This is a genomic window from Streptosporangium jomthongense (assembly GCF_042650425.1).
Taxonomy (GTDB): domain Bacteria; phylum Actinomycetota; class Actinomycetes; order Streptosporangiales; family Streptosporangiaceae; genus Streptosporangium.
This window is the reverse complement of sequence record NZ_JBHSBC010000001.1, coordinates 292,778-465,622: the sequence shown is the minus strand read 5'-3', so window position 1 is coordinate 465,622 and position 172,845 is coordinate 292,778. Positions and strand designations below refer to the sequence as shown.

The following is a 172,845-nucleotide window of genomic DNA, read 5'->3' as shown; positions in this document are numbered from 1 at the left end:
GTGCGTCTGGCTAGCGGGTGACCTTGCCGGCCTTGATGCAGGAGGTGCAAACGTTCAGCCGCTTCGGCGTGCCGTTCACCACTGCGCGCACGGGCTGGATGTTCGGGTTCCAGCGGCGGCGGGTGCGGCGGTGCGAGTGGGAGACGTTGTTGCCGAAGGTCGGCTTCTTAGCGCAAACATCGCAGACGGAAGCCACGGTTCGCTCCTTAGATCAGTCGAGAGGCTCGATCCGCCGCGTCGGCGGCGGTCATCGGGCGTGCCGGGACGACCGGCTGGCCAGACGAGAATACCCGACGCCCGGCCTCACATGACAACACGGACCGCCATGACTGGCCGAACGGGGATAGTCCCAAGGGTCAACGGTAGCGCATTCCCGGGGGCCGCCGGACGGCCGTGCCGGGCCCGCACGCGTGGTGTCGAGGCGATTCTGTCGCACGGACACGGTAGAAACTCTGGGGTGACGAGCTTCGACGAGCCGCTGACCAAGGCGCTTGACCCCAAGACCGCCAAGCTGCTGGAGAGCGTCCTCGATCTGCGCACCGTGGGCGACCTGCTGCGGCACTACCCTCGCCGCTACGCCGAGCGCGGTGAGCTGACCGACTTCGAGGACCTTCAGGCCGACGAGCACGCCACGGTCGTCGGCGAGGTCACCAGGGCCATGCGCAGGCCGATGCGCAACAAGGGCGGCACCTGGCTGGAGGTCGAGATCGTCGACGGCCGCCGGGGCAAGATCTACCTGTCCTTCTTCGGCAGGGCCTCCCACATCGCGGAGACCCGGCTGCGGCCCGGCGTCAGGGGCATGTTCGCGGGCAAGGTCGGCGCGTTCGGCCAGGGCGACAAACGCAGGTGGCAGCTCTCCCACCCCGAGTTCGAGATGTTCGACGAGAGCCAGGAGGGCGCCGAGAGGTTCGCCGCCGCGCTGGTGCCGATCTATCCGGCGGGCAAGGACGTGACCCCCTGGGCGATCCGCAGGGCGCTCGGCGTCCTGCTCGACACCCTGGAGCCCCTTGAGGACCCGCTCCCCGCCGACCTCCGGAGCAGACGTGAGCTTCCCGGGCTGGCCGAGGCGCTCACGGCCGTCCACCGGCCCCGCGACCACGCCGACGTCTCCAGGGCGCGCAAGCGGCTGAAGTACGACGAGGCCTTCCTGCTCCAGGCGGTGCTGCTGCAGCGCCGCGCGGCCGCGGCCTCCTGGCCCGCCGCCCCCAGGCCCGCCCGCGCGGACGGGCTGCTGGCCGACTTCGACGCGCGCCTGCCGTTCCAGCTCACCGAGGGGCAGCGGAGCGTGGGCGAGGAGATCGCCGCCGACCTGGCCCTGGCCCACCCCATGCACAGGCTCCTGCAGGGCGAGGTCGGCGCGGGCAAGACCGTCGTCGCGTTGCGCGCCATGCTCCAGGTGGTCGACGCAGGAGGCCAGGCCGTACTGCTCGCCCCGACGGAGGTGCTCGCCCAGCAGCACCACAGGTCGATCACGGCCATGCTCGGCGACCTGGCGACGGGCGGCATGTTCGGCGGTACGGCGGTCGCCCTGCTGACCGGTTCGCTCGGCGCGGCGGCCCGCCGTACGGCCATGCTCGACGCCGCCTCAGGCGCGGCCGGGATCGTCGTCGGCACCCACGCGGTCCTGCAGGAGCGCGTGCAGTTCGCCGACCTGGGGCTGGTCGTGGTCGACGAGCAGCACCGCTTCGGCGTCGAGCAGCGCGACGCGCTCAGGGAGAAGGCCGGGGGAGGCCGTCCGCACGTGCTGGTCATGACCGCGACCCCGATCCCGCGCACGGTCGCCATGACCGTCTTCGGCGACCTGACGGTCTCCACGCTCTCCCAGCTCCCCTCGGGGCGCGCGCCGATCACCACGCACGTGGTCCCCGCCGCGGAGAAGCCGCACTTCCTCGACCGGGCCTGGAGCAGGCTGCGCGAGGAGGTCGAGCTGGGACGGCAGGCCTACATCGTCTGCCCGCGCATCGGCGACCTAGAGGGCGACGAGGGCGACCTGTCCAAGGACGACGACGAGCGCCGCCCCCCGCTCGCGGTGCTCGACGTGGCCGAGACGCTCTCCCAGGGCCCGCTGCACGGCCTGCGTACGGCGGTGCTGCACGGCAAGCTGCCCCCGGAGGAGAAGGACGCCGTGATGCGGGCCTTCAGCCGCGGCGAGACGGACGTCCTGGTGGCCACCACGGTCATCGAGGTCGGCGTCGACGTGCCCAACTCCTCCGTCATGGTCATCATGGACGCCGACCGGTTCGGCGTCTCCCAGCTCCACCAGCTGCGCGGCCGGGTCGGCCGGGGCGGGCTGCCCGGGTTGTGCCTGCTGGTGACCGACGCCCCCGGCGGCACCCCGGCCAGGCAGCGGCTCGACGCGGTGGCCGCGACCCTCGACGGCTTCGAGCTGTCCCGGGTCGACCTCGAACAGCGCCGCGAGGGTGACGTGCTGGGCGTCGCGCAGTCGGGCCGCAGGTCGTCGCTGAAGCTGCTGCAACTCCTGCGGGACGAGGAGGTGATCCACTCGGCCCGCCTCGACGCCGAGGGCGTGCTGGAGAGCGATCCGGAGCTGTCGGGGCACCCGATGCTGCGCATGGAGATCGACAGGCTGCTGGCCGACGAGCGCGCCGAATACCTGGAGAAGACCTGAGCCCGTCAGGAGACGGTCCTTGGGCGTCCGGGGCCTTCGGCGTCCGCCGACGGGAGCGGGAAGGCCTGGGGCGGCACGGAGGGGCCGCGGGCGGGAAAGGTCAGAAGACGCCCGAAGGCGGGGACGGCCTCCCCCCGAATGCCGTCCCCGCCTGGGCCCGCCCTCGGGTCAGGTGCCGAGAGCACCGGCGTGCGGAAGGGCTCACGATCACGCCGGTCGGCCTTCTCCTGGGTCGCCGAAGGCCGCAGGACTCATCATGCAAGCAGTCGTGACCCGGGGGAACGACCCTTGCGCTTTCGTCGCCACTCCTTGCCCACTCTTGACCTAGATCACCTACCCGAACCCTTTTGACCTGCGGTTATGTGATGCGTCGCGACACGCCGGGCTGTGGTCCGCGCCGCCGCTGGGACAATGGGCCGGTGAGTCGAGTCATCGCGGGAAGCGCAGGAGGACGACGGCTGGCCGTGCCGCCGGGGCGGGGGACCCGCCCCACGAGCGACCGGGCCAGAGAGGGGATCTTCGCAACCGTCGGGTCGTTGTTCGGCCCCCTGGACGGCGCCCGGGTGCTCGACCTCTACTCGGGGTCGGGGGCCCTCGGGCTTGAGGCGCTGTCCCGGGGCGCGGAGCACGCCCTGCTCGTCGAGTCGGACGCCAAGGCGATCAGGACGATCAGGGCCAACATCGCCTCCCTCGGGCTGCCCGGTGCGGAACTGGCCGCCGACCGCGTCGAGCGGGTGCTCGAACGGGGAACGGCGCAGCCGTACGACCTGGTGTTCGCCGACCCGCCGTACACACTGGGCGCCGAGGCGGTCGACGCCGTGCTCAGGGGGCTGAGGGACGGCGGCTGGCTGGAACGGGACGCCCTGGTGGTCGTGGAACGCGAGAGCCGGGGCACAGACCTGGTGTGGCCCGAGGGGTACGAGGAGGACAGGGTCCGTCGTTACGGGGAAGCGGCCGTTTGGTACGGTCGCGCCGCCGGGAATCCATAGGGCAGGGGGTTTCGCCTTGCGTCGCGTTGTCTGTCCGGGATCGTTCGATCCCGTTACCAACGGCCATCTGGACATCATCGGCCGGGCCTGCCGGCAGTACGACGAGGTCGTGGTCGCCGTCCTGATCAACATCGAGAAGAAGAGCCTGTTCACGGTCGAGGAGCGCATCGAGATGCTCCAGAACGTGACCAAGGAGTACGGCAACGTGCGCGTGGACAAGTTCCACGGTCTGCTGGTGGACTACTGCAGGCAGCAGCAGATCCCGGCCATCGTCAAGGGCCTGCGGGCGATCAGCGACTTCGACTACGAGTTGCAGATGGCCCAGCTCAACTACCGGATGTCCGGGGTCGAGACACTGTTCATGGCCACCGGTCCCGAGGTGTCGTTCCTGTCGTCGAGTCGCATCAAGGAGATCGTCCGTTACGGCGGGAGCGTGGCCGGTCTGGTACCCGATCTCGTCCAGGAACTCCTGGTCGAACGGCTCAGGGGCTGACCCCTGGTATCCTCTTGTTTCTGCCTTGCACGACGGCGTTGATTCGCCATGCCTGATGAGAGTGGAATGACTCCGCACAGCCTTGACCCCCGCGCCCCGTGGGTGATCTCCACCCATGACCTGGGGCGGAGACCGGGGGCGATGCTTCGGATGAGTCTCACCCTCCCGGCGCCGGCGAACATCGGTGTTGACATGATCGGTGTCCCCAGGGACACCGACGTCGAGCTGGACATCCGGCTTGAAGCGGTCATGGAAGGTGTGCTCGTCACGGGCACGGCGCGGGCCCCGCTGCGGGGGGAGTGCGCACGCTGCCTGGAGGAGATCGTCTCGGATACCGAGGTGAGCTTCCAGGAGCTGTTCTTCTACTCGGCGGAGGATGCCGCCGAGGACGACTCGCTTCTCGACGGAGAACTGCTCGACCTCGAACCTGCGTTCCGTGACGCGGTGGTGCTCACACTGCCGTTGAGCCCGGTGTGCAGCGAAGACTGCTCCGGGCTCTGCTCGGAGTGCGGGATCAGGCTGGCCGACGCCGAGCCTGATCACGGACACGAGGTCGTCGACGCCCGCTGGGCCAAGCTGCAGGGTCTGGTTCCAGAACATAACAACGATCAGGAGAGCTGACGTGGCTGTCCCCAAGCGCAAGATGTCGCGGAGCAACACTCGCTCCCGCAGGTCGCAGTGGAAGGCCGCCGCGGTCTCGCTCGTGAGCTGCCCCCAGTGCCGCTCGCCGAAGCGTCCGCACGTGGCGTGCCCCTCCTGCGGCACCTACAACCGCCGTCAGGTGATCGAGCCCTCCGCCTGATCGCAGTCTGACCGACGGACACCGGCCGGGTCTCTCCGGCCGGTGCCACCGTTCGCGATCCATATGCGATGGCGGTCGGCCCGCGGCTGTGGTGGACGCCGGGTTACGCGGTGACGCGTACCCTCCCGGCGCCCACCACATCTTCGGGCATCTCTCATTCCCTTCCTCGCCATCGCGCATTTCACCGCAAGCGTGCGAGGAGAAGAAACCATGGGGATGAGCAGTGTCAAGCCGGTAGCCGTCGAGGTCGTCAGTGACGAGCTCGACAAGGTCCTCTCCGTGCGACTGGACGCGGCGATCCTGGAGCGGGCGCTGACGCACCGCTCCTACGCCTACGAGAACGGCGGCCTGCCGACCAACGAGCGCCTTGAGTTCCTCGGCGACTCCGTGCTCGGCCTGGTCGTCACCGACACCCTGTACCGCAACCACCCCGACCTGCCCGAGGGGCAGCTCGCCAAGCTCAGGGCCGCGGTGGTCAACATGCGCGCCCTCGCGGGTGTCGCCCGCACCCTCGGCCTCGGGCGCTTCCTGCGCCTCGGCAGGGGCGAGGAGGGCACCGGGGGGCGTGACAAGTCCTCGATCCTCGCCGACACCCTTGAGGCGCTGATCGGCTCGGTCTACGTGGACAAGGGCCTCGACGAGGCCTTCCGCGTCGTCCACCTGCTGTTCGACCCGCTCATCACCCGCTCCGCCTCGCTGGGCGCCGGTCTCGACTGGAAGACCTCGTTGCAGGAGCTGACCGCCTCCGAGTCGCTCGGCGTGCCCGAGTACCACGTGGAGGAGAGCGGCCCCGACCACGCCAAGTCCTTCACCGCGATCGTCAGGGTCGGCGGCGAGGAGTACGGCTCCGGCTCGGGCCGTTCGAAGAAGGAGGCCGAGCAGCAGGCGGCCGAGACCGCATGGACCCGCATCCGTGAGGACCGAGACAAGCGCGAGGCCGGCTGACCCGCGAGCCGTACGGCACGAACCGAAGGAGGGGGCATGCCCGAACTGCCCGAGGTCGAGGTCGTACGGCGCGGCCTGGAACGCTGGGTCCGCGGACGCGTCGTCGCGCGGGCCGAGGTGCTGCACCCGAGAGCGATCAGGAGGCACGTCCCCGGCGCCGAGGAGTTCGCCGCCCAGCTCAAGGGGCGCACGATCGGCACCGCCGAACGCAGGGGCAAGTACCTCTGGCTGCCCCTCGACGGGACGGACGCGATCCTGGCCCATCTCGGCATGAGCGGCCAGCTGCTGGTCGTCGAGCCGGACACGGCCCTGGAGAAACACCTGCGGATCCGGATCACCTTCGCCGACGGCGGCCCCGACCTGCGCTTCGTCGACCAGCGGACCTTCGGGCACGTGCTGGTGACACCGCTGGCCGAGGCCGGCGGCAGGCAGGTGCCCGAGCCGATCACCCACATCGCGGCCGACCCGTTCGAGGAGCACTTCGACGAGGCGCTCTTCGCCCGCCGTCTGCGAGCCCGGCGGACCGAGATCAAGCGGGCGCTCCTGAACCAGTCGCTGATCAGCGGGGTCGGCAACATCTACGCCGACGAGGCGCTCTGGCGGGCCCGCCTGCACGGCACCAGGCCGGCCGGGGCGCTGACCGGGCCGAAGATCTCCCAGCTGGTCGGCGCGGCCCGCGAGGTGATGACCGAGGCCCTGGCGCAGGGCGGCACGTCCTTCGACAGCCTCTACGTCAACGTCAACGGTGAGAGCGGCTACTTCGAGCGCTCACTGGCCGTGTACGGCAGGCGGGACGAACCCTGCCCGCGCTGCGGCGCGCCGATCGTCAGGGAGTCGTTCATGAACCGTTCCTCCTACAGCTGCCCCCGCTGCCAGCCCCGCCCGAGAGAGACGGCGGCATGACGGCCGTACGGCTGACCGCCTGGGTCAGAGGGCGTGTCCAGGGGGTCGGTTTCCGCTGGTGGACGCGGGCCAGAGCGCTGGAGCTCGGACTTTCCGGATGGGCGAGGAACACCGAGGACGGCCGGGTCGAGGTCGTCGCCGAGGGCGGTCGTGAGGCGTGCGAGAACCTGCTCTCCCAGCTCAGGGCGGGTGCGACCCCGGGAAAGGTTGACGCGGTCGTGGAACGCTGGAGCGAGGCCAAAGGAAATCTTGGCGGTTTCGTTGAGCGCTGATGCTTCCTTAAACCGCCCAAAATAAGGTATATTTTACTGTCGAGAGTGCCCACTGGTGCATCCACACGGAGCGTTCAACTTGACCGCCCCTTCCGCCGGTGCGACTCTTGATAAGAACCACGCGCACCCCTCCCGCGGCAAGAAGTGCGCGAACCAGTCTGGTCACTCAGCGTGGAGGACCCTTTACCATGGCGAAGGCTCTACTCGGCCACGTCGGCGGTCCTGACCCTCGTATGGTCTCGGAGATGCGCCGTCTTCAGCAGCGTATCCGTGATCTGGAGGCAGAGCTCACCCGGCTCCAGGCCCAGAACGACGAACTCGCGGCCGGCACCCGCGACGAGGCGTTCACCCGCCTGCAGGATCGTGAGCCGGTTCTCACTTAGAGACCGGGACGAAACACCACTGTCCAGGGGCGCCTCGCCGGGGCGTCCCTTGCCATGCCGACCCCTGTCACGTGCGGGGCCACGCATGGCGAACGACCCATGTACGGCGGGCGGACCACACGGTACGCCCGGCGCACCGCCGTACGACGAGATCGCTCACAGATGACGTGAGAAGAAGGCGAACTGCTCGGGGAGCACACGGACCCGGTACGCCGTGTCCTGGCACCCCGAGGAGATCCCCCCCTCCGTCGTCGCGCCGAGCGCCCTCAACCCCTTCAGCATCGTCTCCGTCTGCGGAGCCCTGTCGTCGCGTTCACCGCAGCCCAGCCAGACCGGGATGTCCACCAGGTCACGCAGCGGAGCCCGTGCCGCCGTGACGGCGGGTGAGGCCGCGGCCACCGCGGCGACCCGGCCGGAACCCAGCTGCGCGGCCAGCCTGAGGGCCTCCGCCCCGCCCGCCGCCCAGCCGAGCAGCCCGATCCTTCCGGTGTCGAACCCCTGGGTCTCCAGATGCGGGAGCACGGTCCCCACGACGTCGGCCGAGGGCCAGTCGTCGATCGCGGCGACCGCGAACCGCCCCCCGCTCGCCGCCAGGTAACGGTCTGCGGAACAGAGGTCGAGCGACGCGCGGGCGTTCTCCGTGCCCTCGGGAAACATGATCACGACGGTGGTCCGGTCGCGTGGCCGCGGCGGCAGTGAGACGATCACCGTACGGCCCTCGACCTCGCTCAGCCGCCGGGCCCCGGGACGGGCGACGGGAGGGTCGGGGACGCCTCCGCAGACGACGCGGGCGTAGGCGTTCCGGAAACCGTCCGGACCGATCGCGAGCGCGGTACCGCCCAGGCCGAGCGCGGCCAGCCCGCCGCCGACCAGGAAAGCCCGCCGTCTGAGACGGCCGTCCCCGCCGTGCGGGGAGCCCTCGCCGCGTTCCGCATCCATGCAGGGCACCCTAGGCGCTGGACAGGCGGGCGCGGGCGAAGAACGGTAGTCTTCCCAGGCGAGAGCGACAGGGCGGCCTGGGAAAGCGCGAGTGAACACGGGTGAACGCGGCGGACGAGGGGTGACATGTATCTGAAAACCCTGACTCTGCGCGGATTCAAGTCCTTCGCCTCGGCCACCACCCTCAGGTTCGAACCCGGCATCACCGCCGTCGTCGGCCCGAACGGCTCGGGCAAGTCCAACGTGGTCGACGCCCTGGCCTGGGTGATGGGCGAGCACAGCGCCAAGTCGCTGCGCGGCGGCAAGATGGAGGACGTCATCTTCGCCGGGACGTCCTCACGGGCCCCGCTCGGCCGTGCCGAGGTCACGCTCACCATCGACAACACCGACGGCGCGCTGCCCATCGACTACACCGAGGTCACGATCAGCCGCCTGATGTTCAGGGCGGGACAGAGCGAGTACGCCATCAACGGCGACACCTGCCGCCTGCTCGACATCCAGGAACTCCTGTCCGACTCGGGCATCGGCCGTGAGATGCACGTCATCGTCGGGCAGGGCCAGCTCGACCAGGTGCTGCACGCGGGCCCGGAGGACCGCAGGGCCTTCATCGAGGAGGCCGCGGGCGTTCTGAAGCACCGCAAGCGCAAGGAGAAGGCGCTGCGGAAGCTCGACGCGATGCAGGCCAACATGACCCGGGTCCAGGACCTCACCACCGAGCTGCGCAGACAGCTCAAACCCCTCGGCCGCCAGGCGGAGATCGCCCGCAAGGCCGCGGTCATCCAGGCCGACCTGCGTGACGCCAGGCTCAGGCTGCTCGCCGACGACGTGCTCACCCTGCGCGTCACCCTGGAGCGGGAGACCGCCGACGAGGCCGCCGTGCTGGCCCGCCGTACGGTGGTGGAGACCGAGCTGGAACAGGGCCAGGTCGCCGAGGCCGAGCTTGAGGCCGCGGAGGCCGAGGCACAGCCGCGACTGGCCGCCGCCCAGGAGACCTACTTCCGGCTTTCGTCCCTCCGTGAGCGCCTCAGGGGCCTGGCCGGGCTGGCCGCCGAACGGCACCGCAACGCGACCGACACCACGGTCGAGCGCAGAGGACGCGACCCGGAGGACTACGAGCGCGAGGCCGAGGAGATCCAGGAGCAGGAACGCGTCCTTGAGGAACTCCTCGACCAGGAGCGGGAGACCCTGGCACAGGCCGTCGCGGGACGCTCGGAGAGCGAGGCGGCGCTCGCCGCCGAGGAACGCCGCCTGGCCGCGGAGGCCAAGGCCGTCGCGGACCGGCGCGAAGGGCTGGCCAAGCTCAGGGGGCAGGCCGGCGCGGCGCACAGCAGGGCGGGCGCGGCCGAGGAGGAGATCGGGCGGCTGAGGCTCTCCCTCGAAGAGGCCGAACAGCGCGCCGAGCGCGCCCGCGCCGACCACGAGGGCCAGGAACGCTCTGAGCCGGAGATCGACCCCGCCCTCGCCGAAGAGCTGGAAATCGCCCTTGAGGCCGTGGCACAGGCAAGGGAGGCCGTCGAGGAGGCCAAGGCCGTCGCCGAGGAGGCCAAGGCCTCGGTCGCGGGCCCCAACGCGGCCCTGTCCTCGGCCAAGGCCGCCGTGGGCGTCGCCCGCAAGGCCGACCAGGAGGCCCAGCGTCAGGTCGCCGCGCTCGAAGCCAGGTTCGAGGCGCTCCAGCTGAGCCTGGCGAGCGGCACGGACGGCGCCGCGGCGCTGCTGGCCGCCGACCTGGCCGGGGTGCTCGGCCCGGTGGCCACCATGCTGACCGTCAGCCCCGGCGCGGAGACGGCCGTGGCCGCCGTGCTCGGCGCCTACGCCGAGGCGGTGGCCGTGGAGTCGCTGCAGGCCGCCGCGGACGCCATCGACTTCCTCGGCCGCCAGGACGGGGGCCGGGCGGCCCTGCTCGTCGCCACGGGCGGGCAGGTCCCGCGGAGGGCCGACATGCCCGTCGCGGGCGGCCGGTGGGCGGCGGACCTGGTCACCGTGCCCGACGCGCTGCGGGCCGCCGTCACGCACCTGCTGGCCGACGTCCTGGTCGTCGACGACCTTGAGACGGCCAGGAAGGCCGTCGAGCAGTGGCCCGAGCTGCGAGCCGTCACCCGCTCCGGCGACCTGGTCGGCTCCTACGCCGCCAGGGGAGGCTCAACGGGCGCGGCCTCCGCCCTCCAGATGCGGGCCGCTCTCGACGAGGCCGTCGCGGACCTGGCCACGGCCAGGCAGGCCGCCGAACAGGCGGGCCTCGCCATGGAGGAGGCCGCCGAAGCCGAGGCGCAGGCGCAGTTCGCCGTCGAGACCGCCCAGGCGGGCGTGGGCGAGGCGCAGACAGGCGTGCAGACCGCCCAGGCCGGGGTGAACGCCGCCCAGGCCGCGCTCGACCAGATCAGGGCCAGACAGCGTGACGCCGACCAGCGGGCCGCCGCGACCGCGCGGCGACTGGCCCAGCTCGGCGCCGCGGCCGAGGCCGCCGCCGCCGAGTGTGAACGGCTCGCCAGGGCCGTACGGGCCGCCGAGGAGGCCCGCGACCGGGACGCCGCGGGGCTCGCCGAGATCGAGGAACGGCTCGCCGCCGCCACCGCCGAGGTGGAGGCCGAACCCGAACCGACCACCGAGATGCGCGACGAGCTCGCGGAGATCTGCGCCTCGGCGAGACAGACGGAGATGGAGGCCCGCCTGGCCGTACGGACGGCCGAGGAGCGGGTCAAGGGCCTCACGGGCCGGGCCGACGAACTGCTGCGCGCCGCCGAACGGGAGCGCGAGGAACGCGCCAGGGCCGCCGAGCTGCGGGAACGGCGGCGCAGGCAGGCACTGGTCGCCCAGGCCGTGGTCCGCGGCACCGAGCTGACCCTGGCCCGCCTGGAGACCTCCCTCACCGTGGCGGCCGAGGAACGCGACGAGGCCGAACAGGCGCGCGGGCAGATCGACCAGTCGCTCAAGTCGATCAGGCTCCGCGTCAGGGAACTGTCCGGCGAACTGGACAAGCTGATCAACAGGGCGCACGGCAGCGAGGTCGCCAGAACCGAACGGCGCCTGCGCCTGGAACAGCTGGAGGCCAAGGCCGTCGACGAGTACGGCGTCGAACCCGACACGCTCATCGCCGAGTACGGCCCGGCCGAACCCGTCCCGACCGTCGACGGCGACCCCGTTCCCTACGTGCGTGAGGAACAGGAGAAGCGGGCCAGGGCCGCCGACCGGCAGATGGCGCAGCTCGGCAAGGTCAACCCGCTGGCCCTTGAGGAGTTCGCCGCTCTTGAGGAACGGCACGCCTTCCTCACCTCCCAGCTTGAGGACCTCAAGAAGACCAGACGTGACCTGCTGCTCGTCGTCAAGGAGGTGGACGAGCGGGTCGAGCAGGTGTTCGGTGCCGCCTACGCCGACGTCGCCCGCGAGTTCGAGCAGATCTTCGGGCGGGTCTTCCCCGGCGGTGAGGGCAGGCTGCTGCTCACCGACCCGGAGGACATGCTGACCACCGGCGTCGAGGTCGAGGCCAGACCGCCGGGCAAGAAGGTCAAGCGCCTGTCGCTGCTGTCCGGAGGGGAACGGTCGCTGACCGCCGTCGCCTTCCTCGTCGCCATCTTCAAGGCGCGGCCCTCGCCGTTCTACGTGATGGACGAGGTCGAGGCGGCGCTCGACGACACCAACACCCAACGGCTGCTGACCCTGTTCGAGGAACTGCGGCAGACGTCACAGCTCATCGTCATCACCCACCAGAAACGCACAATGGAGATCGCCGACGCGCTGTACGGGGTCTCGATGCGGGGGGACGGGGTCAGCCAGGTGATCAGTCAGCGGCTTCGAGAAAGTTAGTTGTGTCTCTTTGCGCGGCTTCGGCAGCGTGGGCTGTGTCTCTTTGCTCCGCCTTCGGCGTCGCGGGCTTGGGCGCTTTCGGGTCGGTGCTTTCCCTCGTCACTCATCCGCTTCGCTCCTTCGCTCCTCAGTCCAAGCACCGACGCGCCCAAGCCGAAACTCTTCACACTTGGCGCCGGTAAAGCACAAGCCGTGTTTCTTTGCTCCGCTTGGCGGCGTCGCGGGCTTGGGCGCTTCGGGTCGGTGTCTTCCCTCGTCACTCATCCGCTTCGCTCCTGCGTTCCTCAGTCCAGACACCGACGCGCCCAAGCCGAAACTCCTCACACTTGGCGCCGGGGGTGTCGGCCGACCCCTCGCTTCGGAGGTGGAAAGTCCACGCGGGCAGGTGCGGGGGACGTCTGTGTCGTCGTGGTGGGGAGGGTGAGCAGTCAAGATCGATGGGGGGTGACTTGACCCGGGGGGTCGGAGCATTCCGGGGGGTCTGGAAAACTGTGCTCTTGTGGAAGGCTATCTCGGCATAATCGCGATCATCGTCGTTGTCGCCCTGCTGGCGGCGGGCGGCATGTTCCTGTTGCTCAGGCCGCGGGGCAAGTCGGCTCCTCCGGTGGAGCCGCCCGAGGTGCGGCCCGTTCCCGGGGAGGAACAGGCGCCTCCCGTGGGGGCCGCGCAGGACGACGACGCGGCGACCACCACTCTTCCGCCGCCGGCCAAGCCCGCCGAGCCCATGGTCGTCCCCCCTGCCGTCGAGATCCCGCCGCCCTCGGCGGGCCGCATGGTACGGCTGCGCGCCAGGCTCGCCCGGTCCCAGAGCACCCTCGGCAAGGGCCTGCTCGATCTGCTCTCGCGTGACCGTCTCGACGACGACACCTGGGACGAGATCGAGGAGACCCTGATCACCGCGGACGTCGGCGTCGCCCCGACCCAGGCGATGGTCGAGGAGCTGCGGACCAAGGTGAAGGTGCTGGGCAGCAGGACGCCCGCCGAGGTGCGCGGCCTGCTCAAGGAGCAGCTGCTGACCCAGATCGGCGCCGACACCGACCGCACCCTGCACGTCAAGCCGCACGGGGAGCGTCCCGCGGTCGTGCTCGTCGTCGGCGTCAACGGCACCGGCAAGACCACGACGACCGGCAAGCTGGCGCGTTCCCTCATCGGCGACGGCAACAAGGTCGTGCTCGGCGCCGCCGACACCTTCCGCGCCGCCGCGGCCGACCAGCTCCAGACCTGGGGCGACCGGGTCGGCGCCGAGGTCGTGCGTGGTCCCGAGGGCGGCGACCCGGCCTCGGTGGCCTTCGACGCCGTGGCCAAGGGCATCGAGGACAAGGTGGACGTGGTCATCGTCGACACGGCGGGCCGTCTGCACACCAAGACCGGCCTGATGGACGAGCTGGGCAAGGTCAAGCGCGTCATCGAGAAGAAGGCGACGGTCGACGAGGTCCTGCTCGTCCTGGACGCGACCACGGGCCAGAACGGCATGCGCCAGGCCCAGGTGTTCGCCGAGGTCGTCGACGTCACCGGTATCGCCCTGACCAAGCTCGACGGCACCGCCAAGGGCGGCATCATCATCTCCGTCCAGCGTGAGCTCGGAGTGCCGGTCAAGCTGGTCGGCCTCGGTGAGGGGCCGGACGACCTGGCCCCGTTCGACCCCGAGGTCTTCGTGGACGCCCTGCTCGGCGACTGAGAGAGCCACCGGGAACCGGGACGCGGTGAACGCCGCGTCCCGGTGGGGACGTCAGTCCCGAAGGAGTGCCCCGTTGCGCCGGGCGCGGTCTCCGGCGGAGGGCAGTGGCCCGACGGGCACGACCATGGGGGTGCCCGCCACCGGGTCCTCGATGACCCGGGCGGCCAGGTCGAAGACCTTCGCGAGCAACTCCTCGGTGAGGACCTCGGCGGGTGGCCCGGCGGCGACGACCTTGCCCGAGCGCATGGCGACCAGGTGGTCGGTGTAGCGGGCGGCGAGGTTGAGGTCGTGCAGGACCATCACCACCGTACGGCCGAGCTCCCCGTGCAGGCGGCGGACGAGTTCGAGGACCTCGATCTGGTGCGCCAGGTCGAGGAAGGTCGTCGGCTCGTCGAGCAGCAGCAGGTCGGTGCCCTGGGCCAGGGCCATCGAGATCCAGGCGCGCTGGCGCTGCCCGCCGGACAGCTCGTCGAGCGGGCGTTCGCCCAGGTCGAGCAGGCCCGTCATGGACAGGGCCTCGTTGACGGCCGTCTCGTCGCCGGAGGACCACTGCCGGTACCACGTCTGGTGCGGGTGCCGTCCCCTGGCCACCAGGTCGGCCACGGTCAGCCCCTCGGGGGCCGTGGGGGCCTGCGGCAGCACTCCCAGGATCTTCGCGACCTCTCTGGTCGGCATCCTGTCGATGCGTTTGCCGTCCAGCAGCACCTCGCCGCCGGAGGGCTTCAGCAGGCGTCCCAGCGCGCGCAGCAGCGTGGACTTGCCGCATCCGTTGGGGCCGATGATCGTCGTCACCGTCCCGGCCTCGATCCCGAGGTCGAGCCCGTCGACGATGACGCGGTCGCCGTACCCGAGCTTGACGTCGACGGCCCGTAGTCTCAAGGTCGTGCCTTTCTTCGCGCGCGGACGAGGAGATAGATCAGATAGGGGGCGCCGAGGACCGCGGTGACCACGCCGACGGGAAGTTCGACGGGGCTGAACGCGGTCCGCGCGACCAGGTCGGAGGCGCTGGTGAGGACGGCACCGGTGAGAGCGGACACCACGAGCGGAGGCTGGGCCGCTCCGGCCAGGCGCAACGCGATCTGTGGCGCGGCCAGCGCGACGAAGGCGATGGGGCCCGCCGCGGCGGTCGCGAGCGCGGCCAGCAGCACGGCGGCCAGGATCATCAGGCTCCTGGTGAGGTCGGGGCGCACCCCGAGCCCGGTGACGGTCTCCTCGCCGAAGCGCAGCGCGCCGAGTGAGCGGGCGCCGACCAGGGTCGCCGGGACCAGTACGGCCAGCGCAACTGCGACGGGAACGACGTGTTCCCAGCCCCTGCCGTTCAGCGAGCCGGTGATCCAGACGATGGCGCGCCCGCTGTCGTTGACGTCGCCGATGGTCAGCAGCCAGTACTTGACGTTGACGCACATCACCGAGACGCCGATGCCGACGAGCACCAGGCGGTAGCCGTCCAGGCCGCCGCGCCAGGCGAGCGTGTAGACGGCCAGCGCCCCGGCCGCGCCGCCGAGCAGGGCGAGCAGCGGAATCCCGACCGAGGCCAGCATGCCGCCCGCCCCGCCCGCGGCGCTCGACGTGGCCACGATGGCCGCGACCACGCACACGCTGGCGCCCGGCGTCACCCCGAGGATGTCGGGGCTGGCCAGCGGGTTGCGCGCGATGGCCTGGGTGATCGCCCCGGCCAGGGCGAGCGCCGCGCCGACCAGGACGCCGGTGAGCGCCCGGGGCAGCCGCAGCTCCATCACCACGAGGTGGTCGGGGCCGTCCCCCACGACGGCCCGGCCCACCTCGGCCAGGCTCATCGGGATGTCGCCGATCCGCATGCCGAGCCCGGTCAGCAGTACGGCGGCGGCCAGCAGGACCAGTGCCGTCAGGACGGGGCGTGGCCGCAGCGGCCAGGAGGCGGGGCCGGCCCGCAGCGCCTTTGTCTGTGCCCTTGTCGGGGCCTTCGTCTCAGGGGGGCGGCCGTACACGGGGGTGGGGTTCACAGGCGGACCGGCTTCCTGCGGCGGACCAGGGCGACGAAGAACGGCGCGCCGAGCAGGGCGAGGACCACTCCTGCCTCCAGCTCGCCGGGCCGGGCGACCACCCGTCCCGTCACGTCGGCGAGCAGCAGCGCCACCGCGCCGATCAGCCCCGCGTACGGCAGCAGCCACCGGTTGTCGGGGCCGGAGAGCGGGCGGGCCAGGTGGGGGACCATCAGGCCGAGGAAGGCCAGCGAGCCGCAGGCCGCGACCGAGGCGCCGGTGAGCAGCGTGATCGCGCAGATGCCGACGGCGCGGGTCAGGGTGACGTTCTGGCCCAGTGCCCTGGCCACGTCCTCGCCGAGGGCGAGCGCGTTGAGGCCGGGGGCGTTGACCAGGGCGAGCAGGAGCCCGACGACGACGAACGGCAGCACCTGGGTGACGGTCTCCGCGCCCCGGCCCGCGATCGAGCCGGTCTGCCAGAACCGGAAGACGTCCATCGCCTGCTCGTCCATCAGGACCAGGGCCGAGGTGAGCGCGTAGAGGAAGGAGCTGACCGCCGTGCCGGCCAGGGCCAGGGTCAGCGGGGTCGGGCCGGACCGTCCGCCGACCATGCCGAGGGCGAAGACTCCGGCGCTGGCGACGAGGGCCCCGGCCAGGCCGAACCAGATGTAGCCGTACAGGCCGGTGACGCCGAGCGTCATGATGGCGAGCACCATCGCGAACGCCGCGCCCTGGGTGACGCCGAGCAGACCGGGGTCGGCCAGCGGGTTGCGGGTGTGTCCCTGCATGAGGGCGCCCGCGACGCCCAGGGCGATCCCGGCCATGACCCCGATGGCGGTCCTGGGCACGCGCAGCGACCGCACGACGATGTCGTTCTCGGTGCCCGACGGGCCGGTCAGGGCGTGCCACACGTCGCCGGGCGGGACCGGTTTCGCGCCGACCGCGAGGCTCAGCAGGACGGCGGTCAGCAGCAGGGCGAACAGCCCGGCGACCACGATCGACCTGCGGGTACGCAGGGCCGTGAGAACGCCCCTCGGCGAGGGGGACCGCGCGATGACCGCCGTCGTGCTCACGCGCGCTCCTCTCGCCTGCCGGAGACCGGACACCGTCCCGCGGACCGGGACCCCGATTGTCGGGCTCCGAACGAGTATGACAGTTTAGGCATGCCTAATCTAATTTAGGCGTGCCTTACCTTGGAGGAAGTCCTGATGAGAACATTGCGCGCCGTGGCGCTCGGGATGGCGACGGCCGTACTGTCGGCGGGGCTGGCCGCCTGCGGCACGAGTACGCCGACCACCGCGAAGCCCGCCGCGGAAACCGGGACGGGGGCGGATCCCTCGGCCGGGGCGGCGAACGCGGAGGGCTTCCCCCGCACGGTGAAGCACGCCATGGGCGAGACCGTGATCCCGGCCAGGCCGGTGCGGGTCGTGACCCTCGACCAGAGTTTCGTCGACGCGGTGCTCACCCTGGACACCGACGTCGTCGGGTTCACCACCTACCGGGCGATCGACGACAAGCTCCCCGACTATCTGACCCCGGTCCTCGGGCACGCCAAGGACGCCGTCTCCGTCGGCACGCTCGAACAGCCGAGCCTGGAGCGGATCATCGCCCTCAAGCCCGACCTGATCGTCTCGGCGAAGGTCCGGCACGAGGCGCTGTACGACAAGCTGTCGAAGATCGCTCCGACGGTGTTCAGTGAGACCACCGGCGCGATCTGGAAGGAGAACCTCAGGCTCATGGGGCGGGCCCTGGGCAAGGAGGACCTGGCGGAGACCAGGCTCAAGGACTACCAGGACCGCGCCGCCGCGCTCGGCGCCTCCATCGACAAGAAGAACGGCGGAATGCCGACCGTCTCGGTCGTCCGGTTCGCCGGGGAGCCGACCGTGCGCCTGTACGTGGAGAACTCCTACTCGGGGCTGGTGCTGAAGGACGTCGGCTTCGTCCGGCCGAAGGACCAGCCGACCACGACCGAGACGATCGCGGTGAACATCAGCCAGGAGAACATCTCCCAGCTCGACGCCGAGCACATCTTCGTGGCGGCCTACCCCGACCCGGCGGCCGAGCCGATCAAGAAGGAGTTCCAGGCCAACCCGCTCTGGGGCAGGCTCAAGGGCGCCAAGCACGACGTCGCCGACGTCGTCTGGATGAGCGCGGTCGGCATCCAGGGCGCCCACGCCATCCTCGACGACGTCGCGAAGGTCTTCGGGGTCGATCCCGCCAGGGCCTCCTGAGCGGGTCCCTTCGGGTGGGATGTCAGGGCTCGGCCAGGAAGGACCTCAGTTCCTCCAGGTGAGGGGCGATGTCCAGGCCGCGCTCGGCGAGCCAGGCGTCGTCGCCGTAGGTGCAGCGGTAGCGTTCGCCGCCGTCGCAGATCAGGGTGACGACGCTGCCCCGCTCGCCCGCCTGGCGCATCTCCCGCAGGATCCGTACGGCGGCCGCGACGTTGGTGCCCGTCGAGCCGCCGACGTCGCGGCCGGTGACCTCGCGGACCCAGCGCATCGCCGCGATGGACAGGGCGTCCGGGACCTGGATCATGCGGTCGATCACGGTGGGCATGAACGACGGTTCGACCCGGGGGCGGCCGATGCCCTCGATGCGGGAGCCGGGGGCGGTGACGGTGTCGTCGCCGGCGCACCAGCCCGGGTAGAAGGCGGACCCCTCCGGGTCGACCACCGCGAGCCTGGTCTGGTGCCGCCGGTAGCGGATGTAGCGGCCGATGGTCGAGGACGTGCCGCCGGTGCCGGCGCCGACCACGATCCAGGTCGGCTCGGGGTGGGGTTCCATCTCCATCTGCTGGAAGATGCTCTCGGCGATGTTGTTGTTGCCGCGCCAGTCGGTGGCCCGCTCGGCGTAGGTGAACTGGTCCATGAAGTGGCCGCCGGTCTCGGCCGCGACCCGGCGGGACTCCTCGTAGATGGTCCCGGGGTCCTGAACGAGGTGACACCTGCCGCCGTAGAACTCGATCAGGGCGATCTTCTCGGGGGACGTCGAGGCGGGCATCACCGCGACGAACGGCAGGCCGACCAGCCTGGCGAAGTAGGCCTCGCTCACCGCGGTCGAGCCGCTGGAGGCCTCGACGACCGTGGTCGAGGGGCCGATCCAGCCGTTGGCCAGGCCGTACAGGAACAGGGATCGGGCCAGGCGGTGCTTGAGTGAACCGGTTGGGTGGACGGACTCGTCTTTGAGGTAGAGGTTTACCCCCCAGTGCGTGGGAAGCGGGAAGACGTGGAGATGGGTATCGCAGCTTCGGTGGGCGTCGGCCTCGACGTGACGGATGGCCTCGGCCACCCAGGAGCGGGTATAGGGGTCATGCCTGTCCACGTATTCCATGCACCCAAAAGTAGCGCGAGCTGGGGTTATGTGATGATGGACACAACCTCTACCATCTTCAGAGGGAGATGTTACGATAATGAGACTTGTCCGGCTGTAGGGCGTGTCGTACCCGCCTTCGAAGCAGCCGACGACCAACCTCCTGACCAGGCGGAAGAGCTCTTAACGGCCCGCTTACGAGCCGCCTGCGAGCATTCGACAAGCCGCCGGAAAGGGCGTGTCGTGCCTGTGCCGGACGGTGGTGGGGGGAATCAGTACAAGGGGGAAGAACACGTGATCACGATGACCGAAGAGCAGCGCCAGGACTGGTTCGAGCGCGACGTCGTTCCGGTCACCACCCAGCTCTACGCGTCCGCGATGCGTTTGACCCGCAACTCCGCCGACGCCGAGGACCTCGTGCAGGAGACGGTGGCCAAGGCGTTCACCTCTTACCACCAGTTCCGGGAGGGGACCAACCTCAAGGCGTGGCTGCACCGGATCCTCACCAACAACTTCATCAACGAGTACCGCAAGAAGCAGCGTTCGCCCAAGCTCTCGGCGACCGAGGAGATCGAGGACTGGCAGCTCGCCGCCGCTGAGTCCCACATGTCCTCCGGGCTGAAGTCCGCCGAGACCGAGGCGCTCGAACAGCTGCCCGACAGCGCCGTGATGAACGCGCTGCGCTCCCTGCCCGAGGACTTCCGCGTCGCGGTCTATCTGGCCGACGTCGAGGGCTTCGCCTACAAGGAGATCGCCGAGCGCATGGGCACGCCCATCGGCACCGTCATGTCCCGGCTGCACCGTGGCCGCCGTCAGCTCAGGACGATGCTTGAGGACTACGCCCGCGAGGAGGGCGCCGTCCGCCTGCCCGAGCAGCGCCAGGCCGCCTGACCGGCGGCTCATGCCCGATCCGGGGCTCAGCCCGCGGCGATCAGCGCGACCGCCGCGAGGGTGAAGCCGATGCCCGTCATCTGCACGACGTTGAGCCGCTCCTTCAGGACGTATCTGGCCAGCACCAGCGTGCTCGCCGGGTAGAGGGAGACCAGCACGCCGACGAGGCTCAGCATGCCGCGCTGCTGGGCGAACATGAACAGCACGTTGGCCAGCATGTCGAGAACCCCGGCCGCCAGGATGATCCGCAGCGCGCCCGCGCCCGGCCGCAGCGTACGGCCGGTGGCCAGGGCCAGCAGGGCGATGAGGGCGATCGAGGAGAGGCGCGCGCCGAACAGCGGCCACATCCCGGTCTCGGCGGGCGACTGCGCCAGCAGGACGAAGAAGCCGCCGAACCCCACGCCCGCCACCAGCGCGGCCACCAGCGGCCCCCGGCCGTTTCCGGACGCGCTCCGCGAGGGATCACGGCTGACCAGCAGCACCGCGACCAGTGCCAGCACCACACCGCAGAGCGCCGGCGGCTCGGGCCGCTCCCCGGTGGCCAGGCCGTACAGGACGGGCAGGGCCGCGGAGGTGGTCGCGGTGGTCGGGGCGACGACGGACATCACGCCGGTGGCCAGCGCCCGGTAGAAGAGCACCAGCCCGGCGGCGCCGGAGACACCCGCCGCCGTGCCCCAGGCGAACGCGCCCGCCGTCGGGGCGCCGGGCAGCAGCGGCATCAGCGCGACCACCAGGGCGAGCCCGGCGCCCTGGGAGAGCACGACCACCGCCATCACCCGCGACCTGCGGGTGGCCAGACCGCCGAAGAAGTCGGCCGTGCCGTAGACCACGGCGCAGAGTGTGGCCAGCGCCACCGCGATCATCCTTCACCTCAGTTCAATGGATTGCACCGTTGGAACAATATATGAGGTGCAAAATACTGCAAATCAGGTTCACTACACTGGACTGATGGATCCCGAGACGATCAACGCGGCGGTCGCCAACAACGTGCGGGCCCAGCGGGCGCACCGGCAGATGACGCTCGACGAACTGGCCACCCGCTCCGGGGTGAGCCGCGGCATGCTCGTCCAGGTCGAGCAGGGACGGACCAACCCCAGCATCAACACGCTCACCCGCATCGCCGACGCCCTCGGGGTGACGGTCGCGCGCCTGGTCGAGGTCTCGGACGTGCCCGTGGTGCGGGTCGTCCCCGCGGCCAGCGTCGTCACCTTCCCGCACGGGAAGGCCAGTTCGGCACGGCTGCTGGTCGGCACCGACGCCCCGTCGATCCTGGAGCTGTGGGACTGGCGGCTCGCCCCCGGCGACCACCACGACGGTGACGCTCACCCTCCGGGCACCAGGGAGATGCTGACCGTCATCGAGGGGGAGCTCACCCTCTCGGTGTACGGCGGCAGCCACGTCGTGGGCGTGGACGACGCCGTGGTGTTCCGCGCCGACCGGCCGCACCGCTACTCCAACAACGGGCAGGTCCCGCTCAGGTTCACGATGGTGGTGACCGAGCCGAAGGAGACACCTGACCAATAGTGGGGAACGGGTGTCACCAGGCGACGCGTGACCGCATCATTACCCCATGTCGCTTTCGCTGTCACCCGCCGGTGGCGGGGCCTGTGTCCCGGCCGCGCGGTCCGTCCCTCCGTCGGGGAGCGGTCCCTCCGTCCGCCGGGGAGGTGACGGGTGAACGAGCGTGTCGAGGCGGGGGAGGCGATCGCCAGGCTCCGCGCGGACCTGGCCGAGCTCGGGGTCACCGGCGCCTACGAGGTCGACGACGACGGCACTCTCTCGGTATGGATCGGGCTCGTCGTTCGCTTCCGAGATGGTTTCTACCGGTGGCAGGAGGGCCAGGTGAAACGTCGGCATCTGGGCACGGATTCGAAAGGATGCGCCATTCGGGTAGCGCGTCGCTATGCGGAACTCCAGGCAGATGTCCCATCCTGGTGGGACGAACTGGCCAGGAGTCTGCGGGGGGACGTGGCCGGAGACTATCCATGACCATCTGTGACCCCGGCCGGCCTGGCGGGGGGCAGACGTGTGGCGATGGATGGTTTTCACCATGGCCGTCCTGCTGGGAGTCGCGGGCTGTGAGCCCCCTGTCGCGATCCTGAGCATCGAGAGCGACCCGTCCCCGTCCGTCTCGCCGTCCCCCGAGGCATCCCCGCTCTTCGACCCGGAGGAACTCGCCGAAAGGCTGGTCGCGATCCAGCGGCAGTGGCCGAGGAACAGCCTTCCGAAGCCGCCCGGCGCGCGCGGGGTGAACTGCGCCAGGATCAGGTGCGTCGCGCTGACCTTCGACGACGGGCCCGGGCCGTACACCGGCAGGCTGCTCGACATCCTCGCCAGGCACCAGGCGAGGGCCACCTTCTTCGTACTGGGCAGGATGGTCGCCGAGGACCGGGGGGAGAACCTCCGCAGGATGGTCGTCGAGGGACATGAGATCGGCAACCACACCTGGGACCACCTTCCGCTCCCTCAGCTCTCGGAGAAGTCGATCAGGTTCGAGCTGGCCAGCACCCAGAAGATCGTCAGACGGCTGTCCGGGGTCAAGATGACGATGATGCGGCCGCCGTACGGCTCGACGGGCAGGCGGGTCGCGGCGGAGGCCTCCCGTCTCGGGCTCGCCCAGGTCATGTGGAGCGTCGACACCCTCGACTGGCGTGACCGCGACTCCAGGCTGGTCGCCCAGCGCGCGGCCCAGGCCACCCCGGGGGCCATCGTGCTCATGCACGACATCCACCCGACGACCGTCGAGGCCGTGCCCGCCGTCCTGAACCAGTTCGTCCAGCGGGGCTACACGTTCGTGACGCTGTCGGAGCTGTACGGCGTGCCCCGCCTGGTGCCCGGCAGGGCCTACACCAGCATGGGCGACGGTGCCAGGGGGACCGCGGCCACGGAGATTCCCTAACCGTCGGTGGCCGATGGCACGATGGGCCGCATGGGTTTCAGCGGCTTTCCCGACGAGGGGCTCCTGTTCTACGAGGGCCTTGAGGCGGACAACTCGAAGACCTACTGGACGCGCAACAAGCGGGTCTACGAGGAGGCGGTCCGGGCTCCGATGGCGGCCCTCGGTGAGGAGCTCGCCGAGGAGTTCGGGCAGGCGCGCATGTTCCGTCCCAACCGCGACGTCCGCTTCTCCAAGGACAAGTCCCCCTACAAGACGCACCAGGGGTCCTACGTCCCGAAGGGCGAGGCGATCGGCTTCTACGTCCAGCTCGACGCGGCCGGGCTGCTCGTCGGCGGAGGACTCTACGCCGCGCAGGGCGAACAGCTGGCCCGCTACCGCCAGGCGGTCGACGAGGAGATCAGCGGGACGCCGCTGGAGAAGATCGTCACCGAGGCGCGCGTCGCGGGCTACGCCATCGAGGGCGACCGTCTCAAGACGCGGCCGAGGGGCGTCCCCGAGGACCACCCCCGTCTCGACCTGCTCCGTCACAGGTCGCTGCACGCGAGCCGCCGTTTCGAGCCGGAGGGGTGGATCCACACCCCGCAGGTCGTGGAGCGGGTGCGGGAGGTCTGGCGCGACCTCACCCCGCTGGTCGAGTGGCTCGCCGACCACCTTCCCGCCGACTGACCCGGGTCAGGGCTTCGTATGCCCCCGGTCACGGTTCGTTGACGGCCCTGACCGTCTTCGACCGGTCACCTGGCGTTTCGTGTTTTCGGGACGGCCCGCCCTCCTGACAGGAACCTTGACACTCCGCTCGGGTTTCGGATAGTCCGGAGGCATGGGTCCGAGTCGCTGCTGATTCGCGACACCACCAGCCGGAGCGGGGGAGGCGCCAATGGCGACCTACGAGTATGTCTGCCGGGACTGTGGATACTTCGACGTTCGTCTTCCGATGGGAACCGCGCCGTCCGAGTACGGCTGCGCCACCTGCGGACACGACGCCCGTCGCGTCTACTCCCCGCCGAACGTCTCCTGGGTTCCTCCGGCGCTCGCGGCCGCGTTCGGCCGTGAGGAACAGAGCCGGGAGGCGCCCGAGGTCGTCACCACGCCGCCGGGACGGCGACCGCCCCGGCCGCCGCACCCCGCGCTGGCGCGCCTGCCCCGGCCATGAGCCTGTGAGGGAGGTCCGGCGATGGCGACCGTGGGACTGCTTTACGTCGGTGCGGTGCTCTTCATCAACGGAATGATGCTGCTGGGAAAGGTCGACGCGCGGGCGGCGGCCGTCTTCAACCTCTTCGTCGGGGCGCTGCAGGTGATCACGCCCACCGTGCTGATCATCGCCGCGGGCGACAGGGCGGGTGCGATCCTCGGGGCCTCGGGACTCTTCCTGTTCGGCTTCACCTACCTCTACGTGGGCATCGGCCTGCTCGGCGGGTTCGACACCACGGGGGTCGGCTACTTCTCGCTGTTCGTGGCGATCACGGCGCTCGGTTTCTCCTACGCGAACTTCAGGATCCTCGGTGACAAGCCCTTCGGCGTCATCTGGCTCTACTGGGCGTTCCTGTGGTTGCTGTTCTTCCTGCTGCTCGGGCTCAAGCGCGAGCATCTGACCGTCTACACGGGCTGGGTGACGGCGATCGAGGGGTGGGTGACCGCGGCCATCCCGGCCTTCCTGCTGCTCACCGGCTACTGGCAGAACTGGAACCAGGACCTGCTGGCCGTACTGCTGGCGGTGTTCGGCGTGGTCGTCTTCGGCGGGCTGTGGCTGCTGACGAGGGGGCGGCGGTCACTTCCCGGCGGCACCGGTCCGGCAGGGGGGACGACGGCCGCGGCGCACTAGATCCGTGCGTGCCCGTACGGCGTGCGATCCGGAGGAGGTGATGTGGCCTGGACATTCGGTCGGCACACACATCCCGAGAAAGGAGTTGCCATGCCGAAGGTCGTCTTCAGCGTGGATCAGTCGAAGCCGATGCGTGATCAGCAGGTGCCGGGGCACAACCGGTGGCACCCGGACATCCCCGTGGCGGCCATGGTCAGGCCGGGGGAGGTGTTCCGCGTCGAATGCCGTGAGTGGACCGACTCCCAGATACACAACAGCGACTCGGCGAACGACGTGCGGGACGTCGACCTGTCCCTCGCGCACATGCTCAGCGGCCCCATCGGGGTCGAGGGGGCCGAACCGGGAGACCTGCTGGTGGTCGACATCCTGGACCTGGGCCCGGTCCCCCAGGAGACCGGTGAGGCGCCGGGACAGGGCTGGGGGTACACCGGCATATTCGCCAAGGCGAACGGCGGTGGCTTCCTGACCGACTACTTCCCCGACGCGTACAAGGCGATCTGGGACTTCAACGGCATATATGCGACATCTCGCCATTTGCCCGGTATCAGATACGCGGGGATCACCCACCCCGGCCTGTTCGGCACGGCGCCGTCGGCCGAACTGCTCGCCGACTGGAACCGGCGGGAACAGGCGCTCATCGACACCGACCCCGACCGGGTCCCGGCGCTCGGCCTGCCGCCACTGGCCGAGAACACCCTGGCCGGCCAGGCGACCGGCGAGGTGGCGACCAGGATCGCCCGTGAGGGGGCCCGTACCGTGCCCGCGCGGGAGAACGGCGGCAACCACGACATCAAGAACTTCACCCGCGGCGCACGCGTCTTCTACCCCGTCCACGTGAAGGACGCCAAGCTCTCCGGGGGTGACCTGCACTTCAGCCAGGGCGACGGCGAGATCACCTTCTGCGGGGCGATCGAGATGGGGGGCTTCATCGACTTCCACGTGGACCTCATCAAGGGAGGCATGGAGAAGTACGGCGTCAGCACCAACCCCGTCTTCATGCCCGGCAACGTCGAGCCGCGCTATTCGGAGTTCATCTCGTTCATCGGCATCTCGGTCGACCACGACACCAACACCAACTACTACCTCGACGCGACGGTGGCCTACCGCAGGGCGTGCCTCAACGCCGTCGAGTACCTCAAGAGGTGGGGCTACACCGGGGAGCAGGCCTACCTGCTGCTCGGCTCGGCGCCCATCGAGGGCCGGATCAGCGGCGTCGTCGACATTCCCAACGCCTGCTGCTCGCTCTACCTGCCCACGGAGATCTTCGACTTCGACGTGCGCCCGAACAAGGAGGGGCCCGTCAAGCAGAAGCGGGGACAGTGCGCGGTCTCGTCCTGACCCGATGACCCGGAGGGGGCTCCCCTCCGCGGGAGAGTCCTCTGGCGATGGGGCCGGGGGACTCTCCGCGCGTCCAGGTCTCCATGGGCCGGCCTGTGGTCACGGACCGCCCGGAGAGCCGCGGGCGACGGTCAGCGGTCGAACGCGGAGGACTTCACGCCGTTGACGAAGGCGTGCCATCCGGGAGAGGTGAAGTAGAGGACGGGACCCAGCGGGTCCTTGCTGTCACGAACGGCATGGGTGGCGTCCAGCTTGTGCTCGGGGCGGTGTGCGGCGGAGCCGAGTTCGGCGACCTCGACGCAGTCGCCTCCGTTGGGGCTGCTGAAACTCGACTTCCGCCACGGGAGATTGCTCAGGTCCATTTCTCCTCTACCATTCTCTTGATGCTGTCCTCTGGCATGCCGGTGATAAAACGGGAGGAGGGCAGCCTCAAATGACCGCACTGCCCCCGGGGTCCTTCGGACGGTTCAATGATGATGCGGTCGCAGACGCCGTTTCTCAACACGTTACCCCGGTTTCGCCGACGGGGACGGCGGTATTCACCGTTCGAGCAGGTACGGCCTCGTGGGCGGATCCGGTGACATGGATTTCCCGTGAAAAACACGATGTGGGTAACCGATCACTTCCCGTGCCGACCGGCCCGTTGTCGAACGGTTACCTGGGACTCCCGTTAATGGGCCATTCGGGTAACGGAATTCTCGGATGTATTCGGCGTGGTGGCGCGGGAACCGCTTCGGAGGCTCCGTTGAAGGAGTGACGCGTGTTCCTTTCTGGGAACGGTGAGGGCCGTGAAACGCAAAAAGAGCGCCCGCCGTACGACGGACGCCCTTTTTCCGGGGTTTTCCGGGGTTCTCAGTTGCCGCGCTTGGCGCGGGCCGCGCTCCTGCCCCGGGTGGCCGCGTCGAGGACGACCTTGCGGATGCGCACGTTCTCCGGAGTGATCTCCACGCACTCGTCCTCGCGGATGAACTCCAGCGCCTGCTCAAGGGAGAGCTGACGCGGCGGGATGACCTTCTCGGTCTCGTCCGCCGTCGAGGAGCGCATGTTGGTGAGCTTCTTCTCCTTGGTGATGTTCACGTCCATGTCATCCGAGCGGGAGTTCTCGCCGATGATCATGCCCTCGTAGACCTCGGTGGTCGGCGAGACGAACAGCACGCCGCGCTCCTGGAGGTTCAGCATCGCGAACGCGGTCACCGGGCCGGGCCGGTCGGCGACCAGGGAGCCGTTGTTGCGGGTGCGCAGCTCGCCGAACCAGGGCTCGTAGGAGTCGAAGACGTGGTGAACCAGGCCGGTGCCCCGGGTCTCGGTGAGGAACTCGGTCCTGAAGCCGATCAGACCACGAGCCGGGACCACGAACTCCATCCGGATCCAGCCGGTGCCGTGGTTGGTCATGTGCTCCATCCGGCCCTTGCGCACGGCCAGCAGCTGCGTCACCGCGCCGAGGTACTCCTCGGGGCAGTCGACGGTCAGCCGCTCGACCGGCTCGTGCACCTTGCCGTCGATGGTCTTGGTGACGACCTGGGGCTTGCCGACGGTCAGCTCGTAACCCTCGCGGCGCATCTGCTCGACGAGGATGGCCAGCGCCAGCTCACCACGGCCCTGCACCTCCCAGGCGTCGGGCCGGTCGGTCGGCAGGACGCGCAGCGAGACGTTGCCGATCAGCTCCTTGTCGAGGCGGTCCTTGACCATGCGGGCGGTGACCTTCGAGCCCTTCACCTTGCCGACCAGCGGCGAGGTGTTGGTGCCGATGGTCATCGAGATCGCGGGCTCGTCCACGGTGATCAGCGGCAGCGGACGCGGGTCCTCCGGGTCGGCCAGCGTCTCGCCGATCATGATGTCCGGGATGCCGGCGATCGCGATGATGTCGCCGGGACCGGCCTCCTCGGCGGGCTTGCGCTCAAGCGCCTCGGTCATCAGCAGCTCGGTGATCTTCACCTTCTGGATGCTGCCGTCGGTGCGGCACCAGGCGACCTGCTGGCTCTTCCTGATGGTGCCCTGGTGGACGCGGCACAGCGCGATCCTGCCGAGGTAGGAGGAGGCGTCGAGGTTGGTGACGTGCGCCTGCAGTGGGGCGTCCGGGTCGTAGGTCGGCGCGGGGATGGTCTCCTTGATGACCTCGAAGAGCGGTTCGAGGTCGTCGGAGTCGGGCATCCCGCCGTCCTCGGGGCGGTTCAGCGAGGCGCGGCCCGCCTTGGCCGAGGCGTAGACGATCGGGAAGTCGATCTGCTCCTCGGTGGCGTCGAGATCCATGAAGAGCTCGTAGACCTCGTCCACGACCTCCTTGATCCGGGCGTCGGGGCGGTCGACCTTGTTGATGCACAGGATGACCGGCATCTTGGCGGCGAACGCCTTGCGCAGCACGAACCGGGTCTGCGGCAGCGGACCCTCCGAGGCGTCGACCAGCAGCACGACGCCGTCGACCATCGACAGACCGCGCTCGACCTCGCCGCCGAAGTCGGCGTGGCCCGGGGTGTCGATGATGTTGAGGGTCATGCCGCCGTGCTTGACGGCGGTGTTCTTCGCGAGAATGGTGATGCCCTTCTCGCGTTCGAGGTCGTTGGAGTCCATGACACGGTCGTCCACGTCCTGGTTCGCGCGGAACGCTCCGGACTGCCAGAGCATGGCATCCACGAGAGTGGTCTTGCCGTGGTCGACGTGCGCGATGATCGCGATGTTCCGCAGGTCATCGCGGCTGTTCAAAGGCATGTTTGAGTCTCACTCTGTGATCGTGGAGGCTGGCCGCGGACCGTGCGGCCTCCCTATTTTAGTTGATCCGCAACAATCGCTTTCACGCCGCCGCCGAACGCGGTCATATGTTCACCTCCGGGACACCCCGCAGGCCTGCGGAGCGGGCCTTTCTCCGATATGACGAGCCGTCCCCCCGGCCCGCCGTGTTCGGTCATAAGCTCGTGGACATGCCGCTAGCGCCGTCGTTCGCCGTGATGCTCAGGACCGAGGACAACGTGCGGATCGAGGCCGCGCACACCCCGTCACGCGGTCCTGCCGACCTGGGCATCGTGCTCGCCCACGGCTTCACCGGCTCGCTCAGGGAACGCCCGGCCCGCCGCATCACCCACGTGCTCAGCGGGTTCGGCGGCGTCGTCTCCTTCGACTTCCGCGGCCACGGCCGCTCCGGCGGCGAGTCGACCGTCGGGGACCTGGAGATCCTCGACATGGACGCGGCGGTACGGCACGCCAGGGCGATCGGCTACGCCAGGGTCGCCGTCGTCGGCTTCTCCATGGGCGGGGCGGTGGCCGTACGGTACGCCGGACGGCGGGCGGCAGCAGGCAGGGACGGGCGGGCCGGGCGGGACGGCGAGATCGACGCCGTGGTCACGGTCAGCGCGCCCGCGCGGTGGTACTACCGAGGGACCAGGCCCATGCGGCAGGTGCACTGGGCGATCGAGCGCCCTCTGGGACGCCTGGCCGCGCGGGTCGGCAAGCGGACGCGGATCAGGAGCAGGGGATGGGACCCGGTGCCCTCGGCCCCCCACGAGGCGGTCGTGGACATCTCGCCGACCCCGCTGCTGATCGTCCACGGCGACGCCGACTCCTTCTTCCCCCTCGACCACGCCCACCAGCTCCACGACGCGGCGGGGGAGCCGAAGGAGCTGTGGATCGAGCCGGGCTACGGCCACGCCGAGTCGGCGGCGACCCCCGACCTGGTCCGCAGGATCGGCAGGTGGGTCGTGGCCAACTCCTGACCACCCTGGTTCACCCGGGCGACGCCCCGAGGGTGTTGACTGCTCTGCGTCTTTTGGTCGGGCCTGGTTTCGTGACCTGGTCTCGCGGCACAGGAGGGCGTATGCGCAGCATCTACGTGGCGGGTCTCGGGCGGGGGGACGGCAGGCAGATCGTCGAACTGGGCCTGATGGAGCTGCTCGCCCGCCGGGCCCACAGGACGGGGGTCTTCCGGCCGATCACCAGGGGAGACGACCGCACGCTCGAACTGCTCGGCATGAGATACCGGCCCGCGGCCGCCCAGTCCGGCGTCACGGCCGAGGCCGCCGCGGAGATCTACGCCGGTCACGGCACCGAGGAGCTGATCTCCCGGCTGGTCACCCGTTTCCACGCGCTCGAACGGGAGTGCGACGCGCTGCTCGTGCTCGGCAGTTCCTTCGCCACCGACGACCTGCCCAGGGAACTGGCGTTCAACGCCCGGCTCGCCGCGGAGTTCGGCGCCCCGGTGATCGTGGTGGTCGGCGCGCACGGCGAACGGGCCGAGGAGATCGCGATGGAGATGCGCACCGGCTACCAGGTCTTCTCCGACCTCGGCAGCACGGTGCTCGCGGTCGTCGCCAACCGGGTGCCGGCCGGGATGAGCGTCGATCCCGTTCTTCCCGTGCCCTGCTACGTCATCCCTGAGCATCCCTCGCTCTCGGCGCCGACGGTCGGGCAGGTGATGCGGGCCGTCGACGCCAGAAGGTTGCAGGGCGACGAGGACGCGCTGCGCAGGGACGTGCTGGGGTTCGTGTTCGGGGGGGCCACGTTGCCGGTCTTCCTCGAACACCTGACGGACGGGGCCCTGGTGATCACCCCGGGAGACCGGGCCGACCTGCTGCTGGCCTCCCTCGCGACGGAGGCGGCGGGCACCGTCAGGCCGTCCGGCGTGGTTCTGACGCTCGGCCAGGAGCCGACGAAGACCGTGCGGGACCTCACCGCCCGCCTGGCCCCCGGGGTGCCGGTGCTCTCCGCCGCGGCGGACAGCTTCACCGTCGCCACGACCCTGGCCGGGCTCGAAGGGCGGCTGACGGCCGACAACCCTCGCAAGATCGACACCGCGCTCGGCCACTTCGAGGCCCACGTGAACACCGCCGACCTCGCGGACCGGATCGAACTGGCCCGTCCTGAGCGGGTCACCCCGATGATGTTCGAGCACACCCTGCTGGAGCGGGCCCGCGCCCAGCGGAGGCACATCGTGCTGCCCGAGGGCGAGGAGGACCGCGTCCTGCGGGCCGCCGACATCCTCATGCGGCGCGGCATCGTCGACCTCACCCTGCTCGGCAGGCAGGAGGTGATCCGCAGGAGGATCGGCGACCTCGGTCTCGACCTGTCCGGCGTGACCGTCGTCGACCCCGTGACCTCCCCGATGCGCGGTCCCTTCGCCCGCGAGTACGCCGCGCTGCGGGCGCACAAGGGCGTGACGCAGGAACGGGCGGAGGAGCTGATGGCCGACGTCAACTTCTTCGGCACGATGATGTTGCACCGCGGCGAGGTGCACGGCATGGTCTCCGGCGCCGCGCACACCACGGCCGCGACGATCCTGCCGGCCTTCCAGATCATCAAGACGGTCCCCGGCACCTCGGTCGTCTCCTCGGTGTTCTTCATGTGCCTGGCCGACAGGGTGCTCGTCTACGGCGACTGCGCGATCAACCCCGACCCCGACGCCGAACGGCTCGCCGACATCGCGATCTCCTCGGCCCGTACGGCACGGCGCTTCGGCATCGAGCCCAGGGTCGCGATGCTGTCGTACTCGACGGGGCACTCGGGCAGCGGCGCGGACGTCGACAAGGTGCGCCAGGCCACCGCCCTGGTCGCCGAGCGGGCACCCGACCTGCTGGTCGAGGGGCCGATCCAGTACGACGCGGCGGTGGACGCCAGGGTCGCCGCCGCCAAACTGCCGGGCTCCCCGGTCGCGGGCCGGGCGACCGTACTGATCTTCCCGGACCTGAACACCGGCAACAACACCTACAAGGCCGTGCAGCGCTCGGCCGGGGCCGTGGCGGTCGGGCCGGTGCTCCAGGGACTCCGCAGGCCGGTCAACGACCTGTCGCGGGGCGCACTGGTCACCGACATCGTGAGCACCGTGGCCATCACCGCCATCCAGGCGCAGGAACAGGGGTGACCGTGAAGCGTGTCCTGGTGATCAACAGCGGGTCGTCCTCGGTGAAGTACGCCCTGCTCGCCGGTGAGGACCGGCTGGCCTCCGGCATCGTGGAGCGGATCGGCGAGCCGGGCTCCCCGGTCGCCGACCACGGAGCGGCCCTGGACATCGTCGCCGACGAACTGGCGGGTCAGGGCCTGGGGATCGACTCTCCCGAGCTGACCGCGATCGGGCACCGGGTGGTGCACGGCGGTACGGACTTCACCGAGCCGACGTTGATCACCGACGAGGTGACGGCGATGATCGAGGAACTGGTCCCGCTGGCCCCGCTACACAATCCGGGCAACCTGGCGGGCATCGAGGTCACCCGGCGGCTGCGTCCCGACCTGCCGCAGGTCGCCGTCTTCGACACCGCCTTCCACTCCACGATCTCCCCGGCCGCGGCGACGTACGCGATCGACAGGGAGGTGGCGGAACGGCTGAGAATCCGCCGCTACGGCTTCCACGGCACCTCGCACGCCTACGTCTCCCGGGAGGCCGCCGCGGAGGCCGGAAGGCCGGACGGAAACGTGATCGTGCTGCACCTGGGCAACGGGGCCAGCGCCTCGGCCGTCTCCGGCGGACGCTGCCTGGAGACCTCGATGGGCATGACCCCGCTTGAGGGCCTCGTCATGGGAACCCGTTCCGGGGACCTGGACCCCGGCGTCCTGACCTACCTCGCCAGGACCGGGGGGATGTCCTTCGAGGAGATCGACACGATGCTCAACCGGGGCGGCGGCATGCGCGGCCTGTGCGGGGACAACGACATGCGGGCCGTACAGGAGCGCCTCGCGGCCGGGGACCCCGACGCGGAACTGGCCTTCTCCGTCTACTGCCACCGGCTGCGCAAGTACGTCGGCGCCTACTACGCCGTGCTCGGCACGGTCGACGTGATCGCCTTCACCGGCGGGGTGGGGGAGAACTCCCCGCTGGTCAGGCAGACGGCGCTGGACGGTCTTGAGGCGCTGGGCATCGCCGTCGACCCGGGCCGCAACGAGCGGGGAGAGCGGGTCATCTCCCCTGACGGGACGGCCGTGCGGGTCGTCGTGATCCCCACGAACGAGGAGCTGGAGATCGCCCGGCAAACTCTTGCGGTTTTGCCTCGAACCAAACACCCATAAACCACGTCTACCTAAGTCAGATGGATGAGATCCGCCCCGAGCGGTCCATGGGACTCGGCCCTCCGCCCTCGGCGGGGGTCGTGGGACGCGCTCACCGGTGGTGGCCCAGCGTCGCGGGGGCGTGCTGGGCCGTTCATCCGTCCGCGGGCGTGCTTGTACGGCTCCGCCTGTACGGCTTCGCGGGGCCGTACAAGCACGCGTCGGCCCCTTGACGCCTCTCCCGCACCGGGACGGACCGGGGGAACGGATCAGGCGTCAGGGGCTTCAGGAGCGCCGGGGCCCGTCGGCCCAGGCACGCGATGGATGCGTGAACGGCGCGGGTTTCGGCTGCCGTTGATGAGACCGAATCATGTTCTGTCGAACAAGGCAAGAGGTGAGGTTGGGGGACGGGAGGGGGGATTGTGATCTGAGGGGCAATTGTCTAAATCCCCGCAGACTGGTAGATAGTTCGTCAATGGTGCGGGAGTTCCATCGTTTCTCTGACAGGTCTCAAGATCGTCTTCTATAGTTTCGCTCCGGCCGTGAGGGGGTCTGGAGGTGAGCGAAGCGTGAGATCGAGTCGCTCGATCACGCTGGGAGTCATGCTCTCCACCTTGCTCGTGACGCCGGTCATGGCCGGGGCCGCCGCCGAGAGGGCCGCGACCGTGCGGGCCGCCAAGCCCAACCCCGAAGCCGAACTGGCCAAGCTCACCCGCGAGGCCAACGAGATCAACAAGCGCTACCGCGGGCAGGTGCAGAGCCTTGAGGAGACCCGGGTCCAGGCCAGCAAGGCGACACAGCGGGCCAAGAGCCTGAAACGCAGCCTGGCCACCGCGCAGACCGACGTCATGCGCTTCGCCCAGACCGCCTACATGGGCGGTGATCTGGACAGCACCAGCCTGCTGTCCTTCCAGGGGGACCCGGGCGCCGTCCTCGACGGCGTCTCGACGCTGTCCTACCTCGCGGGCCAGCGCGCAGGCCGGCTCAGCCGCCTGAAACAACTCGTCAAGGAGGCCAAGGACGCGGAGGAGGCGGCCACGGCGAAGGTCGTCAAGCTCAGGGACGACATCACCAAGCTCAAGAAGGACCGCGTCCGCATCGAGGCCCTGCTCGCCAAGTACGGCTTCCAGCAACCCGGCGGCAGCGAGGGCCTGACCTCCCGCATGGTCAACGTGCGCAACACGATCATGCGGAGCTTTCCGATGCCCTACTCGGTCGGCTGCCTGCGCCGCGGTGACCCCGGTGAACACGGCAGCGGCCGAGCCTGCGACTTCATGATGAGCACCGGTGGCCGCATGCCGACCACGGAGGCCAGGGAACGCGGCGACCGCCTCGCCCAGTGGGCCATCGACCACGGCCGCGACCTCGGGATCATGTACATCATCTGGCGGCAGCGCTACTACGACATCCGCACCGGCACCGGCTGGCGAATGATGTCCGACCGAGGTGGCATAACCGCCAACCACTACGACCACGTCCACATCTCAGTCTTCTGACCAGTGTGGGGTGAATTATCGTCGTTTTTCCATATTGTTCCTGGGCTGGACTGTATGGGTGTCGGTGGTGACTCGGCTACTCTCTTGGCGGCCTGCCCGGACCGGCGGCCGAACTTCTCCGCACGCGTAGGCCGGGTTCCGCTTCAGCACTTCCTCGGTCTCTGGAACCTCCATGGGGCAGGCACGGTGAGTTCGGTGCTTTGGCGTGAGACGGCCTTCTTACGCCGGCCGAGGTCGCGTGATGTGTTCACGGATCGAATAATGATCCTCAACGCTTATTCGGACGCCTCCCGAGGAAGGCGATCGATGATGGCCTCGCCTCCCCGGAGGGCCGTTTCCACGACGCCGCCGGACTCAGGCCGCACCTATGAGAACGCCGACATCGGCGGCTCGTTCGCCTCCTGTCTCGGCCGAAGATCGAGATTTTTTCCATAGGATTACGGTACGGCCCGGGGAGAGAGGGGTGATGTGGGATGAACGAGAGCGCTTCGGAGCCCGAGGAAAAGGGCCAAGTCCTCTGGGAGGTCATCTCCATCTCGTTGGCCGGAGCCGTTCTGATATTTTTCCTCGGTCTGCAGCGGGGTTTCGCCTTCACGATGATAGGGGCGTCGGTTTTCTTCGTCTCGAAATGGCTGGGGCGACGAGACGACAGGAACGGATAACCCGACCGGCCCTGACGTCAGGACGTCCTGAAGCTCTCTGTGGCGGTAAGGAGGTTCTGGACCGCTGGATGGTGGTCGACCGGTGCATGACGTCCGGCATGAGCGGCACGGTCACCGACTGCTGTCTCCCGTTCACACATTGGTCTTCTGGTCGAGCGGCAGGCGCGGAGAGTCTGGATCCGGCGACTGTCTTGGGGCGTCCGGCCCTGCTTTCCAGTCGTTCACGTGGCGCCTGGATTTTCGTGAAATGGATTAGGGTCGTGTTGGTGAACATATGCCTCGGTTGCGCTGTTTGATTGCGGAGGCATCGGGGTTGCCGGCGGTTTCTTGCGCAGAGGCGTCGTGGTCGACGAGGGTTCTGCTCGCGGTTTTCGGACGAGTCCGGGTTGGGAGGTCTGCTGGCCCTCTGGGTTTTCTCGTTCGGCGCCGTGAAGTTCCGTCACGGGTCTCCCGTGCTGGTGGCGGCCCTGCTCGTCTGCGTCGCGGCCAGCGTTTTCTACTACCTGTTCTGGCTGTACAGGAGGTGGCGTTTCGGCGGGTTCTCCGACCGCGAGAAGGAAGCCGAGGGCCGGAAGTCTTCCTCGGACTCGTGGGGTCCTAAAATCCTGATACTGGGCTTCCTGCTGAACCTACTGAACGAACACCACGAGGACATCTGGACCTTCCTGGTCGGCTCCCTGCTTCTGCTACCACTCGCGTCCATCCTGCTGAGAAAGGCGTTCACGGCTTTGCGGCGCGGGTCAGGATGATGACGTCCGGAAATTCTCCGTGGCGGTCAGGAGGTTGGTGAGGGAACTCCTGGACTGCTGGAGGGTGGTTATCTGGGTCTCGATCTCTTCGAGGTGGGTCCGGAGGTAGTTCTGCACGCAGGGGTGGATGTCGGGGCCCGGACCTTCGATGCAGGGCAGGATGTCGCGGATGGTCCTGGTGGGCAGGCCGGCTGCCAGCAGGACACGGATGTGGCCGACGACGGTGGGAGCCTCGGCGGTGTAGTGGCGGTGGCCGCTCGCGCTGCGGTGTGAGGTGAGCAGGCCCTGCTCCTCGTAGTAGCGCAGCAGCCTGACGCTCACGCCGGTCTCCCGGGCCAACTCGCCGATCTTCATCCCACGCTCGGAGGACGTTTTCGCGAGAGAGGCGGAGCCGGGGGAGGCCGTACGGGGCGGGAGAGCGGAGGCGTCCGCACGGGACACGACCGGAGGTGGTGCGGCCTCCGAGGACGACGCGGTCGAGGAGACGGTCCTGCGGGTGGAGGGCCTGAGGGCGGTCCCACGCTTCTGAGGGGTGGGGGTTCGGCCCAGGGTGCCGGTCTGCACGGAGGTCACCTCACACGAGCGTTACGCGAGCGTCGATCAATCCAGAAGGACATCCCATATAAGGCACAAAGTAAGTGATCTCATCCGGAAGCGTCGCAAACCAGCATTGGTGATCTGCCTCACATCGGCTTGAATCTCACATCGATGTGAGCTCCTAGCGTTGCCGGCATGACGAACAACGCGAACACCACGGCAGTGACCACCACCTTCACTCTGGGCGGCGATCTGGAGGTGCGGCGGATCGGGTACGGCGCCATGCGGCTGGCCGACGGGCCGGACAAGCCCGCCGAGGCCTGGGCCGCGCCCATCTGGACGGCTCCCGCCGACCGCGCCGCCGCGCTGGCCGTACTGCGCAGGGCGGTCGAGCTGGGGGTCGGGATCGTCGACACCGCCGACGCCTACGCGCTGGGGGCCAACGAGGAACTCGTCGCCGAGGCCCTGCACCCCTACTCGGGAGAGGTGGCGATCGCCACCAAGATCGGTGTCGTACGGCCGAGCCCCGCCGAGTGGATTCCGCTGGGCAACCCCGCCTACCTGAGGCAGCAGGCCGAGCTGAGCCTGCGACGGCTCCGGGTTGAGCGCATCGACCTGCTCCAACTGCACCGGATCGACCCCAACGTGCCGCTGGCCGACCAGATCGGCGCGCTGAGGCAGCTGCGTGAGGAGGGCAAGGTCCGGCACATCGGCCTGTCGGAGGTGACGGTCGAGCAGCTCAGGGAGGCCTCGGAGATCACACCGATCGCCGCCGTGCAGAACATGTACAACCTCGTCACCCGTCAGCACGACGAGGTCGTCGACTACGCGGCCGAGCACGGCATCGCGTTCCTGCCGTTCTTCCCGATCGCGATGGGCGGGCACGCGGGCCAGGACAGCCCGGTGGCGGCCGTGGCGCGCGAGGTCGGCGCGACCTCCTCGCAGACCGCGCTGGCCTGGTTGCTGCACCGCTCCCCGACGGTCATCCCGATCCCCGGCACGACCTCGGTCGGGCACCTGGAGGAGAACGTCGCCGCGCTGGAGGTCTCGCTGTCGCGGGAGCAGTTCGAGCGGCTGTCGGCGGCAGGTCTTGAGGCCGGGCAGGAGGGGTGACGGCGACGGACGGGATCAGGCGGCGATCCCCTCGGGGCGTGGCCAAGACCGCCCCGAAGCCGCCGAGGAAGAGCCGGACACGTCGGAGAGTCCAAGGGCGAAGGCGTCGGGCACCCGGAGACGTCCGGGCAACCGAACACGCCGAAGGGCTCGGCATCCGGAAAAGCCCGGGAAACCGGGTGGCCCGGAGATCGGCGGGAACCGGCGGTGGCTCCGCTTTTCTGAGAGTTTTTCGCAAAACGGGATTTCGCATTCCGCGATGCGGTTCCCATGCCGGTGGGGATCGGCATTGGGAGGCGTTTCCCGGTGGGAAAGTCGGGATGGGTGAGGTGTCCGCCGGGTGAATCCCGTGGCCGCCGAAGGTCACCGTGCGTGACGATCGAGGGTCCGGCGGGAGGCGGTCGCCGTATCCCGGGGAACGTTCACTTCTCGATCGACATCAGGTAAAGATCATGACAATCACTGTCGGTTGTCATGAGGGATGATAGAGCGATGACGAACGTTTCCGGGGAGACCCTCCGCCGTCGTCCCGCCCAGCGCCGAAGCCTCGAACGTGTCGAGCGCATGCTGGACGAGTGCGCACGGCTCCTCGACGAGGTGGGGTACGACGCCCTGACCACCAAGGAGGTCGCGCGCAGGGCCGAGGTGCCGATCGGCACGTTCTACCAGTTCTTTCCCGACAAACAGGGACTGGCGCGCGCGCTCGCGCTGCGCAACCTCGACGCCTTCCTCGGCCGCGTCACGGCCAGGCTCACCGAGGTACGGCTGTCCGACTGGACCGAGATGGTGGATCTCGCGATCGACGAGTTCGTCGCGATGAAGCGCACGACGCCCGGGTTCGCGGTCGTCGACTTCGGCGAGGTGCTGCTCACTCCGGGGGGCCCGGCGCTTGAGGGGACCGAGCGCACGCTCGACACGGCGCTGAGGAACAACGTCGTCGTCGCCGACCGGCTCAAGGCGATCATCATCGACCTGCTCGGCGTTCCCGGTGGCCGAGGGCTGGACAGGGCGCTGATCGTCGCGGTCGAGGCGGCCGACGCCGTGCTCAAGCTCGCCTTCCGCGCCCAGCCCGGTGGCGACCCCGAGCTGATCGGCGAGTGCAAGCGGCTGGTGCGCCGCTATCTGTCGGCCCATCTGCCGGACGACTGAACGGCCCGGCTTGACCTGGAGCGCACTCCAGGTGGGATGCTGCCGGACGTGAGTGTCTACACGCCGGGACAGGTGGTCGAGGAGACCGGTTTCAGCCTCGACACCCTGCGCTACTACGAACGGATCGGCCTGCTGGGAAGGGTCGGCCGCAACGCGGCCGGGCAGCGGAGGTTCACCCAGGACGATGTCGGCTGGCTCGGCACGCTCCGGTGCCTGCGGGACACCGGTATGCCCATCGCCGAGATGCTCCGCTTCGCGGAACTGGTCAGGGCGGGAGACCACACCATTCCCGACCGGGTCGCGCTGCTCGAAGCCCACGACAGGCGGGTCGAGGAGCAGGTGGCCAACCTGCGTGAGAAGCAGCGGGCGGTCCAGGCGAAGATCGGCTACTACCGTGACGTGGCCGACCTGCCGCCCGCCTGCGAGCCGCTCGTCTCCAGGGCCTGACGAAGCCGTACAGCGGCTTTGCTCCGCTCCTGCCCCTTCTTTCCGCTTCGCCTGTTAAACCGGAAGCGGGACCGGGGGAGGGGCGATGGCCGCACCGCGCGCGCGCCGGATCAACATTCCGCTCCGGCACGTCACCCTGACGTGCGGAGCCATGATGTTCGCGCTGCTGGCCAACGTGACCTATCTCCAGGCCTTCCGGAGCGACAGACTCTCTGAGGACCCCCGCAACCCCCGCGTGGTGATCACGCGTCTCGACGGGCTCCGGGGGGACATCCTGCTGCGCGACGGCACCGTCGTGGCGACCAGCGTCGAGAACGAGACCGCGGGACACAGGTACCGGCGCCTCTACCCGGGCGGGCCGCCGTACGCGCCGGTCACCGGGCATCTGTCGATCTACGGCGCCACCGGGCTCGAACGCGCGCAGGACGCCGTGCTGTCCGGCACCGACCCGCGGGTCAAGCTGCGCGCGCTGCTGGACGGCACGCGGGCGGGGGCGACGATCAGGCTCACCATCGACCCCGTGGCGCAGCGGGCGGCCTATGAGGGGCTGCGCGCGACGGGACGGCCCGGGGCGGTCGTCGCCATCGAACCGGGGACCGGCGCGATCCTGGCCATGGCCTCCTACCCCTCCTACGACCCGAACCTCTACACCGACCCCGACGCCGTGGGACTGGAGCGGGCGGACAGGCGGCTGCGGGACGACCCTCGCGAACCCCTGCTGAACCGGGCGATCCGGCGCGGCTACCCGCCCGGCTCGACCTTCAAGATCGTCACCAGTGCCGCCGCGCTCGGCTCGGGGAGATACCGCCCGACGACCGGCCTGCGCGCGCCGGCCGTCCTGCGCCTGCCGGGGACGGCCTCCTACCTGCGCAACGCGGGCGGTGCTCCGTGCGGGAACGGCAGGGCACCGCTGGCCTACGCCTTCCAGCTCTCCTGCAACACCCCGTTCGCGAACCTGGGCATGGCCCTGGGGCAGGAGACACTGCGTGATCAGGCCCGGGCGTTCGGTTTCGACGCCGACGACCTGACCGTCCCCATGCCGGTCGCGCGGAGCGTCTACCCGCAGGACATGGACCGGGCGCAGACCGCCATGTCCGCGCTCGGTCAGTTCGACACCAGGGCGACTCCCCTCATGATCGCCATGATGTCGGCGGCGGTCGCGAACGACGGCTCGCTGATGCGTCCCTACCTGGTCGAGGAGATCCGGCTCGCGGACGGCGCGCTGGTCGACGGGGCGGCCCCCTCGCCGTACCGCAGGACGCTGGACGCCGAGGAGGCCAACCGGCTCACCGCGATGATGGTCACGGTCACCAGGCCCGGCGGCACCGGGGAGGCCGCCGCCATCCCCGGCGTCGAGGTGGCCGCGAAGACCGGCACCGCGGAGAACGGGGTCCCGGGAGGGGACCACGCCGTCTTCACCGGATTCGCCCCGGCCACCGCGCCCAGGGTCGCGGTCGGCGTCCTCGTCGAGCACGGCGGCTCGGGCGGCGAGGTCGCGGCCCCCATCGCCAGAGCCGTCATGCGGGCCGTACTCGCGCCCTCCTCCCCTGGGGAGGAACCGCGGGAGGTCGGGGAGGAACCGCGGGAGGTTCAGGCCGAGTAGGCCTCGGCCTGCAGGCCGTACAGATCGGCGTAGAGACCGCCGAGGGCCATCAGCTTGCCGTGGGTGCCCTGCTCGACGACCCGGCCGTGGTCCAGGACGTAGATCCGGTCGGCGTAGCGGACACTGGCCAGCCTGTGGGTGATCAGCAGCACCGTACGGCCGTCGGCGTGCCGCCTGACCTGTTCGAAGAGGGCGTGCTCGGCACGGGCGTCGAGGGCGGCGGTCGGCTCGTCGCAGATCAGCAGCGGGGCGTCCCGGTGGAAGCCGCGGGCGATGGCGATCCGCTGCCACTGCCCGCCGGACAGCTCCTGACCGTCCTTGAACCTCCTGTCGAGCAGCGTGTCGTAGCCGTGCCGTAGCTCGGCCACGACCTGGTCGGCCCCGGCGACCTTCGCCGCGGCGGCCAGCGTCTCCTCGCCCCTGTCGGTCCCCATGCCGATGTTGTGCCTGGCGGTCAGCGGCCAGCGGGTGTGGTCCTGGGCGATGACGGCGATGTTGCGCCTGAGCCCGTCCTGGTCCACTCCCGCCAGGTCGGTCTCGTCCCACAGCACACGCCCGCCGTCGGGCTCGTAGAGACCGGCCAGGAGTTTGGCCAGCGTGGTCTTGCCCGAGCCGTTCTCACCGACCAGGGCGATCACCTCGCCCTGGTCGATGTGCACGGAGACCCCGCGCAGCGCGGGCGTCTCGGCGCCGGGGTAGGTGAACACGACGTCCTCGGCGGTGATCCGCTCGAACGTCTCCGGCGCCGCGTCAGGCCGTGCCGGGCCGACACGCCTTTCCGCCTCGGCGCAGAAGTCGAGGAAGTCGGTGAAATACAGCCCCTCCTCGTAGAGCCGGTTGGTGGCGAACATCAGATTCGACAGATAGGTCTGCCCCGACCGGATCGCCAGTACGGCGGTGCCCGCCACGGCCAGCGCCACCGCGCCCGAGGCCAGCAGCAGCCCGAGGGCCACGTAGACCAGGGCCGCCCCGAGCCCGCCGAGGGCCTCGCCGACCACCTTGGCGAAGGTCTGCCGCCGGGCGAGGTCGAGCCTGACGTCCTGCTCGGCGGTGGCGACCGCGTCGTACATCCGCAGCAGGAAGTCCCGCATCGTGAAGGAGCGCACCTCGGCGGCGGCCGCACGCTCGGCCAGCAGCTCCGAGATGATCCACTTGCGCCGGGAGACGGGAATGATCGCGTACATCGTGGTGTAGCGCATGCGCGCGGTGCGCACCGCGGCCCAGGCGTCCGGCAGCACCGCGAGCACCAGCAGCGGCAGGAGGACCGGATGGAGCACCCCGAGCACCCCGGCCGCGGAGACGATCCCGATGAAGGCGGTCAGTACGTTGATGGTCGTGCTGACGATCGTCCCCGCCGTCGTCACGCCGCGTGAGGAGGCGCGCTGGAGCGAGTCGTGGAAGTCCGAGTCGTCGAACGCGGCCAGGCTCACCTGGCCGGTCAGCCCGTAGAGCCGTTCCTCGGCGACCCGGCTCACCTGCGGGTCGAGCCGGGACTGCGCCCATCCGGAGCCCGCCTGCATCAGGGTGCGCAGGATGCCCGCGACGCCGACCAGGACGAGGCTGGGCAGGGCGGCGACGACCCGCTCCGGGGTCGGGCCCGCCTCGAACAGGGCGGAGAGCACCCCGGTCGTGGCCAGCAGCCCGAACGCGGTGAACGCGCCGCCGAGCAGGCTCAGCCCGATCGTGACGACGATGTCGCGGGGACTGGCCAGCCAGCCGAGCCGTACGGCCTGCGCGACGAGGGCGGGCAGCCGCCTGGAGAGGGCCAGGAAGCCGACGTCGGTCATCGTGTCGGCGTGGGCGTACCAGTCGGAGAGGTTGAGCTCGCCGAGCACCGGCGTGGCCGTCCTGCCAGGACCGGACGCCGCGTCAGGTTCGGGGGCGGGGCCGGGGGCGGGCGGAACGGGCAGGGAGTCGGGGGCGAGCCGAGGAGAGGGGGGAGAGGCTGGATCGTGGTCCGAGGGAGTGTCCGGCATGCCTGCAGTGTGAATCGCCCGACCGTCGATCCGCCATCCGCTGACCGGTCACGGTCAGTAGTGGCGATACGGCGGGCGGGCCCGATGGTGAATTCATTACGGTGTCCCAATAGGGAGAGTCAGGAAATCCGAGCATCTGAAATGGTGCTAAGCCTGGGCACGACACGGTAATTAGTGTCACACTTTCTGTGACTGCTGCCCCGCGATCTCGTTAAGGGCCGATGACACAGGACACCGCGCACATTTCTCCGACCGGCGGGAACCTCCCCCTGGAGCCCAACGACTTCGTCGGGCGTCAGGTCGACGCCGAGGAACTCGTCGAGCTGCTGGGCGTCGCCCGCCTGGTGACCCTGTGCGGGGCGGGAGGCATCGGCAAGAGCAGGCTGGCGATCAACGTCGCGGGCCGGTTGGCCGCGGGGTTCCCCGGCGGGGTGTGGCTGGTCGAGCTGGCCGAGGCGGCCGGCGACGAGTTGATCGCTCCCCGGGTCGCCTCCGTGCTCGGCATCAAGGCCGAACCGTCCCGCTCGCTCTCCGAGACGTTGTTCGACGCGCTCGCCGACCGGCAGATGCTGCTGGTGATCGACAACTGTGAGTCGCTCATCGACGAGTGCGCTCGTTTCTGCAGGACGTTGCTCACGATCTGTCCCGAGGTGCGGGTGCTCACCACCAGCCGGGAGCCGCTCCGGGTCGCGGGGGAGACCGTGTGGCGGGTGCCGCCGCTCACGCTGCCAGAGGCGGACGGCCACGAGTACGCCATGGACAGCGAGGCCGTGCAGCTCTTCGTCAGGAGGGCCAGAGCCGCCGTGCGCGGATTCACCCTCGACGCGGGCAACGCCGACGAGATCGCCAGCCTGTGCGGGGCGCTCGACGGGATGCCGCTCGCCATCGAGCTGGCCGCCGCGCTGTGCCGGGTGCTGACGGTCGAGCAGATCCACGCCAGGCTCAGGGACAGGTTCCGGCTGCTCTCCGAGGGAGACCGTACGGCTCCCGCCAGGCACCAGACGCTCAGGGCCACCGTCGACTGGAGCTACCAGCAGCTCAAGGAGCCGGAACGGATCCTGCTGCGGCGCCTGGCCGTGTTCACCGGCGGATGGACGCTGGAGATGGCCGAGAAGGTCTGCGACGGTGACGGTCTGTGGGCCGAGGACGTCCTGAGCGTCCTGTGCGGACTGGTGGACAAGTCCCTGGTGCTGGCGGACGCCGAGGTCGCGGGCGAGACGCGCTACCGGATGCTGGAGACGATCCGCCAGTACGCCGCCGAACAGCTGGAGATCGCGGGCGAGGAGCACGAGCTGAGGCGGCGGCACCGTGACCACATGGCCGTGATCGCCGGCCGCGTGCACCAGCTGATCGTCAGGTCTCCCCGCCCGACCTGGACCGAGATCTGCCCGGTGCTGGTGCTGCTGGACGAGCTGCAGAGCAACCTGTGGGCCGCGGTCCGCTGGTCGGCCGAGGTGGAGGAGCCGGAGAACGCGCTGCGGCTGCTGGTGCTGCTGCGCTGGCCCACCATCGCGGGCGGCCGGTTCACCCCCGCCGACGAGTGGCTTGAGCGCCTGCTGTCCGCCGACAAGTCCGCGGCGCTCCCTCCCAAGGTGCGCGGCGACGCCCTGGTCCTGCGTGGTCAGGTGGCCTTCGGGCAGGGCGACCCCGCCAAGGCGTACGAGGCCTGTTCCGAGGCGGCCGACCTGTGCCGGGCGACGGCGTTGCACGGGCCGCTCAGCGGGGCGCTGGCCATCCTGGCCTGGGTCGCCATCTACCAGCGGCGCCCCGACAAGGCCCGGCGCCTGCTGGATGAGGCCCTGGAGGCGGTGCGCAAGGTCGACGACCCCTGGCACGAGATGGTGATCCGCTCGATGGAGGGGACGTTCGCGCTGTCGGAGGGGCGGGCCAAGGAGTCGCAGCGCTCCTTCGAGGCCGCGCTGGCCATCGCCCGCGGTCTCGACAACCACTGGGCCACCCCGGTGGCGCTCATCGGCCTGGCCCAGGTCGCCTGGACGCGGGGCGACCTGCTGGAGGCCCGCACCCACTACGAACAGGCCCTCGACCAGCTCAAGGACATCACCGCCCACTGGCAGACCATCACCTGTCTGTCCGGCCTGGGGCGGATAGCCCTGGCCCAGGGAGACCTCACGACCGCCCGCGCCAGGCTGACCGAGAGCCTGCGCCTGTGTCGCAGGACCGGTCAGCGGCTCGGCGTCGCCCGGCGGATCGAGACGCTCGCCCAGCTCGCCCTCGCCGAGGAGGACGACCACCGGGCGGTGCGCCTGGCGGGGGCCTCCGCCGCGATCAGGAACGCGATGAGCGGCAGTGCCATGCCGTCCGGGTTCGGCGCGCGGATGGAGGAGCTGCTCCAGCCGGCCCGTGCGCGTCTCGGTGACACGCTGGTCGCCCAGCTGTGGGCGCTCGGCAAGGAGATGACCCAGGAGCAGGCGGTCCGCTACGCCCTGGAGGGTGAGGACCGGGCCGAGACGCCGCTGCCGACGGGAAGGATGCCGGTGGCCGCCCCGCTGACCACGCTCACCGGGCGTGAGTGGGAGATCGCCGAGCTGATCGCCAGGGGGCTGAGCAACAAGGCCATCGCCGACGAACTGGTGATAAGCCCCGCGACCGCGGCCAGGCATGTGGCCAACATCCTGGCCAAACTCGGCTTCTCCTCCCGCACCCAGGTCGCCACATGGGTCGTGGAGCACAATCGCGTCTGAGGGTGACGTTCCGCCTACACACAGGAACTACACATCGACGGCCACGTAGATACACCTCGGGATACGCACTCCGGCGCATGCGGAGAAGCAGCAGGTAGCCGTACGTTTTCCTCGTGTTCGACCGATGACGCCCCGCCTTCCGCGCCACACCCGCCACAGCGGTCAGGTACGGCAGGCCCACACCATCCCAGGCGTCTCGGTCGGGCACATCGCGAACGTCGCGTGTCCCTCTCGACGGTCGAGGTCTCCTCGGAGGGGTGGGGACCGAAGGCCACGGGACATGCGGCAGCGGGTCCGAGCCGCGCAGGGCTCGGACCCGCACGCGTGAAGGGCCCCACGTCGAAGGGCCCGTCGGTGTGAGAGGCCCGCGCGTGAAGACTCCCGCGCCTGTGAGAGGCCCGATGTCTTCCTCTGCGATTTCCCACCGGCCGACAGCCGGTTCGAATTCCCCGTCAGCGCCGCAGAAGGCGCCGCGAATCACGGAACCCATCCCGGATCGGCGATGTTTCCGCAGGCCACCCGTCTTTCGGTGAATCACGGAAACGCCTGGTCGGGGAAAGGGGCATCGGACGTGGCCGGCCCGGATACACACTCATTTACATATATCTGTCGATGCAGGGCCGGAGCCGCCGCCCGTACGGTCGTCGGCATGAGACCGACCTCCTCGTCCATAAGGGGCACCGTTACCGAGGCGGTGTTCGGCTGCGCGCACGAGCGAGGTGACCGGCCCGCGTTGATCGATCTCGGTGCGGGGGTGGTCTACAGCCACCGCCGCCTGGCCGAGGAGGTGACGCGAGGAGCCTCGGGGCTGGTCAGGAGGGGCGCAAGGGGACGGCAGGTGGCCGGGATCCACGTGGACAACGTGGCCGCCCATGTCCTGGCGGTGCACACCGTCATCGCGGCGGGTCTCGTCGCGGCGCCCATCGCGTCCGGTAACGGACGGATGGGCGACCTGCTGATCCGCCTTGACGCCCGCTTCCTGATCACCACCCCGGGGTTGGCGGAGAGCTCGTTACAGGCGGCCGACGACTCCCGGGTGCGGCAGGTGATCGCGTTCGGTCAGGCGCGTGACACCGTCGATTTCGCCGACCTGCTGCTGCTCGCCCCGGCTCCGTTGCCGTCCCTCGATCCGTCCGTGCAGCCCGCGTTGCGGGTCGAGGACGGAAGCGTGCTCACCCATGAAGATCTGATCTGGCGGATGTGCGAGCTGGACAAGCTCGTCGCGCTGGAGAAGTCCGACGTCCTGCTGGTGACCTGGCCGCTGGTCTCGACCCTGGCTCTGGCGACCCTGATCGGGCTGGCGCTGATGCGCGGCTCCCTGGTCGTGGTCGCTCCGGGCCTGGCCGCGCAGGAGTTGTCGGCGACGATCCATGACTTCGGTGTCACCGTGCTGACGTTGCTCGACGGGACGGTCCAGCGTGTGTGACCGGGCCGTGCCGGCCGCCGCCGCTCCCGGGCGGCGGCTGCGGAGGGACGGGCACGTGTTGTTATCCGACTATGCCTTGACGTCTCGCGCTGACGGATGCGTTGATTGGTGTACAGCCTCTGACAACGTTGTCATCTTCTCCATGGGCCCTTCGGAGCCTCGACCCCGAAGGGGCGGCAAGACCATGTGACGACGGTTGGACGGCTGTGGCGGGCCCTGCCCACCTGACCTCCTACAGCGGGGGCGGACAGGGGGCACGACGGGGCCGCGGACAGGCCGAGGTCCTCCCCCGGTGGACGGGGCCGGGGAGGGTCGGCGGTCGGGTCACGGCAGGGGAGTCGAGGGGCTCACCAGCGAGTCGCCCAGGGCGGTGCGGTGATACAGCACTCCGCGCCCCGTGCGGTTGCCCGTCACCAGGCCCGCCCCACGCAGGGCGGCCAGGTGGCCGCCGACGGTGCCGAGGCTCAGGCCGAGCAGGTGGACGAGCTGGCTGGTCGTAGCGGGAACCGCCAGCTCAAGCAGGACCCGGGCCCTGGTCCTGCCGATCAGCGTGGCCAGGCCGTCCGGCGTCTCATGCGTGATCCCCGTGCCCCGCGCCGGATATCCGATCGCGTACGGCCAGGCCTGTTCGAGGTAGGAGCTGACCCCGGAAACGAAGGGGGACGGCACGAAAAGAAGCCCCCGCCCCTCAAGGGCCACCTCCTGCCCGCCCGGAGCGACCTCGATGACCCCCTCGGGGCGCCAGCGCACCCGGGGGTTGAGGTCGTCCAGTGCGGCCGCCCAGCCGTAGGTGGCCAGCCGGCCCGCCCGCTGGACCACGTCCCGTTCCAGGATCGCGTGGACGCGCGGCCAGATGGGGGAGACGATCCGGGCCCAGACCGCTTCGAGGGCGTCGGCGAACAGTTCGACGACATCCGGCGAGAACAACACGTCAAGGACGGCCTCCGGGGGCCGGGGCATGCCCTCCAGGTTCCTGGCGATCTCCTGGTGCGCCTGGGCGGCGGGCGTCGCCCGTACGGCGGAGAGCTCCGTCTCGAAGGAGGTGTTCACCCCGTCGGGCGGCGGCGCGGGGAAGTCGGCGTTGTAGTGCCGCTCGCGGAACAGCGAGACCATCGGGCCGAGTCCCGGCCGCTCCGCCAGCAGCCGGCCGTACGGCTCGCGCGCCTGGCGTATCCAGGAGAGCCACACCCCGGCCTCCCATTTGCCCGACAGCAGCCAGAGGGCCTGCTTGGTCACCATGAGCGGGGAGATCGCGAACCTGCTGGTCACGATGTCCTGCGGACTGACCTTGATGAGATATCCCATTCGGCACCTTTCGGGAATGGTCGAAAGGTTAGCCTGCCGCCCCGGTGTCTCCCAGCATCGTGCCCATGCTCTTCACGGGGAAAGACGGCGCGACCTATTCCGAGGTCTTCGCCAACGGGCAGTTCCGGGTGCTGTTCGGCAGTTTCACGTTCCTTGTCGTCGGAGACCAGGTCAAGATGCTCGCCTTGGCGGCGCTGGTCTACGCCAGGACCGGCTCGCCGGGTCTGTCGGCGATGGCCTACATGCTGGCCTTCCTGCCGTACGCGGTCGGCGGGACGTTCCTGCTCTCCCTCGCCGACCGGATACGGCCGCGCGCCCTGATGATCGTCGGGGAGCTGGTCCGGGTGGTGACATGCCTGCTGCTTGCCCTCACCGGGATGCCGGTCTGGATGATGCTGGTGCTCGTCCTGGTGACGGGCCTGTTCTCACCCGTCTTCGGGGCGGCCCGCAGTGCCCTGCTTCCCGAACTGCTGCCGGGGGACACGTTCGTGCTGGCCAGGTCCGTGCTGTCCATGACGTCCGCGGGGGCGCAGATCGCCGGGCTGGGGCTGGGCGGCGGTGTCCTGGCCGTCGCGGGGCCGGCGGGGGCGCTCACCGCGACCGCCGTACTGTCCGTGCTCTCCGCCCTGGTGCTGCGCGCCGGGCTGTCCGACCTGCCCGCCCGCGGTGTACAGCGGGGCGGCGCGGTCGCGGAGACGCTGCGGGTCAACCGGGACCTGCTCGCCGACCCCGGGGTGCGTGGGCTGCTGTTGGCCCAGTGGCTGCCCACCTCGTTCCTGTCCGGGGCGGAGGCGATGCTCGTCCCCTACCTGGGGGAGACGGCCGGGGTCGCGCTGGCCGCGGCGTGTGTCGGGCTGGCGGTCGGCAACCTCCTGATGGGGCGGTTCGCCGCGCCGTACACCCGGGAGCGGCTGGCGGCGCCGCTGGCGGTGCTGTCGGGGCTGCCGCTGCTCGCCTTCGCGCTCACGCCGGGACTCGCCGTCTCCGGGCTGGCGCTCCTGCTGGCCACCGCGGCGAGCGGCGCCTGTCAGCTCGGCCTGCAGCGCAGGTTCGTCGAGGCGGTTCCCGAACGGGTCAGGGGGCAGTCGTTCGGGCTGGCGGGGGCGGGCCTGATGACCGGTCAGGCGGTCGGCGCCGCCCTGGTGGGGGGAGTCTCCGAGGTCGTCGCGCCGAGCCTGGCGGTCGCCGGGGCGGGTGTCGCCGTGATCGTCTCCGCCCTCGTCCTCTGGAGGCACCTGCGGCCCGGGTCCGTGGCCGGGGCGTCGTGACCCGCTCAGGCGAGGCGCCACTCCTGGTTGGGCCGGCCGTAGACACAGGTCCACTGGTCGATGCCGGAACCGTCGTCGGTGCCCGCGTTCTCGACGTCCAGGCATTTGCCGCTGTGCCGGGCCACCAGGATGAAGTAGCCGCTGTCGCGCTGCAGGAGCTTCCACTCCTGGTTGGGCTGGTCGTCGAGGCAGGTCCACTGGTGGACGTTGGCGCCGTTCCTGGTGCTGACGCCCTCGACGTCCAGGCACTTGCCGCTGTGGGTCGCCCTCAGGGTGTAGTAGCCGTCGCTGGTGGCGACCAGGTTCCACTCCTGGTTGGGCTGGTCGTCGAGGCAGGTCCACTGGTGGAGGTCGGCGCCGTTCCTGGTGCTGACCCTCTCGACGTCCAGGCACTTGTCGCTGTGCCGGGCCACCAGGCTCGCCCTGAACCGGAACCCCGCCTTCGTTCCTGTTTCACCCGTTCTCGCCGCACCACCCGTCGCGACGGCCGTGGACGGGCCGAGAAGGGGGACGGTGATCAAGGCGGCCGCCAGGGCGACGGCACGACCTGCGCGGATGGGCCCCATCACGTCTCCCGGTGCTCTGAAAGATCGACCTGCACTTATTAGCACGGATGACGGAGCGTTTCGGTGAGTCACGTCGTGTGACGGCTCTGTGTCGTGTTCTCAGGCCGACATCCGGCCCAGAACACCCCCGCGGGGTCAGGGGGGAGGCAGTTCTCCCGACCCCCGGGGGATGAGCCTGGTCGGCAGCTCGACGTGCTCGGCGGGACCGGGGTCGCCCTGGATGCGGCGGAAGAGCAGTTCGGCCGCGGTCCTGCCGAGCCCGGCCGGGTCCTGGGCGACCACGCTCACCCCCGGCACCAGCAGGTCGGCCAGTTCGAAGTCGTCGAAGCCCACCATGGGCAACCGGTGCCCGGTGCGCAGCACGGCCAGCGTCACCCGGCCGTTGCCGGTGAACAGCGCCGTCGGCGGGGTCCGCTCCGAGAGCATCCTGGCCAGTGCCGCCCCCGCTCGCTCGGGGGGACCCGTCGCGATGAGGGAGTCGTCGGCGGGCAGACCGGCCTCGGCCAGGGCCCGCCGGTAACCGCGCAGGCGCTCCGCGGCGGTGAAGATGGACGCGCTGTCGCCGATGAAGGCGACGCGGCGGTGACCGTACCTGATCAGGTGGGTCACGCCGGAGCACGCGCCGCCCGCGTTGTCGCAGATGACGGTGTCGGCCTCCAGGCCTCCCGGCCGGTCGGCGAAGACGGCGGGCGTGCCCGCCTCCAACTCCGGCCTGAGGTACTCGTGGTCGGCCCCGGCGGGCACGATGATCAGTCCGTCGACCCGCCGGGAGCAGAAGGTGAGGACGAGCTCGCGCTCCCGCCGGGGGTCCTCCCCCGAGGAACCGCTGAGCAGCAGCGAGCCGTACCCGAGGGCGACGTCCTCGACCGCCCGGCTGACACCGGAGTAGAACGGGTCGGCCACGTCCTCGATCACCAGGCCGACACTCGACGTACGGCCGCCGCGCAGCCCTCTGGCGCTCTCGTCACGACGGTAGCCGAGCCGTTCGATGGCCGAGCGCACCCGTTCGGCGGTCACCGCGTTGACCCCGCGTTCGCCGTTGACGACACGGGAGACGGTCTTGAGCGCCACCCCGGCGGACGCGGCGACGTCCTTCATGGTGGGACGGCCTCGGGAACCGCCCGTGGCGGGACGGCGATGGGGGCGGTCGGTCACGGCCCGATCATCGCCCAGACCCATTTTTTCGACAATGTCGTCCCGCAACGGACACCCCCGCCCCCTGTGTCTAGATTATGGCTGTTATGGCCTGTCCGTGTGGGCGCGTAGCGCCCGGTCGACGAACGCCTCGGCCGATCCGAGATAGCCGGTCGGGTCGAGGGCGGCGTCCACCTCGCCGGGGGTCAGGGCGATCTCCGGATCGGCCAGCAGCGTCTCGCGCAGCGTGCCGCCTCCGTCGGAGGCCCTGGCGCACGCGGCGTCGACCAGCGTCCTGGCCCTCGGGGTGCCACCGAGCCTGACGACGACGTGCTCGGCCATCATCAGCCCCCGCGTCGCGCCCAGGTTGGCCCGCATCCGCCCGGTGTCCACGGTCATCCCCTCAAGCGCCTCACGCAGCCAGGCCGCGGCGCTCCCGGTCAGCCTGAGCAGGTCGCTCAGCGTCTCCCACTCGGCCTGCCACGGCCCGGCCGCCCGCTCGTGCTCGTGGAGCATGCCGCCGAGCGCGGTGGCGACCAGCCCGGGGACGCGTTGCGCGCAGGCCAGAACCGACATCGCGGCGACCGGGTTGCGCTTGTGCGGCATCGCGCTCGAACCGCCCCGGCCCGGCGACGACGGCTCGGCCGCCTCGGCGACCTCCGGCTGGGACAGTAGTTTCACATCGGTGGCGATCTTTCCCAGCGTCCCGGCCACGGTGCCGAGGGCGCAGGCCAGCCGGGCGATCGGGGTGCGGTCGGTGTGCCAGGGCAGGACCGGCTCGGCCAGCCCGAGCTCCGCCGCGAGGTACGGCAGCACCTCGTGACCGCGTCCACGCAGCACGGCCAGGGTTCCGGCGGCTCCGCCGTACTGGACGGGCAGGCGCAGGTCGGTCAGCGCGGCCAGGCCCTGGTTCAGCGCGTTCAGCCAGCCCGCCGCCTTCAGCCCGAAGGTGATCGGCACGGCGTGCTGCAGGATCGTGCGTCCGGCCATCACGGTGTCCCGGTGCTCGACGGCCAGCCGGGCGCACGCGCTCGCGCACGCCGACAGGTCGGCGGTGAGCGGTGCCAGGGCACGCGAGGCGACCAGCATCGAGGCCGTGTCGTTGATGTCCTGGCTGGTCGCGCCGTAGTGCACGAACCGCCGGACCTCCGGCTCGACCCGTTCGCGCAGGGCCGCGACCATGGGGATCACCGGATTCCCCGTCGGTACGGCCGCGCGGCCGAGCTCGGCCAGGTCGAACCGCTCGGGCTCGCAGGCCTCCCGTACGGCGGAGGCCGCCTCCCACGGCACCAGCCCCGCCTTCGCCTGCGCGGCGGCCAGCGCCGCCTCGACGTCCAGCATCGCGGCCAGCCACGCCGCGTCCGACACCTCGGGCGCCGCGCCGCCCCTGGAGAACATCCCCGAGAACAGTCCATGGCGCGCTGACGAGGTCATGGTCACCTCTAGAAATGTCATGGCGACAGCCTGTCACGCTCCGGAGGAGGCGTAGGGACAAATAGAAAAGACCTCTTTGACGGGGAAGTGCCTTCCTTCCCGGATGCCGGCACCCGGTGTGGTTTCGGGCTGTTGCTTTCGGGTGGTTCAGGAAGGATGTCGGCATGGATTGCCTGGAGATCCTCATCGGCAGGGCCGAGCGTCTCGACCGTGTACTGATCCGGGTCCCCGGCCGGGCGTTCCCCGGTCACGACGTGGCGCGGGCCGCCCTGCTCGGGTCACGCTGAGGCGGTGCCGAGGATGGAGGCGATCACGGCCGGGGTGTCGGACAGGTCGGTGAGGACCAGTTCGGCTCCCACCTCGCGCAGCGCGGCCTCGTCGCTCGCCCCCGTGGCGACCGCAACGACCCTGGCGCCGCCGTGGTGCCCGGCCAGGACGTCGTGCGGGGTGTCGCCGACCAGGACGGTGCTGTGCTCGTCGAACCGCTCGCCGTACTTCTCGGCCGCCCGTAGTTGCGCGAGCCGTACCAGGGGCGGGCGGTCGCCGTGGTCGAGGCCGTAGGCGCCGACCTCGAAGTCCACGTACTCGTCCAGGGAGAACGCCGCGAGCTTGCTGACCGCGATGGGCCGCATGTTCCCGGTGAGCACCGACTGCACCACGTCGGTACGGCAGGCCAGGGCCTTGAGCGCCTCCCTGGCGCCGGGCAGGACACGGCCGTGTTCGCGGATCTCGTGGATGCGTGCGTCGAAGCCGGTGGCGAACTCGTGGCACAGGCGCTGGAGCAGCGGCTCCGACGTCTCGATGCCGTGTGTCAGCAGTGTCTCGGTGATGATGGCCCGGTCGGTCCTCCCGGCGAAGGAGGGCAGTCCGTGCGCGGCCAGGACCCGGCCCGTCACGGTGGTGAACGCGTTCTCGTAGATCGTTCTGGTCAACGGTCCGACGGCGAGCAGTGTGTGATCGATGTCCCACAGAACGAGAGTGCGCACGAATCACATCGTATGAGGTGCTATGCCCCATTGAAGAGAAGACCGTGGTCAGCATGCGTCCTGTATGTGTAAGTTCGTTCTGCGGACGAATGTTCATTTTTGAACATCCCGCCCACCACCATGTCGCGACGACAGGGAGACGACCCCATGACGCTGATGGACGCAAAAACATGGACGGGACTGGTCTACGGGGACGGCTGGACCACCCCGCGCGGCGGAGACGCCGCGGTGGTGGAACCCGCGACCGGTGCCGAACTGGGGCGGGTCGGCATGGCGAACGCGCAGGACGTGGCGGAGGCGGCCGCGCTGGCCGTACGGGCTCAGCGGGAGTGGGCGGCCACCTCCTTCGAGGAGCGGGCGGCGGTGCTGCGGCGGGCCGGGCGGCTGTTCGAGGAGCACGAGCGGGAGATCCAGGACTGGCTGGTCCGTGAGGCCGGGTCCGTCCGCCCGAAGACGGGCGTCGAGACGCACATCGCGGCCCAGGAGTGCTACGAGGCCGCCGCGCTGGCCTCCCAGCCGCTGGGAGAGATCCTGCCGACCGCGAAGAAGCGGCTCAGCATGGCCCGTCGCGTCCCCGTCGGGGTCGTCGGAGTGATCTCACCGTTCAACTTCCCGCTGATCCTCGCCATCCGCTCGGTCGCCCCCGCGCTCGCGCTGGGCAACGCGGTGATCCTCAAGCCGGACCCGCGCACCGCGGTCTCCGGCGGCTTCTCGATCGCCCGCGTCTTCGAGGAGGCGGGGCTGCCCAAGGGCCTGCTCCACGTGCTTCCCGGCGGCGTCGAGGCGGGCCAGGCACTGGTCGGCCACCCGCTGGTACCGGTGATCTCCTTCACCGGATCGACCGCGGCAGGACGCAGGATCGGCGAGGAGTGCGGGCGGCTGCTCAAGCGCGCCCACCTGGAACTCGGCGGCAACTCCGCGCTGATCGTGCTTGAGGACGCCGACCTCGACCGGGCCGTCTCCGCGGCGGCGTGGGGCTCCTTCCTGCACCAGGGGCAGATCTGCATGACGACCGGTCGTCACATCGTGCACTCCTCGATCGCGGAGGAGTACGTCGCGCGACTGGCGGAGAAGGCCGAGCGCCTGACGGTCGGCGACCCGGCGGGCGGACGGGTCGCGCTCGGCCCGCTGATCGACGCCGGGCAGCGCGACAAGGTCCACGCCCTGGTCACCGGTAGCGTCGAGGCCGGAGCGAGGCTGGCGGCCGGAGGCACCTACGAGGGACTGTTCTACCGGCCGACGGTGCTCGCCGACCTTCCCGAGGGCGCCCCCGCCTACGCCCAGGAGGTCTTCGGCCCGGTCGCGCCGGTCGTGCCGTTCTCCACGGCCGAGGAGGCCGCCGCGCTGGCCGCCGACAGCGAGTACGGCCTGTCCCTGGGCATCCTCACCGGGGACGCGATGCGGGGCCTGGCGCTGGCCGACCTCATCCCCACCGGGATCGTCCACGTCAACGACCAGACGGTCGACGACGAGGCCGTCGCGCCGTTCGGCGGGCTGGGCGCCTCGGGCACCGGCTCACGCTTCGGCGGGGGCAGGGCCAACGCCGAGGCGTTCACCGAGACCCGCTGGGTGACGGTGCAGGGCGAGATCGCGGGCTACCCCTTCTGAACGTGACCGAGAGGCCGCCGGCGCGTTCAGTCGCAGAGGGCGCGGGCGGCCGCCGCGGTGACGGTTGAGGTGTCGGCGGCGTCGCGTGGCCGGTTGCCCGGCAGCAGGGTGATCCTTGTGGAGGGGCCGTACGGACCGCACGCCTCCTGAGCGCCGAGGGCCGTCTTCCGGGTTCTTCTGGGCGCCGGGGGTACGGGACCCGCGCGGGCGTCCCTCAAGGCGGCGGACAGGGCTATGGGGGCACCGGCGCCGCCTCGCGCGGGGACATGGTCCGTCCATTCGGGTGATCGGGGAGTGGACGGGTCGCCCCCCGGCAGAACAGCGCCTCGCCTGCTCTCGGACAAGGGAGAAGGCGGTCGATCGAACAGCCGTCGACCGGCCTCGGACCACGTCTCGGCCATCGGCCGGAGTCCCGTGCGGACACCTGTGCGTGTGGTCCCGGTCGTGTCCCCGGCACCCGGCGGCCACCTTTCCGTCCTACCGTTCAGATCATGATCCGCAGGCTCTCGGCCGCCACGCTGGCCGTCCTCGTCACCGGTACCGCCGTGGCCCTGCTGCAGCAGCCCAGGCCCGCGGCGGCGGAACACCGGGACCGGAATCCCGTCGTCATCGGCCACCGCGGCGCCAGCGCCCACCGGCCGGAGCACACCCTGCTCTCCTACGAGACCGCGATCGCGCTCGGCGCCGACTACATCGAGCCCGACCTGGTCTCCACCAAGGACCACGTGCTGGTCGCCAGGCACGAGAACGAGATCTCCGGGACCACCGACGTGGAGAGCCATCCCGAGTTCGCCGGACGCCGTACGACCAAGACCGTCGACGGGCGGGCCGTCACGGGATGGTTCACCGAGGACTTCACCCTGGCCGAGCTGAAGACGCTCAGGGCCAAGGAGCGCATCCCCGACCTGCGCCCGGAGAACACCGCCTTCGACGGGCTCGCCGAGATCCCGACCTTCGAGGAGGTCGTACGGCTGGCGCGCCGCAGCGGCGTCGGGGTCTACCCGGAGACCAAGCACCCCACCTACTTCGACTCCATCGGCCTGTCGCTTGAGGAGCCGCTGCTCGAGGTGCTCGGCCGGTACGGCTGGCGCGGGCGGCGTGACCCGGTGTTCGTCCAGTCGTTCGAGACCGCGAACCTGCGGGAGCTGCGCGGACGGACCAGGCTGCGGCTGGTCCAGCTGGTCAACGCCACCGGTGCGCCGTACGACTGGACGGCGGCGGGGGACCCGCGCACCTACGACACCATGCTCACCCCGGCGGGGCTGCGGGAGGTGGCGGGCTACGCGGACGGCGTCGGCGTGGACACCCGGCGGGTCGTCCCCCTCGACGCGGAGGGGCGAACCCGGCAGCCCACGACGCTCGTCCAGGACGCGCACCGGGCCGGGCTGCAGGTGCACGCCTGGACGGTCAGGCCGGAGAACTCCCAGCTCCCGGTGGACTTCCGGGCGGGAAACCCGGCCAGTCCCGTCTACCCGCGCGCGACGGGTGACGTGGCCGGGTGGCTTGAGCGGCTCTACCGGCTCGGGCTCGACGGCGTCTTCTCCGACGACCCCGGCGTGGCCAGGGCGGTCAGGGACCGGGTCCGGTGAGAACGGGAACCGCCGGCCACCCGCCCCTTGGGTGACCGGCGGTGGTCCTGGAGCGATCCTGGAGTGATCCCGGCGCCTCCTACGCGACGGCGACCTCGCCGTTCTCCGCGAGGTCGTCCATCGGGCGCAGCTCGTCGGCGTAGCTCACCGAGACACGGCGCATCACCCCGGTGTCGCTGATCGAGTACTGGCCCAGGCGCCACAGCGGCGGCGAGTAGGCGTGGATCGAGACGCTGCCGTTCACGGCCCCGGTCAGCCGGTGGATGTGGTCGGGCCCGAAGGAGAACGACTCACCCGCCGAGACCACCGTCTCCAGGTGCTCGCCGCCGATACGGGGATTGCACTCAAGCAGCGTGCCGGTCACCACGCGGACCGCGCCGGAGGAGATGTCGTGGTCGTGCCAGCCGGTGTCGTCCTCGGGGCGCCAGCACAGCAGCCAGACGTCCACGTAGGCGTCCCGGTAGAGGGAGGCGTAGTGGCGGCCCCCCTCCTCGGGGAAGGCCACCTGGTCCTCCCAGCGTGACGGGTCCGCCGCCAGCGCGTCGACCAGGTCGCGGAGCTCACGCCGGTCGAGGGCGCGCTCCGGCAGGGCGTCGAAGCTCATCGGGTGCCTCCCAGGAGACGGCAGCGCCCGCTGCCCTGGGACTGATTCACGTTCACTTGCGCGACTCCTTTCGGTTCAACAGACGGCTGGGGTTGGTGACCGCGATGGCGTGCCCGGCGGCCTCGCCGAGCGCGGGGTCGGGTGCGGTCGCGTACGGCTGGTCGGAGCCGTTGACCACGACGTCGATGCCGAGTTCGCGGATGACGGCGTCGATGGCCCGGGGACCGTAGGAGGAGGTCTCAAGGAAGGCGCCGGGGTCCACCTGGCCCCGGCTCTGGCCGCCCCGGCTGATCAGGCGCTCGGAGTGCAGCGGCGCGAGCCCGGCCAGCAGGGCGAAGCAGACCCGCAGGTCGGGGTGGCGGGCACGGCCGAAGGCGGCGAAGGCGTACCAGGAGGCGTGCATCTGCTGGACGTACGGCACGACGGCGGGCCACCAGCCGGGGCCGGTGGGCGTCCCGGCGGGGCCGGGGTGCACGAAGAGCGGCAGGTCGCGTTCGGCGAGCACGTCGAGCAGGGGCGCGACCCCGGCCAGCCCCGCCTCGTCGCCGATGGCCGTCGCGGGCAGCTGGAGCCCGGCGAGCCCCTGGTCGAGGGCCTTGGCGAGCCTGGCCGGGTCGACGTCGGAGAGGCAGGCCGCCGCCCACGCGCCGAAGGGGGCGGGCAGCGCCAGGGCGTCCTCGTGGTAGGCCTCGATGAGGGGCCAGGCCTCCTCGGGTGGCAGCGTCTCGATGCCGAGCGGGCTGGACAGTGAGACCAGCGCCAGCTCCAGGTCCTCGTTGCGCGCCAGCCGTACGGCGAGGTCGTGGTCGGCCGGGTCGACCTCGTAGGGGGGCTCGCCGTCCAGGTGCAGGGTCCAGCCGTCCAGGCGGGGAGGAGCCGTACGGCGGCGCAGCGCGTCCACGAACGCGGGCGCCCACAGGTGCTGGTGCACGTCGACGGCCATTTTTCTCCCCTTCCTTTCGTGGTATTCCCTACCTAGAATATAGGTAACAGCTCTGACCTTACTACGTCTCCGGGTGACACGGTTCAGTGAACCGATTCAGTGAATCGGTTCACCTTATGGGGGGCGATGCCCCGAACCATCCGGATGTACGGCATACCCCTGTTCAGACGGGGGTTCCGGCATAGGGTGGACAAGTGCCCCAGCCACGGAAACGAGCGACTATACGTGAGGTGGCGAAGGCCACCGGTCTCTCCCCGGCGTCGGTCTCCTACGCCCTGCGCGGCCTGCAGGTGTCGGAGGAGACCATCGAGCGGGTCCGGCGCGTGGCCGCCGAACTCGGCTACGAGGCCGATCCGATCGCCCGCGCGCTGGCCAGCGGCAGGACAGGGACGATCGGACTGCTCTGCGGCTCGCTTGAGGACCTCTGGCAGCAGGCCCTGGCGGTCGGCATCGGCAGGTCGCTGAAGGACAACGACCGGTACGCGCTGATCCTGGACGCCGCGGGCGATCCCTACCGGGAACGGACCCTGGCCAGGCAGCTGCGCGACCAGCGGGTGGACGCCCTGATCGTGCAGCCGGTCGACCCGGCGGCCGAGGTGTGGCCGGAACTGTGTGAGAGCCTGCCGGTCGTCTCGATCGGCGACGGCCTGGCGGGCGCGCGGACCGCCGGGGAGGTCGTCTTCGACAACCGGGCGGGGGTCACACTGGCGCTCGAACACATGCGGGACCGGGGACACGGGCGCATCGCCGTACTCACCCCGACAAGGGCGAGCACCCCGGACCGCCCGGCGGACGTGCACGTGCTCGCGGAGGCGGGACGGCTGGGCCTGGACATCGAGGTGGTCACCGCGCCGCAGGCGCTCACCGCGGCGACCGGGGTGGCCGACGCGATGCTCGCGGACGGGCACCGGGCGTTCTTCTGCTTCGCGGACTCGATCGCCTACGGCGTCTACGCCGCCTCGACGGAACGGGGGCTGCGCATCCCCGCCGACGTGTCGGTGATGGGCTACGACGACCACCCGATGTCGGGGCTGCTCACCCCGGGGCTCACCACGGTCGACTGGGACATCGACGGCATCATCCGCGCCGCCGTGCGCACGGTGGTGGCCGCGGCCGACGGCAACACCCGCCGCCGGCGTATCGTCCAGGCCCCCGAGCTGCGCGAGCGCGGCTCGGTCGGCAGGGGGACGGCCGCGCCCGGCGCCTTCTGAACGCGGCGTCCGACACGCGAAAGGCCCGGCACCGTGGTTCGGTGCCGGGCCTTCCTGTCGAGCGGACGGCCCTGTCGGGAGGCCGTCCGCTCATTGGCCGGTCCGTGGGTCCTCACGCGGGCAGGCGCCGTCGAGGGGACCCGGGATGGCCCGGTGTCAGACGCGCTGCCAGAGGGCCGGGACGTTCGGCGGCTCCCAGCCGGGCATCGCGGTGTGGCCCTGGAGGCAACGGTAGGTCGAGCCGCCGTAGGTCACGGTCGCGCCCGCGCTGTAGGCGGTGCCGGCGGCCCAGGTGCCACCGGGGTTCTGGGTCGAGGTCGAGGTCGGCGTCGGGTTCGGGCCACCGTTGCTGGTGACCAGGGTGAGGCCGTTCGCCTGCAGGATCTCGCCGACCGGCTGGAAGTAGGTCGTGCCGCCGGAGGAGCAGTTACCCGTTCCGCCGGAGGTGACGCCCTGGGCCTGGTCGCCGGAGATGAACGAACCACCGGAGTCGCCGGGCTCGGCGCAGACGCTGGTCCGGGTCACCTCGTAGACGGTGCCCTCCTGGTAGGCGACACTGCTGTTGAGCTGCTGGACGGTGCCGCAGTGCCAGCCGGTGGTCGAGCCGGAACGGCAGACCGAGGAACCGACCTGGGCGACGGTCGAGCCGTTCACCGGGATCGTGGCACCGTTCTGGACCACGACGCCACGCGGGGTCCAGTTGGAGTTGGTGGCGATCCAGGAGTAGTCGCTGCCCGGGAAGACGGAGTTCTGGAAGGTGCCCTGCGCGACCCGGTTGGAGCCGCTGGTGGAGCTGCCGGTGCTGCCGCAGTGACCCGCGGAGACGAAGCCGCTCTGGCCGCCACGGGTGGCGGAGAAGCCGATCGAGCAGCGGCTGCCGCTGCCGATGTAGTAGGCGTCGCCGCCGCGCAGGTCGTAGAACGTCCTGGCCTTCTCGCTCGACTGCTCGACCTTGACCAGCGCCTTGTCCACGCCGCTGGCCGCGACGAAGGACTGGCCCGCGGCGACGTCGGAGGCCAGCACGACCACCGAGTTGTTGCGGACGTCGAGGTACCAGGCGTTCACCGAGGAGGGGGAGGACTCCTTGGCCTGCCGGTTGAGGCCCTCCTGGGCCGCGGTGAGCGCGGCCAGCGAGTGCTTGACCAGCTTGGCCTGGGCGCCGGTCTTGAGGATGGCGGTCAGCTGCTTGGAGTCGCTGGTGGCGACCACAAGGTCGGAGGTCGGGCCGGTGACCCAGGTGCCGCCGTAGGCGACGCCGAGCTGCTTGGCGACGACGGGCTCGACCTTGGAGGCCGCGCTCTCGTTGACCAGGCGGGTCGAGGCCTGCTCACCGGTGATGCCGAGGTCGCGGGTGAGCGCGGAGACCAGTTCGGGGGCGGGCTTGACGACGGCGGCGGCCTGGGCCTTCGCCTGAACATAAAGGGGATCGGCGGAGGCTGCGCCGGTGGTTACGGAGGCGAGGGCGGGGGTCGCTACCAACGCGGCGGCGAGCGTGACGCCCACTGCCACGGCATTTCTGCGGAGCATGTGATCTCTCCTCGTGTCGGGGGGTGCGCCGTCAACGTAACGGTTAGGACACAAGGAGCGGCTCTCTCAGAACGGCCCTATCACTGTGCTATGAAGATTTAACCGACATGACTTGTTAAAGGGTGACACCGTTAGTCAACTCCGTCATCCCTATCTGGTACGTAGGGCGGAGGACGTCGGTTCAACGGGGCCGCGTCCATTGTGGGCGCCCCATCAGATTCTTTCGAGGGGACGGTCGCCTTTAGGTGACGGGAGAATCGGGAGCTGGAGCGGGAGGGCCGCCAAGACCCGAGCGTGCATTGACCCGCCTGGTCCGCGCATCGCGGATGTCCCTCCTGGTTTTGTCGGTGCCGGCCGATACCGTGACGGTGTCGTTGCCGAACGTGAGGGGGGTGGGGTGTGCGCAGGTCGTTCACGTTCCTGTTGCGCCCTACCCGTCATCAGGAGATCGCGCTGGCGGCGTGCCTGGAGGACCACCGGGTCCTGTACAACGCCGCGTTGGAGCGCCGACGCACGGCTTACCGCAAGGCGGGCGTCACGATCCGCTACGGCGAGCAGTCGGCCGACCTGAAGCACATCCGGGCGCACCGGCACCGGCCGGTCAAGGGCCGAGTGAAGACGATCGGCGTCAAGCGGGAGGGCTCCCGCTGGTACGTGATCCTGTCGTGCGACGACGTGCCCGCCGAACCACTTCCCGCCACGGGCGCGGTGGCGGGTATCGACATGGGGGTCGCCTCGCTGGTGACCACCTCCGGCGGTGAGCACGTCGCCAACCCGCGCTATTTCGCTGTGACCGCTGATCGTCTCGCAGCGGCGCAGCGGGCCCTGGCCCACAAGAAGCGCGGCTCGCGGCGGCGCCGTAAGGCCGCGGCACGGGTCGCCGCCCTGCACGGCAAGGTCCGCCGTCAGCGTCTTGACCACGGGCACAAGGCCGCGCTCGCCCTGGTCCGCGCCTATGACGTGACCGTGCACGAGGATCTGCGGATCGCGAACATGACCCGTTCGGCCGCGGGCACGGTCGAGCGGCCCGCAGGGAGCGGAGGAGTCACGTCATGGTGCGTTACCCGGGTCGTTCCCAGCGGGGGAACGGCCGTCCGCCGTTCCCCCGGCCTGGTCGCGGCCTTCCGGCGCGGGTCGTCAGTCGCCGAGGACCAGGTCGAGCAGCCAGCTCACCAGACCGACGATGATCGCGCCCCAGAAGGCGGCGCCGAAGCCCTCCACGTGGAACGACAGACGGAGCTGCTCGGCGATCCAGCTCGTGAGCAGCAGCAGGCCGGCGTTCACCACCAGGGCGAACAGGCCCAGCGTGAGCACATAGAAGGCGCAGCCGAGGACCTTGATGATCGGCTTGAGTACCGCGTTGACGACACCGAAGACCAGGGCGACCGCGATCAGGGTGACGATCTGACTGCTGGTGGACGTCGCGGACACCGTGATGCCGCTCACGAGCTGTGTCGCCGCCCACAGGGCGGCCGCCACAACCAGGATCTTGATGATGATTCTCACGTTCGGGCATCCTCGCATGGGGGTCGGACGGGCATACCTGGACACTAAACAGTCTGGGACGCGTCGGCGCGGCTGTTCGGTCACGGATTCGGGGTCACACCGTCGCGGCGTGGTGGCGCACATGCATGGGCGATGCCGTACGCGGGCAGAACATGAATGATCGACGCGATCTGGGGGCAGAAGGGCGCGTGAGGGGGTGAGGAAGTTGGAGACGGACCAGCTTGAGGCGCTGTCGGCCCAGGAACTGCATGATCGGGCGGTCCGCTACGCCGTGCACCACGGAGACTTCGCCTTCCTGTGGGAACTGCTCAAGGTGATTCCCGCCGCGGAGGCGTCAACCGGGAACGAGGACGAGACGGCCAATGACCTGAGCCGGGTCTCGGCGCTGCTCAGCGACGCCATGGCGTCCGGTGAGGGGGAGCTCGGCGACGCGCTCCGTCCCTTCTACATCGAGTACCTGTCGCAGCACCCCGACGCCTGAGACGCCCGCTCGTGCCGGGCACCCGCCGTACCGGCCGCCTGGGTAGGGTTGGCCGGGGAACACGGGGAGGAGCGTCATGGCTCGGGTGAACGTCGAACGGACCGAGAACGGCTTCGTGGCCCGCAACGACCGCGGGGCCGAGGTTGTCATGGGCGGCGGCGACGAGCAGGGGGTCTTCACCCCGGTCGAGTTGCTGCTCGCCGCGCTCGGCGGCTGCAACATCGTCACCGTCGAGCCCCTCACCGCCAAGCGCGGGCACCGGCTCGTGCGCCTGGCGATGACCGTCCAGGCGGAGAAGGTCGAGCCGACGCTGCTCGGCCCGATCACCGTCACCTACGACGTCGAGCTCCCCGAGGGGGACGACGCGGCCGACGAGGTCTTCCGTGCCGTGGCCAAGCGGGTCGAGGAGCGATACTGCACGGTGAGCCGGGCGCTGAGGGAGCAGACCGAGGTCAGGCTCGAACTGCCCGAGTGAGGCTCCTCCCTGAGGAGGACGTCCGGTGATACCGGGTCATCTCCGGGTGTAGGCCCAAAATCAACCCTCGGATGACGTGCTCGTTACGTTCGCTTCTGTACTGTTGAAGCAGGTCAAGGGGTTCTGCGAAGCCCGGGGGAGCTGCAGCAGGAGACTTTTCACCGGAAACGGACGCGAGGGGGATCGCGTCCTAGAGCGGAGCCGCCGGAGTCTTGGGGGAGGCGAAGGCGGGCCCGCGATGAGGCCGGGGCTGGATGGTTGGGGGACCATTCGGCCCCGGGACCTCTTTCCAGGCGAGGGCCGGGCGGTTGGGGGGCCGCCCGGTCCTCGTCTGTCTTCTCCGGATGTAGCCGATGTGCGCCGCCGTGCGGAGGACTGCTAGAGTTACCTCCGTCGCAGGCGCCGCTAGCTCAGTTGGTTAGAGCAGCTGACTCTTAATCAGCGGGTCCGGGGTTCGAGTCCCTGGCGGCGCACCACACACGAACGAGGCTCAGGTCATCTCGACCTGGGCCTCGTTCGTGTTTCCCGGCGGAGGGTCTCACCCCGGCGCCAGGCGTTCGGTGGACGGCGTGTTCCTCGGCGGTCCGACGACGGTGCGGATCGCCAGGTAGATCAGCAGTCCCATGGGGGAGAGCAGAAGCGTGAAGACCAGCAGCGGTCCCATCAGCAGCGGGTGGACCCGGCGCTCCCTGGAGTCGAGATACATCCAGCGGGCGATGAACACGTCGAAGGCGATGACGTGCGCCCACAGGATGGCGGCGCCGTCCCTTCGCCCGAAGAAGGCGGTGATCAGGTCCAGGTCGGGCCTGCTGACCACCTCCCACAGGTCGGGGAAGCGCGGGATGGCCAGCGTCAGGTAGATCGCCAGCTGCGGCAGGATGATCAGCGGCGAGGAGATGATCCGGTGGGTGATCGACCAGGTCGGGGCGAAGACCATCAACGCCCAGAACGGCACGGTCAGCGGGAAGGTGATGGTGAAGAGGGTGTCGACCGTCATGACAGCCCCTTCCCCACGGCCGCGCGCACGAGAGGTTGCCTGCGTCCGAACGTCACGACCAGCCCCGCGGCCACGACGACCGCGCCGGCCAGGGCGGCCAGGGCGGTCAGGGTGAGGGCGTCGGGGTGGATCAGCGGCTGGGCCCGGCGCGCCTGCCAGGTCAGCAGCACCACGAGCCCGGCGTAGCCGAGCCCGGCGGTCCACACCAGGCCGAGCCGTACACGCTCGGGGGCGAGCGCGGGCAGGCGGCGGGAGAGCGCGGTGAGCAGGAACGCGAGCACCGGCATGACCTGCAGCGCGTGCAGGCCGATGGCGTGGGGGACGCGCATGTCGCCTCCCGTGGTGCTCCAGCCGAGGATCGGCATGCCGGGGCCGCCGTCGGGGACGCCGACGCTGTGCGCGCCCGCGGCCAGGGTTCCCGCGGCGGCGGCCTCGGCGCGCCCGGTACCACCCACCATGTAGTAGGCGACCATCATGCCCAGCAGGCAGACCAGCAGCCCGAAGCGCAGCCCGGCCGTGGTCACCCGGTCACCGGTCTGCTGACGCAGCGCGAGCACCGCGACGACCATGGTGACGACCGCGAGCATCGTGACGAGCATGCCCATGACGCCGAAGACGGCGGCGTCCTGGGGGGTGCTGATGTTGAAGTGACTGTGCCTGCCCCGCGCGGCCTGCACGACGATGAGCCCGACCCCGACCGTGGTGAGCCCGACGATCGCGGTCCCGGTCTTCCTGGCCAGTTCGGGCGTACGGCCGAGCATCGGCAGCAGCCAGGCGAGCGTCAGGCTGTAGACCATGAACGACAGGGCGAACTTGAACGGCTTGAGCCAGACGGAGGCGCCGTCGAGGGTGCGCTCGTCGACGAGCATGCCGGCCGCGCTGAACACGGCGAGGCCGGTCAGCACGGCGCTGAACACGACGAGCGGGCGATGCCAGCCGGAAACGAGGCGGAGGGTGCGTGTCACGGCACCTCCCAGCAATGGATAATCATGTATCGATAGTAGCGCGATCCATAATTTGCTTCAGGCTGGTGAGAGGGGGCGGTGCGGCGTGCGCCGACCGCAGGAGCGGATGGGTGGGAGCCGTCCCGATCGCCTTGTTGACCGCGTCGATGCGGGAGACGGCCGACAGCTTGCCGAAGATGTTGCGCAGGTGCCGTTTGACGGTCCCCTCGGTGATCGCCAGCTGAACGGCGATCTGCCGGTTGCTGAGCGCCTTGGCGACCAGCGCCAGGACCTCCTGCTCGCGTTCGGTGAGGACGCCCTGCGGAGCGGCGCGCGGAGCCGGGGCGATCGCCTGGGAGACCAGCACCGTCACCCCGTGGCGCCCGGCGTGCACGCTGCGGATGGCCACCAGCAGTTCCTGGCTGCGGATGGCCTTGTGCAGGTATCCGTGAGCGCCGGCGGCCAGCAGGTCCTGGACCAGCTGGGGGTCGTCGTGCATGCTCAGGATGATCACTTTGGGCGGCGGCGATATCTCCAGGAGGCGAGGCATGGTCCGCGCGGGATGGTGGTTGGGCATCTCCACGTCGAGCAACACGATGTCCGGCCTGGTACGGGCGGCGAGCGAGATCACCCCGGGGCCGTCAGAGGCGTCCCCCACGACGTGGAAGTCGTCCTCGGCCCTCAGTACCTGACAGAGGGCGTCTCGGAACAGGGTGTGGTCGTCGGCGACGAGAATCCGAATCCGATCATTTGATTCCGGCATGACAAAGCTCCTGGAAGCGGGACCCATATCCGGAGCCGCGTGCCTGCGGACAGGCGGCTGGCGAGGTGGAAAACCCCGTGTAGTAGCTCGATGCGCTCTCTCATGGAGGAGAGCCCCGCGCTGTTCTCCTTGTCCTTGACGATCAGCCCCGTGCCGTCGTCGTCGACCGTCGCGAGAAGGTCTCCTGAGACGATGTCCACACGGGTGACGACCTTGCCGGCCTTGGAGTGCGCGAAGGCGTTGCGCATGCCCTCGCGGAGCACCGCGAAGATCTCGCTCCTGTAGTGGTCGGGCAGCAGGCGCTCGTCCCCGTGGACGGCGACGCTCACCTCGGTCTCCGCCGGTGCGGCGTCCCGGGCGAACTCCTTCAGGGCGACCGCGAGAGGAGGTTCGGCCACGCGCAGCCGGAGCCCGGAGACCAGCCTCCTCGCACCCTGGGAGATCTCGAAGAGCGCCTGGCGGATGTTTCTGATGTCCGCCTCCATGCCCTCGGCCTGCCGCTGGCTCTCGAACAGGTCGAGGTGGAGAAGGGCCATGCTGACGCCGCTGCCGATCCAGTCGTGGATGTCCCGCGCGAGCCGGTGACGGTCGTCGATCTGGGTCTCGTGGATGCGGTCGAGCGTCATGGCGTCCCGCTTGGCGGCCAGGACCTGGGTGAGGGCGAGAATGCCCCGGTTGAGGGTCGTCAGGAACGCCCTGCGCAGCTCCGCCTCGTCCGGATGGCCGTCCAGGATGGAGGGCAGGCGGTCGCACGCCGCGTCGAACAGCTCCGTCCAGCCGAGTGCGGCCTCCAGGGGGTCGATCTGGCTGGTGGCGTGGGCGGGCAACTCGGTGAACCGCGGGGGGGTTCTCCGCTCCCCGCTCTTGAGCGTCTCAGCGCACTCCGTGAGTACCAATTCGGCCTGTAACCGACATTCCTCCCAGATCTCAGGGCTTCTGACCAGCGGGCTGGACAGCTCCCGCAGGCGGGCTTCGTACACTTCAAGTATTGCTGAACTGTTTAACGTGAATCGCTGGTGAGGTGTGAGCAGTGCGCCGATACTGGTCCCTTGCATCGTCATCCCCGTGCATTTCAATGGACGAACTTCGAGCATGTACGGACCGATCCGCTACGGCTGGTCTGGCTGCAATGAAGTAAGCGAACCATGGAATGCATTGCTGGACTCGTTCCCCCGAACGCCAGCGTAGCCGGTCCTGCTCCTAACATTATCTAGGCAAGGCGTATCCCGTGCAACGTTAATGACACTCCAAAAACAAAATATGACTGTATTCGAGGCGCCACGGTCCGCACTGACTGGGGGTGCGGCCGTCGGCAAACATATAGGAAGGCTCACATTTCAATTGCCGACGACCGCTCCCAGCTGGGATTGTGCGCTTGTGTGCTATGTCATTAAGGCCGAATCATATTTCATGAAGTTTCAACGACGTCGTCTGGCCTGGTCCTCCAGTGCCGGATGACGCCAACCGGCGTCGTGCGGGTTGAGCGTGACGCCGGGCGGAACGATCTTGTCGATCTCGTCGAGCACCTCCGCGGTGAGGGTCACCTCCGCCGCCGGGAGCTGGCTGTCGAGGTGCTCCGCCGTACGGGGGCCGATGATCACCGAGGTGACGGCCGGGTGCTGGAGCACGAAGGCGAGCGACAGCTCGATCAGGCTGACGCCCGTCCGCTCGGCGAGCCCGGCCAGCGCCTCGACCGCCTCCAGTTTGCGCTGGTTCTCGGGCAGCTGCATGTCGTAGCGCTCCGGCAGCACGAAGCTGCGGATGGTGAACGGCAGTTCCCTGTCCTTGCGGTAGGTCCCGCTCAGCCAGCCGCCCGCCAGCGGGCTCCAGGTGATGACGCCGGTGCCGAGGTCCTCGCACACCGGGAGCACGTCGCCCTCGATCCCGCGTACCAGCAGTGAGTACGGCGCCTGCTCGCAGACGAAGCGCTCCCTGGCCCGGAACTGCGAGGTCCAGTGCGCCTCGACGAGCAGGTGGGCCGGGAAGGTCGAGGTGCCGAAGTAGCGGATCTTCCCGGCGCGGACCAGGTCGGTGAGCGCGCCGAGGGTCTCGTCGATGTCGGTGGTGAGGTCGGGACGGTGGATCTGGTAGAGGTCGATCCAGTCCGTGCCGAGCCGGCGCAGGCTGTTCTCGACCTCCTGGAAGATCCACCGCCGGGAGTTGCCGCGCGAGTTCGGGTCGTCACCCATCGGCATGTGGCACTTGGTGGCGAGCACCACCTTGTCCCGCGCGCCCAGGTCGGCCAGGGCGCCGCCGACGAGCTGCTCCGACTCGCCCCCGGAGTAGTTGTCCGAGGTGTCGACGAAGTTCACGCCCGCGTCGAGCGCCGTACCGATGATCTTGGTCACCTCGCTCTGCTCCGAGGTGCCCCAGGAGCCGAACATCATGGCGCCCAGGCAGATCTTGCTCACCTTCAGCCCGGTACGGCCGAGCACGCGGTATTCCATGGTGGTCACGGGTCACACTCCTGCGGGGCGGGGCGCCAGGTCGATGTCGTCGGCGTCGCTGGCCTCGCGCACGCCGAATCTCTCCCACACCCGCTTGAGCGGGGCGGGTGCCCACCACGCGGCGTGGCCGAGCAGGCGCATCGTGGCGGGGACGAGCAGGCCGCGGACGATCGTCACGTCGACGACGACCGCGATGAGCAGGCCGACGCCGGCCATCTTCATGAACGTGATGCCGGAGATCACGAAGCCGCCGACGACCACGGCGAGCAGCAGGGCGGCGCTGGTGATGATCCTCGCCGTGTGCTGGACGCCCAGGGCGATGGACTCGACCGGGTCACCGGTGCGCTCCATCTCCTCGCGGATGCGCGACAGCAGGAAGACCTCGTAGTCCATGGCCAGGCCGAAGGCGATCGCCACGATCAGCACCGGGAAGTTGACGTCGATCGCGCCGACCGGGACGAAGCCCAGCAATCCGGACAGCCAGCCGTCCTGGAAGATCAGCTTGATGGCGCCGAAGGAGGCCGAGAGCGACAGGAGGTTGAGCACGATCGACTTCAGCGGCAGCACCACCGAGCCGAAGGCGAGGAACAGCACCACGAAGGAGACCACCGCCACGAACAACGCCATCCACGGCATCCGGGAGATGACCATGTCGACGATGTCCACCCGGGAGGCGGGCATTCCGGTGAAGGAGGCCTTGGTGCCGGGCGGCGGGGCGACCGCGCGCAGGTTCTCGACCATCGTGCGGGCCTCGGGGGACATCGGGTCGATCGAGTAGCCCATGGCGAGCCTGGCCTGGTCGGCCGCGGTGCCGGTCACCCGCGCGCTGTCCACGTTGGCGACCGCGTCGAGCCTGCGGGCGTAGGCGTCGAGGGCGGCGGTGTCGGCCTTGCCCTCGACGACCGAGGTCACCAGCTTGGCCGGGTCGTGTGAGAAGTCGGTGGCCAGCTTCTGGGTCACCAGGCGGGCGTCGGCCTGCATGGGTAGCACCCAGTCACCGGGACGCGCCCAGTTGACGCCGAGGAAGGGCAGGCCCAGGCCGACCAGCACGACCACGATGACGGCGGTGAAGGCCAGCGGGCGTCGCATGACGGACTGGGTGAGCCGGTACCAGCGGCCCTCGGTCGCCGGGACGGTCGTGACCTGGCCGCGGCGCTCCTTGCGGCCGTTCACCCGGGGCCCGGCGTAGCGCAGCACCGCGGGCAGCACGGTGAGCGTCGCCAGTACGGCCAGCAGCGTGACGCCCGCCCCCGCGAAGCCCATCGAGAGCAGGAACCTGGACGGGAAGACCGTCAGGCCGGCGAAGGACATGGCGACGATCAGGCCGGAGAAGGCGATGGTGCGGCCCGAGGTGACCATGGTGCGCCGTACCGCCTCGTCGACGGAGTGGCCGTTGCGCATCTCCTCACGGAACCGGTTGACCATGAGCAGGGCGTAGTCGATGGCCAGACCGAGGCCCAGGATGCTGATCACCTGGATCGCGAACGTCGAGATGTCGGCGAAGAAGGTGACGAAGCGCAGCACGGCGAACGAGCCGAAGGCCGCGGTGAAGCCGATGAGCAGTGGCAGCGCCGCCGCTATGAAGCTGCGGAAGATCAGCACCAGCAGGATGAGCAGGAGGGGGACCGACAGCGACTCGGCGAAGATCAGGTCGCGCAGCGTCTGCCGGTTCACCTGGTCGGTCATCGAGGTCAGGCCGCCGAAGCGGACGGTCAGGCCGTCGACCTTGAGTTTGTCCTGGATCGCGCGCAGCTGCAGCACGCGTTGCTGGTCGTTGCTGGAGTTGAGCTGGATCGCGACGTAGGTCGCGTGCTTGTCCTTGGAGACGAAGTCTGGGGACTTGGTCGTCCAGTAGGTCTCCAGGCGCAAGACGTTGTCACGGGGAACCGCGGCCAGGGCGCTCTGGAGGGGGCCGGAGAAGGCGGGGTCGTCGACTGTCTTGTCCGGGCTCTCGTAGAGCACCACGAGGTCGTTCGCGTACCGGCCGAGGGGGCCCGCGACGATCTCGTCCGCGTGCACCGACTCGCTGCCCGGGTCGTCGAAGCCCGCGCCGCCACCGAGCCTGCTCAGCACGCCCGAGCCCCATCCGCCTGCCACGACGGTGAAGAGCAGGGTGCCGATGACGACCCATAGTCGGCGTCTCGCGGCGAACCTGCCAAGTGCGGAGAACATCAGTCCCCTCCCATTGGACGCCAGTGGATAGTGGATATCACTACTATCTATAAAAACCCGATAGTGATAATATCTACTATCTGTGCGAGTCTTCGCAAGGTCCTTTGAGATGGAGGCGTCTTGTGAATGTGCGAGGCGGCGGCCTGTCCACGTTCCTGATCACCGGGGTTGCGGCCTTCATGGCGTCGATGGACAACCTCGTCGTCACCACCGCGTTACCGACTATTCGTGACCGCTTCAACGCCTCACTTGAGAGCCTTGAGTGGACGGTGAACGCCTACACGCTGACATACGCGATCTTCCTGCTCACCGCGGCGATCCTCGGGGATCGCTTCGGGCGGCGCAGGGTCTTCGTCGGCGGCGTCACCCTGTTCACCCTGGCCTCGGCGGCCGCGGCCATGGCCACCTCCGCGGAGTGGCTCGTCCTGGCGCGGGCCGTGCAGGGCGTCGGAGCCTCGGTGATCTTCCCCCTCGCGCTGACCCTGGTGGTGCAGTCCGTGCCACAGGAGCGCAGGGGCATGTCCATCGCCGGGCTCAGCGGCATGAGCGGCCTGGCCATCGCCGTCGGCCCCTGGATCGGCGGCATGATCGTCGAACTCGGCGACTGGCACTGGGTGTTCTGGATCAACGTCCCCATCGGGGTGATCCTGGTGCCGCTCGCGCTGCGCATGCTGACCGAGAGCCACGGCCCCTACAGCCGTCTCGACGTCCGGGGAACCCTGCTGGTCACGCTCGGCCTGCTCGGCGTCGTCTTCGGCATGGTGCGCAGCACCACCCTCGGCTGGGGAAGCCCGCAGGTGATCGCCCCCGTCGCGGCCGGAGCCGCGCTGCTGGTCTGGTTCGTCCTCTTCGAGGGCCGGGTCCCCAACCCGGTCGTGCCGCCCAGGCTGTTCCGCAGCAGGGGGTTCACCCTGTCCAACCTGGTCGCGCTGCTCGTCCAGGGCGGCATGTTCGGCGCGGTCTTCCTGCTGACGCAGTTCCTGCAGCACGTGCTGAACTTCTCGCCCATGGGGGCCGGGCTGCGCACGCTGCCGTGGACGATGATGCCCGTCCTCGTCGCCCCGCTCGCGGGCATGTTCGGCGAGCGGCTCGGCGTCAGGCGGCTCATGGTGGCCGGCGCGGTCCTTCAGGGCGGGGCGCTGGCCTGGTTCGCGCTGGTCGTCTCCTCCGAGGTCTCCTACCTCGTGCTGCTGCCCGGAATGGTGGTCGCGGGACTGGGCATGGGCCTGTTCTTCGCGCTCAGCGCCAGGCAGACGCTGGACTTCGTCTCCGTCGAGGAGGAGGGGGTCGCCTCCGGCGTCAACAGCTCCATGCGGCAGGTCGGCGTGGTCATGGGCATCGCCGTACTGTCCGGGCTCTTCGCCGCCACGGGCGGCTACTCGGGGCCTGAGGAGTTCGTCTCCGGCCTGAGGCCCGCGCTGTGGGCGGGCACCGTCATCCTCGCCCTGGGAGCCCTCGCCGCACTGCTCACCCCGGCCCGTCCCCCCGCTCCGGTCGCCCGGATCGAGGAAATCAAGCCGCTCAGAACCGTGGAAAGTGGATAGCGGAGGGTTCGCTGTCTATCCTGAATCGATTCGATGCGGTCAAGGCCGTTCCTCCGGTCGTCTCCGCCCACTGGGAAGACGGCCGGGGGACGTGGCAGGGGGAGGGGAGGAGAGGTATGCGGATCGCGGAGCTGAGCCGTCGCAGCGGAGTGCCGATCCCGACGATCAAGTACTACATGCGGGAAGGGCTGCTGCCGCCGGGTGAGCGGACCAGCCCCAACCAGGCGCAGTACGAGGAGACCCACCTGCGCAGGCTCAAGCTGGCCAGGGCGCTGGTGGAGGTCGGTGGCCTGAGCATCGCCGCGGCGCGCGACGTCCTCACCCTGATGGACTCGCAGATGAACAGCCTCAGCGCGCTCGGCAAGGCCCAGTACGCCCTGACGACCCGTCGCGACCACGTCGAGGACGAGGCCTGGGCCGAGGCGTCCCGCCAGGTCGAGGAGCTCATCGCCAAGCGGGAGTGGCGGGTCGGTCCCCGCAACCCGGCCAGGCTGAGCCTGACCGAGGCGCTGGCCACCATGCACCGCCTGCGGCAGGACGACTACTTCGCCCTGCTCGGGGAGTACGCCGAGACGGTCGGCCACCTGGCCGAGCTGGAGATCACCGCGATCATGGGCAGGCCCGACCTCGACAGCATGGCGGAGGCCGTGGTGATCTGGACCGCGATCGGCGACGCCGTGGTCTCCTCCCTCAGGCGCATCGCCCAGGAGGCGGAGACCGCCCGGCGCTTCGGCGGCTACGTGGACGACTGAGGAGCCCTTCCCCACGAGAGACGAACAGGCGCCGGACCCCGACGGGGTCCGGCGCCTGTCGTCGTTCGGGCTCCGGGTTCAGAAGGGCAGCAGGCAGGCCGCGCCGGGGACCTCGACCGCCGGGGCGCCGTCCAGCGAGAGCAGGCCGGTCTCGGGGTCGACGGTCAGGGAGACGACCGTCCCCGCCGACTGGTTGGCCAGGCGCAGCGTCGTGCCCGACGCGTCGAACACGAGGTCCCAGGGCATCGTGCTGAGCGGCTCCTCGGAGAGCCTGAGGTTCTGCACCGGCTCCAGGTGCGCGCCCTCCTTGTCGACCCGCAGCACGGTGAGGCTCTCGTGGCCCCGGTTGGCGACGTAGACGAACCGGGCGTCCGCCGACAGGACGAGCGCGGACGGGGCGTTCCAGCCGTCCTCCCCGTCGGGGAGCGTGGGGGCGGAACCGGCCGTCCACAGGGCGCCCGTCGAGGGGTCGTAGCCGCAGACCGTGACCGTGGAGACCAGCTCGTTGACCACGTAGAGGTGGCGGCCGTCCGGGTGGAAGACCAGGTGACGGGGGCCGGTGCCCGCGCCGAGGTGCACCTGGCTGTGCGGGACCAGCAGCCCCTCGTCGAGGCGGTAGACGTACAGCTGGTCGTTGCCCTTGTCCGGCACGAGCACGCGGTCGCCGGTCGGGTCGGGGACCGTCACGTGCGGGTGCGGGCCGAGCTGGCTCAGCTCGTTGGGGCCGGAGCCGAGGTGCTTGACGGACTGCCGCACCGGGCCGAGGCTCCCGTCGTCGTTGACCGGGAAGACCACGACCTCTCCCGAGTCGTGGTTGGTCGCGTAGACGTGGCCCGCGTGGACGAGGACGTGGATCGTCCCCGCGCCCTCGGTCGGCTGGTCGTTCAGCGGGGTCAGCGACCCGTCGTCCCCGACCGTCAGCGCGAACACCCGTCCCTCGGGGGCGTTGCTCGCGGCGTACAGGGTCCGTCCCGACGGGGACAGGGCCAGGTGGAACGGGTTGACGATGTCGGTGAACGTACCGGTTACCGCGCCCGCCTCGATGACCGTGATCCCCGTCGCGGGGACCTCGGTCCAGGAGTAGGCGCCCACGAAGGTCGGCATCGTGGAGTTCCTCTCTGTTGTCTGGGTCAGTTGAGTGCGACGACGGCCCGGGGGCGGGCCAGGACCTTCTCCCCGCCGCAGCGGACGGTCAGGTCGACGCGGACCCGGGAGCCGTCCAGCTTCTCGGCGACCACGCCGTCGACGACGAGTTCGACGCCCGCCTCGTCGTCCGGGACGACGACGGGCCTGGCGAAGCGGCCCCCGCATTCGAGGACGGCCTGCCGTCCCGCCCAGTCGCTGACCAGCCGCATGGCCACGCCCATGGTGAGCATGCCGTGCGCGATGATCGTGGGCAGGCCCGCCTCCGTCGCGGCGCGCTCGCTCCAGTGGATGGGGTTGAGGTCGCCGGAGGCGCCCGCGTAGCGCACCAGGTCGCCCCGGCGGATCACGTGCGTCAGCCGGGGCAGCGCGGTCCCCGGGGTGACGTCGTCGTATCGAGGCAGCGGTTCAGTCATCGCTCTGCGCAATCAGTGTCGAGGTGGTGGTGCACACGTGCTCGCCCGCGACGGTGCGCAGGTCGCTGGTGAGGGTGACCGTGTCGGTCGAGCCGACGCGGCCGACCTCGCTGATCGTGACCGTCACGGTCAGCTCGTCGCCGTCCCTGATGGGGCGCCTGTGCTCGAAGCGCTGGTCGCGGTGGAGCAGGCGCGTCAGGTCGAGCCCGAGATCGGGGTCGCTGACGACCTCGACCTCGGCGCGCAGGGTGAGCGCGATGGCGAACGTCGGTGGGGCGGCCGGGTCGTCGCTCGTGTCGCCGATCGCGGCGGCGAACTCGCGGATCTTCTCACGGCCGACCAGATAGGGAACGGTGGCCGGGTAGACCCGGCCGGCGAAGGCCGGATTCAGCGGCACCTCGACCTCCTCGGCTTGAGGGCGGTTGCGGGGGAGACGTAAATCACGCCGGGCGGTCTGGACACGTCCCGACCTGCTTCTCATTGGTGGTGCTATGTCTCTTTGGAGACATCCGATGTGTCTTTAGCGCAGTATCACTATTTGAGGTGGCATATGCAGACTCTCCTCCGTCAGGTCATTTCCCTGGGGGGGAGAGAACATGATCAACTTTTCCATCCTCGGCTCCTTCGAACTGCGGACCGAACAGGGGGTCTGGGTCCCGCGCGGTCCCAAGGTCCGCAGGCTGCTCGCGTTGCTGCTGCTCAGGCCCGGTCAGGTGGTCGACATCGATACCCTGGCCGAGGAGCTGTGGGACGGGGCGCCACCGAAGACCGTGGTCGCGACGATCCGCACGCACGTCTACCACCTGCGCCAGATGCTGGCCAAGGAGAGCGGCGAACCGGGGCTCGCCGATCTGCTGATCACCGAGCCGACCGGCTACCAGCTCCGGGTGACGGAGGACCAGGTGGACATCCGTCACTTCCAGCGGCTGGTCGCCGACGGCAGGACCGCCCTGGTGGCGGGCCGTACGGCGGAGGCCGCGCGGTTGCTGCGCGAGGCGCTGGGCATGTGGCGGGGGGCGCCGCTGACCAACGTTCCGCTCGGCCCGGTCCTCACCCGTCACGTCGCCCACCTGGAGGAGAAGCGGATGAGGGCCATGGAGCTGTCCGTCGAGGCCGACATGCGCCTGGGCCTGCACCGCGAGCTGATCCCCGACCTGCGCGGCCTGGTGGCGAGCAACCTGCTCAACGAGTGGTTCCACGCCCGCCTCATCGAGGCGCTGCACCTGTCGGGCCGCCGGGGCGAGGCCCTGCTGGCCTTCCGCGACCTGCGCAGGGTCCTGCACGAGGAACTGGGCCTGGAACCGTCCGCCGAGCTGCAGCGGCTCCACCACGAGATCCTGGCCGAAGCCGGGTGAGCCCCCGCCTCCTGTCCCGGCGACGACCGGGAAGGAGGCGGGCGCTACCGCAGCGCCACGATGGTCCTGGGCATGGTGAGAACCTTGCCGCCGTCGCTCCCGCCGAGCCGTACGGCCACGCTGAGCCTGAGCCTGGGCGGCTCCAGCTTCTCCATGACCGTGGCCTCGACCGTCAGCTCGACGCCGACACCGTCGTTGGGCACCGGGACGAGCCGGGGGAACCGGCCGCCGAAGTCGACGACCGCTCCCGCGTCGCCCGCCCAGTCCGTCAGCACGCCCAGCGCCAGGCCCATGGTGAACATGCCGTGCGCGATGGGACTCGGCAGCCCCATCGCCACCGCCGTCCTGTCGTCCCAGTGGATGACGTTGTAGTCGCAGGCGGCGCCGCCGTACCTGACGAGGTCCTTGCGCTCCACCCGGAACGTACGGCCCGGCAGCCGGAAACCCGGCTCGATGTCCTCGTAGCGAGGCCGTGCGGCCGTTTCGACCGTCACCGGACGTCACCCCCCTCCTGGCCGAAGATGACGAACGTCGACCGGCCGGTGCACACGTGCTCACCGTCGGCCGCGGTGAGCGTGCTCTCGTAGGTGACGACGTCGTTGCCCGCCACCGAGTCCACGCCCGCGAGCCGTACCGTCACGGTCAGCACGTCCCCGGCGTGGATGGGCCGGTTGTAGGCGAAGCGCTGCTCGCGGTGGACGAAGCGGTTCTGGTTGGCCGCGCCCAGCTCGGGGTCGTGCACCGCGTCGTGCTCGGCCTCCAGGGTCAGCACCATGGGGAAGCTGGGCGGGGCGATGATGTCCGGATAGCCGAGGGCCCGCGCCGCCTCGGTGTCCCAGCAGGCGGCGTTGCCCTCCCGGACGGCGGCGGCGAACTCCCTGATCTTCTCCCTGCCGACCTCGTAGGGCGCGGTCGGCGGGTAGACCTTGCCGACACACCCCTCGTTCATCGGCATTCGCGCACCACCAGGCAGCCCGCGTTGCCGTCACCGCCGATGGAGGTCACCAGCGCGACACGGGTGTGCTCGGCGGGCTCGGCGCGCCACAGCGCCAGGACCGCGGCGATCTGCAGGGGGACGCTGGCGCTGTACAGCTCGCCGAGCGTCTCGGACACCCGGACCGTGGGCACGGAACGGCCCAGCACCTCGCGCAGCGCCCGCTCCTCGGTCTCCTCGACGCCGATCTGGCCGGCCGCGCCGACCGCGACGACGTCCACCTCGCCGGGGGAGACCCCGCTGCGCTCAAGCGCCCGCTCGATGCCCGAGCGCAGCCCCTCAAGGCGGCCCTCGGCGTCCCTGGCGCCGTAGTAGCCGACCTCGCAGGCCAGCAGGTCGGCCAGGCCGGTACGGCCCTCGGCGGCGACGGTCTCGCCGTCCTCGACGAGGAAGGCCGCGGCCCCCTCACCGACGGCCGCGTCCTCGCGGAGCGCGCCGGACTTGTGCCAGCCCCAGGCCGCCACCTCCGACAGCTCCTCGATGCCGCCGATCAGCAGCCTGCTCGAACGCCCGTCGCCGATCGTGGTGCGGGCGAAGCGCACCGCGGCCAGCCCCGCCGCCTGACCGCCCGACATGACCACGTTCACCCCGGTGAGGGAGTTGCGGATCGCGATCTGGCCGGTGCAGGCGTTGGTGACGACGTTGGGGAACCTGGCGGGGTTGACGAGGTAGGGCTTCTCCTGGAGGAGGGTGTCACGGCCCACCTCAAGCATGCTGACCAGACTGCCGGTGTTGGTCGCCATGACCACCCCGGTGTCGGCGCGCTCCTCGTCGGTGAGGGGCCTGCCGTACTCGTCCAGGGCCAGCTTGCAGGCGATCAGGCCGAGCAGGGTGAAGCGGTCGATGTGACGCAGCCCCTTGCGGCCCAGGTGCTCGGCGACCTTGAGGTCGGGCACCGCCCACACGGGCCGCGGCGGGTAGCCGTCGGCCACGTCCTCGAAGCCGCTCACCGGCGCGGTGTGCGCCTCGACGCCGGAGCGCAGCGCGCCACCCAGGACGTCCAGGCCCAGGCCCGCGGGTGAGACGACCCCGCAGGCCGTGATCGTCAAAGGTCTGACGGCGACGGTCGTCGTCACGCCACCCTCCCGAAGATCGTAACGACGTTGTTCCCGCCGAACGCGAGACCCTGGTTCTGCACGATGTTCGGCGTGGCCGTACGGGCCTTGCCCGGGACCACGTCGAGCCCGTCGCCCAGCGCCGGGTCGAGCTTGTCCAGGTTCGCGGTCGGCGGCAGGAACCCGTCCTGCAGAGCCTTGCCGCAGACGATCGCGCCGAAGGCGCTGGCGGCGCCCATCGTGTGCCCGATCATCGACTTGATGGAGCTGATCGGCGGGATGCGCTCACCGAACACCTCACGGACCGCGCTGACCTCGGTGTAGTCGTTGGTCGGCGTTCCGGTGCCGTGCGCGCAGATGTAGTCGATCTGCTCGGGCTTGACCCCCGCGTAGCGGTGGGCGATGCGGATGCACTCGGCGATGCTCGGCGCGTCCGGGTTGACCATGTGCCGGGCGTCGCAGTTCACGCCGTAGCCCAGCACCTCGGCGTAGATCGTGGCCCCCCGGGCCACGGCGTGGTCCAGCGGTTCGAGCAGCAGGACCGCGCCGCCCTCACCGGTGAGGATGCCGGAGCGGTTGAGGTCGAACGGCCGGGACAGGTCCTCGGCCAGCGCGCCCAGCCGGTAGAACCCGGCGTGGCAGGCCCGGTTGACCGCGTCCGCCCCGCCGGCCAGCATGAAGTCGGCCTCGCCGGTGCGCACCAGGTCGTAGGCGTAGCCGAGCGCCATGTTGCTCGCCGAGCACGCCGTGGGGATGGTCTGGGCGTCACCGGTGAGCCGCAGCTCGTGGTTGACGGAGTTGGCGATCTGGCTGACCGGTGTCATGGCGGCGAGCCGCCCGTCCACCTCGCCGAGCCCGTCCGTGACCCACTGCTCGACCGCGGCCTGCAGGACCTGGGCCTCGCCCGCGGTGGTCCCCATGATGGAGCCGGCCCGCGAGGCGGACAGCAGCTCCGGGTCGAGCTTCGCGTCCTGCACGGCCAGCCGCGCCGCGGCCGCCGAGAACAGGCTGCTGCGCCCCCAGTGCTCGACGTCGAGCCTCTCCAGGATCGCCTCGGGCTGGAAGTCGTGGACCTCACCGGCCGTCGTGTACGGGAAGTTGCCGGCGTCGAAGCTGGCGATCTTCGAGGCGCCGTTGCGTCCCTCTCGGATGCCCTCGATGAAGTTCTCGACCCCGATGCCTATGCTGCTCACCGCCCCGAGGCCGGTGATGACCACCCGGTGGTGTTCAGACACCCTGGGACTCCCGGCTGTTGATGGTCCCCACGACGTCGAAGACGCCCTGGAGGTTGGGCATGTTCGGCAGCTCGTCCTGCGGCACCACGATCCCGAGCTCCTTCTCGATCCTGGCGAGGATCGTGATGAGCGAGAGGGAGTCGGCGTCGTATTCGTCGATGAAGTGTCCCTCTGCGGTGAGCTCGCCGTCCTCCAGTTCGAGCTCCTGGGAGATGATGCCGCGGATCTTTTCCTGCAGAACGTCCAGAGTCATTATCGGATTCCTTTCGTGAATGCGGATCACCGCTGGAAAACGACATTAGGGGGATGTGGATATAAGGGGCAAGGCGGTGGATCGAAAGTGGTATGCGGGCGCATTTTTATGGCACTTTTATTTGAATTTCATCGCGCCGTGCCACAGTGATCTCCGACTTATTCCGGCATTTTGTGGAGGTACGGATGACGACCGGGGACCTGATCTCCCCACGGGAGCTCAGCTTCGGCCGTACGGTGGAACGCCGCCTGGTCCACAGGGCCTCCGTCGCGGAGGTCTTCGTAACCGACCTGGTCCCGGCGGGGGAGTCCCGCTTCCTGGCCGCGGCACAGCTTCCGCTCAGTCACGGCTACTACAGCGACCATCTGTCGCGACCGGCCCACTTCGACCCGCTGCTCATCCTTGAGGCGGGCAGGCAGGCCGGCATCGCGGGCGCCCACCTTCTCGGGCTCCCCCCGGACACCACGATGATGGTCAACACCTTCTCGCTGGACCTGCCGGACCCGTCCGCGCTGCGGACCGGGCGCAGGCCGGGTGAGCTGCGGATCGACAACCACTTCGAGACCATCCGCGTCAGGGCGGGCAAGGTGCGCAAGGGCGCCGTCCGCCAGGACCTCTCCATCGGCGACGTCCCGATCGGCACGCACACCATGGAAGTGCAGATCGTCACGCACACCGAGCACGAGGCGCTGCGCAACGTGCTGCGCGGCACCCCCGCCCCCCTGACCGGGGACCTGGAGGACGTGCCCGCCCCCGACCAGGCCGAGCCGTACACGGTCGGCAGGGTCAGCCCGATGAACGTGGTGATCTCGCAGGTCGAGCGGGGTCCATCGGCGGTGAGCGCCAGGGTGACGCCGAGGTACGGCAACCGTGCGATCTTCGACCACGACTACGACCACCTGCCCGCCATGACCCTGACCGAGGCGGCCCGTCAGCTCGCCCTCGTCGTGATGGGCGACGTCACCGCCTGGCCGGCCACGGTCTCCGGATCCTTCGGGCGGTTCGCGGAGCTCGACCAGCCGGTGCTGGCCGCGGCGACCCGTACGGACTCGGGTGACGGCACCGCAACGGTGAACGTCGCCTTCATTCAGGAGGCGATCACGATCGCCGAATCGACCATGGTGATGGTGCCCCGATGACCCAACCCGTCCTGGCCGTGTGGACCGACTTCGGCGGCGTGCTGACGCCGCCCATCAGTCACACCCTGGCCGTCTTCTGCGAGAGGCAGGGCATCCGTCAGGAGCCGCTGATCGACGCGATCCTCAAGGTCACCGCGTCGTACGGCACGGACGACGTGATGCTGCCCATCGACACCCCGCTGGTCACCGAGCAGGAGTGGCTCGCCCAGATCGGGGAGCTGCTGCGCGCCGACCACGGCATCGACCTGCACATGACGACCCTCGCCGACGCCTGGTTCGACGGCAGGGAGCTGAACAAGGAGTGGGCCGACCGGCTGCGGGAGGTCAGGGCCGAGGGACTGTTCGTCGGGCTGCTGTCCAACATGGTCCCGGCCTGGGACGCGCACTGGCGCCGCATGCTCAGCCCCGACGGCCTCTTCGACGACGTCGTCCTGTCCTTCGAGGTGGGCCACCGCAAGCCGGCCAGGGAGATCTTCGACCTGGCGGTCGAGCGCTCCGGCATCCCCGCCGCGCAGTCCCTGTTCGTCGACGACCTCGCCAAGAACTGCGAGGGAGCCGAGGCGGCCGGGTGGCGCGCCATCCACTTCACCGACGCGCAAACCGCAATCAAGGCTCTGAACGAGCAGTTGGGAGTGTGAGCTCAAATGAGCCGTTCCGTACTGGTCACGGGTGGCAACCGGGGCATCGGCCTGGCCATCGCGCGGGCCTTCGAGGAGGCCGGTGACAAGGTCGCCGTCACCTACCGCTCGGGAGAGCCGCCGGAGGGACTGTTCGGCGTGCGGTGCGACGTGACCGACAGCGCGTCGGTCGAGGCGGCCTTCGAGGAGGTCAAGGCCCAGCAGGGCGCCGTCCAGGTCCTGGTCGCCAACGCCGGGACCACCCGCGACAACCTGTTCATGGCCATGTCGGAGAAGGACTTCGCCGACGTCATCGACACCAACCTGATGGGCGCCGTCCGCGCCGCCCGGTGCGCGGTGACCGACATGGTCAAGGCCCGGTGGGGACGGATCATCCTCGTCGGCTCGACCACCGCCTTCTGGGGCTCGCCGGGAGTGACCAACTACTCGGCCTCCAAGGCGGCCATGGCGGGCTTCGCCCGCTCCCTGGCCTGGGAACTCGGCCCCAGGAAGATCACTGTGAACGTGGTGATGCCCGGTCTCGTCGAGACCGACATGGTGGCGGGGCTCTCCGAGCAGCACCGCGCGTACCTGCACAGCATCACGGCGCTGCGCCGTTCGGGCAGGCCCGAGGAGGTCGCCCCCGCGGTGCGGTTCCTGGCCAGCGACGAGGCCAGCTTCATCACCGGCGCCCTGCTGCCCGTCAGTGGCGGCTCCGGGCTCGGTTACTGACCCCCCACATGCACCTCGCACATTTGAGAAAGGCGGATCATGCCGGACGAGGTTGAGAAGATGCTGGCCCCTCTGGCGGAGGCGCCACCGACCGCAACCGAGGAGATCATCGAGATCGCCATCGGCATCGCCAAGGTGTTCGGTGAACTCGACGAGGAGGCGGCTCACCGTTACATCGCCCCCGACTTCGTCGACCACGAGGCCTCGCCGGGCGTCGCGGGCGGCCCCGAGGGCTACCTGTCGACGGCCCGCTACATGCGCAACGCGTTCTCCGAGGCGACCTGGCAGGTCGACGACTTCATCTCCGAGGGCGACAAGTTCGCCTGCCGGGTGACCTTCAGCGGCAAGCACACCGGCGACTTCCTTGGCGTGGCGCCGACCGGCGCCGAGGTCAAGGTCCAGCACCTGCACTTCTACCGGATCGCCGACGGTAAGGCGGCCGAGCACTGGGGAGCCCGTGACGAGCTCACCCTGCTGCGTCAGATCGGACAGTTCACCCCCGAGTACGCCACCCCCGCGGACGCGGGCGCGGCGATCGGCCGTCAGGAGGTCTCGTCATGAAACTGCCGGGCAAGATGTTGACGCGCGCCGCCGTCGGTGTGGGCGCGCTCCTGCTGGCGATGGGCGGCCTGGTGCCCGGCGCCCAGGCGCAGAGCGCCGCGCAGAAGACCTTCCCGAACCTGCCCTCGCCCGCCGACTGGTCGATGGGCGGCCACGACAACTTCAACTCGAAGTCCAACCCCTTCGAGCGCAGGATCGGCACCTCGAACGCCGACAAGCTCGCCGTCAAGTGGACCTACACCGCGCACGGTGACACCTCGGCCATCCCGGCCGTGGTGGACGGCGCGGTCTACATCCCCGACTGGGGCGGCTACTTCTCCAAGCTCGACGCCAAGACCGGCGCGGTCATCTGGTCGCGCAAGGTCTCGGACTGGAACGGCATCGCCGGCGGCATCGTCAGGGCCAGCCCGACGGTGGTCGGCGGACGCATCTACGTCGGCGACCAGAACGGCCCGCAGGGCGGCCAGGGCGCGCACCTGCTCGCCGTCGACGCCACCACCGGCGACCTGATCTGGAAGACCACGCTCGACGAGCACTTCGCGGCCGTCCTCACCGGTTCGCCCACGCTCTACAACGGCGTCCTCTACCAGGGTGTCTCCTCCAAGGAGGCGGCCGTCGCGGGCCTGCCCGGCTACAAGTGCTGCACCTTCCGCGGCAGCGTGAACGCGGTCGACGCCAAGACCGGCAAGGTGCTGTGGAAGAAGTACACCGTCCCCGACAACGGCGGACAGCCCGGCGGCTTCAGCGGCGGTGGCGTGTGGAGCACCAGCCCCATGATCAACCCGACCAACCACACGGTCGTCGTCGGCACCGGGCAGAACCTCTCGGTCCCCAAGAGCGTGAGCGACTGCCAGAGCTCGGGCAAGCCCGCCTCCGAGTGCCAGCCGCCGGACAACCACATCGACCAGCTGCTCGCCCTCGACCTGCGCACCGGTGACATCAAGTGGCAGGCCGGCGACATCGTGTTCGACGCCTGGACGGTGGCCTGCGAGCCCAACTTCCCGCCGGAGAACTGCCCGCCCAACCACGGCGGTGACTACGACTTCGCCGAGGGCGGCCACCTGCTGACCATCCCCGGCCGGTTCGGCCTGCCGCGCATGGTCATCGGCGCCGGGCAGAAGAGCGGCGCCTACTGGCTGCTCGACGCCCGCACCGGCAAGACCATCTGGAAGACCCAGGTCGGCCCCGGCGGCGTGCACGGCGGCATCGAGTGGGGCAGCGCCACCGACGGCAAGCGCTTCTACGTCAGCAACGCCAACACCAGCCACGTCGCCTACACCCTGCCCAACGGGCAGACCACGACCAACGGCATCTTCGCCGCGCTCGACGCCCGCACCGGCAAGATCCTCTGGCAGATCGCCGACCCGTCGAACGCCGAGACCATGGGCGCGGTCACGACCGCCAACGGGGTCATGTACGCCGGCTCGATGAGCGGCCACATGTACGCCATCAACGGCGCCACCGGCGAGATCCTCTGGGACTACCTCGGTGAGGGTTCCTCCAACGCCGGGCCCGCCATCGTCGGCGGCACGGTCTTCTGGGGCAACGGTTACAACAACCGCTTCATCCAGGGCAAGGGCAGCACCACCTTCTACGCCTTCTCCGTGAACGGCCGCTGACGCGGCTGAACCTCGGACAAGCGGCGCCGGGTCCTCATCCCCACCCGGCGCCGCTTTCCGCGTGCCGCGTCAGGAGCGTCTCCGGACGTGAAACGGGCCGGGCCACCTTCTCCAAGGTGGCCCGGCCCGTTCGCGTGCTCGGGAAGGTCAGAGCGGCGGCTGCCGTACGAGGTGGCGCAGCTCCTCGTGCAGCGGCTGCAGCGCCTCGGGCGGCAGGTCGCCCGCCTGGAAGAAGGCGATGCTGGTGGCCAGGCCGCCGAACCGCTCCCAGATCTTGGCCGCAGCCTCCTTGGGCTCGCCCACGATCGCGAACGTCTCCAGGATGTGGTCGTCGATCGCGTCGACCATCTCCGCCGCGCGGCCCGCGCCCGCCAGGCGGTACAGCTCGTCCTTCAGGCCGCCGAGCCCCTCCAGTTCCAGGACCGGGGCGTAGCTGGGGATGGAGGCGTAGTAGGCGATGGACTCCTTGGCCTGCCGTACGGCCGCGCTCAGCTCCTCCTCGGTGTTGCCGGTGGCCACGATCGGCGTCGCGTGCAGCTCGAAGCCGTCCATCGACTTGCCCGCGCCCTCCCGGGCCTCACGCAGCGCCGGGATCGTCACGTCCTCGAGCAGCCGCCGGGTGGAGATGATGTGGGCCAGGAAGCCGTCGGCCAGCTCGCCCGCGAGCTGCGTCATCATCGGGCCGACGCCGGCCACGAGGATGGGCGGCTCGCCGTAGGGGTTGGGACCCGGGTTGAAGAAGGGGCTCATCACCGTGTGGCGGTAGAACTCGCCGCGGAACCTGATCCTGCCGTCGGTGGCGAAGCACTTCCAGATGGCGCGCAGCGCCAGGATGTACTCCCGCATGCGGGGCGCGGGCTTCGACCACGGCATGCTGAACCGCTTGGTGATGTGCGTCTGGAGCTGGGAGCCGATACCGAGGGCGAAACGCCCCTTGGAGACCAGCTGCAGGTCGTTGGCGAGCATCGCGGTGGTCATCGGGTTCCTGGCGAACACGACGGCCAGGCCGGTGCGGACGGCGACCCGTTCGGTCTTCAGCGCCGCGGCGGTCAGCCCGACGAACGGGTCGTGCTGCGTCTCGGACATCCACACCGAGTCGTACCCGAGTTCCTCGGCCCGTGCCGCCCTGTCCCCGTATGCGTCCGGTGGCACGGTGATTCCGTGAAAGTCAATCTTCACAGGTGCTGTCCCCTCGTAAAAGGCATATGCCACGATCAGACCACCGACCGTGCCGCCCGGCCATGCCTCCTAAGGAATAGGCGGATACCACCTAGGGGGAAGAAGCCTTCCTATGGCCCCCGATGAATGGACAGAATTTACAGATCTGAATCCCATAGGAAGGGTAAACGGATATGACGGCGGTCGAAGAACGAAAGGTCGAGACCGCGACGCGATCCATGCGCGCGTACGCCGAGGAACTCGCCAGGATCCAGGAGAGCGTCCGGGTCGGCCCGGGGGACGAGGCGACCAGGCGGCAGCACGCCCGGGGCAAGATGACGGTCAGGGAGCGCCTGGGGCTGCTCCTGGACGACGGCTCCTTCACCGAGGTCGAGGGTCTGCGCAGGCATCGGGCGAGCGGCTTCGGCATGGAGGCCAAGCGGCCGTACGGCGACGGCGTGGTCACCGGGTGGGGGACCATCGAGGGCCGGACCGTGTTCGTCTACGCGCACGACTTCCGTATCTTCGGCGGGTCGCTCGGCGAGGCCCACGCCCAGAAGATCCACAAGATCATGGACATGGCCTACGCCGCGGGCGCCCCGCTGATCGGGCTCAACGACGGCGCGGGGGCCCGCATCCAGGAGGGGGTCACGGGCCTGGCGGGCTACGGGGGGATCTTCCAGCGCAGTGTCCGCGCCTCGGGCGTGATCCCGCAGATCAGCGTGATCATGGGGCCGTGCGCGGGCGGGGCCACCTACTCCCCGGCGCTCACCGACTTCGTCTTCATGGTCCGCGACACCGCCCAGATGTTCATCACCGGCCCCGACGTCGTCGAGGCGGTCACCGGGGAGAAGGTCACCCACGAGGAACTGGGCGGCGCGGGGGTCCACGGCACGATGACCGGGGTCGCCACCTTCGTCAGCGACGACGAGATCTCCTGCCTGGAGGACGTGCGTCACCTGGTCTCGATGCTGCCGGCGAACAACCAGGAGTTCCCGCCGGAGGCCCTGGCGGACGACCCCGAGGAGCGGCTGTGCGAGGCGCTGCTGGACATCGTCCCCGCCGACCCGAACCGCCCCTACGACATGCGCGACGTCATCGCCGAGGTGATCGACCACGGTGAGCTGGTCGAGATCCACGAGGGCTGGGCGGCGAACATCGTCTGCGGTCTCGGCCGCATCGGAGGTCACGTCGTCGGCGTCGTCGCCAACCAGCCGATGTCGTTCGCGGGTGTGCTGGACATCTCCGCCTCGGAGAAGGCCGCCAGGTTCGTCCAGTTCTGCGATGCCTTCAACATCCCGATCGTGACGTTCGTCGACGTGCCCGGCTTCCTGCCCGGCACCGACCAGGAACACGGCGGCGTCATCAGGCACGGCGCCAAGCTGCTCTACGCCTACTGCAACGCCACGGTCCCCCGCGTCCAGGTCATCGTGCGCAAGGCGTACGGCGGCGCCTACATCGTGATGGACTCCCGTTCCATCGGCGCCGACCTGTCCTTCGCCTGGCCGAGCAACGAGATCGCGGTCATGGGCGCGGACGGGGCGGCCAACGTGATCTTCCGCAAGGACATCGCCGCCGCGCCCGACCCCGCGGCCAGGCGCGCCGAGCGCATCGCCGAGTACCGCGAACAGCTCATGCACCCCTACTACGCGGTCGAGCGCGGCCTGGTCGACGACATCATCGACCCCCGCGAGACCCGGATGGTCCTGGCCAGGTCGCTGGCCATGCTCAGGGGCAAGAGCGCGACCCTGCCGCAGCGCAAGCACGGCAACCCCCCGATGTGATGGGCGCCGAGATGAGTTCGGAAGACCCGCTGCTGGTCATGCGCGGCAAGCCCTCAGAGGAGGAGCTCGCCGCCGTGGTCGTCGCGTTCCTGGTGTCCCGGCGGCAGGCGCGGGACGGTGGCCGTCCGCCCGCCAGGAGACCGTTCTGGGTGGCAGGCCCCGCCTACCGGGTGCCGTCGCGCCCGGTTTCCCCGCAGACGCAATCCCCACAGACAGTGCCGTCCCAGACAGTGCCGTCCCAGACGGCGCGGAGAGGCTGAGCCAGTGCGCAAGGTTCTGATAGCCAACCGTGGGGAGGTCGCGGTCCGGGTCGCGCGGGCCTGCCGCGACGAGGGGATCGGCAGCGTGGCCGTCTACGCCGAGCCCGACCGGGACGCGCTCCACGTCGCGCTCGCCGACGAGGCGTTCGCGCTGGGCGGGGAGACCGCCGCGGAGAGCTACCTGGACATCGGAAAGGTGGTCGAGGCCGCCATCAGGTCGGGGGCGGACGCCGTACACCCCGGGTGGGGCTTCCTCGCGGAGAACTCCGCCTTCGCCCAGGCCGTGATCGACGCCGGACTGACCTGGATCGGGCCGCCGCCCAAGGTGATCGACGACCTCGGGGACAAGGTCTCGGCCCGCAGGATCGCCATGGCCGCCGGAGCCCCGCTCGCCCCCGGCACCGACGGGCCGGTCAGCGGCCCCGAGGAACTGGCCGAGTTCGCCGGGCGGTACGGCCTGCCGGTCGCCATCAAGGCAGCCTTCGGCGGTGGAGGCCGGGGCCTGAAGGTCGCCAGGACCCTTGAGGACATCCCGGAGCTTTACGAGTCGGCGGTGCGGGAGGCGGTCGCGGCCTTCGGCCGGGGCGAGTGCTTCGCCGAACGCTATCTCGACCGGCCCCGGCACGTGGAGACGCAGTGCCTGGCCGACACGCACGGCAACGTGGTGGTGGTCTCCACCCGTGACTGCTCGTTGCAGCGCAGGCACCAGAAGCTTGTCGAGGAGGCCCCGGCGCCGTTCCTCACCGAGGAGCAGAACCGCGTGCTGTACGAGGCGTCCAAGGCCATCCTGCGGGAGGCAGGCTACGTCGGGGCGGGCACCTGCGAGTTCCTGATCGGCAGCGACGGCATGATCTCCTTCCTTGAGGTCAACACCCGGCTGCAGGTCGAGCACCCGGTCAGCGAGGAGGTCACCGGCCTCGACCTGGTGCGTGAGCAGTTCCGCATCGCCAGGGGGGAGGCGCTCGGCTACGACGACCCGCCGGTGCGCGGGCACTCCATCGAGTTCCGCCTCAACGGGGAGGACCCGGGCCGCAACTTCCTGCCGAGCCCGGGAACCATCACCGGCTGGCGTCCCCCCTCGGGACCCGGCGTGCGCCTGGACTCGGGGGCGGAGAACGGGACGGTGCTCTGGCGGGCCTTCGACTCGCTGCTGGCCAAGCTCGTCGTCACCGGCGCCGACCGCGCCCAGGCGCTCGAACGGGCCCGCCGCGCGCTGGCCGAGTTCACGGTCGAGGGGCTGCCGACCACGCTGTCCTTCCACCGGGTCGTGGTCGAGGAACCGGCCTTCCAGGGCGAGGACGGGTCCTTCACGGTCCACACCCAGTGGATCGAGACGGAGTTCCGCGGTGGCATCGAGCCGTACCCGGAGATCCCCGCCGCCGCGACGCCGCACGCAAAGGGAGAGCCCGTCGTCGTCGAGGTGGACGGGCGCCGGGTCGAGATCGTGATCCCGGCCGGGTTCGCCGCCCCCGCCGCCCATCCCGCGACCGCCCCCGCCACGGCCAGGCGCCCCCGCAGGCAGGCGGCGAAGGGCGGCGGTACGGCGGGCGGGGCGGACGCCGTGACCAGCCCGATGCAGGGCACGATCGTCAAGGTCGCGGTCGGCAATGGCGACCGGGTCGCGACCGGGGACCTCATCGTGGTGCTTGAGGCGATGAAGATGGAGCAGCCGCTTTTCGCCCACAAGGCGGGCACCGTCGCCCAGCTCGACATGGGGGTGGGGGACGCTGTCACCGGTGGGCACGTCCTGTGTCTCCTGCACGACTGAACGGTCCGATCAGGACGGGTGTGTGCCGGTTCCGTCTCTCGCCGCGCCGCCACAGGTGCCGCCGTAGAGTGGGCGGGGCCCTTCGGCCCTCCCCTACGGAGAGGTCTGCATCCATGGAACGTGAACTGACGCTGATGGCCGTCCACGCGCACCCCGACGACGAGGTGCTCGGGACGGGTGGCGTCTTCGCCAGATACGCCGAGGAGGGCATCCGTACCGTCCTGGTCACCTGCACCAACGGTGAGCAGGGCGACGGGCCCGGCGGGGTGAAGCCCGGGGAGCCCGGGCACGACGAGGCGGCCGTCAGGGCGCGGCGGCTTGAGGAACTGAACGACTCGGTGGCCCACCTCGGGATCGAGCACGTCGAGTTGCTCGGCTACCGCGACTCGGGCATGGACGGCTGGGAGGGCAACCAGGCGAAGGACGCCTTCGCCAATGTGTCCTTCGAGGAGGCGGTCGGCAGGCTCGCCGCGTTGATGGAGCGCTACCGGCCGCAGGTCGTGGTCACCTATGACGAGAACGGCAACTACGGTCATCCCGACCACATCCAGGCCAACCGCATCGCCCTGGCCGCGGCCGAGGCGACCGGCATCCCGGACAAGCTCTACTACACCGCCGTGCCCAGGGAGCGGATCGCCGAGATGTTCGCCGCCCTGCGCGCGGCCGGTGCCGCCGAGATACAGGACCTGCCCGAGGACTTCGGCACCCCCGAGGAACTCATCACCACCGTCGTGGACGTCGCGCCGTACGTCGAACGCAAGCGCAAGGCCCTGCAGGCGCACGCGAGCCAGGGGGACAGCATCTTCCTGCTGCGCATGCCGGAGGAGGTCCAGCACAGGGCGCTGTCCTACGAGGCCTTCGTCCGTCACTTCAGCCGGGTGACCGCCGCCGCCGAGCGTGAGGACGACCTCTTCGACGGTCTCCGCGAGGCGTGAGCAGTTGACCTCAACATTGGTTGAGATTGCAGATTGGAGGTCCGCACCGGCGAGTGACTGAGTGAAGGAGTGTGCGATGAGGGTTGTGGCCGTCACCGAGTTCGGCGGGCCCGAGGTGCTCAAGGTGGTCGACCTGCCGACCCCGCAGGCCGGGCCCGGCCAGGTCAGGGTCAGGGTGAAGGCGGCGGGTGTGCAGCCGTTCGACGTGGCCGTACGGCAGGGCTGGCTGCCCGCCGGGGCCACGGCCGACCTGCCCAGGGTGCCCGGCAACGAGTTCTCCGGCGTCGTGGACCAGGTGGGACCGGGGGTCGACGGGGTGGCCGTCGGCGACGAGGTGCTGGGGTTCAGCCTGCTGAACTGCTACGCCGAGTACGTCGTCGTCCCCGCAGAGAACGTCACGGCGAAGCCGGAGAACATGCCCTGGGAGGTGGCGGGCGGCTTCACCGCCGGGACGCAGACCGCCTACATCGCCCTCAGGCAGCTCGGGGTCGGGCAGGGGGACACCGTCCTGGTCCACGCCGCGGCGGGCGCGGTCGGCACCGCCGCGGTACAGCTCGCCAGGCTGTGGGGCGCCACGACGGTGATCGGCACCGCGCGGCGGGAGAACCACGACTACCTGCGCGCCCTCGGCGCCGTCCCGGTCGTCTACGGTGAGGGCCTGCTCGACCGGGTGCGCGAACTGGCCCCCGGCAGGGTCGACCTCGTCCTGGACGGCGCGGGCGGCGACGCCCTCGACGTCTCACTGAGCCTGGTGCCGGGGGAGCGGATCATCACGCTGGTCGAGCACGACAAGGCGGAGAGCCTCGGCGTCCAGCTGACCAAGGGGGTGCGCCTGGCCTCCAGGCTCGCCGAGCTCGCCGAGCTGTACGCCAAGGGGGAGCTGACCTTCCCGGTGCGCGTGACCTACCCGCTGGACCGGGCGGCGGACGCCCACCGCGAGGTCGAGGGACGCCACGGTCAGGGCAAGGTCGTCCTGGTGACAGGGTGAATACCCGCGCGATGTAGCCGCACGGAAGGTGTTTTTAGTAAGGTTTCTTGTTAATAACGTGCTATCCGTCGGCCGTTGGACATGTCCTGCCTCCATCCCCCCATTCAGGAGGAGTCCACGTGCATCTGCGAAACAAGGCGGTGGCCGGTGCCGCCGCGCTCACTTTGGGAACCGTGCTCGCGCTGGTCCCGGCGACCGCGGCCGACGCCCACGGCAGCATGTCGAACCCACCGAGCCGCGTCTACCTCTGCAAGAACGAGGGGCCGGAGACACCCAAGTCCGAGGCCTGCAAGGCGGCTGTCGCGGCCGGTGGGACCCAGGCCATGTACGACTGGAACGAGGTCTCCCTGCTGGAGGCCGGCGGTAACCACCGCGCGCTCATCCCGGACGGCAAGCTCTGCAGCGCGGGCCGCGAGAAGTATCGCGGCCTCGACCTCCCCAGGGCCGACTGGCCCGCGACGCAGGTCTCACCGGGGCCGCTGGAGATCACCTACCACGCCACGGCCCCCCACGGCGGGAGCAACTTCGAGTTCTACATCACCAAGCAGAGCTGGGACCCCACCAAGCCGCTGAAGTGGTCGGACCTGGAGCCCCTCAAGACGTTCAACAACCAGAACCCTGTCACGTTCACCAAGTGGACGCTCAACCTCCCGCAGCGTACGGGCCGCCAGCTCATCTACTCGATCTGGCAGCGCGTCCTGTACAGCAACGAGGCCTTCTACACCTGCTCCGACGTGGACTTCGGTGGTGGGACCAACCCCTCACCCACCCCGACCGTGACGCCCACGGTCACCCCCACCGTGACGCCGACGGTGACCCCCACTGTGACGCCGACGGTGACGCCGACGGTGACGCCGACCGTCACCCCCACGGTGACTCCGACGAAGCAGGAGGGCGCCTGGACCTCGGGCACCTCCTACACCGCGGGCGCGACCGTGACCTACAACGGTTCGACCTACCGTTGCCTGCAGTCGCACACCGCGCTGCCCGGCTGGGAGCCGCCGAACGTCCCCTCTCTGTGGCAGCGGGTCTGACCTCGTCGGACCGGGCCTGACCCTGCCGGGTGGGGCGGTCTCGCCGCCCCACCCGGGCACCCCCCCCAACAGGAGTTCCCCATGTTGAAACGCGTCGTCCCGCTCGTGCTGAGCGCCGTTCTCCTCGCGGGCTGCGGCTCACGCAGCCTCCAGGAACTGCAGGGCGGTGGCCAGCTGACGGTCGGGGCCGCCGCCAGCGCGGCACCCGGGCTCGTCGCGGGCCCTGACTTCAACCCGGCCGATGTGATGTTCCTGCAGATGATGCTGCCGCACGACGCCCAGGGGGCGAAGCTGGCGAAGCTCGCCGCAGGCCGGAACATCAGCGAGAACGCCAAGGTCCTGGCCGCGGCGATCGCCACCACCCAGGACGCGGAGGTGACGATGATGACCGGCTGGCTGAAGGGCTGGAAGCGCCCCACGGCCGCTCCGGCGGGCGCGCACTCCGGTCACGGAGGCCACGGGCTGAGCGACGCCCAGATCCGGATGATCTCGAAGTCCCCGGACTCCGAGTTCGAGAAGCGGTTCCTCAACGCGCTGATCTCCCAGCAGGACGACGCCATCCAGATGGCCAAGGTGGAGAAGATGGCCGGTCAGAACGCCGAGACCAAGGCGCTGGCGGACCGGATCGAGGCCTCGCGTACCGCGCAGATCGACCAGATGAAGGCGATCGTCGGCACGTGACCGGCGGGTGACCGCGTTGTCCGTCGGCAGATGATCGGGTTGTCGGCGGACCTTCGCTGTGCCATATTTCCTACTAAATCTACTGGAATTTGGGGGAAGTATGCGCAGACTGCTGGGAGTCGTGACCGGGCTGATCCTGGCCGGGACCCTCACCGCGTGCGGCGGATCACAGACGACCACGTCCGCGGCCTCGACCGGCGGAGGATCGTCGCCGAAGGCCGACGCGCCGCTCAAGGTCGGCGTGAACCCCGTGCCCCACGGTCAGATCCTGAAGTTCGTCAAGGACACCCTCGCCGCCAAGGCCGGGCTGAACCTGGAGATCGTCGAGTTCACCGACTACGTGCAGCCGAACGTCCAACTCGACGAGGGACGGCTCGACGCCAACTACTTCCAGCACGTCCCCTACCTTGAGGAGTTCTCCAAGGGCAAGGGCGTCACCCTGAGCTGGGTCGCCCCGGTCCACATCGAGCCGCTCGGGCTGTACTCCAAGAAGATCGACGACATCGCCAAGCTGGCCAAGGGGGCCCAGGTCGCGCTGCCCAACGACGCGAGCAACCTGGGCCGCTCGCTCAAACTCCTCGCCGACAACGGGGTGATCACCCTCAAGGAGGGCGTGGGCGTCAAGGCCACCGAACGCGACGTGGCGGCGAACCCCAAGGAGCTGCGGTTCAGGCCGCTTGAGGCCGCCCAGCTGCCCCGCTCGCTCCAGGACGTGGACGCCGCGGTCGTCAACGGCAACTACGCCCTCGAAGCCGGGCTCCAGCCCGCGACCGACTCGCTGATCCTGGAGAAGGGCGAGGGCAATCCCTACGCCAACGGCCTGGTCACCGTCCCCGCCAAGGTCGGCGACCCCCGCGTCAGGAAGCTCGCCGAACTGCTCCAGGGCCCCGAGGTGAAGAAGTACATCCAGGACACCTACAAGGGCGCCGTCCTGCCGGCCGTACCGTAACGCTCACCTCCCCGGGTACGGCCGCACGACGCGGGGACGTTTGAGATCCGTACGGGGGATAGGGGATGGGGCGTTGGTTCAAAGGAGGGAACCCCCATGACCATCGCAGGTGGCATCATCCTCATCATGCTCGGCGCCATCCTCACCTGGGCGGTCGAGTTCGACATCGCGGGGCTCGACATCAACGTCGTCGGGGCCGTCCTGATGATCGGCGGCCTCGTGTGGCTGCTGTTCGCGATCTACCGGGTCAGGATCGCCCGCAGGGCGGTCGCGCCGACCACCACCGTGGTCGAGGAGGACCCGGTGACCCACCGTCGCGTCTACCAGGAGCGTCCCTACGACGACCCGCCGGTCGTGTGACGGCGCTTCCACGCCCCCGTCAGGTCATGGCGGGGGCGCTCGAATGTCTTTCTCAAGGAGAGGGTGAACGATGAGCAGGATCGTTTCCCGAGGGGCGGGCGTCGTGAGCGGAATGCTCGGCGGCGCCGTCGCGGGGGTCGTCTTCAAGCAGGTCTGGAAGCTCCTCGCGGGCACGGATGAGGCGCCCCAGGCGACCTCGGACGAGTACGGCTGGGGCGAGGTCCTGGCCGCGGCGGCCATCCAGGGGGCCATCTTCGGTGTGGTCAAGGCCGCCATCGACCGCTCGGCGACCAGGAGCGTGCACCGGGCCATCGGCGGATAGCCGTACGGCCTTCCCTTTCGTTTCCTGACGCGTCGTGCGTTGAGTAGTTTGAGGAACGACAGGGAAGGGGTGGCGTGGTGTCGCGGCAGCCGTACACGGTTGAGCAGGTGGCCGACCTGCTCGGTCTGCACGTCAAGACGGTGCGTGGCTACGTGCGGGACGGCCGGCTGAGGGCGACGCGCATCGGCAGGCGGTACCGCGTCGCGCGGGAGGACCTTGAGGCGTTCACCGGGCAGCCGGTCGAGCCGCCGGCCGCTGAGACCGCCGGGACCGCCGCGCGCTCCCGCCGCGTCGAGGTGTCCTGTGTCGTGCAGGTCGACGCGATCGGCGTCGAGGAGACGATGCGGCTGAGTAACACCCTCATCGCCCTGGCCACCGGGGGCACCCACGACGACGGGCGGCTGCGCGTCGAGACGATCTACGACGAGGAACGGGCCAGCCTGAAGATCATCATTCTGGGCGGGGCGGAGAGCGGCGCCGAGATCCTCAGGGTGATCACCACGCTGGCGGGGGAGCGGGCGTGACCGTGGGTCACTCCTCGTCGGCGGGCAGGGCGAACAGCCTGACGAACATGGGGCGCGCGTCCGGCGGGGCGTCCTCGGCCGGGCGGTTGTACTTCATCAGCAGCGCGATGTAGGCCTCGAAGAACTCCTCGAACTCCTCCAGAGTCATCCGCCCGAGGCCGCGTGAGAGCTTGGCCCACCGGGGGTCGCGCAGGTAGGCGGCGGGGAAGCGCTCGAACAGCTCGCGGTCCTCCGCGAGGTTGGCCCGGTGGAACTCGTTCAGCACGAGCCGGTCCTCCGGGGCGAGCTCCCCGGGCGCCGGCAGTCGGATGTCCCTGAGCGCCTGGGTCCTGCGCCACCAGCGCTCCCTGCCGGTCGAGCGTTCCGGGATCTCCTCGATGAACCCCGCCTTCTCCAGCTGGCGCAGGTGGTAGCTGGTCGTGCCGGTCTTGGCGTCGAGCAACTCGCCGAGCGTGGTCGAGGTCGCGGGGCCGTGCACGCTGAGGTGACGCAGCATGAGTCGCCGCATGGGGTGGGCCAGGGCCTTGAGCCTCACCGGGTCGAGCATCGGCGGCTTCTCATCCTTCATGATGATCAGTCTACTCCTGCAGAAGGAAATCTGCAGAGAACTGTTTGCAGAGACTTCTCTGCAAAGTATGTTCGGCATATGCGAAGAATCCTCCTGACGGCGGCGGTCCTCAGCCTGCTCGCCGTCCCCGCGACCGCCCCCGTGGCGACGGCCGCGTCCCCGCCCGCCGTACCCTCCGACCTGACATCCGTCGAGGTGAGCTTCCGTGGCGCCGGGGGACTCGCCATGCACGGCACGATCATCACCAAACCCGCCAAACCCACCGAGCCCAACGACAAGACCACCGATGAGCCCGCCGCGGGGGCTGGGCTCACCGGTGGTACGGCGGGAGCCGGACGCCCCGGCGTCGTCCTGGTGCACGGCGCGGGCACGGGGACGCCGCGCACGAAGCTGCTGGGCGAGGCCGTCGAGTTCGCCCGCCGGGGCATGGCCGTGCTGATCTACGACAAGCGGTCAACGGGCTACTCGCTCATCCACCGGTCCTATCCGCAGCTCGCCGATGACGCGCTCGGCGCCGTGGCGACGTTGCGCTCCCAGCCGGGCGTCGATCCGGCGAAGGTCGGCATCTGGGGGCTCAGCGAAGGCGGCTGGGTCGCCCCGATCGCCGCCTCCCGGTCCAAGGACATCGCCTTCGTCGTGCTCGTCGGCGCCAACGGGCTGCCACCGCTGCGGCAGCAGACCTGGGCCGTGGCCGCCGGACTGCGCAAGGCCGGGGTCACGGGCTCACTGATCGACCGGGCCGAGCTGAACCTCTACCGGACGATCGCCGACGGCGGCATGTTCCCCGAGCCCTACTACGACCCCGCGCCGACCCTGGCCGCGGTCCGCCAGCCGGTGCTCGCCATCTGGGGCACCCACGACCTGCTGACCCCACCGCAGGAGAGCCCGCCGGTGTTCTCCCGGGCGCTCGGGGAGGGCGGCAACCGGTACTACACGGCCCGGTTCTTCCCCGACGCCGACCACGCCGCCCACCTGACCCCCGACGGGGGCGTCACCCGGCTGCCCGAACTCGCCCCCGGCTACGCCGACCTGGTCGGCTCCTGGGTCGGGGAGGTCACGGCGGGCAGGCCACCGGCGACGAGTTCCTCGGGCCCGGCCCCCGTCCAGGCCTCACTGACCGTGCCGGTCGACCCTCCCGCCTGGTGGGAGTCGGCGCCCGCGCAGCTCGTGGCGCTGGCGCTGTTCCTGGTCGCCTTCGTCTCCTACCCGGTGGCCGCGCTGGTACGGCGCCTGCGCGGCCGGTCGAGGGCCCCGGTGACCAGGGCGGTGTGGCTGCTCAGCGCGGGCGGTCTCGTCTCGGTCATCGGCTCGTTCTGCTACCTGGTCTATCTGATGATGACCGGCGGGAAACTGGCCGCTCCCGGCCCCGTACTGCTCGGCCGCCCGCTGGTCTGGCTGGCGCTGCAGGCCGTCGCGGTCGTCTCGGCCGTCGCGACGGTCCGCCTCGCCGTGGCCTGGCGCCGTACCCGGGACTCCCTCGGCGGAGGGCAGCTCGGCCTGCTGCTGGCCGGCGGCGCGGTGTTCGTCCCGTGGGCCCTCTACTGGGGTCTGCTGCTGCCCTGACGGCCGGCACGGGCGGCGGCACAGGCGGTACGGCTCAGCGCCTGGCCCGGTGCACGGCCGTCGCGGCGGCGGCCCCACCGGCCAGGGCGAGGGCGGCCAGCCCGCGATGCCGGGACAGCCAGGCCTGGACGCTGTGCGGACGGGCGCGCTTGTCGAAGACACCGTGGGCGCCGTAGTCCCGTTCCTCGTCCGCGGGCTCCCACAGGTTGGCCACGTCGGTGGGGAACAGCGACTCGGTCTGCTGGCTTCTCCGTCCGTTGCGGGCCAGGAAACGGTCTATCAGCCCGGGGGCCAGGCGCTCTCCGAGCAGGGTCATCGCCGTCGAGGCGCCGACCCAGTACTCCCGCCGCCGTGGGTGCTCGGCGGCGAAGACGAGCGCCTTGGCGGCGACCTCGGGCTGGTAGATCGGGGGAACGGGCTGCGGATGATGCCTGAGCCTGGACAACACCCAGGAGAACTGCGGGGTGTTCAGCGCGGGAAGCTGCACCATGGTGATCTGGACGCCGCTTCCCTCGCCCATCAGTTCGGTCCTGACCGACTCGGTGAACCCCTTGATCGCGTGCTTTGCCCCGCAGTAGGCGGACTGCAGGGGAATGCCCCGGTAGGCGAGCGCGGACCCGGCCTGGACGATCACTCCCCGGTTCCTGGGGCGCATCAGGTCGAGCGCCACCCGCGTCCCCCAGACGTAACCGAGGTAGGTGACCGCGGTCGTCCGCTCGTACTCCTCGGGCGTGATCTCGGTGAAGGGGGCGAAGACCGAAGAGAAGGCCACGTTGATCCAGACGTCGATCGGCCCCATCTCCTGCTCGACGCGCTCGGCGGCCTGCCTGACCTGCCGGTGGTCGGCCACGTCCGCCTCGTAGACCAGCCCGGTGCCTCCCGCGGCGCCCACGTCGGCCGCCGCGGAGCCCAGGCCGGCCGTCCCCCTGGCGATCAGCGCGACGGACGCGCCCCGCGCGCCGTACTCCTGGGCCACCGCCCTGCCGACCCCGCCACTCGCGCCGGTCACGACCACGACCTTGTTCTTCACGGTGTCCTCCATGGTTGCCTCCTTCGCCGGTTCAGGCGCCTCCCGTACCCGAACGGCCACCGACCATGCCCTCGTCCTGGATCACCACACGTTTCGCGGGGGCTTTCCCGGGAACGCGAGGTTTTTCGGAGGAAAGGAGTTCGACGATGGAGGCTCCGCAGTACGTCGCAGCGCGTGTGCAACGCGCACTGGCCGAGGACGACAGGACCAACGAGCTCGGCATCCGGGTCGACGTCCGGGGCGGACAGCTCTTCCTGCGCGGGCAGGTCTCCGGCGACGAACGCCGAACGCTCATCGCCGACGTGGCCCACGAGGCGGCCCCGGAGCTGACGCTCCGCAACGAGATCACCGTCCTCGACGTCAGGGGCCCGGGGGAGGAGGAACGGCTGTGAGGCAACTGCGCATCGCGGCTGTGGGAGACGTCCACCTGGACGAAAGGCTCAGGGGGAGTTACCGCAAGCGCCTTGACGACGTCGAGCAACACGCGGACGTGCTGCTGCTCGCCGGTGACCTGACCCGGCACGGCACTCTGGAGGAGGCGGCCGTGGTCACCGACGAGTTCCGTGACCTGCCGGTCCCGGTGGTCGCCGTGCTCGGCAACCACGACCACCACTCCGACCGCCCCGCCGAGATCGCGGCCATGCTGTCCGACGCGGGGATCACGGTCCTGCACGACGACGCGACCGTGCTCGACATCGACGGCGTACGGCTGGGCGTCGCCGGTGGCAAGGGCTTCGGCGGAGGATACGCGGGCAAGTGCGCCAGCGACTTCGGAGAGCCCGAGATCAAGGCCTTCGTGGGACACACCAAGCGGATCGCGGAACGCTGGCGGGTGGCGCTCAAGGAACTGCAGGCCGACCGCAGGGTCGTGCTGTCCCACTACTCCCCGGTCAAGGACACCCTCGCCGGGGAACCCCTGGAGATCTACCCCTTCCTCGGCAGCTACCTGCTGGCCGAGGCCGTGGACGCCGAGGGCGCCGACCTGATCGTCCACGGGCACGCGCACGCGGGCACGGAGAAGGGTGTGACCCCCGGCGGCATCAGAGTGCGCAACGTCGCGCTGCCGGTGCTCGGCCGGGCCTACGGGGTCTACTGCCTGTAGGGCCCGAGAAGCGGCGGGCCGGACGAATCCGGCCCGCCAGGGCTTCCAGGCGCCTGCACGGCGTTCGGCGTGCGGCGTCGAAGATGGTGCGGGCGAGGCCCGCATCAGACGTTGAAGATGCTCACACCTCCGGGGCCGACGAGGAATCCGAGGACGATGAGCACGATCCCCCACAGGAGGTCGCGGCGGGCCAGGATCACATAGATCCCGGAGATGACGAGAACGACTGCGATGATCCAAAGCAAGGTAGCCATAACGGGCCCCTGCCCTCACGATTCATCACATAACATCCCTGGTCCTGTGAAGATCGATGATCGGCTGGAGAATCCAGAACCACGCGCTGGACAGCGCCACGGCGCCGCCGAACAGTACGGCGGGCCAGGCGTTGATCACGGTCTCGGCCACCAGGGCGACCGAACTGGTCATCGCGATCGCCAGCCCGACGGCCCCGGCGATGCCCAGCTTGTTGGCCCGGTGCAGCATCTTCTCCTTCAGCGGGGTGCGGAACAGCAGGCGGTGCTGCGCGGCGGGGGTGATGAACAGTACGGAGGCCAGCGCGGCGCTCAGCAGCGAGATGAAGAACAGCCAGCGCCCCTCGTCCTCAAGCTTGTGGAAACCGGCGGCGAACGGAAGCGTCAGCAGGAAGGCGAACAGGACCTGCACTCCGGTCACGGCGACCCTGAGGCCCTGAAGCAGCTCGCCCAGCTCCCGGTCCACCCGCTCCTTGCGCGTCTCGTCGGTCTCCGGTTCCTCGACGTGGTCTTGTCCGGGGTCGTTCATTCAGGACTCCTTGAGCGTGGAACCCCTATACGGACGATTCCCAGCCGGCCGCCGACCTCCTCGGCGGACGCCCGGCGGCGAAGCGGTTCGTAGGGGTAAGGCTTAAGAGGGCGCTTTACCCTGGACCAGGTTTGCTATGCCTATCTGGGGATTCATGGGGTACCCGGGGGATATGGGAAGTCACGGCCACGAGGTGACCGACGCCATCCTGGAAACGCTGAAGCGAGCCAGCAGCGGTCTCAAGGACGCGGGCGTCAGGTTCGCGCTGGCGGGGGGATGCGCCGCCTACGCGCGTGGCGCCGCTCCCTCGTTGCACGACGTGGATTTCGTCCTGCCCCAGCAGGATGTGCCCGCCGCTCTGGAGGCCCTGGGAGGCCTGGGGTTCGAGACGGCCAAGCCCCCGGAGGACTGGCTGGTCAAGGCCTATGACGAGGGCAGGCTGGTGGATCTGATCTTCAGCGTCTGCGACCACCCCGTCACCTCCCGGCTGCTGGAGCGCGCGGAGCCGATGAAGGCCTCCGCCGTGATCGTGCCCGTCCTTGAGGCGACCGACCTGGTCATCACCTGGCTGCTTCCGCTGTCGGAGCACGGCTGTGACTACGGTTCGCTGCTGCCCCAGGTCAGGGCGTTGCGCGAGCAGGTCGACTGGGGACGTGTGGCGGCCGTCACGGGAGACTCGCCGTACGCGCTCACCTTCCTGACCCTCCTGGAACGGCTCGGCGTACTGGAGGGCCCCGTCAGCCCAGCGGGAGACCCCTCCTGGCCCTGACCTTCGGGGTTCCTGGAGACCGGTTTCTGAGGACGGCTCTTTCTGAGGACGGCTCCCGAGGCGTTCTCAGAAGGCCGGGACCGGTCACCGCCCCCGGAACGCGGCGAGGGCCCCGCCTCGAAGCGGGGCCCTCGCCGTGCGTGACGTCGCGGAAGGGTCAGTAGACGCCCGTCCCGCCGTAGGGGAAGCGGCCGTAGTACTCACCGACCGTGTCGCGGTAGACCGGCTCCTTGAAGTTCGACTCGTCGAACTCGGGAGCGTTCTTGATCTCTTCCTTGGTGCGCGAGACGTGGACCCGGCGCTCCTGAGGGTCGATCCGGGTCACGGTACCGGCGGGAAGCAGGACCTTCTTTCCGAAGATCCACGGTCCGGTGTCGACGACGATGTAGCTCTCACCGACCTCGTAGGTCGCCTCGTCGACCGAGCCGATCTTCCCGTCGGTGGCCTCCACGTGATAGCCCGCGATGTCGAGACTCTGGTTGACGTCGTAGGCGTCAGCGCGATAGCTCCACAGTTCAGGCTGCATGTTTCTCTCCTTTGGTGTGGTTCGTCGGCCTCCTCCCGCTACCCCGGCTGAGATCTCCAAACGGTCACGACCCCCACGCATTCCACGATCAAGGCCATGGCCTGGGGCTGAGCGACGAAAAATTATGAAATGGCTGTCATCTCATGGCATGGGATGACAGTTGGGTTGTGTCGCTCCGTGTCCCAAGCACGGTCTCTCGTCCGGTAGTCTTGTCGAAGCCAAGCGCCGCTAGCTCAGTTGGTTAGAGCAGCTGACTCTTAATCAGCGGGTCCGGGGTTCGAGTCCCTGGCGGCGCACAGCGGAGGAAACCCCAGGTCGGCACGCCCGGCCTGGGGTTTTCTCGTCCGGTGACCACCGAGGGGGACCGCCCGTGGAGCTCCGGCCCGTCGTCGAGGCCGATCTGGACGCCTTCGACCTGGCCTTCCAGAGCGAGGAGGGGGCGACGCCGTACCAGTGGTTCGGGTTCACCCCGACGGTCGCACCGCGGGAGGCCCTGCGCACCCGAGGGCTCCTGGCCGGGGCGGACAACATGCTCGCCGTCACCGTGAACGGCGAGCTGGCCGGGCGGGTCGAGTGGCTGGAGCGCCGCTGGGGGCGCCGCGACACCTCGCTGTGCTGGGAGATCGCCATCGGCCTGCTGCCGTCCTGGCGGGGGCGCGGCATCGGGACCCTGGCCCAGCGGGAGCTCGTCCGCTACCTGTTCACCCACACCAGGGTCGAGCGCGTCCAGGCGACGACCGACCCGGAGAACCTGGCCGAGATCCGCTGCCTGGAGAAGATCGGCTTCCAGCAGGAGGGCCGCGTACGGCGAGCCCAGTGGCGAGGCGGCCGCTGGCACGACCAACTCCTCTTCTCCCTCCTCCGCGAGGAGTTCTCCCTCACCGAAGACAAGTCCGACCAGACAGCCGACATCTGAGGCCTTCCGGAGCATCGGATCACGCGGAGGAAAGCCCGGCCTCGTCAATTCGCCTGAGCAGGCTCGACTTACCTCGATGCCGCTGCCTGAGCAGGGCGAGACCTTCACCGAAGGCGTTGAGGTCGCCCTCGCGGTCGGCCAGGGCCCACAGGTCACGCAGCAGCGCGACGGCCTGGCCGTACTCGCGGGACTTTCCGGTGCTGACGAGCGACTCCACCCGTGTCCACGCCCCGTCCGGATCTCCGGCGAGTTCGTTCAGACGGCGTTCCCGATCCAGTGCCTCCTGCCGCTCCCGTCGGGCGCGTTCCCGTTCCCGGCGGAGCCGCTTCTTCCGCAGCCGCTCATCTCTGCGCACGGAGGCGGCGTCCTCCAGCTCGCCGGCCGTAAGCACCGGTTGTTCGGCGACCGTCGCCTGGCTGTGGAAGTCCCGCAGCAGCTCCGCACGGACATGGACGGCCTCACCGGTGACGACCCTCAGTAACAGCGCGTCCTTGCGGCGCCCAGAGATGGCGCCGATCCAGGAGGCAAGGGCGGCCCGATCAAGCTGTACGGCCCCGCCCCACCTCGGCCGCGACGGCCAGCAGGTCGTCGTCCACTCGCAGGAAGTCGGCCAGCGCCCGCTGGGCGGCGGTCAACGATCCCAACCCTGGCGGCACGGGCGGCGCGGACCCCTTCTCCCCGTCCCTCACAGCCGACAGCCAGGCGAGGTAGAGCGGACGAAGGTCGCCGGCGGCCAGTTCCGCGCGGACCCCGACGATCGCCGGCAATGAGCTCTCGATGTCATCCTCCCAGTCCTCCTCTTCCTCCTCGCTGGCCAGTTCCAGGATCACGTGCTCTCCCGAAGTCCAGGAGTCGACCCGGTCCTCGACGGAGTAACGCCCGGCCACGACGGGATCCAGCAGCCTCAGGGGGAGGCGGAGCATCAAACGGTGGGTCCCCCAGTTGGACAGATACAGGTGGGCGTCGAAGTAGCGCTCCATCATCGTCCGCGGGCTGCCCTTGAAGTCTCCCCACTCGTACTCGTTGACGAAGCCGGTCGCGGTGATCCTGGCCCGGGTGGACAGGGCGCGGATCTCCGCCTGTTGCCCGGCGGTGAGCGGCCGGTCGATGGCGACGAACTCGTAGTACTGGTACTCGCTCACCCGTTCACCCCGCCCAGCGGCGGAACGCCTCGATCCACTCGGCTCCGGCCGGAGGCGGATCGGGTAGCGGCAGGTCAAGGACGCCGATCGCCTGGCGGTGTCTCCCACGCTCGCAGACGGCGGCGATACCGGTCCCGACCAGCAGGGTGATCCTTGTGACGGTGACGGGGGCGCCCAGGACGTCTGTCTCGAACGGCAGCGCGAGGTTGTCCTCGATCATCACGTGGAACCCGGAGAGCTGCTCGTTCTCACCGTAGGCGTCCACGGTCGCCTCGGCGATCAGCTCGTCAAGACGGTCGTCGTCCGAATGCGAGGCCACAGCGGTCACGATAGCGTCCGGACACCGAGAGTTCCTCAGACCGGCAGGCTTCGCCAGGGTGGGGTGGGCAGGCTGGGCTCGTACTCGGCGTCCCACAGGTGCGCGAGCACCAGCATCCCGACCTGCAGGTCACCCGCGTCCAGCATCGGCAGATGCTTGCGCATGATCTGCTGGACCGGCCGGTGACGAACCTGTTCCTCCAGGGAGGAGTGGAACTGCTCGGCGTCCCCCTGGGAGCGGTGGGCGACGATCGGCAGGACGTCGGTCAGGTGCCCCGCCCGGTACAGCGCGATCTGGATCTCCCAGTCCTCGGACGCGGGGAAGCGCCGGTCGTATCCGCCGACCCCCTGTAACACCTCCTTGCGGTACATGCCCGTCGCCCTGCCGTGCGTGTGCATGAACAGGCTCAGCTCAGGGATGAACCCGGCGGGGGCGTAGGTGCTGTGGAGCAGGCCGGTGTACTGGGTGTAACCGACGACGTAGGCCAGGTCGGGATTGCCGTCGAGCGCCCTGCGCGCCGCGTCGAGGAAACCGGGCCTGATCGTGTCGTCGGCGTCGAGCGGCACCACATAGTCGCCGCGGCCGTGCCGGATCCCGGCGTTGCGGGCGGCGCTGAGTCCCTGACCCTCCTGGCTGACCTTGACCACGCCGTTCAGGCCGTCGAACAACCTGCTCGTCGCCAGGTCCGCAGAACCGTCGTTCACCACCACGATCTCGGCCTCCGGCAGGTCGCGGCGGACCGAGGCGACGGCCTCGTGAACCCGCTGTTCGTGGTCGAACAGCGGGATGACCACGGAGACACGTCCCCGGGGAGCGTCCCCGGTTCGCAGGACGGTCCCGGCGTACCGGCGTACGTATCCGGCGGCCCAGCGGGCGAAGACCTCCGAGGGCGTCCCCGCGACGGTCCCGGTGAGCGGCTCCAGGTCGACCGTCTCGATCGTGGCGTCCTGGAACAGCCCCAGGAGCCTGCGGGCTCGCACGACCGTCAGGGCCAGCGCGGCACAGCCGACGAAGGTCAGCGTGACGGGCTGCGACTGCCAGTCGTGGGCGAGCAGGGTCTCGAAGACGCGGTCGGCGTCGGCCTGCTCCCGGCACAGGTAACGGTGGCCGGGGTTGGGGTCGACAAGCTCGGCGATCCGCACCCCGGGGTCGATCCCGACGGTGTCCGGAATCAGCCACGGGTCGAGCAGCAGGCGGAGCCGTCTGCCCGCCGCCGCCCGCCGGTTGGCCAGCCGTACGGCCCTGCGCACGCCGGACAGCCCGGCGGCGCCGGTCGAGCACACGATGACCTGGAGAGGTTCACCGCCGGGCATGACGCCTCCCCGGTGCGCTCCCCGCAGGACGCGACCGGTCGTTCCCCGGCGCCGTGTCGCCGATGGACACGGCCGCCCCCCGGCGACCGCCTCCGCCCGGAAAACGCTCAGGAAACTCCAAGGAACGTCCCCGAACCTCCGGGGAGCGACTCGTCCCGCGAGAAACCTGTTTTCCCGGCGGCCCCGGCCTTCTTCCAGTGCCTTTGTCGTCTCGGCTGAACCGAGTTTCCCCCACACCGGCCTCCCACGCCTGGTCGTCTAAGGGAATGAAGCCCCGAAGCACAGTCGAACGCAGTCTTGCAGCACGCTCGCCAAAGCGGAAGTGTTCGGTGTCAGGCCTTTCATCTTCGGCGCTCCAGGCATCCGGCGGGCGGGGCCGGGCACCCCTCGCGGATCTCGCCATTCGGCGTATTCACCGAGCGGCAACGCTGTGAACTGGGAATTCTCCGGGCATCCAAAGCCGCTTCCCGGAGCGGAAGCGGACAGGGCACGTCCTGTCACCGAGAGAAAGCAGGAATGGTGGAAAGTTCTCACCGGTGCCGTACGGTGCTTCCCGTATGAATTTCGCCCGGCCTTTTCCCGCCTTTCTCCGCCTGGGCGGGGGAACTTCCCGACAACCGCCGACGCCGTACGGCCGGGTCTGGACCGGTGTTCAAACGAAGCGGCCACAGGGCATTTCGGAGGACCGTGACCGGACGCGGTCGCGGGCATTCTCGCGACGCGTCGTCACCGCTTTGCGCGGAGAAAGCCCAGGGGAGACCGCGCTCCGGCCGGAGATCCCCTGGTTCCCACCCGTCACCTGCGGCCCACGAGTAGTCTGTCCGTGACCATTCGCGTACTCTCCGTGTCTATTGTGCGGCGGTGCGCCGACCCGTCGCAGGAAACGGCCAAGCAGGCCGTCGGGCCCAGCCGAGGGAGGCTGCGCGTGAGAATCGAAGGCTCCGCGGTGCTCACCACCACGCCGGGAGAGGCGCTGAGCGACGAGGCGATCGACCACGTCCTGCACGCCCTGACCGAGGCGGCCTGTCAGGTCGAGGCCGACTACGTGGCGGCCGTGCGGCTCAGGCAGGAGCTGTACGAGAGCGACGAGCGCGGTTCGCGGCTGCGCGCCACCCAGACGTGGCCCCCGGCGGGTCTCAGGATCGACCCGCTTGAGTCACTGGGCGCCCGGCGGACGCTCCTCGCCGAGGAGACGGCGGAGAAACTGGAGGACGCGGTGACCGTCTTCGCCGCGTGGTACGCCGACGTGGCCGCCTGCGCCGTGGTCGCCCAGCTGGTGGGGACGGGCCTGACCCCCGTCCGCGTTGCGGCGGCCGACCCCTACACCCACATGGACGAACGGCAGCTGGCGCTGTTGCCCGCCATCTCCGAGACGGACCGCGAGCTCGCCGAACTGGCCGTGTGGATGGACGAGGGCCTGACCGACGTACGGCCGGGCGACCGCGGTCCGGCACCGGTCGGCGGTCGTGACTTCGCCGCGGAGCTGGGCATGGTCGTCCGGCGAACCCCCGACGGCAGGCCCGTGCTCGTCCAGGACGGGTGGACGGAGGCGCGACGGCGGCGTCTGTGGGGCCGGATGTGGCTCGACCACCAGATGCCCCTCCTGCCGCCCACCGGCGAGCTCGTCCACGCCCTGGACAGGGCCGGAGCCGCCCCCGGCACGGTCGAGGAGATCAGGCAGGCCTCCCAGGCCGTGGACGCGGCCCTCGGCGCCAGGATGCGCGCCCACGAACTGAACGCGCGGATGGAGTCCGTGCCCCTGGGGGAGGGGCTGGCCGACAGCGTCGCCGAACTCGACGCCGAGGCGGTGCTGCTGTGGAGACAGGCCGACGAGCTTCCCCACCTGCTCATCGCCTACGCCCGGGTCCTGACCGGCAACCTCCCCCGGCTACGCCTGCTCAGGCGAGCCTAGGGCTCGAAGCCCGGATCAGCGCCTCACCGGCCTTTCGCCGCCCAAGCCGCGTTCCGGCTTCATAAGAGACGCCTGCGTCGCCTCCCGGCCTCTTCGGCCTCCTCCCGGGTTCTGGGAGAGGATCAGCGAGGTCCGGCCGCCCGATGTGCTGGACGAAGAACCGTTCGACATATGCTCGGTGCTTTCCTGACGGGGAGAACCGGAGGCGGCGGCGGACCTAACCGTTCGCGATCCACCCTGCCGGTCTCTCGCCAGGGGACGGGGAGCGGCGGGGCCGCTTGGGCTCCCCGGTTCTGTCGGTGCGGTGGAATATGGTCCATGGCATGTGCCGGAGCATCAAAACCCTTCGGGAGCCCTACGCCAGTGACGTGACCGACGAGGACGTGCGGGCAGCCGCGCTCCAGTACGTCCGCAAGGTCTCCGGGTTCCGATCCCCGTCCGCCCGTAACGCCGAGGCCTTCGACAGGGCGGTCGAGGCCGTCGCCGCCGCGACGCAGGCCCTTCTCGAAGACCTGCAACTGGGGCGTCTTCCTCGGACCTGACTCCGTCGTGCGTCAGGTGATCTCGTGGTTCAGCGTCTCCAGGTGTTCCACGTCCGTGCGTAGGTCGTCCTTCCTCGCGGAGGCGCGCCCGGAGAGCACGATCACCGCGTCGTCGGCTTCGAAGACGACCTTCCTGCTCTTCGGCGGGTTCAGGACGACGCCGCCGTCGCCGCGAGCCGTACGGTCTCCTCGGTAGCCGATCGCGATCTCGCCGTACGCACGGGCGGCGGCGACCACGGTGGCGTAGTCGACCGGGACCGACAGCCGCACGTAGTCACCCGCGGGCCTGAGAGAGACCTCCTGGCCCCCGGCGGCGAACAGGTCGGTGAACACGTCGTGGCGCCGGGGATGCTCGGCGATCTGGATCATCAGCAGGCCGGTCACCCGGGTGGGAACGATCAGGTCGTCGACCTCGGTGACCTCGGCCAGACGCCGGTCGCACTCCCTGGCCATCTCCGTCACCAGGCTGTGCCGCCAGCCGTTGCTCCTGGTCATCTCCCTGACGTGCAGAAGGGTCAGGAGCGTGCGCGAGTCGGCGACGTGTGCGCCGAGCCGGTCGTCGGCCAGGATCAGGACGTGGTCGTAGGTCCCGACGCCCAGCGCCTCAAGGGTGCCGTAACGGGTGATGTCACCACTCTCGTGGGCGAGGGTCACGTTGGCCAGGGGTCCCGCGAGGGCGTCCATCCGCGAGGCCATCCGGGAGTCGTGCGCGACGACCCTCACCTGTGACCCCGGCGGCATGCGCCGGTCGAACTCGGTCACGATCGCGGCGCCGCGGCCGTTCCAGCCGAGGATCAGGACGCGGTGCGCCGTTGGGGTGTGCTCCCCGGAGGCGATGATCTCGTGGCTGTCGGGCTCGGCCGAGGTGCGGAACTGCTTGGCGCCGCCGTCGCCCATGATCAGGACAAGCCGGTCGTTCGCGTCGATCCGGGTCTCCCCGGAGGGGTTGAGCATGATCCGGCCCCGGCGCTCCAGGCCGATGAGGGAGCCGTTCTCCAGGGCGGGCAGGGCGTCCCCGAAGTTCTCTCCGACGAGGTCGCAGGGCTGCCGGAAGCAGATCTCGCTTCCTCCCGACCCGAGCAGGTCGCCGTAGACCACCGACAGGCCGGGGTTCAGGCAGCTCTGGACCACGACGCGGGCGGAGATCTCGTCGACGTCGACGATCAGGGCGCCGCTCCCGCCCGCCAGCCGGGCGGCGACCAGGTTGTCCGGGTCACGGACGCTGGCGACCAGCTGCACCCTCGGCCGGACCCCGGCGGCGTCGAGCGCGAGCAGGCTCTTGATGGTCCTGGCGTCGGAGTCGGTGTCCTCGGAACCGAGCACGATGACCGCCCGTGCCCGCTCCGGGCTGACGATGGCCACGTCCGCCGGATCCGTCGGGTTGCCCGTACGGCACACGACACGCAGGTTGCGCAGCGCGGCCCTGCCCCCGATGGCCTCCTCCATGGCGGTCCGGTCCATGTCGGCGAGGATCGCCACACAGGTCGTCCCGCCTCTGCCCTCGCCCGCGGCGGCCAGCTCGGACAGGATCAGGAAGACCTGCTCCGACCAGCCGAGCACCACGGTGTGGCCGCGCTCGACCACCGGCGAGCGGCCCTTGCGGAGTCCGGCCAGCCTGCGGTCGAGCCCCGTCTTGACGAGGCCGACGAGCGCGCTGAAGATCACGATTCCGGTCAAAGCGACCACCGGGGTGCCTCGGGGGAGTGGTGGCGGCCCCTCCTCGGGTGTCGCCGTCACCGGGGACAGTGTGCGTGTCAACCCCGACCAGAGCGCGAGGGGCAGGTCGGTGGCGTCCGGGACCAGGACGACGAGGGCCGTCGCCCCGGCGACCGAGACGGCGAGCGCCACGAGGACGAGCAGGCCGAGCACGGCCCAGCCTCCCCGGATGACGAGGTTGTCGAAGCGGTAGCGCAGACGCCTCACGACGAACCCTCCGTTGTCTGACGTTAAGTTACTTGGCAGACACCGAAAGTGATTATGGCCTGTCGTCGGTGGAGGGGGAAGGCGGGGAAGAGCCTGGGGCTCCCGCCGGACCGCCGGTGCTTCGGGGCCGGCGGTCCGGCGGGAGGGCGATCAGCTGACGTTGGCGCAGATCACGTAGACGCTGATGCCGACGTCGCTGTAGCCGTCCTGGCGGCCGATGCCGTACCAGCCGGCGCCGTCCTCGGTCGGGAAGGAGCCGACGAGGATCGCGCGGTTGCCCTGGGCCTCCGCGCCGCCGCCGATGGCGTGCTTGCCCGCCGGGCACCTGACCGCGCGCCGGGTGAAGTTGGGCACGTTGGCGTTGGGCAGCTTGACGATCTGGTAGCCGGTGAAGTCGGCGGCCGTGGAGGAGGCCGTGACGGGCGTGGTGCCCGCCGAGGCCGGGAGGGCGGTCGCCGCCGTCAGGCCCGCGCAGCCGACGAGGGCGGCGAGGGCGACGGTCGTGAGTGTGTTGAGTCGCATGCTTTCTCCTGTGACGGATGGTGCTACTGCGGTCACGAGAAGTAAACAATCCGCTACGTATGGTGTCCAGCCTGGGTTTTGTGGCCTGGGGGTCACATGTGTCGCCTTCCTGGGCTCCATGTCGTGCCACGTCATACCACGTCGTCTCTGGGCGTTACGTACATGTCTCCCATGGGCCGCCCGGCTGTGCGAGGGTGGGGGTATACCGTGTGATCGGGCCGGGCCGCGTCACCGGCGCCGGGAGGGGCAGGGGTGGGTGTGAGCAGGCAGTTGGTCGTCCGTGTCACCCACCACGAGGAGGCGCGCTGCGCCGTGCTCACCGTCGAGGGCGACATCGACCGGACGTCGAGCCCGCTGCTGCGAGAGGCCATCAGGGGGCTGGTCCAGGAGAGTCGTCCCAGGATCGTCCTCGACGCGGGAGGCATCACCTTCTGCGACTCGAACGGCCTGCGCACCCTTCTCGGCGGGATGGCCATGACCTGCGAGGCGGGCGGGTGGATGCGCCTGGCGGGTGTGCGCGGCCCCTTCGAGCGGCTGCTGCGGATGACCGACCTCTACGGCTTCTTCGCCGTCGACTCCGACGTGGTCGGCGCGCTGCGGCAGGCATCCGAGGGGAGCGCCCCGAACCCGGAGTGAGGGGTTGACGGGGCCGGTGCGAGCCGTACTATGACGTAGGGTAATCGTCTATTGACGCACCGTTTCCGGATGTGGGCGCCTCCGGTCGTCCATGGCGTTTCGCCGGTCTCCAGGATGAGAGACCGCTCCGCTCGCGGGTCGTCGAGAGCCCGAAGAACGCTCAACCAGGTGTCTCCCCGGCTCTGCCATGCCGCCTCACGCTGCCCCATGTCACGGCCGCGGTCATGCCTGGCCGTACGTCCCCCTCGGCCGATGGAGAGCGGTATGCGTCGGTTGCGAAAAGTCATCACGTCGATCCTCTGCGTCCTCGGCGTGCTCACAGGTGACCTCACCGTCCCCGCGGCGGGAGCGGGAACGGCTGTCCCCGACCGCTGGGGGTTCGCCTTCGTCAACACGCCGAACGGCGTCCCCACCCTCGCCCGCCAGGCGGGAAGCTGGCCGCCCGGCCCGGTCGTCTCGATCCTCACCCCGGCCGGAGGCCCGACGTACGTCAGGTTCCCTCGGCTGGCGACCACGGGCGGCGTCGCGCACGTCACGGCCGTCTCCCCCCGCCCCGAGTGGTGCCAGGTCCTGCGGTGGGGCCCCTCGGGCGCCGACCTGCTCGTGGCCGTACGGTGCCACCGGTACGGCGGCGCCCCGGTGACCGTCCCGTTCACCGTCCTGTTCGAGGAGAGCGTCCCGCCGATGGAGGTCGTGGACGGGAAGGCTTTCGGCTACGTCCACCACGACGGCGTGGCGGTCGTCTCACGCGCCAACTCCGCGGCGGGTGAGAACACCGTCACCGCCGGGCCTGCGGGCACCTGGGACGTCCTCATGCCCGGCCTCGGCACGGCGCGGAGGACGGGCGGCCTGCAGGTGACCGCGGTCGATCCCGAGCGGCCCGCGCGCTGCAAGGTCGCCGCCTGGACGTCCACGGTGGCAGGGCAGAGCGTCCGGGTGCGCTGTCACGACGCGGCCGACACCCCCGTCGGCACCGGCTGGACGCTCACCTACCAGCGTGAGCGGGCCATCACCGGGGCGGCGCTCCCGTCGGAGAACTTCGCCTACACCTTCGACAACCTCCCGGACGACGCCGGGCCGTACTCCCCGCGGCCCGGCGGGATCAGCCACAACTCCCGCGGGGCCGTCAACACCGTGCGCTCCGCGGGAGCGGGGCTGCGTCTGGTGACGTTCCCGCAGGTCGGCGGGCTCCTCGACCACGTGCAGGTCACCGCGTACGGGCCCGGCCCCGAATACTGCAACCTGCCGGCACCGTGGAACACCGGAGCGCTCGCGGTGACCGTCCGGGGCGTGGCCTGCTACAACGGTCTCGTCAGGACGGCCCAGGCCTTCATGGTCACCTACGCCTCCGCCGGGTAAGGGCCGGTCCCCGGTGCCCCTCACATGTTGATCATGTGTCCGGCCAGGCCGTGGATCGCCTCCTTGACCGCCTCGCCGAGTGTGGGGTGGGCGTGCACGTTGCGGGCGACCTCGGTGACGGTCAGGTCCCACTTCTGGGCCAGTGTCAGCTCGGGAAGCAGCTCGGTGACCTCGGGGCCGATCAGGTGGGCGCCGATCAGCTCGCCATGCTCACCGTCGCTGATGATCTTCACGAAGCCGACCGCGTCCCCGAGGCCGTGGGCCTTGCCGTTGGCGCTGAAGGGGAACTTGGCCACCTGGACGTCGTAGCCGAGGTCACGGGCCTGGGCCTCGGTGTAGCCGAAGCTGGCGATCTGCGGCTGACAGTACGTCGCCCTGGGGATCATGACGTAGTCGAGCTCCATGGTCTCGGCGTCCGCGATGGTCTCGGCCGCGATGATCCCCATGGACTCGGCCGCGTGCGCGAGCATCAGCTTGGCGGTCACGTCGCCGATGGCGAAGATGTGCGGCACGTTCGTACGGCAGCGCCCGTCCACGGCGATGGCGCCCCTGTCGGTCAGGGCGACCCCGGTGCGTTCGAGGCCGTAGCCCTCGACGCGGGCCTTGAAGCCGATGGCCTGCAGCACCTTGTCGGCTTCGAGGACCTCCTGCCGCCCGTCGCGCGAGACGGTCACCCGCACCTTGTCGCCGGACTCGTCGATGGACTCCACCCGCGTCGAGGTCAGCACCTCGATGCCGAGCCGCCGGTAGTGACGTGCCAGCTCGGCGGAGACCTCCTCGTCCTCAAGCGGGACGAGCCGGTCGAGGAACTCGACGATCGTCACCTTGACGCCGTAGTTGTGCAGGACGTAGGCGAACTCGACGCCGATGGCGCCCGCCCCGGCGATGACCACGCTGCCGGGAAGTTCCTCGCTGAGGATCTGCTCCTCGTAGGTGACGACCCGGTCGGTGACCGACGTCCCCGGCAGCAGCCTCGTGGTGGCGCCCGCCGCGATGATGCAGTGGTCGAACGTCACCGTCTGCTCGCCGCCGTCGGCCCCGGTCACCCGCAGCGTGTTCGCGTCGGTGAACTCGCCCCGGCCCTCGTACTCGGTGATGCCGTTCTTCTTCATCAGGTAGTGCACGCCCTTGACGTGCCGGTCGGCGACCCTGCGGCTGCGCCTGAACGCCTCGCCGTAGTCGAAGGTGACCGTGCCCTCGACCCGGATGCCGAAGGTCTTGGCCTCGTGGTTGAACAGGTGGGCGAGTTCCGCGTTGCGCAGCAGCGCCTTCGACGGGATGCACCCCACGTTGAGGCACACCCCGCCCCAGTAACGTTCTTCGACGATCGCCGTGCTCAGGCCCAGCTGGGCGGCGCGGATCGCCGCCACGTACCCTCCGGGGCCCGCGCCGAGGACCACGACGTCATAGTGAGTGCTCATGGATCGGACACTATTGAACGGCGGGCCGCTCCGCTCACAGGGGGTGGCGTTCCCGTGAGGTGAGGGGGGCCGGTCGCCACCCCCGCCGGATTCCGCGCGCGGGTTCGCTTTTCAGGCGGTTCGCGATCTCGTCGTGTACCGGCCGGTAGGCCGCGGCGGCGGTCAGGGCGGCGGACTGGAAACGCCCTCGGGCCTCCCGCAACTCGACGGCGATCCTGCGGCGCCCACCGGGCAGCAGCCGTACGGGGCGCAGCCTGGCCCGTTCGTGCTCGGCGCGCAGCGCGGCGCCCGCCTCGCGCAGGGTCGTCACGTACTCGACCGCGGCCTGCCGCCACCGCCGGACCTCCTCGCCGGTGCACGGCACCAGGTGGCCGGTGCCGCGGTGGTGCAACGTGTAGAGGGAGGACATGCCGGGCGGCATGGGGGCGCCCTCAAGACCGCAGCAGCTCACGCCGACCCGGCCCCCGACGGGGGCGGGCGGCTGCGCCTCGGCCCTGTTCTTCAGGCCGACGTCGTAGAAGTAGGGGTAGACGGCGTTGTCGCGACGGCAACGGCGCAGGCGGCGGTTACGGGCGTTCCTGGTACGGATGTCCGAGACCAGTTCGGACAGCGACGTGCCCTCGACGAGGATCACCATGCTCACGAGAGCGACGAACAGACCGAGCACGAGCAGAATGGTCTGGAGCATCGGAGCTTCCCTCCGGCGTTCGCGAGGATCGCGAACGCTTCGATGACTGGCTTTCCGGACAGTCACTTAAGCGTCAGATTCACGTGCTCGCACTATGGTCAGGCGATTACTCAAGCACGCCCCGTGCTTTCCCCGGCCATTATGCTTTTCCGGATTGTAGTCCCCGCCTCCCTTCATCACACAAGGACACCCTTGTTCGGATGTCGTGACATATCGCGCGGCCACGGATGGGCCTGGACGGGAGCCGCCGGGCGCGGGCCGGTTCACCCGGCCACGTACGCCTACACCCCGGTCTCGCCTTTCGTCCGGCCACGCGCCTACGCCCCGGCCCGCCTTTCGCTCGCCACGCTTTCGTCCCGGCCAGGCCGGGGACATTCCCCGCCGCGAATCAGCGGGTCTTTCACCGGGATGGGCGTCCCGGAATGCGGGTGGTTCCTCAGGCGGGCCCGTGACAACCGCTTCGGCGCCGTTTTCCCGTAACGGATGAGGCGGCGACGTCCTCGGCCACTTAAGGCAAGGACGCTTTCCGGATAACCGGCCGGGCTTCTTCACGGCGGGTCCTCCACAAAGGGAAACACGTGGGGTTCGCCACTCGCGGGCCGACGCTTTTCCCGGCGCGGCTCACCCCTGTGCCCGCAGGTCGCCGGGGCGGGGTTCTGGTATGACGACGGGGTCGGTGGGGAGACCACGGACACGACCGAAAGCCGCGAACCGCCCACGGGAGCACGTCATGACCGGAGCATCCACCGTCCTCTCCGCCGAGTCCCTGGGACGGGACGTCGGGGCGGTCGCGCTGGTGGACCACCACGTGCACGGAGCCCTGGCCACGGACCTGTCCAGGCGGGGGTTCGAGGAGCTGATCACCGAGTCCGACCGGCCGACGCCGTCCTGGATGACCCAGTTCGACTCCCAGCTCGGCTTCGCCGTCCTGCGGCACTGCGCGCCCGTCCTCGGTCTCGAAGCGCACACCGACCCGGAGACCTACCTCGCCCGCCGTACCGAACTGGGCGTCGAGGAGGTCAACCGGCGGTTGCTGACCGCGAGCGGGGTGGGCCACTTCCTGGTGGAGACCGGCTACCGGGGCGAGGAACTCCTCGGCCCGGCCGGGATGACCGAGGCCACCGGACGCCCCGCCGAAGAGATCGTCCGTCTGGAGACGGTCGCCGAACACGTCGTGGCCGAGGGGACCGACGCGGCCGGCTTCTCCGCCCGCTTCGAGGCGGTCCTGTGGGAGCGCAGCCGTACGGCACGCGGGGTGAAGACGGTCGTCGCCTACCGGCACGGTCTCGACGTGGACCCGGAGCCGCCGACCCTCGGCGAGGTGACGGCCGCGGCGGGCAGGTGGCTGCGGGAGGCCGAGCGGACGGGAAGCGTCCGTGTCGACGACCCGGTGCTGCTGCGCCACCTGATCTGGAAGGGGGTCGAGCGCGGCCTGCCGCTGCAGTTCCACACCGGCTACGGCGACCCCGACCTGGACCTGCGCCGCTGCGACCCGCTGCTGCTGCGCGGCCTCATCGAACGGGCGCAACCGAGCGGCGTCCCGCTGATGCTGCTGCACTGCTACCCGTTCCACCGCAACGCGGGCTTCCTCGCCCAGGTCTACCCGAACGTCTACTTCGACGTGGGGCTCGCCGTGAACCACACCGGGGCGCGCAGCGCGGCCGTCGTCGCGGAGAGCCTGGAACTCGCCCCCTTCGCCAAGATCCTCTTCTCCTCCGACGCCTGGGGACCCGCCGAACTGCACCACCTGGGCGCCCTGCTGTGGCGGCGCGCGATGACCCACGTCCTGTCCGGCTTCGTCGCCGACGGGGAGTGGAGCAGGACGCAGGCCGTACGGGTGGCCACGATGATCGGCGCGGAGAACGCCCGCCGCGTCTACCGGCTGGAGGGGGAGCCGGGGGTCACGGTTCCGCGGTGACCAGCACCGGGCCGCCCCGCGGGTCCACGGCGGACAGCATGTCCGTAGGGACGCGGAACACCCGGCCCGGGGCCACCGGCCACCACACCCGCCTGCGCGCCACGACCCGGTCACCCTGCCACAGCACCACGTGCGGGAGGCGGATGTGGCGATCACCCCACAGCAACAGCCGGCGCCGGGCGGGCACCGGGTCACCGGGACGCAGGATCTCCGGCGCGACCCACCGGAAGGGCTCCCCGGCCAGCAGCCGTACCCCCTCGCCGACCGGCCACGACCCGCCGTCCAGCCAGGTCGTGACGGGACGCGCCACATGGGCGCCGTCGATCGCCGCGACGTCGGCGGTGTCCACCGGATGGAGCAGGTTGCCCACGGCGAACACACCCGGCCGGTCGGTGCGCAGCGCGCTGTCGACCAGCGGCCCCCGGGTGCCGGGGTCGATGGCGATCCCGGCGGCGCGTGCCAGCTCGTGGTCGGGAATCCAGTCACCGGTGAGGACGAGCGTGTCGCACTCGACGACCCGCCTGCGTCCCGTGTCGAGGTTCTCGATCTCGACCGCGCGCAGGTCAGGCCTGCCGATGATCCGGCTCACCCGGGTGCGGGTGGCGACCTCCGTCCCGAACAGCACCTTTCCCGGGCCGCTGAACACGGCGTAGGAGTCCGGCCTCGGATACTCGGTGGTCATCAGCACCGTACGGCAGCCCGCCTCCCGCAGCGTCAGCGCCGCCGACCAGCTGACCAGCTCCGCGCCCACGACGACGGCCCGCTCACCGACCCTGCCGTGCCGGAGATGGACGAGGTTCTGCAGGTGCCCGGTCGTGTAGACGCCACGGGGCCGGTCCCCGGGGATGAGCCGGGCCGGACGGGGACGTTCCCGGGCGCCGGTGGCCAGGATCACCGCCCCGGCCTCGACGAGGAGACGACCCTCGGGGCTGGTCACCTCGATCGCGCGCTCCCCGGACCACCCGGTCACGGTGGCGTTCGTCCGGATCGTCGCCCCGGCCTCCTCCGCCTGCCGGACAAGCTTGCGGGCGTAGGCGGGGCCGCCCATGAAACGCCCCATGTCCCTGACGCCGTAGCCGGGGTGGTCGCTGTGGCGGGGGATGCCGCCGGCCGTACTCTCGCGGTCGAGGACCAGGACCTCACCGCCGACCCGGGGGGCGAGCACCCGCGCGGCGCTCAGCCCGGACGGCCCCGCGCCGACGACGACCACGTCCGGGGTGAGGGTGGTGACGGTGTCGCTCATCGGTCGGCCTCCAGCAGGTTTCCGATCTCGGCGCCGCAGAAGAACCCCTGGCAGCGCCCGTTCATCGCCCTCGTACGGCGCCGCAACCCCTCAAGCCCGGCGGGCGGGATCGGTGAGGTGAGGGCGTCACGGATCTCCCCCTCGGTCACCCGCTCGCAGAAACAGACCACCTTGCCGTAGGCGGGGTCGGCGGCGATCCGCTCGGCGTCCTGGTAGGGACGCAGGAAGGCCTCCCCGAGGTTGGGCATGCGGGGAGGTTCGGGCAGATCGGTCCTCGGCACGAGCGGCAGCCCGGCCTTGCCCGCCAGTTCGGTGACGTACCGGGCGATGGCCATGCCCGCGGTGAGCCCGGTCGAGCGGATACCGCCGACGAGGACGTAACGGTGCTCCGCGTCTGCCTCGATCAGATAGTCCTGGCGGTCGCTCGCCGCGCGCAGGCCCGCGTAGGTCGCGGTGACCTCCTCCCGCAGCAGTTCGGGCATGATCTTGCGCCCCTTCTCCAGCAGGAACTCAAGGCCCCGCTCCGAGGTCCCGGTGTCGGTCCGGTCGAGGAGGTCCTCGGCGGTCGGCCCGAGCAGGACGTTCCCGTAGACGGTCGGGCTGACCAGCACGCCCTTGCCGCGTGAGGACGGCACCGGCAGGATGATCCGGTCGGCCAGCGGGCGGGCGAGCTTGTCGTAGACCAGCAGCTCACCGCGGCGCGGCGTGACGGTGAAACGGTCGTAGCCGAACAGCCGGTCCACGACGTCGGCGCCGAGCCCGGCCGCGTTGACGACCCAGCGGGCGGTGACGTCCCCGCCCGAGGTGCGCAGCGTCGTCGACTCCCAGTGCTCCTCGACGGTCAGGACCCGGTGGTTCAGCAGCAGCGTCACCCCCCGCAGGACCGCCTCGGTGGCCAGCGCCAGATTGGTCGTCCAGGTGCAGATGATGGACTCGTCGGGCACGGTCAGCCCGCCGAGGGCCCCCTCACCCAGGTGCGGCGCCAGCCGGTAGACCTCCTCCGCGCCGACGATCTCCGTCTTGTCGTAGCCGTTGAGCCCGGCCTTCTCCTTCAGGCCCGGCAGCGCGTCGAGCTCCTCGGCGGTCCAGGCGACCAGCAGGGCCCCGGTGTGCTCGACCGGGATGCCCGTACGGGCCGCGTAGCCGTACAGGAGGTGATAGCCCTCGCGCACCAGACGGGATTCGAGGGTGCCGGGTTTGGCGTCGAAACCGGTGTGCAGGATCGCGGTGTTCGCCTTACTGGTGCCGTCGCCGACGTCGTCACGCGCTTCGAGCAGCGCCACACTCAGCTCGTGCCCCGCCAGCTCCCTGGCGATGGCGGAGCCGACGATGCCCGCTCCGATCACCGCCACGTCGAACGTGCCCACCCCCGTGGTGCTCACCGTTCCCCCTCCTGCTCCTGTCTCGTTGTGGTCGTCCGTACGGCCTCGTGCCAGCGGGCGCGGAACTCGGCCGCCCGCTCCGCCGGCCAGTGCGGCTCGTACGTCGTGGCCGGTTTCCACCCGCCGACCGCCTCCCGCAGCGGCAGGGCGGGGTCGAGCGCCGCGCGGGCCAGCGCGGCGGCGCCCAGCGGGGTCGCGTGCTCCGACGGGTAGACCTCGATCGTGACCTGCGCCAGGTCGGCGACCGCCTGCATGAGCACCCGGCTGCGGGTGAGCCCGCCGTCCACCCTGAGGGCGCTCAGCGGCCGCCCGAGATCGGCGGCGACGAGGTCGCCCAGCTCGGCGACCTGCGCCGCGACGCCCTGCAGTACGGCCAGCACCAGGTGCCCCCGGCCGGTGGAGAGCGTCATCCCGGTGAAGGAGGCCCTGGCGTCCGGCCGCCACCACGGGGCGGCGAGCCCGGCCAGCGCGGGGACGCACAGCACGCCCTCGCTGTCGTCGGCCGCCACGACGTCGAGGTCGGCCGCCGAGCCGATCATGCCCAGGTCCTGCAGCCACCGTACGGCCGAGGCCGCCGTGTAGACCTGCCCGTCGAAGCAGTAGGACGTCTCCCCCCTGACCCGCCAGGCGACGGAGGCGGCCAGGCCCGCCGTCGAACGCGTGGCCGAGGTGCCGGTGTTGGCCAGCAGGAACGCCCCGGTGCCGAAGGTGCACTTCGCCTCGCCCGCGGTGAGGCAGTTCTCGGCGAGCAACGCCGCCTGCTGGTCGACGACCAGCCCGCACACCGGCAGGTCCCCGCCGAACGCGGAGGTCGAGCCGACCACCTCGTCGTTGGCGGCGACCCGGGGCAGCCGCTCCCCGCCGAGCCCGAACAGTTCGAGCAGCCCGTCGTCCCAGTCCGCGTCGTCGAGCCGGGTGACCAGCGACCGGCTCGCCGTCGAGACGTCGGTGACGAACTCCCCGGTCAGCCGGTGCACCAGCCACGAGTCCGAGGTGGTGACCACACCCTCCCCGGTCACGTTCTCCCGCAGCCAGGCCATCTTGGGCGCGGAGAAGTACGGGTCCAGGACCAGCCCGGTGGCCTGCGCGACCCGGTCGGCGTGTTCGCGCAGCCGTACGCAGATCTCCTCGGAACGGCGGTCCTGCCACACGATCGCGGTGGACAGCGGCTCGCCCGTCGTGGGGTCCCAGGCCAGTACGGTCTCACCCTGGTTGGCCAGCGCCACGGCGTCGACGGGGACACCGGCCTGCGCGACGGCCCGCCGCCCGGCCTCAAGGACCGAGTCGAGCAGTTCCCTCGGGTCCTGCTCGACCCCGCCACCCGGCAGGTAGACGGGGCGCACCGGGTGCTCGGCCAGGCCGAGCACCCTCCCCTCACCGTCGGTCACGACCGCCTTGGTCCCCGAGGTGCCCTGGTCTATCGCCAGTACGGTCGTCATCGCCGGTTCACGTCCCCCCGATCCTGGGAGACGTCGTGCCCGGCGGCGGCGTCGGCGTCCAGCTCGGCGTCGATGGAGCGCATCTCCGGCATGGCCAGGCCACGTGCCCCGCCCCTGGTGGCGAGCAGGTAGACCAGGTAGGCGGCGCCGATCACCAGCATGATCAGCACATAGGTCCACGGGTCGGCGAACGAGGCGTCGCGGAACAGCAGCAGCTCGAACACCAGCCAGACCACCGCGACCGTGACCACCGGGATCTCCCAGCGGCCCAGGTCGAAGCCCCTGCTGGGCGGCAGCGAACGGCGCTTGACCACATACAGGGCGACGGTCGAGGCGTAGATGATCGCGGGCAGCAGCGTCGCCGCGGCGAACAGCCCGAACAGCGCGTCCGTCCTGGTCGAGAAGATCGCCAGGATCAGCTGGCCGATGACGCACATGAGCACGGTCGCGTTCAGCGGCGTGCCGAACCTCGGCGAGATCTTCTGCCAGGCCTGCCAGCCGGGGAAGCGCTCGTCACGGGACATCGCCCAGACCAGGCGCACCCCGCTCATGAGGATCACCATGCCACAGGCGAAGATCGCGATGACCACCAGCACCAGCAGGGCCGTACCCACGACCGGGCCGAGGGTCCGGGTGATCACGTCCGCGATCGGCGTGTCCGACTTCGCCAGCTCGACCGGGTCCCCGGCGAGCAGGGTGACGGCGATGAGGAACAGGAAGCCCAGCACACCGGAGGCGAGGACCGCCTGCCACATGGCGCGGGGCACGACGCGGGCCGGGTCCTTGGTCTCCTCGGCCAGGTTGGCCGCCGACTCGAAGCCGACGATCGTGAACGCGCCGAGCAGGAAGCCCAGCATCCACGGGCCCGCCGAGGTGAGTGTGCCGAAGGACAGGTAGCCCTCGGCGGGGACGGCGCCGGTGCTGAAGAGGTTCGCGAAGTTGGCCTCCTTGGCGACGAACCCCACCCCGAGCAGCAGCAGGACCAGGGCGATCATGCCGGCCAGCTCGGCGGAGACGGCGAAGTTGTTGACCCGTTCGGTCCACTTCGTGGACAACCCGACCAGGAACGCCTGGGCGAGGATGACCACCCCGGTGATCACCCACGCGTTCAGCGCCGTCCCCTGGTAGTTCAGCAGCGCCGGAAGCACGGTCGAGGCGATGGTGTAGTCGACCGCGACCACCACGATCGCCAGGAACGTGAACGAGATCCAGCCGATGATCCAGCCAAGGACGGGATTGGCCAGGCGGGAGGTCCACTGGTAGGAGTAGCCGGTCACCGGGATGCGCGCGGCCAGGGAACCGAAGATGAACGCGACCGCGAGCTGACCGACGATCACGATCGGCCAGGTCCAGATGCCCGCGGGCCCCGAACTGTTCAGCACGGAGCCGTAGGTGGTGAAGATTCCCGTGGCGATCGAGACGAAGGCGAAGGCGACCGCGAACGACGCGAAACGCCCGGTTCCTCGCTTCATCGCCTGCTTGTAGCCGAACTCCTCGACGCTCGCCGTGGCCTGATCCGGGGACTCGTGTGGTGAATACTGGGGCATGGGTCCCAACTCCTGTGTTTCCTGTCAGATGGTGCATCGGCTGGGGATCCGAGCCGGGTGGCGTTGCCGCGCCTCCCGGCTCCTCGAACTCTCCGGCTCCTTGGTTTTTGAGGCTTCGGGCCCTTTGGGGCCTTCGTTCTGGGGCCCGGCTTTCTGGGTCTGGCCTTTTCGGTCTTGAGCTCCTTCGGCATGGGACCCGTTTTGTGGATCTTCATGCCTGCTGTGGTCGCCCATACTTCGTTATGGGCTCCTTCTCCGCCTCGCGGCGCGTCCACCTGGACGATCCGTGCTACGGCGAAGGCCCGCAAGCAGGCCCAGGGCTCTCCGGGACTCGGACTTTCCTGGGTCTCAGGCTTTCCGGGTCTCAGGTTTTTCTGGGTTTCAGGCTTTTCTGGGTCTTTCAGGCTTTTCTGGGTCTCAGGTCGCGGGACCTGGCGTCTGGGCCGTTTTGGCGTCTTGCCGTACGGCCTCAGGCCTTCTTGGTTCGCGGTCTCGCGGTTCTCGGGGCTCTCGAAGGTCCCGCGGGTCTTGTGGCTCTCACGGCAGGACGACCACCCCGCCTCCGCGGGTGACGGCGTCTCGAATGCTCGGTGGTGGCTCGGTCTCCGTGACAAGTCCGGCGAACTCCTCGATACCCGCGACGCGATGCCGGGCGATCCTGCCGAACTTGCTCGAATCGGCCAGCACGAAGGAGCGGGCGGCGTTGCCGTGGATCGTCCGGCGCACGGCGATCTCGTCCAGGTAGTAGTCGGTCAGCCCGGCGACGGCGTCCACGCCTCCCGAGCCGAGGAAGGCGACATCCGGGTTCAGGTCGGCGAAGAAGGCCTGCGCCAGGGAGTTCGACAGTGCAAGGTCACCACTCCTGAGCCTGCCCCCGGAGACGAGGACCTCGACGCCGGGGCGCTCGGAGAGCTCGGCGGCGACCAGGAGGGAACACGTGGCCACGGTCCCGGTGAAGTCGAGCGGCAGGGCACGGGCCACGTCCACGGCGGTGGTCCCCACGTCGATCACGATCGTCTGGCCCGGCCGTACGAGCGCCGCCGCGGCCCGGCCGATGTGCCGCTTTGCCTCGGCGGCGGTCCCGGTCCGCTCGGTGAAGGGCGCCTCCTCCCCGGAGGAGCGCCCCGAGGCGACCGTCGCCCCGCCGTGCACCCGCGCCAGCCTGCCCTGACGTTCCAGCAGGACGAGGTCGCGTCGGATCGTCTCCACGGAGACCTTCAGCTCACGCGCCAGCTCCTCGGTGCTGACGACCCGGGAGGCCCGCAACGCCTCTCCGATCCGCGAGTGCCGCTCAGCGGGCAGCATGACTGCCCGCTTCTGTGGATTTCTGTGCCTCCATGACGGGAAGTATGGTTCGCTGTGGTTTAAAGGTCAATGCAGAAGATTGAGACAAAAGAACTTTTTGTCCAAATCTTCACCAACGTGGGGTGGTTCGTGGGCTGTGGGGTGTGTGTGACCGGTGATGCCGCTGGCTTGCCGGCACCTCGATGGGGCTCGGGGCCTGCCTGTGGCCTTTCGGGACACGGCGCTGTCGAGGTACCTGAGGGTGGTCAGATGATCGGGGCCTTCCTGTGGCCTTTCGGGACTGCGGACACCCCCGGCCCGCCGGGGTTCAGGGATCGGGCCTTCCTGTGGGCCTTCATCGGGCTTCCCGTGCCCGCCGGGCTTGAGTCTTCGCTGTGGGTTTTCGCGGACCTTGGGGTCCTAGGTCACCTGAGGTCCCGGGGCTTTCGCGGGCCTGGGCTACGGGCCTCCCGTGAGGCTCCTGCCGTGTGGCCCTCTGTGGGACTTATGCGGGGATTTGTGGGGGTTTTGATGGTTTGCCTCCAGGGTCGTGGTCAGGCGGGCTGCTTCGGCCACACGACGATGTCGACTGGGACCCCTTCCTCCCCCTCCGGCCCCGAGACCCGCACGAAGGCCACGTTGTCGACGTTCGTCCACATGCAGAAGGCCGTCCCCGGAGCCGTGTGCCCGAAGACGTGTCCAGCGGGCAGGCCTGCTCCCAGAGCCTCCTCGCACTGAGCCCGGGAGGGCGCCTTGGGCGCGGACCACACAACGGAGACAAGAGACGGCCCGGTCATGATCCCGCGGCCGGGCCGCTTCTCGTACCGCAGGTCCTCCCGGCTGGGGTCCGGAGGAACGTGATCCAGGTCAAGCCCGCTTTCGGTCAGCATCCGGGTGCCCTGGTACTGCGCTGTCCGGTCTTTCGGGATGGCGGACGGCGTCACCGGTTTCCCGGTCGCGGAGGGATCCTCAGTGGAGGAGACCTGCGTCGAGGGGGTGGTCACCTCCGAAGGGGTGGCCCCTCTTGAGAGGACGGCCCCTTCTGAGGAGGAGGTGGCCTCACGGTCGGCCCGCTCCAGACGGCGGACCGCGAGCAGCGGAAGCCTAAGACCGTGTCCTATGTGGTGATGGCTTGTTGGTTGAGGCATGGGGCGGGATACGCGGAGTTGGATTGTTCCGGACGGGTTATGGGAGATCGCGAAGCCGCCGGTCCCGCCGGACCGGGTGCGGCCGCAGGGCGGTGGGACGCGGAACACGCCCGATGAGCCGCTGTTCGCGGCGATCGTTTACGTGCTGGTCAGCGGGTGCGCATGGCGTGCGTCGCCGCCCTGCTTCGGGGTCTCCACGTCCACCGTTCACCGCCGCTTCCTCATCTGGTCGAAGGCCGGTGTCTGGGGCCGGCTGCACGAGGCGGTCCTGCGGCGCCTCGACGACGCCGGCCTGCTCGACGTCTCCCGCGTCGTCCTCGGCTCCGCCCATGTGAGGGCCGGAAAAGGGGCGGGACTCACAGGTCCGAGCCCCGTGGACCGCGGCAGGCCGGGTTCCACGATGCACATCCTGTCGGACGCGAGCGGATTGCCCCTGGTCGTCGACGTCACCGCTGCGAACACCCACGACAGCAAAGCCCTGAAACCCATCGTGGAGGCCCACCTGGCGAGACGGACCCGGGACCCAGACCGTTGGCGTAAGCCCGGACGCTTCCACGCGGACAAGGCGGTCGACGTGCCCCACCTGCGAAAGTGGCTGCGCGGCAAGCGAATCGGCGTCCGGATCGCCCGCAAGGGCCACCGAGTCGAGCGAACGCCCCAGGCGCCGCCGGTGGGTCATCGAGCGGACCGTCTCCTGGATGACCGGCTACCGCCGGCTCAGCCCCCGCTACGAACGCAATCCCGACAACTACCTGGCACTCTTCCGCCTCGCCGCATCCCTGTGCTGCTACAAACGCCTCATCCGGACACGGTCTTAGACAACCGACGATCACCAGAGATCGCGTTTGTTATCTCCGTACCGGGGCGCCCTCAACGACCCGCCCGCCCAGGGCTGTTCCTGTCTCACCAGTCGAGAACGGTTGATCCCCGGTCACCTCGGCTCTCGAACAACACGACGCTTAATTCCGGTTATCCTTGCGCTCTGCTCGTTTTTCCCGGAAGAAACTTATGGCCAAGACCAGCGCCAGCATGATGGCAAAGCTTTCGATGAGCCACCAAAACTCACCCCCTGTTGGCTCTTGATGAGCGATGTAAGCGATCACGGAAAGCAACGAAACGAGGAGGATGAGACCACTCCAGTGCCCATATTTTATTCCTTGCCGGCCCAGCCAGACCGCGACTGTGAGCAACAACCCTCCTGCGGCCGCGACAGGCCACGCCCACAGCGAAAAAGGCATTCCAACGACCCACCCGGCCGTCAACAGCCATGCCACAAGTGTCGCTGTGAAGAAAGATACGGACGGCCGTGGAAGACTCCGGGCCTCGAGCCAGGTCAGCGATCCGGCCACGTGGACAAGAAAGATAACGAACGCAGCGATTCTCAGATCGTTCCGCTCGGTGCTCCAAAGGAGAACCGAAGTAGCGTAAGTCAGTAATGATGCCACACCATAGGCCCACACCAGACGCTTATTCATAAATTACGTGCCAATCAAATAAAGAGTACAGGGGCGCCTTGACAGCACCCCTGCACCGCACATCCGCCTGATTCTCAGAATGGCATCAGGAGCTGTTCACCCTATCGTACCACCACACATAGGGCTGGTTTTTGTCCATGTCGTCGCAGTACCAACCTCTAGTCGGTCGCATGGACGGCCCATCTCCGAGGACGGGAACCGGAGCCTGAATTGACCAGGGATTACCGTTGGCCGTCCCACCACGGAAGTCGCAGTAGGCGAACGGCTTCCCCAAGTCGAGCCCGAAACTCGAGAATTCGAACCAGCTCCCCTTCTGCGCGGGGACGTTGGAGCGAACACCCTGATTGTTGACCATCTTGCCGTCCAGGTAGAGATACATGTCAGGCATGTAGCTCTGGAACGCGATGGCGTTGTCAACGCCGTAGTAGGCGGTGGAGGACCGGTGAGTCGGCTTGACCGTACCGTCGGCGCAGAACGCCATACTGATGTGCTGCCAGATGGGCGGGGCGTTAGCGATCATGGATCCCGCCATGTTGTTCGGGCCCCGATACCTGAAGAACATGCTGTAGATATCACCGGCCATCCGCTTGATCTCCGCCGGAATCCGCGATTCGGCATTGACCTGATCAAGCCATGCTGAGACGTTCGCATCTACGCTGGGCGTTCCGACCATGGCGCGGAACCCGTGGACACCACCGCCAACCGCGCGTGTCTCCGTACAGTTCCGGTCGGCGTCCAGCTTCGCGGGACGGTTGTTCGGGATATACGCCTGCCCTGGGACGTTGCTCGTTCCGAGCGGATCGACGTGTGTGAACTTTCCGGTGTACTGATTGGCGTCGACCATGTCGAATGCAACGTTTGGTTTGGCGATTCCATAATCAGTTTGAACCGCAGCCATAATGTCTCGGACGAACCTGGGAACGTGAGCGTCGCCGACGCTCGTGCTGGCATTCGACCCTTCCGAACCTGCCACGATCTTTCCGTCCGCACCCACGACGTATCTGACGTCAACATGTGTTCTGATCTTGTAGTCGTGTTTACTTACGAAAGCCGTATCAGGATCAGCGTTGATGTCCGGCCGAGGGTTGGACATGTTCATCCAGATGGCCTCTGTCATGTCGGGCGCATGCTGGGTCGGAGAGTTCCCGGCTGCCAGGATGTCATCGTTCCACGCCTTGGACGCATCCCATGTCGCGCTGCCCGCACAACCTGCGTTCACTGCTCCCGAACATTTCGAGAGTTGCAAGACACCCGTCTGGGTCTCATCGGGATTGTCCCATACCGGGCCTCCGGAGGTCAGCCCCTTAGCCCAGTTGTAGAGCGTGGTCATGGTACGAAGGGGGGTGTCGGCGAGCCAGACCAGGCCGCCATTGAGGTCGGTTTCCGGATCGAAGATGGAGACCGCGTCAAACCTTCGCTCAACCAGGTTTCCACTCATCGGGACGATCGCGACAGCGTCGAAGACGACGGTTTCGTCGCCGGTACCGTCATCGGCGACAGTGCTCAACGTCACCTTCGGAGCTCCTGCGAATTTGAAGGCCCCAAGAGAAACCCATCGATTGGGCCCGGGCGCCACCGTCTCAAAGGGGTTGGGCACCGTCCTTCTCTGTGTGATCACATGAGATTTAACCCCATTTGCGGTGTAGATCTTATATTTCGCCTGATTGGTATAACCATAATGGTCGGGCAGATGGACGAGCACCTGGGCGGGACCGTTGACGGCACTGCCCAAGGTCCATGTACCCTCAACATTGAGTTTGCCCCCTTCCTGGCCTGCTGCACGGGTACGCGCAAACCAGTAGTGCCCACTGAACCCTCCACCGATCTGGTGAAAATCTACTTTCGACGGGAAATGGCCGGTGGAGTCCGCGGCAAAGTTGAGAGAAAAGGACCCGGCGTTGTTAGCAGGCCGTGTACAACCGCGTAGCAAAGGTGCACTGTCAGGTACGTCGTCGATGACGAGAGCCCCTGCCGGCAGGCCGGTCAATGTGCAGTTGGGCGGATAAGACGTGCCGTCCGCCTGGTAGGCGTAACCGGGGTCGAAACGCAACAGCTCGTTTCCACAGGTGGCGTCACAGTCCGATTTCCATGTAGCTGGCTTGTTGTACCAGCACTTGAGGTGGACGTTTCGGCACGGACCTGCCGGTTCGTCCTCGTCGTTGGGGTTCTGCTCGCCGGGGTAGCAGTTGTTCGTGGCGTCGCAGAACTGGTTCGTCGGGGGCTTGACCATAGTGCGGTTGATCGGTGCCGTGACGACGGTGCCGTTCCAATACGCCGGACGATATCCCGCCAATGTCGTGTCAGGCGACTCGATGCTTTCGATCGGATGCCCCGCCCACCCCATGACCTTTTCTGGATAGGGCCAGTCTTGCGGGTGCCGGGCGTCATCGTAGGTAATGTCCAGGAAGGCATGGCGATCCACCGGATAGCGCGGGTTCGCCGGGTTGTTGGCCCACCCGACCCCCCATGGACTGCCATCACCCAGGTTAGGGTGGAAGCCGCTGTTGTAGGCCCAAACGGCATAGAACCAGTTCTCGATCTTCGCGGGGTTTCCGTTGTTGATCGTCAGCCCCGCACTTTTGGTCTCGTTCCATTTCTGCTGCAGATTCCGTACACCGGCGGCGATGTTGGCGGCGAAGTCCAGCGCCGCGGCACGCTGCGTCGCATAAGGAAGGGCTGTCTCTCCTGACCTTTCCTTGCCGGCGAGTCGCATTCCATCGGTAATCTGCGTGACCCCGTAACCGCAGTCGGCCTTGTCCCAGTCGACGTCCCAGTCATCGGCCGGTGTCGAGTTGTACACCTGACGGCCATAGTAGTTTCCGATGAGCGGGTTACCGATTTCGCCGGGTAGCACATTGGAGCTTGCCTGCCACAGATTGGACTCCTGTGCCGTAATTCCCAGCATGACCTGTGCCGGGACGAAGCCTCCGCCATTCAGAGGAACCCAGTTGAACAGGCCTTGCGGGGTGTACGCAGGCATACCCAAATTCATCCAGCCGGCGGGGCGCTGTGGATTCAGGTAACCGCGGACTGCCTGGTCAACCGCCCACTCGATCTGGCGAGGCTTGGGCTGAAGCACCTGGTTACCCGGATCGTTGCGGGGAACGGCACAGGTGCGCTCGGTTTCAGTAGGAGCGCTTGGCGATCCTTGTTCTGTCGTCAGGCTCTTGAGTGCCGATTTCCCCAGGGAGGGGCTCATGGTCTGGCCCTGTGCGACGATCTCGCCAGAGGCGCTCTGCGGGTCGGCCGTCAGATCGACGTGCTTTCCTGTGTCCAGGACAGTCATGGCGATGTTCACCGGGCGCGCGGCCCCAGAGTCCGGGCTCGGCGTCCGCGGGTCCTTTGCCCCCGCCCATGTCACGGCGTTGAGCACGACTTCGGCTTCGGTGGAAACCTGTGCGCCCGCCGGAGCTGCCAGGCGGGCCACCGCCGGGGGGAACTCACCGACGGCCTCCGGCTCGCCAGTGACGAAGACCCGCCCTTCAGAGGCTCTTGCCAACCCCAGTTTGTGAAGATCACCGCTAGCCAGGGTGTCGGTGCTCGCCCTCACACGTCCCGTAGCAGAGTTCAGTCGTCGGACAAAGCCCTTGGCGCCTTCGTGATCCATGAAGACCACGCCGCCGAGGGCGTCGGGGTTGATGCGGAAGGGCACACCGGTGGCTGTGGTCAGCAGGGACTTCTTGCCTTTGGCCGAAATGCCGATAAGGCGAGTGCCGTCAGCGGCGATGAACCCGCTCTTCGCAGGAACGGCAGAGGTCACCTGGCCCGCCAACGCCACCGGTGCGGATACCTTGCCGGTGGCGGTATCGACACTGGAGAGGCGGGTCTTCGCCTCGCCTTCGTTGCCTTCTTGCGTGAGCGCCGCTGTTTCCCCACGCCCGCACCCAGGGTTGTAGTAAGCGAGAGAGGACTGCAGAGCGAGCTTGGTGATGTCTCCCGTCACCAGGTCGACCACTGCCGAGAAACCGCCACGGGCCGACAGTTCCGCCTTGTTGGTGAAGGTTCGGGGGGCGTAGACCACGACAGCTCGTTTCCCCGAGCCGGTCACACACGCATTACCGATCCACTGGTCTGCCTCGAACCCAGGCTCGGACAGCGTGGCTATCGTGCGCCAGGTGTATCCGGTGTTCGCGTCTGCGACCAGGACATGGAATCCCCGGGCATCCCCCGAGGTGGTCCACGCTCGATCCTTGGAATTCTGCCAATTCCGACCGAGCACTTCCTCTCTGCGTCCGGTGTCAATCGAAGAGGAAAAGGGAGGAGGCGGTGGGGTTACAGGCAGGTCCGCTTCTGGACTTCCGTTTGGATCACCGTTCTGAGGCGCCCCTCCCGGGGCTGGGCTCTGAGAGCTGTCCTGGGTCGCGCCCGGGCCACCCGCAGGCGCGGCGAGAGCACCGTTTCCCGGTGTGACCAGGATGGGCAAGAACATGGCAGTAGCAACAGCACCGGCTTGTAACAGTCGGCGCCGCACAGGCTTGGACACATACGCTCCAGAGGGAAGGGGATAAAAGATGTGGCCATGATCGCTTCGGTTGTCGTTGAATTTTCTGCACAGGTGTCAAGATGAAAAAACATAGCCAGACACCTTGTTGAACGAAGTTGACGATGAGCGGGTTTTCTCGCCGCGCTTCGCGGACACGGCGGGCGGGAGGCATTTCGACCGGCCTGCCTGCACAAGGAGGCCGCGACGGAACCTGCGCAGGATTCACCACTCCCCGCCTGCGCGTTCGCATGTTCGCCGGGGCTGCGGAGCTTGGCGTGGGCAGATCTGTTCGCCTTCCACGCCACTATCCCTGCACAGAACTAGCGCGACGGGCAACCAACCAAAACAAAGAGAAGCTCGGAAAACCTGGACGACCGAATACCCATTTGTCTTGAAGGAAATTTCAGACCTTTGTGATCTCTGCAACTGATCATTACACGGGTCGCAAGTGCGCACAACGGTCGGAATCTCAGTAAGCAATCATTAGTTTGCAGCCGAGAACCCGAGAAAAGGGGACTTGACCTCCGGTGACTTCGATCTGCGATTGGCATACTACGCGAGGAGTGTGATATACATCACACAAGACAATATTCAAGAGCCCGGCAAGCCTGAAATAAAGGATGCCTGAAAAGGATGATCGGGACATGCATGCCGAATTAACTCGTGGCGTTGTGTGCGGTTATCCCTGAGTGAGAGCCAAACTTGTTCTGGTGAGGCACCCGCCGATGAGGTCACCGCGGTATCGGATGGTGCGCAGCACTAACCTCGATATTTCGTGCGCCCAGCAGGGCAGAAGGCGACGCCGTGACATAGCGGCGGAACTTTGGGTTCGTAAGCTCGTTGTCGCCTGCCGATGGAAGACCGGTCCGGGTGGCTGCCAGGAGGCCCGGTAGCAGGCTGGCGGCTTCGTCTGGAAAAGGGCGGGTCGAAGCCCAGCGTCAAAAGCGGCTCTTCTGGCTGATCCGTGGGTCGTTGAGTGGTCCGTGACTCCAAGCACCCTGACAGCCCGGTGCCGGCCTTCGCTCCTTCCAGGTGGGCCGATTTCCTCGGTGTCATCAAGGGCGGTGGCTTCGACAACCCGACCGTACGCCCCGAGGTCTGACCGGGCGCGGTGGTGGGGAAGGCTATTGGGCTGAGGGCCGTTCCCTGGCGCCGATCCGCCTCGCCCCACCGCTCGCCATACCGGCGCCTGGATGAACCCAGATGAGGTAAAGGTGGGCGGCGACTCGAAGCCGGTGCGTGAAGGGCGTGATTCTTCACCCTGTTGTCCGCCACGTCGGCCGGGCAGGCGGCGGCCGGTTTGCCGGTCTTGTGCGTCAGTGTTGGGCGGCGGAAGGTGAGACTTTCTCTGGAACGGCGCGGAGCTCGTCCTCAAGTGTGTCGAGGAGCGCCCTGGCGGCTTGGCGGAGTCGGGTGCGGCGGGCGCTGAGATCCTCGGTGAACGTCCGGGCCTTCGGTCCCGTCCACACCTTCTGACCGGTGAACTGCCCGTGGGCGGGGTCGAGTGCGGCCTCCAGAATGGCGATCCGCGCCCTGACCTCAACCAATGTCTGTTCCAACACCTGACGCCGTGGGTTGGGCACCAGATCTGTCATGTATCCCTCTTCGGATGCCGATACACCGGACGGATCTATTGGACATTATTGGATCTACAACACATCGGCCAGCCCCGGAGGAATTTCATGGGACGTTCTGTACGGCTCGGCGTCGCGGTCTGCGCGGTGACGTTGCTGACGGTGGCCGGATGCGGCGACAGCGGCCCCACGGCGGCCGAGGCGGGGGAGACGCTTAAGGCACACATCACCGAGCTGATGAAGGAGGGTAGCGTTCTCGACGTCAAGGTCACTGATCCGGGTGGACGTGACATTTCCTGCGGGGAAGGTAAAGCCAAGCGGACCTTTGCGGTTACCGGCAGAGATTCTGCGCCGGAACGCGAACCGAACGGACTCAACACCTATCTGGTGGGCGCACTCTCCGCAGTCGCTCCCTATCGGATTGTCGCAGATCCGGGCAACGCTCCTGTCCGGCTTGTTAACGATGAGTACAAGACCGTGATCATCCTGGATGCTCCCGGTAACGGACGGTATGGAGTTCGAGGCGAGACGGAATGCCTTCGCACTTCATGAGTTGACGCGAGAGCCGAGGTCGAAGCCCAATCCTCGTTGTCTGGCCTGTTTATTAGCGCCGTCGAACCGAAACGCCATCTTTTTGGATAGGTCTCCTACTGCGAGCTCGTCCTTTCCCATGCCGTTGGCGGCTGCCCACTTCTCGAAGGCCTCAAGTCCTTTGTTTCCCTGCTTGACCAGCTCGGAGAACGGTTTGAGGTTGCCGTTCGCGTCGGCGACGGCCACGCCGGGCGGGCAGGCGGCTTGAAACTCGGTGGGTGTCACCTCCGGCTTGAAACCGTTGGCCATGAGGATCTGGGCGTAGGTGTGCTGACGGCCGAGTGTCGCGAGGTCGTCTTCCTTGTCGGCCCGATCCATCCGCGTCTCGTCGTCCCCGCCGAAGGCTCCCTCGGCGGACAGGCCGGTGCTCAGCGCCAGCCAGGCCAGACTCACGGGCATGGTCGTCGCCGTGAGTGTGCTCGTCACCCCGATGCCCGTATCACGGAGGAACACCAGCAGGTCGTCTCGCTGCTTGTCGAGTTTGTCCAGGTTGCCCTGCACCTTCTCGACGGCCGCCAACTCGAAACCGCGGACGTTACCCAAGGCGGTGAACACCCGGTCCATGTGCTCGACGTCCCCGGTCCGCCGCGTCTTTGCCGAGGCGTCGGCGATCACCTTCTCGGAGAACCGTCCCATCCCCTCGTCGAACGGAGCGAGGTTCTCGGTCGAGTCGGCGAAGGTTTTCAGGAAACGGTAGGTGTCCTTCGGGCTCAGGGTGAACGTCGACGTCGTGCCGAACGTCGAGGTCGAGGGCTTCAGCGTGCTGTCCTCGGTCATGTTCGCGTCACCGATGTTCGCGCCCTCGGTGATCTCGGTGGCGTACGCGCCGGCGATCTCGGCCAGGTGCTTACGGACCCCCTCGCCGAGTTTGAGGTCGTCGAAGGTCGTCATCACGGTGAAGGCGAGCGCCGCTGACTCCTCGCTGTGCTTACCGTCCTCCTCGTCATAGACCCCGGCGGCCGCGGCGAGCATCCGGCCGAAGGCGTCGGAGTCGGCCGCCGAAGAGACGTACTTGCCTCCGGCGTGGTCGTTGAGGTTCTTCAGGAGCGTCTTCAGCTTCGACTGGTCCTTGGCGTACGGCCCGACCAGCGCTGTGATCGTCTGACGTGCGGCGGCAGGGTTGTTTCCCAGAGCGTAGAGAAGCCCGGGGCTCGCCTTGCCGGTCGCCGACAGGCCGTGGGCCAGTACCGTGCCGGACAGCCATTCGGCGGGAAACCTGCCCGAGCTCAGCAGGAGGCTCGCTCCGAATCGGTCCTCGCCTGACTGGCCTGGATTCCGTACCGCGTCCTTGATCTTCGCGAACCCGGGGACCTGTGAGCCTCCTGAGACGGCCGTGCCGAAGGCTTGGCTCACCGTACGGAGTACCTCGTCGTCGGAACGGGGTGGGCCGAGGGTCGCCTGGAAGTGGGGAGTGTCGATGTTCTTGCGCAGCAGGACCGGGAGTCCCAGAGTCCCCTTCACGCCGAGGGCGGCGAAGAAGGCGGCGGTGTAATCGGAGTCGTTCTTGTGGGCCTCCAGCTGTTTGATGATCTTCTCGTACTCCTCGGACGAGGTGCGCCCGAACCAGGGGACGTCGACCGGTTCGGCGGCCAGCAGCTGTTTGGCCAGATCCGTTCCCTGTTTGCGGGCCTCCGCGGGGGAGAGGAGCTTCCCCTCGTCATAGGCGACGAGCCGGGAACCCGGCAGCCATGACAGCTTGTCGGCGGCCTGGATCGTCTCCCCGCGTTTGCGTAACCCTGGCAGCTCGCCGTCGATCCAGCCCTCGATCTCCTTGATCGGACGCAGTCCCACCGCCGACACCTCGGCCCTCGCCAGCAACTGCCGGATCCGCTCGGACTGCTCGCCGATCACGTCGCGGCCACGTTCCAACGCGCCGATGAAGCCCTGCATCAGCTCGGGATCGATCCCGCTGAAGTCCGGTGACAGAGGCCCCGCTCCCGACGTCATCGGCTCCACCGCGTCCTTTCGTCCTATATGTAGTTATTTCACTCTAGCCATGTAGTAGGGATATCAAGTGCTGAATATGAGATCTGTGTGACATAGGGGCAATTGTCGATTTAGTAGGTGCTCCTATCGGGATTCATCATCCCAAACGCGGCATGGCGGGCACTCATGGGAGAGGTAGACCCGCCCTGCGACACCATGAGACGACTCGCGACTCCGCTACTCGCCCAGCCGGGCGAGCCCTTCCTCAAGTCTCCGCAGTTGAGAACGTGTGGCGACGATCCGCTTTCGGACTTCCTCCACACGGCCTGCGATAGAGGGCGGTGTCCTCGCCGAAGCGGGTGAAAACCTCGACGCCGTTCCGATGGCGGCCGAGCTCATCAAGGTGACAAAACATGATCAGATCAGGGCAGACGGAGGTAACGTCAGGCACGTCGAGGTCTTCCAGACAGACGGTTTGAGAGTTTTTCACCGAAAACCTCGACCCCTGTCCGGCCGCCGCGCGCACCGCCCACGCACCCCACTGCGAAGAACCACTTCAGGAGCCGACGATGGATGACGACATTCAGCTGATCAGTGACGGCGATGGCCTTGCGGTCATCGGAAGTCCGACGGCTGTCGAACGCTTCCTCGTCTCCGAAGGGCTGCCGTCGAAGGACCTCGGACTGCCAAGGCTCGGCTCCACCTTCGGCGCCGTGGCCGGGGCCGCGCAGCTGGGTTCCGAGGTCGCGGCCAACTCGGGCCGTTGGGTGAAGTTGACCAAGGAGTCCGCGCGAGCTCTCAAGAAGTACGAGCTGATGAAAGGTTCGACCGCGGGTGCCAGTCGTGCTGTCTTGACGGAGAAGGGCAAGATCAAGGGAATCCTCCAACTGACGAGGACACCCGGATCACTCCTGGCCAACCCGGCGATTCTGGCCGGTGCCGCGGGGCTCATGGCGCAGCTCGCGATGCAGCAGACCATGGACGAGATCACCGACTATCTCGCCGCGATCGATGAGAAGGTCGACGATGTGCTCCGCGCCCAGAAGGACGCGGTGGTGGCGGACATGATCGGAGCGGCCCTCGTCATCGAGGAGGCCATGACCGTCCGGGAGCAGGTGGGCCGGGTCTCCGAGGTCACGTGGTCGAAGGTCCAGGCCACGCCGATGACGATCGCGCGAACCCAGGCCTACGCGCTGCGTCAACTCGACGCGCTCGCCGAGAAACTGGAGAGCAAGACCAAGATCGTTGATCTCGCCAAGGCGTCCAAGGACGCGGAGTCCACCGTTCGAGAGTGGCTCGCCGTCCTGGCTCGTTGCTTCCAACTGCACGACGCGATCGCCGTGCTCGAACTCGACCGTGTGCTGGACGCGTCTCCGGACGAGCTGGACCGGCATCGCCTCGCACTGCGAGTCGCCCGGCGGAACCGGATGGAACTCATCTCCCGGAGCACCGAGCGTCTGATGGCCCGCGTCGTCGCCGCTGCCGGCGCGGCCAACACGAAGGTGCTGCTGCACCCGACCGCGTCCCCGGCCGTGGTGCATTCGGGCAACCATGTCGCGATCGCCGTCGTCGACTTCCACGAGCGGCTCGGGATCGAGCAAGGTCGGCAGTCGTTGGACGCGAGACGATGGGGGGACGCGGCCGCGGAGGCGAGGGACAAGATGTTCGAAACGGGAGCAGAGGGGGTCGATGCCGCCAGGCGCCTCGGCAACGAGACCCTCGACCGAGCCAGATCGGTGACGGGCAGGCTCTCCAGCGGGATCGCCGGGCGAGTGCTCCGTCGGCGCGGGGACGACGAGGAGCCTGAGAGGCCGGTATGAACGCGCCGGTCGTTACGGGGGGCCGACGCGTTCGGCCCCACCTGCGCCCTTGATCGCGATGAGCGGATCACTGATGGAGCGGGCGGGGGGGAAGCGGTCAGGAACATGAGGCACGGCCGGCCCGCCGTCAGCGGCTGGGCAGAGGGGCGAAAGCCCGCCCCTGACCTGCTGTTCGAGGTCAGGGGGTGGCGCATCGGGGTCAGGCCCGGGTGTTGTCCTTCGGGGTGCAGCGCAACACCATCCGCCTGCGGCGTTTCGACGTGCGTCAGGCCTGGGCGTTGTCCTTCAGGGTGCCCCAGCCGTGCCAGCGGTCTATCTCTATCAAGGCGCTCACCCGGCCGCGGTCCCGGCGGGGGTACTTCTCTCCGGTGTAGTGCTCGGAGACCCGGTCGATGTCGGTCAGGTCCTTGTCGTCGCGGATCTCGGTGACGCGGCCGATGACGCTGATGTGGGTGTACCAGTCGCCCTCGTCGAGCACGGTGAGGGTGACGCGGGGGTCGTTGCGGAGATGGTCGAGACGTTTGCGGCCCTCGTCCATGTTGACCAGGATCCGGCCGTCGTCCCAGAGGTACCAGGTGGCCGTGGAGACCGGCTGACCGTCGGGCTGGAGCGTGGCGATGACGGCGGGGTTCGCCTTCCTGAGTACGGCGACGGCCTCTTCGGGAAGTGGCGGCTTCGACATGATCTCTCCAGTCCTTGATCATCCGGTGTGTGCGTCCACGGTGCCACATCCCCCGTGGGGGCGGCTTCGCGGCCCTATGCGAAGGACGTTTTCTCGGAGATGGGGAAGTGTTGGTGACCCAGGACCGCCAGGAGGCGGAGCTTCTCGTGGGCCTCGGTGTGCGGGGGAGCGGTGAGCACGAGCAGGGCCTGGGACTGGTCCTCGGTGAACAGGACCTGACAGTCCAGCTCGATCGGGCCGAGTTCGGGGTGGATCAAGGTCTTGTGATCCTCGAAGCGCCTGGCGACCTCGTGCCGGTCCCACAGTTCGGCGAACTCGGCACTCGTCTTCCGCAGCGCCCGGACCAGCTCGCCCGCCCTGGAGCGGGGGCCCATCGATCCGTAGGCGGCCCGCAGGTTCGCCACCTGGGTGCGGCTGTGCCTGTCGTGGTCCTCCTCGGGGTAGCGCGACCGCGCCGAGGGGTCGGTGAACCAGCGGTAGGTCTCGCTGCGGGCCAGGCCCGTGTGGTGGGACCTGTCGCCGAGCAGGGCGTCGGCCATCCGGTTCTGCACCAGCGGTTCGGCCAGGTTGGACATGATGAGCGCCGGGGTGTCGTCGAGACGGTCGAGCACCCGCAGCAGGGCCGGAGCAACGTGTGCCGCGACCGAGACCGGCGCCGGAGGGTTGTGCCCCGCCATCTGGAACAGGTAGTCACGTTCGTCGGCCGTCAGCCGCAGCGCGCGGGCGAGCGAGGCGAGCATCTGCTCACTCGGCTGCGGGCCGCGCCGCTGTTCGAGTCGCGTGTAGTAGTCGGCCGACATCGCGGCGAGGGCCGCCACCTCCTCACGCCGTAGCCCCGGGGCCCGGCGGCGCGCGCCGGTCGGCAGGCCCACGTCCTGCGGCTGGAGCGCCTCACGACGGCGGCGCAGGAAGTCGGCGAGTGCGCTGCGATCCATGGGTTCAGTATCCGCTCCACACTCCCGTGCCGAGGGCCGTGAACCAGGGATCGCCGATCCCCCGATGGGGGGTTCCCTGCACACGAGGGAGGCCCCGGAGCAGGCTGGACGTATGAACATCTCAGGGAACACCGTCTTCATCCCGGGCTCGACGAGCGGCATCGGCCTGGCTCTCGCCCTCGAACTGGAGGCCAGGGGGAACAAGGTCATCGTCGGCGGCAGGCGCGTGGACGTGCTCGAACGGATCGCCGCCGAGCATCCGGGCGTCGACACCGTACGGATCGACACGGCAGACCCCGCGAGCATCGAGTCCGCCGCCAAGGAGGTGCTGGCCGGGCACCCGGATCTCAACGTCCTGATCACCATGGCCGGGATCATGCGCGTCGAGGACTGGCACCGGCCGGAGACGTTCCTCGCCTCGGCGGAGGGGATCATCACCACCAACGTGCTCGGCCCGATCCGTCTCATCGCCGCCTTCGTCGAGCACCTGAGGGAGCAGCCGGACGCCACCATCGTCACCGTCTCCTCGGGCCTGGCGTTCGCGCCGCTTCGGGCCACACCCAGCTACAACGCCTCGAAGGCCGCGATCCACATGCTCAGCGAGTCGATCAGGCTGCAGCTGGCCGACACGAACGTGAAGGTCGTGGAGCTCGAACCGCCGGCCGTCCGTACGGCCCTGCTGCCCGGCCAGGAGGACAGCGACTTCGCGATGCCGCTCGACGAGTTCGTAACGGAGGTCGTCACCCTGTTCAGGGACCAGCCGGACGCCAAGGAGATCCAGGTCGAGCGGGTGAAGTTCCTGCGCTACGGTGAGGCGCGCGGCGACTACGACCAGGTCGTCGAGACGCTCAACGCCTCCGACCCACACGGCAGGTAGCCAACAGCCGAACGTGTCAGGCCCGTACGGCAGGTGGTGAACAGCCGGACGCGCATCAGATCCGTACGGCGAGCGGTCGAACGCGCGTAGGGCCCGTACGGTGGACGGGCCGCCTCAGGCGTCGCCGACCCACTCCAGAGGGTCGAGGAGAATCCAGAAGCCGTCCTGACCGGCTTCCGCCAGGACCGTCCGCCGGCCGGTGTCCGTCTCGTGAGAGCGGAATTCCAGGGGGATCGGCGTGTCCTCGGACTCGATCCACAGGCGTGCCCGGCCCAGCATGCGCCAGCGGAACTCCAGGGCCTCCGCGCCGAAGGCCACCGAACGGGTGTGGAGCACGCCCGTGCCGTCCGGGGCGAACACCACCTCCTCGCCGACCAGCACGGCCGCCGTACCGCAGGCCGTACGCCAGCGACCGATCGGCCCTCGCTCCAGGACGTCGTCCACGTCAGGGGCTCCCTTTTCCACGCCTCGCATGATCCCAGAGGTCGTCACGGTCGAGACGCTAGGGGATCAGCGGTCGGCACGGGGCTGTTCCTCGCCCTCGAACACCTCGATCAGCTTTTCATGGAACCTCTCGTGTTCCCTGTTCTCCCTCGACCAGGACGGGCTGGTCACCACTGACGTTTTGGCGTCCGCGAGGGAGAGGGAGAGCACTTTGGAGACGAGGTATATGGACTCCACCATCGAGCGGCCGTCTCTCTTGAGGGCGGCGATCAGAGCGGCCGGTCCTCTTTCTCCGGCGCCTTGTTCGATCAGGCTCACCGACAGAGACTCCAGTTCGTCCCGGTCCATCTAGGAGCCGGACACCGGGGAGCAGCTGTAGGTCATGAGGTAGATCTCCATGGAGATCGAGCCGGGAGGGGCGGCGAGGTCGTGGAAGTTGCGGGTCACGGCGGCGCCGAAGATGCGCGGGTAGGTCTCGCGGATGGCCGTGTTGACCCGGGTGGCCAGCCGGACGCCGTTGTCCGCGCCGCCGTCGGCGCCGAAGGTCAGCACCATGCCGGCGTGCCGTCCGGCCAGCTGGTCGCGGTGCCGCAGCAACTCCTGCCTGACCTGTACGGCGAGCGCCTCGTCACGCATGCCCGGGGAGAGCTGGAAGGAGATCGTGATCGGCTTCGCCTGGACGTCCCCGAGGCGGCTGACACAGGGGGACGGAGTGGGTTTGCGGGGGGAGCGAGGCTTGGCGGTGGGCACAGTGGTGGGCACGGTGGCGTCCGGTGAGGACCGGTCGGGCGTGGGGGTGGGGGTCGGCAGGGCCCGGACGGTGTCCCGCAGCGGACGGGTGGTGCCCGTGGCCGTGGGACTCGCCCCCTCGGATGGCCGAGGGGCCGTGGAGGACGGAGCCCCCGTGGAGGGCTGCGATTCCGTGGTGGCCCGAGGCTTCTCGTCGTCCTGAGAACCGGTGCCGGTGTCCTGGGGTCCGGCGGTCTCGGGCTTCCCCGCGCTCTGGGAGGCGGCCGAAGCCCGAGTGTCCGCCGACGCCTGAGCCCCTGCTGTGGGGCGGGTCTCCGCGGCGGCCTGGGACGGAGCGGCGGGGGACTGGGCGCCCAGCATGATGATCGTGACGCCGAGCAGCAGGTCGGCGAAGAGCCAGCCCGCCAGCAGAGTCGAGGTCGAGGTCCTGCGGCGGGGGGTCACCGGACCCGCCGGACGTCCTGGTCGCCCTCGGCACCGCTCACCCGGGAGCCGTCGGTACCGCCGACACGAGAGCCGTCGCGGTAGTCGTCGTCCGAACGAGCGTCCGGACGAGCGCCCGCGCGGGCGGCCAGGCGTTCGACGCGGGACAGACGGGTCTCGGTGGTGGCCGACCAGCCTTCGAGGGCCTCCCTGATCTCGGCGCCGGTGCCGCCGAAGGTGCGGCGGAACTCCTCGGTCGTGCCGAGGAGGGTGTCGTTGACCCGCTCCCCGAGGAGGTCGACGGCCTTCTCCGTCGAGGAGCCGACCGCGTCGATCGACAGGGCGGCGCGGTCGACCGCGTAGCCGATGCTCTTGGTGGCGTCGACCAGCTTGTCGATCCGGCTGTCCAGGCCCGAGACGGTTCCCTGCACCGAACGCATGGAGCGGACGAGCTCGTCGTTGAACGAGCGCCGCATGTCGAGGGTGGTCTGCGAGATGGTCGTCGAGAGCTGGTTGCCCGCCTTGGCCACGGCCTGGCCGGTCTTGGTGCCCGCGCTGTCGATCATGGCCGAAGCCCGCGCGACGACCGTGGTGAGGTCGTCGCAGGTGCTGTTGACGGCCGCCAGCTGCCTGCCGAGGAGTTCGACGCCGTCGCGCACGTCGAGCGCGCTCGCGGTCAGCGCGTCGGTGGTCTTCCTGGTGGCCTCCAGGGTCAGGGTGAGCGCCTCGACCAGTTCGGTGTGCACCTTGCGCGCCATCGTGCCGACGGAGCCGATGTCGGCCGCCGTCTTGCTCAGTTCGGTGCCGAAGCGAGCGGGGGAGGACAGCCGTACGGCGCCGAGCAGGAGGCTCGCCCGGGTCAGTGCGGCGCGCAGCCGTACGCGCAGGGCGGCCAGGTCGCGTTCCGCGTTCTCTTCCTTCCTGTTCTTCGTGACGTTCTCCAGGACCGTCCAGAGGATGAGGCAGAAGATCGCCGCGAGGGTGCACAGCGCGATGTTGTCGAACTTGAAGAACTCGGGCAGCCTGCCGTCGAAGCCCTGCTGCCACATCTCAAGGAAGGGGCGGCGGGCCGCCTCCGGGCCTCCCTCGTCGAGGACGTCGCCGTAGGCGCCCGTGGCCATCATCAGCCCGAGCCAGGTGATGAAGATCGGCACGAAGACCAGGGCGGGGCCGACCGCGGCGCCCAGCCCGAACCGCCGTCCGCGCTCCTGCCCGGCGTCGGTGAGGATGGTGTCTTCGGGGGAGAAGGCGGCGAACAGGTCGATCTCACACCAGCGTTCCGCCTCGCCGGGGTCGACGACCGCCTCGGCGAGGTCGTACAGCTGGTCCTGGCGGGCCGCCAGGTGGGGGTGATCGGCAAGCTCGCGAAGCTCGGCGGCAAGCTCCTGGTCCGTCACGGACACTCGACGTCCCCTCCTCGATGACGCTGGGCGCCGCCCGCCGGTCCGATGAACCCGGTGCACGCCGCCGAAAAGCGTGATCATTTCGGCATACGGCGGATCTGTCAAAGGAAGAAAGGCGTGATCGTTACGGTGACACGGAGAATCGCCGTAATGACGGGTTGTGTCCTTCGTGCCGGATGTTCAGACGTCGTCCGGTCGCGCGCGGGGCGCCCTGAGACGCCGTACGGCGGAGGCCACGGCGGCCAGCAGCGCGAGGAACAGCAGCCCGCCCCGTACGGCACGGGCGTCCGGGCGACGCCGGGGAAGCCGGGGGAACCGGGAAGGCCGTCTGGGAGGCTCGGGGCGGCGGGCGGCCGGGGCGGGGACCGTACGGTAGACCTCGTCGAGGATGCGGTTGAAACGTCGTTCCCTGCGGGTGCCCGCGCTCACCAGGCGGCGTCTCCTGGCGTCGGTCCAGAACCGCCACCCCATGGGGCCGGCCAGCACGACCGCCGCGACCGACCGCAGGTGCGCCTCGGTGATGGCGCGCAGTTCCCACATCATCAGCCAGTGGTTGACGATCATGTTGACGTACATGTGGGCGCGCTGCTCGTCCGCGTCCTGGGAGGTGAAGAACGTCCCCCAGCAGGCCCGGTAGAGCGGGTCGTCCATGGCCATCCGCATGAGGTCGGTGTGCAGGGCGCGCAGCGTCTGCTCGCGGCCCGCCTTGGCCTCGCGGGCCTGCAGGATCAGCGAGGCCGTCACCCCCATGAGGGCGAAGACGGCCAGGACGGCCGAGGCCGCCCCGTAGGTCTGGCCGATGTCGCTCAGCCTGCTCCAGTCGGCGCCCTGGTCGTTGAGCAGGGTGAGGAAGAAGGGAGATATCACCACGAAACCGGGTACCGCCAGAACCAGAAGGAAGAGCAGTGCGATGAGAAGGAAGCGGCGCCCGCCTCCGGCGAGTCGGTTGAACAGGGGGCCGCCGCGCACTACCCGAGCTTTCTGCCCGTGGTCGGTAACAGGGGAGGGAGCGCCTGACGCTCCCGGTCGAGGAAGGGCAGCAGGTCCTCGCCGCGCGCGTAGAGGTCCTCAAGTTCGCGCGTGCAGGCCTCGATCAGACCGGGGTCGGCGATCTTACGGGCGCCGCTGAGCGTACCGCCCTCGTCGTAGACGACCTCGTACATGACCGAGGATCCCAGGATGACCAGCTCGGGCAGGTCGCGGCTCTCGCCCAGCTCCCCGGCGTCCAGGACGCGGATGAGCTCTCCCGCCTGTGCCCTCAGCCGGATGAAGTACAGCTCCCAGCGCAGATAGGGCGTGTACGGCCGCCGCACGACACGCAGGCGGCGCATCGGGAACCCGGGGGCGTCGAGGACGGGACCCTGGATCTCGTCACGGGTCTCGTCGATGATGCGCAGCGCCTCGTCCCAGTCTCCCCGGTCCAGGGCCTGCCAGCTGGGGTTGCGTGGCTCCCGGAACGACTGGCGGTATTCGAGCTTCCAGAAAACCCCTTCGATCTCCTGAAAATATGGCCAGAAATCCGAAATATAATCTTCTGCGCTCAGGGTCTCCGCTTTATATGTGCTTATATCATCAATCATCTGGTATATCCCGTTTTGCGGAGATGAGCTGGTTCCGGGGAATCACCACGAGGCGCTCGTCACGCGAGAGGCTCACCCCTTCGGGGAGCCGGTTCAGGTAGGCCTCGGTGAGGTCGCGGCCGATCACGGCGATGTCCCCGTTGGAGAGTTCCCAGATGTCCGGGCAGTCCGGGCTCGCGGTCGTGTTGCCGAGTTCCAGTGGTGAACTGCCGAGGCGCCTGCGTAGCTCGGCGCGCGGATCGGCCTCCCAAGGACGAGACATGATGCCCTCGATTCGTCGATCTCCCCAACGTCCCCCGAGTTTCACATGATCCATTCGGACTCGCAATGGACCTCGCCGATGGCTTTTCCTGACGGCCCGGCAGAAATCCCGCCGGATGGGTAAGATGGATGGCTTTTTTCGGGTGACCCTCTCAGTCGAGGGGATACCGCTCCGCCCAGGAGTCGTTCATCGGGGGCTCCCCGGCCGTCCAGGCCGCGAAGTCGTCGGCGATTTCGGTGATGGTCTCGCGGCCTTCGAGGTCGGTGAGCCAGTCGGCGGGCAGGGCCCGCTGCCCGTGCAGGGCGCCCAGGAGGTTTCCGCAGACGGCGCCGGTCGAGTCGCTGTCGCCGGAGTGGTTGACCGCGAGCAGCAGCGCCTGCCGCAGTTCGCCCGGCCAGGGGTGGGCCAGCGCGCAGTAGACCGCGATGGCCAGCGCCTCCTCGGCGACCCAGGCCCCGCCGAGCGACTCGACCCGTTCCGGGCTCGGGTCACCCTGGGCGGCGAGGCGGACGGCGGCGCGCAGGGCCAGGCTCGTCTCCTCGTGGGAGGGGTAGTCCGTCAGCAGTTCGGCGGCCCCCCGTACGGCCTGGGCCAGCGGCTCACCGGCCAGCACGAGATGGATCATGGCGGCGAAGGCGCCCGCCGCGAGATAGCCGGTCGGATGGCCGTGGGTGATCTGCGCGCACCGGGCCGCGAGTTCGAAGGCGTGCCGGGCGTCCGGCGCGCCGTACCCGAAGGGGGCCGAGCGCATGACCGTGCCGCAGCCCTTCGAGCCGGGGTTGACCGGCCCCGGCTCGCCGAAGGGCGCCGGGGCCGCGGGGCCGTACGCGAGGCCGGACAGGCACGCGTTACCCGGGGCCCGCCGCGCGTAGAGCCAGCCCTGCTCCCGCAGCCGGCCCGTTCCGTGCGGCCGGTCCCGCTGGGGCGCCGGGTACCGCTGGGTGTCCAGCCAGCGCAGGTAGGCGTGCCGTACGGCGGGGACGTCTCCGCCGCGGATCAGGCCCTCGACGGTGAACAGCGTCATCTGCGTGTCGTCGGTGACCAGGCCGATCCTGCCGCGGTGGTCGGGGACCAGGCCGGTCACCCCCGCGAAGCCGTACCGGCCCCGGATGTCGGTGATCGAGTCGAACTCGACGGGCGCGCCGAGCGCGTCACCCAGGGCACCGCCGAGCAGGCTGCCCCGCACGCGGCTGCGGTGGTCGGCGAGGTCGTCGGTGGAACGTCGCACGGTCATGATCCTCCTGCTCCCATGGGCCCGTAACTCTACGGGCTCTCCGCTGACCTCGGCCGATGCCTCCGGCCCGGCGGGAGCTTGGCTTCCCATGATGTGGCCTCCGCGCCTTGATGATCGAGATCCTGGCATCAGGAGGCTGGAAGTCATGACATTTCCGATCCCATGATGTGGGATACGGGTTGACGTAGATTAAACCTACCTGAAATATAGGAAATGTGTCGCGAGTACCCCTGACCCTCCGGCGGGTCGTCGATCTCATGCGCCTGGACAGCAGCCTCTGTCCGTGACGCGCTCCGTCCTCCACGTTGAGCCTGTCGACCTCTCCTCCTCCCGTCTCCGTGCGCCCACGCCCGTATGTCCGAGGGCCGCCGTTCCCGTGCGCCGGACACGTGTGTCTCCCCATATCCCGACCTTTCTCGTCTTCTCGACCTTCCAAAGGGGCCAGTCATCATGCGGACATCTCCTCCACGGACGCGCGCCGCGCTCGTGCTCGCGGCGCTGTCACTCACCGCCCTCACCGCCGCCTGCGGGGGAACCGGCTCGGGAGGTACGGCGGTCGCGGCCGCCGGGAACCCGGCGGGCAAGGACGGCGGAGCAGTACTCAGGATCAAGGACCCGGGCAACGCGGGACCGCTGGCGGTGGCCAAGAAGGAGGGAATCCTGGAGAGGCGGCTGGCCGAGGTCGGGGCGAAGGTGGAGTGGGGCGGCTCCTACGCCTCCTTCACGGCCACCGTGGACGCCGTCCGCTCCGGCTCGATCAACGTGCTCGAAGGGGCGATCTCCCCGGTCCTCGGCTACCTCGTCAGCAGCAAGGACATCAAGATCTTCGCCTTCACCGACCCGGAGACCGACGCCGCCGCGCCGCAGACCGACGGCCTCGTCGTCAGGCCGGACAGCCCCATCAGGACCGTCAAGGACCTGGTCGGCAAGCAGGTCGCCGTCAACAAGGGCGGACGCGGGGAGTACCTCCTGCTGCTCGCCCTCCAGGAGGCCGGGATCCCCGCCGACCAGGTCAAACGGGTCTACCTCAACCCCGACCAGGGCGCCTCCGCCTTCGCCACCGGCAAGGTCGACGCCTGGTGGGCGATCGTGCGGGCCTACCCCGAGGCGGTCGCCAAGGGGGCGCGGGTCGTCGTGCACGGCCGTGACCTGCCGGACAAGGACCTGAACATGCAGGCCGCCAGGACCGAACTGCTCACCGAGCACCCCGAGGTCGTCCGGGTCTACCTCAAGGTCCTGCAGGAGCTCACCGAGGAGGCCAGGCGCGACCCGGGTAAATTCCAGAACGTCTTCCTCACCCAGGGACCGACCGCCCTGTCCGGCGCCCGTCTTGAGGAGGAGAACGCCAAGTCCCGGTACGCCAACGTGCCGTGCTTCGCCACCCCCGCCGACGCCTCCTACGTGGCCGACGTGGCCTCGGTCTTCCAGAGGTACGGCGTGCTGCCGGGCGCGATCGACCCCAAAGCCGTGATCTTCGACCTCAAGCCCGCGTCATGACGCTGGAGAAGATCCCCACGGCCACACGGCTGTCCCCGCTCGAACCGCCCCGCTACCTGGGCTCCCGCAGACGCGCCCCCGGGCTGTCCGTCCCGCTGCGCCTGCTGGTCCCGCTGGTACTGCTGGCCGCCTGGTGGTACGGCACGGCCGGTGGCCTCATCTCCCCGGAGATCCTCGCCGGACCGGGAGCCGTCGTCGGGGCGCTCGGCGAGCTGGCCGCCACCGGGCAGCTCGGCGACTACCTGCTCGCCTCCGCACGGCGGGCCGGGCTCGGCGTGCTGGCCGGTGGGGGCGTCGGCCTCCTGCTCGGCGTGGTCGCCGGACTGTCCGTCCTGGGGGAGGAACTGGTCGATCCGACCATGCAGATGAAGCGGGCCGTGCCGTTCCTGGCCCTGGTCCCGCTGTTCATCTCCTGGTTCGGCGTCGAGGAGACGTTCAAGGTGGTCCTGATCGCGGTCGCCGCGGCCGGCCCCATGTACGCCTACACCTATCTCGGCGTCCGCGGCGTGGACCGGAAGGTCGTCGAGGCCGCCAGGGGCTTCGGGCTCACCGGGGCGGGACTCGCCTTCGGCGTGATCATCCCGACCGCCCTGCCCAGCGTCCTGATGGCCCTGCGCGTGTGCCTCTCGGTCTCGCTCACCGGCTTGATCGCGGCCGAGCAGATCGGCGCGACCGAGGGGATCGGCTACCTCGTCACGCTCGCCCAGCAGTACTACCGCACCGATTACATGGTCCTGTGCGTCGTGATCTACGCCGTGCTGGGCCTGCTGATCGACCTGGTCATCCGGGCCGTCGAACGGGTCGCCATGCCCTGGCGCGGGCAGGTGACGGCCCGATGAGCGCCACCGCCGTGGACATCAGGGGGCTGCGCAAGGCCTTCGGCGCCAAGACCGTCCTGGACGGGATCGACCTGGAGATCGGGCGGGGGGAGTTCTTCGTCCTGCTCGGGCCGAGCGGCACGGGAAAGACCACGCTGCTGCGCATCCTGGCCGGTCTCGAACTCCCCGACTCGGGAACCGTCCTGGCGCCGCGGCGCCGTACGACCGTCTACCAGGAGCCGCGCCTGGTCCAGGCCCGCAGGGTGCTCGCCAACGTCGTCCTCGGGCTGCCCAGGTCGGCGCGCGAGGCCGGGCTCGCCGCGCTTGAGGAGGTCGGCCTCGCCGGGTACGGCGGGGCGTGGCCCGCGACCCTGTCCGGCGGGGAGGCGCAGCGGGTCGCCCTGGCCAGGGCCCTGGTCCGCGACCCGGAGCTGCTGCTGCTCGACGAGCCGTTCGCCGCGCTCGACGCGCTGACCCGCCTGCAGATGCAGGAACTGGTCGCCGAGCTGTGCGAACGGCACCGGCCCGCCGTCGTGCTCGTCACCCACGACGTCGACGAGGCCGTACGGCTGGCGGACCGGGTCGTGGTGCTGCGGGACGGCGCCTTCGCGGTCGAGCAGCCGATCGACCTGCCCCATCCGCGTGACCGCAACGACCCGGCGTTCATCGCCCACCGGCGGCTGTTCCTGTCCCATCTCGGCGTCGCCGCCGCCGCGCACTGACCACCCGAAGAACAGTACGGAGGACTCGCATGTCCGCGATCGACAAGATCTGGTTCACCCGTTGCCCGGTTCCCACCGCGAGCGGGCTGGCCTACAACCTGGGCTGGCTCGACGAGGAGTTCGGCGAGGTCGGCGTCCTGCAGGACGCGGGCCCCGAGCTGTCGGAACACCACTTCGACCACCGGCTCCTCGGGCTGTTCCGGGAGGGCGGGAACGTTCCCGCGCTGGCCGCCCGCTCAGAGGGGGCCCCGACCCGCCTGATCGGGCTGACCTGGATCGAGGAGTGGCAGTCGATCCTGGTCCGCCCCGACTCGGGGATCACCGGCGCGGCCGGGCTGCGCGGTGCCCGCGTCGCGCTGCCGAGGTGGGCCGAGACGCGCGCCAGGAGCTTCCTCAGGGCGATGGCGCTGCACGGGTTCAAGGGGGCGCTGTCCCAGGCCGGGCTCGGCTTCGACGACGTGACGTTCGTCGAGGTCGGCCAGCCGAGGTCCGACGTCGGGCGGGGCGCCGCGGAACGGGCCTGGTCCTGGCCGGGCATCGAGGAACTGGCCGCGGGCGAGGTCGACGCGATCTACGTCAAGGGCGCCCGCTCCGCCGACCAGGCCAGGGAGATCGGCGCCGTCGTCGCCGTCGACCTGGACGCCGCGGAGGACCGCCGTACCCGCGTCAACAACGGCACCCCCAGGCCCATCACCGTGCACGAGGACCTGCTCGCCGAGCACCCGGACCTGGTCGTCGCCTTCCTGGCCCAGACGCTGCGGGCCGCGGACTGGGCGGCGGACAACCTGGAGACCGTACGCGGCATCCTGGCCGCGGAGACCCGCTCGGAGGCGGACGGCGTCGCCACCGCCTACCGGGGCGACTTCCACCGTGGCCTCCACCCGGACCTGTCGCCGGAGCGGCTCACGCTGCTGGGGCGGCAGAAGGACTTCCTGCTGCTGCACGGCTTCCTCGCCGCCGACGTCGACCTCGACGCCTGGACGGCCCACGAGCCACTGGCCGCGGCGCGGGAACTGCTCGCCGGGCGGCGCTCCGACGGCCTTTGGACGGACGCGCCCGGCGAGGTGACGGCCCGGTTCGGCGGCGCGTTCATCGGGGAACGGCTGGCGGTCCGATGACCACGTTCCTGATCACGCTGCCGACCCGCGACAACGGCGGGCGCGGGGCCAGGGCCGACCTGCCGGGCTTCGTCACCGACCCCAGGGCGCCCTTCGGCCCGTTCGACCACCTGCTGCAGGCGGGCAGGGCCGCGGAGCTGGCGGCCTTCGACGGCGCGCTGCTGCCCTTCGACCCCCGAGGCGAGGAGTCGCTGGTCGCCGCGGGGAGCCTGCTCAGGCAGAGCCGCTGGCTGCGGGTCGCCGCCGGGTTCCACCCCGGCGTCGCGACCCCCGTCTACGCCGCCAAGGTCTCGGCCTCGCTGCAGCGCTTCTCCGGCGACCGGCTCGACTGGCGGGTCGTCGTCGACCTCGACCCCGAGGTCGCCAGGGCGCAGGGCGACTTCCTCGAAGGGGCGGACCGCTACGCGCGGGCCGAGGAGTTCCTCACCGTCGCCAAGGGGGTCTGGACGCAGGAGGGCTACGGCTACGAGGGACGCTTCTACCAGGTGCTCGCCGGAGGCTTCCTGTCGCCGCTCGCCGGCAGGGCCTTCCCCAGGGTCCACCTGTCGGGGACCTCTCCGCAGGCCCTCGAACTGTCCGCGCGCCACGCCGACGTGCACGTCTTCGACCCCGGGGACGACTTCGAGGCCTCCGGCCTCCAGGGCGTCACCTACGGCCTGCGCCTCCCGGTGCTGGCCCGCGACGACGACGCCGAGGCCTGGCGGGCGGCACGCCGCCTGTGGCTGCGCGGCGGCGGCACCGAGGACACCCTGCCCGAACCCGACCCGGAGACCCGGCTGTGGAACGGCTTCCCCGGCCCCGGCCTCGTCGGCTCCTACGAGAGCGTGGCGGCCGGGATCAGGGACTACGCGGACCGGGGGATCGGCGCCTTCGTCCTTGAGGCGACGCCGTACGTCGAGGAGACCTATCGGCTCGGGGAGCGGCTGCTGCCGCTGCTGGTCAAGGAGAACAGCCATGTCCGTTGACATCTACTGGCGGATCGGCACGCACGGCGACCAGCCCTCGCTGCGCAGGAGGGTCGCCAGCCGGGGGGAGTGGGCCCCGGTCGTGCCGGGCAGCCTGGCCCCGGGAGTGCGGGACGGGCGGCGTGACGGCTACAGCTACGTCGAGCACATGGGGGACGTCGCCAGGGCCTCCGAGGTCTCCGGCTTCGTCGGCGGGCTGCTGCCCTCCTTCCCCAACACCGACGACCCGTGGGCGACGGCGGCGACGCTGGCCAGGGAGACGACGACCTACCGATTCATGATCGCCTTCCAGCCGGGCTTCCTCCACCCGGTGCAGGCCGCGCGCATGTCGGCGAGCCTCCAGCGCGCGACGGGCGGGCGGGTCGTCTACAACGTCATCTCCGGTGGCGGCGGCCCCGACCAGCTCTGGTGGGGTGACAAGGTCGCCCACGACGACCGCTACGCGCGGACCTCGGAGTTCCTCGACGTGCTCAGGGGCGTCTGGGACGGCGGGCCGTACGACTTCGAGGGACGTTTCTACCGGGTCAGGGGCGCCGGGCTGCCCGAGGAGCTGACCGGGCAGCCGTTCCCCGAGATCTACTTCTCCGGGTCGTCGAAGGCGGCCATCGACGCCGCCGGGCGGCACGCGGACCACTACCTGTCGTGGCTGGAGCCCTTCCACGCGTTGCGCGAGAAGTTCGACCAGGTCAGGGCCAACAGCGACCGCACACCCAAGTTCGCCGTCCGCATCGACGTGCTCGCCCGCGAGACCGAGGAGGAGGCCTGGGAGGAGATCCGCAGAGGCTGGGACAACATCGACCCGTCGGTGCTCCGCGGCGCGACCGGCGACTCCATCGGCTGGCAGCGCAGCCAGTCGTTCGTCACCGGCGCGGTCAACGGCCACCGCGACCTTGAGGTCACCCCCAACGTGTGGGGCGGCTTCCACCTGCTGCGGGGCGGGCCCGCCTTCGGGCTCGTCGGCAGCTACGAGCAGGTCGCGGAACGGCTCGACGAACTGATCAATCTTGGCGTCGGCGCGTTCATCCTCGCCGGCGTGCCCCATCTGGAGGAGGCCTACCGCGTCGGCGAGAACGTTCTGCCGCTGCTGCGTGGCCGTGACCTCCGCGTCGCATCACCCCTACTGGAAGGAACACCCTCATGAGCGTCCGCGTCGGCTACTTCCCGCACAACAACTCGCTGTGGGTCCTGCGTCACCGGGGCATTCTGGAGCGCGCGATCCCCGACGTCGAGTGGGTCGACCTGCGCGACCTCCCGGCCGGTGACAGGACGGACCCGACCAAGGGCCTGCCCTCGGTCCACGGCGACCACCTCTTCGACGGCGGCTACGACTTCATCGGCACCGGTTCGACGCCGCCGGTCACCGCCCAGGGCAAGGGCCACGACGTGGTCTACGTGGCCGTCTCCGGCTCCCGCCACGAGAACGGCAGGCTGGTGGTGAAGGAGGACTCCCCGATCACCTCCCTTGCGGACCTGAAGGGTAGGAGGGTCGCGCTCGGGCACGGCTCCTGGCAGACGACGTTGCTGCTGTTCGCCCTCGACAAGGCCGGGCTGACCTGGAAGGACATCGTCCCCGTCGACGCCGGGGTGGACGCGGGCGAGTTGTTCCTCAACGGGGAGGTCGACGCCTGGGTCGGCTCCTACCCCTCGCTCAGCAAGGTCGAGGCGCAGGCGCCGGTCCGTGAGCTGGTCGCCACCGACGGGCTGTTCAGCCACCGTTCGCTCTGGTTCACCCGGCGTGACTTCGCCGAGAAGCACCCCGAGCAGCTCGCCGCGATCGTCGCGGCCCTGCAGGAGTCCGACGCCTGGATCACCGAGAACCATCGTGAGGCGGCCGGGCTGTTCGCCGCCGACGACGGCGGTGACCTCGACCACTGGGAGAACGCCCTGCGCAAGCGTCCCTTCGGGCTGCACCCGGTGACCGAGGAGTTCGTCGCCGAGCAGCAGCGCGCCGCCGACCTCTTCCACGCCAACGGCCTCATCGACCGGAAGATCACCGTCGCGGACGCCGTCGACCCGGAGATCGCCAAGCTGCTCCGGTGACAGCCGGGGGAAGGCCCCTCCGAGAGGCGAACTCGGAGGGGCCTTTCCCTGAATGGTTCTGTCAGGATTTTTCCGTCTTCCCGAGTGTCGTCGCTTTGAGCACCCGAACAGGGGTATGGCGTACCGCCACCGGGTCTCCGCGGCCCGACCGGCGCCTGGTCCTCACCCGAGGAACCGCCACCGCAGCTCAAGGAGAGAACGATGGAGAAGTCCAACCCGGTCAAGGGTGTCATTGACAAGATCACTGACAAACTGTCAGACCATTCAGCGGAGATTCCCGGCCGCCCGGGAAGCGAGCCGCCGTCGGTCGACGAGCCGACCGAGCCCAGGGGGCCGCTCAGGCCCAAGCCCGACCAGCGCGGCCCCGACCCGTACAGCCCCACCGGACAGGAAGAGGACGTGACGCCCGAGGAGCGGGCACAGGGCGGTGACCGCCTCACCACGGCCCAGGGGCTGCGCCTGGCCGACACCGACCACTCGCTCAAGGCCGGTCCCCGAGGGCCGGTGCTGCTGCAGGACCACCACCTGCGCGAGAAGGTCATGCACTTCGACCACGAGCGCATCCCCGAGCGCGTCGTGCACGCCCGCGGCGCCGCCGCGCACGGCGTCTTCCGGTCGTACGGCACCGCGGCCTCGGTGACCAGGGCCGCCTTCCTCGCCAAGGGCGTCGAGACGCCGGTCTTCGTGCGGTTCTCCACGGTCCTCGGATCGAGGGGCTCGGCCGACACGGTGCGCGACACCCGGGGCTTCGCCACGAAGTTCTACACCGACGAGGGCGTCTTCGACCTGGTCGGCAACAACATCCCGGTGTTCTTCATCCAGGACGCGATCAAGTTCCCCGACGTCATCCACGCGGCCAAGCCGCATCCGGACCGGGAGATCCCCCAGGCGCAGAGCGCGCACGACACGTTCTGGGACTTCGTCTCCCTGCACACCGAGGCCACCCACCACACGCTGTGGAACATGTCCGACCGTGGCATCCCCCGCTCCTACCGGACCATGGAGGGTTTCGGCGTCCACACCTTCCGGCTGGTCGACGCGGAGGGGGCGACGACGCTGGTGAAGTTCCACTGGAAGCCCAAGGCCGGAGTGCACTCCCTGGTGTGGGAGGAGGCGCAGCTGATCGGCGGCGCCGACCCGGACTTCCACCGGCGTGACCTCGCCGACGCGATCGAGGCCGGTGCCCACCCGCAGTGGGAGCTGGGCATCCAGGTCCTCCCCGACACCCCGGAGCAGACGTTCGAGGGCATCGACCTGCTGGACCCGACGAAGATCGTCCCTGAGGAACTGGCGCCGGTCCAGCCGATCGGCCTGCTCACCCTCAACGCCAACCCGGTGAACTACTTCGCCGAGACCGAACAGGTCGCCTTCCACGTCGGTCACCTGGTGCCCGGCATCGACGTCACCGACGACCCGCTGCTCGCCGGGCGGCTGTTCTCCTACCTGGACACGCAGATCACCCGCCTGGGCGGTCCCAACTTCGGGCAGATCCCGATCAACCGCACGCACGCCCCCGTCAACGACATGCTGCGCGACGGCTTCCACCAGGACGCCGTGCACGCGGGCGTGGCGCCGTACAAGCCGAACTCGCTGGACGGCGGCTGCCCCTTCTTCGCGGGGGCGCACGAGGGGGGATACGTGGAGACGCCCGTTCGGGTGGCCGCGGCACGGAAGGTGCGTGAGGCTCCGGCGTCGTTCGCCGACCACTTCAGCCAGCCTCGCCTGTTCTGGCTGAGCCTGAGCCCGGTCGAACGCGAGCACGTCATCGCCGCCTACACCTTCGAACTCGGCAAGGTCTACGAGCAGGCGATCAAGGAGCGCAACCTGCGTGTTCTCGCCGAGATCGACCCCTACCTGTGCGAGCAGGTGGCGCAGGGCCTCGGCCTGCCCGTTCCGAAACCGGTCAACTCCCTGCCGGCCGTCGATCCGAGCCCGGCCCTGTCCCAGGTGGGCAGGACCTGGCCGACCACCGGCCGGATCATCGGCATCGTCGCCGACGGCCACGGCGACCTGGCGACGGTCGAGGCCGTCCGCAGGGCGGTCCTGGACGGCGGCATGGTACCGCTGGTCATCGCCCCGGCCGGTGGCGTGCTCGGCGCGGACGGCGACGGCCCCGTAACGGTGCAGCGCACGTTCGTCACCGCCAGGTCCGTCGAGTTCGACGCCCTGCTGCTGGCCGGAACCCCGGCGCGGGGCAAGGACGCGGACGGCGCCAGGGACGCCAAGGCCGGGAACGGCACCGCGGGGGCGCCCACCGACCCGCGGGTGCTGCTCATGCTCGGTGAGGCGTTCCGGCACGCCAAGCCGATCGGCGGCTGGGCGGACGCCGTACAGGCGCTCACCGCCGCCGGGATCGATCCGGCGGCGCCCGGCGTGGTCGTCGGGGACGGCGGCGAGGCGGTGCTGGCGGAGGTCGTCCGCCTGCTGGGCGGGCACCGGGTCTGGGAACGCTTCCCTGTCCCGGTCGAACCCGTCTGATCCGCCACGCCACGAGGCCGGACCTTGGGGACCCCGAGGTCCGGTCTGTCGTTTTCCCAGGTCAAAGAGGGGGCAGCCCCTAGGCGAGGGAACGGGGGTTTCATGGCGCAGATGTTCGACCCGTCCGCGTACGGCCGTGCCGTCGCCGACGTCTACGACGGCGTCTACGGGACGACCATTCCCGACACCGAGTCCGCGGTGAACCGGCTGGCGGAACTCGCCGACGGGGGGCCGGTCCTGGAGTTCGGCGTCGGCACGGGACGGCTGGCGCTGCCGCTCGCGGCGCGGGGACTGGTCGTCGCGGGCGTGGACGGCTCGGCGGAGATGGTGCGGCGGTTACGTGCCAAGCCCGGCGGCGACCGTGTCCCGGTGACGCTGGGAGACTTCGCCACGACCCGGGTCGAGGGCGAGTTCGGCCTGGTCGTCCTGGCGATCAACACGATCTTCGCGTTGCCCTCGCAGGAGGCGCAGGTCGCCTGCTTCCGCAACGCGGCCGCCCACCTGCGCCCGGGGGGCCGGTTCGTGGTCGAGGCGTGGGTCCCCGATCCCGGGGCGTTCAGGGACGGCACGGCGTTGCGTCTGCTGTCGCTGAGCGAGGAGAGGGTGCTGGTCGAGGCGGCGCGGCTGTCGGCCGCCGACCAGATGATGTACACGACGAAGGTCAACCTGACCTCCGACGGACTGAGGTTGCTGCCCGCCAACCACCGCTACGCCTGGCCCGCAGAGCTCGACCTGATGGGGCTGCTCGCCGGCCTGGAACGTGAGCACCGCTGGGCCGGCTGGGACGGCTCTCCCTACACCGACGACAGCCGCTCGCACGTCTCGGTCTATCGCTCGTCCCCAGGGAGGCCGTGATGCGGCTGCCCGCGCCGCGAGGCCCCGTCACCACGGTGCTCTTCGAACGGCTCACCCGCCCGCCCCACCCGTTCGATCCGCCGTCCCTCGGCGTGGAGGACGACGAGGACCTGCAGCTCGCGCTCTTCACCTGTTACGAGCTGCACTACCAGGGGTTCGAGGAGGTCGACGACGCCTGGGAGTGGGAGCCGTCGCTGCTGGCGGTCAGGCGGACGCTGGAACGGCGCTTCGAGAAATGGCTCGCGCGGGCCGTACCGCCCCCCACGGCCGGGGAGCCGGAGCGGGTCTGCCGTGCCCTGACCGATCTGGTCGCCGAGGCGGAGGGGCCGCCGCTCGCGGCGTTCCTGGAGAGGAAGGCCGGTCCGGACCAGTTCAGGGAGTTCGTCGTCCACCGCTCGATCTACCACCTGAAGGAGGCCGACCCGCACACCTGGGCGTTGCCCCGGCTGTGCGGCCGCGCCAAGGCGGCCCTGGCGGAGATCCAGGCCGACGAGTACGGCGGAGGCCGCCGGGAGCGGATGCACTCGGAGCTGTTCCGGGCCACGATGCGCGGGCTGGACCTGGACGACTCCTACGGCGCCTACCTCGACCGGGTGCCGGCGATCACGCTGGCGACCGTCAACCTCATGTCGCTGTTCGGCCTGCACCGCGCGCGCCGGGGAGCCCTGCTCGGGCACCTGGCGGTCTTCGAGATGACCTCCTCGCTGCCCAACCTCAGGTACGGCCGGGGCCTGCGGAGACTGGGCGGCGACGCGACGGCCTGCCGCTTCTACGACGAGCACGTGCTGGCCGACGCCGTACACGAGCAGATCGCCGCGCACGACATGTGCGGCGGGCTGGCCGCCACCGAACCCGCCCTGACCGGCGACATACTGTACGGCGCCGCCTGCGCCCTGACCCTCGACCGCCTCTTCGCCGAGCACGTCCTGGACCGCTGGACCCGGGGGACCACGTCGCTGCGCGAGGCGAGCCTGGCGGTGGGGAGCCCGTGACGGACCTGGACTACGTGCTGCCGCTGCGCTGGGAGGACGACTCGGGCCTGACGGAGCTGACCGGCTACCTGCGGTGGCTGGGGAGCCGGGTCCGCGTCATCGTCGTCGACGGCTCCCCGCCCGCGCTCTTCGACCGACACGCCGCCCGCTGGAACGGCCTCGTCCTGCACGTGCGGCCCGACGCCGACCTCCGCTTCGCCAACGGCAAGGTCAACGGGGTGATCACCGGGATGCGCCTGGCCCGCGCCGAGCACGTGGTCATCGCCGACGACGACGTCCGTTACGGCGCGGCGGAACTGGCCAGGATGGACACCCTGCTGGAGACGGCCGACCTGGTCAGGCCGCAGAACCACTTCGACCCGCTGCCCTGGCACGCCCGCTGGGACACCGCCCGCATGCTGCTCAACCGTGGCTTCGGCGCCGACTACCCGGGCACCTTCGGGGTGCGCCGGTCGGCCTTCCTGAAGATGGGCGGCTACGACGGGGACGTGCTGTTCGAGAACCTGGAGCTCATCCGCACGGTCCGCGCCAACGGCGGGCGCGAACACCGCGCGCACGACCTCTACGTCCGCCGTCTGCCGCCCTCCGCCGGGAGGTTCTGGTCCCAGCGCCTACGGCAGGCCTACGACGACCTGGCGCAGCCGCCCCGGATGCTGTTCTTCCTGGCCGTGCTGCCGGTGTCGGCCGTCGCCCTGCTGCGACGCAGGTACGGGGCGGTGCTGACAGGAGCCGCCGTCTGCGTGGGGGTGGCGGAGATCGGCCGCCGCCGGGCGGGTGGCCGGCGGGTCTTCCCCTTCACCGCCTCGTTGTTCGCCCCGGTGTGGGTGCTGGAACGGGCCGTCTGCAGCTGGCCCGCTCTGGTGGCCCGGTTCCTCTGCGGCGGGATCCCCTACGCGGGGCACCGGATGCTGACCGCCGCGCATCCGGTTCGCGGGCTCGGGGAACGCGCTCAGAGGTCGGGTTCGCTCGTGGCCCGGAACCCGGTGGACTTGTGCGAGCCGTCGCAGAACGGCTTGGCCGAGGAACGCCCGCAGCGGCACAGCGCCACCGTCGCCCGGCCGGGGTCGATGACCTCTCCATCCTGAGTCGTCAGCGTGAACGTCCCCCGGAGCAGCAGCGGCCCGTCCTCACATGGAGTGATTATGGCGGGATAGTCCGTTTTGTGACTCATGGTGGGTTTGTGCCCGGCGAGGCGGGCGGAAAACGCCGCCCTCCGGCGGTGGAAGCGGGTGAGAGGGGGGAAGGGGTGTGGCGTGAAGGTGGTCGTCCTCGCTGACACGCACGCGCCCCGGCGCTGGAAGTCCTGCCCGCCACGGGTGGCGGAGCACTTGCGCGGCGCGGACCTGATCCTGCACGCGGGAGACGTCTGCGTCCCCGGGGTCCTGGACGAGCTGGCCGCCTACGCCCCGGTCCACGTGGTCAAGGGCAACAACGACGGGCCGGACGTACGGGCGCCGGAGACGCTCGAACTCGACCTCGGCGGACTGCGGGTCGCGGTGATCCACGACAGCGGCGCGGCCAAGGGGCGGATCGCCCGGATGCGCCGCCGGTTTCCCACCGCCGACCTCGTCGTCTTCGGTCACTCCCACATCCCGTTCGACGAGAGCGAGGGCGGCTTCCGCGTCTTCAACCCCGGCTCGCCCACCGACCGGCGGCGCCAGCCCCACGGCACCGTGGGCCTCCTGCGGATCGAGGATGGCCGTCTCGTCGAGGCCGAGATCGCCCCCGTCACCTGAGAGCCACGGTCCCCGGGGGGCGCGGCACCCGGCCTGCGGGGTCGCGGGCCGTGACCGCGGAGTCAGTCCGGGTGGTGTTGATGTTGCAGGTAGGCGGCCGTCTCCGGGTTGGCGGGGAAGTAGGCCTCGATGGCCAGCTCGGCGACCGTGATGTCGAGCGGCGTGCCGAAGGTGGCCATCGTGCTGAAGAAGGCGAGTTCGCGGTAGCCCCTGCGGATCCTGAGCGGGATCACGATGTGACCGGGGCCCGGCCGGTCGATCTCGGGCACCGGCTGGTCACAGGGGTAGTCGTCCAGCTCCCGCCAGAGGGCGCCGAGCTCCGGGTCGGCGGTGAGGCTGATCTGACGGCGTAACCGGTGCAGCAGGTGGGCCCGCCACTCGCCCAGGTTGATGATCCGCTGGGACATCCCCTTGGGATGCAGGCTCAGCCGCAGTACGTTGACCGGCGGGACGAGCAGCTCCGGGGCCACGCCGCGCAGCAGCAGCCCGGTCGCGGAGTTGCGGTCGACCACGTTCCAGCGCTGGTCGACGACCACCGCGGGGTACGGCTCGTGCCCGCTCAGCACCTGGCCGAGGGCCTCGCGCACCGAGGCCATCTCCGGAGAGCTGAGCGGTGTCTCCGAGTAGACCGGCGCGAACCCCCCGGACAGCAGCAGGTGGTTGCGCTCGCGCAGCGGCAGGTCGAGCTCCTCGGCCAGGCGCAGGATCATCTCCCGGCTCGGTTTCGAGCGGCCGGTCTCCACGAAGCTCAGGTGCCTGGTGGAGATCTCGGCCTGGAGGGCGAGGTCCATCTGGCTCATCCGCCGTCGTTCCCGCCACTGGCGCAACAGTTCACCGACTGGGCGGGACACGCTGGTGGTGGTCACAATTAACACGATATCGGGGGCATGTTGGCAAAACCATTACCCACTGCCCCGGGGGAGAAGCGTGTCAGCGGCGGCGGACCTTGGTGACCAGACGGTTGAGGATGCGCTCCCACTCGGTGCCGAAGGGGTTCTCCTGGACGAGGTAGGTCCAGGTGGCGGTCGGCCGTTTGATGCCCGCCTCCTCGTGGTCGAGACCGTCGGCGGTGATCGTGGCCGCCTCGAACGTCTCGATCGAACGCGACTCGACCTCGGCGAGCATCCGCTCGTAGGCGGGCTTGGCCTCCTTGTTGAACTCGTCGATCGGGCTGAGGCGGCCGAGCGCGCGCAGGTGGATGCCCTCGCGCAGCTCGGCGAGGTAGGCCAGGTGGTCGGCCCACGAACGGTCGAGGTGGAAGAGGACGATCTGCCTGGCGGCCTCCTTCAGCACCTCCTCCCCGACCGTCTCCTCAAGGGAGGACCATCGCTCGGCGGCGGCGGAGGCCAGCGCCTGGGCCGCGGAGTCGCCGTGCAGGACCTTGCCGCGGAGTTCGAGCACCTGGCCCCGGTGCTGTTCGAGCAGCCGGGTGTAGCGCCAGGTGTTGCGGTGGATCTCCATGTCCACCCCCTCGGCGACCCGCTGGGCGTGGCCGACGAGACTGTGGTCGGGCACGCCCCTGGCGTACTCGTCGGCCACGTAGTGGGTGATCAGTTCGTCCTCGCCGCTGACGAAGAAGACCGAGCCGCCGGGGTCGCCCTGCCGCCCGGCCCGGCCGCGGAGCTGGTCGTCCAGGCGGCTGCTGGTCTGCCGCCCGGAACCGATGACGTACAGCCCGCCGAGCTCCTCGACGCCCTCACCGAGGCGGATGTCGGTGCCGCGCCCGGCCATCTGGGTGGAGACCGTGATGGAGCCGCGCTCACCGGCCTTCGCGATGATCGAGGCCTCCTCGGCGTCGTTCTTCGCGTTGAGGACCACGCACTCCAGGCCACGGCCGCTCAAGGTCAGCGAGAGGCGCTCGGACTCGGCGACGTCCAGGGTGCCGATCAGGATCGGCCGCCCGGTCGCGTGCACCTCGACGATCTCCTCGACCAGGGCGCGGTCCTTGTCCATCCGGTACTCGAAGAGCCGGTCGGGGGAGTCGGTCCGCACGCAGGGCCGGTTGGGGGGAACCACGGCGACCTTGAGGTCGTAGAACTCACGGAGCTGGTCGCCGACCGCGACCGCGGTCCCGGTCATGCCGCACCGCTGCGGGTAGCGGGTGATCAGGCCCTGCACGGTGATCGAGTCGAGGATCTCGCCGGTCGCCGAGGGCGGCAGCGCCTCCTTGGCCTCGACCGCCGCCTGCAGGCCGTCCGGCCAGCGCTGCAGCAGCGCGACCCGGCCCCGGGACGGGTTGATCAGGTGCACCTTGCCGTCGCGGATGATGTAGTCGACGTCCTTGGCCAGCAGGGCGTGCGCGTGCAGGGCGAGGTTGACCTCGGTCAGCGTGGCCGGGGTGTCGTAGAGGTCGATCCCGAGCGCCTGCTCGACGGTGTCGATGCCCTTGCTCGTCAGGTGCACGTTGCGCGCCTGGTCGTCGAGCTCGTAGTGGTAACCCCTGACGAGCTGGCGGACCAGCGCCGCCATCTCCGGGACCGCGTTGCCCGGGTCGGTGGCCCCGGCGAGAACCAGCGGCACCCTGGCCTCGTCGACCAGCACCGAGTCGGCCTCGTCGACCAGCGCGACCTCGGGGTCGGGCATGATCAGGTCGGCCGAGTCGACGCGGGTGCGGTCGCGCAGCACGTCGAAGCCGATCTCACTGACCGGGCCGTAGGTCACGTCCTTGGCGTAGGCGTCCCTGCGCTCCTCGTGCGTCGAGGTCTGGCCGATCCAGCCGACCGAGACGCCCAGCGTCTCGTACAGCGGGCCCATCCACTCGGCGTCGCGCTGGGCCAGGTAGTCGTTGACCGAGATCACGTGGACGCGCTTGCCCTGCAGGGCGTATCCGGCGGCGGCCATCGCCCCCGACAGGGTCTTGCCCTCGCCGGTGGCCATCTCGGCGACGTTGCCGGAGAGCATGGCGAGCATGCCGACCAGCTGCACGTCGTACGGCCGCAGCCCCAGGGTCCGCCGTGCGGCCTCCCGGACGATGGCGCAGAACTCGGTCAGGTCGTCGAGCGAGGGCTCGGGCAGCTCGTCGAGTTCGCGAACCCGATCCTCCCTTTTTCCCGCCGCGGCGACGATCCGCTCGAAGGGGGCCAGATCGATCGACCCGGGACGTTCGAGGAGCCGTCTGATGCGCTGAGTTATCGAGGCCACGTCTCCTCCAACGCCCGTCCCCGGGTTCACGTTCCAACGAGGTTCACAACGAGCCTCACCGTACCGACCGAACGGATCATCGTGTAGCCCGAGGGCGGAACGGCGCGTTCGGGAAAGGATTTCGCAATCCTGACATGAGCTGACAGGTATGGGCGTGACGATGGGCTGCATGACAACGATCGCTCAGCTCATCGCCGTGAACATCGACTGCGCGGAGCCCAGGAAGCTCGCGGAGTTCTACGCGGCGGTCTTCGGTTGCGAGGTCCAGTACGCCGAGGACGACTACGCCGCCGTCGGCGACGGCACGATGACCATCTACTTCCAGCGCAACCCCGACCGCACGCCCGCCGTCTGGCCGGGTCCGGACAAGCAGTTCCATCTGGACGTACGGGTCCCCGACGTGGAACAGGCCGTCAAGGACTACCTGGAGCTCGGGGCGACCAGGCCGGACTTCCAGCCGGGAGGGCACTGGGTCGTCCTGGCCGACCCGGAGGGCCACCTGTTCTGCGTCTGCCCGCCTCAGCAGTAGGTGTCCGGTGGGCGGTCCGCTCCGGAGCCTTCGCGGGGGAGGGGCCGGGGCGGGCGCCGTACCGGAGGGGCGGGGACAAGGCGGTGCAGGAACGAAAAAATCCGCAGAAAAGCTGACTAGGGCGGATTTTTGTGGCCAAAATCGCTCTTGGCGCACGAGAGAGGCCCCTTACCCGCCCTTGGCGCGCTTTAAGCTTGCGGGATGACCCAAGAATCGCTTCTTTACTCATGTCTGGTCGCTTCCGGCGGGTGGCGATGACCTGGGTCGGTATGTCGATCGCTCTGATCGGCGCGCTCGGCTACGCCCTCGGAGCGGCGCTCCAGCAGTTCGAGGCGGTCTCGGAAGGGGCCTCGCTCAAGCTGATGAGACGGCCCCGCTGGTGGCTCGGCGGAGTGATCGGTTTCACCGGCGCCTGCCTGCACGCGGTCGCGCTGAGCCTCGCGCCGCTGGTCGTGGTGCAGCCGATCAGCGTGGCGACGCTGGTCTTCGCGGTGCCGCTGGCGGCGGTGCTGCACGGCAGGCGCCCGCGCAGGCAGGAGATCCTCGGGTCGATCGCGGTCGCCGTCGGACTGCTCGGCCTGATGCTGCTGGTCCCCGCGCACGCCGGGACACCCCACATGACCAACGGCCAGGCGTTCGGCTTCCTCGCCTGCGTCGGGCTGATCGTGCTGGTCACCCACCTGACCGCGCGCAAGGCCAACGGATCGCTCAAGGCGCTGTTGCTCTCGGTCGGGGCGGGGGCGGTCACCGCCAGCGTCTCCACCTTCGTGCGGGTGGTCGGCGGCGGTCTCGAAGGTGATCTGAGCAGGTTGCTGACCTGGTTCACCGTGGCGATCCCGGTGCTGCTCGTCTGCGCCGTGGTGCTGCTGCAGAAGTCCTACGAGGTGGGTTACTTCGGCATCGCCTACGCCGCGGTCCAGGTCGTCGACCCGATCACCTCGATCCTCGCCGGGGCCATCCTGCTGAAGGAGCCCATGCCGACCGGGGCGGCCAACGTGATCCCCGCCCTGCTGGCCGCCGCGGTGCTCATCTGGGGGACCGTCACCCTGGGGCGGCTCTCCCCCGACCACGGCGGCAGCCGTACGGCCGTGCGCGAACCCGCGACGGTCTCCTCCTAGCCCTGGTCGTGCGGGGGCCGCCACCCGAGAACGTCGTCCATCGCGGCGGTCATCCGCCCGGAGGCGAACCGCCAGGTGAGCGCCGTCGCGGTGTCGCGCAGCCGTACGGCCAGCGGCCCGCGCAGCCGGGTGGCCCGGCAGATCGAGGCGGACCTGGCGGTGATGCGCGCGGTCCGCGCCAGCCTCGCCGAGGTGTAGGCGGCCAGATCCCCGCCCGTGCTCACGACGTGGGCCAGCACGACGGCGTCCTCGATCGCCTGGCAGGCCCCCTGGCCGAGGTTGGGGGTCATCGGGTGGGCGGCGTCGCCGATCAGCGCGATCCTGCCCCGGTGCATCGCGGGCAGCGGGGCCGTCAGGTGGTACACGTCGTTCCTGAGCACGTCCCCGGGCTCGGCGGCGGCGAGCAGTTCGGGGATCGGGGAGTGCCAGCGGCCGAACAGGCGCAGCAGCTCGGCGCGCTGGTCGCCGTCGCCGGTGCCGGCGGGGACCGTGTCGGTCGCGTAGCAGTAGGTCAGCCCGCCCGCCAGCGGCATCACCCCGAAGACCCTGCCCGCGCCCCAGGTCTCCGAGGCCTGGACGGCCCCGCCGCCCGGCACCAGCACCCGCCAGCTGGTGACCCCGGCGTAGCGCGGTGCCGGGTGGCCGGGGAACAGCGTGGCCCTGATGGGGGAGGAGACGCCGTCCGCGGCGACCACCAGGTCCGCGCGCAGTGTCTCCGCCTCGGTGCGCACCTCCCCGCCGGGATCGGCCGCCAGGACCGTGGTGCCCAGCCGTAGGGTGCCGGGGGCGAGGGCGGCGTGCAGCGCGCCGACGAGATCCGCGCGGCGCAGCAGCACCACGGAGTCGCCGTAGCGCGCCGAGGCCTCCTCCTCGGTCGTGCGCGCCAGCCAGCTTCCGTCGGGGCGCCGCAGGCCCAGCTCACCCCTGACCGCCGACAGGCCGCGGACCGTGTCGCCGACGCCGATCGTGTCCAGCGCGCGCAGGGCGTTCGCCGCGACCGCGAGCCCGGAACCGACCGGTTCGAGGGCGGGCGCGCGCTCGCACACCGTCACGTCCCAGCCCCGCCCCTGGAGCGCCGCCGCCGCCGTCAGGCCGCCGATCCCCGCTCCGATCACCACAGCGCGCGCCACGTCGCACTCCTTCACTACAGATGTAGTCACTACAGGCGTAGTGAAGGTTACTCCTCTTCCCGGGGTAACTACAACCGTAGTATTGGATGGTGAAGTCCCAACGCGCCGAGTTGATCGCGGAGACCGCCATCGCCCTGCTGGCCGAACGTGGGATGCGCGGCCTGACCCACCGGGCGGTCGACGAGGAGGCGGGGTTGCCGCCGGGGTCGACCTCCAACCTCGCCCGTACCCGCCTCGCGCTGCTCGAACTGACCCTGGAACGGCTCACCGAGCTGGAGGCCGCCACCTTCGCCGCCCTCCTCGACGCCGCCGGTCCCGGCTCGCCCGAGACACTCGTCGAGCTGGCCGCCAGGACGCTGTGGGAGCAGCTCACCGCGGGCCGCCACCGGACGATCGCCCGATACGAACTCGCCCTGGAGGCCACCCGGCGTCCCGAACTGCGTGAGGTCTACGACCGGGCGGGCAGCCGTTTCCGCGACCCGGCCGTCGCGGTCCTCGCCGCCGCCGGGTCCCCCGACCCGGTACGGCACGGCCGCCAGGTCGTCGCGTTCGGGGAGGGCCTGATGTTCGACACCGTCGCCGGAGCGGGAAGCGAGCCGACCCTCGACGACCTCCGCCTCGGCCTCGCCGAACTGCTACGGGGAATGCTGCCCGGCGAGGGCGGCGGGTGAAGGTACCTGCACCAGGACTCGAACCTGGGACCCGTCAAAGGGGCGCGTTATGAGTGCGGCGCTCTCACCGACTGAGCCATGCAGGCGTGTGTGCCGTACAAGGAGGGTAGCGAGGGCCCCGGCGGGGATTCACCCGGTTTTTCCCGGCGTACCGGGACGTGGGATTCCTCCCCCGCCGGGACGATCGGCCCGTGTGTACGCGCGGTGAGATGCGGCTCCACGTCAACGCTGTGGAAGGCGTGATCGGCCCGTGTGTACGCGCGCGGTGACGCGTCGCGGCCGGGCCGCGTCGAGTGACCGGCCGTGCGGTCTTCGGGTCACCTCACCGCGAAGGAGCACAACCTGCTGCGGTGCGCGGGCCACTCGTCGTCCAGGATGCTGAAGTAGGCGGTGTCACGCCAGGAGCCGTCGGGCCTGCGGCGGTGGCGGCGCAGAACCCCCTCCTGGACGCCGCCGAGCCTGCGGATCGCCGCCTGCGAACGGAGGTTGAGGATGTCGGTCTTGAGCTGGACGCGGTTCAGGCCGAGCTCTCCGAAGGCGTGGTCGAGCAGCAGGACCTTGCAGGCGGTGTTCACCTCGGAGCGCCACACGGCCCTGCCGTACCAGGTCCAGCCGATCTCGATGCTCTCGTCGAAGCCCTGGGTGTCGATGTAGGAGGTCCAGCCGACCGCGCGGCCGGTCGCCTTGAGGATCACCGCGAACGGCACGTGGCGCCGGTCGTGGACGAGCTGCGTCACGATCGCGGCCAGTTCCATCTCGGTGCGCGGGGTGATGGCCGGGAGCCAGCGCCACACCTCGTCGTCGCCCCCTCCGGCGAGGAACAGGTCGGGGACGTGGGCCTCGCTCAGCGGTTCGAGCCGTACGGCTTCACCTTCGAGGGTCACGGGGGACGGCATGGTCGCGGTCATGAGACGACCTTATGGCCGGTCGTGACCTGCGGAAAGGTCCACTTCCTGCGTGTCCTGGGCGACGGGTGGACCGGGCCTGCGGGGTGCCAGGCCGTACAGGAGGGTGTCGATGATCAGGGCGGCGAGGGCGTCGGGGTCGTCGGGGGCCTGAGCCCGCATGCCGGCGGGGGAGTGGTGCACCGCCTCGCTGATCAGCGCGAGGTAGACCTGCCGGGCCCAGAGCGGGTCGGTGCCGGGGCGCAGCAGCCCGGCTTCGAGCGCGCGCGCGAACACCGCGTCGCACTTGGCCATCACCTCGTTGTGGATGCGGGCGGCCTCCTCGCCGGGCGGGGGCAGGGTGCCGAGGGCGAAGCGCCAGCCGGACTTGATCTGGACCACGTTGGCGGTCGCCTGGTGCATGGCGACCAGCGGCGGCGCGGTGTACGGCCTGGCCGCGTCGACGGCGTCGCTGATCTCCTGCCAGGCGGAGGTCGCCATGGTCTCGACGAGGGCCTCGCGGCTGGAGAAGCGCCGGTGGACGGTGGTCCTGGCGACTCCGGCGGCCTCGGCGATCTGTTCCATGGTGGCGCCGGGGTTCTCGCTGAGCAGTCGCTCGGCCGCCTCCAGGATCGTCCTGATGCTGCGCTCCGCGTCAGCCCGTAGCCGTCGACCTGTCGTTGCCATGCTCAGAGGCTACATCACCGCACCATTTCGAAAGTTAACTGCAACATATATGTTGCGGATAACTCCATAGCTGCTACCTTTATGACCCAGGAAACCAAGTTGAGGGAGTTTCGCGATGAACAGCACCGCTCTCGTGACCGGCGCCTCCTCGGGGATCGGCGCCGAGTTCGCCCGTCAGCTCGCCGCGCGCGGACACGACCTCGTGCTCGTCGCCCGTTCGGTGGAGAAGCTGGAGAGCCTGGCCGGGGAACTGCGCGGGGCGCACGGCGTGCGGGCCGAGGTCGTCGTCCAGGACCTCGCCGCACCCGACGCCGCCTCACGGGTGGCCGAGGAGGTCGCCGCCAGGGGGATGACCGTCGACCTGCTGGTCAACAACGCGGGCTTCGGCACCGCGGGTCGCTTCGAGGAGATCCCGGCAGAGCGCGAGCACGAGGAACTCATGGTCAACGTCGTGTCCCTGGTCGGCCTGACCCACGCGTTCGTCCCCGGCATGGTCGCCCGCGGTGGCGGTGCCGTCGTCAACGTGGGATCGACCGCGGGCTTCCACGTCGCGCCCTACTTCGCGACCTACGGCGCGTCCAAGTCGTTCGTGCTCAACTTCAGCCTGGCGCTGTGGAGTGAGTACAGGGGCCGGGGGGTCAAGGTGCTCGCCGTCACCCCGGGGCCGGTGGAGACCGCGTTCTTCGACGTGATCGGCACCAGGGCCGCGGCGATCGGAGCGCGCATGATGACGCCGGACCGGGTGGTCCGCGGCGCGCTGCGCGCGCTCGACCGAGACCGGGGCTACGTCGTGCCGGGGGTGGGCAACCTCTTCATGGCCCACATCGTGCCCGACCGGCCGCGCAGGCTTTCCGCCCTGATCGGACGGCTGGTCACCAGGAAGGTCGTGGAGACCTCCTCGCCCGTCGCCGCGAAGACGGCGTGACCCCGGTGGGGCCCGAAGGCTATCCGGCTTGTGTTAGTTCCATCACCTTTGGACGGTCCGGGGTGCCCCCAACCCTCCGCCGGGTATTTGATGACCAAGGATCTTCAACGCCGCAGATCCACGTGTCTTCCTGACCGTTCGACTCTCGGGAGTTCGCTGTGCCCGGCGGATCGATCTACGTGACGAGCGACGACCCGGTCCACGGGTTGTCCCCCCAGGTCATGTACGAGCAGTTCTGGCGCAAGGAGGCGGACCAGCGCTGGAAAATGCGCGGGCTCAAGGCCGCCGGAGGGCTGGCCGTGGGGCTGGTCATCGCCTACCGGTTCGACATCCCCTCGCCCGCTTTCTTCGGGCTCGTGTGCGGACTGCTGGTCGGCGCGGGCGACCTGTTCTGGGCCTGGCGCTCCTACGAGGCGACCGCGGTCTGGCGGGGCAGGCGCCGGGGCGAGACCATCACGGGAAGGCGGCTGCGCCGCAGCCTCCGCAGGCGCGGTTACCGCGTCCTCGACGGCCGGGCCGTACCCGGAGAGGCCTCGATCGACCACCTGGTCATCGGGCCCGGCGGCGTCTGGGTGGTCGACAACGAGGCCTGGTCCCCGGACACCGAGATCGCCAAGTACGGCGAGCGGCTGTTCCTCGGCGAGAAGTACGGCACGTCGGTCGCCAAGGCGCTCGTCAAGGCCGCCGACTCCCTGGCCGAGGTTCTCTCCCGCGAGACGAACATCCCCGTGACGATCGAGCCGCTGCTGGCCGTACACGGCGGCGAACTCAGGCGGACGGTCAGCGCCGAGGGGCTCACCCTGCTCAAGCCGCGCCTGGTCGCCCGCTGGATCCTGGCCGGGCCACGCATGGATCTCGACGCGGAGCAGGTCGAGGTGCTCGCCAGGACCGCGGCCCGCGTCCTGCGCAGGATGAACTGACGCCTCACCCCGTCAGCCGTGAGAGCGCGGACGGCACTTCCCGGCTTGTCGCGCGGGATGAACTGACTCCCGCCGGATTACGGGCCTGTGGCCGAAGTGCGCTATCCTTCAAGGGCTTCAAGCGCCGCTAGCTCAGTTGGTTAGAGCAGCTGACTCTTAATCAGCGGGTCCGGGGTTCGAGTCCCTGGCGGCGCACAGCGAGATCACCGGCACGTTCACGATTCCGATCGTGGGCGTGCCGGTGTCGTTTTACAGGGTGGTTAGTCCCCCACATCGGCTCCATGCGAATGACCGCTCATCGCTGATCCCGTTCATGTCCCAGCCCCCTGTTCGGGGCGCGCGTCAGCCCTATGGCCGCTCTCGTCTGGACACGGACTCCTGCTCGACATCCCCGAGGTCGGCTGAGATCGGCTGCTCGCCGACGGCTCGCTTGACCTTCCGGCGAGGGGAGCCCCTAGCCTCGCAGCGCATTGCTTGACATCGATGACTTCGTCATACAGGAGGGGCATGTCTGCCAGACGAGGTGAAGCCTGGAGCCACGTCCTGATCAACGCTGAGCGGGCGCTGGCCGTCTCGTCGCTTGGCGAACTGGTGGCCCTGCTCCCCGATGAGCACGCCGTGACCGAGGTTCTCAACGAACACCTGGCCCAAGGGTCCGCGGTCCTGGTCCCGGAAAAGGGCCGCTGGCGGCTGCGCTACGAGTCCTCCAGCGTGTCGGCGCAAGCCGCTTTCACCTTGGCGAAGCTGGTGATCCTGGACGACGGGTTCGCAAGAGTCAAACAATGTGCCCGATGTCGGCAGCCGTTCGTCGATCAGACCTCGGCCAGGACCGGCAAGAGGTGTGCCGAACACCTACGCTCACCCGGTGAGAACAGGAGGTACCCGTGACCCGCTGCCCCGAATGCGGAGCACCCACTCGGCCTCACCCGTGTCAGGAACTCTTCGAGATCGTGCTCGCACTCGACCACTCTCGGCTCCCACCCTGGGGTTCTCTGCACGGTGTCACGGTGTCCTGTTTCCTGCTCCAACATCCCAGCCGCCTGCTCGGGGCCGCTCCAACCCGTCCCTGGACGATCCTGCACACCTACCTCGACGGAGGGCTCACCGCCGTCACCCGGCTCACCGAAAACACCCGCCGCGCCAACAGCCACCGCGACACCCGACCCTCTGAAGCCGTCTTCGGTGCACCGGTCACCCTCATCCCGCCGCCCACAGCCTTCAGCGTCACCATCCACGACGTTGCCCAGGACGGCACGTTCCCCGCCGAAGGCTTTCCAGAACGCCTCACCGCCTGGGCAAAGGACTGCATCACCGGCTGGAGCTCTCTCAGCACCTGATGACGCGGCGGCCCTGCACCAACGATGAAGGCCGAGACCCCTCCGATCCCCCTTAGGGCTTGCTTTGCGGATCCTCGCCGTGGTGAAGATCCATAAAACAGGCCCTGGCCGCCTGACGGCCCTATTTGCGGCGGATGGTTCGTACCGGTTGGCCGGGGCGCCAGAGGCGGATGACGAGTTCGTCGCCTTCGACCGAGGTGAGGACGGCCTCGTGGAGGTCGAGGCGGAAGGCGTGGAAGTCGCCGGGGGGCTCGTCGCCCGTGGTGTAGGCGAGCTTCTCGCCGGGATCGGTGATCTCGACCGCGACCCCGGCGACCTTGGCGTCACCGTCGTCGTGCGGGTGGGCGTGGATCGCGCACCGGCCGTCGCGCCGCAGGTCGAGGGCCTTGACCGCGCCGAGCATCGAGCCGAACGACAGGTCGGGCCCCTGGAAGTCGACCTCGCTGCCGCTCACCCTGGGGGAGCCGTCCCTGCGCAGGGTCGCGAGCACGTGGCTCTTGCTCGCCTCGAACCGGGCCCTCACCACCGAGGCCAGCTCACCGGCCTCACGCTCGAACTGTTGCCATGTCGCCATCCCCGCAGTGTGGCAGCCGCCCCCGACAAAAAGCCCCGGCAAAAGCCCCGACGAAAAGCTCCGGCGGCACAGGCCTGGTGAAGTGGTCCTGACGAACAGGGGGTCCCGTTGAGACGGTCTCGACGGGACAGCCCGCACAGGACGGTCAGAGGATCGTGGGGCGTAGCCGTACCCAGGCGAGCAGGAGCCAGCGTCGCCACTCGGGCAGCAGGACGCGGGTGAGGATCGCCTCCCTGACCGTACGGCGGCCGGGTCCCGCGGCGGCCCAGGAACGGACCACGTCCGTCAGGAGCTGGCGGGAGGCCGGGCTGGGGTGGGCGGCGTCGGTGAGAGCCGAGACCAGAGCGGTACGCAGATCCTCGCGGGCGGCCGCGGTGTCCAGCCAGACACGCAGGGCCTCACCGAAGTGGGGGAACTCCCGGGTGGCGGCGAAGGCGGCCCGCCAGGCGAGGGTGCAGGACATCGGGTCGACGGGACCGGACATCTCCAGCACCGACGAGTGCTCCTCGAAGTCCAGGGAGACGGTCAGGGTCAGGAAGAGATCGGTGCCGAAGGTCGTCCGCTGCCGGACGGAGGGGATGTCGTTCCTGGTGAGGGACAGCGCCAGGATGAGGACGTGGACCGGGTAGCCGGCGGCCAGTTCCCTGGCCCATCCCAGCAGGCGGGAGCGGAGCTGGGGGGTGCCGTTCGTGACCAGGTGGTCGACGGTCTCCAGGACCTGACGGAGTTCGGGGCCGCCGAAGGAGGGGAGCAGGTCGAGCAGGAGACGCATGGCGACGTCGAGCCTGCCGATCATGTCCGCGCCGGTGCCCTGGGCCGTGCTCGCGGCCCACTTCAGCGCCGTGGAGAAGACCGCCGCCGGGTCGAGGTCGGCCAGGGCGCGGGCCACGTCGAGGACCTCAAGCCTGACCCGCTCGTCACCGTGGGTCGCCAGGTGTTTGAGCCGGGTCATGGCGATCGACAGGTGGGTCTGGCCGAGGACCTCGCAGACCTGCACGACGGTGAGCTTCAGGCTCTGGGGGGCCTGGCGTTCCCGCGACCACTCGTAGAGCTTGGTCCGCACCCGGCCGCCGACGAGGGGGTGCAGGCAGGTCTGGGTGAGCGCGATGTAGGCCAGGTCGGCGGCCGATCCGGTGGCCCAGGCCCGCGCCATCTGGGTGATCTTCTCGTACTTGTTGTATCTGGCCGCGAGGTCGGCGAACGTCCTGACGAGCCGGTGGCCGAGCGTTCTTTCCAGCGCGAGGACGGTGTCGGTCGGCAGTTTGGCAAGCCAGGAGAGCAGCTCCATCCTGGCCAGGGGGTACTCGGCGAAGACGTGGGGCAGGAGCGACTCGGCGTAGCCGTATCGGCGGAAGACGATCTGGTCCTCGTCGCGTTCGGCGTCGAGCAGTTCGCTCAGGCCGGTGGTCGGGGTCCAGGCGAGGCCGCCCCCCGCCAGGGTGATCTCCAGGTGCCTGGCCAGGGACGACGCGGCGCCGTACACCTGGGTCTCGTCGGCGGGGGTGATCGTCGCCGCGGCGATCATCAGGGTCTGGTCCAGCAGGCCGGGGTGGGAGCCGAACCACTTGCGCAGCTCCTCGGCCCAGCCGAGGTAGGCGCGTTCGACCTCGTGCTCGTCGCCGCCCCTGCGGCTCACCTCGTAGACGATCCTGGCCAGGCGGGCGGCGTCGCCGGGGGAGGCGCCCCACAGCAGCCGTGTCCCTCCGGACCAGTCCTGCCAGGGGGAGTCGAACAGACCCCGGCGGGCGAGGTGGCTGCGGTAGACGGCGTTGGCGGGCGGTGGTTCGACGGTGACCGAGGTCAGGAACTCGGTGAGGTGCCGCTGTTCGGCCGCCGTGCCGACGACGACGGCGAACGCGTTCGACGCGCGCACCGCGGCCAGGAAGGACCGCAGCCGCGAGGGCTCCTCGTCGCGGGCGCGGATCAGGTATCCGCAGGGCGTGGACGCCGCGGCGGCCTCCTCGACGTCGTCCTCCCCGGTGGAGAAGAACCGGATGCGCAGGGCCGGGTGCAGCCGCCGCAGCGCCGCGATGGCCGTGGTGACCACGCCCGCCCCCTCCGGGCCCGCCAGCGCGATGACGTGGTCCGCCGCGAGGATCTCGACGATCCGGCCGTGGTTGAAGGCGGGGATGTAGGCCCTGACCCGTTCGGCGACCTCGTCCTCGGACAGCACCATCGCGGGACGGCCCCGCACGATGGTGAGCTGGTTGAGGATGAGGTCCCGCGCGACGGTGTTCCCGAAGACGTTCTGGGAGCCGTCCCCGGTGATCGTGACGTCCTCGATCGTGGTCATGCTCAGCCCATCCTGAAGTCGCCGTTCACCGTGTTGCCGAAGGCGTTTCTTGATCCCCGCCCGTTGATCGTCACCCCGCTGATCGAGGTTCCGTCGTTCCGGGCGGGAACACCGGTCTCGGGGAGCGGCGCGGCGACGGCGGACGGTACGGGAACGCGCAGATAGGCGGTCTCGGAGAACTGTTTGTCGTCCATCCGGACCCGGACCTCCGTGAACTGGCTCTCCCGCAACGCCGTACGGCCTCCGGCGACGTAGTCGCGGAAGACCTGGTCCGACAGCAGGAACGCGGCGAAGGTGACGTCGGGGTCGCTCCCCCCGATGGCGTCCCGGAGGGGTTCGCTGTCGCAGAGACGGCAGACGGTGACGGTGGCGGCCGAGACGCCGGGGGCCTCCTCCCGTTCGTCGTCCACGAGGCCCGCGTGCAGGGCGGCGCGCAGCCGTAACCTCAGCCCTCTGGCCCGCAGCTCCGGCGCGGCGGCGGCCAGGGCCTCCTGGAGCCGGGCGGGGAAGGGATCGACGAGCGTGGGGATCGCCTCACCGGGCAGGACGGCGAGGATTCCGTCCCCTGTGCTCTCCTTGAACCGGGCGGACTCCCAGGTCTCGGCCAGGCCGCAGGCCGTACAGGCGGCGGAGAGGGCGCGGCGGATCTCCATGTGGAGGTGGGGCAGGTCGACGTCCCGGTGTCTGCTGAACTTCTCGGCGTCGACGGTGAGCAGCGCGCCGTACTTCTCCATGGCGAACCTCCTGTGGGGCCTCGGCTCTGCCAACGATGCAGGGGAACCGCCAGGTGTGTTGTCGTAAATCAGACATCCTCCTGTCCTGAAGCGGACAGGGCACCCGGCTTGGTTCGTACGGGGCAGGCCGGTCGCCGGTACGGCTTGGCCTCTCTACCTGGGGGTATATCCAGGAAAAGGGGAGTTTGGGGCAAATGGGGTGTGCCGGGCCCGGGATG

Annotated in this window: 169 protein-coding genes, 4 tRNA genes and 2 pseudogenes; 96 read left to right on the top strand and 79 right to left on the bottom strand. The window is 69.6% G+C overall.

Going from position 1 to position 172,845, the window contains the following annotated elements; translation table 11 throughout:
- Window positions 1-10: 10 nt before the first annotated feature.
- Entirely contained in the window at window positions 11-196 is a 186-nt protein-coding gene (gene rpmB / locus ACFOYY_RS02230; protein WP_012894387.1) for a 50S ribosomal protein L28, read from the bottom strand.
- A gap of 261 nt (window positions 197-457) precedes the next feature.
- Here rpmB and recG point away from each other — a divergent pair, with 261 nt between their 5' ends.
- The 9 genes from recG (at window position 458) to ACFOYY_RS02185 (ending at window position 7,416) form a co-directional block, all read left to right on the top strand.
- Window positions 458-2,629, top strand: a complete 2,172-nt coding sequence (gene recG, locus ACFOYY_RS02225) for an ATP-dependent DNA helicase RecG (protein ID WP_352010285.1) — start codon at window positions 458-460, stop codon at window positions 2,627-2,629.
- A 419-nt stretch (window positions 2,630-3,048) separates the two neighbouring features.
- Entirely contained in the window at window positions 3,049-3,618 is a 570-nt protein-coding gene (gene rsmD / locus ACFOYY_RS02220) for a 16S rRNA (guanine(966)-N(2))-methyltransferase RsmD (protein ID WP_352010286.1), read from the top strand.
- Between the two features lie 16 nt (window positions 3,619-3,634).
- A complete protein-coding gene (gene coaD / locus ACFOYY_RS02215; RefSeq protein WP_352010287.1) occupies window positions 3,635-4,111 on the top strand; it encodes a pantetheine-phosphate adenylyltransferase in 477 nt (158 codons plus the stop codon).
- A 192-nt stretch (window positions 4,112-4,303) separates the two neighbouring features.
- The gene (locus ACFOYY_RS02210) at window positions 4,304-4,732 is read left to right on the top strand and encodes a YceD family protein (RefSeq protein ID WP_352010288.1); all 429 of its coding nucleotides are present in this window, start codon (window positions 4,304-4,306) and stop codon (window positions 4,730-4,732) included.
- Between the two features lies 1 nt (window position 4,733).
- The gene (gene rpmF, locus ACFOYY_RS02205) at window positions 4,734-4,913 is read left to right on the top strand and encodes a 50S ribosomal protein L32 (RefSeq protein ID WP_179824792.1); all 180 of its coding nucleotides are present in this window, start codon (window positions 4,734-4,736) and stop codon (window positions 4,911-4,913) included.
- Between the two features lie 210 nt (window positions 4,914-5,123).
- Window positions 5,124-5,858, top strand: a complete 735-nt coding sequence (rnc, locus tag ACFOYY_RS02200) for a ribonuclease III (protein WP_352010289.1) — start codon at window positions 5,124-5,126, stop codon at window positions 5,856-5,858.
- 36 nt (window positions 5,859-5,894) lie between these two features.
- Complete coding sequence (gene mutM / locus ACFOYY_RS02195; RefSeq protein ID WP_386187277.1) at window positions 5,895-6,761, top strand: bifunctional DNA-formamidopyrimidine glycosylase/DNA-(apurinic or apyrimidinic site) lyase; 867 nt, start codon at window positions 5,895-5,897, stop codon at window positions 6,759-6,761.
- On the top strand, window positions 6,758-7,033 hold the full coding sequence (locus ACFOYY_RS02190) for an acylphosphatase (RefSeq protein ID WP_352010291.1): 276 nt from the start codon (window positions 6,758-6,760) through the stop codon (window positions 7,031-7,033). The genes mutM and ACFOYY_RS02190 overlap by 4 nt, the downstream gene beginning before the upstream one ends.
- 188 nt (window positions 7,034-7,221) lie before the next feature.
- The gene (locus tag ACFOYY_RS02185; protein ID WP_184719995.1) at window positions 7,222-7,416 is read left to right on the top strand and encodes a hypothetical protein; all 195 of its coding nucleotides are present in this window, start codon (window positions 7,222-7,224) and stop codon (window positions 7,414-7,416) included.
- Between the two features lie 156 nt (window positions 7,417-7,572).
- On the opposite strand, the gene ACFOYY_RS02180 is transcribed toward ACFOYY_RS02185, so the two are convergent.
- Window positions 7,573-8,355 (bottom strand): hypothetical protein, encoded by a 783-nt coding sequence (locus ACFOYY_RS02180; protein ID WP_362774110.1) that lies wholly within the window; start codon window positions 8,353-8,355, stop codon window positions 7,573-7,575.
- 126 nt (window positions 8,356-8,481) lie between these two features.
- On the opposite strand from ACFOYY_RS02180, the gene smc reads away from it, so the two are divergent.
- The gene (gene smc / locus ACFOYY_RS02175) at window positions 8,482-12,156 is read left to right on the top strand and encodes a chromosome segregation protein SMC (protein ID WP_386187272.1); all 3,675 of its coding nucleotides are present in this window, start codon (window positions 8,482-8,484) and stop codon (window positions 12,154-12,156) included.
- A 499-nt stretch (window positions 12,157-12,655) separates the two neighbouring features.
- A complete protein-coding gene (ftsY, locus tag ACFOYY_RS02170; RefSeq protein ID WP_352010294.1) occupies window positions 12,656-13,834 on the top strand; it encodes a signal recognition particle-docking protein FtsY in 1,179 nt (392 codons plus the stop codon).
- A gap of 51 nt (window positions 13,835-13,885) precedes the next feature.
- Here the strand turns inward: ftsY and ACFOYY_RS02165 are convergent, their stop codons facing one another.
- Genes ACFOYY_RS02165 through ACFOYY_RS02155 form a run of 3 tightly spaced genes read right to left on the bottom strand, consistent with a single transcriptional unit; the run spans window position 13,886 to window position 16,868 of the window.
- Complete coding sequence (locus ACFOYY_RS02165) at window positions 13,886-14,713, bottom strand: ABC transporter ATP-binding protein (protein WP_352010295.1); 828 nt, start codon at window positions 14,711-14,713, stop codon at window positions 13,886-13,888.
- Window positions 14,710-15,816 (bottom strand): FecCD family ABC transporter permease, encoded by a 1,107-nt coding sequence (locus ACFOYY_RS02160; RefSeq protein WP_386187267.1) that lies wholly within the window; start codon window positions 15,814-15,816, stop codon window positions 14,710-14,712. Before ACFOYY_RS02160 ends, ACFOYY_RS02165 begins: the two co-directional genes overlap by 4 nt.
- Window positions 15,813-16,868 (bottom strand): FecCD family ABC transporter permease, encoded by a 1,056-nt coding sequence (locus ACFOYY_RS02155; protein ID WP_352010297.1) that lies wholly within the window; start codon window positions 16,866-16,868, stop codon window positions 15,813-15,815. Before ACFOYY_RS02155 ends, ACFOYY_RS02160 begins: the two co-directional genes overlap by 4 nt.
- Window positions 16,869-17,003: 135 nt before the next feature.
- On the opposite strand from ACFOYY_RS02155, the gene ACFOYY_RS02150 reads away from it, so the two are divergent.
- Entirely contained in the window at window positions 17,004-18,026 is a 1,023-nt protein-coding gene (locus tag ACFOYY_RS02150; RefSeq protein ID WP_386187264.1) for an ABC transporter substrate-binding protein, read from the top strand.
- Window positions 18,027-18,048: 22 nt separating this feature from the next.
- Here the strand turns inward: ACFOYY_RS02150 and ACFOYY_RS02145 are convergent, their stop codons facing one another.
- A complete protein-coding gene (locus ACFOYY_RS02145) occupies window positions 18,049-19,125 on the bottom strand; it encodes a PLP-dependent cysteine synthase family protein (RefSeq protein WP_362774096.1) in 1,077 nt (358 codons plus the stop codon).
- 282 nt (window positions 19,126-19,407) lie between these two features.
- Here ACFOYY_RS02145 and ACFOYY_RS02140 point away from each other — a divergent pair, with 282 nt between their 5' ends.
- Window positions 19,408-19,995, top strand: coding sequence for a sigma-70 family RNA polymerase sigma factor (locus ACFOYY_RS02140; protein ID WP_352010731.1), 588 nt, complete (start codon window positions 19,408-19,410; stop codon window positions 19,993-19,995).
- Window positions 19,996-20,021: 26 nt separating this feature from the next.
- Here ACFOYY_RS02140 and ACFOYY_RS02135 read toward each other — a convergent pair whose 3' ends face one another.
- A complete protein-coding gene (locus ACFOYY_RS02135; RefSeq protein ID WP_352010300.1) occupies window positions 20,022-20,858 on the bottom strand; it encodes a DMT family transporter in 837 nt (278 codons plus the stop codon).
- Window positions 20,859-20,943: 85 nt separating this feature from the next.
- Between ACFOYY_RS02135 and ACFOYY_RS02130 the strand changes: the two genes are divergently transcribed.
- The 7 genes from ACFOYY_RS02130 (at window position 20,944) to fmdA (ending at window position 26,051) form a co-directional block, all read left to right on the top strand.
- The gene (locus ACFOYY_RS02130) at window positions 20,944-21,519 is read left to right on the top strand and encodes a helix-turn-helix domain-containing protein (RefSeq protein ID WP_352010301.1); all 576 of its coding nucleotides are present in this window, start codon (window positions 20,944-20,946) and stop codon (window positions 21,517-21,519) included.
- Window positions 21,520-21,669: 150 nt separating this feature from the next.
- A complete protein-coding gene (locus tag ACFOYY_RS02125; RefSeq protein ID WP_386187259.1) occupies window positions 21,670-21,984 on the top strand; it encodes a hypothetical protein in 315 nt (104 codons plus the stop codon).
- Between the two features lie 61 nt (window positions 21,985-22,045).
- Window positions 22,046-22,894 (top strand): polysaccharide deacetylase family protein, encoded by an 849-nt coding sequence (locus tag ACFOYY_RS02120; RefSeq protein ID WP_352010303.1) that lies wholly within the window; start codon window positions 22,046-22,048, stop codon window positions 22,892-22,894.
- Window positions 22,895-22,924: 30 nt separating this feature from the next.
- Window positions 22,925-23,560 (top strand): DUF2461 domain-containing protein, encoded by a 636-nt coding sequence (locus ACFOYY_RS02115; protein ID WP_352010304.1) that lies wholly within the window; start codon window positions 22,925-22,927, stop codon window positions 23,558-23,560.
- A gap of 208 nt (window positions 23,561-23,768) precedes the next feature.
- Window positions 23,769-24,044 carry an FmdB family zinc ribbon protein gene (locus ACFOYY_RS02110; RefSeq protein WP_352010305.1) on the top strand — a complete coding sequence of 92 codons (276 nt, stop codon included), beginning with the start codon at window positions 23,769-23,771 and terminating at the stop codon, window positions 24,042-24,044.
- Between the two features lie 21 nt (window positions 24,045-24,065).
- Entirely contained in the window at window positions 24,066-24,713 is a 648-nt protein-coding gene (locus ACFOYY_RS02105) for an AmiS/UreI family transporter (protein WP_352010306.1), read from the top strand.
- Window positions 24,714-24,803: 90 nt separating this feature from the next.
- Window positions 24,804-26,051 carry a formamidase gene (gene fmdA / locus ACFOYY_RS02100; protein WP_386187253.1) on the top strand — a complete coding sequence of 416 codons (1,248 nt, stop codon included), beginning with the start codon at window positions 24,804-24,806 and terminating at the stop codon, window positions 26,049-26,051.
- A gap of 131 nt (window positions 26,052-26,182) precedes the next feature.
- Here the strand turns inward: fmdA and ACFOYY_RS02095 are convergent, their stop codons facing one another.
- The gene (locus tag ACFOYY_RS02095) at window positions 26,183-26,413 is read right to left on the bottom strand and encodes a DUF397 domain-containing protein (RefSeq protein WP_362774085.1); all 231 of its coding nucleotides are present in this window, start codon (window positions 26,411-26,413) and stop codon (window positions 26,183-26,185) included.
- A gap of 490 nt (window positions 26,414-26,903) precedes the next feature.
- On the bottom strand, window positions 26,904-28,757 hold the full coding sequence (gene typA / locus ACFOYY_RS02090) for a translational GTPase TypA (protein WP_352010309.1): 1,854 nt from the start codon (window positions 28,755-28,757) through the stop codon (window positions 26,904-26,906).
- Window positions 28,758-28,966: 209 nt separating this feature from the next.
- Between typA and ACFOYY_RS02085 the strand changes: the two genes are divergently transcribed.
- The 6 genes from ACFOYY_RS02085 to ACFOYY_RS02060 all read left to right on the top strand — a co-directional run bounded on the left by ACFOYY_RS02085 (window position 28,967) and on the right by ACFOYY_RS02060 (window position 35,921).
- Window positions 28,967-29,755: an alpha/beta hydrolase gene (locus ACFOYY_RS02085; protein WP_386187248.1), complete on the top strand. Its 789-nt coding sequence runs from the start codon at window positions 28,967-28,969 to the stop codon at window positions 29,753-29,755.
- A gap of 101 nt (window positions 29,756-29,856) precedes the next feature.
- Window positions 29,857-31,896, top strand: a complete 2,040-nt coding sequence (gene pta, locus ACFOYY_RS02080) for a phosphate acetyltransferase (RefSeq protein WP_386187245.1) — start codon at window positions 29,857-29,859, stop codon at window positions 31,894-31,896.
- Window positions 31,893-33,035, top strand: coding sequence for an acetate kinase (locus ACFOYY_RS02075; RefSeq protein ID WP_352010312.1), 1,143 nt, complete (start codon window positions 31,893-31,895; stop codon window positions 33,033-33,035). Before pta ends, ACFOYY_RS02075 begins: the two co-directional genes overlap by 4 nt.
- A 20-nt stretch (window positions 33,036-33,055) precedes the next feature.
- Window positions 33,056-33,247 (top strand): hypothetical protein, encoded by a 192-nt coding sequence (locus ACFOYY_RS02070; protein ID WP_352010313.1) that lies wholly within the window; start codon window positions 33,056-33,058, stop codon window positions 33,245-33,247.
- A 369-nt stretch (window positions 33,248-33,616) separates the two neighbouring features.
- A complete protein-coding gene (locus tag ACFOYY_RS02065) occupies window positions 33,617-34,510 on the top strand; it encodes a coiled-coil domain-containing protein (protein ID WP_386187240.1) in 894 nt (297 codons plus the stop codon).
- Between the two features lie 1,048 nt (window positions 34,511-35,558).
- A complete protein-coding gene (locus ACFOYY_RS02060) occupies window positions 35,559-35,921 on the top strand; it encodes a hypothetical protein (protein ID WP_386187237.1) in 363 nt (120 codons plus the stop codon).
- Here the strand turns inward: ACFOYY_RS02060 and ACFOYY_RS02055 are convergent.
- The gene (locus ACFOYY_RS02055; protein WP_386187234.1) at window positions 35,913-36,485 is read right to left on the bottom strand and encodes a MerR family transcriptional regulator; all 573 of its coding nucleotides are present in this window, start codon (window positions 36,483-36,485) and stop codon (window positions 35,913-35,915) included. The two genes, ACFOYY_RS02060 and ACFOYY_RS02055, sit on opposite strands and share 9 nt — an antisense overlap.
- 168 nt (window positions 36,486-36,653) lie before the next feature.
- Here ACFOYY_RS02055 and ACFOYY_RS02050 point away from each other — a divergent pair, with 168 nt between their 5' ends.
- The 4 genes from ACFOYY_RS02050 (at window position 36,654) to ACFOYY_RS02035 (ending at window position 40,770) form a co-directional block, all read left to right on the top strand.
- Window positions 36,654-37,571: an aldo/keto reductase gene (locus ACFOYY_RS02050; RefSeq protein ID WP_352010317.1), complete on the top strand. Its 918-nt coding sequence runs from the start codon at window positions 36,654-36,656 to the stop codon at window positions 37,569-37,571.
- Window positions 37,572-38,063: 492 nt separating this feature from the next.
- The gene (locus tag ACFOYY_RS02045; protein WP_352010318.1) at window positions 38,064-38,720 is read left to right on the top strand and encodes a TetR/AcrR family transcriptional regulator; all 657 of its coding nucleotides are present in this window, start codon (window positions 38,064-38,066) and stop codon (window positions 38,718-38,720) included.
- A gap of 36 nt (window positions 38,721-38,756) precedes the next feature.
- The gene (locus ACFOYY_RS02040; RefSeq protein ID WP_352010319.1) at window positions 38,757-39,167 is read left to right on the top strand and encodes a MerR family transcriptional regulator; all 411 of its coding nucleotides are present in this window, start codon (window positions 38,757-38,759) and stop codon (window positions 39,165-39,167) included.
- A gap of 85 nt (window positions 39,168-39,252) precedes the next feature.
- Window positions 39,253-40,770: a peptidoglycan D,D-transpeptidase FtsI family protein gene (locus ACFOYY_RS02035; RefSeq protein WP_386187229.1), complete on the top strand. Its 1,518-nt coding sequence runs from the start codon at window positions 39,253-39,255 to the stop codon at window positions 40,768-40,770.
- Here the strand turns inward: ACFOYY_RS02035 and ACFOYY_RS02030 are convergent.
- The gene (locus ACFOYY_RS02030; RefSeq protein WP_352010321.1) at window positions 40,758-42,746 is read right to left on the bottom strand and encodes an ABC transporter ATP-binding protein; all 1,989 of its coding nucleotides are present in this window, start codon (window positions 42,744-42,746) and stop codon (window positions 40,758-40,760) included. The genes ACFOYY_RS02035 and ACFOYY_RS02030 overlap by 13 nt on opposite strands.
- 221 nt (window positions 42,747-42,967) lie before the next feature.
- Between ACFOYY_RS02030 and ACFOYY_RS02025 the strand changes: the two genes are divergently transcribed.
- Window positions 42,968-45,448: an ATP-binding protein gene (locus ACFOYY_RS02025; RefSeq protein WP_352010322.1), complete on the top strand. Its 2,481-nt coding sequence runs from the start codon at window positions 42,968-42,970 to the stop codon at window positions 45,446-45,448.
- A 649-nt stretch (window positions 45,449-46,097) separates the two neighbouring features.
- Entirely contained in the window at window positions 46,098-46,874 is a 777-nt protein-coding gene (locus ACFOYY_RS02020; protein WP_352010323.1) for an AMP-binding protein, read from the top strand.
- Window positions 46,875-47,198: 324 nt separating this feature from the next.
- Here ACFOYY_RS02020 and ACFOYY_RS02015 read toward each other — a convergent pair whose 3' ends face one another.
- Window positions 47,199-48,179 carry an ArsR/SmtB family transcription factor gene (locus ACFOYY_RS02015; protein ID WP_386187224.1) on the bottom strand — a complete coding sequence of 327 codons (981 nt, stop codon included), beginning with the start codon at window positions 48,177-48,179 and terminating at the stop codon, window positions 47,199-47,201.
- A 65-nt stretch (window positions 48,180-48,244) separates the two neighbouring features.
- Between ACFOYY_RS02015 and ACFOYY_RS02010 the strand changes: the two genes are divergently transcribed.
- On the top strand, window positions 48,245-49,447 hold the full coding sequence (locus ACFOYY_RS02010) for an MFS transporter (protein WP_362774048.1): 1,203 nt from the start codon (window positions 48,245-48,247) through the stop codon (window positions 49,445-49,447).
- Between the two features lie 5 nt (window positions 49,448-49,452).
- Here ACFOYY_RS02010 and ACFOYY_RS02005 read toward each other — a convergent pair whose 3' ends face one another.
- The 3 genes from ACFOYY_RS02005 to pcaB all read right to left on the bottom strand — a co-directional run bounded on the left by ACFOYY_RS02005 (window position 49,453) and on the right by pcaB (window position 52,602).
- Entirely contained in the window at window positions 49,453-50,013 is a 561-nt protein-coding gene (locus ACFOYY_RS02005) for an RICIN domain-containing protein (RefSeq protein WP_352010326.1), read from the bottom strand.
- A 135-nt stretch (window positions 50,014-50,148) separates the two neighbouring features.
- Window positions 50,149-51,168, bottom strand: a complete 1,020-nt coding sequence (locus ACFOYY_RS02000) for a LacI family DNA-binding transcriptional regulator (protein WP_386187220.1) — start codon at window positions 51,166-51,168, stop codon at window positions 50,149-50,151.
- Window positions 51,169-51,252: 84 nt separating this feature from the next.
- On the bottom strand, window positions 51,253-52,602 hold the full coding sequence (pcaB, locus tag ACFOYY_RS01995; protein ID WP_386187217.1) for a 3-carboxy-cis,cis-muconate cycloisomerase: 1,350 nt from the start codon (window positions 52,600-52,602) through the stop codon (window positions 51,253-51,255).
- A 143-nt stretch (window positions 52,603-52,745) separates the two neighbouring features.
- Here pcaB and ACFOYY_RS01990 point away from each other — a divergent pair, with 143 nt between their 5' ends.
- Window positions 52,746-52,868, top strand: coding sequence for a hypothetical protein (locus tag ACFOYY_RS01990; protein ID WP_386187214.1), 123 nt, complete (start codon window positions 52,746-52,748; stop codon window positions 52,866-52,868).
- On the opposite strand, the gene ACFOYY_RS01985 is transcribed toward ACFOYY_RS01990, so the two are convergent.
- Window positions 52,860-53,567, bottom strand: a complete 708-nt coding sequence (locus ACFOYY_RS01985) for an HAD family hydrolase (protein WP_362774039.1) — start codon at window positions 53,565-53,567, stop codon at window positions 52,860-52,862. The genes ACFOYY_RS01990 and ACFOYY_RS01985 overlap by 9 nt on opposite strands.
- 147 nt (window positions 53,568-53,714) lie before the next feature.
- Here ACFOYY_RS01985 and ACFOYY_RS01980 point away from each other — a divergent pair, with 147 nt between their 5' ends.
- On the top strand, window positions 53,715-55,175 hold the full coding sequence (locus ACFOYY_RS01980) for a benzaldehyde dehydrogenase (protein WP_362774036.1): 1,461 nt from the start codon (window positions 53,715-53,717) through the stop codon (window positions 55,173-55,175).
- A gap of 26 nt (window positions 55,176-55,201) precedes the next feature.
- On the opposite strand, the gene ACFOYY_RS01975 is transcribed toward ACFOYY_RS01980, so the two are convergent.
- Window positions 55,202-55,393, bottom strand: coding sequence for a hypothetical protein (locus ACFOYY_RS01975; RefSeq protein ID WP_386187210.1), 192 nt, complete (start codon window positions 55,391-55,393; stop codon window positions 55,202-55,204).
- A 273-nt stretch (window positions 55,394-55,666) separates the two neighbouring features.
- Here ACFOYY_RS01975 and ACFOYY_RS01970 point away from each other — a divergent pair, with 273 nt between their 5' ends.
- Window positions 55,667-56,764, top strand: coding sequence for a glycerophosphodiester phosphodiesterase (locus ACFOYY_RS01970; RefSeq protein WP_362774033.1), 1,098 nt, complete (start codon window positions 55,667-55,669; stop codon window positions 56,762-56,764).
- A gap of 79 nt (window positions 56,765-56,843) precedes the next feature.
- Here the strand turns inward: ACFOYY_RS01970 and ACFOYY_RS01965 are convergent, their stop codons facing one another.
- Window positions 56,844-57,368: a cysteine dioxygenase gene (locus ACFOYY_RS01965; RefSeq protein ID WP_362909347.1), complete on the bottom strand. Its 525-nt coding sequence runs from the start codon at window positions 57,366-57,368 to the stop codon at window positions 56,844-56,846.
- A 52-nt stretch (window positions 57,369-57,420) separates the two neighbouring features.
- Window positions 57,421-58,311 (bottom strand): amidohydrolase family protein, encoded by an 891-nt coding sequence (locus ACFOYY_RS01960; RefSeq protein ID WP_386187205.1) that lies wholly within the window; start codon window positions 58,309-58,311, stop codon window positions 57,421-57,423.
- 230 nt (window positions 58,312-58,541) lie between these two features.
- On the opposite strand from ACFOYY_RS01960, the gene ACFOYY_RS01955 reads away from it, so the two are divergent.
- Window positions 58,542-59,522: a LacI family DNA-binding transcriptional regulator gene (locus ACFOYY_RS01955; protein ID WP_352010334.1), complete on the top strand. Its 981-nt coding sequence runs from the start codon at window positions 58,542-58,544 to the stop codon at window positions 59,520-59,522.
- Between the two features lie 156 nt (window positions 59,523-59,678).
- Here ACFOYY_RS01955 and ACFOYY_RS01950 read toward each other — a convergent pair whose 3' ends face one another.
- Entirely contained in the window at window positions 59,679-61,049 is a 1,371-nt protein-coding gene (locus ACFOYY_RS01950; protein ID WP_352010335.1) for a carbohydrate-binding protein, read from the bottom strand.
- Between the two features lie 399 nt (window positions 61,050-61,448).
- On the opposite strand from ACFOYY_RS01950, the pseudogene ACFOYY_RS01945 reads away from it, so the two are divergent.
- Window positions 61,449-62,045: pseudogene (locus ACFOYY_RS01945) on the top strand (RNA-guided endonuclease InsQ/TnpB family protein); the annotation flags it as partial.
- Window positions 62,046-62,186: 141 nt separating this feature from the next.
- On the opposite strand, the gene ACFOYY_RS01940 reads toward ACFOYY_RS01945, so the two are convergent.
- On the bottom strand, window positions 62,187-62,555 hold the full coding sequence (locus tag ACFOYY_RS01940; RefSeq protein WP_352010336.1) for a phage holin family protein: 369 nt from the start codon (window positions 62,553-62,555) through the stop codon (window positions 62,187-62,189).
- 196 nt (window positions 62,556-62,751) lie between these two features.
- On the opposite strand from ACFOYY_RS01940, the gene ACFOYY_RS01935 reads away from it, so the two are divergent.
- From ACFOYY_RS01935 to ACFOYY_RS01925, 3 genes are all read left to right on the top strand, one after another.
- Window positions 62,752-63,036, top strand: coding sequence for a hypothetical protein (locus tag ACFOYY_RS01935; protein ID WP_352010337.1), 285 nt, complete (start codon window positions 62,752-62,754; stop codon window positions 63,034-63,036).
- A gap of 76 nt (window positions 63,037-63,112) precedes the next feature.
- Complete coding sequence (locus ACFOYY_RS01930; RefSeq protein WP_352010338.1) at window positions 63,113-63,511, top strand: OsmC family protein; 399 nt, start codon at window positions 63,113-63,115, stop codon at window positions 63,509-63,511.
- A gap of 399 nt (window positions 63,512-63,910) precedes the next feature.
- A tRNA-Lys gene (locus tag ACFOYY_RS01925) sits at window positions 63,911-63,987 on the top strand.
- 62 nt (window positions 63,988-64,049) lie between these two features.
- Here ACFOYY_RS01925 and ACFOYY_RS01920 read toward each other — a convergent pair.
- The 6 genes from ACFOYY_RS01920 to ACFOYY_RS01895 form a co-directional block, all read right to left on the bottom strand.
- Window positions 64,050-64,508 carry an ABA4-like family protein gene (locus tag ACFOYY_RS01920; RefSeq protein ID WP_352010341.1) on the bottom strand — a complete coding sequence of 153 codons (459 nt, stop codon included), beginning with the start codon at window positions 64,506-64,508 and terminating at the stop codon, window positions 64,050-64,052.
- On the bottom strand, window positions 64,505-65,473 hold the full coding sequence (locus ACFOYY_RS01915; protein ID WP_352010342.1) for a hypothetical protein: 969 nt from the start codon (window positions 65,471-65,473) through the stop codon (window positions 64,505-64,507). The genes ACFOYY_RS01920 and ACFOYY_RS01915 overlap by 4 nt, the downstream gene beginning before the upstream one ends.
- A gap of 22 nt (window positions 65,474-65,495) precedes the next feature.
- Window positions 65,496-66,215, bottom strand: coding sequence for a response regulator transcription factor (locus ACFOYY_RS01910; protein WP_352010343.1), 720 nt, complete (start codon window positions 66,213-66,215; stop codon window positions 65,496-65,498).
- Window positions 66,134-67,195 carry a sensor histidine kinase gene (locus tag ACFOYY_RS01905; RefSeq protein ID WP_362774012.1) on the bottom strand — a complete coding sequence of 354 codons (1,062 nt, stop codon included), beginning with the start codon at window positions 67,193-67,195 and terminating at the stop codon, window positions 66,134-66,136. The genes ACFOYY_RS01910 and ACFOYY_RS01905 overlap by 82 nt, the downstream gene beginning before the upstream one ends.
- A 438-nt stretch (window positions 67,196-67,633) precedes the next feature.
- Window positions 67,634-68,662 carry an aldo/keto reductase gene (locus ACFOYY_RS01900; RefSeq protein ID WP_352010733.1) on the bottom strand — a complete coding sequence of 343 codons (1,029 nt, stop codon included), beginning with the start codon at window positions 68,660-68,662 and terminating at the stop codon, window positions 67,634-67,636.
- Between the two features lie 12 nt (window positions 68,663-68,674).
- Entirely contained in the window at window positions 68,675-70,834 is a 2,160-nt protein-coding gene (locus tag ACFOYY_RS01895) for an MMPL family transporter (RefSeq protein ID WP_386187196.1), read from the bottom strand.
- A 122-nt stretch (window positions 70,835-70,956) separates the two neighbouring features.
- Here ACFOYY_RS01895 and ACFOYY_RS01890 point away from each other — a divergent pair, with 122 nt between their 5' ends.
- Together ACFOYY_RS01890 and ACFOYY_RS01885 are read left to right on the top strand one after the other, a co-directional pair.
- A complete protein-coding gene (locus ACFOYY_RS01890) occupies window positions 70,957-72,378 on the top strand; it encodes an MFS transporter (protein ID WP_352010346.1) in 1,422 nt (473 codons plus the stop codon).
- A 116-nt stretch (window positions 72,379-72,494) separates the two neighbouring features.
- On the top strand, window positions 72,495-73,130 hold the full coding sequence (locus ACFOYY_RS01885) for a MerR family transcriptional regulator (protein ID WP_362909331.1): 636 nt from the start codon (window positions 72,495-72,497) through the stop codon (window positions 73,128-73,130).
- A gap of 78 nt (window positions 73,131-73,208) precedes the next feature.
- Here ACFOYY_RS01885 and ACFOYY_RS01880 read toward each other — a convergent pair whose 3' ends face one another.
- From ACFOYY_RS01880 to ACFOYY_RS01870, 3 genes are read right to left on the bottom strand one after another with little or no spacing between them, the layout of a single operon-like run.
- Window positions 73,209-74,234, bottom strand: a complete 1,026-nt coding sequence (locus ACFOYY_RS01880; protein WP_386187191.1) for a lactonase family protein — start codon at window positions 74,232-74,234, stop codon at window positions 73,209-73,211.
- A 26-nt stretch (window positions 74,235-74,260) separates the two neighbouring features.
- Entirely contained in the window at window positions 74,261-74,689 is a 429-nt protein-coding gene (locus ACFOYY_RS01875) for a MaoC/PaaZ C-terminal domain-containing protein (protein WP_352010349.1), read from the bottom strand.
- Window positions 74,682-75,086, bottom strand: a complete 405-nt coding sequence (locus ACFOYY_RS01870; RefSeq protein WP_352010350.1) for an FAS1-like dehydratase domain-containing protein — start codon at window positions 75,084-75,086, stop codon at window positions 74,682-74,684. Before ACFOYY_RS01870 ends, ACFOYY_RS01875 begins: the two co-directional genes overlap by 8 nt.
- Window positions 75,087-75,285: 199 nt before the next feature.
- Between ACFOYY_RS01870 and ACFOYY_RS01865 the strand changes: the two genes are divergently transcribed.
- Window positions 75,286-76,044, top strand: coding sequence for an AfsR/SARP family transcriptional regulator (locus ACFOYY_RS01865; RefSeq protein WP_352010351.1), 759 nt, complete (start codon window positions 75,286-75,288; stop codon window positions 76,042-76,044).
- A 44-nt stretch (window positions 76,045-76,088) separates the two neighbouring features.
- On the opposite strand, the gene ACFOYY_RS01860 is transcribed toward ACFOYY_RS01865, so the two are convergent.
- Genes ACFOYY_RS01860 through ACFOYY_RS01840 form a run of 5 tightly spaced genes read right to left on the bottom strand, consistent with a single transcriptional unit; the run spans window position 76,089 to window position 79,581 of the window.
- On the bottom strand, window positions 76,089-76,538 hold the full coding sequence (locus tag ACFOYY_RS01860) for a MaoC/PaaZ C-terminal domain-containing protein (protein WP_352010352.1): 450 nt from the start codon (window positions 76,536-76,538) through the stop codon (window positions 76,089-76,091).
- A complete protein-coding gene (locus tag ACFOYY_RS01855) occupies window positions 76,535-76,999 on the bottom strand; it encodes an FAS1-like dehydratase domain-containing protein (protein ID WP_352010353.1) in 465 nt (154 codons plus the stop codon). The genes ACFOYY_RS01860 and ACFOYY_RS01855 overlap by 4 nt, the downstream gene beginning before the upstream one ends.
- Window positions 76,990-78,114, bottom strand: coding sequence for a beta-ketoacyl synthase N-terminal-like domain-containing protein (locus ACFOYY_RS01850; protein ID WP_386187185.1), 1,125 nt, complete (start codon window positions 78,112-78,114; stop codon window positions 76,990-76,992). Before ACFOYY_RS01850 ends, ACFOYY_RS01855 begins: the two co-directional genes overlap by 10 nt.
- Window positions 78,111-79,328: a beta-ketoacyl-[acyl-carrier-protein] synthase family protein gene (locus ACFOYY_RS01845; RefSeq protein ID WP_386187182.1), complete on the bottom strand. Its 1,218-nt coding sequence runs from the start codon at window positions 79,326-79,328 to the stop codon at window positions 78,111-78,113. Before ACFOYY_RS01845 ends, ACFOYY_RS01850 begins: the two co-directional genes overlap by 4 nt.
- Window positions 79,321-79,581 carry an acyl carrier protein gene (locus ACFOYY_RS01840; RefSeq protein ID WP_184719879.1) on the bottom strand — a complete coding sequence of 87 codons (261 nt, stop codon included), beginning with the start codon at window positions 79,579-79,581 and terminating at the stop codon, window positions 79,321-79,323. The genes ACFOYY_RS01845 and ACFOYY_RS01840 overlap by 8 nt, the downstream gene beginning before the upstream one ends.
- Before the next feature lie 185 nt (window positions 79,582-79,766).
- Between ACFOYY_RS01840 and ACFOYY_RS01835 the strand changes: the two genes are divergently transcribed.
- Genes ACFOYY_RS01835 through ACFOYY_RS01815 form a run of 5 tightly spaced genes read left to right on the top strand, consistent with a single transcriptional unit; the run spans window position 79,767 to window position 84,249 of the window.
- Entirely contained in the window at window positions 79,767-80,720 is a 954-nt protein-coding gene (locus ACFOYY_RS01835; protein WP_352010356.1) for an AfsA-related hotdog domain-containing protein, read from the top strand.
- Window positions 80,717-81,358, top strand: a complete 642-nt coding sequence (locus tag ACFOYY_RS01830) for an HAD family hydrolase (RefSeq protein WP_352010357.1) — start codon at window positions 80,717-80,719, stop codon at window positions 81,356-81,358. The genes ACFOYY_RS01835 and ACFOYY_RS01830 overlap by 4 nt, the downstream gene beginning before the upstream one ends.
- 6 nt (window positions 81,359-81,364) lie before the next feature.
- A complete protein-coding gene (gene fabG / locus ACFOYY_RS01825) occupies window positions 81,365-82,069 on the top strand; it encodes a 3-oxoacyl-ACP reductase FabG (RefSeq protein WP_352010358.1) in 705 nt (234 codons plus the stop codon).
- A gap of 39 nt (window positions 82,070-82,108) precedes the next feature.
- Window positions 82,109-82,630 (top strand): ester cyclase, encoded by a 522-nt coding sequence (locus ACFOYY_RS01820; RefSeq protein ID WP_352010359.1) that lies wholly within the window; start codon window positions 82,109-82,111, stop codon window positions 82,628-82,630.
- On the top strand, window positions 82,627-84,249 hold the full coding sequence (locus ACFOYY_RS01815) for an outer membrane protein assembly factor BamB family protein (protein WP_352010360.1): 1,623 nt from the start codon (window positions 82,627-82,629) through the stop codon (window positions 84,247-84,249). The genes ACFOYY_RS01820 and ACFOYY_RS01815 overlap by 4 nt, the downstream gene beginning before the upstream one ends.
- A 147-nt stretch (window positions 84,250-84,396) precedes the next feature.
- Here ACFOYY_RS01815 and ACFOYY_RS01810 read toward each other — a convergent pair whose 3' ends face one another.
- A complete protein-coding gene (locus ACFOYY_RS01810; RefSeq protein ID WP_362909319.1) occupies window positions 84,397-85,401 on the bottom strand; it encodes a TIGR03617 family F420-dependent LLM class oxidoreductase in 1,005 nt (334 codons plus the stop codon).
- 245 nt (window positions 85,402-85,646) lie between these two features.
- Here ACFOYY_RS01810 and ACFOYY_RS01805 point away from each other — a divergent pair, with 245 nt between their 5' ends.
- From ACFOYY_RS01805 to ACFOYY_RS01755, 11 genes are all read left to right on the top strand, one after another.
- Window positions 85,647-87,191, top strand: a complete 1,545-nt coding sequence (locus tag ACFOYY_RS01805) for an acyl-CoA carboxylase subunit beta (RefSeq protein WP_386187661.1) — start codon at window positions 85,647-85,649, stop codon at window positions 87,189-87,191.
- A gap of 11 nt (window positions 87,192-87,202) precedes the next feature.
- Window positions 87,203-87,451: an acyl-CoA carboxylase epsilon subunit gene (locus tag ACFOYY_RS01800; protein WP_352010363.1), complete on the top strand. Its 249-nt coding sequence runs from the start codon at window positions 87,203-87,205 to the stop codon at window positions 87,449-87,451.
- A 4-nt stretch (window positions 87,452-87,455) separates the two neighbouring features.
- Window positions 87,456-89,219: an acetyl/propionyl/methylcrotonyl-CoA carboxylase subunit alpha gene (locus ACFOYY_RS01795; protein WP_386187172.1), complete on the top strand. Its 1,764-nt coding sequence runs from the start codon at window positions 87,456-87,458 to the stop codon at window positions 89,217-89,219.
- Between the two features lie 113 nt (window positions 89,220-89,332).
- A complete protein-coding gene (locus ACFOYY_RS01790; RefSeq protein ID WP_352010365.1) occupies window positions 89,333-90,154 on the top strand; it encodes a PIG-L family deacetylase in 822 nt (273 codons plus the stop codon).
- Between the two features lie 76 nt (window positions 90,155-90,230).
- Window positions 90,231-91,142 carry an NADP-dependent oxidoreductase gene (locus tag ACFOYY_RS01785; protein ID WP_386187168.1) on the top strand — a complete coding sequence of 304 codons (912 nt, stop codon included), beginning with the start codon at window positions 90,231-90,233 and terminating at the stop codon, window positions 91,140-91,142.
- Window positions 91,143-91,261: 119 nt separating this feature from the next.
- Entirely contained in the window at window positions 91,262-92,176 is a 915-nt protein-coding gene (locus ACFOYY_RS01780; RefSeq protein WP_386187165.1) for a lytic polysaccharide monooxygenase auxiliary activity family 9 protein, read from the top strand.
- An 81-nt stretch (window positions 92,177-92,257) separates the two neighbouring features.
- Entirely contained in the window at window positions 92,258-92,857 is a 600-nt protein-coding gene (locus ACFOYY_RS01775) for a DUF305 domain-containing protein (protein WP_352010368.1), read from the top strand.
- Between the two features lie 100 nt (window positions 92,858-92,957).
- Entirely contained in the window at window positions 92,958-93,806 is an 849-nt protein-coding gene (locus tag ACFOYY_RS01770) for a MetQ/NlpA family ABC transporter substrate-binding protein (RefSeq protein ID WP_362909307.1), read from the top strand.
- Between the two features lie 96 nt (window positions 93,807-93,902).
- A complete protein-coding gene (locus ACFOYY_RS01765; RefSeq protein ID WP_352010370.1) occupies window positions 93,903-94,166 on the top strand; it encodes a DUF6458 family protein in 264 nt (87 codons plus the stop codon).
- Window positions 94,167-94,236: 70 nt separating this feature from the next.
- On the top strand, window positions 94,237-94,488 hold the full coding sequence (locus tag ACFOYY_RS01760; RefSeq protein WP_352010371.1) for a DUF4235 domain-containing protein: 252 nt from the start codon (window positions 94,237-94,239) through the stop codon (window positions 94,486-94,488).
- Window positions 94,489-94,565: 77 nt separating this feature from the next.
- Window positions 94,566-95,012, top strand: coding sequence for a helix-turn-helix domain-containing protein (locus ACFOYY_RS01755; protein ID WP_386187160.1), 447 nt, complete (start codon window positions 94,566-94,568; stop codon window positions 95,010-95,012).
- 7 nt (window positions 95,013-95,019) lie between these two features.
- Here the strand turns inward: ACFOYY_RS01755 and ACFOYY_RS01750 are convergent, their stop codons facing one another.
- Window positions 95,020-95,580 carry an ArsR/SmtB family transcription factor gene (locus ACFOYY_RS01750; protein WP_352010373.1) on the bottom strand — a complete coding sequence of 187 codons (561 nt, stop codon included), beginning with the start codon at window positions 95,578-95,580 and terminating at the stop codon, window positions 95,020-95,022.
- Window positions 95,581-95,658: 78 nt separating this feature from the next.
- On the opposite strand from ACFOYY_RS01750, the gene ACFOYY_RS01745 reads away from it, so the two are divergent.
- Window positions 95,659-97,143 carry an alpha/beta hydrolase family protein gene (locus ACFOYY_RS01745; RefSeq protein WP_386187155.1) on the top strand — a complete coding sequence of 495 codons (1,485 nt, stop codon included), beginning with the start codon at window positions 95,659-95,661 and terminating at the stop codon, window positions 97,141-97,143.
- Window positions 97,144-97,177: 34 nt separating this feature from the next.
- On the opposite strand, the gene ACFOYY_RS01740 is transcribed toward ACFOYY_RS01745, so the two are convergent.
- Window positions 97,178-98,185 carry an SDR family oxidoreductase gene (locus tag ACFOYY_RS01740; protein WP_386187152.1) on the bottom strand — a complete coding sequence of 336 codons (1,008 nt, stop codon included), beginning with the start codon at window positions 98,183-98,185 and terminating at the stop codon, window positions 97,178-97,180.
- Between the two features lie 134 nt (window positions 98,186-98,319).
- Here ACFOYY_RS01740 and ACFOYY_RS01735 point away from each other — a divergent pair, with 134 nt between their 5' ends.
- Window positions 98,320-98,565, top strand: coding sequence for a BON domain-containing protein (locus ACFOYY_RS01735; RefSeq protein WP_352010376.1), 246 nt, complete (start codon window positions 98,320-98,322; stop codon window positions 98,563-98,565).
- Complete coding sequence (locus tag ACFOYY_RS01730; protein WP_352010377.1) at window positions 98,562-99,275, top strand: metallophosphoesterase family protein; 714 nt, start codon at window positions 98,562-98,564, stop codon at window positions 99,273-99,275. The genes ACFOYY_RS01735 and ACFOYY_RS01730 overlap by 4 nt, the downstream gene beginning before the upstream one ends.
- Window positions 99,276-99,379: 104 nt before the next feature.
- Here ACFOYY_RS01730 and ACFOYY_RS01725 read toward each other — a convergent pair whose 3' ends face one another.
- Both ACFOYY_RS01725 and ACFOYY_RS01720 read right to left on the bottom strand, forming a co-directional pair.
- Entirely contained in the window at window positions 99,380-99,529 is a 150-nt protein-coding gene (locus ACFOYY_RS01725) for a GPGG-motif small membrane protein (RefSeq protein ID WP_184719841.1), read from the bottom strand.
- Between the two features lie 25 nt (window positions 99,530-99,554).
- A complete protein-coding gene (locus ACFOYY_RS01720; protein WP_352010378.1) occupies window positions 99,555-100,055 on the bottom strand; it encodes a DUF6328 family protein in 501 nt (166 codons plus the stop codon).
- Window positions 100,056-100,248: 193 nt separating this feature from the next.
- Here ACFOYY_RS01720 and ACFOYY_RS01715 point away from each other — a divergent pair, with 193 nt between their 5' ends.
- Window positions 100,249-100,824 carry a nucleotidyltransferase family protein gene (locus tag ACFOYY_RS01715; protein ID WP_386187147.1) on the top strand — a complete coding sequence of 192 codons (576 nt, stop codon included), beginning with the start codon at window positions 100,249-100,251 and terminating at the stop codon, window positions 100,822-100,824.
- A gap of 157 nt (window positions 100,825-100,981) precedes the next feature.
- On the opposite strand, the gene ACFOYY_RS01710 is transcribed toward ACFOYY_RS01715, so the two are convergent.
- On the bottom strand, window positions 100,982-101,350 hold the full coding sequence (locus tag ACFOYY_RS01710; RefSeq protein WP_386187144.1) for a PRC-barrel domain-containing protein: 369 nt from the start codon (window positions 101,348-101,350) through the stop codon (window positions 100,982-100,984).
- Between the two features lie 222 nt (window positions 101,351-101,572).
- Between ACFOYY_RS01710 and ACFOYY_RS01705 the strand changes: the two genes are divergently transcribed.
- Window positions 101,573-101,646: transfer RNA gene (locus ACFOYY_RS01705), tRNA-Lys, on the top strand.
- A gap of 74 nt (window positions 101,647-101,720) precedes the next feature.
- On the top strand, window positions 101,721-102,266 hold the full coding sequence (locus ACFOYY_RS01700) for a GNAT family N-acetyltransferase (protein ID WP_386187141.1): 546 nt from the start codon (window positions 101,721-101,723) through the stop codon (window positions 102,264-102,266).
- A gap of 19 nt (window positions 102,267-102,285) precedes the next feature.
- On the opposite strand, the gene ACFOYY_RS01695 is transcribed toward ACFOYY_RS01700, so the two are convergent.
- The 4 genes from ACFOYY_RS01695 to ACFOYY_RS01680 all read right to left on the bottom strand — a co-directional run bounded on the left by ACFOYY_RS01695 (window position 102,286) and on the right by ACFOYY_RS01680 (window position 105,040).
- On the bottom strand, window positions 102,286-102,621 hold the full coding sequence (locus ACFOYY_RS01695) for a hypothetical protein (protein ID WP_386187138.1): 336 nt from the start codon (window positions 102,619-102,621) through the stop codon (window positions 102,286-102,288).
- 184 nt (window positions 102,622-102,805) lie between these two features.
- A complete protein-coding gene (locus ACFOYY_RS01690; RefSeq protein ID WP_352010383.1) occupies window positions 102,806-103,408 on the bottom strand; it encodes a hypothetical protein in 603 nt (200 codons plus the stop codon).
- Window positions 103,409-103,412: 4 nt separating this feature from the next.
- Window positions 103,413-103,727, bottom strand: a complete 315-nt coding sequence (locus tag ACFOYY_RS01685; RefSeq protein ID WP_352010384.1) for a hypothetical protein — start codon at window positions 103,725-103,727, stop codon at window positions 103,413-103,415.
- Between the two features lie 35 nt (window positions 103,728-103,762).
- A complete protein-coding gene (locus ACFOYY_RS01680) occupies window positions 103,763-105,040 on the bottom strand; it encodes a glycosyltransferase family 2 protein (protein WP_362909295.1) in 1,278 nt (425 codons plus the stop codon).
- Window positions 105,041-105,965: 925 nt separating this feature from the next.
- Between ACFOYY_RS01680 and ACFOYY_RS01675 the strand changes: the two genes are divergently transcribed.
- The gene (locus tag ACFOYY_RS01675; protein WP_362909293.1) at window positions 105,966-106,952 is read left to right on the top strand and encodes a hypothetical protein; all 987 of its coding nucleotides are present in this window, start codon (window positions 105,966-105,968) and stop codon (window positions 106,950-106,952) included.
- 323 nt (window positions 106,953-107,275) lie between these two features.
- Window positions 107,276-107,494 (top strand): DUF2277 domain-containing protein, encoded by a 219-nt coding sequence (locus tag ACFOYY_RS01670; RefSeq protein WP_352010387.1) that lies wholly within the window; start codon window positions 107,276-107,278, stop codon window positions 107,492-107,494.
- A 12-nt stretch (window positions 107,495-107,506) separates the two neighbouring features.
- On the opposite strand, the gene ACFOYY_RS01665 is transcribed toward ACFOYY_RS01670, so the two are convergent.
- Both ACFOYY_RS01665 and ACFOYY_RS01660 read right to left on the bottom strand, forming a co-directional pair.
- Complete coding sequence (locus ACFOYY_RS01665) at window positions 107,507-109,417, bottom strand: CASTOR/POLLUX-related putative ion channel (RefSeq protein WP_386187132.1); 1,911 nt, start codon at window positions 109,415-109,417, stop codon at window positions 107,507-107,509.
- Window positions 109,418-109,567: 150 nt separating this feature from the next.
- On the bottom strand, window positions 109,568-109,939 hold the full coding sequence (locus tag ACFOYY_RS01660; RefSeq protein ID WP_386187129.1) for a hypothetical protein: 372 nt from the start codon (window positions 109,937-109,939) through the stop codon (window positions 109,568-109,570).
- Window positions 109,940-110,197: 258 nt separating this feature from the next.
- On the opposite strand from ACFOYY_RS01660, the gene ACFOYY_RS01655 reads away from it, so the two are divergent.
- A complete protein-coding gene (locus ACFOYY_RS01655; RefSeq protein WP_352010390.1) occupies window positions 110,198-110,575 on the top strand; it encodes an STAS domain-containing protein in 378 nt (125 codons plus the stop codon).
- A gap of 264 nt (window positions 110,576-110,839) precedes the next feature.
- Window positions 110,840-111,934, top strand: coding sequence for a hypothetical protein (locus tag ACFOYY_RS01650; protein WP_386187125.1), 1,095 nt, complete (start codon window positions 110,840-110,842; stop codon window positions 111,932-111,934).
- Between the two features lie 20 nt (window positions 111,935-111,954).
- Here the strand turns inward: ACFOYY_RS01650 and lpdA are convergent, their stop codons facing one another.
- The gene (gene lpdA, locus ACFOYY_RS01645; RefSeq protein WP_362773948.1) at window positions 111,955-113,355 is read right to left on the bottom strand and encodes a dihydrolipoyl dehydrogenase; all 1,401 of its coding nucleotides are present in this window, start codon (window positions 113,353-113,355) and stop codon (window positions 111,955-111,957) included.
- 34 nt (window positions 113,356-113,389) lie between these two features.
- Entirely contained in the window at window positions 113,390-114,043 is a 654-nt protein-coding gene (locus tag ACFOYY_RS01640; protein WP_386187121.1) for a hypothetical protein, read from the bottom strand.
- A 730-nt stretch (window positions 114,044-114,773) separates the two neighbouring features.
- On the opposite strand from ACFOYY_RS01640, the gene ACFOYY_RS01635 reads away from it, so the two are divergent.
- Window positions 114,774-115,961 carry an amidohydrolase family protein gene (locus tag ACFOYY_RS01635; protein ID WP_386187118.1) on the top strand — a complete coding sequence of 396 codons (1,188 nt, stop codon included), beginning with the start codon at window positions 114,774-114,776 and terminating at the stop codon, window positions 115,959-115,961.
- On the opposite strand, the gene ACFOYY_RS01630 is transcribed toward ACFOYY_RS01635, so the two are convergent.
- From ACFOYY_RS01630 to ACFOYY_RS01605, 6 genes are all read right to left on the bottom strand, one after another.
- Window positions 115,945-117,204, bottom strand: a complete 1,260-nt coding sequence (locus ACFOYY_RS01630) for an NAD(P)/FAD-dependent oxidoreductase (RefSeq protein ID WP_386187115.1) — start codon at window positions 117,202-117,204, stop codon at window positions 115,945-115,947. The two genes, ACFOYY_RS01635 and ACFOYY_RS01630, sit on opposite strands and share 17 nt — an antisense overlap.
- On the bottom strand, window positions 117,201-118,586 hold the full coding sequence (locus ACFOYY_RS01625; protein WP_386187112.1) for an NAD(P)/FAD-dependent oxidoreductase: 1,386 nt from the start codon (window positions 118,584-118,586) through the stop codon (window positions 117,201-117,203). Before ACFOYY_RS01625 ends, ACFOYY_RS01630 begins: the two co-directional genes overlap by 4 nt.
- Complete coding sequence (locus ACFOYY_RS01620) at window positions 118,583-120,025, bottom strand: FGGY family carbohydrate kinase (protein ID WP_386187109.1); 1,443 nt, start codon at window positions 120,023-120,025, stop codon at window positions 118,583-118,585. Before ACFOYY_RS01620 ends, ACFOYY_RS01625 begins: the two co-directional genes overlap by 4 nt.
- Complete coding sequence (locus ACFOYY_RS01615; RefSeq protein WP_352010398.1) at window positions 120,022-121,572, bottom strand: amino acid permease; 1,551 nt, start codon at window positions 121,570-121,572, stop codon at window positions 120,022-120,024. The genes ACFOYY_RS01620 and ACFOYY_RS01615 overlap by 4 nt, the downstream gene beginning before the upstream one ends.
- A 537-nt stretch (window positions 121,573-122,109) precedes the next feature.
- A complete protein-coding gene (locus ACFOYY_RS01610) occupies window positions 122,110-122,877 on the bottom strand; it encodes a DeoR/GlpR family DNA-binding transcription regulator (protein WP_362773929.1) in 768 nt (255 codons plus the stop codon).
- Between the two features lie 533 nt (window positions 122,878-123,410).
- A complete protein-coding gene (locus ACFOYY_RS01605) occupies window positions 123,411-123,860 on the bottom strand; it encodes a hypothetical protein (RefSeq protein WP_386187104.1) in 450 nt (149 codons plus the stop codon).
- Window positions 123,861-124,002: 142 nt separating this feature from the next.
- Between ACFOYY_RS01605 and ACFOYY_RS01600 the strand changes: the two genes are divergently transcribed.
- Window positions 124,003-124,822 (top strand): IS5 family transposase gene (locus ACFOYY_RS01600; RefSeq protein WP_386187101.1). Its coding sequence is split into 2 segments (ribosomal slippage): window positions 124,003-124,641 and window positions 124,643-124,822, totalling 819 coding nucleotides; the frame shifts between segments, so codons are not numbered across the junction.
- Window positions 124,823-124,963: 141 nt separating this feature from the next.
- Here the strand turns inward: ACFOYY_RS01600 and ACFOYY_RS01595 are convergent.
- Both ACFOYY_RS01595 and ACFOYY_RS01590 read right to left on the bottom strand, forming a co-directional pair.
- Window positions 124,964-125,353 (bottom strand): hypothetical protein, encoded by a 390-nt coding sequence (locus ACFOYY_RS01595; RefSeq protein WP_386187098.1) that lies wholly within the window; start codon window positions 125,351-125,353, stop codon window positions 124,964-124,966.
- A 211-nt stretch (window positions 125,354-125,564) separates the two neighbouring features.
- Window positions 125,565-129,500: a hypothetical protein gene (locus ACFOYY_RS01590; protein ID WP_386187095.1), complete on the bottom strand. Its 3,936-nt coding sequence runs from the start codon at window positions 129,498-129,500 to the stop codon at window positions 125,565-125,567.
- 1,438 nt (window positions 129,501-130,938) lie between these two features.
- Here ACFOYY_RS01590 and ACFOYY_RS01585 point away from each other — a divergent pair.
- Complete coding sequence (locus ACFOYY_RS01585) at window positions 130,939-131,064, top strand: DUF397 domain-containing protein (protein WP_386187092.1); 126 nt, start codon at window positions 130,939-130,941, stop codon at window positions 131,062-131,064.
- A gap of 214 nt (window positions 131,065-131,278) precedes the next feature.
- On the opposite strand, the gene ACFOYY_RS01580 is transcribed toward ACFOYY_RS01585, so the two are convergent.
- Window positions 131,279-131,557 (bottom strand): hypothetical protein, encoded by a 279-nt coding sequence (locus ACFOYY_RS01580; RefSeq protein WP_386187089.1) that lies wholly within the window; start codon window positions 131,555-131,557, stop codon window positions 131,279-131,281.
- Window positions 131,558-131,644: 87 nt separating this feature from the next.
- Between ACFOYY_RS01580 and ACFOYY_RS01575 the strand changes: the two genes are divergently transcribed.
- Window positions 131,645-132,088 carry a hypothetical protein gene (locus ACFOYY_RS01575; RefSeq protein WP_386187086.1) on the top strand — a complete coding sequence of 148 codons (444 nt, stop codon included), beginning with the start codon at window positions 131,645-131,647 and terminating at the stop codon, window positions 132,086-132,088.
- On the opposite strand, the gene ACFOYY_RS01570 is transcribed toward ACFOYY_RS01575, so the two are convergent.
- Window positions 132,083-134,074 carry a DUF6571 family protein gene (locus tag ACFOYY_RS01570; protein ID WP_386187083.1) on the bottom strand — a complete coding sequence of 664 codons (1,992 nt, stop codon included), beginning with the start codon at window positions 134,072-134,074 and terminating at the stop codon, window positions 132,083-132,085. The genes ACFOYY_RS01575 and ACFOYY_RS01570 overlap by 6 nt on opposite strands.
- A 548-nt stretch (window positions 134,075-134,622) precedes the next feature.
- Here ACFOYY_RS01570 and ACFOYY_RS01565 point away from each other — a divergent pair.
- A complete protein-coding gene (locus ACFOYY_RS01565; protein WP_386187080.1) occupies window positions 134,623-135,873 on the top strand; it encodes a hypothetical protein in 1,251 nt (416 codons plus the stop codon).
- Between the two features lie 265 nt (window positions 135,874-136,138).
- On the opposite strand, the gene ACFOYY_RS01560 is transcribed toward ACFOYY_RS01565, so the two are convergent.
- On the bottom strand, window positions 136,139-136,555 hold the full coding sequence (locus ACFOYY_RS01560) for a PPOX class F420-dependent oxidoreductase (protein ID WP_362773894.1): 417 nt from the start codon (window positions 136,553-136,555) through the stop codon (window positions 136,139-136,141).
- Window positions 136,556-136,629: 74 nt separating this feature from the next.
- Window positions 136,630-137,490 carry a helix-turn-helix transcriptional regulator gene (locus ACFOYY_RS01555; protein ID WP_352010436.1) on the bottom strand — a complete coding sequence of 287 codons (861 nt, stop codon included), beginning with the start codon at window positions 137,488-137,490 and terminating at the stop codon, window positions 136,630-136,632.
- A 112-nt stretch (window positions 137,491-137,602) separates the two neighbouring features.
- On the opposite strand from ACFOYY_RS01555, the gene ACFOYY_RS01550 reads away from it, so the two are divergent.
- Window positions 137,603-138,367: an SDR family oxidoreductase gene (locus tag ACFOYY_RS01550; protein ID WP_386187075.1), complete on the top strand. Its 765-nt coding sequence runs from the start codon at window positions 137,603-137,605 to the stop codon at window positions 138,365-138,367.
- A gap of 114 nt (window positions 138,368-138,481) precedes the next feature.
- On the opposite strand, the gene ACFOYY_RS01545 is transcribed toward ACFOYY_RS01550, so the two are convergent.
- The 8 genes from ACFOYY_RS01545 to ACFOYY_RS01510 form a co-directional block, all read right to left on the bottom strand.
- A complete protein-coding gene (locus ACFOYY_RS01545; RefSeq protein ID WP_386187072.1) occupies window positions 138,482-138,811 on the bottom strand; it encodes a hypothetical protein in 330 nt (109 codons plus the stop codon).
- Window positions 138,812-138,877: 66 nt separating this feature from the next.
- The gene (locus ACFOYY_RS01540) at window positions 138,878-139,129 is read right to left on the bottom strand and encodes a hypothetical protein (RefSeq protein WP_386187069.1); all 252 of its coding nucleotides are present in this window, start codon (window positions 139,127-139,129) and stop codon (window positions 138,878-138,880) included.
- Window positions 139,130-139,159: 30 nt separating this feature from the next.
- Complete coding sequence (locus tag ACFOYY_RS01535; RefSeq protein ID WP_386187066.1) at window positions 139,160-140,005, bottom strand: hypothetical protein; 846 nt, start codon at window positions 140,003-140,005, stop codon at window positions 139,160-139,162.
- Entirely contained in the window at window positions 140,002-141,387 is a 1,386-nt protein-coding gene (locus ACFOYY_RS01530) for a hypothetical protein (protein WP_386187063.1), read from the bottom strand. Before ACFOYY_RS01530 ends, ACFOYY_RS01535 begins: the two co-directional genes overlap by 4 nt.
- Window positions 141,388-141,567: 180 nt before the next feature.
- Window positions 141,568-142,356, bottom strand: coding sequence for a DUF6082 family protein (locus tag ACFOYY_RS01525; protein WP_386187060.1), 789 nt, complete (start codon window positions 142,354-142,356; stop codon window positions 141,568-141,570).
- On the bottom strand, window positions 142,356-142,967 hold the full coding sequence (locus ACFOYY_RS01520; protein ID WP_386187057.1) for a DUF6879 family protein: 612 nt from the start codon (window positions 142,965-142,967) through the stop codon (window positions 142,356-142,358). The genes ACFOYY_RS01525 and ACFOYY_RS01520 overlap by 1 nt, the downstream gene beginning before the upstream one ends.
- Entirely contained in the window at window positions 142,960-143,229 is a 270-nt protein-coding gene (locus ACFOYY_RS01515; protein ID WP_352010444.1) for a hypothetical protein, read from the bottom strand. Before ACFOYY_RS01515 ends, ACFOYY_RS01520 begins: the two co-directional genes overlap by 8 nt.
- Window positions 143,230-143,380: 151 nt before the next feature.
- The gene (locus ACFOYY_RS01510; RefSeq protein WP_386187053.1) at window positions 143,381-144,463 is read right to left on the bottom strand and encodes an ADP-ribosylglycohydrolase family protein; all 1,083 of its coding nucleotides are present in this window, start codon (window positions 144,461-144,463) and stop codon (window positions 143,381-143,383) included.
- 450 nt (window positions 144,464-144,913) lie between these two features.
- Here ACFOYY_RS01510 and ACFOYY_RS01505 point away from each other — a divergent pair, with 450 nt between their 5' ends.
- The 11 genes from ACFOYY_RS01505 (at window position 144,914) to ACFOYY_RS01455 (ending at window position 157,033) form a co-directional block, all read left to right on the top strand.
- Complete coding sequence (locus ACFOYY_RS01505; protein ID WP_386187050.1) at window positions 144,914-145,960, top strand: ABC transporter substrate-binding protein; 1,047 nt, start codon at window positions 144,914-144,916, stop codon at window positions 145,958-145,960.
- The gene (locus tag ACFOYY_RS01500; protein ID WP_352010447.1) at window positions 145,957-146,799 is read left to right on the top strand and encodes an ABC transporter permease; all 843 of its coding nucleotides are present in this window, start codon (window positions 145,957-145,959) and stop codon (window positions 146,797-146,799) included. Before ACFOYY_RS01505 ends, ACFOYY_RS01500 begins: the two co-directional genes overlap by 4 nt.
- Window positions 146,796-147,500, top strand: a complete 705-nt coding sequence (locus ACFOYY_RS01495; RefSeq protein ID WP_386187047.1) for an ABC transporter ATP-binding protein — start codon at window positions 146,796-146,798, stop codon at window positions 147,498-147,500. Before ACFOYY_RS01500 ends, ACFOYY_RS01495 begins: the two co-directional genes overlap by 4 nt.
- Before the next feature lie 29 nt (window positions 147,501-147,529).
- On the top strand, window positions 147,530-148,618 hold the full coding sequence (locus ACFOYY_RS01490) for an ABC transporter substrate-binding protein (protein WP_386187044.1): 1,089 nt from the start codon (window positions 147,530-147,532) through the stop codon (window positions 148,616-148,618).
- A complete protein-coding gene (locus ACFOYY_RS01485; protein WP_352010450.1) occupies window positions 148,615-149,583 on the top strand; it encodes an LLM class flavin-dependent oxidoreductase in 969 nt (322 codons plus the stop codon). The genes ACFOYY_RS01490 and ACFOYY_RS01485 overlap by 4 nt, the downstream gene beginning before the upstream one ends.
- Window positions 149,573-150,724, top strand: coding sequence for an LLM class flavin-dependent oxidoreductase (locus ACFOYY_RS01480; protein ID WP_386187041.1), 1,152 nt, complete (start codon window positions 149,573-149,575; stop codon window positions 150,722-150,724). The genes ACFOYY_RS01485 and ACFOYY_RS01480 overlap by 11 nt, the downstream gene beginning before the upstream one ends.
- Entirely contained in the window at window positions 150,721-151,623 is a 903-nt protein-coding gene (locus tag ACFOYY_RS01475) for an aliphatic sulfonate ABC transporter substrate-binding protein (RefSeq protein WP_352010452.1), read from the top strand. Before ACFOYY_RS01480 ends, ACFOYY_RS01475 begins: the two co-directional genes overlap by 4 nt.
- A gap of 201 nt (window positions 151,624-151,824) precedes the next feature.
- On the top strand, window positions 151,825-154,101 hold the full coding sequence (locus tag ACFOYY_RS01470; RefSeq protein WP_386187038.1) for a catalase: 2,277 nt from the start codon (window positions 151,825-151,827) through the stop codon (window positions 154,099-154,101).
- A 102-nt stretch (window positions 154,102-154,203) separates the two neighbouring features.
- Complete coding sequence (locus ACFOYY_RS01465) at window positions 154,204-154,956, top strand: class I SAM-dependent DNA methyltransferase (RefSeq protein WP_386187035.1); 753 nt, start codon at window positions 154,204-154,206, stop codon at window positions 154,954-154,956.
- A complete protein-coding gene (locus ACFOYY_RS01460; protein WP_352010455.1) occupies window positions 154,956-155,948 on the top strand; it encodes an iron-containing redox enzyme family protein in 993 nt (330 codons plus the stop codon). Before ACFOYY_RS01465 ends, ACFOYY_RS01460 begins: the two co-directional genes overlap by 1 nt.
- Window positions 155,945-157,033 (top strand): glycosyltransferase, encoded by a 1,089-nt coding sequence (locus tag ACFOYY_RS01455; RefSeq protein WP_386187031.1) that lies wholly within the window; start codon window positions 155,945-155,947, stop codon window positions 157,031-157,033. The genes ACFOYY_RS01460 and ACFOYY_RS01455 overlap by 4 nt, the downstream gene beginning before the upstream one ends.
- Here ACFOYY_RS01455 and ACFOYY_RS01450 read toward each other — a convergent pair.
- Window positions 156,997-157,119, bottom strand: a pseudogene (locus ACFOYY_RS01450) (hypothetical protein); the annotation flags it as partial. The gene ACFOYY_RS01455 and the pseudogene ACFOYY_RS01450 overlap by 37 nt on opposite strands.
- 82 nt (window positions 157,120-157,201) lie before the next feature.
- Between ACFOYY_RS01450 and ACFOYY_RS01445 the strand changes: the two are divergent.
- On the top strand, window positions 157,202-157,684 hold the full coding sequence (locus ACFOYY_RS01445) for a metallophosphoesterase family protein (RefSeq protein ID WP_386187028.1): 483 nt from the start codon (window positions 157,202-157,204) through the stop codon (window positions 157,682-157,684).
- A 62-nt stretch (window positions 157,685-157,746) separates the two neighbouring features.
- Here the strand turns inward: ACFOYY_RS01445 and ACFOYY_RS01440 are convergent, their stop codons facing one another.
- Both ACFOYY_RS01440 and secA2 read right to left on the bottom strand, forming a co-directional pair.
- On the bottom strand, window positions 157,747-158,550 hold the full coding sequence (locus ACFOYY_RS01440; RefSeq protein WP_352010458.1) for a helix-turn-helix domain-containing protein: 804 nt from the start codon (window positions 158,548-158,550) through the stop codon (window positions 157,747-157,749).
- A gap of 64 nt (window positions 158,551-158,614) precedes the next feature.
- A complete protein-coding gene (secA2, locus tag ACFOYY_RS01435) occupies window positions 158,615-160,825 on the bottom strand; it encodes an accessory Sec system translocase SecA2 (protein ID WP_386187024.1) in 2,211 nt (736 codons plus the stop codon).
- Window positions 160,826-160,994: 169 nt separating this feature from the next.
- Here secA2 and ACFOYY_RS01430 point away from each other — a divergent pair, with 169 nt between their 5' ends.
- The gene (locus tag ACFOYY_RS01430; protein ID WP_352010459.1) at window positions 160,995-161,354 is read left to right on the top strand and encodes a VOC family protein; all 360 of its coding nucleotides are present in this window, start codon (window positions 160,995-160,997) and stop codon (window positions 161,352-161,354) included.
- A gap of 269 nt (window positions 161,355-161,623) precedes the next feature.
- Window positions 161,624-162,472 (top strand): DMT family transporter, encoded by an 849-nt coding sequence (locus ACFOYY_RS01425; RefSeq protein WP_386187021.1) that lies wholly within the window; start codon window positions 161,624-161,626, stop codon window positions 162,470-162,472.
- On the opposite strand, the gene ACFOYY_RS01420 is transcribed toward ACFOYY_RS01425, so the two are convergent.
- Window positions 162,469-163,602: an FAD-dependent monooxygenase gene (locus ACFOYY_RS01420; protein ID WP_386187018.1), complete on the bottom strand. Its 1,134-nt coding sequence runs from the start codon at window positions 163,600-163,602 to the stop codon at window positions 162,469-162,471. The genes ACFOYY_RS01425 and ACFOYY_RS01420 overlap by 4 nt on opposite strands.
- A gap of 89 nt (window positions 163,603-163,691) precedes the next feature.
- On the opposite strand from ACFOYY_RS01420, the gene ACFOYY_RS01415 reads away from it, so the two are divergent.
- Window positions 163,692-164,273, top strand: coding sequence for a TetR/AcrR family transcriptional regulator (locus ACFOYY_RS01415; protein ID WP_352010462.1), 582 nt, complete (start codon window positions 163,692-163,694; stop codon window positions 164,271-164,273).
- A 3-nt stretch (window positions 164,274-164,276) separates the two neighbouring features.
- Here ACFOYY_RS01415 and ACFOYY_RS01410 read toward each other — a convergent pair.
- From ACFOYY_RS01410 to ACFOYY_RS01400, 3 genes are all read right to left on the bottom strand, one after another.
- Window positions 164,277-164,359, bottom strand: a tRNA-OTHER gene (locus ACFOYY_RS01410).
- A 231-nt stretch (window positions 164,360-164,590) separates the two neighbouring features.
- On the bottom strand, window positions 164,591-165,181 hold the full coding sequence (locus tag ACFOYY_RS01405; protein ID WP_352010463.1) for a GNAT family N-acetyltransferase: 591 nt from the start codon (window positions 165,179-165,181) through the stop codon (window positions 164,591-164,593).
- 9 nt (window positions 165,182-165,190) lie between these two features.
- Entirely contained in the window at window positions 165,191-165,844 is a 654-nt protein-coding gene (locus tag ACFOYY_RS01400; protein WP_362773831.1) for a TetR/AcrR family transcriptional regulator, read from the bottom strand.
- A 115-nt stretch (window positions 165,845-165,959) separates the two neighbouring features.
- Here ACFOYY_RS01400 and ACFOYY_RS01395 point away from each other — a divergent pair, with 115 nt between their 5' ends.
- From ACFOYY_RS01395 to ACFOYY_RS01375, 5 genes are all read left to right on the top strand, one after another.
- Entirely contained in the window at window positions 165,960-166,769 is an 810-nt protein-coding gene (locus ACFOYY_RS01395; RefSeq protein WP_352010465.1) for an SDR family NAD(P)-dependent oxidoreductase, read from the top strand.
- 158 nt (window positions 166,770-166,927) lie between these two features.
- Entirely contained in the window at window positions 166,928-167,689 is a 762-nt protein-coding gene (locus ACFOYY_RS01390) for a nuclease-related domain-containing protein (protein ID WP_386187011.1), read from the top strand.
- A 121-nt stretch (window positions 167,690-167,810) separates the two neighbouring features.
- A tRNA-Lys gene (locus ACFOYY_RS01385) sits at window positions 167,811-167,884 on the top strand.
- Window positions 167,885-168,196: 312 nt separating this feature from the next.
- Entirely contained in the window at window positions 168,197-168,577 is a 381-nt protein-coding gene (locus ACFOYY_RS01380) for a hypothetical protein (protein WP_386187008.1), read from the top strand.
- Window positions 168,574-169,026 carry a DUF5946 family protein gene (locus ACFOYY_RS01375; RefSeq protein ID WP_386187005.1) on the top strand — a complete coding sequence of 151 codons (453 nt, stop codon included), beginning with the start codon at window positions 168,574-168,576 and terminating at the stop codon, window positions 169,024-169,026. Before ACFOYY_RS01380 ends, ACFOYY_RS01375 begins: the two co-directional genes overlap by 4 nt.
- Window positions 169,027-169,147: 121 nt before the next feature.
- On the opposite strand, the gene ACFOYY_RS01370 is transcribed toward ACFOYY_RS01375, so the two are convergent.
- The 3 genes from ACFOYY_RS01370 to ACFOYY_RS01360 form a co-directional block, all read right to left on the bottom strand.
- The gene (locus ACFOYY_RS01370; protein WP_352010469.1) at window positions 169,148-169,600 is read right to left on the bottom strand and encodes a pyridoxamine 5'-phosphate oxidase family protein; all 453 of its coding nucleotides are present in this window, start codon (window positions 169,598-169,600) and stop codon (window positions 169,148-169,150) included.
- A 145-nt stretch (window positions 169,601-169,745) separates the two neighbouring features.
- Window positions 169,746-171,893: a hypothetical protein gene (locus ACFOYY_RS01365; RefSeq protein ID WP_362773817.1), complete on the bottom strand. Its 2,148-nt coding sequence runs from the start codon at window positions 171,891-171,893 to the stop codon at window positions 169,746-169,748.
- 2 nt (window positions 171,894-171,895) lie between these two features.
- Entirely contained in the window at window positions 171,896-172,627 is a 732-nt protein-coding gene (locus tag ACFOYY_RS01360) for a hypothetical protein (RefSeq protein ID WP_352010471.1), read from the bottom strand.
- Window positions 172,628-172,845 lie beyond the last annotated feature (218 nt).

Excerpts from the sequence above, each read along its gene's own strand:
- ACFOYY_RS02210 (WP_352010288.1), top strand. The coding sequence starts at position 4,304 with ATGATCGGTGTCCCCAGGGACACCGACGTCGAGCTGGACATCCGGCTT.
- rnc (WP_352010289.1), top strand. The coding sequence starts at position 5,124 with ATGGGGATGAGCAGTGTCAAGCCGGTAGCCGTCGAGGTCGTCAGTGAC.
- mutM (WP_386187277.1), top strand. The coding sequence starts at position 5,895 with ATGCCCGAACTGCCCGAGGTCGAGGTCGTACGGCGCGGCCTGGAACGC.
- ACFOYY_RS02190 (WP_352010291.1), top strand. The coding sequence starts at position 6,758 with ATGACGGCCGTACGGCTGACCGCCTGGGTCAGAGGGCGTGTCCAGGGG.
- ACFOYY_RS02185 (WP_184719995.1), top strand. The coding sequence starts at position 7,222 with ATGGCGAAGGCTCTACTCGGCCACGTCGGCGGTCCTGACCCTCGTATG.
- ACFOYY_RS02180 (WP_362774110.1), bottom strand. The coding sequence starts at position 8,355 with ATGGATGCGGAACGCGGCGAGGGCTCCCCGCACGGCGGGGACGGCCGT.
- smc (WP_386187272.1), top strand. The coding sequence starts at position 8,482 with ATGTATCTGAAAACCCTGACTCTGCGCGGATTCAAGTCCTTCGCCTCG.
- ACFOYY_RS02150 (WP_386187264.1), top strand. The coding sequence starts at position 17,004 with ATGAGAACATTGCGCGCCGTGGCGCTCGGGATGGCGACGGCCGTACTG.
- ACFOYY_RS02145 (WP_362774096.1), bottom strand. The coding sequence starts at position 19,125 with ATGGAATACGTGGACAGGCATGACCCCTATACCCGCTCCTGGGTGGCC.
- ACFOYY_RS02140 (WP_352010731.1), top strand. The coding sequence starts at position 19,408 with ATGACCGAAGAGCAGCGCCAGGACTGGTTCGAGCGCGACGTCGTTCCG.
- ACFOYY_RS02135 (WP_352010300.1), bottom strand. The coding sequence starts at position 20,858 with ATGATCGCGGTGGCGCTGGCCACACTCTGCGCCGTGGTCTACGGCACG.
- ACFOYY_RS02130 (WP_352010301.1), top strand. The coding sequence starts at position 20,944 with ATGGATCCCGAGACGATCAACGCGGCGGTCGCCAACAACGTGCGGGCC.
- ACFOYY_RS02120 (WP_352010303.1), top strand. The coding sequence starts at position 22,046 with ATGGCCGTCCTGCTGGGAGTCGCGGGCTGTGAGCCCCCTGTCGCGATC.
- ACFOYY_RS02115 (WP_352010304.1), top strand. The coding sequence starts at position 22,925 with ATGGGTTTCAGCGGCTTTCCCGACGAGGGGCTCCTGTTCTACGAGGGC.
- ACFOYY_RS02110 (WP_352010305.1), top strand. The coding sequence starts at position 23,769 with ATGGCGACCTACGAGTATGTCTGCCGGGACTGTGGATACTTCGACGTT.
- ACFOYY_RS02105 (WP_352010306.1), top strand. The coding sequence starts at position 24,066 with ATGGCGACCGTGGGACTGCTTTACGTCGGTGCGGTGCTCTTCATCAAC.
- fmdA (WP_386187253.1), top strand. The coding sequence starts at position 24,804 with ATGCCGAAGGTCGTCTTCAGCGTGGATCAGTCGAAGCCGATGCGTGAT.
- ACFOYY_RS02095 (WP_362774085.1), bottom strand. The coding sequence starts at position 26,413 with ATGGACCTGAGCAATCTCCCGTGGCGGAAGTCGAGTTTCAGCAGCCCC.
- typA (WP_352010309.1), bottom strand. The coding sequence starts at position 28,757 with ATGCCTTTGAACAGCCGCGATGACCTGCGGAACATCGCGATCATCGCG.
- ACFOYY_RS02085 (WP_386187248.1), top strand. The coding sequence starts at position 28,967 with ATGCCGCTAGCGCCGTCGTTCGCCGTGATGCTCAGGACCGAGGACAAC.
- pta (WP_386187245.1), top strand. The coding sequence starts at position 29,857 with ATGCGCAGCATCTACGTGGCGGGTCTCGGGCGGGGGGACGGCAGGCAG.
- ACFOYY_RS02070 (WP_352010313.1), top strand. The coding sequence starts at position 33,056 with ATGGATGAGATCCGCCCCGAGCGGTCCATGGGACTCGGCCCTCCGCCC.
- ACFOYY_RS02065 (WP_386187240.1), top strand. The coding sequence starts at position 33,617 with ATGCTCTCCACCTTGCTCGTGACGCCGGTCATGGCCGGGGCCGCCGCC.
- ACFOYY_RS02050 (WP_352010317.1), top strand. The coding sequence starts at position 36,654 with ATGACGAACAACGCGAACACCACGGCAGTGACCACCACCTTCACTCTG.
- ACFOYY_RS02045 (WP_352010318.1), top strand. The coding sequence starts at position 38,064 with ATGACGAACGTTTCCGGGGAGACCCTCCGCCGTCGTCCCGCCCAGCGC.
- ACFOYY_RS02040 (WP_352010319.1), top strand. The coding sequence starts at position 38,757 with ATGCTGCCGGACGTGAGTGTCTACACGCCGGGACAGGTGGTCGAGGAG.
- ACFOYY_RS02035 (WP_386187229.1), top strand. The coding sequence starts at position 39,253 with ATGGCCGCACCGCGCGCGCGCCGGATCAACATTCCGCTCCGGCACGTC.
- ACFOYY_RS02030 (WP_352010321.1), bottom strand. The coding sequence starts at position 42,746 with ATGCCGGACACTCCCTCGGACCACGATCCAGCCTCTCCCCCCTCTCCT.
- ACFOYY_RS02025 (WP_352010322.1), top strand. The coding sequence starts at position 42,968 with ATGACACAGGACACCGCGCACATTTCTCCGACCGGCGGGAACCTCCCC.
- ACFOYY_RS02020 (WP_352010323.1), top strand. The coding sequence starts at position 46,098 with ATGAGACCGACCTCCTCGTCCATAAGGGGCACCGTTACCGAGGCGGTG.
- ACFOYY_RS02015 (WP_386187224.1), bottom strand. The coding sequence starts at position 48,179 with ATGGGATATCTCATCAAGGTCAGTCCGCAGGACATCGTGACCAGCAGG.
- ACFOYY_RS02010 (WP_362774048.1), top strand. The coding sequence starts at position 48,245 with ATGCTCTTCACGGGGAAAGACGGCGCGACCTATTCCGAGGTCTTCGCC.
- ACFOYY_RS02005 (WP_352010326.1), bottom strand. The coding sequence starts at position 50,013 with ATGGGGCCCATCCGCGCAGGTCGTGCCGTCGCCCTGGCGGCCGCCTTG.
- pcaB (WP_386187217.1), bottom strand. The coding sequence starts at position 52,602 with ATGACATTTCTAGAGGTGACCATGACCTCGTCAGCGCGCCATGGACTG.
- ACFOYY_RS01990 (WP_386187214.1), top strand. The coding sequence starts at position 52,746 with ATGGATTGCCTGGAGATCCTCATCGGCAGGGCCGAGCGTCTCGACCGT.
- ACFOYY_RS01980 (WP_362774036.1), top strand. The coding sequence starts at position 53,715 with ATGACGCTGATGGACGCAAAAACATGGACGGGACTGGTCTACGGGGAC.
- ACFOYY_RS01970 (WP_362774033.1), top strand. The coding sequence starts at position 55,667 with ATGATCCGCAGGCTCTCGGCCGCCACGCTGGCCGTCCTCGTCACCGGT.
- ACFOYY_RS01965 (WP_362909347.1), bottom strand. The coding sequence starts at position 57,368 with ATGAGCTTCGACGCCCTGCCGGAGCGCGCCCTCGACCGGCGTGAGCTC.
- ACFOYY_RS01960 (WP_386187205.1), bottom strand. The coding sequence starts at position 58,311 with ATGGCCGTCGACGTGCACCAGCACCTGTGGGCGCCCGCGTTCGTGGAC.
- ACFOYY_RS01950 (WP_352010335.1), bottom strand. The coding sequence starts at position 61,049 with ATGCTCCGCAGAAATGCCGTGGCAGTGGGCGTCACGCTCGCCGCCGCG.
- ACFOYY_RS01930 (WP_352010338.1), top strand. The coding sequence starts at position 63,113 with ATGGCTCGGGTGAACGTCGAACGGACCGAGAACGGCTTCGTGGCCCGC.
- ACFOYY_RS01920 (WP_352010341.1), bottom strand. The coding sequence starts at position 64,508 with ATGACGGTCGACACCCTCTTCACCATCACCTTCCCGCTGACCGTGCCG.
- ACFOYY_RS01910 (WP_352010343.1), bottom strand. The coding sequence starts at position 66,215 with ATGCCGGAATCAAATGATCGGATTCGGATTCTCGTCGCCGACGACCAC.
- ACFOYY_RS01900 (WP_352010733.1), bottom strand. The coding sequence starts at position 68,662 with ATGGAATACCGCGTGCTCGGCCGTACCGGGCTGAAGGTGAGCAAGATC.
- ACFOYY_RS01895 (WP_386187196.1), bottom strand. The coding sequence starts at position 70,834 with ATGTTCTCCGCACTTGGCAGGTTCGCCGCGAGACGCCGACTATGGGTC.
- ACFOYY_RS01885 (WP_362909331.1), top strand. The coding sequence starts at position 72,495 with ATGCGGATCGCGGAGCTGAGCCGTCGCAGCGGAGTGCCGATCCCGACG.
- ACFOYY_RS01880 (WP_386187191.1), bottom strand. The coding sequence starts at position 74,234 with ATGCCGACCTTCGTGGGCGCCTACTCCTGGACCGAGGTCCCCGCGACG.
- ACFOYY_RS01875 (WP_352010349.1), bottom strand. The coding sequence starts at position 74,689 with ATGACTGAACCGCTGCCTCGATACGACGACGTCACCCCGGGGACCGCG.
- ACFOYY_RS01865 (WP_352010351.1), top strand. The coding sequence starts at position 75,286 with ATGATCAACTTTTCCATCCTCGGCTCCTTCGAACTGCGGACCGAACAG.
- ACFOYY_RS01855 (WP_352010353.1), bottom strand. The coding sequence starts at position 76,999 with ATGCCGATGAACGAGGGGTGTGTCGGCAAGGTCTACCCGCCGACCGCG.
- ACFOYY_RS01840 (WP_184719879.1), bottom strand. The coding sequence starts at position 79,581 with ATGACTCTGGACGTTCTGCAGGAAAAGATCCGCGGCATCATCTCCCAG.
- ACFOYY_RS01835 (WP_352010356.1), top strand. The coding sequence starts at position 79,767 with ATGACGACCGGGGACCTGATCTCCCCACGGGAGCTCAGCTTCGGCCGT.
- ACFOYY_RS01830 (WP_352010357.1), top strand. The coding sequence starts at position 80,717 with ATGACCCAACCCGTCCTGGCCGTGTGGACCGACTTCGGCGGCGTGCTG.
- fabG (WP_352010358.1), top strand. The coding sequence starts at position 81,365 with ATGAGCCGTTCCGTACTGGTCACGGGTGGCAACCGGGGCATCGGCCTG.
- ACFOYY_RS01820 (WP_352010359.1), top strand. The coding sequence starts at position 82,109 with ATGCCGGACGAGGTTGAGAAGATGCTGGCCCCTCTGGCGGAGGCGCCA.
- ACFOYY_RS01815 (WP_352010360.1), top strand. The coding sequence starts at position 82,627 with ATGAAACTGCCGGGCAAGATGTTGACGCGCGCCGCCGTCGGTGTGGGC.
- ACFOYY_RS01805 (WP_386187661.1), top strand. The coding sequence starts at position 85,647 with ATGCGCGCGTACGCCGAGGAACTCGCCAGGATCCAGGAGAGCGTCCGG.
- ACFOYY_RS01800 (WP_352010363.1), top strand. The coding sequence starts at position 87,203 with ATGAGTTCGGAAGACCCGCTGCTGGTCATGCGCGGCAAGCCCTCAGAG.
- ACFOYY_RS01790 (WP_352010365.1), top strand. The coding sequence starts at position 89,333 with ATGGAACGTGAACTGACGCTGATGGCCGTCCACGCGCACCCCGACGAC.
- ACFOYY_RS01785 (WP_386187168.1), top strand. The coding sequence starts at position 90,231 with ATGAGGGTTGTGGCCGTCACCGAGTTCGGCGGGCCCGAGGTGCTCAAG.
- ACFOYY_RS01775 (WP_352010368.1), top strand. The coding sequence starts at position 92,258 with ATGTTGAAACGCGTCGTCCCGCTCGTGCTGAGCGCCGTTCTCCTCGCG.
- ACFOYY_RS01770 (WP_362909307.1), top strand. The coding sequence starts at position 92,958 with ATGCGCAGACTGCTGGGAGTCGTGACCGGGCTGATCCTGGCCGGGACC.
- ACFOYY_RS01765 (WP_352010370.1), top strand. The coding sequence starts at position 93,903 with ATGACCATCGCAGGTGGCATCATCCTCATCATGCTCGGCGCCATCCTC.
- ACFOYY_RS01760 (WP_352010371.1), top strand. The coding sequence starts at position 94,237 with ATGAGCAGGATCGTTTCCCGAGGGGCGGGCGTCGTGAGCGGAATGCTC.
- ACFOYY_RS01750 (WP_352010373.1), bottom strand. The coding sequence starts at position 95,580 with ATGAAGGATGAGAAGCCGCCGATGCTCGACCCGGTGAGGCTCAAGGCC.
- ACFOYY_RS01745 (WP_386187155.1), top strand. The coding sequence starts at position 95,659 with ATGCGAAGAATCCTCCTGACGGCGGCGGTCCTCAGCCTGCTCGCCGTC.
- ACFOYY_RS01740 (WP_386187152.1), bottom strand. The coding sequence starts at position 98,185 with ATGGAGGACACCGTGAAGAACAAGGTCGTGGTCGTGACCGGCGCGAGT.
- ACFOYY_RS01735 (WP_352010376.1), top strand. The coding sequence starts at position 98,320 with ATGGAGGCTCCGCAGTACGTCGCAGCGCGTGTGCAACGCGCACTGGCC.
- ACFOYY_RS01725 (WP_184719841.1), bottom strand. The coding sequence starts at position 99,529 with ATGGCTACCTTGCTTTGGATCATCGCAGTCGTTCTCGTCATCTCCGGG.
- ACFOYY_RS01720 (WP_352010378.1), bottom strand. The coding sequence starts at position 100,055 with ATGAACGACCCCGGACAAGACCACGTCGAGGAACCGGAGACCGACGAG.
- ACFOYY_RS01710 (WP_386187144.1), bottom strand. The coding sequence starts at position 101,350 with ATGCAGCCTGAACTGTGGAGCTATCGCGCTGACGCCTACGACGTCAAC.
- ACFOYY_RS01680 (WP_362909295.1), bottom strand. The coding sequence starts at position 105,040 with ATGCCCGGCGGTGAACCTCTCCAGGTCATCGTGTGCTCGACCGGCGCC.
- ACFOYY_RS01670 (WP_352010387.1), top strand. The coding sequence starts at position 107,276 with ATGTGCCGGAGCATCAAAACCCTTCGGGAGCCCTACGCCAGTGACGTG.
- ACFOYY_RS01660 (WP_386187129.1), bottom strand. The coding sequence starts at position 109,939 with ATGCGACTCAACACACTCACGACCGTCGCCCTCGCCGCCCTCGTCGGC.
- ACFOYY_RS01650 (WP_386187125.1), top strand. The coding sequence starts at position 110,840 with ATGCGTCGGTTGCGAAAAGTCATCACGTCGATCCTCTGCGTCCTCGGC.
- lpdA (WP_362773948.1), bottom strand. The coding sequence starts at position 113,355 with ATGAGCACTCACTATGACGTCGTGGTCCTCGGCGCGGGCCCCGGAGGG.
- ACFOYY_RS01640 (WP_386187121.1), bottom strand. The coding sequence starts at position 114,043 with ATGCTCCAGACCATTCTGCTCGTGCTCGGTCTGTTCGTCGCTCTCGTG.
- ACFOYY_RS01635 (WP_386187118.1), top strand. The coding sequence starts at position 114,774 with ATGACCGGAGCATCCACCGTCCTCTCCGCCGAGTCCCTGGGACGGGAC.
- ACFOYY_RS01630 (WP_386187115.1), bottom strand. The coding sequence starts at position 117,204 with ATGAGCGACACCGTCACCACCCTCACCCCGGACGTGGTCGTCGTCGGC.
- ACFOYY_RS01620 (WP_386187109.1), bottom strand. The coding sequence starts at position 120,025 with ATGACGACCGTACTGGCGATAGACCAGGGCACCTCGGGGACCAAGGCG.
- ACFOYY_RS01615 (WP_352010398.1), bottom strand. The coding sequence starts at position 121,572 with ATGCCCCAGTATTCACCACACGAGTCCCCGGATCAGGCCACGGCGAGC.
- ACFOYY_RS01610 (WP_362773929.1), bottom strand. The coding sequence starts at position 122,877 with ATGCTGCCCGCTGAGCGGCACTCGCGGATCGGAGAGGCGTTGCGGGCC.
- ACFOYY_RS01580 (WP_386187089.1), bottom strand. The coding sequence starts at position 131,557 with ATGACAGATCTGGTGCCCAACCCACGGCGTCAGGTGTTGGAACAGACA.
- ACFOYY_RS01575 (WP_386187086.1), top strand. The coding sequence starts at position 131,645 with ATGGGACGTTCTGTACGGCTCGGCGTCGCGGTCTGCGCGGTGACGTTG.
- ACFOYY_RS01570 (WP_386187083.1), bottom strand. The coding sequence starts at position 134,074 with ATGACGTCGGGAGCGGGGCCTCTGTCACCGGACTTCAGCGGGATCGAT.
- ACFOYY_RS01565 (WP_386187080.1), top strand. The coding sequence starts at position 134,623 with ATGGATGACGACATTCAGCTGATCAGTGACGGCGATGGCCTTGCGGTC.
- ACFOYY_RS01560 (WP_362773894.1), bottom strand. The coding sequence starts at position 136,555 with ATGTCGAAGCCGCCACTTCCCGAAGAGGCCGTCGCCGTACTCAGGAAG.
- ACFOYY_RS01555 (WP_352010436.1), bottom strand. The coding sequence starts at position 137,490 with ATGGATCGCAGCGCACTCGCCGACTTCCTGCGCCGCCGTCGTGAGGCG.
- ACFOYY_RS01550 (WP_386187075.1), top strand. The coding sequence starts at position 137,603 with ATGAACATCTCAGGGAACACCGTCTTCATCCCGGGCTCGACGAGCGGC.
- ACFOYY_RS01520 (WP_386187057.1), bottom strand. The coding sequence starts at position 142,967 with ATGATTGATGATATAAGCACATATAAAGCGGAGACCCTGAGCGCAGAA.
- ACFOYY_RS01515 (WP_352010444.1), bottom strand. The coding sequence starts at position 143,229 with ATGTCTCGTCCTTGGGAGGCCGATCCGCGCGCCGAGCTACGCAGGCGC.
- ACFOYY_RS01510 (WP_386187053.1), bottom strand. The coding sequence starts at position 144,463 with ATGACCGTGCGACGTTCCACCGACGACCTCGCCGACCACCGCAGCCGC.
- ACFOYY_RS01505 (WP_386187050.1), top strand. The coding sequence starts at position 144,914 with ATGCGGACATCTCCTCCACGGACGCGCGCCGCGCTCGTGCTCGCGGCG.
- ACFOYY_RS01500 (WP_352010447.1), top strand. The coding sequence starts at position 145,957 with ATGACGCTGGAGAAGATCCCCACGGCCACACGGCTGTCCCCGCTCGAA.
- ACFOYY_RS01495 (WP_386187047.1), top strand. The coding sequence starts at position 146,796 with ATGAGCGCCACCGCCGTGGACATCAGGGGGCTGCGCAAGGCCTTCGGC.
- ACFOYY_RS01490 (WP_386187044.1), top strand. The coding sequence starts at position 147,530 with ATGTCCGCGATCGACAAGATCTGGTTCACCCGTTGCCCGGTTCCCACC.
- ACFOYY_RS01485 (WP_352010450.1), top strand. The coding sequence starts at position 148,615 with ATGACCACGTTCCTGATCACGCTGCCGACCCGCGACAACGGCGGGCGC.
- ACFOYY_RS01480 (WP_386187041.1), top strand. The coding sequence starts at position 149,573 with ATGTCCGTTGACATCTACTGGCGGATCGGCACGCACGGCGACCAGCCC.
- ACFOYY_RS01475 (WP_352010452.1), top strand. The coding sequence starts at position 150,721 with ATGAGCGTCCGCGTCGGCTACTTCCCGCACAACAACTCGCTGTGGGTC.
- ACFOYY_RS01470 (WP_386187038.1), top strand. The coding sequence starts at position 151,825 with ATGGAGAAGTCCAACCCGGTCAAGGGTGTCATTGACAAGATCACTGAC.
- ACFOYY_RS01465 (WP_386187035.1), top strand. The coding sequence starts at position 154,204 with ATGGCGCAGATGTTCGACCCGTCCGCGTACGGCCGTGCCGTCGCCGAC.
- ACFOYY_RS01460 (WP_352010455.1), top strand. The coding sequence starts at position 154,956 with ATGCGGCTGCCCGCGCCGCGAGGCCCCGTCACCACGGTGCTCTTCGAA.
- ACFOYY_RS01430 (WP_352010459.1), top strand. The coding sequence starts at position 160,995 with ATGACAACGATCGCTCAGCTCATCGCCGTGAACATCGACTGCGCGGAG.
- ACFOYY_RS01425 (WP_386187021.1), top strand. The coding sequence starts at position 161,624 with ATGTCGATCGCTCTGATCGGCGCGCTCGGCTACGCCCTCGGAGCGGCG.
- ACFOYY_RS01405 (WP_352010463.1), bottom strand. The coding sequence starts at position 165,181 with ATGACCGCGACCATGCCGTCCCCCGTGACCCTCGAAGGTGAAGCCGTA.
- ACFOYY_RS01400 (WP_362773831.1), bottom strand. The coding sequence starts at position 165,844 with ATGGCAACGACAGGTCGACGGCTACGGGCTGACGCGGAGCGCAGCATC.
- ACFOYY_RS01395 (WP_352010465.1), top strand. The coding sequence starts at position 165,960 with ATGAACAGCACCGCTCTCGTGACCGGCGCCTCCTCGGGGATCGGCGCC.
- ACFOYY_RS01380 (WP_386187008.1), top strand. The coding sequence starts at position 168,197 with ATGTCTGCCAGACGAGGTGAAGCCTGGAGCCACGTCCTGATCAACGCT.
- ACFOYY_RS01370 (WP_352010469.1), bottom strand. The coding sequence starts at position 169,600 with ATGGCGACATGGCAACAGTTCGAGCGTGAGGCCGGTGAGCTGGCCTCG.
- ACFOYY_RS01365 (WP_362773817.1), bottom strand. The coding sequence starts at position 171,893 with ATGACCACGATCGAGGACGTCACGATCACCGGGGACGGCTCCCAGAAC.
- ACFOYY_RS01360 (WP_352010471.1), bottom strand. The coding sequence starts at position 172,627 with ATGGAGAAGTACGGCGCGCTGCTCACCGTCGACGCCGAGAAGTTCAGC.